The sequence below is a fragment of the Caulobacter sp. RHG1 genome, from assembly GCF_013181195.1.
Taxonomy (GTDB): domain Bacteria; phylum Pseudomonadota; class Alphaproteobacteria; order Caulobacterales; family Caulobacteraceae; genus Caulobacter.
In genome coordinates this window covers 109,358-337,731 of the sequence record NZ_SMZP01000001.1, presented here as the reverse complement: position 1 = coordinate 337,731, position 228,374 = coordinate 109,358, and the positions used below count along the sequence as shown (strand labels likewise).

The 228,374-nt window shown below is 67.7% G+C and carries 202 protein-coding genes, 1 tRNA gene, 1 other RNA gene and 2 pseudogenes (2 of these 206 running past the window's edge); 108 read left to right on the top strand and 98 right to left on the bottom strand.

Annotation, left to right across the window (positions count from 1 at the left end):
- From E1H18_RS01575 to E1H18_RS01560, 4 genes are all read right to left on the bottom strand, one after another.
- On the bottom strand, positions 1-383 hold the start of the coding sequence (locus tag E1H18_RS01575) for a PepSY-associated TM helix domain-containing protein (RefSeq protein ID WP_172263029.1). Its footprint begins 1,126 nt before the window's first position; only the first 383 of its 1,509 coding nucleotides appear in the window; it begins with the start codon at positions 381-383; its stop codon lies off the left edge, out of view.
- Positions 384-396: 13 nt separating this feature from the next.
- On the bottom strand, positions 397-2,376 hold the full coding sequence (locus E1H18_RS01570) for a TonB-dependent siderophore receptor (protein WP_172263027.1): 1,980 nt from the start codon (positions 2,374-2,376) through the stop codon (positions 397-399).
- A 199-nt stretch (positions 2,377-2,575) separates the two neighbouring features.
- Complete coding sequence (locus tag E1H18_RS01565) at positions 2,576-3,394, bottom strand: phosphate/phosphite/phosphonate ABC transporter substrate-binding protein (protein WP_172263025.1); 819 nt, start codon at positions 3,392-3,394, stop codon at positions 2,576-2,578.
- A gap of 2 nt (positions 3,395-3,396) precedes the next feature.
- Positions 3,397-4,512: a dipeptidase gene (locus E1H18_RS01560; protein ID WP_172263023.1), complete on the bottom strand. Its 1,116-nt coding sequence runs from the start codon at positions 4,510-4,512 to the stop codon at positions 3,397-3,399.
- Positions 4,513-4,736: 224 nt separating this feature from the next.
- Between E1H18_RS01560 and E1H18_RS01555 the strand changes: the two genes are divergently transcribed.
- Entirely contained in the window at positions 4,737-5,954 is a 1,218-nt protein-coding gene (locus tag E1H18_RS01555; RefSeq protein WP_172263021.1) for a hypothetical protein, read from the top strand.
- A gap of 150 nt (positions 5,955-6,104) precedes the next feature.
- Positions 6,105-6,653, top strand: coding sequence for a cytochrome c (locus tag E1H18_RS01550; RefSeq protein WP_172263019.1), 549 nt, complete (start codon positions 6,105-6,107; stop codon positions 6,651-6,653).
- A 47-nt stretch (positions 6,654-6,700) separates the two neighbouring features.
- Here the strand turns inward: E1H18_RS01550 and E1H18_RS01545 are convergent, their stop codons facing one another.
- Both E1H18_RS01545 and E1H18_RS01540 read right to left on the bottom strand, forming a co-directional pair.
- On the bottom strand, positions 6,701-7,594 hold the full coding sequence (locus E1H18_RS01545; RefSeq protein ID WP_172263017.1) for a hypothetical protein: 894 nt from the start codon (positions 7,592-7,594) through the stop codon (positions 6,701-6,703).
- Between the two features lie 33 nt (positions 7,595-7,627).
- Positions 7,628-8,608: a hypothetical protein gene (locus tag E1H18_RS01540; protein ID WP_172263015.1), complete on the bottom strand. Its 981-nt coding sequence runs from the start codon at positions 8,606-8,608 to the stop codon at positions 7,628-7,630.
- A 318-nt stretch (positions 8,609-8,926) separates the two neighbouring features.
- Between E1H18_RS01540 and E1H18_RS01535 the strand changes: the two genes are divergently transcribed.
- From E1H18_RS01535 to E1H18_RS01515, 5 genes are all read left to right on the top strand, one after another.
- On the top strand, positions 8,927-9,934 hold the full coding sequence (locus E1H18_RS01535; RefSeq protein ID WP_172263013.1) for a LysR substrate-binding domain-containing protein: 1,008 nt from the start codon (positions 8,927-8,929) through the stop codon (positions 9,932-9,934).
- 79 nt (positions 9,935-10,013) lie between these two features.
- Positions 10,014-10,460 (top strand): DUF6152 family protein, encoded by a 447-nt coding sequence (locus E1H18_RS01530; protein WP_172263011.1) that lies wholly within the window; start codon positions 10,014-10,016, stop codon positions 10,458-10,460.
- Positions 10,461-10,472: 12 nt separating this feature from the next.
- On the top strand, positions 10,473-10,961 hold the full coding sequence (locus tag E1H18_RS01525; protein ID WP_172263009.1) for a DUF6644 family protein: 489 nt from the start codon (positions 10,473-10,475) through the stop codon (positions 10,959-10,961).
- Positions 10,962-10,976: 15 nt separating this feature from the next.
- Complete coding sequence (locus E1H18_RS01520; RefSeq protein ID WP_172263007.1) at positions 10,977-11,441, top strand: DUF6644 family protein; 465 nt, start codon at positions 10,977-10,979, stop codon at positions 11,439-11,441.
- A 116-nt stretch (positions 11,442-11,557) separates the two neighbouring features.
- Complete coding sequence (locus E1H18_RS01515) at positions 11,558-14,155, top strand: TonB-dependent siderophore receptor (RefSeq protein WP_172263005.1); 2,598 nt, start codon at positions 11,558-11,560, stop codon at positions 14,153-14,155.
- Positions 14,156-14,219: 64 nt separating this feature from the next.
- On the opposite strand, the gene E1H18_RS01510 is transcribed toward E1H18_RS01515, so the two are convergent.
- The 5 genes from E1H18_RS01510 to E1H18_RS01490 all read right to left on the bottom strand — a co-directional run bounded on the left by E1H18_RS01510 (position 14,220) and on the right by E1H18_RS01490 (position 23,759).
- Positions 14,220-15,797, bottom strand: coding sequence for an alkaline phosphatase (locus E1H18_RS01510; RefSeq protein WP_172263003.1), 1,578 nt, complete (start codon positions 15,795-15,797; stop codon positions 14,220-14,222).
- Between the two features lie 72 nt (positions 15,798-15,869).
- Complete coding sequence (locus E1H18_RS01505) at positions 15,870-18,083, bottom strand: TonB-dependent receptor (RefSeq protein WP_172263001.1); 2,214 nt, start codon at positions 18,081-18,083, stop codon at positions 15,870-15,872.
- 270 nt (positions 18,084-18,353) lie between these two features.
- Complete coding sequence (locus E1H18_RS01500) at positions 18,354-19,610, bottom strand: TetR/AcrR family transcriptional regulator (protein ID WP_172262999.1); 1,257 nt, start codon at positions 19,608-19,610, stop codon at positions 18,354-18,356.
- 84 nt (positions 19,611-19,694) lie between these two features.
- Positions 19,695-22,415, bottom strand: coding sequence for an FG-GAP-like repeat-containing protein (locus tag E1H18_RS01495; RefSeq protein WP_172262997.1), 2,721 nt, complete (start codon positions 22,413-22,415; stop codon positions 19,695-19,697).
- A gap of 162 nt (positions 22,416-22,577) precedes the next feature.
- Positions 22,578-23,759 carry a citrate synthase gene (locus E1H18_RS01490; RefSeq protein ID WP_172262995.1) on the bottom strand — a complete coding sequence of 394 codons (1,182 nt, stop codon included), beginning with the start codon at positions 23,757-23,759 and terminating at the stop codon, positions 22,578-22,580.
- A 113-nt stretch (positions 23,760-23,872) separates the two neighbouring features.
- Here E1H18_RS01490 and E1H18_RS01485 point away from each other — a divergent pair, with 113 nt between their 5' ends.
- The 4 genes from E1H18_RS01485 to E1H18_RS01470 are packed head-to-tail and all read left to right on the top strand — an operon-like array spanning position 23,873 to position 29,103.
- Positions 23,873-26,041 (top strand): TonB-dependent receptor, encoded by a 2,169-nt coding sequence (locus tag E1H18_RS01485; protein WP_172262993.1) that lies wholly within the window; start codon positions 23,873-23,875, stop codon positions 26,039-26,041.
- Positions 26,042-26,051: 10 nt separating this feature from the next.
- Entirely contained in the window at positions 26,052-27,416 is a 1,365-nt protein-coding gene (locus E1H18_RS01480; protein ID WP_370526388.1) for a CitMHS family transporter, read from the top strand.
- Positions 27,413-28,798 (top strand): acyclic terpene utilization AtuA family protein, encoded by a 1,386-nt coding sequence (locus E1H18_RS01475; RefSeq protein WP_172262991.1) that lies wholly within the window; start codon positions 27,413-27,415, stop codon positions 28,796-28,798. Before E1H18_RS01480 ends, E1H18_RS01475 begins: the two co-directional genes overlap by 4 nt.
- Positions 28,798-29,103, top strand: a complete 306-nt coding sequence (locus tag E1H18_RS01470) for a DUF4387 family protein (RefSeq protein WP_172262989.1) — start codon at positions 28,798-28,800, stop codon at positions 29,101-29,103. Before E1H18_RS01475 ends, E1H18_RS01470 begins: the two co-directional genes overlap by 1 nt.
- Before the next feature lie 31 nt (positions 29,104-29,134).
- Here E1H18_RS01470 and E1H18_RS01465 read toward each other — a convergent pair whose 3' ends face one another.
- Positions 29,135-31,120 (bottom strand): TonB-dependent receptor, encoded by a 1,986-nt coding sequence (locus E1H18_RS01465; protein WP_172262987.1) that lies wholly within the window; start codon positions 31,118-31,120, stop codon positions 29,135-29,137.
- Between the two features lie 335 nt (positions 31,121-31,455).
- Here E1H18_RS01465 and E1H18_RS01460 point away from each other — a divergent pair, with 335 nt between their 5' ends.
- Complete coding sequence (locus E1H18_RS01460; RefSeq protein WP_370526387.1) at positions 31,456-33,654, top strand: TonB-dependent receptor; 2,199 nt, start codon at positions 31,456-31,458, stop codon at positions 33,652-33,654.
- Positions 33,655-33,658: 4 nt separating this feature from the next.
- Positions 33,659-34,423 carry a phosphatase PAP2 family protein gene (locus E1H18_RS01455; RefSeq protein ID WP_172262985.1) on the top strand — a complete coding sequence of 255 codons (765 nt, stop codon included), beginning with the start codon at positions 33,659-33,661 and terminating at the stop codon, positions 34,421-34,423.
- A 2-nt stretch (positions 34,424-34,425) separates the two neighbouring features.
- On the opposite strand, the gene E1H18_RS01450 is transcribed toward E1H18_RS01455, so the two are convergent.
- The 3 genes from E1H18_RS01450 to E1H18_RS01440 form a co-directional block, all read right to left on the bottom strand.
- Positions 34,426-35,460, bottom strand: coding sequence for an isopenicillin N synthase family oxygenase (locus E1H18_RS01450; protein WP_172262983.1), 1,035 nt, complete (start codon positions 35,458-35,460; stop codon positions 34,426-34,428).
- Entirely contained in the window at positions 35,460-36,776 is a 1,317-nt protein-coding gene (locus E1H18_RS01445) for an O-acetylhomoserine aminocarboxypropyltransferase/cysteine synthase family protein (protein ID WP_172262981.1), read from the bottom strand. The genes E1H18_RS01450 and E1H18_RS01445 overlap by 1 nt, the downstream gene beginning before the upstream one ends.
- A 140-nt stretch (positions 36,777-36,916) precedes the next feature.
- The gene (locus E1H18_RS01440; protein WP_172262979.1) at positions 36,917-38,023 is read right to left on the bottom strand and encodes a helix-turn-helix transcriptional regulator; all 1,107 of its coding nucleotides are present in this window, start codon (positions 38,021-38,023) and stop codon (positions 36,917-36,919) included.
- Positions 38,024-38,194: 171 nt separating this feature from the next.
- Between E1H18_RS01440 and E1H18_RS01435 the strand changes: the two genes are divergently transcribed.
- Both E1H18_RS01435 and E1H18_RS27160 read left to right on the top strand, forming a co-directional pair.
- Positions 38,195-39,913, top strand: a complete 1,719-nt coding sequence (locus E1H18_RS01435) for an alpha/beta fold hydrolase (protein ID WP_172262977.1) — start codon at positions 38,195-38,197, stop codon at positions 39,911-39,913.
- 173 nt (positions 39,914-40,086) lie between these two features.
- Positions 40,087-49,233 carry a Calx-beta domain-containing protein gene (locus E1H18_RS27160; protein ID WP_172262974.1) on the top strand — a complete coding sequence of 3,049 codons (9,147 nt, stop codon included), beginning with the start codon at positions 40,087-40,089 and terminating at the stop codon, positions 49,231-49,233.
- 151 nt (positions 49,234-49,384) lie between these two features.
- On the opposite strand, the gene E1H18_RS01425 is transcribed toward E1H18_RS27160, so the two are convergent.
- The 5 genes from E1H18_RS01425 to E1H18_RS27065 form a co-directional block, all read right to left on the bottom strand.
- A complete protein-coding gene (locus E1H18_RS01425) occupies positions 49,385-49,768 on the bottom strand; it encodes a hypothetical protein (protein WP_172262972.1) in 384 nt (127 codons plus the stop codon).
- A 13-nt stretch (positions 49,769-49,781) separates the two neighbouring features.
- Positions 49,782-50,300: a hypothetical protein gene (locus E1H18_RS01420; protein WP_172262970.1), complete on the bottom strand. Its 519-nt coding sequence runs from the start codon at positions 50,298-50,300 to the stop codon at positions 49,782-49,784.
- 15 nt (positions 50,301-50,315) lie between these two features.
- On the bottom strand, positions 50,316-50,873 hold the full coding sequence (locus tag E1H18_RS26345) for a hypothetical protein (protein WP_194247826.1): 558 nt from the start codon (positions 50,871-50,873) through the stop codon (positions 50,316-50,318).
- Positions 50,874-50,949: 76 nt separating this feature from the next.
- Positions 50,950-51,759, bottom strand: coding sequence for a hypothetical protein (locus E1H18_RS01410; RefSeq protein WP_172262968.1), 810 nt, complete (start codon positions 51,757-51,759; stop codon positions 50,950-50,952).
- A 1-nt stretch (position 51,760) separates the two neighbouring features.
- Positions 51,761-51,895, bottom strand: a complete 135-nt coding sequence (locus E1H18_RS27065; RefSeq protein ID WP_255500737.1) for a hypothetical protein — start codon at positions 51,893-51,895, stop codon at positions 51,761-51,763.
- Between the two features lie 340 nt (positions 51,896-52,235).
- Here E1H18_RS27065 and E1H18_RS01405 point away from each other — a divergent pair, with 340 nt between their 5' ends.
- From E1H18_RS01405 to E1H18_RS01395, 3 genes are all read left to right on the top strand, one after another.
- Complete coding sequence (locus E1H18_RS01405; protein ID WP_172262966.1) at positions 52,236-52,919, top strand: hypothetical protein; 684 nt, start codon at positions 52,236-52,238, stop codon at positions 52,917-52,919.
- A 10-nt stretch (positions 52,920-52,929) separates the two neighbouring features.
- Positions 52,930-53,931, top strand: a complete 1,002-nt coding sequence (locus tag E1H18_RS01400) for a L,D-transpeptidase (RefSeq protein ID WP_172262964.1) — start codon at positions 52,930-52,932, stop codon at positions 53,929-53,931.
- 104 nt (positions 53,932-54,035) lie between these two features.
- Positions 54,036-56,312, top strand: a complete 2,277-nt coding sequence (locus tag E1H18_RS01395) for a nitric-oxide reductase large subunit (protein ID WP_172262962.1) — start codon at positions 54,036-54,038, stop codon at positions 56,310-56,312.
- Between the two features lie 167 nt (positions 56,313-56,479).
- Here E1H18_RS01395 and E1H18_RS01390 read toward each other — a convergent pair.
- Positions 56,480-56,555 (bottom strand) — tRNA-Lys (locus E1H18_RS01390).
- Between the two features lie 84 nt (positions 56,556-56,639).
- On the opposite strand from E1H18_RS01390, the gene E1H18_RS01385 reads away from it, so the two are divergent.
- Both E1H18_RS01385 and E1H18_RS01380 read left to right on the top strand, forming a co-directional pair.
- Positions 56,640-56,978, top strand: coding sequence for an Hpt domain-containing protein (locus E1H18_RS01385; protein ID WP_172262960.1), 339 nt, complete (start codon positions 56,640-56,642; stop codon positions 56,976-56,978).
- 73 nt (positions 56,979-57,051) lie between these two features.
- Positions 57,052-57,879, top strand: a complete 828-nt coding sequence (locus E1H18_RS01380) for a TIGR00266 family protein (RefSeq protein WP_172262958.1) — start codon at positions 57,052-57,054, stop codon at positions 57,877-57,879.
- Positions 57,880-58,020: 141 nt separating this feature from the next.
- Here the strand turns inward: E1H18_RS01380 and E1H18_RS01375 are convergent, their stop codons facing one another.
- Both E1H18_RS01375 and gcvA read right to left on the bottom strand, forming a co-directional pair.
- Positions 58,021-58,350, bottom strand: coding sequence for a chorismate mutase (locus E1H18_RS01375; protein ID WP_172262956.1), 330 nt, complete (start codon positions 58,348-58,350; stop codon positions 58,021-58,023).
- Positions 58,351-58,398: 48 nt separating this feature from the next.
- On the bottom strand, positions 58,399-59,355 hold the full coding sequence (gene gcvA, locus E1H18_RS01370) for a transcriptional regulator GcvA (protein WP_172262954.1): 957 nt from the start codon (positions 59,353-59,355) through the stop codon (positions 58,399-58,401).
- 186 nt (positions 59,356-59,541) lie between these two features.
- Between gcvA and cobA the strand changes: the two genes are divergently transcribed.
- From cobA to E1H18_RS01345, 5 genes are read left to right on the top strand one after another with little or no spacing between them, the layout of a single operon-like run.
- Positions 59,542-60,396 (top strand): uroporphyrinogen-III C-methyltransferase, encoded by an 855-nt coding sequence (gene cobA, locus E1H18_RS01365; RefSeq protein ID WP_172262952.1) that lies wholly within the window; start codon positions 59,542-59,544, stop codon positions 60,394-60,396.
- On the top strand, positions 60,393-60,758 hold the full coding sequence (locus E1H18_RS01360) for a DUF2849 domain-containing protein (RefSeq protein WP_172262950.1): 366 nt from the start codon (positions 60,393-60,395) through the stop codon (positions 60,756-60,758). The genes cobA and E1H18_RS01360 overlap by 4 nt, the downstream gene beginning before the upstream one ends.
- Before the next feature lie 6 nt (positions 60,759-60,764).
- Positions 60,765-62,423, top strand: a complete 1,659-nt coding sequence (locus E1H18_RS01355; RefSeq protein ID WP_172262948.1) for a nitrite/sulfite reductase — start codon at positions 60,765-60,767, stop codon at positions 62,421-62,423.
- Positions 62,407-62,913, top strand: coding sequence for a DUF934 domain-containing protein (locus tag E1H18_RS01350; protein ID WP_172262946.1), 507 nt, complete (start codon positions 62,407-62,409; stop codon positions 62,911-62,913). Before E1H18_RS01355 ends, E1H18_RS01350 begins: the two co-directional genes overlap by 17 nt.
- Positions 62,913-63,647, top strand: a complete 735-nt coding sequence (locus E1H18_RS01345; RefSeq protein WP_172262944.1) for a phosphoadenylyl-sulfate reductase — start codon at positions 62,913-62,915, stop codon at positions 63,645-63,647. Before E1H18_RS01350 ends, E1H18_RS01345 begins: the two co-directional genes overlap by 1 nt.
- 127 nt (positions 63,648-63,774) lie before the next feature.
- On the opposite strand, the gene E1H18_RS01340 is transcribed toward E1H18_RS01345, so the two are convergent.
- Together E1H18_RS01340 and E1H18_RS01335 are read right to left on the bottom strand one after the other, a co-directional pair.
- Positions 63,775-65,922 carry an acylase gene (locus tag E1H18_RS01340; protein ID WP_370526411.1) on the bottom strand — a complete coding sequence of 716 codons (2,148 nt, stop codon included), beginning with the start codon at positions 65,920-65,922 and terminating at the stop codon, positions 63,775-63,777.
- A 144-nt stretch (positions 65,923-66,066) separates the two neighbouring features.
- A complete protein-coding gene (locus E1H18_RS01335) occupies positions 66,067-66,573 on the bottom strand; it encodes a 3D domain-containing protein (RefSeq protein WP_172262940.1) in 507 nt (168 codons plus the stop codon).
- A gap of 203 nt (positions 66,574-66,776) precedes the next feature.
- Between E1H18_RS01335 and E1H18_RS01330 the strand changes: the two genes are divergently transcribed.
- From E1H18_RS01330 to E1H18_RS01315, 4 genes are all read left to right on the top strand, one after another.
- Complete coding sequence (locus E1H18_RS01330) at positions 66,777-67,364, top strand: glutathione S-transferase family protein (RefSeq protein ID WP_172262938.1); 588 nt, start codon at positions 66,777-66,779, stop codon at positions 67,362-67,364.
- A gap of 17 nt (positions 67,365-67,381) precedes the next feature.
- Positions 67,382-68,410, top strand: a complete 1,029-nt coding sequence (locus E1H18_RS01325) for a S1/P1 Nuclease (RefSeq protein ID WP_172262936.1) — start codon at positions 67,382-67,384, stop codon at positions 68,408-68,410.
- Between the two features lie 8 nt (positions 68,411-68,418).
- Positions 68,419-68,865, top strand: a complete 447-nt coding sequence (locus E1H18_RS01320) for an NUDIX domain-containing protein (RefSeq protein WP_172263854.1) — start codon at positions 68,419-68,421, stop codon at positions 68,863-68,865.
- 296 nt (positions 68,866-69,161) lie between these two features.
- Positions 69,162-69,419 carry a hypothetical protein gene (locus E1H18_RS01315; protein ID WP_241735852.1) on the top strand — a complete coding sequence of 86 codons (258 nt, stop codon included), beginning with the start codon at positions 69,162-69,164 and terminating at the stop codon, positions 69,417-69,419.
- On the opposite strand, the gene E1H18_RS01310 is transcribed toward E1H18_RS01315, so the two are convergent.
- The 4 genes from E1H18_RS01310 to pepN form a co-directional block, all read right to left on the bottom strand.
- The gene (locus E1H18_RS01310) at positions 69,416-71,044 is read right to left on the bottom strand and encodes an FAD-dependent oxidoreductase (RefSeq protein WP_172262932.1); all 1,629 of its coding nucleotides are present in this window, start codon (positions 71,042-71,044) and stop codon (positions 69,416-69,418) included. The genes E1H18_RS01315 and E1H18_RS01310 overlap by 4 nt on opposite strands.
- Before the next feature lie 12 nt (positions 71,045-71,056).
- The gene (locus E1H18_RS01305; RefSeq protein WP_172262931.1) at positions 71,057-71,776 is read right to left on the bottom strand and encodes an anti-sigma factor; all 720 of its coding nucleotides are present in this window, start codon (positions 71,774-71,776) and stop codon (positions 71,057-71,059) included.
- Positions 71,777-71,863: 87 nt separating this feature from the next.
- Entirely contained in the window at positions 71,864-74,392 is a 2,529-nt protein-coding gene (locus tag E1H18_RS01300) for a PAS domain-containing sensor histidine kinase (protein ID WP_172262930.1), read from the bottom strand.
- Between the two features lie 166 nt (positions 74,393-74,558).
- Positions 74,559-77,150, bottom strand: a complete 2,592-nt coding sequence (gene pepN / locus E1H18_RS01295; RefSeq protein WP_172262929.1) for an aminopeptidase N — start codon at positions 77,148-77,150, stop codon at positions 74,559-74,561.
- A gap of 104 nt (positions 77,151-77,254) precedes the next feature.
- On the opposite strand from pepN, the gene E1H18_RS01290 reads away from it, so the two are divergent.
- Entirely contained in the window at positions 77,255-78,139 is an 885-nt protein-coding gene (locus tag E1H18_RS01290; protein ID WP_172262928.1) for a CPBP family intramembrane glutamic endopeptidase, read from the top strand.
- Here the strand turns inward: E1H18_RS01290 and E1H18_RS01285 are convergent.
- Positions 78,136-78,696: a hypothetical protein gene (locus E1H18_RS01285; protein WP_172262927.1), complete on the bottom strand. Its 561-nt coding sequence runs from the start codon at positions 78,694-78,696 to the stop codon at positions 78,136-78,138. The two genes, E1H18_RS01290 and E1H18_RS01285, sit on opposite strands and share 4 nt — an antisense overlap.
- Positions 78,697-78,840: 144 nt before the next feature.
- Here E1H18_RS01285 and E1H18_RS01280 point away from each other — a divergent pair, with 144 nt between their 5' ends.
- The 6 genes from E1H18_RS01280 to E1H18_RS01255 all read left to right on the top strand — a co-directional run bounded on the left by E1H18_RS01280 (position 78,841) and on the right by E1H18_RS01255 (position 85,273).
- Complete coding sequence (locus E1H18_RS01280; protein ID WP_172262926.1) at positions 78,841-79,956, top strand: acyl-CoA dehydrogenase family protein; 1,116 nt, start codon at positions 78,841-78,843, stop codon at positions 79,954-79,956.
- Positions 79,957-79,971: 15 nt separating this feature from the next.
- On the top strand, positions 79,972-81,195 hold the full coding sequence (locus E1H18_RS01275; protein ID WP_172262925.1) for an acyl-CoA dehydrogenase family protein: 1,224 nt from the start codon (positions 79,972-79,974) through the stop codon (positions 81,193-81,195).
- A 409-nt stretch (positions 81,196-81,604) separates the two neighbouring features.
- Complete coding sequence (locus E1H18_RS01270; RefSeq protein ID WP_241735851.1) at positions 81,605-83,107, top strand: tetratricopeptide repeat protein; 1,503 nt, start codon at positions 81,605-81,607, stop codon at positions 83,105-83,107.
- Positions 83,107-84,552 carry a hypothetical protein gene (locus E1H18_RS01265; protein WP_370526386.1) on the top strand — a complete coding sequence of 482 codons (1,446 nt, stop codon included), beginning with the start codon at positions 83,107-83,109 and terminating at the stop codon, positions 84,550-84,552. The genes E1H18_RS01270 and E1H18_RS01265 overlap by 1 nt, the downstream gene beginning before the upstream one ends.
- Positions 84,549-85,109, top strand: a complete 561-nt coding sequence (locus E1H18_RS01260) for a hypothetical protein (RefSeq protein ID WP_172262924.1) — start codon at positions 84,549-84,551, stop codon at positions 85,107-85,109. Before E1H18_RS01265 ends, E1H18_RS01260 begins: the two co-directional genes overlap by 4 nt.
- Positions 85,103-85,273: a hypothetical protein gene (locus E1H18_RS01255; protein WP_172262922.1), complete on the top strand. Its 171-nt coding sequence runs from the start codon at positions 85,103-85,105 to the stop codon at positions 85,271-85,273. The genes E1H18_RS01260 and E1H18_RS01255 overlap by 7 nt, the downstream gene beginning before the upstream one ends.
- Positions 85,274-85,411: 138 nt before the next feature.
- Here the strand turns inward: E1H18_RS01255 and E1H18_RS01250 are convergent.
- The 6 genes and pseudogenes from E1H18_RS01250 to E1H18_RS01225 form a co-directional block, all read right to left on the bottom strand.
- Positions 85,412-87,024 (bottom strand): annotated as a pseudogene (locus tag E1H18_RS01250) (amidase).
- Positions 87,025-87,078: 54 nt separating this feature from the next.
- Positions 87,079-87,867 (bottom strand): thioesterase family protein, encoded by a 789-nt coding sequence (locus tag E1H18_RS01245; RefSeq protein ID WP_172262919.1) that lies wholly within the window; start codon positions 87,865-87,867, stop codon positions 87,079-87,081.
- 51 nt (positions 87,868-87,918) lie between these two features.
- Complete coding sequence (locus E1H18_RS01240; RefSeq protein ID WP_172262918.1) at positions 87,919-89,943, bottom strand: S9 family peptidase; 2,025 nt, start codon at positions 89,941-89,943, stop codon at positions 87,919-87,921.
- Between the two features lie 226 nt (positions 89,944-90,169).
- Entirely contained in the window at positions 90,170-92,383 is a 2,214-nt protein-coding gene (locus tag E1H18_RS01235; RefSeq protein ID WP_172262917.1) for a S9 family peptidase, read from the bottom strand.
- A 288-nt stretch (positions 92,384-92,671) separates the two neighbouring features.
- Positions 92,672-93,460: an SDR family oxidoreductase gene (locus tag E1H18_RS01230; RefSeq protein ID WP_172262916.1), complete on the bottom strand. Its 789-nt coding sequence runs from the start codon at positions 93,458-93,460 to the stop codon at positions 92,672-92,674.
- Positions 93,457-93,786 carry a nuclear transport factor 2 family protein gene (locus tag E1H18_RS01225; RefSeq protein ID WP_172262915.1) on the bottom strand — a complete coding sequence of 110 codons (330 nt, stop codon included), beginning with the start codon at positions 93,784-93,786 and terminating at the stop codon, positions 93,457-93,459. Before E1H18_RS01225 ends, E1H18_RS01230 begins: the two co-directional genes overlap by 4 nt.
- 127 nt (positions 93,787-93,913) lie before the next feature.
- Between E1H18_RS01225 and E1H18_RS01220 the strand changes: the two genes are divergently transcribed.
- The gene (locus E1H18_RS01220; protein ID WP_172262914.1) at positions 93,914-94,849 is read left to right on the top strand and encodes a LysR family transcriptional regulator; all 936 of its coding nucleotides are present in this window, start codon (positions 93,914-93,916) and stop codon (positions 94,847-94,849) included.
- Positions 94,850-94,886: 37 nt separating this feature from the next.
- On the opposite strand, the gene E1H18_RS01215 is transcribed toward E1H18_RS01220, so the two are convergent.
- A complete protein-coding gene (locus tag E1H18_RS01215) occupies positions 94,887-97,187 on the bottom strand; it encodes a TonB-dependent receptor (RefSeq protein WP_172262913.1) in 2,301 nt (766 codons plus the stop codon).
- A 240-nt stretch (positions 97,188-97,427) separates the two neighbouring features.
- Here E1H18_RS01215 and ettA point away from each other — a divergent pair, with 240 nt between their 5' ends.
- Complete coding sequence (ettA, locus tag E1H18_RS01210) at positions 97,428-99,095, top strand: energy-dependent translational throttle protein EttA (protein ID WP_172262911.1); 1,668 nt, start codon at positions 97,428-97,430, stop codon at positions 99,093-99,095.
- 190 nt (positions 99,096-99,285) lie between these two features.
- Positions 99,286-103,599, top strand: coding sequence for a hypothetical protein (locus tag E1H18_RS26580; protein WP_304515710.1), 4,314 nt, complete (start codon positions 99,286-99,288; stop codon positions 103,597-103,599).
- A gap of 4 nt (positions 103,600-103,603) precedes the next feature.
- Here the strand turns inward: E1H18_RS26580 and E1H18_RS01200 are convergent, their stop codons facing one another.
- Positions 103,604-104,014, bottom strand: a complete 411-nt coding sequence (locus tag E1H18_RS01200; RefSeq protein ID WP_172262907.1) for a hypothetical protein — start codon at positions 104,012-104,014, stop codon at positions 103,604-103,606.
- 231 nt (positions 104,015-104,245) lie between these two features.
- Between E1H18_RS01200 and E1H18_RS01195 the strand changes: the two genes are divergently transcribed.
- The gene (locus E1H18_RS01195; protein ID WP_172262905.1) at positions 104,246-105,220 is read left to right on the top strand and encodes a 2-hydroxyacid dehydrogenase; all 975 of its coding nucleotides are present in this window, start codon (positions 104,246-104,248) and stop codon (positions 105,218-105,220) included.
- Between the two features lie 111 nt (positions 105,221-105,331).
- Here E1H18_RS01195 and E1H18_RS01190 read toward each other — a convergent pair whose 3' ends face one another.
- Positions 105,332-105,985, bottom strand: coding sequence for a TetR/AcrR family transcriptional regulator (locus E1H18_RS01190; protein ID WP_172262903.1), 654 nt, complete (start codon positions 105,983-105,985; stop codon positions 105,332-105,334).
- A gap of 81 nt (positions 105,986-106,066) precedes the next feature.
- Here E1H18_RS01190 and E1H18_RS01185 point away from each other — a divergent pair, with 81 nt between their 5' ends.
- The 12 genes from E1H18_RS01185 (at position 106,067) to E1H18_RS01130 (ending at position 120,909) form a co-directional block, all read left to right on the top strand.
- On the top strand, positions 106,067-106,819 hold the full coding sequence (locus E1H18_RS01185; protein ID WP_194247825.1) for an SDR family NAD(P)-dependent oxidoreductase: 753 nt from the start codon (positions 106,067-106,069) through the stop codon (positions 106,817-106,819).
- A 63-nt stretch (positions 106,820-106,882) separates the two neighbouring features.
- A complete protein-coding gene (locus E1H18_RS01180; protein WP_172262900.1) occupies positions 106,883-107,257 on the top strand; it encodes a VOC family protein in 375 nt (124 codons plus the stop codon).
- Positions 107,258-107,300: 43 nt separating this feature from the next.
- A complete protein-coding gene (locus E1H18_RS01175) occupies positions 107,301-108,278 on the top strand; it encodes a metalloregulator ArsR/SmtB family transcription factor (protein ID WP_172262898.1) in 978 nt (325 codons plus the stop codon).
- Complete coding sequence (gene metF, locus E1H18_RS01170; protein WP_172262895.1) at positions 108,275-109,219, top strand: methylenetetrahydrofolate reductase [NAD(P)H]; 945 nt, start codon at positions 108,275-108,277, stop codon at positions 109,217-109,219. The genes E1H18_RS01175 and metF overlap by 4 nt, the downstream gene beginning before the upstream one ends.
- Positions 109,216-110,103 (top strand): subclass B3 metallo-beta-lactamase, encoded by an 888-nt coding sequence (gene bla / locus E1H18_RS01165; protein WP_172262893.1) that lies wholly within the window; start codon positions 109,216-109,218, stop codon positions 110,101-110,103. The genes metF and bla overlap by 4 nt, the downstream gene beginning before the upstream one ends.
- The gene (locus tag E1H18_RS01160; RefSeq protein WP_172262891.1) at positions 110,100-111,176 is read left to right on the top strand and encodes a homocysteine S-methyltransferase family protein; all 1,077 of its coding nucleotides are present in this window, start codon (positions 110,100-110,102) and stop codon (positions 111,174-111,176) included. The genes bla and E1H18_RS01160 overlap by 4 nt, the downstream gene beginning before the upstream one ends.
- 17 nt (positions 111,177-111,193) lie before the next feature.
- Positions 111,194-112,192 (top strand): D-alanine--D-alanine ligase, encoded by a 999-nt coding sequence (locus tag E1H18_RS01155; RefSeq protein ID WP_172262889.1) that lies wholly within the window; start codon positions 111,194-111,196, stop codon positions 112,190-112,192.
- Positions 112,192-114,861: a methionine synthase gene (gene metH / locus E1H18_RS01150; protein ID WP_172262887.1), complete on the top strand. Its 2,670-nt coding sequence runs from the start codon at positions 112,192-112,194 to the stop codon at positions 114,859-114,861. The genes E1H18_RS01155 and metH overlap by 1 nt, the downstream gene beginning before the upstream one ends.
- A gap of 105 nt (positions 114,862-114,966) precedes the next feature.
- Complete coding sequence (locus E1H18_RS01145; protein ID WP_172262885.1) at positions 114,967-116,052, top strand: YjgN family protein; 1,086 nt, start codon at positions 114,967-114,969, stop codon at positions 116,050-116,052.
- A 1-nt stretch (position 116,053) separates the two neighbouring features.
- Positions 116,054-117,154, top strand: a complete 1,101-nt coding sequence (locus E1H18_RS01140) for a M48 family metallopeptidase (protein ID WP_172262883.1) — start codon at positions 116,054-116,056, stop codon at positions 117,152-117,154.
- A gap of 74 nt (positions 117,155-117,228) precedes the next feature.
- Positions 117,229-119,388 carry a bifunctional diguanylate cyclase/phosphodiesterase gene (locus E1H18_RS01135; protein WP_172262881.1) on the top strand — a complete coding sequence of 720 codons (2,160 nt, stop codon included), beginning with the start codon at positions 117,229-117,231 and terminating at the stop codon, positions 119,386-119,388.
- Positions 119,389-119,466: 78 nt separating this feature from the next.
- Positions 119,467-120,909: a GH1 family beta-glucosidase gene (locus tag E1H18_RS01130; RefSeq protein WP_172262879.1), complete on the top strand. Its 1,443-nt coding sequence runs from the start codon at positions 119,467-119,469 to the stop codon at positions 120,907-120,909.
- Between the two features lie 126 nt (positions 120,910-121,035).
- Here E1H18_RS01130 and E1H18_RS01125 read toward each other — a convergent pair whose 3' ends face one another.
- Positions 121,036-121,845 (bottom strand): hypothetical protein, encoded by an 810-nt coding sequence (locus tag E1H18_RS01125; RefSeq protein ID WP_172262877.1) that lies wholly within the window; start codon positions 121,843-121,845, stop codon positions 121,036-121,038.
- Positions 121,846-122,122: 277 nt separating this feature from the next.
- Between E1H18_RS01125 and E1H18_RS01120 the strand changes: the two genes are divergently transcribed.
- The 5 genes from E1H18_RS01120 to E1H18_RS01100 all read left to right on the top strand — a co-directional run bounded on the left by E1H18_RS01120 (position 122,123) and on the right by E1H18_RS01100 (position 126,163).
- Complete coding sequence (locus tag E1H18_RS01120; RefSeq protein ID WP_172262875.1) at positions 122,123-122,818, top strand: DnaJ family molecular chaperone; 696 nt, start codon at positions 122,123-122,125, stop codon at positions 122,816-122,818.
- 97 nt (positions 122,819-122,915) lie between these two features.
- Positions 122,916-123,224: a hypothetical protein gene (locus tag E1H18_RS01115; RefSeq protein ID WP_172262873.1), complete on the top strand. Its 309-nt coding sequence runs from the start codon at positions 122,916-122,918 to the stop codon at positions 123,222-123,224.
- Between the two features lie 122 nt (positions 123,225-123,346).
- Complete coding sequence (locus E1H18_RS01110) at positions 123,347-123,637, top strand: putative quinol monooxygenase (protein WP_172262871.1); 291 nt, start codon at positions 123,347-123,349, stop codon at positions 123,635-123,637.
- 6 nt (positions 123,638-123,643) lie between these two features.
- The gene (locus E1H18_RS01105; protein WP_172262869.1) at positions 123,644-124,855 is read left to right on the top strand and encodes an acyl-CoA dehydrogenase family protein; all 1,212 of its coding nucleotides are present in this window, start codon (positions 123,644-123,646) and stop codon (positions 124,853-124,855) included.
- A gap of 216 nt (positions 124,856-125,071) precedes the next feature.
- Positions 125,072-126,163 (top strand): NADH:flavin oxidoreductase, encoded by a 1,092-nt coding sequence (locus E1H18_RS01100; protein WP_172262867.1) that lies wholly within the window; start codon positions 125,072-125,074, stop codon positions 126,161-126,163.
- A 200-nt stretch (positions 126,164-126,363) separates the two neighbouring features.
- Here the strand turns inward: E1H18_RS01100 and E1H18_RS01095 are convergent, their stop codons facing one another.
- Together E1H18_RS01095 and E1H18_RS01090 are read right to left on the bottom strand one after the other, a co-directional pair.
- Entirely contained in the window at positions 126,364-127,143 is a 780-nt protein-coding gene (locus tag E1H18_RS01095; protein ID WP_172262865.1) for an SDR family NAD(P)-dependent oxidoreductase, read from the bottom strand.
- 112 nt (positions 127,144-127,255) lie between these two features.
- Positions 127,256-128,167, bottom strand: a complete 912-nt coding sequence (locus E1H18_RS01090) for an SMP-30/gluconolactonase/LRE family protein (RefSeq protein WP_172262863.1) — start codon at positions 128,165-128,167, stop codon at positions 127,256-127,258.
- Between the two features lie 146 nt (positions 128,168-128,313).
- Here E1H18_RS01090 and E1H18_RS01085 point away from each other — a divergent pair, with 146 nt between their 5' ends.
- Positions 128,314-128,715 carry a hypothetical protein gene (locus tag E1H18_RS01085; RefSeq protein WP_172262861.1) on the top strand — a complete coding sequence of 134 codons (402 nt, stop codon included), beginning with the start codon at positions 128,314-128,316 and terminating at the stop codon, positions 128,713-128,715.
- Between the two features lie 63 nt (positions 128,716-128,778).
- A complete protein-coding gene (locus tag E1H18_RS01080; RefSeq protein WP_172262859.1) occupies positions 128,779-129,198 on the top strand; it encodes a hypothetical protein in 420 nt (139 codons plus the stop codon).
- Here the strand turns inward: E1H18_RS01080 and E1H18_RS01075 are convergent.
- From E1H18_RS01075 to E1H18_RS01060, 5 genes and pseudogenes are all read right to left on the bottom strand, one after another.
- Positions 129,195-129,704, bottom strand: a complete 510-nt coding sequence (locus tag E1H18_RS01075) for a dihydrofolate reductase (protein ID WP_172262857.1) — start codon at positions 129,702-129,704, stop codon at positions 129,195-129,197. The two genes, E1H18_RS01080 and E1H18_RS01075, sit on opposite strands and share 4 nt — an antisense overlap.
- Positions 129,701-130,543 (bottom strand): thymidylate synthase, encoded by an 843-nt coding sequence (locus E1H18_RS01070; protein WP_172262855.1) that lies wholly within the window; start codon positions 130,541-130,543, stop codon positions 129,701-129,703. Before E1H18_RS01070 ends, E1H18_RS01075 begins: the two co-directional genes overlap by 4 nt.
- Positions 130,544-130,606: 63 nt before the next feature.
- Positions 130,607-130,681, bottom strand: a pseudogene (locus tag E1H18_RS27205) (hypothetical protein); the annotation flags it as partial.
- Positions 130,682-130,773: 92 nt separating this feature from the next.
- A complete protein-coding gene (locus E1H18_RS01065; RefSeq protein ID WP_172262853.1) occupies positions 130,774-131,724 on the bottom strand; it encodes an SH3 domain-containing protein in 951 nt (316 codons plus the stop codon).
- Between the two features lie 86 nt (positions 131,725-131,810).
- Positions 131,811-132,374: a DUF924 family protein gene (locus E1H18_RS01060; protein WP_172262851.1), complete on the bottom strand. Its 564-nt coding sequence runs from the start codon at positions 132,372-132,374 to the stop codon at positions 131,811-131,813.
- A 109-nt stretch (positions 132,375-132,483) separates the two neighbouring features.
- Here E1H18_RS01060 and E1H18_RS01055 point away from each other — a divergent pair, with 109 nt between their 5' ends.
- A complete protein-coding gene (locus E1H18_RS01055; RefSeq protein ID WP_172262849.1) occupies positions 132,484-133,404 on the top strand; it encodes an RcnB family protein in 921 nt (306 codons plus the stop codon).
- 41 nt (positions 133,405-133,445) lie between these two features.
- On the opposite strand, the gene E1H18_RS26435 is transcribed toward E1H18_RS01055, so the two are convergent.
- Together E1H18_RS26435 and E1H18_RS01050 are read right to left on the bottom strand one after the other, a co-directional pair.
- Positions 133,446-133,631, bottom strand: coding sequence for a hypothetical protein (locus E1H18_RS26435; protein WP_206679012.1), 186 nt, complete (start codon positions 133,629-133,631; stop codon positions 133,446-133,448).
- Positions 133,574-134,380, bottom strand: a complete 807-nt coding sequence (locus E1H18_RS01050) for an NAD(P)H-dependent oxidoreductase (RefSeq protein WP_206679011.1) — start codon at positions 134,378-134,380, stop codon at positions 133,574-133,576. The genes E1H18_RS26435 and E1H18_RS01050 overlap by 58 nt, the downstream gene beginning before the upstream one ends.
- A 167-nt stretch (positions 134,381-134,547) precedes the next feature.
- Between E1H18_RS01050 and ilvC the strand changes: the two genes are divergently transcribed.
- Positions 134,548-135,567, top strand: a complete 1,020-nt coding sequence (gene ilvC, locus E1H18_RS01045) for a ketol-acid reductoisomerase (protein WP_172262847.1) — start codon at positions 134,548-134,550, stop codon at positions 135,565-135,567.
- Positions 135,568-135,696: 129 nt separating this feature from the next.
- The gene (locus tag E1H18_RS01040; RefSeq protein ID WP_172262845.1) at positions 135,697-136,272 is read left to right on the top strand and encodes a YceI family protein; all 576 of its coding nucleotides are present in this window, start codon (positions 135,697-135,699) and stop codon (positions 136,270-136,272) included.
- A 20-nt stretch (positions 136,273-136,292) separates the two neighbouring features.
- Here E1H18_RS01040 and E1H18_RS01035 read toward each other — a convergent pair whose 3' ends face one another.
- Positions 136,293-137,090, bottom strand: a complete 798-nt coding sequence (locus E1H18_RS01035; protein WP_172262843.1) for a CAP domain-containing protein — start codon at positions 137,088-137,090, stop codon at positions 136,293-136,295.
- Between the two features lie 55 nt (positions 137,091-137,145).
- Between E1H18_RS01035 and E1H18_RS01030 the strand changes: the two genes are divergently transcribed.
- Together E1H18_RS01030 and E1H18_RS01025 are read left to right on the top strand one after the other, a co-directional pair.
- Positions 137,146-137,706, top strand: a complete 561-nt coding sequence (locus E1H18_RS01030) for a nucleoside 2-deoxyribosyltransferase (RefSeq protein WP_172262841.1) — start codon at positions 137,146-137,148, stop codon at positions 137,704-137,706.
- Between the two features lie 304 nt (positions 137,707-138,010).
- On the top strand, positions 138,011-140,800 hold the full coding sequence (locus E1H18_RS01025; protein WP_172262839.1) for a TonB-dependent receptor: 2,790 nt from the start codon (positions 138,011-138,013) through the stop codon (positions 140,798-140,800).
- A 149-nt stretch (positions 140,801-140,949) separates the two neighbouring features.
- Here the strand turns inward: E1H18_RS01025 and E1H18_RS01020 are convergent, their stop codons facing one another.
- The gene (locus E1H18_RS01020; RefSeq protein WP_172262837.1) at positions 140,950-141,261 is read right to left on the bottom strand and encodes a hypothetical protein; all 312 of its coding nucleotides are present in this window, start codon (positions 141,259-141,261) and stop codon (positions 140,950-140,952) included.
- A gap of 203 nt (positions 141,262-141,464) precedes the next feature.
- Positions 141,465-142,208 (bottom strand): tRNA1(Val) (adenine(37)-N6)-methyltransferase, encoded by a 744-nt coding sequence (locus E1H18_RS01015; RefSeq protein WP_172262835.1) that lies wholly within the window; start codon positions 142,206-142,208, stop codon positions 141,465-141,467.
- Between the two features lie 100 nt (positions 142,209-142,308).
- Between E1H18_RS01015 and E1H18_RS01010 the strand changes: the two genes are divergently transcribed.
- The 3 genes from E1H18_RS01010 to E1H18_RS01000 are packed head-to-tail and all read left to right on the top strand — an operon-like array spanning position 142,309 to position 144,310.
- Positions 142,309-143,319 carry a polyprenyl synthetase family protein gene (locus tag E1H18_RS01010; protein WP_172263848.1) on the top strand — a complete coding sequence of 337 codons (1,011 nt, stop codon included), beginning with the start codon at positions 142,309-142,311 and terminating at the stop codon, positions 143,317-143,319.
- Positions 143,319-143,909 carry a hypothetical protein gene (locus tag E1H18_RS01005; RefSeq protein ID WP_172262833.1) on the top strand — a complete coding sequence of 197 codons (591 nt, stop codon included), beginning with the start codon at positions 143,319-143,321 and terminating at the stop codon, positions 143,907-143,909. The genes E1H18_RS01010 and E1H18_RS01005 overlap by 1 nt, the downstream gene beginning before the upstream one ends.
- A 14-nt stretch (positions 143,910-143,923) precedes the next feature.
- Entirely contained in the window at positions 143,924-144,310 is a 387-nt protein-coding gene (locus E1H18_RS01000; protein WP_172262831.1) for a YccF domain-containing protein, read from the top strand.
- On the opposite strand, the gene E1H18_RS00995 is transcribed toward E1H18_RS01000, so the two are convergent.
- From E1H18_RS00995 to fumC, 5 genes are read right to left on the bottom strand one after another with little or no spacing between them, the layout of a single operon-like run.
- Positions 144,307-144,498, bottom strand: coding sequence for a CcdB family protein (locus E1H18_RS00995; protein ID WP_172262829.1), 192 nt, complete (start codon positions 144,496-144,498; stop codon positions 144,307-144,309). The two genes, E1H18_RS01000 and E1H18_RS00995, sit on opposite strands and share 4 nt — an antisense overlap.
- A gap of 19 nt (positions 144,499-144,517) precedes the next feature.
- Positions 144,518-144,760, bottom strand: a complete 243-nt coding sequence (locus E1H18_RS00990) for a type II toxin-antitoxin system CcdA family antitoxin (protein WP_172262827.1) — start codon at positions 144,758-144,760, stop codon at positions 144,518-144,520.
- A 17-nt stretch (positions 144,761-144,777) separates the two neighbouring features.
- Positions 144,778-145,449, bottom strand: coding sequence for a phytanoyl-CoA dioxygenase family protein (locus E1H18_RS00985; protein ID WP_172262825.1), 672 nt, complete (start codon positions 145,447-145,449; stop codon positions 144,778-144,780).
- A gap of 2 nt (positions 145,450-145,451) precedes the next feature.
- A complete protein-coding gene (locus E1H18_RS00980; RefSeq protein WP_172262823.1) occupies positions 145,452-145,859 on the bottom strand; it encodes a GNAT family N-acetyltransferase in 408 nt (135 codons plus the stop codon).
- Positions 145,859-147,250 carry a class II fumarate hydratase gene (gene fumC, locus E1H18_RS00975; protein ID WP_172262821.1) on the bottom strand — a complete coding sequence of 464 codons (1,392 nt, stop codon included), beginning with the start codon at positions 147,248-147,250 and terminating at the stop codon, positions 145,859-145,861. The genes E1H18_RS00980 and fumC overlap by 1 nt, the downstream gene beginning before the upstream one ends.
- Positions 147,251-147,337: 87 nt before the next feature.
- Between fumC and E1H18_RS00970 the strand changes: the two genes are divergently transcribed.
- From E1H18_RS00970 to E1H18_RS00960, 3 genes are read left to right on the top strand one after another with little or no spacing between them, the layout of a single operon-like run.
- The gene (locus E1H18_RS00970; protein ID WP_172262819.1) at positions 147,338-147,877 is read left to right on the top strand and encodes a DUF1697 domain-containing protein; all 540 of its coding nucleotides are present in this window, start codon (positions 147,338-147,340) and stop codon (positions 147,875-147,877) included.
- Between the two features lie 21 nt (positions 147,878-147,898).
- Positions 147,899-149,017 carry an acyltransferase family protein gene (locus tag E1H18_RS00965; RefSeq protein ID WP_172262817.1) on the top strand — a complete coding sequence of 373 codons (1,119 nt, stop codon included), beginning with the start codon at positions 147,899-147,901 and terminating at the stop codon, positions 149,015-149,017.
- Positions 149,018-149,021: 4 nt separating this feature from the next.
- A complete protein-coding gene (locus E1H18_RS00960; RefSeq protein WP_172262815.1) occupies positions 149,022-149,411 on the top strand; it encodes a RusA family crossover junction endodeoxyribonuclease in 390 nt (129 codons plus the stop codon).
- Here E1H18_RS00960 and E1H18_RS00955 read toward each other — a convergent pair.
- The 7 genes from E1H18_RS00955 to E1H18_RS00925 all read right to left on the bottom strand — a co-directional run bounded on the left by E1H18_RS00955 (position 149,379) and on the right by E1H18_RS00925 (position 154,524).
- On the bottom strand, positions 149,379-149,768 hold the full coding sequence (locus E1H18_RS00955; RefSeq protein WP_172262813.1) for a hypothetical protein: 390 nt from the start codon (positions 149,766-149,768) through the stop codon (positions 149,379-149,381). The two genes, E1H18_RS00960 and E1H18_RS00955, sit on opposite strands and share 33 nt — an antisense overlap.
- A gap of 80 nt (positions 149,769-149,848) precedes the next feature.
- Positions 149,849-151,987 carry a serine hydrolase gene (locus tag E1H18_RS00950; protein ID WP_172262812.1) on the bottom strand — a complete coding sequence of 713 codons (2,139 nt, stop codon included), beginning with the start codon at positions 151,985-151,987 and terminating at the stop codon, positions 149,849-149,851.
- A gap of 79 nt (positions 151,988-152,066) precedes the next feature.
- Positions 152,067-152,837 (bottom strand): C13 family peptidase, encoded by a 771-nt coding sequence (locus E1H18_RS00945; protein ID WP_172262811.1) that lies wholly within the window; start codon positions 152,835-152,837, stop codon positions 152,067-152,069.
- A 7-nt stretch (positions 152,838-152,844) separates the two neighbouring features.
- Positions 152,845-153,318, bottom strand: coding sequence for a PaaI family thioesterase (locus E1H18_RS00940; RefSeq protein ID WP_172262810.1), 474 nt, complete (start codon positions 153,316-153,318; stop codon positions 152,845-152,847).
- Positions 153,315-153,794 carry an SspB family protein gene (locus E1H18_RS00935; protein WP_172262809.1) on the bottom strand — a complete coding sequence of 160 codons (480 nt, stop codon included), beginning with the start codon at positions 153,792-153,794 and terminating at the stop codon, positions 153,315-153,317. Before E1H18_RS00935 ends, E1H18_RS00940 begins: the two co-directional genes overlap by 4 nt.
- Before the next feature lie 126 nt (positions 153,795-153,920).
- Positions 153,921-154,285: a transfer-messenger RNA gene (gene ssrA / locus E1H18_RS00930) on the bottom strand.
- A gap of 5 nt (positions 154,286-154,290) precedes the next feature.
- Entirely contained in the window at positions 154,291-154,524 is a 234-nt protein-coding gene (locus E1H18_RS00925) for an Atu4866 domain-containing protein (protein ID WP_172262808.1), read from the bottom strand.
- A 266-nt stretch (positions 154,525-154,790) separates the two neighbouring features.
- Here E1H18_RS00925 and E1H18_RS00920 point away from each other — a divergent pair, with 266 nt between their 5' ends.
- Positions 154,791-155,702 (top strand): AraC family transcriptional regulator, encoded by a 912-nt coding sequence (locus E1H18_RS00920; protein WP_172262807.1) that lies wholly within the window; start codon positions 154,791-154,793, stop codon positions 155,700-155,702.
- Here E1H18_RS00920 and E1H18_RS00915 read toward each other — a convergent pair.
- The 5 genes from E1H18_RS00915 to E1H18_RS26570 form a co-directional block, all read right to left on the bottom strand.
- Positions 155,650-156,510: a hypothetical protein gene (locus E1H18_RS00915; RefSeq protein ID WP_172262806.1), complete on the bottom strand. Its 861-nt coding sequence runs from the start codon at positions 156,508-156,510 to the stop codon at positions 155,650-155,652. The two genes, E1H18_RS00920 and E1H18_RS00915, sit on opposite strands and share 53 nt — an antisense overlap.
- Positions 156,511-156,513: 3 nt before the next feature.
- Positions 156,514-157,083 (bottom strand): acetolactate synthase small subunit, encoded by a 570-nt coding sequence (ilvN, locus tag E1H18_RS00910; protein ID WP_172262805.1) that lies wholly within the window; start codon positions 157,081-157,083, stop codon positions 156,514-156,516.
- Positions 157,080-157,424 (bottom strand): GIY-YIG nuclease family protein, encoded by a 345-nt coding sequence (locus tag E1H18_RS00905; RefSeq protein ID WP_172262801.1) that lies wholly within the window; start codon positions 157,422-157,424, stop codon positions 157,080-157,082. The genes ilvN and E1H18_RS00905 overlap by 4 nt, the downstream gene beginning before the upstream one ends.
- Before the next feature lie 139 nt (positions 157,425-157,563).
- Complete coding sequence (locus tag E1H18_RS00900) at positions 157,564-159,369, bottom strand: acetolactate synthase 3 large subunit (protein ID WP_172262799.1); 1,806 nt, start codon at positions 159,367-159,369, stop codon at positions 157,564-157,566.
- A 103-nt stretch (positions 159,370-159,472) separates the two neighbouring features.
- A complete protein-coding gene (locus tag E1H18_RS26570) occupies positions 159,473-159,520 on the bottom strand; it encodes a hypothetical protein (RefSeq protein WP_223395793.1) in 48 nt (15 codons plus the stop codon).
- A 174-nt stretch (positions 159,521-159,694) separates the two neighbouring features.
- Between E1H18_RS26570 and E1H18_RS00895 the strand changes: the two genes are divergently transcribed.
- On the top strand, positions 159,695-160,762 hold the full coding sequence (locus E1H18_RS00895) for a serine hydrolase (RefSeq protein WP_172262797.1): 1,068 nt from the start codon (positions 159,695-159,697) through the stop codon (positions 160,760-160,762).
- On the opposite strand, the gene E1H18_RS00890 is transcribed toward E1H18_RS00895, so the two are convergent.
- Positions 160,759-161,250 (bottom strand): CinA family protein, encoded by a 492-nt coding sequence (locus tag E1H18_RS00890; RefSeq protein ID WP_172262795.1) that lies wholly within the window; start codon positions 161,248-161,250, stop codon positions 160,759-160,761. The two genes, E1H18_RS00895 and E1H18_RS00890, sit on opposite strands and share 4 nt — an antisense overlap.
- Positions 161,251-161,276: 26 nt before the next feature.
- A complete protein-coding gene (gene miaA, locus E1H18_RS00885) occupies positions 161,277-162,167 on the bottom strand; it encodes a tRNA (adenosine(37)-N6)-dimethylallyltransferase MiaA (RefSeq protein WP_172262793.1) in 891 nt (296 codons plus the stop codon).
- On the opposite strand from miaA, the gene serB reads away from it, so the two are divergent.
- Positions 162,148-163,026 carry a phosphoserine phosphatase SerB gene (gene serB / locus E1H18_RS00880; RefSeq protein ID WP_172262791.1) on the top strand — a complete coding sequence of 293 codons (879 nt, stop codon included), beginning with the start codon at positions 162,148-162,150 and terminating at the stop codon, positions 163,024-163,026. The two genes, miaA and serB, sit on opposite strands and share 20 nt — an antisense overlap.
- Positions 163,023-163,688, top strand: a complete 666-nt coding sequence (locus tag E1H18_RS00875) for an HAD-IA family hydrolase (protein WP_172262790.1) — start codon at positions 163,023-163,025, stop codon at positions 163,686-163,688. Before serB ends, E1H18_RS00875 begins: the two co-directional genes overlap by 4 nt.
- On the opposite strand, the gene E1H18_RS00870 is transcribed toward E1H18_RS00875, so the two are convergent.
- Positions 163,685-166,021 carry a bifunctional diguanylate cyclase/phosphodiesterase gene (locus tag E1H18_RS00870; RefSeq protein ID WP_172262789.1) on the bottom strand — a complete coding sequence of 779 codons (2,337 nt, stop codon included), beginning with the start codon at positions 166,019-166,021 and terminating at the stop codon, positions 163,685-163,687. The genes E1H18_RS00875 and E1H18_RS00870 overlap by 4 nt on opposite strands.
- The gene (locus E1H18_RS00865; RefSeq protein ID WP_172262788.1) at positions 166,021-166,638 is read right to left on the bottom strand and encodes a methylamine utilization protein; all 618 of its coding nucleotides are present in this window, start codon (positions 166,636-166,638) and stop codon (positions 166,021-166,023) included. Before E1H18_RS00865 ends, E1H18_RS00870 begins: the two co-directional genes overlap by 1 nt.
- A 197-nt stretch (positions 166,639-166,835) precedes the next feature.
- Here E1H18_RS00865 and E1H18_RS00860 point away from each other — a divergent pair, with 197 nt between their 5' ends.
- From E1H18_RS00860 to E1H18_RS00850, 3 genes are all read left to right on the top strand, one after another.
- The gene (locus E1H18_RS00860) at positions 166,836-167,717 is read left to right on the top strand and encodes a DUF3034 family protein (protein ID WP_172262787.1); all 882 of its coding nucleotides are present in this window, start codon (positions 166,836-166,838) and stop codon (positions 167,715-167,717) included.
- A 13-nt stretch (positions 167,718-167,730) separates the two neighbouring features.
- Positions 167,731-168,231 (top strand): group 1 truncated hemoglobin, encoded by a 501-nt coding sequence (locus E1H18_RS00855; RefSeq protein WP_172262786.1) that lies wholly within the window; start codon positions 167,731-167,733, stop codon positions 168,229-168,231.
- Between the two features lie 69 nt (positions 168,232-168,300).
- Entirely contained in the window at positions 168,301-169,401 is a 1,101-nt protein-coding gene (locus E1H18_RS00850) for a P-loop NTPase (RefSeq protein WP_172262785.1), read from the top strand.
- Positions 169,402-169,460: 59 nt separating this feature from the next.
- On the opposite strand, the gene E1H18_RS00845 is transcribed toward E1H18_RS00850, so the two are convergent.
- Complete coding sequence (locus E1H18_RS00845) at positions 169,461-170,759, bottom strand: outer membrane protein transport protein (protein WP_172262784.1); 1,299 nt, start codon at positions 170,757-170,759, stop codon at positions 169,461-169,463.
- Positions 170,760-170,987: 228 nt separating this feature from the next.
- A complete protein-coding gene (locus E1H18_RS00840) occupies positions 170,988-171,893 on the bottom strand; it encodes an SDR family NAD(P)-dependent oxidoreductase (RefSeq protein ID WP_172262783.1) in 906 nt (301 codons plus the stop codon).
- A 497-nt stretch (positions 171,894-172,390) separates the two neighbouring features.
- Here E1H18_RS00840 and E1H18_RS00835 point away from each other — a divergent pair, with 497 nt between their 5' ends.
- Positions 172,391-174,049: a family 43 glycosylhydrolase gene (locus E1H18_RS00835; protein ID WP_172262782.1), complete on the top strand. Its 1,659-nt coding sequence runs from the start codon at positions 172,391-172,393 to the stop codon at positions 174,047-174,049.
- Positions 174,050-174,104: 55 nt separating this feature from the next.
- Here E1H18_RS00835 and E1H18_RS00830 read toward each other — a convergent pair whose 3' ends face one another.
- Positions 174,105-174,299 (bottom strand): hypothetical protein, encoded by a 195-nt coding sequence (locus E1H18_RS00830; protein WP_172262781.1) that lies wholly within the window; start codon positions 174,297-174,299, stop codon positions 174,105-174,107.
- Positions 174,300-174,507: 208 nt separating this feature from the next.
- Between E1H18_RS00830 and E1H18_RS00825 the strand changes: the two genes are divergently transcribed.
- The gene (locus tag E1H18_RS00825; RefSeq protein WP_172262779.1) at positions 174,508-175,050 is read left to right on the top strand and encodes a hypothetical protein; all 543 of its coding nucleotides are present in this window, start codon (positions 174,508-174,510) and stop codon (positions 175,048-175,050) included.
- 68 nt (positions 175,051-175,118) lie between these two features.
- Here the strand turns inward: E1H18_RS00825 and E1H18_RS00820 are convergent, their stop codons facing one another.
- From E1H18_RS00820 to E1H18_RS00810, 3 genes are read right to left on the bottom strand one after another with little or no spacing between them, the layout of a single operon-like run.
- Complete coding sequence (locus E1H18_RS00820) at positions 175,119-176,126, bottom strand: HlyD family secretion protein (protein WP_172263846.1); 1,008 nt, start codon at positions 176,124-176,126, stop codon at positions 175,119-175,121.
- A gap of 22 nt (positions 176,127-176,148) precedes the next feature.
- Positions 176,149-176,898 carry an ABC transporter ATP-binding protein gene (locus tag E1H18_RS00815; protein WP_172262777.1) on the bottom strand — a complete coding sequence of 250 codons (750 nt, stop codon included), beginning with the start codon at positions 176,896-176,898 and terminating at the stop codon, positions 176,149-176,151.
- Positions 176,895-178,097, bottom strand: coding sequence for an ABC transporter permease (locus tag E1H18_RS00810; protein WP_172262775.1), 1,203 nt, complete (start codon positions 178,095-178,097; stop codon positions 176,895-176,897). Before E1H18_RS00810 ends, E1H18_RS00815 begins: the two co-directional genes overlap by 4 nt.
- Before the next feature lie 263 nt (positions 178,098-178,360).
- Between E1H18_RS00810 and E1H18_RS00805 the strand changes: the two genes are divergently transcribed.
- The 3 genes from E1H18_RS00805 (at position 178,361) to E1H18_RS00795 (ending at position 181,373) form a co-directional block, all read left to right on the top strand.
- Positions 178,361-179,227 carry an EF-hand domain-containing protein gene (locus tag E1H18_RS00805; RefSeq protein WP_172262773.1) on the top strand — a complete coding sequence of 289 codons (867 nt, stop codon included), beginning with the start codon at positions 178,361-178,363 and terminating at the stop codon, positions 179,225-179,227.
- Positions 179,228-179,409: 182 nt separating this feature from the next.
- Complete coding sequence (locus tag E1H18_RS00800; RefSeq protein ID WP_172262771.1) at positions 179,410-180,690, top strand: NupC/NupG family nucleoside CNT transporter; 1,281 nt, start codon at positions 179,410-179,412, stop codon at positions 180,688-180,690.
- A gap of 65 nt (positions 180,691-180,755) precedes the next feature.
- On the top strand, positions 180,756-181,373 hold the full coding sequence (locus E1H18_RS00795) for a glutathione S-transferase N-terminal domain-containing protein (protein WP_172262769.1): 618 nt from the start codon (positions 180,756-180,758) through the stop codon (positions 181,371-181,373).
- A gap of 2 nt (positions 181,374-181,375) precedes the next feature.
- Here the strand turns inward: E1H18_RS00795 and E1H18_RS00790 are convergent, their stop codons facing one another.
- Positions 181,376-181,828: a PaaI family thioesterase gene (locus E1H18_RS00790; protein WP_172262767.1), complete on the bottom strand. Its 453-nt coding sequence runs from the start codon at positions 181,826-181,828 to the stop codon at positions 181,376-181,378.
- Positions 181,829-181,935: 107 nt separating this feature from the next.
- Between E1H18_RS00790 and E1H18_RS00785 the strand changes: the two genes are divergently transcribed.
- The 5 genes from E1H18_RS00785 to E1H18_RS00765 all read left to right on the top strand — a co-directional run bounded on the left by E1H18_RS00785 (position 181,936) and on the right by E1H18_RS00765 (position 185,388).
- A complete protein-coding gene (locus E1H18_RS00785) occupies positions 181,936-182,241 on the top strand; it encodes a DUF3253 domain-containing protein (protein ID WP_172262765.1) in 306 nt (101 codons plus the stop codon).
- Between the two features lie 60 nt (positions 182,242-182,301).
- Entirely contained in the window at positions 182,302-182,886 is a 585-nt protein-coding gene (locus E1H18_RS00780; protein ID WP_172262763.1) for a uracil-DNA glycosylase family protein, read from the top strand.
- A complete protein-coding gene (locus E1H18_RS00775) occupies positions 182,883-183,929 on the top strand; it encodes an alpha/beta hydrolase (RefSeq protein ID WP_172262761.1) in 1,047 nt (348 codons plus the stop codon). Before E1H18_RS00780 ends, E1H18_RS00775 begins: the two co-directional genes overlap by 4 nt.
- Positions 183,930-183,990: 61 nt before the next feature.
- The gene (locus E1H18_RS00770) at positions 183,991-185,052 is read left to right on the top strand and encodes a Glu/Leu/Phe/Val dehydrogenase (protein ID WP_172262759.1); all 1,062 of its coding nucleotides are present in this window, start codon (positions 183,991-183,993) and stop codon (positions 185,050-185,052) included.
- A 48-nt stretch (positions 185,053-185,100) separates the two neighbouring features.
- On the top strand, positions 185,101-185,388 hold the full coding sequence (locus E1H18_RS00765) for a UvrB/UvrC motif-containing protein (RefSeq protein WP_172262757.1): 288 nt from the start codon (positions 185,101-185,103) through the stop codon (positions 185,386-185,388).
- Between the two features lie 2 nt (positions 185,389-185,390).
- On the opposite strand, the gene E1H18_RS00760 is transcribed toward E1H18_RS00765, so the two are convergent.
- From E1H18_RS00760 to E1H18_RS00740, 5 genes are all read right to left on the bottom strand, one after another.
- A complete protein-coding gene (locus E1H18_RS00760) occupies positions 185,391-186,254 on the bottom strand; it encodes a hypothetical protein (RefSeq protein WP_172262755.1) in 864 nt (287 codons plus the stop codon).
- Positions 186,255-186,360: 106 nt separating this feature from the next.
- The gene (locus E1H18_RS00755; protein ID WP_172262753.1) at positions 186,361-186,507 is read right to left on the bottom strand and encodes a hypothetical protein; all 147 of its coding nucleotides are present in this window, start codon (positions 186,505-186,507) and stop codon (positions 186,361-186,363) included.
- 26 nt (positions 186,508-186,533) lie between these two features.
- The gene (locus E1H18_RS00750; RefSeq protein ID WP_172262751.1) at positions 186,534-187,409 is read right to left on the bottom strand and encodes a transglutaminase family protein; all 876 of its coding nucleotides are present in this window, start codon (positions 187,407-187,409) and stop codon (positions 186,534-186,536) included.
- 48 nt (positions 187,410-187,457) lie between these two features.
- The gene (locus tag E1H18_RS00745) at positions 187,458-188,123 is read right to left on the bottom strand and encodes a TetR family transcriptional regulator (RefSeq protein WP_172262749.1); all 666 of its coding nucleotides are present in this window, start codon (positions 188,121-188,123) and stop codon (positions 187,458-187,460) included.
- A gap of 101 nt (positions 188,124-188,224) precedes the next feature.
- The gene (locus E1H18_RS00740; RefSeq protein WP_172262747.1) at positions 188,225-189,205 is read right to left on the bottom strand and encodes a glycosyltransferase family 2 protein; all 981 of its coding nucleotides are present in this window, start codon (positions 189,203-189,205) and stop codon (positions 188,225-188,227) included.
- A gap of 160 nt (positions 189,206-189,365) precedes the next feature.
- On the opposite strand from E1H18_RS00740, the gene E1H18_RS00735 reads away from it, so the two are divergent.
- Both E1H18_RS00735 and E1H18_RS00730 read left to right on the top strand, forming a co-directional pair.
- Positions 189,366-189,731 (top strand): helix-turn-helix domain-containing protein, encoded by a 366-nt coding sequence (locus E1H18_RS00735; protein ID WP_172262745.1) that lies wholly within the window; start codon positions 189,366-189,368, stop codon positions 189,729-189,731.
- Positions 189,732-189,742: 11 nt separating this feature from the next.
- On the top strand, positions 189,743-191,146 hold the full coding sequence (locus tag E1H18_RS00730) for a calcium-binding protein (RefSeq protein WP_172262744.1): 1,404 nt from the start codon (positions 189,743-189,745) through the stop codon (positions 191,144-191,146).
- Positions 191,147-191,149: 3 nt separating this feature from the next.
- Here the strand turns inward: E1H18_RS00730 and E1H18_RS00725 are convergent, their stop codons facing one another.
- Together E1H18_RS00725 and E1H18_RS00720 are read right to left on the bottom strand one after the other, a co-directional pair.
- Entirely contained in the window at positions 191,150-192,328 is a 1,179-nt protein-coding gene (locus tag E1H18_RS00725) for a VWA domain-containing protein (RefSeq protein ID WP_172262743.1), read from the bottom strand.
- Positions 192,329-192,528: 200 nt separating this feature from the next.
- Positions 192,529-193,035, bottom strand: a complete 507-nt coding sequence (locus E1H18_RS00720; protein ID WP_172262742.1) for a GNAT family N-acetyltransferase — start codon at positions 193,033-193,035, stop codon at positions 192,529-192,531.
- 155 nt (positions 193,036-193,190) lie between these two features.
- On the opposite strand from E1H18_RS00720, the gene E1H18_RS00715 reads away from it, so the two are divergent.
- The 4 genes from E1H18_RS00715 (at position 193,191) to dxs (ending at position 197,042) form a co-directional block, all read left to right on the top strand.
- A complete protein-coding gene (locus tag E1H18_RS00715; protein WP_172262741.1) occupies positions 193,191-193,805 on the top strand; it encodes a histidine phosphatase family protein in 615 nt (204 codons plus the stop codon).
- A gap of 96 nt (positions 193,806-193,901) precedes the next feature.
- Positions 193,902-194,159, top strand: a complete 258-nt coding sequence (locus E1H18_RS00710; protein ID WP_172262740.1) for an exodeoxyribonuclease VII small subunit — start codon at positions 193,902-193,904, stop codon at positions 194,157-194,159.
- A 37-nt stretch (positions 194,160-194,196) separates the two neighbouring features.
- Positions 194,197-195,096 (top strand): polyprenyl synthetase family protein, encoded by a 900-nt coding sequence (locus E1H18_RS00705; protein WP_370526383.1) that lies wholly within the window; start codon positions 194,197-194,199, stop codon positions 195,094-195,096.
- A 17-nt stretch (positions 195,097-195,113) separates the two neighbouring features.
- Complete coding sequence (gene dxs / locus E1H18_RS00700) at positions 195,114-197,042, top strand: 1-deoxy-D-xylulose-5-phosphate synthase (RefSeq protein WP_172262739.1); 1,929 nt, start codon at positions 195,114-195,116, stop codon at positions 197,040-197,042.
- A gap of 158 nt (positions 197,043-197,200) precedes the next feature.
- Here the strand turns inward: dxs and E1H18_RS00695 are convergent, their stop codons facing one another.
- From E1H18_RS00695 to flgF, 5 genes are all read right to left on the bottom strand, one after another.
- Positions 197,201-197,665, bottom strand: coding sequence for a hypothetical protein (locus tag E1H18_RS00695; protein WP_172262738.1), 465 nt, complete (start codon positions 197,663-197,665; stop codon positions 197,201-197,203).
- Between the two features lie 104 nt (positions 197,666-197,769).
- Positions 197,770-198,504 carry a flagellar basal body L-ring protein FlgH gene (gene flgH / locus E1H18_RS00690; protein ID WP_172262737.1) on the bottom strand — a complete coding sequence of 245 codons (735 nt, stop codon included), beginning with the start codon at positions 198,502-198,504 and terminating at the stop codon, positions 197,770-197,772.
- 14 nt (positions 198,505-198,518) lie between these two features.
- Positions 198,519-199,295 (bottom strand): flagellar basal body P-ring formation chaperone FlgA, encoded by a 777-nt coding sequence (flgA, locus tag E1H18_RS00685; protein WP_172262736.1) that lies wholly within the window; start codon positions 199,293-199,295, stop codon positions 198,519-198,521.
- A 4-nt stretch (positions 199,296-199,299) separates the two neighbouring features.
- The gene (flgG, locus tag E1H18_RS00680) at positions 199,300-200,088 is read right to left on the bottom strand and encodes a flagellar basal-body rod protein FlgG (protein WP_172262734.1); all 789 of its coding nucleotides are present in this window, start codon (positions 200,086-200,088) and stop codon (positions 199,300-199,302) included.
- Between the two features lie 13 nt (positions 200,089-200,101).
- A complete protein-coding gene (gene flgF, locus E1H18_RS00675) occupies positions 200,102-200,839 on the bottom strand; it encodes a flagellar basal-body rod protein FlgF (RefSeq protein ID WP_172262732.1) in 738 nt (245 codons plus the stop codon).
- 226 nt (positions 200,840-201,065) lie between these two features.
- On the opposite strand from flgF, the gene fliL reads away from it, so the two are divergent.
- The 12 genes from fliL to pyk all read left to right on the top strand — a co-directional run bounded on the left by fliL (position 201,066) and on the right by pyk (position 217,764).
- Positions 201,066-201,665 carry a flagellar basal body-associated protein FliL gene (gene fliL, locus E1H18_RS00670; protein ID WP_172262730.1) on the top strand — a complete coding sequence of 200 codons (600 nt, stop codon included), beginning with the start codon at positions 201,066-201,068 and terminating at the stop codon, positions 201,663-201,665.
- Between the two features lie 27 nt (positions 201,666-201,692).
- Entirely contained in the window at positions 201,693-202,829 is a 1,137-nt protein-coding gene (gene fliM, locus E1H18_RS00665; RefSeq protein WP_172262728.1) for a flagellar motor switch protein FliM, read from the top strand.
- Positions 202,826-203,440, top strand: coding sequence for a DUF6468 domain-containing protein (locus E1H18_RS00660; protein WP_172262726.1), 615 nt, complete (start codon positions 202,826-202,828; stop codon positions 203,438-203,440). Before fliM ends, E1H18_RS00660 begins: the two co-directional genes overlap by 4 nt.
- A complete protein-coding gene (locus tag E1H18_RS00655; protein ID WP_172262724.1) occupies positions 203,437-204,219 on the top strand; it encodes a MotE family protein in 783 nt (260 codons plus the stop codon). Before E1H18_RS00660 ends, E1H18_RS00655 begins: the two co-directional genes overlap by 4 nt.
- Before the next feature lie 8 nt (positions 204,220-204,227).
- Positions 204,228-207,098: a tetratricopeptide repeat protein gene (locus E1H18_RS00650; protein ID WP_172262722.1), complete on the top strand. Its 2,871-nt coding sequence runs from the start codon at positions 204,228-204,230 to the stop codon at positions 207,096-207,098.
- A 441-nt stretch (positions 207,099-207,539) separates the two neighbouring features.
- On the top strand, positions 207,540-208,961 hold the full coding sequence (gene zwf / locus E1H18_RS00645) for a glucose-6-phosphate dehydrogenase (protein WP_172263842.1): 1,422 nt from the start codon (positions 207,540-207,542) through the stop codon (positions 208,959-208,961).
- Between the two features lie 4 nt (positions 208,962-208,965).
- Positions 208,966-209,658 carry a 6-phosphogluconolactonase gene (gene pgl / locus E1H18_RS00640; protein WP_172262720.1) on the top strand — a complete coding sequence of 231 codons (693 nt, stop codon included), beginning with the start codon at positions 208,966-208,968 and terminating at the stop codon, positions 209,656-209,658.
- A 5-nt stretch (positions 209,659-209,663) separates the two neighbouring features.
- Positions 209,664-211,466: a phosphogluconate dehydratase gene (edd, locus tag E1H18_RS00635; protein WP_172262718.1), complete on the top strand. Its 1,803-nt coding sequence runs from the start codon at positions 209,664-209,666 to the stop codon at positions 211,464-211,466.
- Positions 211,467-211,479: 13 nt separating this feature from the next.
- Complete coding sequence (glk, locus tag E1H18_RS00630; protein ID WP_172262716.1) at positions 211,480-212,475, top strand: glucokinase; 996 nt, start codon at positions 211,480-211,482, stop codon at positions 212,473-212,475.
- An 82-nt stretch (positions 212,476-212,557) separates the two neighbouring features.
- Positions 212,558-213,571 carry a LacI family DNA-binding transcriptional regulator gene (locus E1H18_RS00625; protein WP_172262714.1) on the top strand — a complete coding sequence of 338 codons (1,014 nt, stop codon included), beginning with the start codon at positions 212,558-212,560 and terminating at the stop codon, positions 213,569-213,571.
- A 277-nt stretch (positions 213,572-213,848) separates the two neighbouring features.
- Positions 213,849-216,314: an exo 1,3/1,4-beta-D-glucan glucohydrolase gene (locus E1H18_RS00620; protein ID WP_172262712.1), complete on the top strand. Its 2,466-nt coding sequence runs from the start codon at positions 213,849-213,851 to the stop codon at positions 216,312-216,314.
- 19 nt (positions 216,315-216,333) lie between these two features.
- Positions 216,334-217,764, top strand: a complete 1,431-nt coding sequence (gene pyk, locus E1H18_RS00615) for a pyruvate kinase (RefSeq protein WP_172262710.1) — start codon at positions 216,334-216,336, stop codon at positions 217,762-217,764.
- 120 nt (positions 217,765-217,884) lie between these two features.
- Here pyk and E1H18_RS00610 read toward each other — a convergent pair whose 3' ends face one another.
- The 5 genes from E1H18_RS00610 to E1H18_RS00590 form a co-directional block, all read right to left on the bottom strand.
- A complete protein-coding gene (locus E1H18_RS00610; RefSeq protein WP_172262708.1) occupies positions 217,885-218,601 on the bottom strand; it encodes a Crp/Fnr family transcriptional regulator in 717 nt (238 codons plus the stop codon).
- 395 nt (positions 218,602-218,996) lie between these two features.
- Positions 218,997-219,671 (bottom strand): SH3 domain-containing protein, encoded by a 675-nt coding sequence (locus tag E1H18_RS00605; RefSeq protein ID WP_172262706.1) that lies wholly within the window; start codon positions 219,669-219,671, stop codon positions 218,997-218,999.
- A 133-nt stretch (positions 219,672-219,804) separates the two neighbouring features.
- Positions 219,805-220,938 (bottom strand): acyl-CoA dehydrogenase family protein, encoded by a 1,134-nt coding sequence (locus tag E1H18_RS00600; RefSeq protein WP_172262704.1) that lies wholly within the window; start codon positions 220,936-220,938, stop codon positions 219,805-219,807.
- The gene (locus tag E1H18_RS00595; protein ID WP_172262702.1) at positions 220,938-221,549 is read right to left on the bottom strand and encodes a 2-hydroxychromene-2-carboxylate isomerase; all 612 of its coding nucleotides are present in this window, start codon (positions 221,547-221,549) and stop codon (positions 220,938-220,940) included. Before E1H18_RS00595 ends, E1H18_RS00600 begins: the two co-directional genes overlap by 1 nt.
- 4 nt (positions 221,550-221,553) lie before the next feature.
- Entirely contained in the window at positions 221,554-222,759 is a 1,206-nt protein-coding gene (locus E1H18_RS00590) for an acyl-CoA dehydrogenase family protein (protein ID WP_172262700.1), read from the bottom strand.
- A gap of 180 nt (positions 222,760-222,939) precedes the next feature.
- Between E1H18_RS00590 and E1H18_RS00585 the strand changes: the two genes are divergently transcribed.
- Positions 222,940-224,592 carry a bifunctional lysylphosphatidylglycerol flippase/synthetase MprF gene (locus E1H18_RS00585; RefSeq protein WP_172262698.1) on the top strand — a complete coding sequence of 551 codons (1,653 nt, stop codon included), beginning with the start codon at positions 222,940-222,942 and terminating at the stop codon, positions 224,590-224,592.
- A 7-nt stretch (positions 224,593-224,599) separates the two neighbouring features.
- Here the strand turns inward: E1H18_RS00585 and E1H18_RS00580 are convergent, their stop codons facing one another.
- The gene (locus tag E1H18_RS00580; protein ID WP_172262696.1) at positions 224,600-224,815 is read right to left on the bottom strand and encodes a hypothetical protein; all 216 of its coding nucleotides are present in this window, start codon (positions 224,813-224,815) and stop codon (positions 224,600-224,602) included.
- Between the two features lie 209 nt (positions 224,816-225,024).
- Between E1H18_RS00580 and E1H18_RS00575 the strand changes: the two genes are divergently transcribed.
- Entirely contained in the window at positions 225,025-227,979 is a 2,955-nt protein-coding gene (locus tag E1H18_RS00575; RefSeq protein ID WP_172262694.1) for an SEL1-like repeat protein, read from the top strand.
- A 198-nt stretch (positions 227,980-228,177) separates the two neighbouring features.
- On the top strand, positions 228,178-228,374 hold the 5' portion of the coding sequence (locus tag E1H18_RS00570; protein ID WP_172262692.1) for a sulfite exporter TauE/SafE family protein. The gene runs 727 nt beyond the window's last position; only the first 197 of its 924 coding nucleotides appear in the window; the start codon lies at positions 228,178-228,180; its stop codon lies beyond the right edge, outside the window.

Sequence of the window (228,374 nt, the reverse complement as noted above, 5' to 3'; positions counted from 1 at the left end):
CTGGCCTGTTTGACGCTCACCTGGCCGATCACGCGGCCATCGACAGCCGAGACGCCAAGGCGCTTGCGGCCTTCTATCAGCCGGTACACCGGCTCGTCTCCCCACATCGCCAGGGTCAGGTCGGCTGGGAAGGCTTTCGCGCCGGCCATCCGGATCGCCGCCTGCGGATCGAGCCGCACCCTGGCCCAGTCGATCGGCGCGCTGTGGGCGACCCGCTCGGCCTCCTGCAGGCGCGGGAAGCGCACGTACATCATGGTCACGCCCGAGACGAACCACAGCACGAACAGCAGGCAGGCGGCGACGCCCAGCCAGCGATGGACGATGTAGAGCCAGCGCTTGCCAGCCTTCCAGGCCGCGCGCCAGGTGAGCGTCGCCCCAATCATTGCAGGCAACCCGTCAGAACGCGTAGCTGTAGCGGACATGGGCCGTGCGCGGCACGCCCAGGTTCCGGTACAGGAAACGGCTGGTCGAGCCGTCCTTCGGGGCCGAGCCCAGACGCGCGGCGTAGTTCTCGTCGAACAGGTTCTGCACCCGCAGGCCCAGGCGGTGGTGTCGCTCAGCGTCCAGGAACACGTGTGCGGCGATGTCGGCGACGACGAAGCCGCCATAGTTGATGCGGCCAAAGCCCGACACAGTTTGCCAGATGTCGCCGGTCCAGTTGACCGACAGATCCGCGCCATAGGGCTTGCCGGCCGGGGCGTAGGACAGCGACGCCTTGGCGAAGTCGCGCGGGGTGCGGTCGCGCTGCAGGCTGGCGCCGGCGTTGCGCGACTGGGTGTAGGTGTAGCTGGCGTTGAGGGCGAAGCCCGCACCCAGGTCGGCCTGGGCGGCGGCCTCGGCGCCATCCACGCGCACCGTGCCGTCGACATTGACGTAGATGCCGTCCGGATAGGCCGGGTTGGCGTAGTCGTCGGCGATCAGGTTGTCGATCCGGCGGGAGAAGCCGGTCAGCTTCCAGCCGACGCGCGCGGCGGCCAGATCGCCACCGATGGCCAGATTGATGTTGCGGCTCTTCTCGGCCTTCAGGTCAGGATTGCCGCGCGCGCAGCAGGGGTCGACGCCGAACAGTTGCTCGGCGTCGGGCAGCAGGAACGAGGTCCCTCCGACGCCTTCGACATAGAGCTGAGGCGTCAGGTTGTAGCGACCGCTGAGCGTCCAGATCGTGGTGTCCGATCCCTGACCGTGGTTGTAGCGCACGCCGAAGGTCAGGGCGCCGTTCTGGATCAGATCTTCCGTCGTGCGCACCTGGGCGATCAGGGCGTGGACGGTCTCGGTCTTGCCGTCGATCAGCAGGACCTCGTCGCGGCCCTTGAAGTTCTGGAAGTCGTAGCCGAGCTGATACTCCAGCCCCTTGTGCGGACGCAGCTTGGCCTGGGCGCTGACGCCGTAGTCCTGATAGCCCCAGTAGGTGCCGGCCGGATAGACGACGACCGGGCCGGACGCGCCGTTCTGGACGCTCTCGTAGGTCGTGTCCCAGTCGTGGAAATAGCCCTTCAGGAAGAACTGAGCTTGGTTGCTGGGGGTGTAGTCGAGGCGGGCGCTGACGATCTCTTCGTCGCGGTCGTTGTAGCTGGTGCGCACCAGGCGCGGCGACAGGTTGTCCAGCTTGGCGTTGGTGTGCTGCCAGCTGGCTGTGAAGCGCAGGTCGTCGGTGAAGTCGAAGCCGTACTTGGCCCCCAGGGTGACGACGTCGAAGCCGCGCTTGCGGTCGGTGGCGCTGGGCTGGATCACGTCATAAGGCGTGATGCCGTCGCTCTCGTCCTTGGAGGCGTAGAGCACATACTTGTGGCGGCCCAGGGCGCCGCGCAGATAGCCGTCGGCATGGACGGTGTCGTTGGTGTCGCCGCCGATCGTCAGCTCGCCGCCGGTCGTGTCGGAGAAGGCGCGGGTGACGACGTTGATGACGCCGGCCGCGGCCTGGGTGCCGTAGAACAGCCCCTGGCCGCCCTTCAGCACCTCGATCCGCTCGATCATGCTGGCGGGCAGGGTGTCGATCGGCGTGGTCGAGTTGTAGAGGCGGTTGTTGATCCGCACCCCGTCGACGGTCCACAGCACGTCCTGGGTGCGCGAGCCCTGCAGCGACAGGTCGACATAGCTGAACGGCCCCGCGCCGGGCGCGATGTAGAGGCCGGGCGTCAGGGTCTGCAGGGCCTGGACGGTGTCGACGAAGCCGCCGTCCTTGACCTGCCGAGCGGTGATGATCGCCACGTCGCTGCCGTAGCGCGACAGCTCCAGCGGCAGGGTTTCCTCCAGGCTCCGGGCGGTGATCTGGATCCCATCGACCTCGGTGCTGGCCGGGATCTGTTCGGCCGCGTGAGCCCCCAGAGGCGAGAGCAGGGCGGCCGCGAGCGCGGCGTGGAGGGCAGGGAGGGACATCGCATCTTCTCGTGAGCGCCTGACGGCCAGGCGCGGGAAGAGGCCGCTATGCTCACGGCCGGGCGCTGCGTCGCGTCGGTTACGGTTCGTTTCAGGTTGAGGAACGGTGCGGTAACGGTGACACCGGCCGGGTGACCGCGCCGGGGGCGTGGCCGCAGGCCAGATCGACCTTGAGTGCGGCCAGGCCAAGGAGGATCGTTCAGATCAGCGCCGGATAGCCCTGACGCGCAGCCAGCTCCTCCAGGTAGTTCGCCGCGCGATAGTGAGTCAGGGGCAGGGCGTGGACACCGTCGAGCAGCAGCAAGCGGCGGGTCTCGCGCAGGGCCGGATCGGCCATGACCTCGTCCAGCGCCCGCCGGATCGCGTTGTAGACCACGCGCGACAGGTTGGGCGCAGCGATCAGCGGCAGGCCCGGCGTGCGGGGCGTCCAGGCCAGTATGCGCAGCGCGCCGGTCAGCTTGGGTCGGTGGCGGCGCAGGTGGGCCCAGGTCACGCAGTCGATCGACGCCACGTCGGCCTCGTCCTCGACCACCGTGCGGGCGCTCTCGGCATGGGCCCCCGTCACGGTGACGGCGCCGAAGAACGGAGCCCCCTTGGCCAGGGGCGCGATCTCGGCGCGCAGCAGGTTCATGCCGGTATTGCTGTCCAGCGCATTGACCGCGCAGCGCCGTCCCCGCAGCTCGAACAGGCTTTCGGCTGTATCGCGGGCGCGCACCACGACGACGCTGCGGTGGAAGGGGCCCTCGCAGCCGTGGGCCAGGTAGCGCGGCGTGCCGATCAGCTGGACCTTGTCGTAGAGCGTCTTGCCCAGCGGATAGCCGCAGGTCTGGGCCAGCACCAAGCCTGGGCTGGTCCAGAGGCGGTCGAGCGGCTGGGTGCGATCCAGCCGCTCGGGGGTGGCGACGCCGGCGGCGGACAGACGTCCACGCAGCGCCGCCCAGAGCGTGTCGTTGGCGTCCTGCAGCTCAGGCAGGTCGTACATCGGCAGGCCGGCGACCCGCTCCGTTCCGCCGCTCATGGTCAGCTGGCCTTGGCCGCGGCCTGGGCGGCGCCCAGAACGCGCAGGAAGTTCTCGCCCCAGATCTTGGCCAGGTCCGCCTGGCTGTAGCCCCGGGCCAGCAACTCGGCCGTCACCGCCGGAGCCTGGCTGGCGTCGGCGAAACCGACGATGCCCGAGCCATGGTTGAAGTCGGTGCCCACGCCCACGTGATCCACGCCGATCCGCTTGGCGATGTAGTCGATGTGGTCGACATAGGCCTTCAGCGTCGCCTTCGGCTGTTCATCCTGGCCGGCCGCCTTGGCGGCCAGATAGCTGTTGAAGGCCGGGACTTGCACGACGCCGCCATTGGCCTTGATGGCGTCCAGCTCTGCGTCGGAGAGGTTGCGGGTCACGTCGACCAGGGGCCGCGCGGCGGAGTGGCTGGCCACGACCGGGGCGCGGGTGATGGCCAGGGTCTGGCGCAGGCCGTCCGGCGTCAGCTGCGAGACGTCGACCAACACGCCCAGGTCGTTGAAGCGCGCGATGGCGGCCTTGCCCAGCGGCGACAGGCCGCCGTGTTCGGCGCCGGTCCCGGCCTGGGGGCGCGAGGAATCGGCGAAGGCGTTGTTGCCGGCGTGGGTCAGGCCTGCGACCCGAACGCCGCCGGCGAAATAGGGATCGAAGGCGGAGAGGTCCTCGCCCAGCGAATAGGCGTTGAGGAAGCCGGTCAGCACCGCGATCTTGCCGCTGGCGACGATGCGGCGGATGTCGGCTGGCGTGCGGGCCAGCTGGATGGCGCCGCCGCTGTCCTTGGGCAGGGCCTGGATCCAGGCGAGCTTGGCCTTGGCTTCGGTCTCGGCGGCGGCATAGCCGGCGGCGGTGCGCGGGCCGGTCGAGACCGCCACCGCATAGACCACGGCGTCGACGCCGCCGGCTTTCAGCTTGTCCAAGCTGGTGAACGACGTCCCGTCCGTGGCGAAGTAGCGTGGGTTGGTTCCGGGCAGCAGCACGTCGACGTGACTGTCCAGCGTCAGCAGTCGGTCGTGGACGGCCTTGGCCGCGGCCGGAACAGCCGTCTGCGCGGAAGCTTGGGACGCGGCCAGCACGGCGGCTGCGGCGAGAATGGCGAAGGTGGCGCGGCGGGTAGGCGTCTGCATTTCAAGGCCTCCAAGTGTCGGATGGCTTGATAATCTACTCAACAAGTAGGAATTGAAGGGAAGCTTTTCTGGAGGCGCCGATAGCGATGCTCGCCCGCATATATGCTTATGCGCTATGGCAATAAGTCGCTGATTTCTCTGCATGTCATGACGCGCAGATGAGAGATCGCGCGTGCGCCGAACCCGGTTGAGGTCGCCAGGATCTCGTCCGGTTCGGAGCTGACATGACGATCGCCAAGCAGGCCCTTAACACCGAGATCGATCGCGTGCGGCGCAGTGGAGCGCTGGGGCGCTCGGTGCTGATCCTGCGGTTGTTCGACTATCTGGCCGAGCATGCCTCCGCCGAACGCTCGCCCAAGGAAAGCGAGGTTGCGGTCGCCGTGTTCGGCCGCCGGCCGGACTTCGACCCGGCCCATGACGCCGTCGCCCGGGTCTATGTCCACAAGCTGCGGCGCCGGCTGGAAACCGCCCCGGCCTTCGAGGGCGCTCCGCTCACCCTGACCATCCCGCGCGGCGAGTACCGGTTGGCCCTGGCCGCGCCGGTCGAGCGCGCCAAGCCGCGTGGCAAGCGCTTGGCGCCGGCGCTGGCCGCTCTGGCGCTGCTGACCCTGGGCGCGCCTCTGGCCTGGGCGAGCGGCACGTGGCTGGTGTCGAGCAACGCGCCGGCGGCGACGGGGCTGTGGCGCGGTGTCGCCGACAGTCAGAGGCCGACCCTGATCGTGGTCGGCGACTACTACATCTTCGGCGAATACCGCGAGGGCCAGCAGGACCGGATGGTGCGCGAGTATGGCGTGGAATCGGCCACTGATCTGGCCCGCGCCGCCGCCCGCCAGCCCGACCGCCGCGAGCGCTATTTCGACCTTGGGCTGACCTATGTGCCGGTCGGGGCGGCCAAGGCCATAGCGCACGTCGCGCCGCTGCTGGGTCCCCACGCGCGGACGGTGACGGCGTCGGAACTGACGCCGGCGATGATCAAGGAGAACAATCTGATCTACATCGGCTACCTCAGCGGCCTGGGTCCGCTGAAGGAGGCGGTGTTCTCCGGCTCGCGCTTCGAGGTCGGCGAGACCTATGACGAGCTGGTCGATCGCAAGACCGGCCACCGCTACGCCAGCCAGGCGATGGAGGCGATCGAGAACAAGGGCATGTACGAGGACTACGGCTATGTCGGCAGCTTCGCCGGTCCGGCTGGCGGTCGCATCGTCATCATCGCCGGCACCCGCGACGCGGCGCTGTCCCAGGTCGCCGAGACCGTGACCAGCCGCGAGGGGCTCAGCCAGCTAGCCGGCAAGGCGGCGGGCGCGCCGGCGTTCGAGGCGCTCTACGTCATCGACGGACTGGACCAGTTGAACGTCGACGGGCGCTTGTTGGTCGCCGCGCCGCGCGACCAGGCCGCGATCTGGGGGACCGGCGGGCGCGGGACGCATTTCCCAGCCGGTTGAAGGCCTTAGCTCTGTTCATCAACGTGCGCGGCAACCGTTGTGAGGGGCCGCGCTAACCAGTTTCCACCTTCCCGCCGAACCCCTTCGCGTGGTCTCGAGACCCTAGGTCAGCCCGCCAGGTTCGCGGGCTTTCCACCAGAAGGGTTTGAGATGAAACGCACCGCCTTGTTCCTCGGCATGGCCGCCAGCGCCGTAGCGCTGGCCAGCTGCCAGCAGCCCGCGTCGAAGGCGGTCGGGCCCCGCGCCGAGGTCAGTATCCAGGAGATCATGCAGTCGCAGGTCGACGCCCCCGCGGACGTGATCTGGAACGCCACCTCGACCATCGTCGACGCCAACGGCGAGGTCACGCATACGCCCCGTACCGACGAGGACTGGAAGGCGCTGCGCAATGCGGCGGTGACGCTGCTGGAAGCGCCGAACCTGTTGGTCATGGAAGGCCGCCCGCTGTTGAAGGCTGGCGCCAAGGTCGAGGCCGAGGATGAGGGCTGGGTCTCCAACGGCGCCCAGATCCAGGCTGCGCTCGACAAGGATCGGCCGCTGTTCAACGAGCGGGCCTGGCGCCTGCAGGGCGCGGCGCAGGAGGTGCTGGCGGCGGTCGACAAGCGCGACGCCGAGCAGATGGAGATCGCTGGCAGCAAGCTGATCGAGGCCTGCCACGCCTGCCATGGCCAGTTCTGGTTCGCTCCGGCCAAGCCATGAAACGTCCCAAGAAAAAGCCCCGGCCAAGATGGCCGGGGCTGAAGCGACTACTGCTTGACGTCGTAGGCTTCCGGGCCCGGCGGCTCGGCGGGCAGGGGGGCGTCGTAGCCGAAGCCCCGGTTGCCGTCGGGACCGATGACGCCGGCGCCAGGGCCGATGTGCTCGGCGTCGAGATTGTTCTCGTTGCAGGCATATTCGCCGGCGCCCGTGCCTGGATCGGCCAACTGCCAGGTGCGGTCGAACTTGAACGGACGCGTGTAGTACTTCAGGTCCGTGATGGTCATCTGCAGGCGCAGCTGGTTGTAGGCCGAGCGAGTCCAGCGCTCGACCACGGTGGTCTGGTCGCTCGTCGGATCGCCGTTCTCGTCCAGCCAGATCTTGTCCTTGGAGCTGTCGCGCAGGCCGCGGGTTTCGATCACCAGGGTCTCGCCCTCCCAATGGGCCAGGCCCGTGCCGAAATAGCTGGGCTCCAGCTTGGCGGGGAAGGTCTGGTTCTCGCCGATCGTGACCCAGCGGTGGGTGTTGTAGTTGTAGAGCGTGGCCAGGCGCTGGGGCGTGTGCAGGACCTCGAAGGCCAGGCCAGAGGCGTTGTGGCGCGGAATGCCGCCCAGGATGCAGACGGCTTCGGGATCGACCGTATGGTTCTGCGAGTAGAGCCGGGCGCGACGGCCTTGCTCGCTGTAGGGCAGGTCGAAATTGGGCTCGTCCTTGCCCATGTTGCCGCCGGGCTTGCCGGGCGTGCGGACCGGCCGCCAGAAGCCCGACAGGTCAGGCTTGCCGTCCAGGCCGCGCGGCACGGGCGTCGCGGCGTCGGCCTTGGCCGTCACCGCTTGGGCGACACTGGTCTCGGGATTGGGATCGACAGTCTGGGCGAAGGCGAGCGCCGGCAGGGCGACGGCGGCCAGCAGGGCCGAAACGTTGAGAGCGCGCTGTATGCGCATGGAAAGCCTCGGAAATCTGGAGAAGGGGAAAGATCAGCGAGCGGCTGCGACAGCGCCCGGCGGGGGCGGCGGCAGGTCCGAGGGCTTCTTCTTGTTGGTGCGATAGAGCCAGTAGCCCGTGCCGCGATTGCCCTCGACGGCGCCCAGCGGCAGGTCGGGGACGATCTGGTTATCGGGGCCGAAGCCGCGATTGCCGGTCTTGCCGATCGCGCCGGGGCCGGGCTCCAGGTTGTTCAGCACCCACCAGGTGTTCCACTCGCAAGAGAACTCCTTCAGGTGCTCCCCCGCTGCGCCCGCGACCCAGCTGCGGCGATAGGTGATCGGCTTGCTGTAGTAGGTCGGGTCGGTGACCGTCAGTTCCAGGTTCAGGTGGTGGAAGTCGGGGCGGCTCCAGCGCTCGACGACCTTGGCCTGGCCGCTGATCGGATTGGCGTTGTCATCGATCCAGACCTTGCCGTCTGCGCTGTCCTGGAAGCCGGTGCTCTCGATTACCAGCGTATCGCCTTCCCAGTGGCCGATAGCGTTGCCCAGATAGCGCGGATCGGGATCGGCGTCGGGCTGGCGGCCGTCCAGCCAGACCCAGCGGTGCCAGCTCAGCTGATGGAAGGTCGCCAGGCGCTTGGGCGTCTGCAGGATCTCGAACGGCAGGACGCTGGTCAGCAGGCGCGGCACGCCCGAGATCAGGCAGCGGGCTTCCGGATCGATGACCTTCTGGTTGGCCTCGAAGGCGGCCTTACCCTTGGCGGTGAAGGGCAGGGCGTAGCCGGGCAGGTCCTTGCCGATGTTGCCGTCGGGCTTGCCGGTCTCGTGCAGCAGCTTCCAGAAGCCGGTCAGCACGGGCTTGCCGTCGGCGCCGCGCGGCGTGGCGACCGCCGCCCCGCGATAGGGAGCGCCAAGGATGGCGGCCTCAGCGGCTTTTCCCGTCAGCGTTTGGGCGCTGGCCGGCGCGGCGACGCTTATGGCGGCGAGCGTGATCGCCGCGCCCAGCGCGGCGGTGGTGGAACCTCGGATCAAGCGAAATATCCTCGACAAGACATGATCGGGCCGGCGGTCCCGACAGGCCGGGTCGCGGTCGGCGGAAGATGTCGACCGATGACCTAGTCGTAAATCCAGGCGCACAATGCTTGTCGGCATGTGCTTATGCTTTGCGAGCATAAGCCTGGCCGTGGCGAGTGTTGGTCTTTGCTTCGCACTTCGAGCCCGCTGCGCCCGCCGCAGCGGGACAGGCGGCGTGGGCGACTAATACGCAGCGGAGAAAAACTTAATCGACCAAATGCATACCTTGTAGATAGGAATTGAGCCGGCTCGATCATGAGGGGGCTCGATCACGCTATGACCCTGGCGCAACTGCGATATCTGCTGGCGATTATCGACGCCAATCTGAACATCACCCTGGCGGCGGAGCGTGTTCACGCCACCCAGCCGGGGATCTCCAAGCAGTTGAAGCTGCTCGAGGAAGAGCTGGGCTTCCAGATCTTCGATCGGCGCGGCAAGAGCCTGGAACGGGTCACGCCGGCCGGATCCCAGGTCATCGAGCGCGCCCGGGTCATCCTCTCCGAGGCCGCCAACATCCGCACCCTGGCCGCGAACCATCGCCGCGACGCCGTCGGCGAGATGGTGATCGCCACCACCCAGACCCAGGCGCGCTTCGTGCTGCCGCCGGCGCTGAAGCAGCTGAAGGCCAGGTCGCCCGATGTCAGCGTCCGGCTCAACCTGTTCAGCGACGCCGAGCGGTCGGTCTCGGCCAAGCAGGACGCCGACGTGCTGATCGCCAGCTCGATGGACTGGCCGCAGACCGCCGACCTGGTGGTGCCGCTCTATCACTGGCGGCGCATCGCGCTGTTCCCGGCCGACCATCCGTTGGCGCGGACCGAGGGACCGCTGACCCTGACCGAGCTCGCCGCCTATCCGTTGATTGGCTACGAGTCGGCGTTGGGTACGCACGCCTCGGTCGCTGAGGCCTTCGCCAAGGCGGGATCCTCGGCCCAGTTCGCCTATGCGGCGCACGATATCGAGGTGATCAAGACCTATGTCCGGGCTGGGCTAGGGGTGGGGTTGTTGGCCGAGATGGCCGATGTCGACGCCGACCTCGTGCGTCGGCCGGTGACCGGGCTGCCGGGATGCAGCGCCTATGCCCTGCTGCGCCGCGACCGTGTGGCGCGCGACTATGTCATCGACTTCGTGGCGGCCCTGGCGCCGCACGTCACCCGGCGCGAACTGACCCGCGGCCTGCAGCCGGGAGGCCTGTCGCCGGCCGCCGATGCGCCCGACTGGCGCGAATGGCGGCGACAGGTCGAGGACCGCACCGCCCGCGCCGCCGGCCGTCTGGTCGCCGCATAAGCTTATGACCAGCGGGAATTACGACCGGCTCAGGCCAAGAGCTAAGCAGTCGCCCCGACCCAGTGGAGGTTTTTCGAAGATGAGTTCGCGTGTGAAGTTGGCGCGCCGCGCCGCCCTGGTCGGCCTGGCGATGTCGGTGGTTTCGCCGGCCTTCGCCCACCATTCGTTCTCGGCCATGTACGACGCGGCCAAGCCGGTGCGGCTGAGCGGCAAGCTGGTCAAGGTCGAGTGGACCAATCCGCACTCCTACTTCCACCTGGAAGTGAAGAGCGCCAGCGGACAGACCTCGGTCTGGGCCTGCGAGGGCGCAGGGCCGGGCGCGCTGAACCGGCGCGGCTTCAGCAAGGGCGACATCAAGGTCGGCGACACGCTGATCGTCGACGGCTACCTGGCCAAGACCGGGGCCAAGATCATCGACGCCCGCCGGATCACCCTGCCGGGTGGTCGCGTGGTCGCCGGCGGCACCCCCGGTGACGGCGGCCCCGGCGACGCCGGTCCCGCCGCCGCTGCGCCGCGTCCGCGCTGATCGATAACTTCCATGTCCGTTCTGCAGTCGGCCATCCATTGGGTCTATGAGTGGCCCATTGCGACCGCGGTACGCGAGTCTGAGCTCGCGTTCCCGATCATCCAGACCTTCCACATCATCGGCATCGCCCTGATGGCCGGGCCTATCGCCCTGGTGGACCTGCGCCTGCTGGGCGTGGTGTTTCGCCGCCTGGCGCCGGTGACGGTGGCCCGGCCGCTGCTGCCGGTCACCTGGGTCGGCTTCGCGGTCATGGTGCTCAGCGGCGGCCTGTTGTTCGTCGCCCAGTCCGAGAAGATTTACGAGAACCTCTTCCTGCGCATCAAGTTCGGCCTGCTGATCGTGGCGGGGATCAACGTGCTGCTGTTCCACTCGACGACCTACAAGGCGATCGAGACCTGGGGTGAGGGGGTCATTCCCCGTTCTGCGCGCGCCGCGGGGCTGGCCTCGCTGCTGCTGTGGGCCGGGGTCATCGTGACCGGCCGCCTGATCGCCTATTATTGAGAGCTGGGGACCGCGATGTCGCTTCTCGACGCCTTCCTGTGGCTGGGCGAAACCTGGCCCGGCCAATTCCTGAAGGCCTCCACCTTCGCCTTTTCGATGGTCGAGTCCTCGCACCTGCTGGGCCTGGCCCTGCTGGGTGGAGCGGTGCTGGCCGCCGACCTGGGCGCGCTGCGGGTGATCTTCCGGGGCACGCCGGCGGTCGCCGTGGCGGACGGGGTTTCGAAGGTGTTCTGGACCGCGCTGGGTCTGGTCGCCGTCTCGGGCGTCCTGCTCGTCGCCGCCGGACCCTACAAATACTACACCAACCCGCTCTTCCCGGTGAAGCTGGCCTTGCTGGTCGTGGCCTTGGGGCTGCAGGTCGGCGTGCTGACGACATTGCGTCGCGAGGGCGCTGAAGCCCTCAGTCGCGTGCTGGCCGGCGCATCGTTGTTCTTCTGGTTGTCGACCCTGGTCGCCGGACGGTGGCTCGGCCTGATCTGAGGTAACCAACAGTTATAAGTTGGTGAAAAAATACCATAAATTCAACTGGTTGAGTAGTTTTCGGCGATCTGTTCCTTCTCCCCCTCAACGACAAGTGAGCGTCCTGAGGGGATAACATGCGCCAAGTCTTCAACACCCGCCGCCGACTTCTGACCGCCGTTGGTTTCTCGATCCTGACCGCCTCGCCGTTCGCCGCCCACGCCGACGAGGCGACAGTCGACGGGCAGGTCGACCAGGTGGTGGTAACTGGCTCCCGCGGCGCGGCCCGCACCGTCAGCAGCGCCCTGGCCCCGATCGACGTTCTGAGCAACCAGGCGATCGAGCAGGCCAACAAGGCCAACCTGCTGGAGCAACTGGGCGCGACCCTCCCGTCGTTCTTCGTGCCCAACGTCCCGACGCCCAACATCGGCAGCATGGTCCGCGCCGGCCAGCTGCGCGGCCAGAACCCCGGCCACACCCTGGTGCTGGTCAACGGCAAGCGCCGCCACTCCACCGCTTTCCTCGGCGCCGGCGGCTTCTCGGCCACGGCGCCCGTCGACTTGTCGATGATCCCCAGCGGCGCCATCAGCCGCATCGAGGTTCTGCGTGACGGGGCTTCGGCGCTGTATGGCTCGGACGCGATCGCCGGCGTCATCAACATCATCACCGAGGACGACGCCGAGGGCGGCTTCGGCTCTGTCCGCTATGGCGAGTACACCAAGGGCGACGGCGCCACGACGGTGGTCCAGCTCAGCCAGGGCTTCAAGTTCGGCCAGGGCGGTCACCTGCGCCTGACAGGCCAGTACGACGACCAGAAGATCGTCATCCGCAACAGCCCGGTGAACCCGAACCTGCTGTTCTACTTCCCGATCAGCACGATCACCGGCCAAGAGGTCGTTCCCGCCGGCACGCTGAACAGCAATCCCAGCCTGCCGGCCAACGCCATCCCCAATCCGCGCGAGGCCACGCGCGACAACAACGCCTGGAAAAACCTGGGCAAGGCGCCGTTCACGCTGAAGTCTCTGGCCGCCGACATCGCCCATCCGATCGGCGAGACCGCCGAGGCCTATGGCTTCTTCACCTACGCCGAGCGCACTTCGGCCGCGCCGCAGAACTTCCGCACGCCCAACCGCGACGAGGTGGTGCGGGCGATCTATCCCGACGGCTTCACCCCGGTCGAGGAGATCGACGAGAAGGACTACTCGTCGGCCGTCGGCATCCGCGGCAAGGACCTGGCCGGCTGGGACTGGGATCTCAGCACCAACTACGGCCGCGACAAGGTCGACCTCTATGTCACCAACTCGATCAACGCCTCGTGGGGCCTGGCCAGCCCGAAGGATTTCTACCTGGGCAGCAACCGCTATTCGGCCTGGACCAGCAACCTGGACTTCAAGCGCTCGGTGAGCCTGTGGTCGATCCCCACCGACCTGTCGGTAGGCGCTGAGTACCGCAAGGAAGACTTCGCCCTGACCGCCGGCGACGTGGCGTCCTACACCTGGGGCGTGCCCGGCGTGAACTCGGCCGCCAATCCGCCGCGCGTCCTGGACGGCCCGCGCGCCGGCCAGATCATCCCGCGCTCGCTGGGCGTTTCGCAGGCCCTGCCGGGCTACAGCCCCGCCGACGTCCAGAACATCGATCGCAAGGCCCTGTCGCTGTATGTCGGCGCTGGTCTCAACCTGACCCCGCAATGGACCGTGGACCTGGCGGCCCGCTACGAGGACTTCTCCGACTTCGGCTCCAAGTCGACCTGGCGCGCCTCCAGCCGCTACGAGATCAGTCCGCAATTGGCGGTGCGCGGCACGGTCAGCACCGGCTTCCACGCGCCGGCCCTGGCGTCGCTGTCCTACCGCTCGACCGGCAACTCCAACACCAGCACCAACTACGTGCTGTCGGTGCTGTCGCCCGAAGCCCAGGCCCTGGGCGCCTCGCCGCTGCAGCCGGAGACCTCGGTCAATCTCAGCTTCGGCGTCGTGGCCGAGCCGTTCTGGGGCATCAAGCTGGCGGTCGACGCCTATCGCATCGACGTCGAGAACCGCATCACCCAGATCGCCAACTTCAACGTCGCCGCCCGCCCGCTGGGCCCGGCCACCGGCAGCCCGTCGCTGTCGGAGCAGCTGACCAACGGCCGCATCCTGCGCGGCGACGGCATCAGCTATCTGGTCAACTCGTCGGACATCCGCACGGACGGCATCGAGATCACGGCGGACAAGGTCTTCCGCCTGGAGCGCGACACCTTCACGCTGGGCTACGCGGCCAACTTCAACAAGATCTCGCTGCGCAAGATCTATGACGCGCCGCCGGTGCTGGCCTCGTACGGGATCACGCTGCTGGACGCGAGCGCGGCCACCAACCTCAAGAACTCGGTGCCCAAGTCCAAGCACATCCTGTCGGCGGGCTGGAAGCGTGGGCCGTTCGACGTCAATGTGCGCCAGAGCCACTGGGGCAAGCTGCGCCGCTCGGGCACGGTCAATGTGCCGCCGACCACCGGTCCGTGGGCCGGGATCACCCAGTATGATTACGATATTGGCGGCCTGTGGACGACGGACCTCAACGTGTCGGTCGACGTGCGCGAGAATGTTCGCCTGACGGTGTCGGGCAACAACATCTTCGGGGCCAAGCCGACCAAGACGCCTGATCCGCTGCTGCCCGCCCAGGCGCTCTACTCCTACCAGAACAACGGGGCGATCGGTCCCGAGGGCGCGTTCTGGTCGGCGACTGTTCGTTACCAGTATTGATGCGCTGGGGACGCCGGCAGGCAGAGCGCTGCCGGCGTCCCTGTGATCGAAGCGGCCGCGCCGATCAAGCCCGCAAGGCGCCCGGGTTGCCGTCCTCGACGATCCAGGTGTTCAGGGTGGACAGCGAGGCCTTCGGATCGCGGACGTCGCTGACGGTCTGATAGCGCGTGGTCATGAGGCGCGGCGTGACGTCGATCGACATGTAGCCCCGCACGCGGCTGTCGAAGAACTTGATGTGCGGATTGGCCGGCATGACCGACATCAGCCCTTCGTAGGGTGGGCCGCCCGAAGTGATGGAGGTGCCCACGAACTCGGTCGCCACCGTGGGCGAGGCTTCGTCACGGCTGTCCAGCTTGACGTCGTTGGTCCAGAACGAGTGGTAGTCGCCGGCCAGGACGACGGGGTTGCGCGGCTTCAGCGTGTGCAGGGCCTGGGTCATGCGATCGCGGGCGGCGGGGAAGCCGTCCCAGGTGTCGGTCCAGTAGCGGGTTTCCTGGTCCGGGCGCTCGAACCTCAGGCCGGCCATCACCAGGTCCTGGCCCAGGATGGTCCATCGGGCGTCGGTGCGGGCCAGGCCGTCATAGAGCCAGCGCTCCTGTTCGAAGCCCAGGAAGGTGCGTGACGGGTCCAACCGGTCTGCGCACTGGCTGTCGGTGACGATTTGGCCCTTGGGACCGCCTTCGTCCACGCAGGCGCCGCGCGAGCGATACTGGCGCCCGTCCAACATGTAGAACTCGGCCAGGCGGCCGTAGCGGATGCGCTTGTGGATGGGCATCTGCAACTGCGCATCGACGGTGGCGCGGCGGATCGGCATGGCCTCGTAGAAGGCCCGATAGCCGGCGGCGCGGCGGCGCAGGAAGTCACGTGGGCTGCCGCCCTTGTTGGGCCAGATGCCGGAGTAGTTGTCCAGGACCTCATGGTCGTCCCAGGTGACCAGGCACGGGGCGGCCGCGTGCAGTCGCTGCAGGTCGGCGTCGGTGCGGTGCAGGGCGTAGCGATTGCGGTAACCCGCCAGGGTCGTGGCTTCCTCGAAGCCGTAGTGGCGAACGGCCCCGGCCGCGCGCTCCCCCGTGCGGGTGTATTCGTAGATGTAATCGCCCAGGAACAGGGTCAGGTCCGGCGCTTCGTCGGCCATGTGGCCATAGGCGCTGAAATAGCCGACTTCCCAGTTCGAGCAGGAGGCGACGGCCAGCTTCAGGCGCTCGACGGCGGCGTTCGGCGCCGGCGCGGTGCGGGCGAGACCCACCGGGCTTTGCTGCCCGGCGGCGGTGAAGCGGTACCAGTACGGACGACCGGGACGCAGGCCTTGGACCTCGACGTGGACGGCGTGGGCGCTGGCGGCGTTGGCGGTGACGCGGCCGCTGGCGACGGGGCGGGTGAAGGTCTCGTTGGCCGACACTTCCCACAGCACCTCGACCGGGGCGGACAGTCCGCCTTGGCCGTCGGGGGCGATCGGATCGGCGGCCAGCCGGGTCCACAGCACGAAGCCGTCGGGCCAGGGATCGCCGCTGGCGACGCCCAGTGGGAACAGGTAGGCGCCGCCGGCATGCGCCTGGCCGAAGCGCAGCACCGCGGGGGCGGCGACCAGACCGCCGATCAGGGCGCGCCGGCTGATCGGCGTCGAGGGGGTGAGCAGAGACATCGTCGGCGTCCTGAAGGGGCGGCAGCAAGGAGCGGCGGACCGGACAAGCCGGCCCGCCTGGGTAGGTTTTGCTTAGAAGTCCATGGTCAGGCGCACGCCGACCGTGCGGCCCTGGTTGGGCGAGCTGGTCGGGCGGGCGCCGCCGTTGAAGTTGTTGCGGGTCTCTTCGTACTTGGTGTCGAGGAGATTGCGCGCCCACAGCGAGGCGCGCCAGTTGGCGTCCGACGGGCCCATGGACAGGTTGGCGTTGACCAGCCAGTAGCTGGGCAGCACCGAGGTCGAGGCGGCGTTGTAGATCGCGTCGCGGTAGTTGTAGTTGGTCTCTGCGCGCCAGCTGAAGCCGACCATCTGCCAGTCATAGGCGACCGAGCCGCCATAGTTCAGCTCCGGGAACTGCAGGGGTTCGCCCGAGCGGTCGTTGGAGATGATGACGTCCCAGGGGCCGTTGACCGGGTTGGCGGCATTGGTGGCGGCGGCGTCGATGGCGAAATACTCGCTGTACTTGCCCTTCTTGTAGCCGAGGTTCTGGCTGATGGTCAGGCCCTTGACCGGCATCCAGGTCGCCTCGATCTCGGCCCCGTAGATTTCCGACTTCGGCACGTTGGTGATCTTGCCGAGTTGGCCGGTCTCGCGGCTGTATTCGTTGCCTTGGATCTGCTGGTCTTCGTAGTCGTAGAAGAACGCCGCGCCGTTGACCCGCAGGGTGTTGTCGAACAGGTCCGACTTGATCCCGGCCTCGTAGGCGATGACGACTTCCGGCCTGAACGGGGTCTGCGACTGGCCGTTGTAGGTGGTGAAGCCGCCCGACTTCACGCCCCGCGCGACGCTGGCATAGAACAGGGCGTTTTCGGCCAGGTCATATTCCAGGCCAAAGCGGCCGGTCCATTCCGAAAGGGAGGTCTCATAGGTCGTCGCCGGCCCGGCCGCGACGTTGATGCGGCGCGTGCCGGTGGTCGTCAGGCTGCGGTCTTCGTTCTCGTAGCGCAGACCGGCGATCAGGCTGAGGCGATCGGTCAGGGCGAAGCTGTTGTGGGTGAAGATCCCGATGGCTTCGACCGACTGGTCATAGGGCGTGTGGATCAGGTTGCGGTTGGCGCCGCGGAACTCGGTGTAGAAGCCGCCGTCGATGCTTTCGTCGGCATAGTGGCCGCCGACCATCCAGTTCAGCCGGCCGACCTCGTTCGACAGGCGCACTTCCTGCGAGAAGGCCTTGATGTCGTTGTAGAAGTAGACGTCCGACTCCGCCGCCGAGGTGCCGTCCCAGTCGTTGTACTCCGAGCGGCTGAAGGTCTGGTAGGCGGTGATGGTGTTCAAGGTCGCCCAGCCCAGGTCGGCGCGGACGCGGGCGCTGATGTCAAGGCCTTCGTTGTCGCGGCCGGGCTTGGAGCCCAGGGCGCGACCCGAGACGGCGGCCATGGCTTGGGAGAGCTTCCAGCCGGTGATGCGGCGCGCCGTGTCGGTGGGATAGGTCACGCTGCCGTCGAAGACGGGATAGGGCGCGCGCAGGCGGAAGCCCAGGCCGTCCGACTTGTCGACCTGGTAGGTGGCGGACAGATCGACGGTGGCGTTCTCGGAGGCGTCCCAGGTCAGGCGGCCGCGCACGGCGGTCTTGTCGCGATCGCCCAGTTCCTCGCCGGTGTCGCGGTTGTACTGCCAGGCGCCGCCCTGTTCGGTGACGGCGGCCAGGCGACCCCGCAGGCCCGGCGCGATCTGGCCGGAGACATAGCCTTCGATCATGTAGCGGTCGTACGAGCCGTACTCGGCGGTGAAGCCCGCGCGCCGCTCGGCGGTCGGGGCGTTGGTGATGATGTTCACCGCGCCGCCGGTGGTGTTGCGGCCGTAGAGCGTGCCTTGCGGGCCGCGCAGCACTTCCATGCGGGCGATGTCGAACATCGCGCCCTGGGTGGTGATCGTGTAGGGGTGGGCGACTTCATCGACGTAGATGCCGACGGTCGAGGCGTTGTTGCTGGAGTATTCGCGCGTGCCGATGCCGCGAATGCGGAAGCTGGGCTGGCCGCTGCCGAACTGGCTGTCGACCTCCATGTTCGGGACGACGTTCTCGATGTCGTTGACGACGCTGACGCCCTTCTCGGCAAGGTCCTTGCCGCTGATCACGGTCAGGGCGACGCCCACGTCCTGGCTGGACTGCTCGCGACGCTGAGCGGTGACGACGATGTCGTCGAGCACGGTGGGCTCGTGCGTGGGGCGGGTTTCCGCGGCCGCCGCGGACTGAGCAATGGCGAAGGCCAGGATGGCGCAGGATGCGCCAGTGAAGAGACGTTGCATGGGTCGATCCATCGGGCCGACGCGCGAACCCCTCAAGGGCGCCGGCTGGGGTTCAAGACGGCGTTGCCGAGCGGGCGAGGGCGCAGAGCGCAAGCGCCGCCGTGAGCCGGGGGGATCACTCCGGACGGTCGCTTGCTGTTGTCAAAAATAACAACCGCTCGACAACGCCGGCCCGTGTAGTCCGTGGCTGCAATAGTTTCGTGACGGAAATGCTCGATTTTTGCGCGAATGACGATCGAGCGACGTTCTTTGAAATAACGAATGCTCGACTCAGCGCAGGTGCATCGCGACAAGCCGGTGGGCGGCCTCGACCATCTGGCGGGACGTCGGCTTTTCCCCCAGGGTGGAATCGATCAGGGCCCGGCCCTTGATCCACAGCGCGAACCGCGTGGCGGCCCGGCGGCTCAGCGCGAACTGCGGCGGCCAGACTGCGGCGCGCCCGACGTAGGTGCCGCCGCCCTCCGGTCCTCTGAGGATCATCGCCAAGGTCTGCAGTTGCGGATCGCGGCGCGCCTCCAGGCAGATGTGGGCGATGAGGCGGGCATAGCGCACATAGAAGCCTTCACCGGGGAGGGCGCTGGCGCGTGCGGTGTTAGCCATCAACGCACTCCAGCCTTCCAGGGTCGGCGAGGCCGATACGGCGGGGCGGCGATAGTCCAGTTGCTGGGGCATGTCCCGGAAGACGCAGCGCCAGATGGCGTCGATCTGAAACCGACGCATGTCGCTCCAGTGATAGGCGATGGTCGAGGTCGACACGCCCGCGGCCTGGCAAACGGACCTGTTGGTGACTGCGGGCAGGCCGCCGAGCAGAATCTGGTCGGCGGCGATATCGAGGAGTTTCAATCGGATCACGCCGTTGGGTCCGTCGCCGTTCGGCGCCTCGGGTATGGTCATTCGCGCCACATAGGCCTCGGTGGTGGTGGCCGGAGCATCCTCCAGTCCGAAGGCCCGATCGACCAGTCCCGCCAGGCCTTCGGCGGCGATGGCTTCGTAGTCGGCCCGGTCGGCCAGGGCGCCGGCGTAGAATTGCTCGATGACCAGATAGGTCGTGACGACCTCCGCCATCGGCTGCAACTTGGGATCGCGGGAGAGAAAACCCTTCCAGGCCGCCAGGCGCATGGCCTCCCACGCGCGCAGTGTCGAAACCAGATCCTGGTCGGCGTCGACCACGAGCTCTTCCCAGATGCGCACGAACGACGCCGACAGCGCGGCCCGGCGGCGCAGATAGCGACCCAGGATCGCCAGCAGGGCGTCTCGGCTGGGCTCCAGTTCGCCCAACTCGCCGAAGAAGCGCTCGTGAAAGGCCCTGTCCTGTTCCAGGGCGCTCGTGGAAAGGGCTGTGATCAGGCCCCCGCGCGAGCCGAACAGGTTGACGATGACGGTGGTGCTCTTGCCCAGCGCCTGGGCGAGGTCCCGGAGCGTCAGGCCTCTCAAGCCGACCCGGGCGACGATGGCGGCGGCGGCCTCGAGGACGCGTCCGGCGTCGATGGATCGGGGCGAAACGACAGGTTCGGATCTAGGCGCCATGCGCCTTTCTTGATGTCAGGGTTTGGTCGATGTCGAGAGGCAATGGCCTTCTGATCGCCGGGGCGGGTCCAAAGACTTCAGGGCTCACCCTCCAAAGATGAAGTCAGCCCTGTAGTAGCCAGCAGCCGGATCGAGGAGGTTCACGGCGTACGGCGCCGAACCGTCGGCCAGGTCGGTAAGCCAGGCGTCGTTCGAGCGCGCGATAACGCCCAGGTTCTCGGTCGCCGCCGCGGCCAGCAGGAAACCGACCATCGCCGCCTTCGTGCCGACGCCCTCCGCCGGGTCGCCGCTGAAGCTGGCGAGGAACGCGATGCGGCCTTCCAGCAGTTGGGAAACCTTGGCGTCGTTCGGCACGCTGCCGAAGATGACACCGTAGGCCTTCCGGGTGGCCTCGAACAGGGTCAGCGACCCGTACTCGGTGGCGAAGCTGTCCTTGGCCTCGCCGTTGCGGCCCAGGTTCATGGCGAAGTTGATGTAGCGGTTGACGGTGTTGAACTTGGCATAGGCCTCGCTGTTGAGGTTGGCGCCGTTGGGGCCGGTCGGCGAGACCAGGAAGTCGAAGCCCCGTGCGCTCGGGACCTTGCCGGTGAAGAACTGGTAGCTCATCGACGCGACGGAGGTGGTGGCGTCGGCCGCCTTGACCAGTTCGGCGATCGCTTGCGCATCCGTCAGTCCGCCGGCGACCTTGAGCATCAGATCGCTGGCGATGGCGCCCTGCGAGGCCTGGGTGCTCGCGCTCCGGAGGATAGACGCGAAGGCCGTCTCGATGGCGGCCGAGAAGCTGACGGAGAGCGCGACAGACTTGTCGGAGAAGCGCAGGATTTCGACATTGTTGAGCTGGTCCGCGCCATCGGGCGAGCCGGGCCGCAGGTCGCGAACCGTCCAGGAACCGTCGGCGGCCTTGGTCCAGCTGTAGTCCGCCGCGACCCCTGAATAGATCGCCGTGTCGACGCCATCGCCGCCGTCGATGAAGTCATTGCCAGCCCCACCTGTGATGAGATCGGCGCCGCCGTGGCCGAACGCCTTTTCCGCCCCCTCGCGCAGCACGATGGTGTCCGCCGCGGCCGAGCCCTCCACGGAGGCGTTCTTGGCGAAGCCCAGCAGCCCCGTGGCGCGGCCTACAGCCAGATAGTGCTCCAGACCGCTGGCGTAGGTCTTGGCCTGCACCGCTGCGGCCGCCGACGTATGCTCGGTCAGATAATAGGCCTCGTTGAAGCCGGACGCGCCCTGCAGCGCCGGATTGACGCCGCCGGGGCCGGTCGAGAGGGCGACCTTGGGCGTGACGTTGAAGAAGTACTGCTCGTAGGCGGATGTGGAGAGCCAGACGTTTTCGGACGTGACAAAGCCCAGCTTCTTGTCCGGCGTCATATAGGGAAAGAAGGTGTGGGATATGCCCTGGAATGAGTTTCGGCCGATGCCCATGCCGACCAGCAGGGCGTTGGCGGCCTCGGTCAGGGCGCTGAACTGGCTCCACAGGGCAGAGACGAACTTGCCGTTTCCGGTGTTGATGAACACCTCGTTCGAGGCGCTGTTGGGGCGGACGCCGCCGGTGATGTAGTCGGGTTCCGCGGTGGAGATCAGATCCAGGAAGCCATCGCCGTTCACGTCCGCCAGGATGGAGTCGTGGGACGGCTCCTGCTTGCCCAGATAGGCGTTGTAGAAGACCTGATCGGTGACGTCGGTGAACTTCAGCCCCCCGTCGTTCCTCAGCACCTGGGTGACGGAGTAGTCCTGTCCGCCATCGACGTCGCCCTGGTTCCAGACCATCGAGTTGATGAGAATGTCCATCAGGCCGTCGTTGTTGTAGTCGAACGGCATGACCTGGATGTCGTGCGACAGTTCGCTGGCGCTGAAAGCGGCGCCCGCATAGGTGCTGTCGCGCACGAAGTAGGGCAGGGGCAGCTTCGTCAGCTTGCCGTAGGCGCTCGCGGCCTCGAACTGGATGTCGGAAATCACATAGCTGTCGCCCCGCCGATGGTCCTGACGCGTGTTCAGGTCGACAACCACGACATCGGTCTTGCCGTCCCCGTCGAAGTCGGCGAAGGCGCTGGCCGAGCCGCCGCCCCAGTTCCCGGCTTGCCAGGCGTCGGATTTCTCAAGGTCGGCGATCGAGCGATCGAACACCAGAGGATACGATTTGAAGCCGCCCTGGCCGTCGTTCATCTCGAGCAGGAGCACCGACTTGGAGCCGGACGCCTGGTACCAGCTGCCGTTGGCGCCAGTGGCGAAGATCGCGGGGAACGCGCCTTCGGAATAGTAGGCCGACAGCACGGCGTCGATCTTGCCGTCACCGTCGAAGTCGCCGACATGGCCCTCGTGCGCCGTGACCAGGAACGCGCTCTGTTTGGCGGTGAAGCCTGACGCCGTCCAGGTGAACAGCGTGGTCTGCGTGACCGTGAACGGGCTTTCGTTGTGCCCGGCGATGAACAGGTCGTTGCGGCCGTCGCCGTTGAAATCCGCGATCCGCAGCATCGCCGTGCCGGGATAGCTGCTCACGCCCAGCAGCGCGGCGCTGTCGACGATCTTCGTGCCTGTCGGTGACGTGGAGATCACCGTGATCGGCACGGCCGGCGGCTTTCCAGGCGCGTTCCAGCCGCGGTACGACCAGCCGGACAGAACGATCTCGGGCCAGCCGTCGCCGGTCAGGTCGCCATAGGTGCTGAAGAGAAGATTGGCCACGGTCGCGCCAGAGGGATCCATGCCCTGCCGCGCGACCTTGCCGATGAAGGCGACGTTGAATGCGCTGCTCGACCACGCTGCGGTGGTGGGGAGCGGGTTCAGCGTGATCGGCGTCGGACCGGGCATAAGCGTTCTCAACTGTTGGGCGCAGCTGTGGAGACGCGGCGGTTCGCGGCCAGCGCGCGTTACGCCTTTGATCGACGGTATCGGCCAATGGATGCGGCCCCATCCCCATTTGAGGGGGCTGGAGCATCAGGGCGCCGGATGCGCTCCTTGGCCTGACACGGTCTAGGTCGGCAGGGGGCCGTCGTAGCTGGCGCGCGCGGTGCGGCCGATCATCGGCTCGGCCATGGCTTCCTGGGCGTGGGCGATCCAGCCGATGGCGCGGCCGATCGTGCCCAGGGCCAATTCGTTGCCGGACAAGCCCAGCCGATGGCCCAGGAAGGCCAGCAGCACGATGACGCCCGGTTCTCGCGCGGTAAGGTCCGTCACGACATGGACCGCGGCCTCGAGCTTTCGAAACAGCGGGTCGTCGGCCAAGGCCGCGCGGCAGGCCGACAGCAGCGCCTGAGCGCGTCGGTCGCCGCCCATGTGCATTGGCAGGGTCTCGAAGCCCGCCAGGTCCTCGCCGGCGCGGAAACGCGAGATGATCGGCTGGGCCGGATCAGCGGCGTTGAGGATCTCCAGCACCAGGCGACGCACGGCCTCGTAGCGCTGGATCTTGGCCTTCTGGCCGGTGGCGGCGACCAGGCCGACCAGCACTGCCGCATAGGGGGTCAGGCCGGTGCTGGCCGCTGCCCGCACGGCATGGGTGGTGGCGGCGAACTCGTGGTCGGCGATCAGGATCAGGGCGCGCCGGATCAGATCCGAAAAGGCCATGTCGGCGCCCAGGACGCCGGCGATCGCAAGATGCAGCGGTGCGGCGGACGGGGCATCGGCGCCCAGGATCAGCGCCGTCAGCCAGCGCAGGGCGTCCGCGCCGGAGGCGGCAAAGCCGGCGGGGGAAAGGTCGAACGCCCGGGGATTGGCGCGCTCGATCAGCGGCAGCAGCGACATCGCCCGGTCCAGCGTCGGCGCGTCGTTCAGGGCCACGAGAATCGCTGGCAGCATAGGCGGCGCATGTGGCAAGCGGTCAGTGAAGATCTGGTCCGCCGGGACCTGCCAGAGCAAGGCGGCGACCTCCTCGACGCTCGAGCGCTCGGCCAGTTCGACGACGTCCTGGCCGCGATAATAGGTTCCGGTGGCGGTCAGCAGGGTGATGCGCGTGGACGGCGCGGGCGGTTCGGTCCCCTGCGGTTCGAAGGTCGTCAGCAGCGCCTGGATGTCGGCCCGCCAGTACCGCCTGCGGCGCGTGCCAGGCACGGCGAATGACCGCAATCCCTTGCGGCTGACATAGGAGTAGAGCGTCGGAACCGAGATGCCCAGCGCCTCGGCCGCCTCCGGCGCGTCCATGTAGAGATCATCGCTCATGCGCCTTTTTCCAAACATCGACGCAATTCGTCAAGATTGACGAACATTGATGCGCCGTGTGTCCTTGCGCTCAAGACGGCCGCAGAGCCGCATCAGAGGGAAAGGAAACAGCCATGAAGAAGGCGATCATCGCCGCGGCGCCGCTGGGCGTCGTACTGGCCGCGACGGCCTCGGCCGCCATTGCGCAGGTTTCGGCCGCGCCGCAGCCAGCCGCCACGATCGACGAGGTCGTCGTCACGGCCCAGCGTCGGGCCGAGAATGTCCAGGACGTGCCGATCACCATGAACGTCTTCGGCGCCAAGCAGATCGAGCAGGCGCGCATCACCGAGGTGGGCGAGGTCGCCAACCGGACGGTCGGCTTGAACTTCGACGCCTTCCCGACCAGCCAGCCGCGCCCCGCGATCCGCGGCATCGGCTCGTCCGACCGGGGCGCGGCGGGCGATCCCTCGACGGCGGTGTTCATCGACGAGGTCTATATGGGCCGGCCGGCGGCGGTGGCCTTCGACGCCTTCGACGTCGAGCGCATCGAGGTGCTGAAGGGGCCGCAGGGCACGCTGTGGGGCAAGAACGTCGTCGGCGGCGCGCTGCACGTCGTCAGCCGTCGGCCCAGCCTGGCCGGTTTCGACGCCAGCGTCGCCGCGACCTTGGGCAACTACGATCGGCGCGAACTGGCGGCCTACGCCAACCTGCCGCTGGGCGAGACGGTGGCTTTGCGGATCAGCGCCAGCACCCGTCAGCACGACGGCTTCGTGCGCAATCTCAACCTCAACAACCGCGTACAGGACGACGACACCCAGAGCCTGCGCGCCCAACTGCTGTTCAAGCCGAACGACCGGCTGACGGCCCTGATCGCCGCCGACGGCACGCGCAACCGCGCCACCCTGCCGGCGCGCCACACGATCGGCGTCGACCCGGCCAGTTCCAGCGCGGCGGTCTGGCGCGGAGCCGTCGATCGCGATCCCGGCGTCACGCGCATGGACATCAATGGCGACGACCATCGCGACACCTACGGCGTGCGCCTCAATCTCGACTACGATTTCGGCAAGGCGATCCTGTCCTATGTCGGCAGCTATCGCTGGCTGGACTACGACTCTTTCGGGGATGGGGACGGGGGCAATCCGACCACCAACCGCATCAACATCCGAGGCGGCCAATACGAGGAGACCGAGTTCTGGAGCCAGGAACTGCGGCTGACGGCGGCGCCGGGCGGCCCGCTATCCTGGGTGACGGGGCTCTATCTCTACCGCGCCGACACCAGCCGCACCGACCTGCTGGTGCTGGACAGCCCGCCAGCGCCGTCGAACACCTTCCTGGCCCGCGATCAGTACGACCAGAACAACGTCACCGACAGCGCCGCGGCCTTCGCCGACGTCACCTATGCGCTGACCGATCGCCTGAAGGTCTTCGGCGGCCTGCGCTATTCGCGCGACAAGAAGGACTACGGCGTCTCGACCCAGGCCAGCACGGCGCTGGTCCGCGCGGCCAGTCGCTACGCCATCCGGGCGTCCGACTCCTGGAACCAGCTGACCTGGCGCCTGGGCGCCAACTACGAACTGTCTGACGACGCCATGGCCTATGGCTCGATCTCGACGGGCTTCAAGAGCGGCGGCTACCAGGACACGCCCTCGACGCCGACCTCGGCGGCCACGCCGTTCGACGCCGAGATCGCCACGTCCTACGAGATCGGCCTGAAGACCCAGCTGTTCGGGCGCACCCTGCTGTTCAATCCCAGCCTGTTCTGGATCGACTATGACGACCTGCAGGTTCGTCGGACGGTGGGCTTCGACACCTTCACGACCAATGCCGGCTCGGCGCGGATTCGCGGGGCTGAGATCACCACACAGTGGACGCCGGGCGGCGGCTTCTCGCTGGGCGCGGCCTACGCCTTCACCGATGCGCGGTTCGTCGATCTGGTCACGGGCGGGGCGGACCTCTCGGGCAATCGCCTGAACCGCAACCCACGCCACAAGATCTCCCTGTCGCCGGCCTATGAGCGGGCTCTGGCGTCGGGCGGCGCCGTGTTCGGGGCGGTGGACGTCAACTACGAGAGCTTCATCTTCGACGACATCGACAACAACCGCATCAATGTCCGCCCGGCGCGGACCCTGGTCGACGCCCGGCTGGGCTATCGCAGCCCGGACGGACGCTGGGAGGCGGTGGTGTGGGGCAAGAACCTGACCGACGAGGTGACGATCACCCACCAGTACATCCTGGCGGGCGGCCAGTTCGCCTATTTCGGTCCGCCCAAGACCTACGGCGCGACCCTGCGCTGGCGCTACTGAGGGGGCGGCCGTGAGTTCCTCGCTTCTCGCCTTCGCCGGGTTCGCGATGGTCGCCGTGTTCATGACGCTGATCATGACCCGGCGACTGTCGGCGGTGGCCGCGCTGATCCTGGTGCCGGTCGTGGTCGCGGGGCTTTGCGGCTTCGCCCCCGCGATCGGCCAGATGATCGTCAAGGGCCTGGTCAAGCTGGCCCCGACCGCCGCGGTGCTGCTGTTCGCGGTCTTCTATTTCGGCGTGATGATCGACGCGGGCCTGTTTCGGCCGCTGGTCGACCGGGTGCTGACCATGGTCGGTGGCGATCCGCGCAAGGTCGCCCTGGGCACCGCGGCGGTGGCGGCGATCGTCTCGCTGGACGGCGATGGGGCCACGACCGCCATGGTGACGATCACGGCCTTCCTGCCGATCTACAGCCAGTTGGGCATGAACCCGCTGATCCTGGCCGCGCTGCTGGGCTCGTCCAACGCCATCATCAACATGGTGCCGTGGGGCGGACCCCTGGCGCGGCTGGCGGCGGTGCTGCAGGTCGATCCCAATGCGATCTTCCTGCCGCTGATCCCAGTCATGGCGGTCGGACTGCTGGGCGTCGCGGCCCTGGCCTGGCATCTGGGCGGCGTCGAGCGTCGGCGGTTGGGCGTGCAGGAGTTGACCCCCGACGCCTGGCGCGTCGATCCCGCCCAGGCCGCGCTGGCGCGACCCAAGCTGTGGTGGCTGAACCTGGGGCTGACGATCGTCGTGCTGCTGGCCGCGATCCTGCGCCTGGCGCCGCTGCCGGTGGTGTTCATGATCGGCTTCGCGGTCGCCCTGACGCTGAACTATCCGCGGCTCGACGATCAGCGCGCGCGTCTTGCGGCGCACGCACCGGCGGTGATGGGCATCGTCGTTCTGGTGTTCGCGGCCGCGACCTTTACCGGCGTCCTCGAAGGGACCGGCATGGTCGCCGAGATGGGCAAGGCGTTCCTGGCCGTGCTGCCGCCGGCTTGGGGACCGCATCTGGCGGTGGTCACCGCCTTCGCCAGCGGCCCGATGACCTTCTTCCTGTCCAACGACGCGTTCTTCTTCGGCATCGTTCCGATCATCGCCGAGATGGGCCAAGCCTATGGCATCGCGCCCGAGGCCATCGCCCGCGCGGCCATGCTGGGCCAGACGGTCCATGTGCTGAGCCCCTTGGTGGCGGCGGTCTATCTGGTCGCCGGCCTGCTCAATGTCGATGTCGGCGCCATGCAGCGGTTCGGCCTGAAGTGGGCGCTGGCGTTGATGACCCTGATGATCCTGGCGGCCGTAGTTTTCGGCGCCGTTCCCCTGTCCGGAAAACCGATCGCCGCCCCGACCGCCGAGGCGCCGGCGGCCCCAGTTCTCGCGCGGAGCGCATCATGACCGATTTCGAAGACACCCTTGTCGTCGTTCCCGTCGGCGCCCTGGGCGCCGGCATCGACCCCGAGCATGTAGAGGCGGGCCTGGCCCAAGGCGCGCACGCCATCGCGCTGGACGCCGGCTCGACCGACAGCGGCCCGTCCTGCCTGGCCACGGGCATTTCCAAGTATAGCCGCGAGGCCGTGAAGTCGGACCTGCGGGTGCTGATGGCCGCGCGCGCCCAGTACGGCGTGCCGCTGCTGATCGGCACCTGCGGCACGGCCGGCGGCGACGCCGGTGTGGCCTGGACGCTGGACATCGCTCGGGAGGTCGCCAGCGAACTGGGGCAGAGCCCGAAGATCGCGACCCTGCACTCGGAGCTGACCCGCGAACAGCTGCTGGCCAGGCTGGAGGCCGGCCAGATATCGCCCCTCGCGCCGCTGGGACCGCTGGACGCCGCCACGGTCGAGCGCTGCGAGCACATCGTGGCCCTGATGGGACCGGAGCCCTACATCGCCGCCCTGCAGGACGGGGCCGACATCGTCCTGGGCGGGCGGACCACCGACACCGCCGTGATCGCCGCCGTGCCGCTGATGCGCGGGGCAGGGGCGGGGGCGGCCTGGCACGCGGGCAAGATCTCCGAATGCGGCGGTCTCTGCACGGTCGATCCCACCGACGGCGGCGTCCTGATCAAGGTCGGGCGGGAGGCGTTCGAGGTCTGGCCGCTCAGCGCCCAGAACCGCTGCGACGTCTACAGCGTCTCCTCGCACATGCTGTACGAGAACAGCGACCCCTTCATCCTGACCGAACCCGGCGGCGTGCTGGACGTGACCCAGGCGCAGTATGCGCCGATCGGGGAGCGGGGCGTGCGGGTGACGGGGTCCCAGTTCCTGCCCCGGCCCTACACCATGAAGCTGGAAGGGGCGGCGCTCGGGCCGTTCCAGACCCTGATGTGGGTCGGCATCGCCGATCCCGCCGTGCTGGCGGTGGTCGACGGGTTCGTCGCGACCCTGCACGCAGCCCTGGTCGAGCGCGTGCGCAAGGTCATGGGCTTGGCGCCGGAAACCTTCGACATCTCGCTGCGCCCCTATGGCTGGAACGCGGTGTCGGGCCTGCCGACCGCCGAGGGAACCGCGCCGCCCCGCGAGATCGGCCTGATGTTCGTCGCCACGGCCGAGACCCAGGATCTGGCCACACGCATCGCCCGAACCTGCAATCCCTACTTCTTCCATTTCCCGGTCCGTCGCGGGAAGGAGCTCCCCAGCTACGGCTTCCCGTTCTCGCCGGCCGAGGTCGAGCGCGGCCGCGCCTACGACTTCGTCCTCAACCACGTCGTGGCGACACAGGATGGGCTGGAACTGGTCCGCCGCGACATGATCGACAGCAAGACCCCGGAGATCGCCTGATGGCCCAGCTGAAAGACGTCGCTCGCTATGTGCGCTCCAAGGCGGCGGGGCCGTTCTGGATCACTGTCGACATCTTCTTTCCCTCGCGTGAGGTCTTCGACAGCAGCAAGGACGCGCCAGAGCTTGCCACGACGGCCATCGAGCGGGCGTTGCGGCTGGAGCCCGGCTCCGCCAAGCGCGTCGATGTTCCCGACTTGGCGGTGATCAAGTACGCCTATCCGCGACGCCACGCCCAAGGCGGCGCGTTCGAGCGCGACATGCACGGCGGCCAGCAATTCGTGCCGTTGCTGGAGTTGGAGATCTAAGCCGCTTGTCTTCACGCGCCGCTTGCGAATTTCAGAAGCTGTATCGAACACCAACCCGGACGGTTCGAGGCTCGACGACGCGGCTGAGCCGTCCTTCTACGGGGGCGGCATCGAAGGCGGGAATGTAGGACTCGTAGAGATAGGTGATGTCCTTGTCGCGGCTGTTGAGGACGTTCAGAACCTCCGCATAGACCTGATGTCCGCGGGCCTTGAACGCGCCGCGCAGGTTGACGACGTTGCTGCCGGAGTCGCGGACCGAATTGTCCTCGATGAGGGGGGAGGGGCCTAGGTGTCGCCAGCGAATGCTGGCTTCCCAACGATCGAGCACAGCCGAGACGCCCAGTTGGCCGGCGTTCTCGAAGGCGTTGGGAATGTAGTCGCCGTTGACGTAGCGGGCGTGGCTGGCCGTCCAGCTGCCGTCGATCGCCAGCCAGGGCAGGGGGCGCCAGAAGCCGACCAGCTCATAACCGTGTCGCTTGCTGGCTTCCGACGGCTCGACCGCGTTGGAGTCGCCGACGAACCGCAACTCGCTGTCGACATGCAGCTTCCAGAGCGTGGCGGTCAGGGTCGCTTCGCCCAGGCGCAGACGAGCCCCGACTTCCGAGCCCGTGCCGCGCACCAGTGTCGGCACCGGGGTGTCGACATTGACCACGCCGCGAACGTCGTTGGAATGGAAGCCGCGTCCCCAGTTGGCGTAGAGCTCCAGGTCCTGGCCCACGCGATAGGCCGCGCCGACCTTGGGCGAGAGGATGGCGTCGTGGTCCTTGCCCTGGCCCAACAGGCGGGCGGCCGCGTCCTGGGCCTTCACATCGAAGGCGTAGTAATCGCCGCGCAGGCCGCCGGTCAGGCGCAGCGGAGCGATCGGTGTCCAGGTCGCCTCGCCGTGAAGGGCCGCCGAGCCCTCATTGACTTCATAGGCGCCCAGCGAGGCCACGAACCTTCCGGCGTCGGTGTGGTTGACGCCGACATTGCCGATCGTGTCGTAGCGGGCCTCGCCACCCACGGTGGCGGTGAATGTGTCGCTGAGCCGCCAGTCGCGCTGGGCGCGGCCGCCGAAGACCCAGCGTCGGTCGAACTGGGTGATCTGGGCGCTGGAGCCGTCGGCATTGGCGTAGGTCGGGTTCGACGACATCGTCCAGTCGTAGAACTGGGCGTAGGCGTTGCCGCGCCATTGCTCACCCTGAAGCTGGGCGTTGAGGATGAGGCGGGTCGTCTCGCCCCGCGCGCTCGGGTCCGGCGAACAGAAGGCGTCGGGGCAGAGCGCCGAACCGATGATCCGCTCGGGGATCTGTTCGGTAGGCCGCCAGGTCCCGCGATAGGCGTGGGCCGAGATCGCCAGGTCGCCGAGGGCGGTCTTCTGCTCGTACTTGGCGAAGGCCGAGGCGTGCCGCAGCTTTTCGGGCTCGCGCCACGGGCCGTCATAGGTCTTCAGCTGTCCCACCAGGCTCAACCGGCCCTCGCCGACATCAAGGGCGCCGCCGGCGGCCAGGCGGCGCGCGCCATACGATCCGACCTCGGCCGAAATCCACGGGCGGGGAATGTCGCTCAGGGTGGTCATGTAGGCCGCGCCGGCCAGGGCGAAGTCGCCGCCGTCGGCGCGGTAGGGGCCTTTGCGGAAGTCCTCGCGCTCGACGATCTCTGGGATCAGGCCGTTGACATCGAGATAGCCGTGGCCGTGCCCGTGGGTGCGCAGGTTCATCTGCACGCCGTCGACATAGGTCGTGAAGTCCGAGCCGTGATCCAGGTTGAAGCCACGAAGGAAATACTGGTTGGCCTTGCCGCTGCCCGAGTGCTGGGCCGCGACCATGCCTGGCACGGCCTCCAGCAGTTCGGCCACCCGCAGCAGCGGTCGGACCAGAAGGTCGCCGCCGCCGATCGAGCCTTCGCTGGCCGCCAGGGCGACGCCGATCTTGTTCTCGCCGCGTCCGAACACGGTGACGGCCTCGACTTCGGGGCCGGGTTCGGTTTCCGCGCCCAGCGCCGTCGCCGGCGCCAGGGCCACAAGCAGAAGGGCCATGGCGCGGGTTCGTGTCAGGCGTGGTTTCATCGTCGTTCCCCAGGTCTTCATCGGCCGGTTCGAACGCGGGCGCGCCGTTAAGAACGGTTACGGTAACCGTTATCGTTAGCGCCTTATCGGGTCATGAGGCGCTTTTGGCGGGGGTTCAGCGGACCTCGACCGGCATGGCCTCGGGCTCTGCAGCCTCGCCAATGCCGAGACCAGAATTTCTGAAACCGCATAACTCTACAATTTAAGTAGGAATTTAGCGTGACGGTTTTGTGACGATCTCGGTTCGGCCGGGAGCGCGCAGGTGGCCGCATGGATCATTTCATAGTTAGAGACTGGGGGTTTCGGTGCGCAGATCAGGTAAATTCGCCGCGGTGTCTTCTTTGGCGCTGGTTTGGGCGGCCGGCGGGGCCATGGCCGAAGAGCAGGCCAACGCCCTGGACCAGGTTGTGGTCACGGCCCAGCGGCGGGCCGAGGCGGCCAACACCGTTGGCCTGGCGCTCAGCGTCGTCAGCGGGACGCAGCTGCAGGAAAAGAACATCAACATCGTGAACGACCTGGAGACGGCGATCCCCAACCTGGAGGTCGACAGCCAGTTCGGCGGCGGCCAGCCGCAATTCCGCATCCGCGGGATCGGCGCGCGCGAATACTCCAGCAACAACGCCTCGACCGTCGGCGTCTATGTCGACGAGGTTTCCCACCCCTACACCGTGACGACGCAGGGCAGCCTGTTCGACGTCGAGCGGATCGAGGTGCTGCGCGGCCCCCAGGGCACGCTCTATGGCCGCAACACCACCGGCGGGGCGGTCAACATCATCACCCGCGCGCCGACGCGCGAGCTCCATGCCGGGGCCAGCGCCGAGTACGGCTCCTATGACCGCTATCAGCTGGAAGGGTTCGTGTCGGGGCCGCTTTCGGACACCGTGCGGGCGCGTCTGGCGGCGACGACGGAGCAGGGCGGGGCCTGGCAGTACAATCGCGACACGGGCGAAAAGCTGGGTGACGCCAATCGCACCGCCGTCCGCGGCCGCCTGACCTGGGACGTGTCCGAGAAGACCACTCTGGACCTGGCGGCGACCTATACCCGCGACAAGTCCGATGGCCTGGGCTTTCGCCTGCTGACGCCCTATGCCGCGGTCGGCGGTCCGACCTATCCGGCCGATACGGCCTGGCGCATCACGGGCTGGCGGATCTCGCCGGTGCTGGCCGCCGTCGCCGGCGTCGGCACGGACGCCAAGCCGTTCCGCAACAACGAGGGTGTCGACCTCAACGCCCGGTTCACGGTGGATCTCGGCTTCGCCGACCTGACCTCGCTGACCGCGCGTCAGAGCTTCAGCCGCAAGGAGTACAACGACTGGGACTCGACCCGCTATTACGAGTCCGACGTCTACTTCTACAACGACATCGACGTCTTCTCGCAGGAGCTGCGCCTGACCTCGAAGGGCGACGGGCCGTTCACCTGGCTGGTCGGCGCGCACTATGCCGACGAGGCCAATGACGGCGGCTTCTATACGCAGTTCCGGTCGGTCGCGAATCTGGTCAACACCGCCTACCAGCAGGACGTCGAGGCGTTCGGCCTGTTCTCCAACTTCAAGTACGCGCTGACGGATCGCTTCAGCCTGATCGGCGGCCTGCGCTACGAGGACGAGGATCGCACGCTGAAGAGTTCGGGTACGACCCAGGCGGGGCAGACCGTTCCGGCGCTGCAGACCTACAAGACCGGCCTGTCGGAAGTCTCCGGCCGCTTCGGCGCCGAGTACAAGCTGGCGCCGGATGTCCTGACCTACGCCAACGTCTCGCGCGGGGTGAAGTCGGGCGGCTTCACCACCTACAACACCACCTCGGCCACGCCGTTCAGGCCCGAGATCGTCTGGGCCTACGAGGCTGGCGTGCGTTCGGAACTGTTCGAGCGCCGGGTCCGCCTGAACGCCGCGGCCTTCTACTACGACTATCGCGACCAGCAGGTGCAAGGGCTGGAGTACGACACCATCACCGGGCGCCTGGGCAAGATCACCAACGCGCCCAAGTCGCACATCTACGGCGCCGAGGCCGAGTTGGCGCTCGTGCTGGGCCACGGCGTGCAGCTGACCCAGTTCGGCAGCTACAAGAAGGGCGAGTACGACGAGTACTTCGCCATCGACGGCACGGCGACCGATGCGGCCAATCCAGTCAACGGTCCCTGGACGCGGATCATCGCCAACGACCTGTCCAACCAGCGTCTGGGCTTCCCGACCTGGTCCTACGGTGGCTCGCTGTCCTACGATACCGAGCTGGGCGATTGGGCGGTGCGGGCCGAGACCAACTACGCCTACCGCAGCAGCCTCTATTCGGTGACGACCACCTCGGTCATTCCGGGCTATTGGGTGGCCAACGCCAATCTCTCGGCTGGACCTCGTGACGCCAACTGGCGGGTAGGTCTGTGGGTGCGCAATCTCTTCAATGAGTACTACGAAGAGACCCGAAACGGCTTCAACAGCTCGTCGCGCCGCACGACCTCGCCGCACCAGCCGCGGACGATCGGCGTGCGCATCAACCTGGAGATCTAGACCCATGAGGCAGGCAAAAGGGATCGCGATCCTGATCGGCGGCGCCCTGTGCGTCGCCAGCCTTGCCGGCGGCGCTTGCGCGCAGGAGGAGTTCTGGCGCGGCTTCGAGGATCATCCGGGCGGCTACGGCGCCAAGAGCGCGGCCCTGAACGCGGCGGCGTTCATCCCGCCGCCGCCCCTGCCGAGTTCGAGCCAAGGCAAGGCCGATCAGGAGGCTTTCGTCGCCTCACGCGCCTTGCAGGGCTCGCCGCGCTGGAGCCAGGCGGCGGCCGACAACGAGATCGAGACCCCCGAAGCGCCCTTCAAGGCGTTCGCCGACGCGCTTCAGGTCCGTGTCGATCCCAAGACGGCGCCGACCCTGACCCTGCTGCTGGGAAAGGTGTTGGGCGAGATTCAGCTGGCTCAGCACGAGCTGAAGACGACCACCTTCCGGCCGCGGCCCTTCGTCGAGACCCCGGCCCCGATCTGCATCGCGCCCGAGCCGTGGCTGGCCAAGAGCAGCTCCTATCCGTCCGGCCATTCGGCCACGGGATGGACCTGGGCTCTGGTTCTGGCCAGCCTCGCGCCGGATCGCCGCGAGGCGGTGCTCAAGCGCGGCCTGGACTATGGCGACAGCCGCGCGGTGTGCGGCGTCCACTTCCGTAGCGACGTGGAGGCCGGGCGTGTGCTGGGCGGGGCGGTGTTCGCCAGCCTGTCGGCGGATCCGGCGTTTCAGCGGGATCTCGCCATAGCGCGCGCCGAGCTGGCCAAGGTCCGCGGCGGATCCTAGGGCTAGGCCCAGTCGGCGCCCGCCAGCAGGTCCGCATAGTGCGCGCGGGCGACATCGGGGTGCGAGCGTAGCCGGCTCTTGAGCTGGTTGCGCCCGACCTCGCGGAAGATCGGGTTCAGGGGATCGACCGAAAGGCCGCGCTGGCTGGCCTTCAGCGCATCCGGCAAGGGGATGACCGGGATCGTCGCGTCCGGACGTGAGCCCAGGAAGAAGGCGATCGAAAACCGCTCGACGCCGGCGGGTGGGGCGACGACGTCGTGGATGGCGGCGCGAACGAAGCCATCGGTGGCCAGCTCCAGCAACTCGCCGGCGTTGATCACGAAGGTCCCAGGGGAGGGCGGCGCGGCGATCCAGGCGCCGTCACGACCCTGTACGCGCAGGCCGGCGACCTCGTCCTGCAGCAGCATGGTCACGAACCCGCCGTCCCGATGCGCGCCGACGCCCTGGTCGCTGGCGGCCGTCTCGCGGCCGGGATAGCGAATGATCTTGAGAAGCTGCGACGGGCTGGGCGCGAAGATGTCGGCGAAAGCGGTCGGCGGCTGCTCGAGGGCGACGGCGATCGCCTCCAGCAAGGCCACGCCCAGGCGCGTGACCTCCGCCTGGTAGGCCAGAAGCAGAGGCCTGAATTCGGGAAGGGCGTCCGGCCACTGGTTGGGTCCCTGCAGGCGTCGCCACGCCGGCATGTCCGGGGTCATCTGGACCGCTAGACCTTCGGTGTTGATGTCGAGTTGCTCGCGCCAGTCGGGCTGCCCGCGCGTGCGCTCCTGGCCCGCGGGGGTGTAACCGCGAAAGTGCGGCGACCTGATCATTTCGATCTTCAGCTTCTCGGCCGAGGGCAGGGCGAAGAACCGTTTGGCCGTGGCGGTGACCTCTGCGATCAGTCCAGGATCGACGCCATGGCCCGTGACATAGAAGAAGCCGTGGTCGTGCAGGACCTCGCGCAGCGCGGCGAGGAACGCCTGGCGCACAGGCGGCGGTCCCCGGAATTGCGAGAAATCCAGGGTCGGCAGCCGGGCGCAGGCGTCCGCAAGGCTCACTATTCGGCCGCCGCCCGCAGACCGCCGGATGCGGCCAACGCCTGGTCGAGATCGGCCAGGATGTCGTCGATATGCTCCAGGCCCACCGACAGTCGCACATAGCCGTCGGAGACGCCCGTGGCCTTCTGGTCCTCGGCGCTGAGCTGAGAGTGGGTGGTCGAGGCCGGATGGATGGCCAGGCTGCGCGCATCGCCGATATTAGCCACGTGATAGAACAGCGCCAGGCTGTCGATGAAGGCGCGCCCGGCCTCGCGGCCGCCGGCCAGTTCGAAGCCGACCGGGCCGCCGTATCCGCCCGAGAGATAACGATCGGCCCGCTCCCGGCGCAGGCCGTCCTGCGCCGACGGATGGATGACTCGCACGACCTCGGGGCGCTGGGCCAGGAAGTCGGCCACGGCCTGGGCGTTCTGAGAATGGCGAGCGATCCGCAGCGGCAGGGTCTCAAGACCTTGCAGGATCTGGAAGGCGTTGAATGGCGACAGCGCCGCGCCCAGGTCGCGCAGCAGCACCGTGCGGGCGCGCAGGATGTAGGCGATCGGGCCCAACGGCTTGGCCGCCTCACTCCAGACCGCGCCGTGATAGCTGGGGTCAGGGGTGTTCAACAGCGGCTGACGCTGCGGATGCGCGGCCCAGTCGAAATTGCCGCCGTCGATGATTACGCCGCCGATCGAGGTGCCGTGGCCGCCGATGTACTTGGTGGTCGAATAGACGACGATGGCCGCGCCGTGGTCGAACGGTCGCGCCAGCAAGGGCGCGGCGGTGTTGTCGACGATCAGCGGCACGCCCAGCCGGCGGCCGATCGCAGCGACCTCGGCGATCGGAAAGACCGTCAGCTTGGGATTGGGCAGGGTCTCGGCGTAGTAGGCGCGGGTGCGATCGTCGGTCGCGCGGGCGAAGGCTTCGGGGTCTTCGGGATCGACGAAACGGACCTCGATCCCTTGGTCACGCAAGGTGTTGGCGAAGAGGTTCCAGGTGCCGCCATAGAGGTCGGTCGAGCTGACGACGTTGTCGCCGGTCCGCGCCAGGTTCTGCAGGGCGAAGGCCGAAGCCGCCTGGCCTGAGGCCACCGCCAGGGCCGCCGCGCCGCCCTCCAGGGCGGCCAGGCGCTGCTCCAGGATGTCGATCGTCGGGTTACCGATGCGCGTGTAGATGTTGCCCAGCTGGCGCAGCGCGAACAGGTCCGAGGCGTGCTCGGTGCTTTGGAACTGGTACGACGTGGTCTGATAGATCGGGGGAGCGACCGCGCCCGTCGCTGGATCGGCGCGCCAACCGGCGTGCAGGGCCAGGGTCTCGGGATGCAGCTTGCGATCGGACATCGGCGTCTCCTCTAGGCTTTTCAGCGTCTGGAGGTTGCAGCCTAGCGCCCGCGTCGCGCCGGCTGCGCGCGCAATAATCTTCTTCGTCGAAGAGAAATCCTGATCGTCCCGGGCCTTGTGAGTGGGCGCGCCTGACGTTCCTAGCGGAACGCGGCGAGGCGTGCGGCGAGCTCCAGTTGCCGGTTGACGTCCAGCTTTTGGTAGATGGATCGGAGCTGCGTCCTGATCGTGCCGGCGGAGACCTGCCGCGCCATCGCGATGCCTTCCGGGCTGTCGCCATTTCCCAGGCAGGCGGCGACGTGGGCTTCGGCCGCGGTCAGGCCATAGGCGGACTGCAGCAGTTGCTCGATCTCCGACTGGCTGCGCCCGGCGCCTTGAACCACGACGAGAACGCGAGGCTCGAAGCCCAGGGCGTAAGGAGCCGCGGGAAGGGCGACGACGTCGATGATCGTTGGCGCGCCGATCCCATCGCCTGGCGTCGCCAGGGTTACGGTCGGTCCCTGGCCAGGCGACGTCGCGCCTTGGCTGGCTCGGTCGATCGCGACTTCAAGCCGATGGGAGGCGGCGGGGTTGGCTACGCCCAGCCGGCCGCGCCGGAGTTTCAGGGGACCGGTGTGCAGGGCCTGCTCGGCGGACGGCGTCATGGCCTGGACCAGGCCATGACGGTCGCAGACGAAAGCGATGCGTCCCAGCCCCTCCATCGCGCCGGCCAGCAGTTGAGCGCCCCGGCCTTCCAGCGCCTGCTGCAGCTTGACGGCCGCGCGGACATGCGGCGCCAGGGCTTCGAAGGCCCGGCGGTCGGCCGCTTCCGGCGCGCCCTGAACTCTGGTTCGCAGCACCGCCAGCCCCACCAGGCCCGAAGCATCGTGCGCCAGGTTCACCTGGCTGCCGTAGGGAATGTCGTGGCGACGGCAGAAGTCGCCGTAGGCTGGGCTGGCCTCGGCCGCATCGAGGCAGTCGACCTCGTGCCAGGCTTCGAGCACGGGCAGGCGCAGACCCATCCGCACGCGAGGGTTGGTGACAGGATCCGCGCCGCCGATCGCGACGAACTCATCCAGATCGTCCGCCGCCAGCCGGGGGGAGAGGTTGAACTGGATCGAAGGCGAGGGGCCGACGCCTATCAACTGGCCATGCGCGCCGCCGCATCCGTCGGCGAGCCCATTCAACGCCTCGGCCCAGTCTCCGCTCAAGGCCGCTGCGCCAAAGAGGTCGCTGATCTCAAGCCAATGATCGTCACTTCTCAGCACGATCGCCCCCAGGGATCTCGATATGCCATCTCGAAGAGAATTTAGTGGGGCGGCGCAGAAGGGCATCCCCATTTGTAGGGAGAGCGGCGTTGACAGCCAGGGGCGAGGCGGCACAGGTCGCAGCTGCCTGGACGTGATGTGCGGGTCGCAATCAGGAACAGGCTCTAGACCTTGGCGCCGTCACTCCGTCCGCCCGTCGAACCTGGCGTTCCCCTGGTCGAGGTCGGGATCGTCGGGCGGGACGGGGCGATCCTCGACGACCCTCACGGCTTTGTCGCGGGCTACAGTCTGGCGACACGCCTGAACCTGATCGACATCGGCTGGAGCAACCCGCGAGCGACATCGTACGAAGTCGTCCCCGTAGAGGAGCACGATGGGGCGGTCACCGTGGTAGCGGTGGCGCCGCTCGACCACGCGAAGGGCTGGCTTTCGCCGCCCGCACGGCTGGTGCGACCGCAATCGGGGGTCGCCATCTGTCGGCTCGCGCCGGCCGGGGTGCGGATCCGCCTGGAGCGGTTCGGAGAAGCGTTTGGGCTGTCGCCGGCGGTCATCCGGACCGTGATCGCCCTTTACGAACAGAGTGACGTGAAGGCCGCGGCCAAGGCGGCGAAGGTCAGTTTCAACACCGCTCGTGAGTATCTGGCGCAGGCCAGGGCGGCCATTTGGGCGCCCAATCTTCCGCGCCTGATCACCTGGGCCGGCGTCGGGTCCCTGGGTCTCGACGCCAGCGGTGAAAGCGACCACGGGGTGGGCGAGCTGTTTTCGTTGTCGGTGACCCAGCGGCGGCTCGCCGGCCTGATCGCCGACGGCGCCAGTCGCAAGGAGGCGGCGCTGGCCCTGGGGATCTCGGAGGCGCTGGCGAAGAAGCAACTGGCGGCGGTGTTTGCCGCGACCGGCGTCTCGAGCGCCATCGGGCTGGCGCGTCTGTTCGCGGACCTGCGCGGCCTAGCCGTCGTCGCCGGCGAAATTCCGACTCCCGAGCCCTATCCGCCGCCCTTCAGCCGCACCCTCGTCGTCGAGGACGGGCGTGGCCGCAAGATCGTCGCCAGCGACTATGGCCCCGCGGGCGGACGTCCGGTCATCATCCTGCACAACACCATGAACTGCCGGGGCGTCGACCGTGCCCTGGTCGCCGCGCTGCAGGATCGGGGCTATCGGCCGATTTCGCCGGATCGTCCCGGCTATGGCGACACCGACCCCGCCCCCTCCGACTGTCAGGGGGACGCCTATCTCCAACGCTGCGCGGATGACGTCGGGGCGCTTTGCGAACAGATGCGATGGCCCCAGGTCGCGGTCATCGCCCACGGGCCGGTGCACGTCGTGCTCGCCCTGCTGCGCGCGTGTCCCGACCTGATCGAGAAGGTCATCGTCGACGCGCCGGAGCCGGATTCCGCCTCAGGCCAGAAGGCCGTCGGCATGATCCCCAACCTCAAGCGTCAGTTCGCGAGGCGTCCTTGGGCCGTGGCGTCGGTGTTTCGCGTCATCACCGCCTTGGCGAGCTATCAGCGCATCGCCGGGATCATGCGCGAATGGACCTCGGCCAGTCCGGCCGACAAGACAGCCATGGATGACCCGGCCCTGATGATGGACTTCTATCGCAAGCTGATCCCGTTTCGCGAAGGACGCATCGATGGCCTGGTCCGCGAACAGGTGATCCAGGCGACCTCGGGCAAGCCGGCGCTGCAGCCCAACTCGCAGAAGCTGACGTTCCTGATCGGCGCGACCGATTTCATGCACGACGCGACCGAAACGCTCCACTACTGGCGATCGGTCCTGCCTGAAGCCCGGTTCGACATGATCCCCGACGCCGGCCGGTTCATCTCGTACAGCCACCCGCATCTGCTCGTCGAAGCCCTGAAGCGCCCTGCGCCCGAGGGCGCGAACGCCTGAAAAAGGTCGTCCCTTTTTCGCGTCTCTCTCCACCGTCTCTACAATTGTGAAGACGCGGGCTCGCGTCGCCGACGCCTAGTCTCCGGCCGCCGCGGGTGTTCGCGGCGACCTATGGGGGACTGGCGCGGGCGGCGGGCAGCTGTCGCGCGCCGACAGTGGATCGGGCAAGCGACATGGCGAATTTCGACGGCGACGCGAACGACAACGTCCTGACGGGTGGCGAGGAGAGCGACACCCTGAACGGCGGCGGCGGCAACGATCTGCTGTTCGGCGCCGGCGGCGCCGATACGCTGAACGGCGGTGATGGCCATGACGTGCTGCACGGCGGCGCGGGCGACGACGCCATCCATGGCGGCGCGGGTGGCGATACGGCCGCCTGGGAATTGCCGGACGACGTGATCGACAAGCTCCGGATCGTCAACGGCGCCAGCGCCAACGAGATGATCGTCGAGCGTTTCGAAGGCTCGACCACCGAGGCGCTGTTCCGCATCACTACCGGTCAGGCGGGCGTCACCGTCACGGGGCTCAATTCACAGAGCGGTCAGGGGACCGACACCCTCACCAGCATCGAAGCGCTGCGGTTCTTCGTGCCCCAGCGCGACGAGAACGGGGTGGTCTCCGTTCGCTACAGCGTTTCGGTCAACTTCGGCCCGACGCCGTGGGGGAACCCGACCACCAAGGCTGGCGGCGTCAATGGCAGCGGCGGCGACGACACGATCAACCTGTTCGACTTCCACGGCGACAAGGACGCTAGCTGGACCTTCACGGTCTTCGCCGTCAGCGGCGCCGACACCGTCCACGGCATGGCCAGCGCCGACACGATGCACGGCGGTCCGGGCAACGACAGCCTGTTCGGCGCCGGCGGGGCCGACACGCTGAACGGCGGGTCGGGCGACGACTATCTGATGGGGGGCGAAGGCGACGACACGATCGACGGCGGCCAGGATCGCGACACGGCCGCCTTCGGCCTGCCCACCGGGACGGCCGGGACCTTCCGCGCGGTGGCGGGAACAGGCCCTGACGCGGGCAGCACGATCATCGAGCTGGTCAACAACGGAACCGGCGTGGCGGTATTCAAGGTCACGCCGGGCGGTCAGCCAGGCTCGGCGACGGTCACCGGCCTGGGCATGGCGGCAAACCTCGGTACGGACACCGTGACCAATGTCGAGGAACTGCAGTTCCAGGTCTTCAACACCCCCTTCAACCCCGCCCAGTCGTTAAACGTGAGGATCGCGCCCAACGCCTGGGTCTATGAGCCGAACCACAACATCGGGGTGGATGGCACGGACGGCGCCGATGTCATCGACCTGGCCAACTACCACCAGGGCAAGGACGCCAGCTGGGAGCGTTTCGTCAACGCCGGCGCTGGCGCCGACACGGTCACGGGGACGGGGTTCAACGAGCATCTGTTCGGCGACGCCGGCGACGACGTCCTGAATGGCGGTGGCGGTCATGACGAGCTGAAGGGCGGCGCGGGCGACGACACCCTCGATGGCGGCGCTGGCGGTGACGCGGCGTCGTGGGAGCTGCCGGCCGACATGGTCGGCAAGCTGCGGATCGTGGACGGCGCGAACGCCAGCGAGAAGATCGTCGAGCGCTTCGACGCCTCGACCGCCGATCAGCTGTTCCGCATCACCATCGGCCAGTCCAGCGTGACGGTGACTGGTCTGGGCGCCCAGGCCGACAAGGGCGTGGACACCGTGACCAACATCGAGGAGCTGCGGTTCTTCGTCTTGGGTCGGCCCAGCGACGGCGTCTCACTGTTCTTTGGTCCAAGCCCTTGGGCGGACACTGCCAACAAGCAGGGGGGCGTCTCCAGCGGCGACGCCAACGACATCATCCACTTGACCGATTTCCACAGCGGCAAGGACACCAACGTCTGGACCTTCACGGTCAACGGCGGCGGCGGCGACGACCAGATCCACGGCATGGGCAGCGCTGACACGCTACGGGGCGGGCAGGGAGCGGACTCCCTCTTCGGCAACGACGGCGCCGACTCGTTGTTCGGCGACGCCGGCGACGACTACCTGATGGGCGGCGGCGGCAATGACGCGATCTACGGCGGAGCCGGGACCGACACGGCCTCGTTCGGCCTGCCGACCGGCACGCCGGGCACGTTCCGCTCGGTGCAGGGCGCGGGCGCCGACGCCGCCGCCTGGTTCATCGAGATCGTCAACGGCGCCGACGTCCAGCGGGTCTTCAAGGTGGTTCCGGGGGGCGTGAGCGCGCCGACCTTGGTGACGGGTCTGGGCATCGCCGCCAACCTGGGCACGGACACGCTGACCAATGTCGAGCGGCTGCAATTCCAGGTCTTCAACACCCCGTTCAATCCCGACCAGTCGCTGGAGTTCAAGCTGGGCCCGACGCCCTGGGTCTATGAGCCCAATCACGATGTCGGCGTCGACGGTTCGGAGTTCGGAGACGTCATCGACCTGAACGTCGTCCACCAGGACAAGGACATCTCCTGGGATCGCTTCGTGAACGGCAGGGGCGGCGACGACAGCATCTACGGCAGCGCGTTTGGCGACACCCTGAACGGCGACGCCGGGAATGACACGATCTATGGCAACGAGGGTTCCGACACTCTGAATGGCGGCGCGGGCGACGACGCTCTCAACGGGGGCGCGGGCGGTGATGTCGCGGCCTATGAGATCACCGTCACGGGCAAGCTGCAGGCGGTGGCGGGCGCCAACGCCAACGAGACCCTGATCCAGCGGGTCGATGGCGGCGTCACCGAGACGCTGTTCCAGGTCACCTATGGCGAGACCAACATCACCGTGAAGGCCCTGGGCGCCTATGCGGCGACCTATGGAACCGACACCTTGAGCTCCATCGAGGAGATCCGCTTCTACATCGTGGGCCGTCCCAGCGACGGGACTTCGATCTATCTGGGCCCGGCGCCCTGGGCCGACGAGCCCAACAAGATCGCCGGCGTCAACGGCGGTCCGGGCGACGATGTGATCCGGGTGACCGAGTTGCATGCGGGCAAGGATTTCTCGGCCTGGACCTCTCGCGTTACGGCCGGGGCGGGCAACGATCAGGTGTACGGAACGCCGGGCGTCGACACGCTCAATGGGGGCGAAGGGAACGACTACCTCTTTGGCGACGCGGGCAACGACACGCTGAACGGCGGCAATGGCAACGACAATCTGAATGGCTGGCAGGGCGATGACGCTCTGAACGGCGGGCTTGGAGAAGACACCGCCAGCTATAGCCTGGCGGACAATACGCCCGGTCAATTGCGGCTCGTTCGAGGAACCGGCGTCGATGCGGGCGACTGGTTCGTCAATATCGTCGACCAGTCCAGCAGCACCGCGCTGTTCCGTATCGTCAAGCTACCATCGGGAGACGCGCAGATCACGGGTCTGGGCCCGGCGGCATCGCATGGGACCGATACGCTTTCCAGCGTCGAGCACATGCGCGTCAACGTCACGCAAGGCGGCGTGCTGCAGTCGTTCTCGGTCAACCTGCGTCTGGTGGTGTCCAGCAACGAGGCCCAGAAGTACGCTAACGTCATCGGCTCGATCTACGACGACACCATCACCATGGATGTCGCTCATCCGGGCAAGGACGGGACTTGGAACCGCTACATCAGCGGCGGCGCCGGTAACGATACGCTGCACGGCTCAGCCTATCGCGACACTCTGGACGGCGACGCCGGCGACGACATTCTCAACGGCAACGATGGCGACGACTACCTGCGCGGCGGCGGCGGCGACGACGCGCTGAATGGCGGGGCGGGGAACGACACGGTCGGCTACTTCGCCGCAGACGACACGCCGGGGACGTTCCGAATGGTCCAGGGGACCGGAAGCGACGCTGGTCTGTGGTTCGTCGAGATCAGCGACGGGACTGCGACGGAGCGGCTGTTCAGCGTCAAGAAGCTGCCGTCCGGGGCCTTCGAGGTCACCGGCCTGGGCCAGGCGGCCGGCGCCGGGACCGACACGCTGAGCAGCATCGAGACGCTGCATCTCTATGTCCGCCAGAACGGCGTCGACCTGGGCATGAACTTCAACATCGCCCCGACGGCCAGCACCTACGTCAACGGCGACAACAAGAGCGCCAGCGTCTTCGGCTCGATGTTCGGCGACACCATCAACGCCGCCGACTATCACCAGGACAAGGACGCGACCTGGAACCGCTACGTCAACGGCGGCGAGGGTGACGACACGGTCAACGGCTCGGACCTGAAGGAAACCATCGACGGCGGCGCCGGGGCCGATACCCTGAACGGCGGTGGCGGCGACGACTATCTGAATGGCGAGGCCGGCAACGATACGCTGGACGGCGGCGCGGGCGCCGACATCGCCGGCTTCCGTCTGCCGGCCGGCACGGTCGGCACGCTGCGCGCCGTGGCCGGGACGGGCGGCGACGCCGGCGCCTGGTTCATCGAGCTGGTCGACGGCGCAACTGTCACCCAGGTCTACAAGGTCACGCAGGACGGCGCGGCCTACAAGGTCCAGGGGCTGAACCTGATGGCCGGGGATGGCCTGGACACCGTCACCAACGTCGAGCAGCTGCACTTCTACGTGCTGAACAACAGCTCCAGCAGCCAGTTCGCCCAACTGCGCCTGGCTCCGGCGCTGTTCACCTCGACCGCCAACAACACCAAGCAGGTCTGGATCGAAGGCTCGGTCGGCGGCGACGTTCTCGACGCTGACGCGCTATTCAACGGGTACGATGCGACCTGGATGCGGTCGGCGCGCGGCGGAGCCGGCAATGACACCATCAACGGCGGCGCGGCCAACGAGTCGTTCTGGGGCGATGACGGCGACGACACGCTGAACGGGGGCGGCGGCGACGACCGACTGACCGGCGGCGCGGGCAACGACACGATCAGCGGCGGCGCCGGAGCCGACATCGCGATCTTCAACCTGCCGACGGGCGCGCCCGGCAGCTATCGCGCCGTAGCCGGCAGCGGCGCGGACGCGGCGGCGACCTTCGTGGAGCGGGTGGACGGCGACACCGTCGAACGGGTCTTCAAGATCACGACCGCGTCGGACGGGACGGTCACCGTGCAGGGCCTTGGCTCAGCCGCGGGCCTGGGAACCGACACCCTGACCGGCGTGGAGACCCTGCAGTTCTTCCCCGAACCGTTCAACCAGAGCCGGTTCCTGAACGTGCAGATGTCGACCTCGGTCAGCGCCGTCACGAACGGCGTTGCGACGGTCAATGGCACGATCCTGGCCGACACCCTCGACGCCGCGGCGCTCTATCCCTCGGCGGGCGCGAACGTGCGCATCGTCGTCAACGGCAATGCCGGCAACGACACGCTGAAGGGGCATGAGGGCGTCAACTGGCTGTTTGGCGGGGCGGGCGACGACCATCTGTTCGGCATGGGCGGCGACGACCTTCTGGGGACGGACGCCGGCGTTGATTCCTACGACGGCGGCGAGGGGTTCGATCGTCTGTCCTTCGCCAACGTCCTCGCCACCCAGGGCGCGATCGCCGACCTCGCCACGGGCCAGATCGCCAACGACGGGTTCGGCAACGCCGAGACCATGACCAGCATCGAGTCCCTGGGCGCAGGCACGGTCTTCGCCGACACGTTCTACGGCGATGCGGCGGGGAACCTGCTGACCGGCGGAACAGGCGACATCATCGACGCCCGGGGCGGCGACGACACCATCGTTCTGCACGGGGCCGCGGCCAGCCTGGACGGCGGCGCGGGCATCGACTCGCTGCGCATGGACTCGGTGCGCTTCACCGGGGTGAATACGGCCCGCACGGACTTTGTTCGCGAAGGCGCCCGCAACGGCGTCACGATCGACCTGTCCAGCGAGAAGATCATCGACGACGGCTTCGGTGGCGGCGGCGATGTGCGCAACATCGAGAACGTCACCGGCGCGGCGCTGAACGACACGCTGATCGGTGACGGCGCCAACAACGAACTCTACGGGCTGGCCGGCAACGACGTCCTGATCGGCGGCGACGGTGACGACACCCTGATCGGCGGGCTAGGCGACGACACGATGATCGGCGGCAAGGGCGTCGACACCGCGCTCTATCTCGGAAACCGGGCGGGCTATCTGGTCACCGCCACGGCCGGCGGCGGTTACACGGTCAAGGACATCAACACCGGCGACGGCGACGACGGCCTGGACACGCTGAGCGGCGTCGAGACCCTGAGGTTCGCGGACGGCGTGGTGTCCCTGGCGCCCGGCGTCTCGATTGGCCCGGCGACGGTCAGCGCGAACGAGGGCAATTCCGGCGTCACCTATTTCGACTTCACCGTCACGCGCGACGCTACGACCTCGGCCCTGGTGCTGCCCTATGTCATCGCGCCCGGCGAGACGAACGGCGTCACCGACGCCGACATCTCCGGCATGGTGGGCGGGGTTCTGAAGGGCTCGGTTTCGTTCGCGGCTGGCCAGGCCACGGCGACGGTCCGCGTGCCGGTCATCGGCGATGCGGCGATCGAAGAGGTTGAGACCTTCACCGTCACCCTCAGCCAGCCCGACGTCGGCGCGGTGCAGTTCATCCGCCAGCAGGCCACCGGCCGGGTCCTCAATGACGACAACGCCACCAACATCCCGTCCAGCTGGGCGCGAGGGATCAACTTCGGCGATCCCCACCTGGTGACGCTGGATGGCCTGCAATACGAGATGCAGGGCGTCGGCGAGTTCACCCTGGTCAAGAGCACCACCGGTCCGGCGGTCGATGTCCAGGTCCGCACGGCGGCGGTCAACGCCTTCGCGTCCGAGATCACGGCCATGGCCACCAAGGTCGGCGCGGCGCGGGTCACGGTCGACGGGACACGGACCGACGCGGTTTGGGTCGACGGCGTGGCGCTGACCTTCCCGACGGGCCAGACGACCGTCGCGGTCGGCGGTGCGGGCGGGGGCTCGATCAGCCGCTATTCGCAGAACGGCACGGAAGGCTGGCTGATCTCGTACTCCGGCGAGACCAAGGCCGCGGTGATCGTGCTGGACCTGGGCGATCGCCTGGACGTCTCGTTCGCCACCGACCCCAGCCGCGCCGGCCAGTTCCAGGGCCTGCTCGGCAATTTCGACGGCAATGCCGGCAACGACCTGGCCCTGCCCAACGGCACGCCGATGACGCAGCCGGTGTCGTTCGCCGACTTCTACGGGACCTATGTCAACGCCTGGCGCGTGACGCAGCCAGCGTCGCTGCTGGACTATGCTGCGGGCCAGACGACGGCGACGTTCACCGACCTGGCCTTCCCGCCGGCCCAGGCGACGGTCGGCGACTTCCCGGCCGATCTGGTCGCCGCGGCCGAGGCCGCGGCCACGGCTGCCGGCATCACCGACCCTGCGCTGAAGGCGGCGGCGGTTCGCGACTACCTGCTGACCGGCGACGCGGGCTTCCTGGCCTCGGGCGCAGGCGCTTCGGGCACGGCCCCGCCGACCGTCAGCGCCGATGTCGGCCCTTCGGCGACGGTCGCTCAGTCCGTGGGCGTAGGCGCAGCCGTGACTGCCCATGACGAAGGTCATGGCGGCACGGAAGCGAGCTACACGTTCAAGATCTACCGCACCGGCAGCTCGGGCGCGCTCGATGTGGATTGGTCTGTGACGGGCCAGGTGTTCGAGGGGGCGTCGGTTGCGGCCAACGCCGCCGACTTCGCCGCGGGCCAGGCCCTGACGGGCCAGGCCCTGACGGGCCAGGTGTCCTTCGCCGCCGGCGAGACCGAGAAGCTGGTCACCATCCGGGTCAAGGGCGACGGGGACTACGAGCAGACCGAGGGCTTCAGGTTCAGCATCACGCCGACCACCAATGTTCCGGTTATCGCCGGATCGGTGCAGGCCACGATCGTCAACGACGACGCGCCGCCAGTGCCGGAAGTGGCCTTCACCACCAGCGTGGTCAGCCATTCCGAGGGCGACAGCGGAACGGTCGCCTACGTCTACACGGTCGCTCGGACCGGCTCGACCACCGGCGTCAGCACCGTGAACTGGGCGGTGTCTGGCGATGTCGATGCGGCCGACTTCGGCGGGACCTTGCCGAGTGGCGCTCTGACTTTCGGAGCGGGCGAGACCAGCAAGACGATCACCCTCCAGGTCTCGGGCGACACGACCTTTGAGCCGACCGAGAGCTTCAAGCTGTCGCTGAGCGGCGCGGTCGGGGCGACGATCGGCCTGGGCGCGGCCATCGGGGCGATCATCAACGACGACACCGCGCCGGTGACCACAGTGGGCTTCGCCGCCGCGACCGTCATCCAGAAGCAGGAAGGCGCAGGGACCACGGTCTACGAGTACGTCGTCATGCGCGGCGGCGACGTCTCCGCGGCTAGCACGGTTGCGTGGTCGGTCGGCGGCGGTACGGCCAACGCCGCGGACTTCGTCAACGGCGCCTTGCCCAGCGGTGTTGTCAGCTTCGACGCCGGCGCGACCAGCGCGACGATCCAGGTCTCGGTGGCGGGCGACGCGGTGGTCGAGGCCGATGAGACCTTCACGGTGACCCTGGCCAGCCCGTCGATCGGCGGACTGACCTACGCGACGGCCCAGGGCGTGATCCTCAACGACGACACCACGCCGCCGCCGTCGAGCGGGGGCGGCGGCAACGGCGGCGGCAATGGGGGAGGCGGGCAGGAGCCGCCGCCCAAGCCGACGGTCGAGGCCATCAAGGTCGCGTTCGGCGCCCTAACCGGCGTGAGCAACGACAAGGCGCAGGCGCCGACCATCACCCTGCCGGACGGCAAGGTGGTTCCCAACCCGGTCTATCTGGAGAACCAGGCGCTCACCAAGCTTCTGGAAGGCTACAACGCCGGCACGGTGACCCAGGCCCAGGTGCAGGCGGCGATCGTCGAGTACGCCGAGGACACCTCCATGGTGGCTCTGCAGGCCTACCAGTTCTTCACGGGCAAGACGCCGAGCAAGCTGGGTCTGACCTGGCTGATCGACAGTCCCGACAACCCCAACGACCTGACCGATCCCGCCTTCGTGCTGTTCAACGTGGGTAACCGCTTCATCAACTTCGCGGTGAACCTGGGGCGCTTCGGCGAGGGGCATGACACGTTTGCCAAGGACTACGGCGGGCTCAGCTTCGAGGCGGCTGTCGCCAAGGCTTACGAGTCGATCATCGGGCGCAGCGCCGCCCAGGCCGACGGCGTCAATGTCGACGCGGCCATCCAGTACCTGGTCAGCCAGAAGGACTACTTCATGGCTGTCGGAAAGGACGACGTCGGGGCCAAGGCGGCGATGGTCGGCTTCGTCATGTACGTCGGGGTCGAGTTCAGCGTCGGCAAATACTACGACGCCACCGTCGATTATCTCGGCGACATGTTTACCGGGACGCCCACCTACAACATCGACCTGATGGGCGCGGCCTCGTCCAGCTTGATGACAGCGGATCTCCACTAGGCGCACTGGCTGCTGGCGGAGCGAAAGGCGACGCCAGCAGCATTTTTCAGCGCCCGCTGACTTCGAGACCGTTCCGAGCGACCGCGGCTGCGCCGGAAGCCGTCCCGGCCCGTCTGATCGCAAGGTCCGAGCAGGGCGGCTTCGCGGCGGGTCAGCGCCCGGTAGTCGCCTTGGGAGACGCCGCGAGGGCCTTGGCTCGGCGCGCCTGCAGGCGTTTGACGCATCCGCGAGCGCCGCGTTCGAAGACGCACATGTTGCGCTGCTTCGACCACTCCAGCTGATCAACTTGCAACGCATCCAGGCTGTCCGGCGACAGCGCGGTGGCGCGCCGATACGCCGCCTCAACCTGGCGAGCGCCTTCGAGAAGGCCGGGGTCCTCGCAGATCAAGGTGTCGACCGCATAGACGCGGGCGGCGCAGTCCAGGTTCGGCGACCAGGCCGGCGGCGGCGGCACGGGCGCCTGGGCCCGTGCTGGCGGCACCACGATCGCCAGACAAGCGATCAGCAGGCCGCCTAGCGTTTGGGGGACGCGCATCGACCGATCCGGATCAGGGTTTGGCGGCTTCTTCCGGCACCGGCGCAGTCGAGGGCGCCGACGGCGGGCCAGCCGTGAACAGGTGTGTGTCGGGCGCTCCGCCCTTCACCTTGGCGGCGTCCTCGCAGAACACGGCCTTGTCCTCGATGTGCGAGCCGATCATCGCGCCGGAGCTCATGCCCAGGAACATGATCACCGCGTCGTGCTTGTGCTGCTTCTCGGCCGGCGTCTCCCCGGCGGGATCCAGCGCCAGCACGGCCTCGACCGCGCGCCCCATCTTCGCCGCGTCGACCTCGAGGTCGGAGCATAGCGACGAGGCGGCCATGAAGTAGCCCATGTTGAGGATGCGGCCCTGCTGTTCGGCGGTGAAGGTCGGCGACATCAGCTCGGTGACCAGCTTGCCGGCTTCCTGGCGGGCGGCCTCCTTGCCGGTCGTGGGCGGCGCGTCGGTCTTGGCGGCGGGCTTGGGGCTGCAACCGGCGACAAGCGCGACTGCGACCAGGGAGAACGAAAGCGTCTTGAGGCGTTGCATGGTCTCGCTCCGGGCCTAGTAGCGATAACGGAATTCGCGGGACGTCCAGGACGCCGAATAGCCTCGGCTGCCCTCATAGCAGGCGCGTTGTGAGGGGTAGCACCAGACGCCGCTGGTCGGAGAATAGGGCGGGTCGTTGCGGCGATCGCGATCCCTATCCCGGTCGCGATCCCGATCCCGGTCCCTGTCACGGTCCCGATCGTCGTCGTGCTTCTTGGACGAGGCGGCGGCCGCGGCCAGGATACCGATCGCCAGGGCGCCGGCGACGATCGCGCCGCTGTTGTCCTTCTTGCCGCGACCGGAGTTGCACTCGGAGTCGGGGCGGCGGTCGATCGTGTCGTAGCGACCGTTGTCGATGAACAGGTTGATGCACTCGCGGTCGCGGGCGTTCCACCAGTACTGGACGCCGCCATCGGTGTGATCGAGCGCGTAGCCGCGATTGCGCAGGCTGTTCTCGCCCTGGCCGGCGCGGGCGCCGATCAGGTCGCGGGGCTCGGCCACGGCCGCCATCGAGGTGGAGAGGACGGCGATCCCCGCCGCCGCTGACACCAGACTTCTCAAGGTCTTCGACATCACGAACCTCCATGCGAGCAAGGGATTGCAGCATAGTTGCAGGGTGTGACGCTTGCTACAAGCGGTGGAGTTCAGGTCAGGGCGACACGCCGATGCGGGCGTTGGTGGGCGGCGCCGGCGCGGCTTCGAGACGTTCGACCAACCGCTCCATCGGCCCCTGGTCGATCTGGATCGTGCCGCTGCGCGCGCGGTCCAGATCCAGGATCAGGGTCAGGGCCAGCGTCAGCAGCAGGAACAACAGGCCCGAAACGATCCTGTGCTGGTGACGGCCCGACGGAAGGGTGTAGCCCAGTACGGCGGCGACCACGGACGCATAGAGGATCAGTACGACGATGATCGTCGTGGGCAGGGGCGCATTGTGAGCGGCTTCGCGCGAGACGCCGACCGCCAGGGCGTCGTTGATCGACTGGATGACCAGCGGGGCGAACGGACGGTCGCGGACGTTGCGGACGGCGATCAGGGTCTCGCGCTGGATCTGTCGACGCAGCGTCTGGGAGGCCTCTTCGAACGGCGGCTTGTCGACGGAATCCGCATTGCCGTAGAGCACGCGCGTTTCGGCGTAGCGCCGCACCAGTTGAACCAGCTGACCCGAGGCGGGCTGGTCCAGCAGGCGCACGCGCATGTCGGCGGTGTTCAGCGCGGCGGCCTCGGCCACCAGCAGGTTGTAGCGGGCCTCATAGCGATCCAGCGCCAGGCCGAAGGTGAAGGCGATCAGCAGCGACAGCAGGCCAAGAACGCCCGACAGGACATAGCCGGGGTGGTCTACGCCTCGCCCGGGCGCCCAGCGCCGCGTCGCCCAGGCCGAGGCCTCCCGAATGCCCAGCAGGGTCAGGAACAGGGCGCCGGAAATGAGGGGCAGCGAGGCCTGGTTGAGGAGCTTGTCCATGTCAGTCCATGACCGGCGAGGCGACCGCGCTGGCGATCAGCAAAGCGGCCGGGGAAGCCTTCAGAAAGCACGCTGTCGCGACCGGGACGGCGCGCAAGCAGCGGATGAAGTCCATCTGGAGAGCCTTGTTGGCCACGATCGTGATCCGGTGAATCAGGCGGCGGAAGATGATCTTTCGGCGACAATTCCAGATTGCGCTTGGCAACGTAAGCCCACCTCGCGATGGTTGCGCCCGGGACAGGAGGCGGCATGGCGGGCGAGGCGGTCTTTTGGTTCCTGCTAGCTCTGCCGGTGCTGCTCGGCTTCAGCGTCTGTATCGAGGCCCCGGAGGACCTGCATGGGCGGCTTTGAGGGCGGGCAAACCCGCTTTCCCAAAGCCTCGGAGGTCTCCTAGGAGTTGAGTTAACTTGAGGTCGCGGCTGGACGTATGAACGACCTTCCGTGGCCTTGCCCGCATTTCAATCGGAGAGGCAAACATGCGACGTTCGGCGACCACCCTGACCTTGACCATGCTCCTGGCTTTCTCGCCCCTGGCCACGGCCATGGCGCAAACTACACCCTCCGACGTCCGCGATCTCGTTGGCGCGCGCGCCGCGGGGGGCGAGGCCCAGCTTCAGGCTCGTGGCTACGTCAATGCCGGTGGCCAGACGGGTGACGACCGGAAATGGACCTATTGGTGGAATGAGCGTCGCGGTGTCTGCCTGTCGGTCGCGACGGTCAATGGCCGCTACGACTCCATCGTCGCCACGCCGGCGCCCGACTGCCGCCGACCGGCTCCTGGCCGTCCCACCACCTTGCCCGGCCCGGTGGGCGGTCCCGTCGCCAACGGCCGCACCGAGGACATCCGCTTCGATCGCGGCGCGTCGTCTGCCACCCGGCGGGGCCTCGTGCGGGGCTACGAGACCATGACCTACACAATCGACGTCCGCGCCGGGCAGTCGATCAACGTCTCGCTGCAAAGCTCCAACCGCTCGGGCTATTTCAACGTCACCGCGCCGCGTTCGGATCAGGCCGTGTTCAACGGCTCGACCAGCGGCAATCGCTGGCGTGGGCGCGCGGCGACCAGCGGGCGCTACAAGATCGAGATCTATCTGATGCGCAACGCCGCGCGGCGCGGCGAGCAGTTGCGCTACACCCTGGACGTCGGCGTCGGTCGTTAGAGATCTGAGAATGAAGTCAGCATTCGGGATCGCGAGCGCCGTTGTCGCGGCGCTCGTTCTGCTCGCCGGCGGGGCCCAGGCGCAGGGCGCGAAAACCAGCTCGCCCGCCGAGCTGGCGCGCTTGGCCGACCAGCTCAAGCCCGGCGAGTGGGTCTGGGCGCCGCAGATCGCGGTGGCCGGGCCGCTGCTGGTCTATGTCGATCTCTCGCGCCAGCGCGCCACCGTCTATCGCAACGGCGTGCGGATCGCGGTCAGCACCATCTCGTCCGGACGCGAGGGCTTCGAGACGCCGACGGGGGTGTTCACGATCCTGCAGAAAGACGCCGACCACCGGTCCAACAAGTACAACAGCGCGCCCATGCCCTATCAGCAGAGGCTGACCTGGGACGGGGTGGCGCTGCATGCCGGCGGACTGCCGGGGTATCCTGAGAGCCATGGCTGCGTGCACCTGCCGATGGGCTTTGCGCGGGCGCTGTTCGGGGTGACCAAGCTGGGCGCCACCGTGGTGGTGGCGGGCGACGCGGCCGACCACATGCGCACCAGCGATTCCAGCCTGCTGGCCCCGATCGACGCGACGGGCGCGCAGACGGCGCCTGCCGCCCTGGACAGCGACGCCTGGCGCTGGACGCCGGAGAAGGCGGTCCAGGGACCCTTGACCATCATCGTCTCCAAGCACGACCAGGCGATCGTCGTCCTGCGCAACGGTGTCGAAATCGGCCGCAGCGTCGCGGCGATCGATGACGACGATCCCGGCACGCACGTGATCAACCTGACCGTCGGCAAGGATGGCGCGCCACGTTGGCTGTATGTCGCGTTGCCGGGCCATGCGGAGGAAGAAGGGCGCGAGCTGGACGAGGCGGCGATCAACCGCGTGCGCGTGCCCCAGGGCTTCTACACGGCGGTGAAGGGCGCGTTGACGCCTGGCGCCACGATCCTGGTCACGCAGTCCAGCGTCGGCGAGAGCGCAGGCCGCAGGCTGACGATCCTAGATGCGGTGACGCCTCTGCCCTGATCCGCATCAGCGCGGGGCAGGTCATGAAAACATCAAAAGCCGAGAATTGATCTCCCTAGGGTTGAGGCTTACGAATTGACGTCGTTAGCCGGTCGGGGGAGATCATGGCCAACTACGCGCATCTGTTCACGCTGCGACGGCTGTGGACCGTCCTGGTCGTCGGCCTCGTCGCGATGTTCTCGGTCCTGCTGTTTTTCGGGCGCGAGATCTACCACGCCGCCCCGCCGACGCCTGAGGTGGTGCGAACGAGCGAGGGCCGGACCCTGTTCGTCCGGTCCGACATCCAGCGGGGTCAGGCCGTCTGGCAGGCGATGGGCGGCATGCAGCAGGGCTCGATCTGGGGGCACGGCGGCTACCTGGCGCCAGACTGGAGCGCCGACTGGCTGCACCGCGAAGCGACGGCTCTGCTCGACATTCGGGCCAAGGCTGAGGGCGCAGGTTCGCACGGCGCTCTGAACGCCCGCGAGCGCGCTTCCAACGCCGCCGAATTGCGCGTCGACATGCGCCGCAACACCTATGATCCCAGGACCGGCGCGATCACCATCGCGCCCGACCGGGCCGCCGCGATCGCCGTCGTTCAGGAGCACTACCGCGATCTTTATCAGGCGCGGACGCCCGAGGCGCGTGCGCTGCGCGTGGACTATGCGTTCCCCGTCCACACGCGGCTGAGCGACGCCGACGCCCAGGCCCTGACCGCCTTCTATTTCTGGACGGCGTGGGCCGCCACGACCGAGCGTCCAGGCAAGACCATCACCTACACCAGCAACTGGCCGCATGAACCTCTGGTCGGCAATGGGCCGACGGCTGCGGTGTTCCTGTGGTCGATGATCTCGATCATCGTGCTTCTGGGCGGGATCGGCGCTCTGGTCTGGTACTACGCCCGCGAGTTCGACGCCTGGCGCGCTGACGGAACACCCGACGGCGGGTTTGCCGCCAGCGACTTCATGGACAGCGTCACCGTGTCGCCGTCGATGTTGGCGACGCGAAAGTACTTCTGGGTCGTCATGGCGCTGTTCGGCGCACAGGTGCTGCTGGGCATCGTCACCGCGCACTATCAGGTCGAAGGGCAGGGGCTGTACGGCCTGCCGTTCTCCGAGATGCTGCCCTATGCCGTGACCCGCACCTGGCACACGCAGCTGGCGGTGCTGTGGATCGCGACGGCCTGGCTGGCGACGGGTCTCTACGTCGCGCCGCTGCTGTCGGGACACGAACCGAAGTTCCAGGTCTGGGGGATCAACTTCCTCTTCGTCAGCCTGTTGATCATCGTGGTCGGCGCCTTCGCCGGCCAATGGGCGGCCGTGAATGGCTTCTTCAAGGACCTGACCGCCAACTTCTGGTTCGGTCACCAGGGGTATGAGTACACCGACTTCGGCCGCTTCTGGCAGATCTACCTCTTCATCGGCCTGATGCTCTGGGTGGTGCTGGTGTTGCGGGCGCTGTGGCCGGCGCTGCGCCGCAAGGGCGGGGTGTCCCTCGTTCTGCTGGTCGCGGTCTCCACGGTGTCGATCGGCCTGCTGTTCGGGGCCAGCCTGATGTGGGGTGAGAAGACCCACATCTCGATCATGGAGTACTGGCGCTGGTGGGTCGTCCACCTGTGGGTGGAAGGCGTGTTCGAGGTGTTCGCCACGGCCATCGTCTCGGCGCTGCTGGTCCGCATGGGCCTGGTCCGACCGTCCGTGGCGGCGACCTCGGTGCTGTTTGCGACCATCGTCTTCCTGGGTGGCGGCGTGCTGGGCACCTTCCACCACCTCTATTTCAGCGGCACGCCGATCGGCGTCATCGCGCTGGGTTCGGTGTTCTCGGCGCTGGAGGTCGTGCCGCTCGCGGTCGTTGGCTTCGAGGCCTACAACCGCTCAAAGCAGGAGGGGCAGCACGACTGGGAGGCGGTCTATCGCTGGCCGTTCCGCTTCTTCGCCGCGGTGCTGTTCTGGAACCTGGTCGGCGCGGGCCTGCTGGGCTTCCTGATCAATTCGCCGATCGCCCTCTATTACATGCAGGGCCTGAACACGACCGCCTCGCACGGCCACGCGGCGCTGTTTGGCGTGTACGGCATGCTGGGCTTGGGGCTGATCCTCTACTGCCTGCGCGGCCTGACCGACCCCAGCCGCTGGAACCAGCGCGCGCTGTCCATCGCCTTCTGGTGCCTGAACATCGGCCTTGGGATGATGACCTTGCTGTCGCTGCTGCCCCAGGGGCTGTGGCAGACCTATGTCTCGTTCAACGATCACTACGCTGCGGCCCGGTCAGCAGAGCTGATGCACCACCCGATCATGGAGGGGCTGGTCTGGGGGCGTGTGCCGGGCGATGTCGTGTTCGCCATCGGCGTAGGCGCGTTCGTGGTGTTCTTCGTCCAGGCGTTCTTCCAGCGGAAGGCCAACTGAGAGGCGCGCTCTTGGGGAGAACCAGTCTGCCATCGCGATGGCCCGACGTCAGCTTCGACTAAAACAAGGCTTGGAAAAGATAAGGCGGCCAAAGGGCGGATCGGCGACCTGATGGCGCCCTACTCACCCCGGCGGGGGATCATCACTGATCCAAGTCTTTAGGAGAATGGTGGGTGTAGTAGGATTCGAACCTACGACCCGCTGATTAAGAGTCAGCTGCTCTACCAACTGAGCTATACACCCATTCGACGTTTCGAAGCACTTGCGAGCCCCGGCGGCGAGGCGCGGAACATACTCAATGAATTTGGGAGCGCAAGCGCTTTTTTCATGGCCAGACGAGATATCAGCGGAGCGGTGGATTTCGCCTACCTGGAAGGGTTTGCGGCAGGGGACTCCGGGGTGGTCGATGAGGTGCTGGCCCTGTTCCGCGAACAGGCCGCGCTGTGGGCCCCGATGCTGGATCCGACCCATCCTGGCTGGCAGGACGCGGTGCACACCGTGAAGGGCGCCGCGCGGGGCGTGGGGGCCTTTCAGCTGGGTGAGGTGTGCGAGCGCTGCGAGGCAGGGCAGGAGAGCCTGGAAGCCGTGCGCACGGCCCTGGATGTGGCGCTGATGGATATCGCCGCCTATGCGCACGAGCAGGCGCTCAAGTCGCTGAAGGGCTGAAGTCTGACGCAGGCTTAATTGGCGAACGCGGCGGCGGTTGCGTAGAACGAAGGGACATCAAGAGGAGACCGTGATGCCCCCCAGCCCTTGGAGCCACCAGCGCAGCGCCGGTGTCGCCGACGACATCGACTTCGAGATCAAGGGCGAGGAGCTGCAGTTCGTCGAGATCGAGCTGGATCCGGGCGAGAGCGCCGTGGCCGAGGCCGGGGCCTTCGTCTGGAAGGACGCCAGCGTCCAGATGACCACGGTGTTCGGCGACGGTTCGGCCGATCAGGGCGGCGGGGTGATGGGCAAGCTGCTGGGCGCCGGCAAGCGCCTGGTCACCGGCGAGAGCCTGTTCACCACCGTCTTCACCCATCACGGCCAGGGCAAGGCGCGCGTGGCCTTCGCCTCGCCGACGCCGGGCTCGATCCTGCCGCTGAACCTGGGTCAGCTGGGCGGCACGCTGATCTGCCAGAAGGACAGCTTCCTGGCCGCCGCGCGCGGGGTGTCGATCGGCATCCACTTCCAGAAGCGGGTGATGACCGGCCTGTTCGGCGGCGAAGGCTTCATCATGCAGCGCCTGGAAGGCGACGGCTGGGTGTTCGTGCAGATGGGCGGCGCCCTGGTCGAGCGCGAGCTGAAGCCGGGCGAGGAGCTGCACATCGATACGGGCTGCGTGGCGGCCTATACCCCCAGCATCGACTTCGACCTGGTGATGGCCGGCGGCGTCAAGAACGTGCTGTTCGGCGGCGAAGGCATGTTCTTCGCCCGTCTGCGCGGTCCGGGAAAGGTCTGGATCCAGTCGCTGCCGTTCGCGCGTCTGGCCGGGCGGATGTTGCAGGCCGCGCAGGGCGGCGGCGGCAACCGCGGCGAAGGCTCGGTGCTGGGCGGCATCGGCCGGATGATCGACGGGAACTAGGGGCGAGGCGGAGCGCCCCCTCCGGCGCTTCGCGCCACCTCCCCCGTTGCATGGGGGAGGAGAGAAGGTTTCATCCTCCCCTGCGCAGCGGGGGAGGTGGATCGCTGCGGATACGCAGCGAGACGGAGGGGGCGCTAGGCGCTAGCCCCGCGTCCGATCCCAGCTGTCGTACTCATGCGCGATGCAGCGGTCGATCAACGTGCGCCAGACGGGTTCGGCGATGGCTTCGGACAGGCCGGACTCGCGCGCGGCGGCCTTGACCTTGTCGACGACGTCCTCGATCCGCGCGCGGTCGAATACCTTGGAGCGGTCGGCCTTGATGCGGGCGGCGGCGTCCATGAAGCCCTGACGCTCGGTCAGGAGCAAAACGAGGGCCCGGTCCAGGGCGTCGACGCCCTGGCGCACATCGGCCATGGTCTGGCAGTCGGCGGGCGCGAGGTGCTCGTCGACGTTGAGAGTCGTGATTTTCATGGGCTCCTTAAAGCCGGTTCCGCAGCGCAAAACCAGAGCTGTACGGGCTTAAATCCCCGAGCCGTTGTCCAGGGTCTGCAGCGCCGCCTCATGGGCTTCGGCCTCGGTCTTCAGCCAGGTGACGAAGGCTTTCACCTGGGGCAGGCGGCCCTTGGCCTTGGGGTGGACGACGTAATAGGCGAAGTCGACCGCCGTGCTGGCCTCGAACGGGATGACCAGGCGGCCCGAGTCGAGATCGGCCTGGGCCAGGGTGCGCTTGGCCAGGGCGACGCCGCGGCCGTTGGCGGCGGCCTCGATGACCATGCTGGACTGGTTGAAGCGCGGGCCCCGGGCGCCGTCGACGCCCTTGATGCCGCGCGCGGCCAACCACATCGCCCAGTCGGGGCAGCTGTCGTCGGCGTCGGGCGAGCCGTCGTGCAGCAGGATGTGGTGGGCCAGGTCCTCGGGGCGCTCCAGGGCGTTCTGTTCCAGAAGCTCTGGGCTGGCGACCGGCACGACGGTCTCGTGCATCAGCCGGATGACTTCCAGGCCCGGATAGCGGCCCGAGCCGTAGCGGATGGCCATGTCGACCTCGCCGGTGGCGAAGTCCACGACCTCCATGCCGGCCGACAGCCAGACGTCGACCTGGGGGTGGGCCTGCTCGAACTTGCCCAGACGCGGCACCAGCCACTTGGCGGCGAACGAAGGGGCGGCGGTCAGGGTCAGGCGGCGGCCGTCGACGGCGGCGGTCAGCAGGGACGCGGCCTCGGCCAGGCGGTCGAACGCCTCGCGCAGGGCGGGCAGGGCGGTCTGGGCCGCATCGGTCAACAGCAGGCCCTTGGGCGTGCGCTTGAACAGGGCCGCGCCGACATAGTCTTCCAGGTTCTGGATCTGCTGGCTGACGGCGCCCGGCGTCACCGACAGTTCGTCGGCGGCGCGGCTGAAGTTCAGGTGGCGGGCCGCGGCCTCGAACGCGCGCAGGGCGTTCAGTGGCGGCAGGCGGCGGCGCTCGTTGGGTCTTTCCATAGTTTTACTGAACGCCCCGGCAGAAGTCCTTGTTTGCGAATTGGCCTCTTCAGGCCGAGTTTGCAAGCGTTCGCTGACGGATAGGCCCTTTTCGTCGGCGTGCATGCGCGGGGTCGTCTTTAGGGGCGACCCCGCCTTGCGTTCTACCGTTTTATTCCGACCGCGTTGATAGAGGTTCTAGAGCCGATGGCCCGCTCGCCGGTGCGCAACAACAAGCCCGGCCTCGTCGTCCTTGACGGCAGCGCGACCCCGCGCACGCCGGGCGCCGTCTGGCTGGTGGGCGCTGGCCCGGGTGACCCCGAGCTGCTGACGATCAAGGCGGTCAAGGCCCTGGCGGCCGCCCAGGTGGTCGTGCATGACGGCTTGGTCTCGGAAGAAATTCTGGATCTGTCGCCGCCCTATGCCCGCCGCATCGACGTGGCCAAGCGCAAGTCGCGCCACACCCTGCCGCAGGACGACATCAACCAGCTGATCGTGGCCCTGGCCCTGGAAGGCCTGAACGTTGTGCGTCTGAAGGGCGGCGACCCGTTCCTGTTCGGCCGCGGCGGCGAGGAGCTGGCCGCCTGCCGCGCGGCCGGCGTCGACTGCCATGTCGTACCCGGCGTCACCGCCGCCCTGGCCGCCAGCGCCGGCGCTGGCGCCCCCCTGACGCATCGCGGCTCGGCTCAGGCCGTCACCTTCGTCACCGGTCATGCCGCCCACGGTGAGCCGGATCTGGACTGGGCTTCGCTGGCCCGTCCGAACCAGACCGTCGTCGTCTATATGGGCGTCTCGACCGCCGGGCTGATCGCCGAGCGTCTCACCGCTGCTGGCCGTGCGACCTCGACCCCGGCCCTGATCGTCGAGAACGCCAGCCGCGCTGACGAGCGCCGGGTGCTGACGACGCTGGCGGGCTTGGCGCAGGCTGCTCAAGGCCTGACCGGCCCGGCCCTGCTGATGGTCGGCGAGAGCATGGCCATGGCGCAGCAGGCGCCCGTTGATGTAAGCGGCGCTGCAAACTGGGTCCCCGCTGTCGCGGGGATGAGCGGGAATTTCGAATGAAAGCCATCGTCGCCAACCGCCTGCTCGACGGCGATGTCGTGTTCTGGAGTTCTGGCCAATGGGTCGAGAGCCTGGGCGACGCTCAGCTGTTCGGCGAAGGCTCGGAAGCCGAGCTCGACGCCGCCGTGAACACCGGCAAGGGCCAGCCCACCGTCGTGGTCGACGTCTATCCGATCGACCTGGCGCCGTCCGAAGGCCACTGGGCTCCGGTCAGCTATCGCGAGCGCATTCGCGCCCTCGGCCCCACCAATGAACCCACGCACGGCAAGCAGGCTGAGGGCGGCGACGTCATCGACGCCCTGCGCCACGCGGTGGGCGCGGCCCGCTCGACCGGCCGCGTCGATCTGATCCGCAGGAAGTAGAGCGGCATGTACCAGTACGACGTCATCGACAAAGAATTCCTGGTCGACCGCTCGAACGAGTTTCGCGGCCAGGTCGTCCGCCGGCTGGCGGGCGAGCTGACCGAGGACCAGTTCAAGCCGCTGCGGCTGATGAACGGCCTCTATCTGCAGCTGCACGCCTACATGCTGCGGGTGGCGATCCCCTACGGCTCGCTGAACCCGGCCCAGGCCCGCCGCCTCGCCGAGATCGCCCGCGACTACGACAAGGGCTATGGCCACTTCACCACGCGCCAGAACATCCAGTTCAACTGGATCAAGCTGAAGGACGCGCCGGACATCCTCGACAAGCTGGCCGAGGTCGACCTGCACGCCATCCAGACCAGCGGCAACTGCATCCGCAACACCACCTCCGACCCATACGCCGGCGCGACCTCGGAAGAAGTCGACGATCCGCGCGTGTGGTCGGAAGTGATCCGCCAGTGGTCGACCCTGCACCCGGAATTCTCGTTCCTGCCGCGCAAGTTCAAGATCGCCATCACCGCCTCGGCCAAGGACCGGACGGCGGCCAAGGTGCACGACATCGGCCTGCTGATGCGCCAAGGCCGCGACGGCGCGCTGGGCTTTGAGGTGATCGTCGGCGGCGGGCAGGGGCGCACGCCCTATGTCGGCCCGACCATCAAGCAGTTCCTGCCGACCGACCGTCTGCTGAGCTACCTGGAGGCCGTCCTGCGCGTCTATAATCGCCACGGCCGCCGCGACAATATCTACAAGGCCCGCATCAAGATCCTGGTCGCCGCCCTGGGCGCTGAGGAATTCGCCAAGCAGGTCGAGGAAGAGTGGGAAAAGATCGACGCCGCGCGCGCCGACCTGCCCGTCGCCGAGCTGAACCGCATCCGCAACGCCTTCGCCAAGACGCCGTTCGAGACCCTGCCGGCCCGTTCGGAAGCCTTTGAGATAGCCAAGGCCAACGAGCCTGCCTTCGCCCGCTTCGTGCGCAACAATGTCCGGGCCCACAAGCAGCCGGGCTATGCGATCGTCGAGATCTCGCTGAAGGCCCAGGAGCAGACGCCGGGCGACGCCTCGGGCGACCAGCTGGACGTCGTGGCCGACTTGGCCGAGCGCTACGGCCTGAACGACCTGCGGGTGACCCACGCCCAGAACCTGGTCTTGCCGCACGTCAAGCTGGACGACCTGCCGACCGTGTTCGCGGCCCTGCAGGCCCACGGCCTGGCGACGCCGAACATCGACCTGATCAGCGACATCATCGCCTGCCCGGGCCTGGACTACTGCGCGCTGGCCAATGCCCGCGCCATCCCGATCGCTCAGGACATCGCCCGCCAGTTCGCCGATCTGGATCGCGCCGAGCAGGTGGGCGAGCTGAAGATCAAGATCAGCGGCTGCATCAACGCCTGCGGCCACCACCACGTCGCCCACATCGGCATCCTGGGCGTCGATAAGAAGGGCGAGGAATTCTACCAGCTGTCGCTGGGCGGTTCGGGGGCGGAAGACGCCTCGATCGGCAAGATCCTGGGCCCGGCGCTGTCGGCTGACCGGGTCGCCACCGCTGTCGACCAGCTGGTCGGCGCCTATCTGAACGTCCGCGCCGACGGCGAGCGCTTCCTCGACACCTATCGCCGCGTCGGTCTCGAGCCCTTCAAGGAGGCGGTCTATGCCCAGGCTGATTGAGCTGGTTGGCGCTGAGGCCCGCTGGGCCGACGACGCCTTCGTCCATGTCGCCGACGAGGACGTGACGCCGGAAACGGGCGACGTGATCGTGTCCCTGGCCCGTTTCCAGGCCGAGGGCGAGGACCTGCTGGCCTCCAACAGCCGCCGCGTCGGCGTGCGCATCGAGTCCGACCAGGAGGTCGAGGTTCTGGCCTACGACCTGCCGCGCATCGCCGTGGTGGCCCTGGCCTTCCCGAAGTACCGCGACGGCCGCGCCTACACCTCGGCCCGCCTGTTGCGCGAGCGGTTCAAGTACGAGGGCCAGATCCGCGCCGTGGGCGACGTCCTGCAGGAGCAGGCCGGCTTCATGGTCCGCTGCGGCTTCGACGCCTTCGAGCCGGCCGATGGCGCCACGCCCGAGGCCTGGACCAAGGCCGCCAGCCGCTTCCGCCACGTCTATCAGCGCGCCGCCGACGATCGTCAGGTGGCGTTCGAGGAACGGGGCAACTGATGGCCTTCGACCAGACCACAGCCAACGCGCCGGGCCTCGCGGCCCGGCTGGACGCCGAGTTGCGCGACGCCCATCCGGCGACCGTGCTGCGCGCGGCCTATGCCGAGTTCGGCGAGCGGCTGGCCCTGGTCTCGTCGTTCGGCGCGGAATCGGCGGTGCTGCTGCACCTCACCTCGCAGATCTCGCAGAACATTCCGGTGCTGTTCCTCGACACCGGCATGCTGTTTGGCCAGACGCTGGATTACCGCAAGAACCTCGCCATCCAGTTTGGCCTGACCGACGTGCGCGACCTGCGCCCGGCCTTCGCCGACCTGGCCACCCAGGACCCCAAGTCGGACCTGTGGCGCACCAGCATCGACGGCTGCTGCAACATCCGCAAAGTCCTGCCGCTGGACCGCGCCATCGGCGGTTTCGACGCCTGGATCACCGGCCGCAAGCGCTTCCACGGCGGCGACCGCCTGAGCCTGCCGGTGGTCGAGGAGGCCGAGGGCAAGATCAAGTTCAACCCGCTGGCCAACTGGGCCAAGGCCGAACTCGAGGCCTATGTTGAGGAGCACCGCCTGCCGGCCCACCCGCTGGTGGCGCAAGGCTACGCTTCGATCGGCTGCTGGCCCTGCACCAAGCCGTCGGAAGATGGGCGGTCGGGGCGTTGGCAGGGGCAGGAAAAGACCGAGTGCGGCATCCACGTGGCGCGCGCGCCGGGCGTGGCGCCGAACGTGGGCGGGGATATCTAGAACTTGCCCCCACCTGACCGCGCGCCAGCGCGCGGTCGTCCGCCCCCGGAGGGGGCAGACGGAGAGGCCCCGGCCGTCTTCCCCCTACGGGGGAGGAGCGCGAAGCGCGGAGGGGGCAAGTGAGTGACTAATCCCCCGGCCTATACGTCCGCACCGCGTGCGCCTTCACGTCCTCGGGATAGAAGTACACGTCCCGCAGATTGCCGATCACATACCGCCCCGCCTGGTCGTTGAAGTGCGGGGAGGCCGGGTCGCCGCTTTCGCCGCCGGCCGAGATCGCCCGGGCGCGGACCTTGTCGCCGAACTCGACGACCGCCACGAAGCTGTTGCCGAGCGTCCCATAGTACTTCTTGGTCCCCGGCCAGCGCTTGGCCCCGAACGAGGCCAGGGAGCCCCACTGGGCCGAGGTGAAGGCCACCGGCAGGCTGGGCTTGCTGTCGTCGAAGGTCTGGACGATGGCGCCGTCATTGCGCTGGAAGCGGTTGATCTGGTCCCACGGCGTCTTCCAGGATCCGAAGTCGGCGGTCAGGCGATCGGACGCTTCGGCCAGGGCCGCCAGCTTCTCGGCCGGCGTCAGCTTGTCGGCCATGTAGTCGTAGGTGTTCAGCCCCTGGGCCTTGGCGGCCGGCGCGGCCTTGGCCCACATCGCTTCTCCCCAGAACACGGCCAGCGAGGTCTCGGTCGAGCGCAGCGACGATTTCTTGTCCCAGGCGGCCAGGGCCGCGACCTGCTCGGCCAGCTTGGGATCAGGGGCTGAGGCATAGGCCGCCTCCAGCGTCGGGATCAGGCGGGCGAAGGCGGTCAGGTACGGGTCGTAGGCCTTCTCGATCAGCCCGCCCAGGGTCAGGTTCTTGACGTCCTTCAGCACCAGCTCGGCGTGGAGGCCGCGCGGGTTCTCGCCGAAGGTGTCCATGTACTTGGGGAAGTCGGCCTTCTTCGGGCTGTAGGGGCCGGCGGCGGTGTAGGGCCAGTTGTTGGTGTTGAAGGCCCAGCCGTTCGGCGGATTGATCGCCTGCGGGGCCTTGTTCAGGGCGGTGAGACCCTTCCAGTCGGTGGCGGGGTCCGAGCCATCCACCGGCTTGGTGTAATCGAAGCGGTCGTCGCGGACGGGGATGAACTGTGGGTGCAGATAGGCGATCTGGCCCTTGGCGTCGGCGAACAGGGTGTTGTTCGACGAGTTGGCCTTCAGCTGCGCCACCTTCATGAAGCTCTGCAGGTCCGTGGCCTTGGTGCGCAGGAACGACTGCTGCAGGGCCGCGACCGGCTTGTTCATCAGGGCGATGCTGATCCACTTGCCGTCGGCTTCGCGCACGATCGGGCCGTGGTGGGTCTTGAAGACGGTGAACTTGCGTTCCGCCATCGTCCCGTCGGCGGCGCGGTAGGGGACGGCGATGACCTCGCTCTTCAGCGGCCGCAGCTCGGCGCCATACTTGTAGAACCGCTGGCCGTCCTTCTCGACGATGGTCTCGGCGAACTCGTCGACCACGTCGACGCCGCTGGAGGTGTGCATCCATCCTGCACGAGCATTGAAGCCCTGATAGATGAAGAACTGCCCCCAGGTCGTGGCGCCATAGGCGTTCAGGCCTTGGTCGGATGAGACCTGCATCTCCGAGCGGAAGAAGAAGCTGGTGTGCGGGTTGATCAGCAGCATCGCGTGACCCTCCAGCGTGTTCTTCGGGGCGATGGCGAAGCCGTTCGAACCTGTGGGCTCCTTGAACAGCAGGCCCTTCTCGTCCGCCGTCATGGCGATCTGGCGCTGGCCGTAAAAGGCCTCCAGCTGGGTCAGGGCCACCTTCTCGATGTCGCCGCCGATGCTGCCTTCCGAGAAGCTGAGCGCCATCCACGGCTCGAACTGGGTGATCACCCGCGGCTTCACGTTCGGATGGGTCGCCAGGTAGAAGTTCAGCCCGTCGGCCCAGCCGTTCATCAGCGCCTTCAGCCAGGCGGGGCTCTTGGCGTAGTCGGCCTTCAGCACGGCCGGATCGATGAACAGCTTCTGGCGCAGGTCGGCCCAGATCGCCTTCTCGCCGTCCGCCTCGGCCGTGCGGCCCAGGGCGGTCATGAAGTTGGCCTCGACCCGGTTGAAGTCGTCCTCGGCCTGGGCGTAGGCCATGCCGAACACCGCGTCGGCGTCGGTCTTGCCGTGGATGTGGGCGATGCCCCAGTCGTCGCGGGTGATCTGGACGGCGGCCGCGCGGGTCTTCAGGCGGGGGAGGTCGTCTTGAGCGGCATGGGCCGGAGTCGTGGCGAGCACCGTGGTCGCCAACAAGGCCATCAATAGTGTGCGCATGCGCCCCTCAAACCGCTCATCCCCGCGAAAGCGGGGACCCAAGCCGAGTTTGAAGAGGAATTCTGGTCCGCTCTGCAAGCCTTAAGTCAGCTTGGATCCCCGCTTTCGCGGCGATGAGCGGATTATGGATTACTGCGGCGGGCAGCCCTTGAATTCGCCGACCTTGCTGACCGACAGATTGCTGAGGTCGACGCCGCGCAGGGTCTTCATGGAGGCCGCGCCGACGCCGCTGAACAGGTCCAGCTTCAGGCCCTTCACCGCGCCGCCGATGTCGGAGGCGTACCAGTAGCCGTCGTGCGTATCGCCGTCGGGCATGGGCAGGCCGACGGTTTCCTTGATGAAGATGATCGTGCGGCGCGGGATCACCTTGGGATCGACCGCGACGGTGCGCATGGCCGCGACCTTGCAGCCCAGCGAGTCGAGGGCGCGGATGCCCTTGGCGCCGGCGTGGTACATGGTCGCCCGCATCTTGTACTCGACCGTGCCGGGCAGACCGCCGCCCAGGGCCGAGGAAATCAGCTCGCCCAGCGGGTCGGGACGCGCGGCTTGGGCGGGAGCGGAGTCGGCGGCGAGAGCAGGAAGGGCGAACGCGGAGATGACCGCGGTGGCCAAAATTCCGGCGAGTTGGCGTCGCATCGAGGGGGACCTCTTATCGGCGTTGTCTGTCGGGCGGCGGTCTGGATAGTCTGATCACGGACCCGTGACAACCCTCGCGGCCGATACGCCGCACCGCACACTCGCGCTTCGAGCGAAAAAACGGCATGGATTCAGCGGCTTGAAACTGGGCTTTAAGGGAGTCGATTTTTTCGATTCCGGCAGCTTCACAGATGGAACCCGGCATGACTTTGCGGATCTACGGCGACTCGAAATCGGGCAATTGTCTGAAGGTGAAGTGGGCCGCCGAGCGCCTGCATCTGCCGTTCGACTGGATCGAGATCGACATCATGAAGGGCGAGTCGCGCACGCCGGAGTTCCTGGCTCAGAACCCGGCGGGGCAGGTGCCCATGGTCATTCTCAGCGACGGCCAGGCGCTGTCGCAGTCCAACGCCATTCTGCTGCACCTGGCCGAGGGTTCAGCCTTGATCCCCGCCGACGCCTTCGAGCGCGCCAAGATGTGGGAGTGGATGTTCTGGGAGCAGTACAGCCACGAGCCCTATGTCGCCGTGGTCCGCTTCCAGATGTTCTATCTGGGCAAGAGCCGCGAGGAGATCGAGGCGCGGCTGGTCGAGCGCGCCGAGCAGGCGCTGGCGCGCCTGGAAACACAGCTGCAACAGACGCCGTATCTGGTGGGCGAGCGGCTGACCCTGGCGGACATCGCTCTGGTGGCTTACACCCGCGTGGCGCACGAGGGCGGGTTCGACCTTTCGCAGTATCCGGCCGTGAAGGGCTGGGTGGGGCGGATGGAGACGGCCCTCGGCATTATCTGATCTTCGGAGTGGGTCTCTTGCGTCTCTCGAGCAGCCTCAAAGTCCTCGTCCTGGCCGCGGCCCTGTCGGCGCCCGCCGCCTCGGCCTTCGCCTGGGGCGCTCAGGGCCACCGTACGGTCGGCGTCGTCGGCGCCGCCAGCTTCCCGACCGACGTGCCGGCCTTCCTGCGCACGCCGACGGCCATCGCCGCCATCGGCGAGTACGCTCGTGAGCCGGACCGCTCGAAGGGCTCGGGCAAGATCCACGACCACGACCGCGACGCCGCCCACTTCCTGGACGTCGACGACCAGGGCCGCATGTACGGCGGTCCGATGTTCACGGTGGCGACCTTGCCGCCCACTCGCGCCGACTATGAGACGGCCCTGCGCGCCGTCGGCCAGGACAGCTGGAAGGCCGGCTACCTGCCGTACGCGATCATCGACGGCTACCAGCAGCTGGTGAAGGACTTCACCTACTGGCGCGTGCTGACGGCTGCGGTGAAGCTGGAAAAGGACAAGACCAGGCTGGCCTACTACAAGGCCGATCTGGTCCGCCGCGAGGCGCTGCTGCTGCGCGATCTGGGCGTCTGGGCCCACTATGTCGGCGACGCCAGCCAGCCCCTGCATCTGTCGGTGCACTACAACGGCTGGGGCGACTACCCCAACCCCAACGGCTACACCAACTCGCGCGACACCCACTTCAAGTTCGAAGGCCCTCTGGCGAAAGCCCTGGGCGACGAGGCCTCGATCAAGGCGCAGATGCCGGCCTACAAGGCCTGCGACTGCTCGATCGAGACCCGCGTCGTCGGCTATCTGACCGACACCTGGAAGCTGACCGAGCCGCTTTACCAGCTGGAGAAGGCCGGCGGCATGGTCGAGACCGATCCGCGCGCCAAGACCTTCGTGCAAGGCCGCCTGGTCGCCGGGGCCGCCGCCTTGCGCGACCTGGTGACCGACGCCTGGCGCGAGAGCGCCACGGGCAAGATCGGCTATCGTCCGGAGATCAGCGTCCAGGACGTCGAGACCGGCAAGGCCGACCCGTGGGCCGACCTTTACGGCAAGGACTGAACTTGACGATGCTGTCGTTCGGCAAGGCCGTGGCGGGCCTGACCTATCGTGACCGCCGCGCCGCCTTCGGGATCGCCGAGAACGGCCAGGGCCTGATCGCCCTGGCTGAAGTCACCAAGCCCGGCAAGGCGCCGTATTTCGACCTGCCGGGCGGGGCGGTAGACGGCGACGAGAGCGAGGAACAGGCCGTGGTCCGCGAGTTCGGCGAAGAGACCGGCCTGGTGGTCGAGGCCGGCGCCCTGGTCGAGGCGGTCTCGCAACACTTCCTGAAGTCCGACGGCGAACCCGTGCGCAATCACGGCGGCGTCTATGTCGTGAAGGTCGTTGGTGAGCGGGCTGACCTGAAGATCGAGGACGACCACAAGCTGGTCTGGCTGGACCCGCAGGACGCGGTGGTCGCCCTGCGGCATGATGCTCATGCCTGGGCGGTCGCGGCCTGGCTGCGGCGCGGGTAGGGCTGAAGTTATCCACAGGGGCCGTGAGCGCCCCCTCCGCTCCTGCGGCGCTCCTCCCCCGGAGGGGGAAGACGGGGCTGTCCGTCTGCCCCCTCCGGGGGCGGACGACCGCGCGCTGGCGCGCGGTCAAATGGGGGCGCTAGAGGCGCTCAATCCCCGCACCTTTCAGACCAAATCCCTTAAAAACCAACTCCCTATACGAAAACGCACGTTCCTTATCCCCGCCTCCCGGACCTGCCTCATGCTCCTAGCTCATGAGCCAGACCCAAACCCCCGCCGGCGCATGGTGCGCTCAGATGCAACGCAAGCTGATGGACGCCCTCGACGCGGCCTGGGCGCTGGTCGAGCGCAGCGACGATCCAGCGGTCGTCGCCCGCGCCCGCGACAAGGCCCGCCTGTGCGGTCAGATGGCCGCCGCGGTCCGCAAGGTCGCCACCCTGGTCCCGCCGCCCAAGGACAAGCCGGGCCTGCCGCCGGTCGTCGAACCCGCGAAAGCCCCCGCCGCCCAAGCCGTGGCCATGCGCGCGGCGCTGGACCGGATGGGACGGCGCTAGGCTCTCGCGCCCACCGCGTGCGAAGACGCCAGGGCATCGGCGACCTTGTCGCTCGTCCGCAAGGCCAGCGCCGCGATGGTCAGGGTGGGGTTGGCCCAGCCGGAGGTCGGGAAGACCGAGCTGCCCAGCACGTACAGATTGTCGACGCCGTGCACGCGGCCGTCGGCGTCGACCACGCCCTGTTTGGGATCGTGGGACATTCGGGTCGTGCCCATGTGGTGATAGCCGCCGATCGGGTGGACGCTGACCAGCGGGTCGGTGCGCCAGCCGCCGTCGGGGTTGGACAGCCAGTCGGCGGCCTCGACCTTGCCCATCTTCAGGCGGCGCAGTTCGCGGTCCAGGGCCGCGACCAGGCGATCGACGCTGCGCACGTCCAGGGCGTTGGTGCGCCAGTCCAGGGCCGCGCGCGGCAGGCCCAGGGCGTCCACTTGGTCGGTCAGGCGGATGCGGCTGTCGGGGTTGGGCGACTGCTCGGCGCGGATGACCAAGGCGAGATCGCGCAGACCGGCCTTGTACAGCAGCCACGGGCGCAGGGGATCGACCTTGCGCTGGGCCCAGGTGGCGGCCTTCTTGGTGGCCATCCACATCGTACGGCCGGCCTTGGTCGGCTCCAGGCCGTGCTTGGCCTTGGAATAGGCGCGCACGACCGCGAAGGCCTTGCCGTCGGCGGGCGGGCGGGCGGCGATGGTCAGGGAGGTGTTGAGCACGCCCTCGCGCTCCTGCAGCGCCTCGCTGGGGGCCAGCAGGGCGGCCAGCGACTGGCCGTCCACGGCATGCGAGCGGCCGAAGGCCTTCAGCAGGGCCCAGGCGCCGCGACCGACCACGCGGCCGCCGCGGGCGTGCGGGTGCTCCATGAAGTAGCGGCCGACCTGGTCATGGGCGTTGCCCACGCCCATCGGCATGACGCCGCGCGAGGCCAGCAGCAGGCGCGGGTTCTCCATGCCGCCGGCGGCTAGCATGAAGGCTTGAGCGCGCAGGGTCAGGCGGCGGCCGTTCAGGCTGCGCGCGGTGATCTCGCGCACCGTGCCGCCCGACGCGGCCAGGGCGATGTCGGTGGTGGTGGCGTGGGTGATGATCGTGCAGCGCGGATGGGAAACGAGGTCGGCGCAGGCCTTGAAGGTGAAGCGGTCGAACTTGCGGTCGAAGATCCACAGGCGGGTGGCCAGCTCATCCTCGTCGAACACCGGGCGGGGCAGGGCATCCTGGCCGATGGCGGCCAGGTCCGGCGCGGCGGCGGGCAGCTCGAACTGCGGGCGGGCCTTGGCGTAGTAGTCCGATAGATCGTCCCAGCCGATCGGCCAGCCGCTGTGCGGCACCCACGAACGGGGCTTCAGATCGATGGGGTCCAGTTCGGCGACGCGGCCGCCCCAGATGGCGGTGGTGCCGCCAAAAAAGCGCAGGCGGGCGTCCTGCAGGTCGTAGTAGTCCTCGCCGATATTGGGGCCGGCGTTCAGCTTGGCGGTCTCGGCCTCGTAGTCCAGGCCGCCGCTTTCCAGCAGGGTGACCTCGTGGCCGGCGGCCAGCAGGTGGCGGGCGGCGATGATCCCGGCCGCCCCCGCGCCGATGATGCAGACCTCCGTATTGCGCTGAATGTCGGTTTCGGCGGCGTGGAGGTCCAGATGCATACGCTTAACTCGTCAGGTGGGCGCTCCCACCAGCAAGGCGGCGTCGCGCTTCAGGGTTTCTAGGCTTCGCGCTCCGAGGAGCGCGTAACCGAACGGGCCGCGCTCCCAGTAGATGACATCGGCGCCGTCGGAGCGGGTCAGTTCGGGTTTCGCAGACGCGCTGGTGCGAGCGCGGACCGCGAACAGGGTGAGGCGTTCGTCCTGGGGCGTGTTGATCAGAACGTGCATGCTGGGGCCGTCGTCGGACGGATAGAGCTGCACATCCATGATCCGCCATCCGGAGGGGAGCGCGGGAATTTCGAGATTGGCCTTTGTCCGCATCTCCGTGGCGTTGAACGTCGGCGTTTCCTCCTGCGAGGTCATGTCGGCGCGAAGCAGGGTCGTCCGGTGCGACACCACGGCGTCGTCGACGAAGTCGGGAGCCAGGAACGGCAGCTCGCGCCGGAAGTGCCCACCCAGCAGCAGGATGCTCGTGACGAGCAGGCCGCAACCTAAGGCAAGCGCAGTCCGGACATAGGTGCGGCGACGCTCGGGGGAAGGGGGCGCTGCGACATTTCCATGACGGTGTAGCTCTCCCATCACACGGGCGGCGAGGTCGGGATTGCTGGCCAGGTAGCCCTCGATCTGACGACGGCCATCGGGCGGCAGTCGTCCTTCGACATAGGCCGCCAGCCGGCCGGCGTCGGCGAGCATGGGCGCGTAGGGCGCATCGTCGTTGGCGGGTCTACTCATGTCCTCCCCCGAGAGGTCATCACTGTGTGGCCGCCCCCCGGCAGCGCCCCTATGCTCGACTGATCCTAGGGGTGTTCGTCAAGCCTCTTAAGCGGCCACGAAGTCGCGGGCCGGCTTATGTTCGCCCTGGCGCACCGGCAGGGTGAAGCTGACCGTGGTGCCTTCGCCGGGCTGGGAATGCATTTCCAGCACGCCGTCGTGCATGGTGATCAGCGACTTGGTCAGGGCCAGGCCAAGGCCCGTACCCTGGGTGGTCTTGGAGAACTGGCTCTCGACCTGCTCGAACGGCTTGGCCAGGCGCGCCAGGTCTTCCTTGGCGATGCCGATGCCAGTGTCGGTGACCGACACCTTGACCTTGTCGCCGAACGGATCGCGGCGCACCTCGGCCCGCACCGTGACGCTGCCGGCGCGCGGCGTGAACTTGATGGCGTTGGACAGCAGGTTCAGCAGCACCTGCTTGACCGCGCGATAGTCGGCCTCGACCTCGGGCAGGTGCGGGAACTCGACGTTCAGGGTCAGGCCGGCGGCCTCGGCGCGGTTGCGGATCAGGCGGACGGCGTCCTCGGCCACGTCCTCCAAATGCATCGCCTCGAACTTGAGGTTCATCTTGCCGGCCTCGATCTTCGACATGTCGAGGATGTCGTTGATCAGCGCCAGCAGGTGCTGGCCCGACGAGTGGATGTCCTGGCTGTAGCCCTTGTAGCGCTTGTCCCCCAGCGCCCCGAACATCTCGTTCATCATGATCTCGGAGAAGCCGTTGATGGCGTTCAGCGGCGTGCGCAGCTCGTGGGACATGTTGGCCAGGAACTCGCTCTTGGCCTTGTTGGCGCTCTCGGCCTTGACCTTTTCGGTCTCGTACTTGCGGGCCAGCTCGGCCAGCTGCTCCTGGCTGCGCTCCAGGCCGGTGATGGCGTTCTGCAGCTGCTCCTCGTTGAGGCGGCGGGCCTCTTCCTGGGTCTTGATGGCGGTGATGTCGGCGGCGGTCATGACCAGGCCGCCTTCGGCCGTGCGGCGCTCGCTGATCTGGATCCAGCGGCCGTCCATCATCTCGGCCTCGCGCACGCCCTTGGCGCCGTCGGGGGCGGGGTGGTCCTGCTTGATGGCCAGGGCGGCGAAGCGGTTGACCTCGGCGCGGGCGGCGCCGGGTTTCAGGATCTTGGGCTCCAGCGAGAAGACGCTGCGATAGTTGCGGTTGCACATCAGCAGCCGGCCCTGGCGATCCCACAGGACGAAGGCTTCCGACACACTTTCGATGGCGTCGCGCAGGCGGTTCTCGGCGGCCTGGGCGCGGGCCTGGGCGATGCGCTCCTCGGTGACGTCCAAGGCCACGCCGATGATGCGGACATAGCCGTCGCCGCCGGGCTTGCCGAAGCCCTGGCCGCGGGCGTCGATCCACAGCGAGCGGCCGCCGTGCTCGGTGGCCGGCACGCGGAACGAGACGTCGAAGGCGCCGTACATGGCCGCGTTGGTCAGGGCCTGGCGGACCCGCTCGCGGTGGTCCAGCGAGATGCGTTCCAGCAGGTCCTGGCCCGAAACGACGCCGCCGCCGCCCCAGCCGAACATCGCGCCGGTGACGTCGGACAGGAACACCTGGTCGGCGTTCAGGTCCCACTCCCAGATGCCGCAGCGGGCGGCCTCGACGGCCAGGCGGAAGCGCTGCTCGCTGTCGATGAACTCGCGGTGGGCGCGCTCGACCTTGCGGCTCTGCAGCATCAGCAGCAGCGCCAGGGCGATGCCGGCGGCCAGCGGCGCCAGAAGGTTGAAGACGCCTTCCATGACCTTGTTGTCCAGGTTGGCGATCGAGCGGGTGGGCGTGGCGGCGACGGCCAGCAGGGCCCCCTCGGCCAGCGGCCGCACGGCCACGTCGAGCACGCCGCCGTTGAGGCCCTGGCCGTGTACGGCGACGGCCTTGCCGCCGACGTCTTCGGTCGACAGGGCGAAGGCTTCGCGCAGGCTGTTGGCGGCTTGGACGTCGCGGCCCTTGGCGGTGACCAGCGCGCCGTCAGCCAGGGCCAGGGCGGCGCTGTCGTCCTTGTCGGCGACCTCGACCAGGCGCGAGGCGTCGCCGCTGGCGACCACGAACGCCCGGGCGCCGTCGATCGAGGCGGAGGTGGCGACATAGAGGCGGCCGGTCTCGCCGATCGAACCGGTCCAGGTGGTGCGGCCCGAAGCGCTGGCGGCCTGGGCCGCGCCCTTCCAGTCGGCGCCGTCGTCGCGGCCGGCGATGGCGATGGGACCGCCGGCGCCCACGACCGCCACGGCCGCGGCCTCGCCGCCGGCGGCCCGCAGGGCGGTCTCGGCGGCGTCCATGGTGGCGGCCGGATCGCGCTTGAGCAGGTCGGCGGCGGCCGAGAGGCCGGCGCGCTGGGCGGCCAGATTAGCCTCGACGCGGCTGGCGATCAGGCTGGCCTGAGCCGCCAGCGGCGCGCCGCCGGGCTCGGTCGCAGCCTCTGCCTGCAGGCGCTTGACGCCGAACGCGGTGTAGACGGCCAGCAGCAGCAGGGCCGCCAGAATGGTGATGCGGATGAACACCTGCGACGAGCCAGGAGCGGACTTGGCCCGCACGGCCGAAGGCCCGGCCGGTCCGGCTGCCGCCGGCCCCCCGTGTCTCGCCATGCCCCTGTCCAAACCACCCGGCTCCCGTAGATCCTGCGGCGAGTCACTTCGCCGACATGGTAAATCTACTGGCCGGCCGCGCCGACGTCACCGTGGAACAAGCCGATTCCGCACGTGTGAGCCTATTGGTCGCAATGTAAGGGGCGCCTTTCGGCGCCCCGAACGGTCAATCCAGGGCCTTGGTCGCCAGTTCCAGCACGTTTTTGGACAGGTCCGGATGATCGGCGACGCGCTGCAACTGCTCGCGCATCAGCGCCCCCAGTTCGGGCTTGTAGCGCCGCCAGGCGCCCAGGGGCTCGATCATCCGCGCCGCCGTCATGGGATTGAAGGCGTCGATCCGCAGCACTTGGTCGGCCAGGAAGCGATAGCCCACGCCGCTGGGGTCGTGGAACCGCGCCGGGTTGTAGCCGGAGAAGATGGAGATCAGGGATCGCAGGCGGTTGGGATTGGTCGGCTCGAAATCGGGATGGCCGAGCAGGGCGATCACGTTGTCGAGGGCGTCCGGATTGGGATCGCGCGCCTGGGCGGCGAACCACTTGTCCATCACCAACGGCTCGTTGCGCCAAGCCTGGTGGAAGGTCGCCAAGGCCCTCAGACGGATCGTGCCGCCGATCGCCACCAGGGGCGTCAGCCCGCCGATCATGTCGGTCATGTTGCTGGCCGCTTCGTAGTGACCGACGATCCGCATCAGGTTCTCTTCGTGCGGGTCGGTCGCCAGGAGGTCGGCGCAGGCGTTGCGCAGGGCGCGGCGGCCGGCGGCCTCGGCGCTGTCAGAGAACGCTCCGGCCTCCTGCATCTCGCCATGCAACAGGCGCAGCAGCTCGCCCAGGTGGACGGCGATGCGCAGGCGCAGGTGATCGCGCGCGGCGTGCAGGGCGGCCGGGTCGGCGGGTTCGGACATCCGCGCCAGGTCCGGCTCGGCGGGCAGGGCTAGCAGCAGGGCCTTGAACGCCGGCTCCGAGCTCGTGTCGGCCAGGGCCCGGCCCAGGCCTTCGGCGTAGCGCTCCTCGCCCACCTCGTCGGGCGTGCCGGCGGCGCGGGCCAGGATCAGGTCGCGGGCCAGGGTCTGACCGGCTTCCCAGCGGTTGAAGAGGTCGGTGTCAGAGCCGAACAACACATAGCGGTCCGATGGCCGCGCGTCGGTGACCAGATTCACGGGCGCCGAGAAGCCGCGCAGGGCCGACAGCACCGGACGCTCGGCCACGCCGTCCCAGCGCACGGTCAGGCTTTCCTGATCCAGCAGCACGATCTCGGTGTCGCGCAAGCTGGCGCCGCTTTCGGACAGCAGGCCGATGGCCACCGGGATCGGCAGGGGCTTCTTGGTCGCCTGGCCGGGCGTTGGCGCGGTGGCCTGGCTCAGGGTCAGGGTCAGCGCCTGTTCGGCGGCGTCGTAGTCGGTGGCGATGGTCACCGTCGGCGTGCCGGCCTGCTCGTACCAGCCGAAGAAGTCGGTCAGGTCGCGGCCCGAGGCCTCGGCGAAGCAGGCGATGAAGGCCTCGACCGTCGAGGCCTGGCCATCCAGCCGCTGGAAGTAGAGATCGCAGCCCCGGCGGAAGGCCTGCTCGCCCAGGATGGTCTTCAGCATCCGGATGATCTCCGCGCCCTTCTCGTAGATGGTCGCGGTGTAGAAGTTGTCGATCTTCATGTAGCTGGACGGGCGCACCGGATGGGCCAGCGGCCCGGCGTCTTCGGCGAACTGGCGGGCGCGCAGCTGCCAGACGTCCTTGATCCGGTGGACCGCATGGCCGCGCATGTCGGCGCTGAAGCTCTGGTCGCGGAAGACCGTGAAGCCCTCCTTCAGGCACAGCTGGAACCAGTCGCGGCAGGTGATGCGGTTGCCGGTCCAGTTGTGGAAGTACTCGTGGGCGACGACGGCCTCGATCCGCTCGTAGTCGAGATCGGTGGCGGTCCGCGGCTCGGCCAGCAGCAGGGAGCTGTTGAAGATGTTCAGCCCCTTGTTCTCCATGGCCCCGAAATTGAAGTCGCGCACGGCGACGATCATGAACAGGTTCAGGTCGTACTCGCGGCCGAACGCTTCCTCGTCCCACTTCATCGCCCGCTTCAGGCTGTCCAGGGCGTAGGCTGCGCGCGGGGCCTGGCCGGGGTCGACGAACACCCGCAGCGCCACTTCGCGGCCGCTCATGGTGATGAACTTGTCGGCCAGCACGTCCAGGTCGCCGGCCACCAGGGCGAACAGGTAGCAGGGCTTGGGGAAGGGGTCGGTCCACTCCAGGAAGTGGCGACCGTCGCCGACGGCGCCGTGCGCGCCCGGATTGCCGTTGCTCAGGAGGTGAGGGAACTTGCGGTCGGCCTCGATGCGGACGGTGTAGCGCGACAGCACGTCCGGGCGGTCGGGGAAGTAGGTGATGGTCCGGAAGCCCTCGGCCTCGCACTGGGTGCAATAACGGCCGCCGGACATGTAGAGGCCCATCAGCGCCTTATTGGCCGACGGATTGATCTCGACCTCGGTGGTCAGCACGAACTGGTCAGGGACGTCGGGAAGGGTCAGGTGCTCGGCGTCGACGATGTACTGGTTGGCGCTCAGGGCCTGGCCGTCGATGGCGACCGACAGCAGCTTCAGCCGCTCGCCGTTCAGCACCAGGGGCTCGCTCGCGTCGCCGGTGCGGCGGATCGTCAGCTCGGCCCGGACCTTGGTCTCGGTCGGGTGGAGGTCGAAGACCAGGCGGGTCGCCTCGATGTCGAACGGGAAGGGGCGGTAATCCGCCAGGCGAACGGCTTGGGGCGTGTCTGTGCGCATCGGTACAACTTAAGCCTCCAACGCCCCCTTCGCGAGGGGACCTTGACGCCGCCAGCCGAATTAATGGCGAGCTTGACGCACTTTGCGAGCGGGGGATGCAGGCGATGAGCGGGGATCAGGTCGGGCTGGAAGTCGGACGCAGGCGCTTTCTGCATCCGGGACCGCTGCGCTGGCTGCGCGCCACCGCCTGGATGGTGGTGCTGTTCGTGCTGGTCTCCCTGGTCTATGCGGGCGTCCAGATGCTGGGCGATCCGCTGACCCAGAGCGGCGGGGCGCCAGGCGTCCTCAAGGTCGCGGCGATCTGCCTGTTCGGCGTCGGCCTCTACGCCGGGATCGTGCGGGTGACGGAGAACCGCTGGCCCGAGGAGCTGGCCCTGCGTCCGGCGCTGGCCGAACTGGCCATAGGTCTCGTGATCGGCGCGGCCCTGCTGAGCGCCGCGGTGGGCGGGCTCTATCTGCTGGGCGTCTACGAGATCAGCGGTCCGCGTCCGGCTTCGGCCTGGGGGGCGGTGTCGATGGCGATCCAGTCGGGCGTGATGGAGGAGCTGATGTTTCGGGCCGTCCTCATGCGCCTGCTGATGCGGGCCTTCGGGGTCTGGCCGTCGCTGGTGATCCAGGCGGCGCTGTTCGGCGTCGTGCACCTGGCCAATCCCAACGCCACGCCGGTGGCCGCCGCGGCCATCGCCATCGAGGCTGGGCTGATGCTGGCCGGCTTCTATCTGGTGACCGGGCGCCTATGGGTTTCGATCGGCGTCCACGCGGCCTGGAACTTCACACAAGGCTGGATCTGGGGCGCTTCCGTTTCGGGCATTCCGGTGGTCGAGAGCTGGCTGGTCAGCAGCCCCAAGCCGGGCGCGCCGGAGATCCTGAGCGGCGGCGCCTTCGGTCCGGAGGCTTCGCTGCCGGCCATGATCGTGGGTACGCTGGCGGCGATCGTGACGCTGTGGTGGGCCTGGAAGAAGGGCAACTTCAGGCCCCGGGCGGACTAGTCCTGGGCGCCGCCCGACGGCGCCGCCGTCGGCGCTTCCTGCAGGTATCGCTCGATCACGTTGATCTTCTGGGCCAAGGCGCTCAACGCCGGGGGCGCATCTTCCGGGCTATCGGCCACCAGGGCCAGAACCTCGCGAGCGATCGCCTGCAGGCGCGGAGCGCTGGCGATCAGGCGGGCCTGATACTCCATCTTGTGCGGATCGCGGTCGTACTCCGCACCCGGCGTGCGCCAGCCGCCCCAGTCTTGGATGTCGGTGACCACGACCGGATAGGTGCCCGGATAGGGGTGGTGGGCGCAGTCGCTTTCCTGCTGCCATTTGTTGCGAGCCCGCAGGATGCGCCAGTTGGCGCCGTCGTCGGCGGTCTGCAGGTCGGTCTTGTCCTCGGCCTTCAGCTCGTTGGCCTGGAACTCGCGGCCCAGACCCACGTCGTAGGTCACCCGCACGGGCTCGTCGAAGCCCTTGGCCCAGATGGGCACGATCTTGTCGACCGTGGCCCAGCAGCCAACGCTCTCGACCCATACCCGCTGGTTCTTCTGGAAGACGGTCTTGGCCATGCCGTGGGGTAACGTCCCTGCGATCTCGAAAGTCCGCATAAGAAGCGGAAATTCTTGACGCCGGGTCAATCTTTCCCTTCGCGTGAACGTCGTTCAGTGTGCCCCTCGAGACCGGTCGATAGAACCGCGTCCAGGGAGGTTGCAGTGGATTTCGACTATTCCGACGACCAGAAGTTCCTGAAGGACGAGGCGCGCAAGTTCCTCGCCGCCCATTGCGACGTCGGGGTCGTTCGCGGCGTGCTCGACAATCCCGAGCGCTCGTTCGACGAGAAGCTGTGGAAGGGCGTGGCCGAGCAGGGCTGGCTGGGCGCCTGCATCCCTGAGGAGTTCAACGGCCTGGGCCTGGGGCGCGTCGAGCTGTGCGCCATCGCCGAGGAACTGGGCCGCGCCGTCGCGCCGATCCCGTTCGCCTCCACGGTCTACGTCCTGGCCGAGGCGATCCTCGCCCATGGCAGCGAGGCTCAGAAGAGCGCCATCCTGCCGCGCATCGCCGCCGGTGAGCTGATCGGCTGCCTTGCGACCTCCGAAGGTCCCGGCGTCATCGGCCCGGCGACCCTGACCAGCAAGGTCGAGGGCGGCAAGCTCTCTGGGATCAAGATCCCCGTCACCGACGGCGACGTCGCCGACACCGCCCTGGTGCTGGCCAGTGAGGGCGGCCGCCCGGGCCTGTTCCTCGTCGACCTGAAGGGCGCGGGCGTCACCCGTGAGACGCTGAAGAGCCTGGACCCCACGCGCGGCGTGGCCCGGATCGTCTTCGACGGCGCGGCGGCCGAGCGGGTGGGGGAGGCCGGCGCTGGTTTCGACCTCGTCCAGTCCATCCTGGACCGCGCCGCCGTGCTGCTGGCCTTCGAACAGCTGGGCGGCGCCGACCGCTGCCTGGAGATGGCCAAGGAGTATGCGATGGGCCGCTACGCCTTTGGCCGCGTCATCGCCGGCTATCAGGCCATCAAGCACAAGCTGGCCGACATGTACGTCAAGAACGAGGTCGCCCGCTCCAACGCCTATTACGGGGCCTGGGCGCTGAACGACGCCGGCGCCGATCTTCCGATCGCCGCCTCGGCCGCCCGCATCGCCGCCTCGGACGCCTTCTGGTTCGCCAGCAAGGAGAACATCCAGGTGCATGGCGGCATGGGCTTCACCTGGGACGTCGACTGCCACCTCTACTACCGCCGCTCGCGGCAGCTCAGCCTGGTCGCCGGCGCGCCCAAGGTCTGGAAGGAACGGCTGGTCAGCCAGCTCGAACAGAAGAACGCGGCTTAAGGGAGATAGAGGATCATGGATTTCAACGACTCCCCCGAAGAAGCCGCCTATCGCGACAAGGCCCGCGCCTGGCTGGCCGAAAACGCCGCCGCCCACCGCGCCAAGTTCGGCGAACTGAAGCCCAACACGCCCGAGCACATGGCCGCCGCCAAGGACTGGCAGGCGACCAAGGCCGCCGGCGGCTATGCCTGCATCACCTGGCCCGCGGCCATCGGCGGGGGCGGCGGCACGCCGATCCAGTCGGTGATCTTCGGCCAGGAAGAGGGCAAGGCGGGCCTCGGCTACGGCTACTTCACCATCGGGCTTGGCATGTGCGTGCCGACCGTCATGGCCTTCGCCGACAGCGACACCAAGAAGCGCTTCGTCTCGCCCGCCGTGAAGGGCGAGGAGATCTGGTGCCAGCTGTTCTCCGAACCGGCCGGCGGCTCCGACGTCGCGGCCCTGCGCACGCGGGCGGTCAAGGACGGCGATGAATGGGTGATCAACGGCCAGAAGGTCTGGACCACCGGCGCTCACTACTGCGACTACGGCATTCTTCTCACGCGGACCGACCCCGATGTGCCCAAGCACAAGGGCCTGACCATGTTCTGGATCGACATGCGCGACGCCGCCGTCGAGTGCCGGCCGATCCACCAGATGTCGGGCGGGCGCGAGTTCAACGAGGTCTATTTCACCGACCTGCGGGTCAAGGACAGCCAGCGGCTGGGCGAGGTCGGCGACGGCTGGAAGGTGGCCCTGGTCACCCTGATGAACGAGCGCCTGGCCGTCGGCGGCTCCAGCGGTCCGAACTATCGCGAGATCCTGAAACTGGCCCAGGAACTCTCTGGCCCCACAGGGCCGGCGTTGAAGAACGACGCCTTCCGCGAGAAGCTGGCCGACTGGTACGTGCAGTCCGAGGGGCTGAAGTTCACCCGCTTCCGGACCATGACCGCCCTGTCGCGCGGCCAGACGCCGGGGCCGGAAAGCTCGATCGGCAAGATCATCGCCGCCAACCAGATGCAGGAACTGGCCAACACCGCCGTCGAGATGGAGGACCAGTACGGGATCCTGATCGATCCCGACACGGCCCCGGCCGAGGCGGCGTTCCAGCAGAGCCTGATGTGGGCGCCCGGCCTGCGCATCGCCGGCGGCACCGACGAGATCCTCAAGAACATCATCGCCGAACGCGTCCTGGGCCTGCCCGGCGACGTGCGGGTCGACAAGGATGTCGCGTTCAAGGACATGCCGACGGGGCGGTAGGGGACTTAGATCCTCCCCCGCGATGCGGGGGAGGTGGCCCAGAGGGCCGGAGGGGGCGAGCTGGGCATAGGCCGCATTAGCCCCCTCAGTCGCTCCGCGACAGCTCCCCCGCATCGCGGGGGAGCATCTCCTGAACTTCGCCGAATCTTCATCCCCAAAACAGGGGATTGAGCCGACAGCTAACCAGCTTAGCTGTCGGCTTTTCGACTCTAGGCCAAGAGCTTCGCCGTTCTTTTCGTCCCGTCTAAGCGGCGAAAAGTTAGGGAAATTCGCTCCCTGCGCGAACCGTGACAGTCGTGACAAAGACTTCATACCCGGATGGGCTGAGCTGACCTTGACAGTGTCGAAGCGCCGGGCGCATGAGAGATCGTCGGTTTATGGTTAACGGGCAGCGGCTGAAGGGGGAGTCATGCGCGAGGCCGGCGACGCGATTGCGCGCCTTGTAAGTCTTCGCGAAGCGGCGGGCCGCGCGATTGGGGATCGCGCCGCGCTGCTGCGCCGTGCGCCGGTCGGGGCCATCGTGGCGGCCGTGGTGATCCCGCTGGTCGGCTGCGACACGGGCCCCAGCTTCTGGCTGCACAAGCGGGCCAGCGCCTGCCCCCGGCCCCAGGCCGCGCAGGGTGTCTCGGGTCAATTCAATCAGCAGCAGCAAGAGATCCGGGCCCTGCGCCAGGGCGGCTTCCGCGGCGACTTCTTCGCCCAGCTGGAGCTGGCCCGCCGCTACGAGGGCCAGCGCGCGGTCGACAAGAACCTGGAAGATCCGGTCGAGGCCGCCGTCTGGTACGGCATGGCCCTGGCCAATTCCGGCGGCTACGCCCCGATCGCGGCCTATGAGCGTCGCGGCAAGGAGCCTCGCGCCGTCTCGCGCTTCGACGACTGCCGCGCCTTCGAGCGCCGCAGCGCCTATGGGGCGCTGGACCGCCTGCTGTCGCGCATGTCGACCGAGGAGCGCGAGAAGGTCCGCAACCGCGTGATCTACGTGCTGTCGTCGCAAGGCGCGGACGGCTTCCGCACCCTGGCGCGGATCCACGACGGCTATTTCGGCCCCTATGGCGAGCCGTCCGACAACCTCCAGGCCATCGAGGCCTATGGCAAGCCCAGCCGCCCCGGCGCGCCGGCGGCCCTGGACCTGTTCCGCCGCAACGACGTCGACGCCTATCTCTACAATTACCTGGCGGTGCAGACCGGCGACGTCTCGGCCTATGTCATGCTGAAGGACTTCGAGCGGTCCTCGCCGCAGCGGGCCTCGTACGGCTCGTTTGTCGAGACCAAGGCCAAGCGCTGGATCCCGACCTACGAGTTCTATCCGCCGGAATCGCCCGACAGCGGCGTGCCGCACTCCGACGAATCGGACCTCTCGGGCGAGGCCCGCGAGGGGGCGCTGTCGCGGATCCACGAACTGCCCTTCGTCCACATCGGCGAGGCCCTGGCCTATCTGCGCGTCATCCCCAACCCGGTGTTGGACGAGAAGCTGCTGAGCCTGAACGACGCCCAGTCGGTGCAGGCCATGCTGGGCCGCCCGACCACCGGCCGCCTGTCGCCGATCGAGAAGGTGCGGGCCATACAGTACGCGGCGGTCAACGGCTCGTCCAAGGCCCAGCTCGTCCTGGCGGTGATGTACTCCGAAGGCGTGGGCGTGCCGCGCGACTACGCCCGGGCCTATCACTGGTACGAAGAAGCCGAACGTCAGGGCTCGGCCGAGGCCAAGTACGCCATGTCGACCTTCTTCTCCCTGGGCGTCCAGGGCGTGGCCGACCAGGACCGCGCCAAGGCGGTGGTCTACCAGATCGACAGCGCGCTCTCGGGCTTCAAGCCGTCGGCGCACCGCCTGCAGCAGCTGCTGGCCCAGGTCTCGCGTCCGCCCCGGCAGATGGCCGATCGCGGCCGCCCCTATAGCGAAAGGGACTACTGATGCGCCGCCTTGGTCGCCTGATGGCGCTGTGGGCCGTCCTGATCCTGGGCCTGGCGTCGATCGCCGCGCCGGAGGCCGCCTTCGCCTCGCCGGACGCCCGGATCGACCAACAGATTCGCCCGTGCTTTGGCCTGCTGATCCAGCCCAACCTGCGCGACGGCTGCAAGGTCCGCTACGACAAGCCCAAGCCTTGCGCGCGCGGCTACTACCGCTCGCGCGGCAAGTGCGTGCCATATCGCGGCGGCGGCTATGGTCCCGGTTACGGCGGCGGCTACGGCCAGCGCGAGATCAACTGCGACTACGCCTATCCGGGCCAGGTCTCGGACGCCCTGGCGCGGCTCTATGACGGCGACACCCTGACCCTGACCTCGACCAATGGCGGGGCCTGCGTCGAGTCGCTGAACATCACCCAGTCGGTGACCATCGTGGTGCGCAACTACGCCGCCTCGCTGAACCGCCCGATCCTGATCGCCCCGGCCGACCAGCCCTGCATCAAGATCGCGCCGGGCGTGCAGTATGTGGTGCTGGAAGGCCTGGGCATCGAGGCCCGCCGCGCCGGCTCGGCCTCGTGCATCGTCGGCCGCGCCACCGAGATCGCCCTGAAGGACGTTTCGATCCGCTATGACGGCGACGCCTCGGCGTTCGATGTCGGCGACAGCCGCATCGAGCTGGAGAACGCCGTCTTCATCGGCCGCACGCGCTCGGCGGTGGTCAAGGCGACCGGCACGATCATGGCTTCGAACGTCGAGATCGCCGCCACCGCCATCGGCGCCGCCTTCGAGACGGCGGGCGACAGCCGCCTGCGCGACATCCGCATCGTCCGCCTGGGCGACTGGACCGGCTCGTCGCGCACCCGCAACTCGGCCGGCTTCGTGATCAGCGGCATGAACCGCCAGCAGCTGGTGACCATCGACGGCCTGTATGTCGATGGCTTCTCGCGCGGCGTCTATATCGGCGGCGGCGACGAGACGACCCTGCTGCGGCCCGTGGTCCGCGACAGCGACTGGGCCGTGACCGTCGAGGGCGCCAACCTGCGCATGAGCCAGGGCGAACTCGAGGCCGTCGATGTCGGCGTCTATGTCGCCTCGGGCATCGCCTATGCCAGCAACAACAAGATCGTCGGCGTCATGCGCTCGGGCCTCTATGCCGACCGCGGGGCCCAGATCCGCGCTGTCGACAACCGCATCTATGCCCGCCCCGAGGGCTGCAAGGCCCTGGTCAGCGGCTTCTTCGACGGCGAGTTGACCTGCCGTCCGTGGTTCGAGGCGCCGGAGCTGTACCGCACGCCGCGCGATCACGCCCGCCTGAGCTATGACGCCTATTGGCCCGCCGGCAACCTCGGGCCGACCCCGCTGGCCGCCAGTTCGGTCCCGGCCGAGCTGTCTCATGACGCAGCCGCTACCGGCCTGGCCGGTGGTCCGCCCGCACAAGGAGCGCCACGATGAGCAAGTTCCGCGTCGCCGTCCTCGCCGCCGTCTGGACCCTGATGGCGGGCCAGGTTTCGGCTCAGCAGTACGCTCCTGGCTACGGCGCTCAGCCCGCGGCCATTCACCCCGCGCCGGGCTATGCGCCGCCCTCCTATGCCCCGCCGAAGCGCCGGGATGTCTGCGGTTCGCCCCTGACCGGCAAGACGCCGGACGTGATGACCTATGACAGCGCCACCGGCACCCAGGTGTTCGTCGGCGGCGGGCGCGACGGGGGCACCGACGTGGCGGCCTACAACGTCCAGACCGGTTCGGTGGCCGGCCTGTCGGGCGACCTGTCCCGGCCGGGCCTGGTGTCATCCTGCTCGGTCGACGGCCTGACCCGCGAGTCCTACGGCGTCAGCTCCGACCGTCCGGGCCAGATCAGCCTGACGGGCCGCGACGATCGCGGCGAGCGCTACCAATTCACTCGCGCCGACGGCCGGGTCGAGAGCTGGGATCCGCGCTACGACAACCAGTGCTTCCGCTCGGGCAGCGGCCTGTTTGGTCCGCCCGGGTCGGGTGATCGCCGATGCTGAAGATCGCGCTCGTTCTGGGCGTGCTGGCGGTGAGCGCCTGCTCCAAGCCCTATTATCCGCCTTACTATCCGCCGGCCGGCCCGCCGCCGCCGACCGGCCCGCATCCGGCGAACGTGACGCCGCCGCCGCCGCCGATCGATGTGGTTAGGCCGCGGATTCCTTAAGCCGCTAGCGCCCCCTCCGTCACGATGCTGCGCATCGCGCCACCTCCCCCGCTGCGCAGGGGAGGAGAGGGGGTTTCATCCTCCCCCGTGAAACGGGGGAGGTGGATCGACGCGAAGCGGCGAGACGGAGGGGGCGCTCTAAGGCGCCACCGTCTTCAAGAACCCCGGCGCCTTGCGATGCCTCGTCGCCTGCTCGTACGCAAACCCCAGGTTCAACAGCAGCTTCTCGCTCCACGCCGGACCGATGAACGACAGGCCGACCGGCAAGCCCGACACGGCTCCCATCGGCACGGTCAGGTGCGGATAGCCGGCCACGGCGGGCAGGGTGGTTGCGGAGCCGCCGTAGTTGTCGCCGTTCAGCGGATCGATGGTCCAGGCCGGGCCGGTGGTCGGAGCGACGATGGCGATCGCGCCGGCCTCACGCAGGATGCGGTCGATGCCTTCGGGACCGGCCAGCCGTTTCGAGTCCGCCAATGCCTTCAGATACTCGGGATCGGTCAGGCCCTTGGTCGCTTGCGCCTTCTCGAAGGTCTCCTGGCCGAACCACTCCAGCTCCTTCGGCGTCGCCGCGTTGAAGGCGATGACGTCGGCCAGGGTGCGGGTCGGGACCTTTTTCGGATCGGTCGAGGCCAGGTAGGTCGCCAGGTCGGCCTTCAGCTCGGTGTAGAGCACCAGCCCCTCGGCCTTGCCGATCGGGCCCTCGTCGAAGGCCTTGACCTCGACCAGGATCGCGCCCTGGGCCTGCAGATCCTTCAGCGCGGCCTCGAACACCGCGTCGGTCTTGGGCGAATAGCCGGTGTAGAAGCGGGCCACCGCCAGCTTGACGCCCTTCAGCGCATCCTTCGACAGGCCGGCGGCGTAGTCGGTCTTGCGGGCGTCGGCCTCTTTCGTGGCCGGATCGGCGGGGTCGCTGCCGGCGATGATGGTTAGCACCTTGGCGGCGTCGACGACCGTCGCAGTCATCGGGCCGGCGGTGTCCTGGCTGTGGCTGATCGGCACGATGTGGGTGCGCGACACCAGGCCCACCGTGGGCTTGAGGCCGACCAGACCGTTGATCGCCGCCGGGCAGGTGATCGAGCCGTCGGTCTCGGTGCCGATGGCCAGCGGCGCCAGGCCCGCCGCCACCGCAGCCCCCGAGCCGCTGGACGAGCCGCAGGCGCTGCGGTCCAGGACGTAGGGGTTGCGCACTGTGCCGCCCACGGCGCTCCAGCCGCTGATCGACTTGCCCGAGCGGATATTGGCCCATTCCGACAGGTTGGCCTTGCCCAGCATGACCAGTCCCGCGTCGCGCAGACGCTTGGCGATCGGCGCGTCGCGGCCGGTGACGTTGTCCTTCAGCGCCAGGGAGCCGGCGGTGGTGGGCAGCGGATCGGCGCTCTCGATATTGTCCTTCAGCAGGATCGGGACGCCGTGCAGGGCGGAGCGGACCTTGCCGGCCTTGCGCTCGGCGTCGAGGGCGCGGGCGTCGGTCAGGGCGTTGGGGTTGGTGGCGATGACGGCGTGGAGAACGGGGTTCTTGTCCTGGATCGCGGCGAGAGCGGTCTTGGTCGCGTCCTCGGCGGTCTGGGCCTGGGCGCCGCCGGCGATCAGAGCGAGCGCGGCCAGGCAGGCGAACTTGGTCATGTGGTGGTCCCCCGGGGGCGCGAGTCTGGTGCGGCTATGGAGAGGATGGGGCTAAAAGTGGATGGTCGCCAAGCACTGAGGGACCGTCCTTGCCCTTCGACAGGCTCAGGGTGAGGACTACTTTGCACGGCCTATCAGTAGAAACCTCACCCTGAGCTTGTCGAAGGGCGAGGTTGCGGACCCTAGACAAACACCGCCACGTTCTGCCGCGCCAACACCAGCGGTCGCCCGGTCGCGTCCCACAGGTCCATCGCCTGGGTCGAATAGCCGTCGCCGATCGTCTCGGCCCGCGAGCGCAGCAGGCGCCAGCCGTCATCGTCATCACCCGGCAGGCCCACCACATCCAGCGCCCAGGTCATGGTCGAGATCGGTCCAAAGCGCGGGAACAAAGCCATGGCCGGCGGGGGCGGGGTGTCGGCCAGGGCGATCAGCGCCGACAGGCTGGTCGCGGCGGCGTCACGGTGACGGATCCATAGCAAGTATTCCGGCGCCTCGCCGGTCAGCGGCCGCGTGCCGCCGGCCAGCTTGACCTCGAACTGCTGGGAGAAGTGCGGCGCGCGGTTCGGGTCCGAGGGGAAGAACGGCTCGCAGTCCTCGGGCCGGGCGACGACGGGGCAGGGGGCGTCCAGGTACGAGACCTCAGAGGCCCGCGCCGCGCCGAAGGTCAGCACGCCGTGCGTCGCCACGCCCTGCTCGCCCAGCAGGTCCACCGCCACGAACAGGGTCGACTTGCCCTGGCGCAGCGCCTTGACCTGGATCGACAGCTCGCCCGCCGCTGGCCCGACGAAGGCGAACTGGGCCGAGCGCAGGGGCGGGGCTTCTGGAAAGGCCCGCTGGGCGGCCTCGACGCACAGCGCGGCGGACAGGCCGCCATAGGTGGTCCGGCCCTGTTTCCAGTCGTCGGTGACGATGGCGGAGAAGCCGTCGTCGCGGGGCGTGATTTGAGCGATGAGATCGGTATAGGCGGTCATGCCGCCTAGTTCGTTTTCTTTCGCTACGGAAGTCAACGCCCCGCGATCGGGTTATTTCGCCGCCAGAGCCTCCGCCAGCCCCGGCGTGAACGCCGCCCCAGCCTTCACCTGGGCGGTCGAGGGCTTCAGCGCGCCGCCGATCGGCTCCGAGCGCCCGCCCAGGCAGCCCTTGAGGAACTGTTCGGCCACCGCGTTGAAGGCGATGTTGTTGACCGGGCGGGCGAAGCCGTGGCCCTCGTCGGGGAACAGGACGTAGGTCACCGGGATCTTCTTGGCCTCCATGGCCGCCACGATCTGGTCCGACTCGGCCTGGTTGACGCGCGGGTCGTTGGCGCCCTGGCCGATCAGCAGCGGCTTGGTGATGGCGCTGGCGCGATAGACCGGCGAGCGGTCCTTGAGCAGGGCCACGCCGGCCGGCGTCGTGGGGTCGCCCATGCGCTTGTAGAACTGCTGCTTGCCGGCCTCCCAGTAGGGCGGGATGGTCTTGAGCAGAGTCTCCAGGTTCGACGGGCCGACGATGTCGACCCCGCAGGCGAAGGCGTCCGGCGTATAGGTCAGGCCGACCAGGGTGGCGTAGCCGCCGTACGAGCCGCCCATGATCGCCGTCTGCTTCTGGGTGGTGACGCCGGCTTTCACGGCCCAGCCGACCGCATCGATCAGGTCGTCGTGCATCTTGCCGGCCCATTCCAGATTGCCGGCGTTGGTGAAGTTCTTCCCGAAGCCCGTCGAGGCCCGATAGTTGACCGACAGCACCGCATAGCCGCGGTTGGCCAGCCACTGGTGGTATCCGTTGTAGCCATAGGCGTCGCGCGCCCACGGGCCGCCGTGCACCAGCAGCACCATCGGCACGGGCTTGTCCGCCTTGCCATCCTTGTTGGCGTCCGCGTCCGGCGGCAGGGTCAGGTACGAAACGAGGGTCAGGCCGTCGCGGGCCTTGATCTCGACCGGCGTCATCGGCTGCAGCGGCGCGCCTTCCAACTCGGGCCGGGCGACGAACAGCTTCTCCACCGTCTTGGCCTTGCGGTCGTAGAGATAGGTGGCGGCCGAGGCGGTCACGGGGTCGACGGCGACGGTCCACAGGTCGTCGGCGTCGGTGCGCCCGGTGACGTAGATGTCGCCCTTCAGTTGCTGGCTCAGGAAATCGAGATCGCCCTTCACGGCCGGGTCAACGACGGTCCAGGTGTTGCGCAGGTAATTGACGCCATAGGCCTGGACTAGGCCGGTCTTCGGGTCAGCCAGGACCTGGCCGATGTCGGCTTTGGCGTCTTGGGCGATGATCTTGGTCTGGCCCGAGGCGACGTCCTGGGCGACCAGGGCGGCGGTGTCGCGGCCGCGCGAGTCGAGCCAGTACAGCGTCTTGCCGTCGGTGGTGAAGCCCAGCGCGCTGGTCGTCAGGGAGTCGTCGAGGCCATAGCTGACCACCGGCTTGTCCTCGATCTTGCCATCGACGATGCGGAAATAGTCGGAGCCGCCGTCGGGACGCTCGATGGTGGCCAGGCGCGGCACGAGGTCCTCATCGGCGACGAAGCCGCCGTACTTCTCGTTCTTGATCAGAAGCTTCAGCGCGCCGGACTTGAGGTCCAGGCTGTAGACGTCGTGCCAGCGGGGGTCGCGGTTGTTGACGCCGACCAGGATGCGGTCGGGGACCTTGCGGCTGACGCCCAGGATCTCGGCGCGGGTCTTTTCGAACGGCGTCAGGGTGCGCTGGGTCCCGGTGGCGATGTCGACGCCGTACAGCAGGAAGTTCTCGTCGCCGCCCTTGTCGTTGACGAACAGCAGCGAGCCGGAGTCCGGTGACCAGAAGTAGCTGCGGATTGGCCGGGTCTTCTCGTCGGTGAGGGGCTTGGCCTTGGCGAGGTCGCCGCGCGGGGCGACCCACAGGTTCATGACCCCGTCGCGCGGGGCGATCCAGGCCAGGTGCTTGCCGTCGGGGCTGACCAGGCCGCGGGCGCGGCTGGGATTGCCGAACAGCTTGGCGCGCTCGATCAGCGGCGCGGTGGTGGCGGTCTGGGCCTGGGTGGCGGCGGCAGGCAGGATCGCGAGCGCCGCGACGGCGGCGAGCAGAAGAGTGCGCATCGAGGGTTCCCCTGTGGAGATTCAACCTTCGGTGAGCGAACGGCGATACGCAAGGTGGCTTTTTCGTTCGCTCATCTCCGCGAACCTGGCCAACGCAGCAGGCCCCCACCTGACCGCTACGCGGTCGCCCGCCCCCGAAGGGGGCGGAAGGTTGCGCGCGACCTTTTTCCCCCTCCGGGGGAGGAGCGCCGTAGGCGCGGAGGGGGCAAGTCTTGGCCCCTGAGCCTTACTCCCCCTTCAGCTTGCGGTCGAAGAAGTCCAGGTGGGTCTTCATCACGCTGAGGCCCTTGGACTTGCTGCGGGGCGCGCTGTGGCGCTCGCCGGGATAGAGGGCCGTCTCGAACGGGATCGCCCGCTTCTGCAGTTCGGCCATGACCCGGGTACTGTTCTCCAGGATGACGTTGTCGTCGGCCATGCCATGCAGCAGCAGCAGGGCGCCGGGCTTGAGATGGTTCAGGCGGGTATTGATGTCGGAGAAGGCATAGCCGGCCTTGTTCTCGTCCGGCTTGCCCATGTAGCGCTCGGTATAGGCGGTGTCGTAGAGGCTCCACTCGGTCGGCGGCGCGCCGGCGGCGGCGGCCTTGAACGGGGTGTTCTCGGCCGTGATCAGCATCAGGGCCATGAAGCCGCCGTAGGACCAGCCCATCACGCCCAGCTTGTCGGGATCGACGTAAGGCAGGCCCTGCACGAACTTGGCGCCCTGCAGCTGGTCGTCGACCTCCACCGTACCCAGCTTGCGGTCCAGGCTGCGCTGGAACTTGGCCGAGCGGGCGCCGCTGCCGCGGTTGTCCAGCTTGAAGATCACGTAGCCGGCCTCGAGATAGGCGCGCTCGTCGGGGCTATGCCAGTTGCGGGCGACGCGCTGGGCGTGCGGACCCCCATAGACCGAGACGATGGCCGGATACTTCTTCGAGGCGTCGAAGCCGGGGGGCTTGAGGATTTCGTAGTGCAGGGTCTCGCCGTCGACGGCCTTCAGCGTCCCGAATTCCGGCGTCGGCAGGGTCGAGGCGTAAGGCGAGTAGGGGTGACCCTCGGCCAGCTTGTTCTCCTCGATCCAGCGTACGCGCTTGCCCTCGGGCGTATAGAGCGCAGTCTGGGGCGGGGTCTTGGGATCGCTGTAGGTGCCGGCGAAGGCGCCGTTGCTGGCGACCTTGGCCATCCACCAGCCGCCGGCCGGGGTCAGGGCCTTCAGCTTGCCGGGCTTGGCATAGCTGACCTCGTAGAGGCGGCGTTCGATCGGCGTGTCGACCGAGGCGGCGAAGATCGCCACCTTGCGGTCCTGGTCGACGCCTTCCAGATCGGCCACCCGCCAGTCGCCCTTGGTCAGCTGGGCGATCAGCTTGCCGTCGGCGGCGTGGCGGTAGAGGTGCTTGTTGCCGTCCTTCTCAGAGCTCCACAGGAAGGTGCCGTCAGCCAGGGGCGTGAAGTCATCCCAGGCCTCGACCCAGTGGGCGTCGGTCTCGGTCAGGATGGTCTTGCCCTTGCCCGTGGCGGCGTCGAAGGCGATCAGGTCCAGGGTCTTCTGGTCGCGCGACAGGCGCTGGACGTAGACGGTCTTGCCGTCGGCCGACCAGTCGACGCGGGCGACATAGATGTCCTTGTTCGACCCCAGGTCCAGCTGCACGACCTTGCCCGAGGCCAGGTCGCGCACCAGCACGTCGACCACGGCGTTGGGGCGACCAGCGCGGGGATAGCGCTGCTCGACGATGGTCGCGCCCGAGGGGCCGATATCGGCGCGCGGCACGATGTCGACGCCGCTTTCATCGACGCGGGTATAGGCGATGGCCTTCTCGGTCGGGCTCCACCAATAGCCGGTGAAGCGGTCCAGCTCTTCCTGGGCGATGAACTCGGACGTACCGAACGACAGGGCGTCCTTGCCCTCGGTGGTCAGGGCCGTCTCGGTCCCGCCGTTCACAGCCTTGATGTAGAGGTTCTGGTCGCGGACGTAGCTGACGTACTGGCCCTTGGGCGAGACCTTGGCGTCGACCTCGTCGCCGGGGGTTTCGGTCAGGCGGGTGACCTTGCCGTCGGCGACATTGTCCAGATAGAGGTCGCCGTCCAGCGGGACCAGGATGAAGCGGCCCTGCTTGTCCCAGCTGTATTCGACGATGCCGCGGGCCTGGACGCGCGCTCGCTCGCGGCGGGCCTTCTCAGCCTCCGACAGTTCCTTGGCGCCCGAAGACAGCGCCGCCGAGTCGATCAGGCGATAAGGCTCGCCGCCGGCGACGTCTGCCGCCCACAGATCCTGGACGTTGGCGGCTTCGGGCTTGGCCTTCAGATAGGTGACCCGCTTGCCGTCGGGCGAAAGCGCCACGCCCTTGGCCGTGGGGCCTGACAGGCCCGGATCGGCGAAAACCCGCTCCGGGGTCAGTTTTTCCGCAAGAGCCGGGGTGGTGAGGGCGAGGACAGCCGCGAGGGCGGTAAGCGAAGGCTTGATCATGGCGCGGGACGCTATTCTCGAGCGTCGCCGTTGTCAGCAGCGAAGTTGCGGCGCCCTTAAGGTGCGGCAGGGCGCCGCGCCCGTAACAAATGTCTTGCCACCGGTTACCTGATAGCGCTAACAGCAACCTGTGAAGCGCGACGCGCTTCTGCCCTTCCTGGGCGTTTCCTCCCTAAAAACTTTCAGCCCGGTCACTTGGCCGGGCTTTTCTTTTGCCTGTTGGGCGGCGGCGACAGGGGTCTGTCCACGCTCGGCCCGTTCGGCCAAGCGTGGAATGCGGTTCTGCAATCAGACTGTCGGCACCGTGCCGCCGTCGATGACAAACTCGGCGCCGTGGATCGCGGCGGCGCGATCCGAGGCCAGGTAGGCGATGATGTCGGCGACCTCATGGGGATCGGCCGGACGCCCGATCGGGATTCCGCCCAAGCTGTCGAGGACCACCTGCCGCGCCTCTTCGATCGTGCCGCCATTGGCGGCCTGCAGACGCTTCAGGAGGTCCTCGGACGCCTCGGTCATGATCCAGCCGGGGGAGACGGCGTTGACCCGCACGCCCTTGGGTCCCAGTTCCTTGGAGATGGACTTGCTGTAGGTCCTCAGCGCGGCCTTGGCGGCGGCGTAGGCCGTGGTCGCCTCGGGGAGCGGCAGGACCGACTGGATGGAGGTGACGTGCACCACCGCGCCGGCGCCGCGCTCGATCATCTGCGGAACCAGCAGGCGATCCAAGCGCACCGTCGCCAGAAGGTTCAGATTGAGCTCGGAGAGCCAGTGATCGTCGGTCAGGGCGACAAAGCCGCCGCCCGGCGCAGACGAGCCGCCGATCACATGCGCCAGGATGTCGATACCGCCCAGGCGCTCGAGCGCGGCCTTGGCGACGCTTTCGCCGCCCTCGGCCGTCGTCAGGTCCGCCTGGACGAACTCGACGCCGTCGATCGGCTCCAGGCTTCCGCGCGCGGCGGTGATCACCTTGGCGCCGCCGGCCAGGAAGCGATCGACGGCAGCCCGGCCCAAGCCCTTGGAGCCGCCGCTGATGAGCACGCGCTTGCCGGCGAACTCGGTCGGATCAGCCTTGAAGGTCATGCCGTGATCTCCAGGGCCTTGATGGCGTCGTCTTCGAGCGTGAAGCGGTAGGTGAAGCGGATGGGGCTGCCCTTGAAGTCGCCATGGGCGGGGCCTTCGACGACGACCTGACCGGCCTCGTGGCGGGCGGCGTCCGGCGTGAAGATCGCCTTCACGGGGATCACGGCCTCTTCAAACAGGGACATGATTTCAGCGTGTCCCCGTAGAACGGCGCCGTTATCGCGAACGACGGCGTCGGCCGCGAAGGGTTCGAGCATGCCGTCGGCGTCCAGGCGGGCGTTTGCGGCCACGTAGGCGGCGATCGGGGATGGAAGTTCGAGTGACATGGGCTTGTCCTGCCGGTGGCGGTCGCAGCCGGGGCGGCTGGACGTGCGCTTGCCAATCAAGTTAGCGATGTCCCGGTTGCGTGATAATCAGGGCTGATCGGAACGCTTCATCGCGAAAATCAGGACAATGGTGCAAGGCAGCCTGACGGAATTGGACGCCGTTCTCATGGTCGCCCGGCGGGGCAAGTTCCGCACGGCTGCGCTGGAGCTTGGCGTCTCGACGACGGCGCTCAGTAATGCCGTCGGAAAGCTGGAGCGCACGCTCGGCGTACGGCTCTTCAACCGGACGACGCGAAGCGTCTCCTTGACCGAGGCTGGCCAGCAGTTTGTCGCGCAGGTCGCGCCTGCCGTGCGGGACATTCATGAAGCGATGGAGATTGCGCGCTCCCAAAGGGTCGCTCCTTCGGGCACGCTGCGCATCAACGCCTTTCCGACAGCGGCGCGGGAGATCTTCTCCTGGCTCGTTCTGCCGTTCCTGCGCGTACACCCTCAGGTCCACATCGATATCGTCACGGAGGGTCGCCTCGTGGACATCGTCGAGGGCGGCTTCGACTTCGGCGTCCGCAGCATGGACTTCGTGCCCGTCGACATGATCGCCGTCCCATTGGGCGGTGCGCGACGCAATGTGGTGGTGGGCGCGCCGAGCTATTTGAAAGCGCACGGGACGCCCGTGATCCCTCAGGACCTCGCCCAGCATTCCTGTCTTCGCGTTCGGCTTCCCAACGGCGCGATCTACCGCTGGCCGTTCGAGAAGGACGGACAATCGCTGCATATCGACGTTGAGGGCGCCGTCACCCTCGACGAAGCGAGCCTCGCACGCACGGCAGCTCTCGCTTCGGTGGGTTTAACCCTGGCGATGGAGTCCGACGTGCGGGACGACATCGAGGCGGGCCGCCTTGTACGCGTGCTTGAAGATTGGACGCCCACTCTGGCGCCCTTGAGCCTTTACTATCCGAACCGGCGCAACCCGACCGCCGCGTTCAAGGCGTTCATCGATTTTGCGCGGCGGCATAGCGGGACCGGAGACGCCCTGAGGCCGTCGCATAGGCCGTCTGAAAAGTAAGGGCGCCCGCCGAAGCGAGCGCCCTTCTTCGCAAACTCTAGAAACGCTTCTTGATGGACACGTAGTACTGCCGCGGCGGGGCCGTCAGCACGGTCATGGCCTCGCCGTTCGGGTCGCTGTTGACGAAGCCGCCCGAGCCGATGGTCGAGATGTAGTCCTTGTTGGTCAGGTTGGTGATGTTGGCCTGGATCTCCAGGCCCTTGCCCCAGGTCGTCTCGTCAAAGCGATAGCCCAGGGTCAGGTCGGCGATCGTGGTCGAGGGAGCCTGGCCGCCGATGTTCTCGTAGGTGTAGTAGCGCTTGTCGGTATAGGCCACGCCCAGCTTGGCGAAGAGCCCGCCCTGGTCGAACGCGATCTCGCCCTTGAAGATGTTCTTGGGCGTGTTGACCACGGTCTTGCCCTTGGTGCGGGCCTGGATCGTGCCGTTCAGGGCGACGACGTCGCTCTCGTACTTGGAGTCGTTGTAGGTGTAGGCGCCGTACAGGCTCCAGGCGTCCGTCATGCGGAAGGTGCCGGCCAGCTCGACGCCCTTGGTTTCCACCGAGCCGACGTTCGAGAGCACCGGGGCGTTGCCCTCGATCGAGGCGCCTTGCTGCACGGCCAGGATGCGGTTGTCGAAGGTTACGTGATAGACCGCGGCAACGCCCTGGAAGCGCTCGGTGCGATAGCGACCGCCCAGTTCGAAGGTCTTGGAGCTTTCCGGCTCCAGGCTGCTGGCGACGCGGTTGACGTTGTCCTGGTTCAGCGAGCTGAACGGACCCGAGGTGGCGGCGGAGACGTAGGCGGCCATGTTCTCGGTATAGCCGCCGAACACTTCGAAATCGGGCGTCAGCTTATAGACTGCGCCGACCTGGGGCAGGAACGTGTCCTTGCTCTTGATCTCGCCCGACAGCGGGTTGCCGACCACGGTCTTGACCTTGTTGGTCACCTTGATCGCCTTGAAGCCGAAATTGACCTTGAAGGCCTCGGTGATCGTCCACTCGTCCTCGATGTGGCCGGTCAGGGTCTTGGTGTCGAAGGCGTACTGCCACTGGGTGAAGAACGGGCTGTCCTGGAAGTCCAGCGGGTTGCGCGACGGCGCGGCGGCCGTTTCGGCGTAGAACCGGCGCGCCTGGTTGAAGTAGTTGCGCTCGTGCCAGAAGCCGCCGCTGACCTTGTGCGCGCCCAGGTCGATCGTCAGGCCGGCGGTCAGGCCGCCGCGGTCGATGTCGTACTCGGTGGTGCGGATCGACAGCGGGGCGGCGGTCGAGCCGGCCGTGCCGAAGCCCGGGCTGGCCAGGTAGGGCGTGTACCACAGGCCTTGGCCGCGGTTCTTGTGCTGGTAGGCGGTGGCGTTCAGCGTCACACGATCGGTGACGTCCAGATCCAGCTTGGCGCCGTACAGGTCGTCGTCGCGCACGCCGGCGCCGGCATAGTAGGCGTCGTCCACCGTCGCGAACGGGGCGGGCAGGGCGGTGCTCGTCTGGTAGGCGCGGGCGGCGGCCACGGCCAGGCCCCAGTTGGGCAGGGTGTTGTCCCAGTTGCGGCCCAGGCGCTTGATCATCGCGAACGACAGGTCCTGGTAGTCCTGCTCGCGGCGTTCGGAGTGGTGGTAGAAGCCGGCCAGCTCACCGCGGTCGCCCAGCGGCATGACCAGCTTGGCGTCGTACTGGCGCTGCTTATGCTCGCCGCCGCCCTTCCACTTGTCGGACTTCTGGTCGGCGAACGAGATGTAGCCGCGCAGGCCGCCGATCTGTTCGATCGCGCCGGTGTCGAAGCGGCCGAACACCCGGTGCATGGCCTTGGAGCCGGCCGTGGCGTCCAGCTGGCCGCCCATCTCCTGCGACGGGTCGCGCGAGAAGAACTGCAGCGTGCCGCCCAGGTTCGAGGTCGAGGCGACGCCCAGCGCGCCGGCGCCTTGGGCCAGCTCGACGCGGCCGATGTTTTCCGAAGCGATGGCGCGGCTGATGTGCAGGCCGTTGTGGTTGCCATAGGTCATGTCGCCCAGCGGCACGCCGTCCAGGGTGAAGCCCAGCTGGTTCTGGTTGAAGCCGCGGATCGAGATCCGGGCCGACCACTCGTAAGCCCCGAACGCATCAGCCGACTGGAAGGTGACGCCCGGCAGCTTGTCGATGGCCTTCAGCGGGCTGGTGCCGGCGGCTTCCAGGCCGATGGCGTCGTTCTTCAGCGTCTGGACCTGGCGGCTCTGGCCCTGGCCTATGACGATGACGGCGTCGATTTCCGAGACCTCGGCGGGCGCGGTTGCGACCGGCGCGGCCGCATCGGCGGCCAGGGCGTGACCGCCGGTGACCAGCAGGATGGCGCCGACCGCCGCGCCGAGCATGAGATGGCTTTTCATCGTGTTCTTGTTCCCCTCGCCGACGCGGGGAGGCGCCGGGACGCCGTTCGGCTAACAGTGCTCGGCGACGGTGCGACGAAGGTTTGATGTCGGCTGTCCGACGCTGTCGCGACTAAACAATGACGCGAACGATTGCGCGCCGTGGCGGGCGAGAAGGCCGCCGCGATTGCGCGAAGCCGCCCGGACCGCTATTTCAGCGGCCAATCCCCGAAACTCCGTCCCAGCGAGCACGCGAGCCTCATGGCGCAGCAATATATTTTCCAGATGCAGGGCCTGACCAAGGCCTATCCCGGCGGCAAGAAGGTCTTCGAGAACATCTGGCTGTCGTTCTATTCCGACGCCAAGATCGGCGTGGTGGGCGTCAACGGCTCGGGTAAGTCGACCCTGCTGAAGGTGATGGCCGGCCTCGACAAGGAATTCTCCGGCGAGGCCAAGGCCGCCGACGGCATCAAGCGCGGCTACCTCCCGCAGGAGCCGGTGCTGGACCCGACGCTGGACGTCTGGGGCAATGTCATCGCCGACTGCGAGGACAAGCTGATCTTCGACCGCTACAACGCGCTCGCGGCTCAGCTGGGCGAAGAATACACCGACGAACTCATGGAGGAGATGACCAAGCTCCAGGAGATCATCGACGCCAAGGACCTGTGGGACATCGATTCCAAGGTCGAGATGGCCATCAACGCCCTGCGCTGCCCGCCCAACGACGCCAGCATCGCCGACCTGTCGGGCGGTGAGAAGCGCCGCATCGCCCTGGCTCGCCTGCTGCTCAGCAAGCCCGACATGCTGCTGCTCGACGAACCGACCAACCACCTGGACGCCGAGTCGGTGGCCTGGCTGCAGCATCACCTGGAAGAGTTCCCCGGCTGCGTCATCCTGGTGACCCACGACCGCTACTTCCTGGATCAGGTCACCAAGTGGACCCTGGAGCTCGATCGCGGCAAGGGCGTGCCCTACGAGGGCAACTACTCCGGCTGGCTGGAGCAGAAGCAGAAGCGCGTCGTCCAGGAGCAGTCGGAATCAGAAGCTCGCCAGCGCGCGCTCACCCGCGAACTGGAATGGGTCCGCAGCTCGCCCAAGGCCCGTCAGTCCAAGTCGAAGGCCCGTCTGGCCAGCTACGACGAGATGGTCGCCGCGCAGGAAAACGCCCGCGCCGCCCAGACCCAGGCCCACATCCAGATCCCGCCCGGCCCGCGCCTGGGCAATCTGGTGCTGGAAGTCTCGGGCCTGGAAAAGGAATACGGCGACAAGGTGCTGTTCAAGGACCTGTCGTTCCGCCTGCCGCCGAACGGCATCGTCGGCGTCATCGGCCCCAACGGCGCCGGCAAGTCGACCCTGTTCAAGCTGATCACCGGCCGCGAACAGCCCGACGCCGGCACGGTCAAGGTCGGCGAGACGGTCAAGCTCTCGTATGTCGACCAGTCGCGCGATGCGCTCGACCCGGAAAAGACCATCTGGCAGGAGATCAGCGGCGGCACCGACGTGATGATCGTCGGCAAGCGCGAGATCAACAGCCGCGCCTACGTGGGCTCGTTCAACTTCAAGGGCGGCGACCAGCAGAAGAAGGTCGGGCTGCTCTCGGGCGGTGAGCGCAACCGTGTCCACCTGGCCAAGACCCTGGCTACTGGCGGCAACCTGCTGCTGCTCGATGAACCGACCAACGACCTGGACATCGAGACCTTGCAGGCCCTGGAAGAGGCGCTGGAAGAGTTCGCCGGCTGCGCCGTGGTCATCAGCCACGATCGCTGGTTCCTGGACCGCCTGGCCACCCACATCCTGGCCTTCGAAGGCGACAGCCACGTCGAATGGTTCGAAGGCAACTTCGAGATGTACGAGGAAGACAAGAAGCGCCGCCTGGGCGCCGACAGCCTGATCCCCAAGCGGATCAAGTTCCAGAAGTTCGCGCGCTAAGGCCGGGCTTCTTCCGAAACTGAGAGAAGGCGACGGCGCAGGCCGTCGCCTTTTTTTGTTTTTGGCTGGGCCATGATTGACGAGGGGCGCAGGACTGAGGCACAGACCTTAATCAATTTAAAGTAGCGCCGCGGGTTTTGATTGATCTGTGGTCGACTGCGTGAGCTCTTGAGGTCTCAAGATGGCTACCTTGGTAGGCACCGCCGGTGACGACACGCTGACGGGGACGAGCGGGGCGGACACGCTCATCGGTCAAAAAGGCGACGATGTCCTGAACGGCGGTGGCGGGGACGACACGCTCGATGGGGGCGACGGTGACGACCGCCTCGACGGTGGAGAGGGAAGCGACACCGCCGACTATAGTTTCGCCACGGCTGGGGTGGCAGTCGATCTGACCCTTTCGGGCCTCCAGGCAACCGGCGGAGCCGGTTCGGATACCCTGATCAGTATCGAGAACCTTCGCGGCTCTGCGTTTGACGACAAGCTCACTGGAGATGGCAACGCTAACGTCCTGATCGGTGCGGCCGGCAATGACATCCTTTTGGGAGGCGCTGGCGACGACGTTCTCCGCGGCGGAGCAGGGGACGACCTTATAGACGGTGGGGCCGGCTACGACACTGTCAGTTACGGCGACCTTTGGACGAGTGGCGTGACGGTCAGCTTGGCTTTGGCGGGCCCGCAATCGACGGGTGGAGCTGGGGTCGATACCCTTGTCAGCATAGAAGCTTTGGTGGGGTCTAGATACGCCGACAAGCTGACGGGCGATGCCGGGGCGAACAAGATCGACGGCGGTGATGGTGACGACATCATCGACGGCGGCGCCGGCGACGATATCCTTGATGGAGGAAGCGGTTCCAACACCATCGACGGCGGCGACGGTTTCGACTGGGTCGACTACAGCAACGAGTTCATCCATTCCTGGGTGAATGTCGACCTGTCTCTGTCGGGGCCTCAACGCGACACCCTAATCAACATCGAGGGTGTGATCGGCACGAACTACAACGATATCTTGAAGGCAGGGGCAAGGGGCGCGGTTCTGAGGGGGCGCGGCGGGGCCGATACGCTCTACAGCGGCGCTAGCGACGATACGCTGGACGGCGGTGACGGCGACGACATTTTCTATTTGGGCGTTGGCGCCGATACGGTGATCGGCGGCGCTGGCAATGACACCATCAACTTCATCGCGGGCGCGGCAGGCCTTAGCCTTGACTTGAGCGGGCTCTGGACGGGCGGGCAATATGCTTCGGCTGGGCTGACCATCACGGGTGTTGAGCGCCTGGGTTCGGTCACCGGCAGTGTGATGAACGATACAGTTGTCGTCGGCGAGGCCTATACCGGTGCGACCTCGCTGTCCGGCGGCGCAGGCGATGATCGTCTCACGGGCGGCAGCGGCGACGATACGATCAGCGGCGACGTTGGCGACGACATCCTGGTCGGCGATAGCGGCCGTGATACCCTGAAGGGCGGTGCGGGAGCCGATACGCTGGATGGCGGCGCGGGCGATGACACCCTAATCATTGATGGCGCAGACCGCATCGTTGATGGCGGCTCCGGCGTTGACACCCTCATATTCGAATGGGGGGCGGGCTATGGGGCCCAGGCGCTGAACATTGACCTTACCGACCTGTGGACGGGCGGCTACGGCCTGATCAATGGCGGCCAGATCCGCGGCGTGGAGAAGATTGGTGCGTTCAATACCAGCCATCTTGCCGACCGTGTGGTGTGGGGCGCGGGCGCGGCCAATAGCGCCCTGTCCCTTTCCGTCAGTCTGGGGGATGGGAATGACTACGCTGTCGGCGGCGCGGGCGCCGATGTCCTGAACGGCGATGCTGGCGACGACACGCTTTACGGCGGCGATGGCAATGATGTCCTGTCGGGTGGCGATGGGGTCGACCAACTCTATGGCGGAGATGGCGATGATGTCTTCTTCGTCAGCACTAACGACACGATCGATGGAGGCGCAGGGCGCGACATTCTGCGGTTCCGCGCAGACCCGAGCCAGCCGGCGTGGAACATCGACCTTCGAGGCCTGTGGAGCGGTGGTTCCGGGACGATCAACGGCGGTACGATCGTCAATGTCGAGGACACCTACGACATTGCAGGCAGCAATGGCGCGGACACCATCATCGTCGGCGACGGGCTGATCACCAAGATTGTCTATAACTACTATGACAACCCTGCGCGTGGCGTTTTCGAGGGTATGATCCTGCGCGGCGGCGCTGGAGACGACACGATTGTCGGTTCGGGCGGGGCGGACAAGATCTACGGCGACCATGGGGCCGACAAGATCTACGGCGGCGGAGGCGACGACCTTATTGTCTTCGACGGCAGGGACACCGTCGATGGTGGCGCAGGTCTCGACACGATCGTACTCGGCGCCTGGAATACCCGTTCTGGCGAAGCGCTATACCTCGATATGCGCGGCAATTGGGAGGGAATAGCTGGATCGTCGATTACCAATGTTGAGCGTGTTTTCGGCGGATATGGCAGTGACTACGACGACGTTGTCATCATAGGCGACAAGTACACGGCGAACGGTGTTGAAGTCTTTGCGGGGTCGGGAAACGACATCATTATAGGGAGCGGCGCGAACGACACGCTCGACGGCTTCGTTGGCAACGACCAGTTGTCAGGTGGAGCGGGCGATGATCTGTTGACGGGCTCTATCGGCGACGACTTCCTCGACGGAGGTTCCGGCAACGACACCGCATTCTTTGACGGCAACGCCGCAGACTATAGCTGGACCAACAACGCCGACGGTTCGCTGACGGTGCGCGACCTTCGTGACCCGGTCAGTTTCGCCTACGTCTACAGCGGTGTCGACACGCTGCGAAATATCGAGCTTCTGAAGTTCAGTGATCAGACGGTCGTTCTGTCGGTCGTCCCTGGAACGGGCAATCTGATCAACGGGACGGACGCTCGTGACGAGCTTCACGGTACGCCAGGCAACGACGTTTTCCGGGCGGGCGCTGGCGATGACGTCATGATCCGCAGCCAGGGCGACGACATCTACGATGGCGGCCCTGGCCTGGATTTCGTGTTCTTCACCGATGCTCCAAGGGCCATCAATGTCGATCTCCTGATCAGTGGGCCGCAGGAAACAGGTGATGGCCGCGACACCTTCATCGACATCGAGGCGATACTTGGATCGCGCTACAACGATGTGCTTCGTGGGAGCGATGGCTACAACCAGCTGAGCGGCGGGGATGGCGACGATTTGCTCGAAGGGCGAGGCGGCGATGATAGCCTCACTGGTGACGCGGGTAACGACATCATCCGCGGCGGCGCGGGGAACGACACCCTGTCGGGTGGCACCGGAAACGACCAAGTGTTTGGCGACGACGGCGATGACTACTTGGTCTTGTTTCCCGAAACGACGGGCGCTAGCGCCGGCGATGATATCGTCGACGGGGGGGCTGGAAGGGACACTCTCGAAACGATCTTCATTAAGGAAGGCGTGGTTATCGACCTCGGTCGGACGGATCGACAGGCTATCGCCACTGGCTCGTGGCTGACCCTGAGCAATACCGAGAACATCAACGGTTCTTGGGGGGCTGATCGTCTAACGGGCGACGCTGGCGACAACAGGTTCATGGGGCGGCACGGCGACGACGTCATCGACGGCGGCAAGGGAATTGACACCGTCGTCATGACGGGGGCTAGCACCGACTTCACGGTGACCTGGTCGGTCGACGGCTGGAAGATCGCGGACAAACGGCCTTTCGTTGCTCCTGAGTCTAACCTTAACTACGATGGCGTCGATCTGGTCCGGAACGTCGAATTCATCGCCTACTCCGACAAGCAGGCCGTGCTTGGTGATGGCATGCCGTTAGTTGTCGGCAACATCCTTCGGTCGACAAGCGGCGCCGCGGCGGACTTAGCCGCCAACCTTTCATCACGTCTTTCGGATGGCTCGCTGACCGCTTCAGGCGCTGTGTCGGCCATCGTCGACGCCGCCGACGCCACCACCTCGGTCGCGTCGATGAGCTATCAGTTCTTCACCGGCAAGACGCCCAGCGCGCTCGGCTTTGACTACCTCGTGTCGCCGACCGGCGGAAACAGCGGCAACCTCAACAGCGAGGTCTACGCCAAGTTCAACACCGTCAACCGCTACATCAATTTCGCGATGAACCTGGGCCGCAACGGCGAGGCCAAGGACAGCTTTGCCGCCGAGTACGGCTCCCTGACCCTCTTCGAGGCCACGCGGAAGGCCTATGGCGTCATCTTCGGCGGCGTGCCGACCGACGCCAAGGTCGCCCAGCTTCTGGAAGGCCGCATCGCGTTCCTCGCCAGCTTCAGCGGCGATCCGGCCGAGGGCATCGGCACCAAGGCGGCGATGGTCGGCTTCCTGCTCGCTGCGGCCGCGACCGAGAACCTTGGGGTTTTCGCGCGATCGAACGACGCTTGGCTGACGGATCTGGCCGACGGCTCGGCGCCGTACGCGGTGAACCTGATCGATCCGGCCAACGGCTACTACAAGGCCGAGTTCATCTACGGCGGCTAGGCCGCTACTTCGGCGCGGTCGGCGGAACCGTCGGCGTCGTGCCTGGAGTGGCGGGCATCGGGTCGGCGGCGCGGGCCGGGTCTGTGTCGGTCGGCGGCGTGGAAGGCAGGCTGGCGGGCGGCGCCATCGGCGTCGGGTTCACGGCGGTGTCGCCCGAGCTGGTGCTCGAGGGCTGGGTCGTCGCGGGCGCCGAGGCCGAAGCATCCGTCGACAGGCCCGTCTGAGCCTGCGCTGAACCGGCCCACCAGTCCTTGCTGGCCCGCAGCTTCGGCGAAGCCTTGGCGTAGGCGTCCAGCTGCGAGTAGGGGATCGGCTGCCTGGGGCCGGCCTGGGAGGCGGCTTGGGCCGCCGCGATGGCGGGCGCGCCGGCCAGCAGGGTGACCGCCGCCGTGGCGGCGAGCGTCTTGGTCAACATGGAGAACTCTCCAGAGGAGAACGGCGTCTGCTTGGCGCCTCTGACGAAACCCGCGAGCGTGGCGGTCGTTCACAGCTTGGCCGCGCATTGCGGAACCGCATCCTGCGCGAAGGGTTCGGCCAGGATCCTCGCTTAGCTTTTGATAAGCGCTCCGAAAGTGGAGTAGCGTGGCCTCGCAAAGACGTTTGTCCCGCCGATCTCTTTCAGGACTGGCTTCCAACGGAGACACGCATGCCCCACGGCGCCCAGGAAAAGCTTCCGGCGGAAAAGCCCCACATCCTTCTTTCGCACGAGATGCTGCTGGGTCTGCAGCCGCTGCTCGAGGGCGCCTATACCGTGCATCGGCTCTGGGACCACCCTGACCGCATGGCCTTTCTGAGCGGGCCGGGTCAGCGGGTGCGCGCGATCGTCCATGTGGGGGAGACGCCGCTCAGCCGGGACATGCTGGCCGAGATGCCGCAACTGGGCCTGATCGCGTGCGTCAGCGTCGGCTATGACGGCGTCGATGTCGCCTGGTGCAAGGCCCACAACATCGCCGTCACCCACTCCACGGGCCTGAACGCCGCCGACGTCGCCGACCATGCCGTGGGGCTGGTGCTGGCCGCCTGGCGCGGACTGGTCGAGGGCGACCGCCGCCTGCGCGCGGGCCGCTGGAGCCATGGCGAGCGCATGGCGCCGCGGCACGGCCTGCGCGGTCGCAAGGCCGGCATTGTCGGCCTGGGCCATATCGGCGATGCGGTGGCGCGCCGCCTGGAGGCCTTCGATATGCACATCGCCTGGTGGGGGGCGCGGGCCAAGGAGAGCGACTATCCCCGCGCCGACAGCCTGCTGGCCCTGGCTCGCGACAGCGACGTGCTGGTGGTCTGCGCCCGCGCCGACGCCGACAACCGCCACGCGGTCAGCAAGGCCGTGATCGAGGCGGTCGGATCACAGGGCCTGATCGTCAACGTCGCGCGCGGCTCGCTGATCGATGAAGACGCTCTGATCGAGGCTCTGAAGGCCGGGACCCTGGGCATGGCGGCGCTGGACGTCTTCGAGCACGAGCCGACCCCGGCCGAGCGCTGGGCCGACGTCCCCAACACCGTTCTGACTCCGCACTCGGCCGGTGCGACGGTGGACAGCATCCCGGCCATGGTCGGCATGACCATCGAAAACCTGCGCCGCTACTTCCACGGCGAACCGTTGGCCACGCCAGTGGGCGGCTAAAGGGCGTTTCCCAAGATATACCTCATCCTGAGGTGCGCGCTCCTGAGCGCGCCTCGAAGGACGCACTGCGCTGGACGTCCGCCAAGGGTCGAAAGCAGACACCCATACGACCTAGGCGTCCGCGCCTACCCGGCTGTCCCAGCCCGCCATCGTCATCTGGGCGACGGCTTCCAGCTCGACGCGGGGAGCGCCGTCGCGGGCCAGGATCGACATGCCGTTCTGGACGGTCTGCACGAAGCGGGCGAGAGCGCGGATGTCGATCGAGGCGGGGACTTCGCCGGCCGCCACGGCGCGGGTCAGGCGGGCCTCCAGGCGCTCCAGGGTGACGCTGCGGGCTGCGCGGACCAACTCGGCGAGATCGGCGTGGTCGGCGACGGACGACAGGGTCACCATGCAGCCATTGGGCACATCGGGCAGCGAGCCGGTCAGGGCCGCGGCGGAGTCCGTCAACAGCGCCTCGACCGCTTCGCGCGCTGTCGGGGCGCTGTTGAAGCGGCGCCAGACGGAAGCCTCGTAGCGGGCCTGGTAGTGGCCCAGCGCGGCCATGTAGAGCGCTTCCTTGGAGCCGAACGCCGCGTAGAGGCTGGGCGAGCCAATGCCCATGACGGCGGTCAGGTCCGAGATTGAGGTCGCCTCGTAGCCCTTGCGCCAGAAGAGGTGCGTGGCCTTGGCCAGGGCGTCCTCCCGGTCGAACGCGCGGGGGCGGCCGCGACCGCGGGCGGTCGTCGTTTCGGTGTCCTGCGAAGGCGAAACAGATTTCTGCATCGATCGATATATAAATCCCTTGACCTTGGATCGCAACGCTCCCAGCTATTTCTGTATCGGTCGATACAGAAAGGTTTTCCGATGAGTGATGTGATTGGCCAGTTGAATGGCAAGCGCGCCTTGGTGACAGGCGCTTCGCGAGGCATCGGCGCGGGCATCGCCCTGGCGCTGGCCCAGAAGGGCGCCGACGTGGCGATCACCTATGAGCGCTCGGCGGACCGCGCGGCCGAGGTGGTGCGGTCGATCGAAAGGCAGGGCCGACGCGGCTTCGCCATCCAGGCCGACAGCGCCGACCCGGCGGCGATCAAGCGGGCCGTCGACGAGGCCGCCTCGCAACTGGGCGGGCTGGACATCCTGGTCAACAACGCCGGCATCGCCCGCTATGCCGAGGTGGCCGATGCGGCCCTTGAGGACATCGACGCCCTGCTGAACGTCAATGTGCGCGGGGTCGTGCTGGCCTCGCAGGCGGCGATCCCGCATCTGCAGTCAGGCGGGCGCATCGTCTCGATCGGCTCGTGCCTGGCCGAGCGCGTGCCGTTCGGCGGCTCGACGCTCTATTCGATGACCAAGTCGGCTTTGCTGGCCTTCAATCGCGGGCTGTCGCGGGAGCTTGGTCCGCGCAACATCACGGTCAACCTGGTGCAGCCAGGCCCGATCGACACCGACATGAACCCGGCCAGCGGCGACCACGCCGAGGTCATCCGCAACCTGACCTCGCTGGGCCACTATGGCGAGACGGCCGACATCGCCGAGGCCGTCGCCTTCCTGGCCAGCCCGGCCGCCAAGTTCATCAACGGCTCGGTCCTGACCGTGGACGGCGGCGCCAACGCCTAGGGCTTGCTGATCCCGCCGCCGTCTCTGCTAAGGTCGGCGGAGGCGGCGGTATGGGAGCAGGCCATGGCCAAGGTGCTGGGAATCGGTGGCGTCTTCTTCAAGGCCGAAGATCCGGCCGCCGTGCGCGACTGGTACGCGCGGGTGCTGGGGTTTGACGTCCATGACTGGGGCGGAGCGATCTTCAAGCATCCGAAGGGAACCTCGACCTGGTCGCCGTTCGCCGCCGACACCCAGTATTTCGCGCCGTCCGACGCGCCGTTCATGATCAATTTCATCGTCAATGATATCGAGGGCGTGCTGGCCAAGGCCGCTGCCGAGGGCGTTGAAGCCCTGGGTCAGCAGGACGAGGGCGGCATGGGGCGTTTTGCCTGGCTTCTGGATCCCGCCGGGGTCAAGATTGAGCTCTGGGAGCCCGCGAAGGGCGAACCTGGGGCATAAGTTTCTCTTGCCAAATCGGACATAAAGATATCTTTATGTCCTTATGAAGCTTACCGCCGAACAGGTCGTCGAGGTGCTGCGCGCCGCCGGCGAGTCCACGCGCCTGCGCCTTCTGGCCCTGCTGGCGGCCGAGGAGCTGTCGGTGCTGGAACTGTGCCGTATCCTGGACCAAAGCCAGCCGCGCGTCTCGCGGCACCTGAAGCTCCTGGCCGAGGCTGGCCTGGTCGAGCGCTTTCCGGACGGGGCGTGGGTGTTCTACCGGCTGGCCGCCAAGTCGCCGGGCCGGTTCCTCGTCGAGCAGGCGCTGGACCTGATCGATGACACGGATCCCGCGGTGCGCCTGGACGCCGACAAGCTGACCGTCGTGCGCGCCGAGCGCTCGACCGACGCCCAGGCCTATTTCGCCCGCAACGCCGCGCGCTGGAACGAGATCCGCTCGCTGTACGTCGACGAAGCCGAGGTCGAGGCCGCCATCCTGCGCGCGACCGGGGAGGGGCCGTTCGACGAACTGATCGACCTGGGCGCGGGCGCGGGCCGCATGCTGACCCTGCTGGGCAAGCGCGCCGGCAACGCCTTGGGTCTGGATCTCTCGCAGCAGATGCTGAACATCGCCCGCGACGAGGTGGCCAAGGCCGGTCTCGTGCAGTGCGAGCTGCGCCATGGCGACATCTTCCGCACCGGCCTGCCGGGCGGCTGCGCCGATCTGGTGACCGTCCATCAGGTGCTGCACTATCTGTCGGATCCCGCCAACGCCGTGGTCGAGGCCGCGAGGCTGGTGACGCCTGGCGGCCTGCTGCTGATCGCCGACTTCGCGCCGCACGACCACGAGTTCCTGCGCGAAGTCCACCAGCACCGCCGCCTGGGCTTCGAGGACGCCGAGATCATCCCGTGGATCGAGGCTGCCGGCCTCTCCCTGGAAAGCAATATCGCCCTGCCGCCCGCCTCGGCCGAGGGGCTGACCGTAAAGATCTGGACGGCCCGCCGTCCGGAACAAGTGACCGCCGCGAGGAACGCCGCATGACCCTTCCGCCCACCCGCCGCGTGATCGGTCCCGTCGCCCGCGCCGGCGAGCGCACCGCCCGTCCGCGCGTCTCGTTCGAGTTCTTCCCGCCCAAGACTCCGGCGATGGAAGAGACCCTGTGGCAGGCGATCACCCGTCTGGCCCCGCTGGATCCGGCCTTCGTTTCGGTGACCTATGGCGCCGGCGGCTCGACCCGCGAGCGCACCCACCGCACGGTCAAGCGCATCCTGGACGAGACCAGCCTCAAGCCCGCCGCTCACCTGACCTGCGTCGGCGCCAGCCGCGAGGAAGTGGACGAGGTGATCCGCGAGTACTGGGAGACGGGCGTTCGTCACATCGTCTCGCTGCGCGGCGATCCGCCCCCCAGCGAGGGCGGTATCGGCGGGGTCTATGTCCCGCGCGCCGACGGCTACGCCAACGCCACCGAGCTGACCAAGGCCATCCGTGGCATCTCGCCGTTCGAGGTGCTGGTCGGGGTCTATCCCGAGAAACACCCGGAAAGCCCGTCGATCGAGCACGATATCGACGTGCTGAAGCAGAAGGTCGACGCCGGCGCAACCCTGGGCATCAGCCAGTTCTTCTTCGATCTGGACGTCTTCCTGCGCTATGTGGACAAGGTCCGGGCGGCGGGGATCACCATTCCCATCGTGCCGGGCATCATGCCGGTAACGAATTTCAACGGCCTGAAGAAGATGTCGGCGGCGTGCGGCACGGGCATCCCGGGCTGGCTGGCCAACCTGTTCGAAGGGCTGGACGACGACGCCGAGACCCGCCGCCTGATCGCCTGCTCGGTCGCCACCGAGATGTGCGCCAAGCTGCAGGAGCAGGGGTTCGAGGACTTCCACTTCTACACCCTGAACCGGGCCGACCTCGTCTACGCGATCTGCCGCGTGCTGGGCGTCCGCGAGAACCCGACCGCCGCCACGGAGGCCGCCGCATGAAACGCGCTCTGATTTCCCTGGCCTTCGCCCTGACGGCGCTGGGCGCGGCCTCGACCGCCTCGGCCCAGGGGGCTGACGACCACAGCAATTGGCTCAAGCCGGTGAAGCCGTACCGCGTGGTCGGCAACATCTACTATGTCGGCTCCGAGGGGCTGCCGGCCTGGCTGATCACCTCGTCGCAAGGCCACATCGTGCTGGACGGCGGCCAGTCGGCCGAGGGCGGCAAGCTGATCGAACGCGCTATCCAGCAGTTGGGCTTCCAGCTGGCGGACGTGAAGATCCTGATCAACACCCACGCCCATTACGACCACGCTGGCGGCCTGGCCGTGCTGAAGGCCGACACGGGCGCCAAGCTGTGGGCCTCGCGCCTGGACAGGCCGGCGCTGGAAGCGGGTCACCATATCGGCGGCAATAGCAACGGCCCGACGCCGTTCCCGGCGGTCAAGGTCGACAAGGCGTTCGGCGACGGACAAAAGCTGCGCCTTGGCGAGAACGCCCTGGTCGCCCACCTGACGCCGGGCCACTCGATCGGCTGCACCACCTGGACCATGCCGGTGACCGAGAAGGGGCGTCCGCTGAACGTGACCTTCAACTGCTCGATGTCGGTGGCCGGCAACCAACTGGTCGGCAACAAGGAGCATCGCAACATCGTCGCCGACTATCGCGCGACCTTCGCGACCATGCGCAGTCTGCCGACCGACGTGATGCTGCCCAGCCACGAGCAGCAGGGCGACCTGACGGCCAAGCGCGAGCGCATGCTTCGCGGCGACGCCAACGCCTTCATCGACCCGACAGAGCTGGGTCGCCTGACCGACCGCTACGAAGCCAATTTTGAGAAGGAGCTGGCGCGCCAAGAGGCTGCCGCCGGCAAGCCCGCCCGATGACCGATCTCTCTGTCCGCGCCAACCGCGTCGCCGCCCTCAAGGCCGCTGCGAAAGAGCGTATCCTGATCCTCGACGGCTCCTGGGGCGTGATGTTCCAGAAGAAGGGCCTGACCGAGGCCGACTATCGCGCCGAGCGCTTCGCCGACTACGACGGCCAGATGAAGGGCAATAACGACATCCTGTGCCTGACCCGGCCGGATCTCGTGGCCGAGCTGCACGACGCCTACTTCTCGGCCGGCGCCGACATCTCCGAGACCAACACCTTCTCGGGCACCACCATCGCCCAGGCCGACTATCGCCTGGGCCAGCAGGAGGTGTGGGACATCAATCTCGAGGGCGCCAAGATCGGCCGCTCGGTCGCTGACCGCTGGAACGCCGAGAATCCCGAGCGCCCGAAGTTCATCGCCGGCTCGATCGGCCCGCTGAACGTCATGCTGTCGATGTCGTCGGACGTGAACGACCCCGGCGCGCGCAAGGTGACCTTCGACCAGGTCTACCAGGCCTATCGCGAGCAGGTGGACGCGCTCTACCAGGGCGGGGTCGACCTCTTCCTGATCGAGACCATCACCGACACCCTGAACTGCAAGGCGGCGATCAAGGCCATTCTCGACCTGCGCGACGAGGGCCACGAGGAGCTGCCGATCTGGATCAGCGGCACCATCACCGACCGCTCGGGCCGCACCCTGTCGGGCCAGACGGCCGAGGCGTTCTGGAACTCGATCAAGCATGCCAAGCCGTTCGCGGTGGGCTTCAACTGCGCCCTGGGCGCGGATCTGATGCGCCCGCACATCGCCGAGATGGCCCGGATCGCTGACACGCTCGTCGCCGCCTATCCCAACGCCGGCCTGCCCAACGCCATGGGCCAGTACGACGAGGAGCCGCACGAGACTGGCCACGCCCTGCACGAATGGGCCAAGGACGGTCTGGTCAACATCCTTGGCGGCTGCTGCGGCACCACGCCGGACCACATCCGCCACGTGGCCGACGAAGTGCGCGGCGTCACGCCTCGCCAGATCCCCGAGCGTCCCAAGGCCATGCGCCTTGCCGGCCTCGAACCCTTCGAACTCGCCTGAATCCTGAGCCTATGACCATGCGCACCACCATCCTCTTCGGCGGCGAGAACCGCGAACGGCTCGTCGCCGTCGCCAGCGCCCAGACCGTGGCCCGGACCCTGCCCGAGGCCGACCTGTGGTTCTGGGCTCCGAACGGTCAGGTCCATGTGGCCAGCCGTGAGGTGCTGCTGGGCCATGACCGCCCGTTCGAGCTGGACCTGCCGACCGAAGGCCAGGCTATCGGTGGGATCGAGGCGGCGCTGGACGTCGCCAAGCGCGAGGACCGCGTGCTGCTGCTGTCGATGCACGGCGGCGCGGCGGAGAACGGCGAGCTGGCGGCCCTGTGCGAGGCGCGCGGCGTGGCCTTCACCGGTTCGGGGTCGCACGCCAGCTGGCTGGCGTTCAGCAAGACCCGCGCGAAGGAGGTCGTCGAGAAGGCCGGCGTCTCGGTCCCGCAGAACATCGCGGTGGACGACGCCGAGGTCGCGCTGGCCAAGTACGGCCGCCTGATCGCCAAGCCGTCGGAAGACGGCTCCAGCTACGGCCTGATCTTCGTCGACACGCCGGCTGATCTCGACGCCGTGCGCAAGGCGGCCGCCGACGAAGCTTACGTCATCGAGCCGTTCGTTCAGGGCCTGGAATCGACCTGCGGCGTGCTGGAGCTGGACGGCGGCGAGGTCATCGCCCTGCCGCCGGTCGAGATCCGTCCGTCGGCCGGCAAGTTCGACTACAAGAGCAAGTACCTGGCCAAGGACACGGTCGAGATCTGCCCGGCCACCTTCGCGCCGGAGATCAACGCCGCCCTGCAGGACCAGGCGCTGAAGGCCCACAAGGCGCTGGGCTGCCGAGGCTATTCGCGCTCGGACTTCATCGTCTCCGAGCATGGCCTGATCTATCTCGAAACCAACACCCTGCCGGGCCTGACGGCCTCGTCGCTGCTGCCCAAGGCCCTGAAGGCGCAAGGCGTCGACTTCGCCGACTTCCTGCGCGGCCAGCTGGCCCTGGCCGAAGCCCGCGCCAAGACGGTGGCCGTCTGATGCGTCCGGTCTTCGTCAATATCGGTGAGCGCACCAACGTCACCGGCTCGGCCAAGTTCAAGAAGCTGGTCGTCGAGGGCGACTATCCGGCCGCCCTGTCGGTCGCGCGCCAGCAGGTCGAGGCCGGCGCCCAGGTCATCGACGTCAACATGGACGAGGGCCTGCTGGACAGCCAGCAGGCGATGATCACCTACCTGAACCTGATGGCCGCCGAGCCGGACATCGCCCGCGTGCCGGTGATGATCGACAGCTCCAAGTGGGAGGTGATCGAGGCCGGCCTGAAGTGCGTCCAGGGCAAGGCGATCGTCAATTCGATCTCGATGAAGGAGGGCGAAGCCAAGTTCATCGAGCAGGCCAAGCTGTGCCTGCGCTACGGCGCGGCCGTGGTGGTCATGGCGTTCGATGAGGTCGGCCAGGCCGACACCGCCGCCCGCAAGATCGAGATCTGCGAGAAGGCCTACCGCATCCTGGTGGACAAGGTCGGCTTCCCGCCCGAGGACATCATCTTCGACCCCAACATCTTCGCCGTGGCGACGGGGATCGAGGAGCACGACAACTACGCCGTCGACTTCATCGAGGGCACGCGCGAGATCAAGAAACGCTGCCCTTACGCCCGCGTGTCGGGCGGGGTGTCGAACGTCTCGTTCAGCTTCCGCGGCAACGAGCCGGTGCGGCGGGCCATCCACTCGGTGTTCCTGTACCACGCCATCAACGCCGGCATGGACATGGGCATCGTCAACGCCGGCGACCTGCCGGTCTATGACGCGCTGGATCCCGAACTGCGCGAGGCCGTCGAGGACGTGATCCTCAACCGCCCGCAGCGGACCAACGTCTCCAACACCGAGCGCTTGGTCGACATGGCCCCGCGCTACAAGGGCGAGAAGGGCGCGGTCCAGCAGGTCAATCTGGCCTGGCGCGAGGGCACGGTCGGCGAGCGCATCACCCACGCCCTGGTCAACGGCGTCACCGAGTTCATCGAGGTCGACACCGAGGAAGCGCGCCTGGCTGCCGAGCGGCCGCTGCACGTCATCGAAGGTCCGCTGATGGACGGCATGAACGTCGTCGGCGACCTGTTCGGCGCGGGCAAGATGTTCCTGCCCCAGGTGGTCAAGTCGGCCCGCGTCATGAAGCAGGCCGTGGCCTGGCTGATGCCGTTCATGGAGGCCGAAAAGGAAGGCCAGGTCCGCAAGGCGGCCGGCAAGGTCCTGATGGCCACGGTCAAGGGCGACGTCCACGACATCGGCAAGAACATCGTCGGCGTCGTGCTGCAGTGTAACAACTACGAGGTCGTGGACCTGGGCGTCATGGTGCCCGCCGACCGCATCTTGGAAGAAGCGAAAAAGCACGAGGTCGACATGATCGGCCTGTCGGGCCTGATCACGCCCTCGCTGGACGAGATGGTGTTCGTCGCCGCCGAGATGGAGCGCCTGGGCTTCGACATTCCGCTGCTGATCGGCGGCGCCACGACCAGCCGCACCCATACGGCGGTGAAGATCGAGCCGGCCTATCGCCGCGGTCCGACCACCTATGTCGTCGACGCCAGCCGCGCCGTCGGCGTGGTCTCGGGCCTGCTGTCGGAAGGCGAGCGCGATCGGATCATCGGCGAGACCCGGGCCGAATACGTCAAGGTGCGCGAGCAGTATCTGCGCGGCCAGACGACCAAGGCCCGGACCTCGATCCAGGAGGCCCGCAAGCGCGCCTTCGCCATCGACTGGAAGGACTACACGCCGCCCAAGCCGGCCTTCCTCGGCGCGCGGACCTTCGAGCCGACCTTGGCCGAGCTGGAGCCGTTCATCGACTGGTCGCCGTTCTTCGCCAGCTGGGAGCTGATCGGCCGCTATCCGCAGATCCTGGAAGACGACGTGGTCGGCCAGGCCGCGACGGACCTCTATCGCGACGCCCGCGCCATGCTCGACACCGTGCTGGCCGAGGCCTGGTTCGGGGCCAAGGGCGTGGTCGGCTTCTGGCCGGCCCAGGCCCAAGGCGACGACGTCGTGGTCTATGCCGACGAGACCCGGACGGTAGAGATCTCGCGCTTCCACACCCTGCGCCAGCAAATGGACAAGGGCGCCGGCAAGCAGAACGTCGCGCTGTCGGACTTTGTCGCGCCGATCGGGCAGGGCGCCGACTACATCGGCGGCTTCGCCGTCACCGCCGGCCATGGCGAGGACGAGATCGTCAAGAAGTTCAAGGACGCTGGCGACGACTACAACGCCATCATGGCCTCTGCTTTGGCCGACCGTCTGGCCGAAGCCTTCGCCGAGTGGCTGCACCACAAGGTCCGCACGGAGCTGTGGGGTTACGCCTCGGACGAGGACGCCGACGTCGAGCGGATGATCGCCGAGAAGTACCAGGGCATCCGCCCCGCGCCCGGCTATCCCGCCCAACCTGACCACACGGAAAAGGGCACGCTGTTCCACCTGATGGACGCCGAGGCCGCCACGGGCCTGAAGCTGACCGAGAGCTACGCCATGACCCCCGGCGCGGCGGTCTCGGGCCTGTTCTTCAGCCACCCGCAGGCGCACTATTTCGGGGTCGGCAAGATCGACGCCGACCAGGTCGAGGACTATGCCCGCCGCAAGGGGTGGGACATGGCCACGGCCGAGCGCTGGCTGTCGCCGATCCTCAACTACGATCCGTCCGCCCGGGCCCGCGACGCGGCGGCTTGATAGGAACGACTATTAACCTCCACGTGAGGTTGACCTTGTCATGAAATCCCAAGAGGCTCGCCCTGTCCGCGCATCCTGCGGACAGGGTGGCTTTCGAGGAGCTTCATGGACGGTGCGCATACGCCCGTGTCGACGCCGGCCAGCGGCGAGACACTGACCTTCGGCCAGACGATCGCGCCGGGGTCGCTGATCGGCCTCAGCCTGAAGAACGGCCTGCTGAACATCATCACGCTGACGCTGTACCGCTTCTGGGGCAAGACCGAGGTGCGCCGGCGCGTGTGGTCGCACGTCACCCTGAACGGTGAGCCTTTCGAATACACCGGCCGCGGCAAGGAGCTGTTCCTGGGCTTCCTGACCGCCATGCTGCTGGTCGGCGTGCCCTATCTGGCGTTGATCCTGGCCATCCAGTTCGTCAGCCCGCTGTTCGCGTTCCTGCTCGTGCCCGTCTACATCGCCGTGATCGTCTTGGTCGGCATGGCGATCTTCATGACCTGGCGCTACATGGCCAGCCGCACCGTCTGGCGCGGCGTCCGGTTCCAGCTGCGCGGCAAGGCCGGCGGCTATGGCTGGACCTATCTGGGCTATGCGCTGCTGAACGGCGTCACCCTGGGCTGGTTCAGCCCGGCCATGACCATGCGCCTGGCCGCCCGCATCTGGGGCGGGATGAGCTATGGCGACCAGCCCGTCAGCTGGAAGCGCGCCAACAAGCACAACCTCTACGGTCCGTTCGCCATCGCCTGGGTCGTCGGCCTGATCGGCTACTTCGCCATGATCGCGGCGATGATCCCGATGTTCATGGAGATGGGCCGCAGCGGAACCGAGCCCGGCGCGATGTTCATCGTCCGGGTCTATGGCTACGCCTTCGTCTACGCCCTGGTGATCGTCATCGCTTCGGCCGCCTACCACGCCGCGGTGATGCGCGAGATCGCCGCCTCGATCCGGTTTGGCGACGCCAGCCTGGCGCTGGACGTCAAGGGCGGGGCGCTGCTGGGCCTTTCTCTGACCAACCTGCTGATCATCGTGCTGAGCCTGGGCTTCCTGCAGCCGGTGGCCATGGCCCGATCGGCCAAGTTCATGATCGAGCGTCTGACCAGCGCCGGCGTCGCGCCGTTGGACCAGGCCCAGCAGGCGCCGCGTGGTCCCAAGACGGGCGAGGGCCTGGCCGACGCCTTCGACGTCTCGCCGTTCTGACGTGGACGGGCTGCTGTTCGACGGCCGGGTCGCACGGCCCTGGCCGGCTCACGTCGCGGTCGAGGCCGGACGGGTGCGGGCGCAGGCCGTGGACGACGCCTCCGTCGGCGTCGACTGGCCGCTGGCGGCGGTGCGCGAGACGCTGCGCAACGACGGCCGCTACGCCCTGACGCAGGGCGAAGACGACGCGCGCCTGGTCGTCGACGCCGAGGCCTGGCGCGCCGCCTCTGGACGTTCGCACCGCCAGATCGCCAAGCGCGGCCGAGGGCGCGAATGGGCGCTGATCGGCGGCCTGGCGGCTGCGGGTCTGGCGGTCGCCGCGACGGTCTTCATCGGCGTGCCGATGGCCGCGCGGCCTCTGGCCATGCATACGCCGCCGAAACTGGAGGCCCGCTTCGGCGCCAACATGGAAGCGCAGCTGCGGGTGCCGTTCCGGCCTTGCAAGGGCGACCCTGAGGCGGCCGAGCTGCTGAGCGACCTGGGCTACCGGCTGGGCGAGGCGGCCGACAGCCCGTTCGAGATCCGGGTGCGGGCCGTGCGCGCGCCGTTCGTCAACGCCTTCGCCCTGCCGGGCGGCGCGATCCTGGTCACCGGTCCGCTGATCGAGGAGGCGCGCGGTCCCGACGAAGTGGCCGCGGTGCTGGCCCACGAAATCGCCCACGTCGAGCGCCGTCACGCCATGCAGGCCGCTTGGCGGGCCATGGGCGCGGGCCTGCTGCTGGACGCCGTCGTGGGCGGCGGCAGCGGGGCGGGGCAGCAACTGATCGTGCTGGCCGGAGGCTTCGCCGACCATCGCTTCAGCCGCGAGCTGGAAGCCGAGGCCGACGCGCGCGCCATAGAGATCCTGCAGGCCGAGAACATCTCGACGAAGGGCATGGCGGACTTCTTCGGGCGGCTGGCGCACCGGGGCGACGATCCGCGCCTGCGCCAGGCGGCCGAATGGTTCCAGACCCACCCTAACACCGCCGGCCGGGCGGAAAGGGCCCGCCGCGCCATCCGTCCGGGTCAGCCTTCGATGTCCGAGCGCGACTGGGCCGTGATGGGCCGCGTCTGCCGCACGGGCGACGAGGCAAAACCCAAATCGCGTAACACTGTGCGGTAAAGTGTCCACCCACCTTGGGCGGTAAGCACTTCCGCAACCGTTCGCATGGACGATGCGTCCCCTGAGGGAGACGCATGGACCGTCGGAATATCGAGCTGAAGATCTTTGGCCTGATCGCCAGCGTGGCGGCGGGCGTGATCCTGCTTGCCGTCTTTGCCCTGACGATCGCCACCCGCCATGCCGACATCCGCGAGCGCGAATACGAACAGACCCTCGTCGGAAATGGCTTGCGCCAGCGTGGCAAGGAGGTCCAGACCGCGCTCAATCCCTATGTCATCTGGGACGAGGCGATCATCAAGCTGGACAACCAGTTCGATCGCGCCTGGGCCAGCCAGAACATCGGCGCTTCGCTGGGCGGGGCGCTGGGGTATCGCGTGGTGTTCGTTCTCGACGCCGACGGCCAGCCGATCTACGGCCATGTCGACGGCAAGGACGTCGCGCCGGCCGCCTACAGCCGCTACGCCGCCGAGACCGGGCGCCTGGTGACTGAGGTTCGTTCGATCGAGGCCGATCCGCAGCAAGTCGCCGCCTTGCGCGCCGTGCACAAGAGCCGCGTCGAGGTGATCGGCGGCGAGCCTGTCCTGATGACCGTCTCGCTGATCCGGCCCGACCTCAAGGCCAAGACGCGCGGAACGCAAGCGCCGCTGCTGGTGACCGGCGTACCGGTGGCCAACAGCGTGGTGAAGGCCTTCTCGGACCGCTTCCTGCTGCAGAACGCCCGTATCGACGTCGTCACCGCGGCCAAGTTCGAGACCGACAGCGCCCAGGTTCAGCTGAGCCGCCTGGCGGACGGTCGCCGCGTGGTCCTGCGCTGGACGCCGCGCAAGCCGGGCGAGGAACTGCTGCGCTCGGCGACGCCGATGCTGGGCACGGCCCTGGTGGCGGCGGTGATCGGCGCGTTCCTGCTGTTCCGCATCACCCGCCGTGCGGCCAAGAAGCTTCTGCTCAGCGAGGCCGAGGCCAAGCACCTGTCGCTGCACGACCCGCTGACGGGCTTGGCCAACCGCACCCTGTTCACCGACCGCCTGGTCCACGCCCACGCCATCCTGCGCCGCAAGCCGGGGCACCTGGGCGTGCTGTGCATCGACCTGGACCGGTTCAAGGAGGTCAACGACACCTATGGCCACGACGCCGGCGACCAGCTGATCCGCGAGGTCGCGCGCCGCCTGAAGACCATCTGTCGCGAGACCGACACTATCTGCCGCCTGGGCGGCGACGAGTTCGCCGTCATCCAGCCCGACACCAATCCGTCCGGGGTCGCGACCCTGGCCCAGCGCATCGTCGAGGGCCTGTCAGGCGAGGTGGACCTCACCATCGGTCGCGCGCAACTGTCTTGCTCGGTCGGCGTGGCGGTGGTCTCCGACGCCGACCAGGGCCAGGCCGAACTGCTGCGCCAGGCGGATGTGGCCCTGTACCGCGCCAAGGAAGCCGGCCGTGGTCGCTTCGCCTTCTTCGAGCCCGAGATGGACGCCGCCCTGCGTCTGCGAAAGGGCCTGGAACGCGACCTGCGCGCCGCCTTGGACGACGAGGCGCTGAAGGTCGCCTACCAGCCGCTGACGGACGCCAAGGGCGCGATCGTCGGGGTAGAGGCCCTGGCGCGCTGGACCCATCCCCAGCGGGGCGAGATCGCGCCGGCCATTTTCATCCCGCTCGCCGAGTCCTGCGGCCTGATCGGCGCGGTCGGATCGGCCGTGTTCCGCCGCGCCTGCTACGACAGCCTGCGCTGGTCGGGGCTGGAGGTTTCGGTCAACGTCTCGGCCATCCAGCTGTCCAATCCAGGCTTCGTCGACGAGATGGTCGCCACCCTGGCCGAGACCGGCGCCCGCGCCGACGTCTTCATGCTGGAGATCACCGAGACGGCCTTGCTGAAGGACAGCGACGGCGTCCACGAGGCGCTGCGTCGCCTCAAGCGCCTGGGCTTCCGTCTGGCGCTGGACGACTTCGGCACCGGCTATGCCAGCTTGGCCTATCTGCGCCGCCATCCGATCGACAAGCTGAAGATCGACCGCTCGTTCGTCGCGAGCTTGCCGGGTAATGGCGAGAGCCTGGCCGTCGCCAAGGCCATCGTCAGCCTGGCCCGCTCCCTGAACCTCAAGACCACGGCCGAGGGCGTCGAGACCCAGGCCCAGATGGATTGCCTGGTGAAACTGGGCTGCGCCGAGTTCCAGGGTTTCCTGTTGGGCCGCCCGATGTCGGCCGACGCGATCGCCGGCGCCCGCGAGCTGGTGCGCTGACCTGCCCCTAGGGGAAGGATTGCGAACGACGTTCTCTCAAAGCATCCTGCCTCCCAACGAACAAGACGGGAGGGGACGATGGAGCAGTCGGGCGTCAGCCGCCGGGCTCTGGGCGCTTTGGCGCTGGGCGGTGCGGCCATGGGCTTGTCGGGGTGCGAGGGCGCGCACGACACGGACCTGAACCCCAAGAGCCGGCAGTTTCCCAAGGACTTCACCTGGGGCGTCGCCAGCGCTGCGTTCCAGACCGAGGGGGCGCAGGACGTCGACGGTCGCGGGCCCAGCGTCTGGGACGTGTTCGAGAAGGTCCCCGGCCATATCAAGGACGGCTCCGACGCCACGGTCGCCACCGACAGCTATCGCCGCTACCAGGACGATGTCGACCTGATCGCAGGCGCGGGGCTGGACGCCTATCGCTTCTCGATCAGCTGGTCGCGGGTGCTGCCCAGCGGCGAGGGGGCGGTGAACGTCGCCGGGCTCGACCACTATGCACGGCTGGTCGAGGCCTTGTTGGCCAAGGACATCGAGCCCTACGCCACGCTGTTCCACTGGGACCTGCCGCAGGGTCTGCAAGAGAAGGGCGGCTGGAAGGACCGCGACACGGCGCTGCGTTTCGCCGACTACGCCCGCGTGGTGGTCGATCGCCTTGGCGACCGGCTGAAGAACTACATCATCCTCAACGAAGCCGCCGTGCACGCGGTGTTCGGCCATGTGCTGGGCGAGGGCGCGCCGGGCCTGAAGGACGAGGCTCTGCTGGGGCCGGTGATCCACCACATGAACCTTGGTCAGGGCCTGGCCATCCAGGCTTTGCGGGCAGGGCGCAGCGACTTGCAGGTCGGGACCACCATGGCGCTGCAGCCCTGCCGTCCGGCCGGCGGGCCGTGGGCGATCTGGAACCGGCTGGCCTCCGACGGCCTCGACGCCCTGTGGAACAAGGCCTGGCTGGATCCCCTGTTCAAGGGGACCTATCCCAAGGACATGGACGAATTCCTGAAGGGCGTCGTGCAGGACGGGGACCTGGCGATCACGCGCCAGCCGGTCGACTTCCTGGGGGTGAACTATTACGCGCCGGCCTATGTGCGGCTGGATTTGAACGCGCCCGGCAAGATTGCGGTCGCCGCTCCGCCCAAGGGCTCTGAGCTGGACGCCTTCGGCCGCCACATCGATCCGTCGGGTCTGTTCGAGGTGCTCGACCGCGTGCGCCGCGCGTACGCGAGCCCGAAGATCCTGGTCACCGAGAACGGCTGCTCGGACGCCTTCAGCAACGGTCCGGCGGTCCTGAACGACCAGTTCCGCATCGCCTATCTGCGCCGTCACCTGCAGGCGGTGCTGGCCGCCCGCGAGGCCGGGTGTGACGTGCGGGGCTATTTCGAATGGACCCTGATCGACAACTTCGAATGGGACCTGGGCTACACGTCGAAGTTCGGCCTGGTGGCGATGGACCGCAAGACCGGGGTGCGCACGCCCAAGGCGTCGTACGCGTGGTTCAAGGCGCTGGCGGAGAGCGGGCGGTTGCCGGTTTGACGAAAACCGTCATCCCGCGACTTGTTCGCGGGACCCATTTGTCCCTCGCACGTGCGGAACGATCACGCTCTCCCATGCAAGCTGAACCATGGGTCCCGCGCATAAAGCGCGGGATGACGACCTTGTTTAGTCCGCCTTGCAGATCAGCACGTTCTTGCCGCCACGCTTGGCGGGCATGAGGCTGCCGGCGCAGGGGGCGGGGTTGGCCGGATCGATGATGACCTCGTTGGCTGCGACGGGCGCCGCAGCCGGCTTGGCGGGGGCGGGTTTGGGCGCCGGCTTCTGGGCCAGCGGCTGGGCAGCCGGCGTCGCGCCGATCGGCATCGAGGCGGGCTTGGAGACAGGCTGGGAAATCGGCTGAGCGATCGGTTGCGGGGCCGGGGTCTCGGCGGCCGGCGGCAGCGCCGGCGTCGGTTCGGCCGGCGTCGGCATGGTGGGCGCGGCGTTGTAGTTCAGCGCCTTGCCCAGGATCGACGACTTGGTCTCCAGCGTCTTGGCGCGGCGCTCGCAGTCGCTGGGCGGGCTCCAGCTCATCCACATCTGGGCCAGGCGCGCCTTGCTCACCGAGTCGGCGCCTTGCCAGATGGCCGAACCGCGCTTGATCTGCGCTGCGCCATATTGCGAGATCGGACGCGGGCTGGCCTTTTCGGCCGCCGTGATCGCCGTCGACATCACCTTCAGGTCCTTCTGGGCCTGCGTGCGCAGTTCCGGATAGGTCTTCAGCGCCGCCTGGACGCCGTCGGGGCCGGGGAACGCCTTCTCGATGCGCGTCACCTCCGGCATGACCCGATCGTACAGCGAGGCGTAGCCGCCCAGGGCGCCGTAGCACCAGGAGACATAGCCGTACTCGTCGGCGGGCGGAGCGTTCGGGCTTTGCGAGGCCATCGCCCCGTCCTGGGCCAGGAGAGCGATAGCAAGGAGGAGGGCGTTCGCCATGCGGGCGGATGTCCTTTCAGGGTACGTCGAGTCTGAACTAGAGCATTTCGACCGCGATTGGGACCGTTACGTGGCCGTTTCGGATCAAGCGGAGCCATAACGAGCGAGCGCCCGAAAAGCTCCACCGTAACGTCACCGGTCGTTTCGCGATCCGAAATGTCGCATTGCAACGAAGTCATGTGAACGATCATTCTCAATGTGCTAGAAGCGCTCCGAAGCGGTGATCCGAACGCCGCATCGCGCGTTTCCACCCGTCCGTCCGGCCTTGAGGCGATCCATGAGTTTCTGGCGCAACATCGCGAGCATCGCCGCCCGGCGCCTGGACCTGGCCGACTGCACCGAGTGCCCTGGCGGTCTGCCGGGCGAGGATCCGGCGTTCTCGACGGCGGTTACGGCGCTGGGCGCCAAGCTGGCCAAGGTCGACGGTCGCGCCGACGGCGGCGAGTTCCTGGCCTTCACCGAAGTCTTCCAGCCCGACCCGGCGTCGGAGCAGAACATCCACCGCCTGTACGACCTGGCCCGCCAGACGACGCACGGCTTCGAGAGCTACGCCAAGCGGCTGGCCAAGCGCTATTCCAGCTGCCCGCAGCTGCTGGAAGACGTGGTCGACGGCCTGTTTCACATCGCCAAGGCCGACGGCGTCGTCACGCACGACGAGCTTGAGTATCTGGAGCGGGTGTCGGACCTGTTCGGCATGTCTCCTCTGGCCTTCCGCCGCCTGCGGGCCACGCATCTGGGTGTCGGCGCCGATGATCCTTACGCCATCCTGGAAGTGCCGGAAGACGCCGACGACGCCACGGTCCGCAAGGCGTGGAAGATCGCTCTGTCCAACGCTCACCCCGATCGGGCCCGCGCTCGCGGCCTTCCCAGCGAGTTCATCGAACTGGCCGAGGCCAAGGCGTCGACGATCAACGCCGCGTTTTCGACGGTGATGCGCGAGCGTCGGGAACTGGGATTGGCCGTCGCGGGTTAGCCGAGACGATCCGTCTCGCCTTACGCGCACGGAAAAGACTTTTCATCCGCGTCCGGTGGGTGTTCAGTTGATATTCAGCGCTTGTGAACCACCTTTGGTGATCATGAGCGCTCACGAGAGGACCACGATGACCCACCCTGCTGCCTCGACGCCCTGGCATAACCTGGCCTGGATGTTCGGCGCGCTTGCGACCTCGGTCGCCGTGGTGGTCGGAGCCGTGCTGGCCGTGGTGTTCGCCGCCACCGTGGTCGTGGTCGGTTTCATGGGCAGCGCCCTGTTCGGCATCGCCGCCTTCGCCCTGCGCGGGCGCAAGGGCGGCAAGGGCCCCGTCGAGGACGGCCTGATCGAAGCCCGCAACGTCGGCGGCCACTCGTGGGTGGCCTACGGCTGGAACGAGCGGCGATAGGGCTCCTCCTTCTCTCCGGCTTTCGCCAGAGGAACGGTTTCAGCGACATTCCCTAACGTGGCCCTTGCTCCGGCCGCGCCACTCCCTCATCCTCCCATTCAAACAAGTGTTGGGAGGTTTCCATGATCGGTGTCGTCGCGATCCTGAAGGTTCAGCCGGACAAGTCGGCGGACTTCGAGAAGGTGTTCCTGGATCTGCAGAACAAGGTGAAGGCCAACGAGCCGGGCTGCCTTGTCTACCAGCTGACCCGCTCCAAGACCGAGGCCGGGACCTACAAGGTGCTGGAGCTCTACGCCTCCGAAGAGGCGCTGAAGGCCCACGGCGGCAGCGACTATTTCAAGGCGGCGGGCGCGGCCATGGGGCCGTTCATGGCCGGGCGGCCGGAGATCGAATATCTCGACGCGGTGGAGTAGGCCCTGATGGACCTTTCCTTCTCGCCTGAGGACCTGGCCTTCCAGCAGGAGGTCCGCGACTGGATCGCCAGCGCCTATGACGACGACCTGCGTCGCCAGATGGCGCGCTCGAAGAACGGCTATCTCGACAAGGCCGGTCAGGTGCGCTGGCAGAAGAAGCTGGCCGAGCGCGGCTGGGCTGCGCCGGACTGGCCGGTCGAGTGGGGCGGTGCGAACTTCACCGCCTCGCAGCGCTACATCTACAACATGGAGCTGTCGCTGGCGGGCGCGCCGACGCCGTCGCCGATGGGTCTGAAGATGTGCGCGCCGGTGATCCTGGCCTTTGGCACGGAAGAGCAGAAGCGTCAGCACCTGCCGCCGATCCTGACGTCCGACATCTGGTGGTGCCAGGGCTACTCCGAACCGGGTTCGGGCTCGGACCTCGCCAGCCTGCAGATGAAGGCCGAGCGAGACGGCGACGACTATGTCCTGAACGGCTCGAAGATCTGGACCACCCACGCCCAATGGGCCGAGTGGATGTTCTGCCTGGTGCGCACCTCGTCGGCGGGCAAGCCGCAGGAGGGCATCTCGTTCCTGCTGCTGCGCATGGACACCCCCGGCATCCAGATCAAGCCGCTGCCCACCCTGGACGGCCCGCCCGACGGCGAGCAGGAGATCAACCAGGTCTTCTTCGACAATGTTCGCGTGCCGGTCGCCAACCGCATCGGCGAGGAGAACAAGGGCTGGACCTACGCCAAGTACCTGCTCGAGTTCGAACGCGGCAACGCCTATGCGCCGGGCCTGATGAACATGCTCAAGAAGGTCAAGCGCATCGCCGCCCTGGAGCTCGCCGATGACGGTGGCCGGCTGATCGACGATGCGGCCTTCCGCGAGAAGATCACCAATCTGGAGATCCAGGTCGCGGCCCTGAACGCCACCGAATTGCGGATCTTCTCCGGCCGCGGGGCGGGCAAGGCGATCGGTCCGGCCTCTTCGATGCTCAAATGCGTCGGCTCCGAGCACCAGCAGGCGATCACCGAGCTGACCCTGGAGGCGGTCGGAACCTATGCCGCGCCGTTCGTCCAGGACCCGTGGTCCAACAGCAACGATCACAGCGCTGGCCCAGACTACGCAGCACCGGCCGCTCCGGCCTATTTTAGCTACCGCAAGGCCTCGATCTATGCGGGCTCGAACGAGATCCAGCGGAACATCATGGCGAAGATGGTGCTGGGGTTGTGAGGCCTTAGCGCCCCCTCCGTCACGAGGCTTCGCCTCGCGCCACCTCCCCCGTTTCACGGGTGAGGAGGAGATTGTCTTTCCTCCCCCGCATAGCGGGGGAGGTGGCCCGAAGGGCCGGAGGGGGCGCTCGCCACCCCCTCCCAGTATTTCTAACTAGCTTCGCTTGCGAACAAGTGTTTGGATCGCGCGCAACATATCCTGTTTCGGAAATCGCCCATGTCGCTCGACGCCCTGTTCAAGCCGTTCGAATTCAAGTCGCTGAAGCTGCCCAACCGGACGGTGATGGCGCCGATGACGCGGTCGTTCTCGCCGGGCGGCGTGGCCACCGACGATGTCGCCGCCTACTACCGCCGCCGCGCCGAGGGGCAGGTCGGCCTGATCGTCACGGAGGGCACGGGCGTGGCCCGTCCGGCCTCGCTGAATGACGCCAACGTGCCGCGCTTCCACGGCGAGCAGGAGCTTGCGGCCTGGAAGAAGGTCGTCGACGAAGTCCACGCCGCTGGCGGGCTGATCGCCCCGCAGCTTTGGCACGTGGGCGCTGCGCGCGGGAAGGATGTGCTGGGCAAGGTCGACAGCCCCTCGGGCCTGTCCAAGGCGGGCGGCAACCCGTTCACCGAGCCGATGACCGATTCCGAGGTCGCAGACACTATTGCCGCCTTCGCCACGGCCGCCGCCGACGCCAAGCGGCTGGGCTTCGACGCCATCGAGCTGCACGGCGCCCATGGCTACCTGATCGACCAGTTCTTCTGGAACGGCACCAATGTCCGCGACGATCTGTTCGGCGGCCCGACCATCGTCGAGCGCAGCAAGTTCGCCGCCGAGATCCTGAAGGCCGTCCGCGCCGCCGTCGGCCCGGACTATCCGGTGATCATCCGACTGTCGCAGTGGAAGCAGCAGGACTACGCGGTCAAGAACGCCGAGACGCCGCAACTGCTGGAAGCCTGGCTGCAGCCGCTGGCCGACGCCGGCGCCGATATTTTCCACTGCTCGCAGCGTCGCTTCTGGGAGCCGGAATTCGAAGGCAGCGACCTGAACTTCGCCGGCTGGGCCAAGAAGCTGACCGGCGCGCCGACCATCACCGTCGGCTCGGTGGGCCTGTCGGGCGAGTTCATCGCCGCGTTCGGCGGTGAGGGCAGCCAGCCCGCCTCGATCGACGGCCTGCTGGAGCGCCTGGAGCGCGGCGAGTTCGACCTCGTCGGCGTCGGTCGCGCCCTGCTGCAGGATCCGGAATGGGTCGTGAAGATCCGCGATGGCCGCAACGAGGAACTGCGCAACTTCGAACGCGAGGCGCTGGGCGTTCTCTACTAGCAGACCCCCCGTTCCGGGGCTGGGCGATGCGCCTGCCCCGGATCATCGTCGCCTCCAGTTCTGGAGGGAGGCGACGATGCACTGGATGCCCTATGTCGCGGGCTTGCTGGCCTTGCTGGCCATGGCGCTGCTGATCGCGGGAGCGCTCCTGCGAGAGGAGTGATTCCACAATCCTCCCCCGCCAGGGGGAGGATTTGGATCTAAGCGATCGTCGTCACCAGGCCGCCCTCGACCTTCAGCGATGCGCCGTTGGTGGCCGCCGACAGGGGGCTGGCGACGTAGGCGACCAGGCTGGCCACCTCCTGCGGCTCGATCATCCGCTGCAGCAGCGAGCTCGAACGGTGCTTGGCGAAGAACTCGGCCTCGTGCTCCTGGGGCGTGCCGTCAGGGTTGGTCGAGACGCTCTTCAGGAAATCGCCGACGCCTTCAGAGCGGGTCGGGCCGGGCAGGATCGAATTGACGGTGACGCCCGTGCCCTTGGTCGCCTGGGCCATGCCGCGGGCGACGGCCAGCTGGGCGCTCTTGGTCATGCCGTAATGGACCATCTCGCCGGGCGTCGCGAGACCCGACTCTGAGGAGATGAAGATCACCCGGCCCCAGTCGCGCTCCAGCATGCCGGGGAAGTAGCCGCGGGCCAGGCGCACGCCGCTCATCACGTTGACGTCGAACAGGCGCAGCCAGTCTTCGTCCGGGATGTCGGCAAACGCCTTCATCTCGTAGATGCCGATGTTGTTGACCAGGATGTCGACGCTGGGAACGGCCTTGAGCACCGCCGCGGCGCCTTCGGCCGTGGCCGCGTCGGCCAGCACGCCTTCCACCTTGCCGCCGATCTCGGCGAGGGCGGCGTCCAGCTTGTCCTGGCTGCGGCCGGTGACGAACACCTTGGCGCCTTCGGCGGCCAGGGCGCGGGCGATTTCCAGCCCGATGCCAGCCGTTGCGCCGGTCACCAGCGCGGTCTTGTCGTTCAGTTTCAGGTCCATCGCTGGGCTCCGTCGTTTGTCGGAGCCTCAAATGGGGCGCCCGCGACGACAGACTATGCCGCCGCCGGGAACAGCTCTTGTGAATTCAGATCACGATCTGACGCCCAGGATCCTAGGCATTGAAATTCAGCTTCAGGCCGGGGCGTGGCCACCGCGCCTTGTAGAGCTTGCCGGTGCCCGAGGCGGTGATCCAGGCGTCGCGCATGTCTTCGCCGCCGAAGCAGATGTTGGTGACGATCACGTCCGGGAAGGCGAAGTGCTCGGTTGAGCCACTTGGATCGAAGGCGGTGATCCCGCCATTGATGATCGTGGCCACGCAGACCTTGCCGCCGGCCTCGACCGCCAGGCTGTCCAGCAGCTGGTAGCCCGGCAGGTTGCAGACGACATTGCCGGGCTGGAGGGGGAGGGCGTCCGCCAGCACGCCGGGCGAGGTCACCTCGAACGACCACAGCCGGCCCAGCATGGTGTCGGCCATGTAGACGGTCTTCTCGTCGGGCGAGATACCCACGCCGTTGGGCGAGACGAAGTGGTCGCGCCAGCGGGTGATCTTCGAGCCGTCGGGCAGGGCGTAGTAGAGCGCGCCATACTTGCGGCCGTCGGGCGTGGAGCAGCCGTGGTCGGTGAACCAGAAGCCGCCTTGCTTGTCGAAGACGAGATCGTTGGGGCCGACCAGTTTCTTGCCGTCGCATTCGGTATAGAGCGTGCGGATCTCGCCGGTCTTCAGGTCCACCCGCTGGATATAACCGCCCGTGTGCTCGGGCGGGGTGGGGCCGGGGATGTTGAGGCCGTTGGCCTCGAAGAAGGCGAAGCTGGCGCCGTTGTTGGTGACATAGAGCGCGCCGTCCGGCCCGATCGCCGCGCCGTTGGGGCCGCCGCCGGTCTCGGCCACGGTCTCCTTGCGGCCGTCGGGCCAGATCCGGGTCAGGCGCTGGCCCTGGATCTCGGTGACGATCACCGAGCCGTCGGCCATGGCCACGGGGCCTTCGGGAAACTGCAGGCCGTCGGCGACCAGCTGGATGTCCATCGCGTCTCTCCCTTTACCGAGCCTCTGGTGGGCGTTGGAGGAGACTATAAACGCCCGTTTGAGCCTGGCGAGGGTTCTGTTCCGCAAAGACCTTGCGCAGCCACTGGTCTGGCGGCAGCCTCGCGGCAACCTGAGGGGGAGCCGGTATGCGTACGATGTGGGCGGTGGCGTTGATGGCCGGGGCCGCGATGGCGGGCTGCGCGACGAAGCCGAGGCCCGTGGCGGCCAGCGGTCCGGCGTGTCCGGCCCTGCCGATGGCGGTCTCGTCGCCGGTCATCCATGCGGCCCAGGAAAAGGCATTCGACGCCGAGTTGCAGCGTCGGTTCGGCTCGACCGGCACGCACATCCTGCTCGACTACGCCGTCGATGCGAAGGGCGATACCGTGGTCTCTGGCCGCCGCATTGGGCCGGCCAAGTTCGCCATGCCCGAGACGGGCAAGGGCGGCGAGGTCCAGGCCGTGTTTCAGGCGTGCACCCACAAGGTGTTGAAGACGGGCAAGCTTGCCGAGCTGGAAGCCGAGCCGAAGCCGATCCCGCCCGACGACTGAGCCCTTGCGCGCGAAGCCGTTCGCGGTGAGCTTGCGGCAAGTTTGGACGAAGGATTCTCAAGCATGCGGGCGACTGTACCGGCAATCGCGGCGGCGGGGCTGATGTTGGCGGGCTGCGCGGTCGCGCCCTCTCTGCCGTGGTCGAAGAGCGCGGCGATGCCGACGCGGCCCGCTTGTCCGGCGATGAAGAACGAGGCCTGGGGCCCGGTCGTCGACGGAGCGATCCACAAGACCTTCGATCAGGATCTGCAGAAGCGGTTCGGCGACACCGCCACCCACGTGCGGATAGCCTGGAGCAAGACCGACAAGGGCGACACGGTGATCACCGCCCAGCGGATCGGTCCGGCCAAGTACGCCATGCCTGAAGTCGGCAAGGGTGGCGAGGTCGAGGTCGTGTTCAAGGCCTGCACGGGCAAGCCGCTGAAGACGCGCAAGTTGGCCAATCTGGAAAAGACGCCCAAGCCGCTGGCGACCGAGAACTAGCGCCGTTCCAGCACCCGGAACACGAACGCGTGGTCGTCGCCTTCGCCGGCCGCGTGTTCCTCGCGGCGAACCTCGGTCCACGCGCTCTCGTCGAAGTCGGGGAAGGTGACGTCACCGTCCGCCTCGGCGGCGACCTCGGTCAGGTACAGGCGCTTGGCCTTCGGCAGGGCCAGTTCGAACAGAGCGCGGCCGCCGATCACGCAGACCTCTTCGGCCTCGTCGTCGGACGCCTGCTCGCGGGCGATCTGCACCGCCTCCATCCAGGTTTCGCAAGGGATCGCGCCGCCAGGTTCGAAGCTCTGGTCGCGCGACAGCACGATGTTGGTGCGGCCGGGCAGGGGCTTGCGAGGCAGGCTGTCCCAGGTCTTGCGGCCCATGATGATGGGCTTGCCCAGGGTGTTGGCCTTGAACAGCGCCAGGTCCGACTTCAGCCGCCAGGGCAGGTCGCCGTCCCGACCGATCACGCCATTGGCTGCGCGGGCGACGACGATGGAGAGGCCGATCAAACCGAGACCTCGGCCTTGATGTGCGGGTGGGCCTGATAGCCCTCCAGGGTGAAGTCCTCGTACTCGAAGCCGAACAGGTCACGCTTGTCGGCGATCTGCAGGGTCGGGAAGTCGAAGGGCTCGCGAGTCAGCTGTTCGCGGGCCTGGTCGAGGTGGTTCAGATAGAGATGGGCGTCGCCGAAGGTGTGGACGAACTCGCCGGGCTCCAGGCCCACGACCTTGGCGACCATCAGGGTCAACAGGGCGTAGCTGGCGATGTTGAACGGCACGCCCAGGAACACGTCGGCGCTGCGCTGGTAGAGCTGGCAGCTGAGCTTTCCATCGGCGACGAAGAACTGGAACAGGCAGTGGCAGGGCGGCAGTGCCATGTCGTCGACATCGGCCGGGTTCCAGGCCGTGACGATGTGGCGGCGACTGTTGGGGTTGGTCTTCAGGTTCTCGACCAGCGCCGCGATCTGGTCGATCGAGCGGCCGTCCGGCGTGGCCCACGAGCGCCACTGCTTGCCGTAGACCGGGCCAAGGTCGCCGTTCTCGTCGGCCCACTCGTCCCAGATGCGCACGCCATTGTCCTTGAGATAGGCGATGTTGGTGTCGCCCTTCAGGAACCACAAGAGCTCGATGAAGATCGAGCGCAGGTGCAGCTTCTTGGTGGTCAGCACCGGGAAGCCCTTGGCCAGATCAAAGCGGATCTGGCGGCCGAACACGCCCAGGGTGCCGGTGCCCGTACGGTCGCCGCGCTGCACGCCGTTCGTCAGGATGTCGGCGAGCAGGTTCAGGTACTGCCGCTCGGGATGGTCGGCGGCGGCGGCTTTGGGGGCGTCGAGGACGGCGGTGGTCATGGGGATAATGTGGGGGCGAATCGCGCCGTTGAACACTGCGGCGCCGGGAGGTGTCCACAGACCGGAGCGAACTATCCTCCCCCTTTGGGGGAGGGGGACTGCCGAACGGCGGTGGAGGGGGCGCTGCCGCCGGCTCAAACAAAAAAGGGAGCGCCGAAGCGCCCCCTCCGTCACGGCGCGTATCCGCGCCGCGCCACCTCCCCCGCGATGCAGGGGAGGAGAAGACCGTCCTACTTGCTCGGCTCGAGGGTCGAGTTCAGCACCCAGCCGACGTTGTCGTTCTCGTCGGCCACTTCCCACCACATGTCCTGCTTCTTGCCGGTCGGATAGACGATCGCGCCGGCGGGCAGGGCGCGGATCAGCTTGCCGGCGGCGACGGGCGTGGCGCGCAGGTTGGCGACGCGCGTGGCCTTGAAGGTCTTGGTCGGGGCGGCTTGCGCGGCCGGGACGCTGTCGGACAGCAGGCCCAGATCGCCGATCATCTTCGAATAGGCGTTGATGAACGACAGGGTGACGATGCGACCGATGTCGGTGTCTTCGTAGCCGCCGCCGACGGCGCCGGCGAAGCCCAGACCGCCGCCTGCGCCCCAGCCGATGTCGTTCTTCACCGCATAGCCCTCGGCCACCGAGGTGGTCTCGGTGGTGCGGACATTGGTCAGCGACAGGACGGTGTTGGCTTCCAGCTTCTTGGTCTTGATGCCGCCGACCAGGCCGCCGACGCGACCGCCGATCAGGCCGCCGATGGCGCCCGCCACCGCGCCGCCGCCGACATTGCTGTTGCTGCCCTGGACTTCGGCGACCAGGACGTAGTCGGCGGCCTTGACCTGGCCCTGGCCGACGTTGCTGCCGCGCTGCAGGCCCAGATTGCCTCCGATATTGCGTTCACGCTCGGCGGCGCTGAGGCCCGCGCCGCGATCGACGAGGTTGAAGCAGCCCGACTTCTGGACGATGGCGCGCAGCACCTTCTGCGGCGAGGCCAGGTTGAACTGGGTCCAGCCGGAGGAATCGTCGCCATCGACGATCGACAGCGTGCCCAGCTTGCGCGAGCAGCGCGGAACCTCGGCCGAGGCCTGGGTCTGCATCGTCTGGCCCTTGCTGGCCTTAGCTTGAGCCAGGGCCGAGACGGGCGTGGCGGCGGTGAGCGCCAGGCCAACGGCCAGCGCGCTGCGGAAAGCTTTCATACGTCTGATGTTCCCCGAAGTTTCCCAGGACTCTGTAGGCGCTCACCCTACAGGCGACGGCCGGTCGCGCCAAGATTGAGGATGGGTTAACCGGCGAAACCGCCTTCATCGAGGAATTCTTGCTCGGCCGGGGTGGTCTCGCGGCCAAGGCTGGCGTTGCGATGCGGGAAGCGGCCGAAGCGGGCGATGATGTCCCGGTGGATGATGGCGTACTTCATGGACTCTTCATCGCCGCTGTCGGCCTGGTGGGCGGCGAACAGCTCGACGCTGAACTCCTGGTCGACCAGCGATTCAGAGTGCTCGAACGGCAGGTAGAAGAACGGCCGCAGGTCGGGTGTGATGGCCGGATCCTGGTCGTGGCCGGCGGCGATGGCGGTGTGGGCGAACATCCGGGCCAGCGGGTCGGTGGCGAAGGCGTGCGGGGTGTTGCGGTACATGTTGCGCGGAAACTGATCGAGCAGGATCAGCAGGGCGAGGCTGCCTTCGGCCGTCTGGGCCCAGTCGTCGTAGCGGCGCATCGAGGCGCGATAGTGGGTCTGCTCGAATTTCAGGGCGATGGCCTGATCGAAGCCGCTGTCCTTGGCGAACCACTTCTTTGGGCCGGCCTGACGCCAGAAGCTGACGACGTCATTGGGGTGTGCGCGCATCAAGGCTCTCCTCAAACGCTTTAATTCGTTCAAGCCTGGTTCATCGGGCGAGTCCGACACTGCTATCAAGGGACAAGCCCGGGCCGCGCTTCAAGGCCCTTCGGAGCAAGAAATGAAACGTCTGATCACGACCGCCATGGCGCTTTCGCTGCTGGGCGGCGTTCTGGCGCCGGTGGGCGCCTCGGCTCAGGAGCGGCGCGAGCGCGGCGGTCCTCAGGCCGAGCGCGGCGGTGGCGGCGGCGGAGACCGTGGCGGCGGCTGGCAAGGCGGTCAGCGCGGCGGCGGCGGTGATCGCAGCGGTGGTGGCGATCGCGGCAACTGGAACCGGGGCGGCGAGCGTCCGCAACAGAGCCAGCCCTCGCAGGGCCAGCCTCAGCAAGATCGCGGCGGCTGGGACCGGGGTGACCGCGGCGGCCGCGGCGACCGTCCGCAGCAGCCGCCTCAGGCCCAGCCGGCGCCGCAAGCGCCGTCCGCGCCCCAGGCTCAGCCGCCTCGTGACAACGGCGGTCGGGATTGGAACCGCGGCGACGACAATCGCGGCCGCGGCGACTGGAATCGCGGCGACCGTAACGACAACAACCGCCCGGGCGGCTGGGATCGCAACGACAACCGCGGCCCCAATCGTGGCAATGATGGCCGCGGCAACGACAACCGCTGGGACGACCGGCGCGGCGACAACCGCGGCGGCTGGGATCGCAACGACCGTCGTCCGGGCTACGGCGGCCAGTTCCGGGACCGCGACCGCGGACGTCCGCAGTACGACCGCAACCAGTACCGCCCCAGCTTCAGGGCGTCGCAGCGCTACCGCATCGGCGCCTACCGCTATCCCAGCGGCTGGTACGCCCGCAGCTGGGCGTTCGGCGACTACCTGCCGGGCGGCTGGTTCGGCAGCTCGTATTATCTGGACTCCTGGCGCTACGGCCTGCCGATGGCCCCCATCGGCTGCGAGTGGGTCCGGGTCGGCTCGGACGCCCTTCTGGTCGACGTCTGGAGCGGCCAGGTCCTGAGCGTCTATTACGGACTGTTCTGGTGACGTTAGCGGGGCGGGGGAGCGATCCTCCGCCCCATTTCCATTCAGACGTTCGTCGTCGATTTCGCCGCCCGTTCGTCTTCCACCTTGGCCACCACGCCCTTCTTCTCCACATGGCGGATGAAGCCGCTGGCCCAGGCGTCGAACGCCTTGATGCTCTGCTTCTCGGCCATCATCTGCTCGACCTGGTCGTCGGCGTAGGGCTTGCCCTCGCCGAACACGCCGGCCACCCACAGCTCGTCGGGGACTCGATCCCGCTGTAACGGCACTGCCAGACCAGGCCCTGATAGGCCAGGCGCTCGTCCTGGTAGGGCTCTTCCTTCGGATCGAACCAGGCCTTGTCCTTCACCAGCTTGGGCCGGCCGTCGGCGCCGATCTCGTCAGCCCCGCCGTCGCAATAGGTGAAGAAGGCGGCCGTGCGGCCCTCCAGGTGGTTTCGGGTCAGCTGCGTCCATTCCGGCGAACGTTCCAGGGCCTGGGCCTTCAGCGTGTCTTTCTTGTCGATCAGGTCGGGACGCGGGTTGCCGCCGGCCGCGCAGACCAGGCGGTCGAACATCAGCTTGAAGTTGGTCGTCGGCCCATACCAGTTGGTCGGCCCGATGAACGCCCAGGCGTCGGCGCGGGCTAGGCGGCCGTAGAGATCCAGGTCCCACATCAGGTCGGGCTGGGTGGTGGAGCGCGGGCCGTAGCAATTGCAGGGGTAGACGCACAGCGCCATCGACGAGCTGACGCAGGCGTTGCAGGCTTGGATCTTGGGCTTGCCGTGCTGGTTGCCCAGGTCCTCGGTGTCGACTTGCCAGCCCGGCGGCATGTGGGCGGCCATGCGCAGCATCAGGGCCCGGGCCTTCGAATCCAGGCCAGGGCAGCTGTTGTGGCGGCGTTGGGATCCGGCCACCAGGAGGACGCGCAGAGGGCGCTGTCCAGGAGGCTCGAGCGTGGCGGCGGGCGGCTCGTGACCGTCCTTTTCGGGTGTCGGCATGGCGATCCAACGCGCGAGCGTCTAAAACGTGGCTACAGGGGTCCCCGCATTGCGTTGTTCTGTCGGCTTCGCCTTGACGAAACGGCAAAAAAACGCTCAAACGCCCGGCCTTTGTCGCTCAGCCGTTGCGCGGGCGACCTTGATTGACCAGTCCTGGAGAAGAAATCATGCGCGTCTACTACGACCGCGACGCCGACATCGCCCGCATCCTGGACAAGAAGATCGCCATCGTAGGCTATGGCTCGCAAGGCCACGCGCACGCCCTCAACCTTCGTGACTCGGGCGCGACCAACGTCGCCGTCGCCCTGCGCGCTGGTTCGCCGACCGCCAAGAAGGCCGAAGGCGAAGGCCTGAAGGTCATGACGGTGGCTGAAGCCGCCGCCTGGGCCGACCTGATCATGATCCTGGCTCCGGACGAGCACCAGGCCGCGATCTACAAGAACGACATCGCCCCCAACATCCGTGACGGCGCGGCCCTGCTGTTCGCCCACGGCCTGAACGTCCACTTCGGACTGATCGAGCCCAAGGACACCATCGACGTCCTGATGGTTGCGCCGAAGGGCCCGGGTCACACCGTGCGCGGCGAGTACCAGAAGGGCGGCGGCGTGCCCTGCCTGATCGCGGTGCACCACAACGCCACCGGCAACGCGCTGGACCTCGGCCTGGCCTACGCCTCGGCCATCGGCGGCGGCCGCTCGGGCATCATCGAGACCAACTTCCGCGAAGAGTGCGAAACCGACCTGTTCGGCGAGCAGGCCGTCCTGTGCGGCGGCACCGTCGAGCTGGTCCGCGCCGGCTTCGAAGTGCTGGTGGAAGCCGGCTACGCGCCGGAAATGGCCTATTTCGAGTGCCTGCACGAGCTGAAGCTGATCGTCGACCTCATGTACGAAGGCGGCATCGCCAACATGAACTACTCGATCTCGAACACCGCCGAATACGGCGAGTACGTGACGGGTCCGCGCATCATCACGCCGGAAACCAAGGCCGAGATGAAGCGCGTGCTGGAAGACATCCAGTCGGGCAAGTTCGTCCGCGACTTCATGCTGGAAAACCAGGTTGGCCAGCCTTCGTTCAAGGCTACGCGCCGTCGTTCGGCCGAGCACCAGATCGAGGAAGTCGGCGGTCGCCTGCGCGACATGATGCCCTGGATCGCCAAGAACAAGCTGGTCGACCAGGCCAAGAACTAAGCTTTAGTTCAGTACCAGAGTAATCCCATGAAGCCCTCGGCCCTCCCAGGCCGGGGGCTTTTTGTTTGAGGGTTGCGCCGGGGGAGGGCGCGGCCGAAGCTCGCCGTCTGCTCACGACGGAGACGCCTCATGAAACGCCTGCTCGCCGCCGCCCTGATCGCCGGCTGCCTGACCGCTGCGCCCGCTTTCGCCGAGGAAGTCGCCTACAAGCTCGACGGCGCCCATACCGAGACCAGCTTCGTCATCGACCGCTTCGGCTTCAACTCGGTGATCGGCCTGTTCGCCAAGACCGAAGGCACGGTGTGGCTGGACGAGGCCGCGCCCGAGAAGTCGCGCGTCGAGGCGGTCATCGCCGTCGACAGCCTGCTGACCGCCAACGCCAGCCGCGACGAGCACCTGAAGAGCGAGCGCTGGCTGAACGCCGCCAAGAGCCCGATCATCACCTTCAAGTCGACCAAGGTCGAGAAGACCGGCGAGGCGACCGCCAAGGTCACCGGCGACCTGACCCTCATGGGCGTGACCCAGCCTGCCGTGCTGGACGTCAAGCTGAACAAGATCGGCACGGCGCCCAACAACCAAAAGAAACAGGCTGGCTTCACCATCACCGGCCAGATCAGCCGCAAGGCCTTTGGCAGCACGGGCGCGGCGGGGATGATCGGGGATGCGGTGGATATCCGGATCGAGGCGCTGGGCGTGGCGCAGTAGAGCTGCCGATTAGCGCGCCCTCACCCCAGCACGAACACCGGCCCCCACGCCACCTGATAGCGGTGCTCGCCCGAGGACAGGTGCGGGCGTAGCTGCCAGGCGCCGGGGCCAAGGGCCGAGGGCGGGCGGCCTTCGATATAGGTGGTGGTCAGCACCTCGCCGCCGGGCTCGGAGACCGAGAACTGGCGGATAGCCGGGGCGGCGTTGGACAGGGCGCGGGCGATTTCGTCGCTCGACGTGACCCTCAGCGGGGCCGGACCAGGCAGGCGAGCGGCGACCTCGGCGTAGCAGCCCACGGCGATCACCCGCGGGCCTTGGCGCAGCGCGCCGTAGCCGACATGGGTGAAGCCTGGCGCGACGAGGTTGGCGCGGTGGCCGGGGCTGTCGCGCCACTGGGTCATGATCTGTTCGGGCCGCACCACGCCATCGGCGTTGCGGCGCATGGCGATGTTCTCGGCCGGGGCGCCGACCAGGTCGCGGGCCAGCAAGCCCACGCGTCCAGCGGCGGAATAGCCTTCACGCGTCACATGGTCGAACACCTCGGTGCGGGCCATGTCGGCGGCATGGGCGCGGGCGGCCAGGGTCAGGCCGCGGTCGAAGGCCAACGGCGGCGCGCCCAGGCGGCGACGGAAGATGTTGTTGAGGTCGAGCAGGGTCTCTTCGAAGCCCGCCTCGAAGTCGCCGCCCGGCGGATCGGCCAGCAGTCCGCGCAGGCGGCGCTCATAGGCGATCCAGGGCTGGGGTGGCGCGGCCAGAACCGGGGAGGCGGCCAGGGCGAGGCCGCCGGTCAGCAGGGCTCTTCGCGCGATCAACTTCAATTCCGTCTCCAACCAGACATTGACACCGGAGGCCCGGGACCAGACCTAAGAGCGCATGCGTCCCGTCCGTTCCCTATGGCTCGCCGGCCCTGAAGCCTGGCTCCCCGACCACGAAGCCCAGGCGGCGCGCCAGCGCGCGCTCTGCCTGGAGGCGGGGCTCGAGGCCCTGGTTCCCGCCCGCATGGCGCCGGGCCAGGCCACCGACGAGCTGGAAGCCCGCCAGTTCTACGCCACCCGCATGGCGCAATTGCGCCAGGCCGACGCGGGGGTGGTCAATCTGACCCCGTTCCGCGGTCCAGCCGCCGACACCGCCACGGTGTTCGAGGCCGGCGTTCTGGCGGGACTGGGGCGACCGATCTTCGCCTATCTGAACGTGGCCAGCGAGGCGGAGGCCGAGTACGTGGCCCGAGTCGACACCCTGCTGGGCGCCACGCTCGACGAGAACCGCGTGTGGCGCGACGCCGACGAATGCGAGATCGAGGACCATGGTCTCCCCGAAACGGTGATGCTGTGGGGCGAGGCGAGACGTCTGTTCGTCATCGTCGCTCAGGACCCTCTGCGTGACCTGACCGGCCTGGAACTGTGCCTGGAAGCCTTGAAACTCTACGCGGAATAGGGCGCGGCTCGACGCCGTTTCAGCCCAGCGATGCAGGAAATAGAACGGGTACAGCGTTGTCAGCTTCGCGGCTGATAACGCGTCCCGTTTGCGAAACCCATACGCAGCAAAGACTTGTGTTTAGCGAACAAGGGTCTGCGCCGCGCGGGCCCCGCAAGGGATCAGTGTCGATCTCGCATCGATCCATGCTGCATTGAAATTGGCGTGCGACGCACAGGCGTGGCTAGCCTCCCTCTAAACCGGTCAGACCGTATTGCGGGCGATCGAGTAAAAGCCGCCAAATGGCGAGCAGAGGGTGGAAGCGATGCAGTCAATCAAGTCCCGTTCGCGCGTCTTCTATGGCGCTTCGGCTCTCGCAGTCGCCGTGGCGACGATGACGAGCGCCGCCCATGCCCAGCAGACCCCCGCACCGGCGCCCGAGAGCGCCGAGGTCGAGGAAGTGGTCGTCACCGGCTTCCGCGCCTCGCTGCAGAGCGCCCTGAACATCAAGCGCCGCGAAAACGGCGTGGTCGACGCCATCTCGGCCGAGGACATCGCCGACTTCCCCGACCTGAACCTGGCGGAGTCGCTGCAGCGCATCCCCGGCGTGGCCATCACCCGCCGTTCGGGCGAGGGCCGTCAGATCTCGGTTCGCGGCCTGGGCTCGGACTACACCCGCGTTCGCGTCAACGGCATGGAGGCCATCGCCACCTCGTCGGGCACGTCCAACTCGGGCGGCACCAACCGCGGTCGCGGCTTCGACTTCAACATCTTCTCGTCGGACCTGTTCTCGAACCTGATCGTGCGCAAGACGGCCTCGGCCTCGGTCGACGAAGGCTCGCTGGGCGCGACGGTCGACCTGAACGCCTCCAAGCCGTTCGACGTGTCGGGTCGTCGCCTCGTGATCTCGGCCCAGGGCAGCTACAACGACCTGGCCAAGGACGTGCAGCCGGGCGTGTCGTTCCTGGCTTCGGACCGCTTCTTCGACAACAAGCTGGGCGTGCTGGTCTCGGCCTCGTTCGACAAGCGCCACCTGATCGAGGAAGGCGCCAACATCACGCGCTGGATCTTCGGCGGCGCCAACGGCGGCTGGAACGCGGCCTCGACGGTGGCCGGCAAGACGATCGCCCAGATCAACCAGAACGTCACCAGCTACGAAGGCGCCGAGGCGGCCCTCTATCACCCGCGTATCCCGGCCTATGCCAGCTATGACACCTCGTCCAAGCGTCTTGGCCTGGCCGGCGCGGTGCAGTACCGCCCGACCGACGCCACGCTGGTCACGCTGGAAGGCCTCTATTCGAACTTCAAGGGCGTCCGCAAGGAAGCCCAGCTGCAGGCCCTGGGCCTGAGCCGTCCGGGCGTGGGCAAGCCGCAGTCGATCATTCGGTCGGGCGTCGTCGAGGGCAACAACCTCGTCCAGGCCAATATCGATCGCGTCGATCTGCGCACCCAGTCCAGCTACAACGAGCTGAACACCAAGTTCAAACAGTTCACCGGTACGGTCGAGCACGAGTTCAGCGACAAGCTGAAGGTCAAGGCCGTCGCCGGCCGGTCGGAGTCGGCCTACAGCGACCCGGTGGCGACCACCGTCACCTTCGAGCGCATCGACTCCAACAACTTCTCCTACGACTTCCGTCCGCGGATGATGGCGATGAGCCTGGGCTTCGACGCCACCGATCCCAACGCCTGGGCCATCGTGCCCGGCCAATCGGAGACGCGCCTGACGCCCGAGCGGGTCGACAACGCCTTCACGACCTACAAGCTGTCGGCTGACTATATCATCAACGACAACCTGACCCTGAAGGTCGGCGGCGACTACAAGCGCTTCGACTATGAGTCGTCCGCCTGGCAGCGCACCAACACCGCCGACGTGCCGGCCGTGGCTGGCGGCGCGGGCATTGCGGCGCTCTCAAAGGTGTTCAAGTTCGACGAGGGCCTGGGCCTGCCCAGCACTTCGCTGACCACCTGGCTGGCGCCTGACCTCGATAAGTACATCGCCCAGTACAACATCTACAGCAACACCGGCATCTGGGCGCTGCGCGAGAACACCGGCTCGCGGGCCGAGATCCGCGAAGAAACCAAGGGCGCCTACGCGCAGCTGGACTTCAACTTCGACGTCTTCGGCCTGCCGTGGCGCGGTGACGTGGGCTATCGCTACTTCCAGACCGAGCTGAACTCGAGCGGCTATGCGATCGTCGGTTCGGGGGTCAACTACGTCACGGTCAAGAACAAGTACGACATGTGGCTGCCGGCTGCGAACCTGTCGGTCGAGCTGACGCCCAAGCTGATCGCCCGCGTCAGCAGTGCCGAGACCATCGCCCGTCCGGGCATCGGCAGCCTGTCGCCGGGCGGCTCGGTGACCGTCCAGGGCGCCAACCGCAACTATTCTTCGGGCAACCCCTTCCTGGAGCCGATCCGCTCCAAGAACCTGGACTTCTCCCTGGAATGGTATCCGCAGAGCGGGGCGATCCTGTCGTTCGGCGCCTTCTACAAGGACATCGACACCTTCGTTCAGACGCTGCCGCGGCAGGCGCCCTACAACACCCTGGGCCTGCCCAACTCGCTGCTGGACGGCACGGTGGCCACGCCCGACATGGTGTTCAACGTCACCCAGCCGATCAACTCGCCCGGCGGCAAGCTGAAGGGCATCGAGTTGAACCTGCAGCAGCCGTTCACCTTCCTGCCAGGCTTCTGGTCGCAGTTCGGCTTCCTGGCCAACTACACCTATGTCGACTCCAACATCGACTACGTGACGTCGTCCGCGGCCAACGCCCCGCTGATGAACGCCACCCTGACGGGCCTGTCGAAGAACGCCTGGAACGCCACGCTGTACTACGAGAACGACAAGTTCTCGGCCCGCGTCTCGGCCGCCTATCGCGACAAGTACCTGACGGCCGTGCCAGGCGCGGACTTCAACAACGTCCAGGGCACCAACGCCACGACCAATATCGACGCCCAGATCGCCTACAACATCACCGACAAGATCCGGTTCAGCATCGAAGGTCTGAACCTGACCGACGAATACAACGACCTCTATGTCGACACCGATAACCGCCTGAACGCCTACACCCACACGGGCCGGCAGTTCGTGGTGGGTCTGCGCTACACCTTCTAGATCGTCGCGACTTTCCTCCCCGTGACGCCTCGGCGCCGGACCTTCGGGTTCGGCGCCTTTTCTTTTGGGCGGAGGAGGAGAGCCCCAAATGCGAAAAACCCCCGCCGGCGAACCGACGGGGGCTTTTTGTTTCGGGGTAAGTGCGAGACTTACGCGCCGCCCGGGAAGCGGAAGGGAACCTTCACCGAACCGGTCTTGGCGCCCATGGGCAGCTTTTCGGCGATGCACATGGCCGCCTTGTCGAAGCCCTTACCAGCGGCGCTGTTGTCGACGACCTTGCAGCCCGACAGCTTGCCGGCGTCGGCGTTGCACTCGAGCATCACTTGAGCGGCGTCGCGGGTGTTGGCGAACTGCTGCAGGCAACGGCCCATCTGGTCTTCGAAACCACCAGCAGCCGAAGCGGCTTGAGCGACGAAGAAGCTGCCGGCGATACCCGCGGCGATCGCGATCGAGAATTTCATTTACCCGCCCATCCCTTGTGTTGGCGAACCAATCTGATGACGGAGTTTTCTCACGCGGCCCCTAATTAACCGCGAAGCTTCACGGTTAATCATATCCAAAGATGGGGCGAGGGGAGACGATTGGTCGCTGAGCGCGTCCAGGCGGCTATCTGGAACGAAACCCAGGCCGTTGCCAAGCCTGTTCTTCCCGTAAGGGAAAGGCCTCACCACCCCAGCGCCGCTTCCCCTCGCAGAATGGCCTCGGCCTCGGGGCTGTGCTTGCCGCCCTCGCGGTCGTGCAACACCAGGGGCGGCAGCAACGCCAACGGCGCCTTGCCGGTCTTGACCGCCCGCACGATCACGCGCTTGGCAGGGGCGTCGGCGAACGGCGCGATTGGCCGTATGCGGAATGATCCGGCCTTGGGGGCCAGTTGGCCCAGAATGTCGGCCAGGCGGTCGGCGCGATGGATCATGGTGATCGTGCCGCCCTCGCGCACGGCCTTCAGGCAGAAGCCGGTCCAGGCGGCCAGGCCGCCGTCGGCCATCCAGGCGCCGCTCTTGGCCGGGGCGGGGGCTCGCAGCGCTCCAGGGTCGTCGAAGAATGGCGGGTTGGTCATCACTGCGTCGAAGGCGGGAAGGTCCAGCGCCCGGAAGCCGGCCTCGACGTCGCCCTCACGCACCGACACCCGCTCGGCCAGGCCATTCAGCGTCGCGTTCTCGCAAGCCAGGGCCGCTGCGGCGGAATCGCGTTCGATTCCCTGGAAGATCGCGCCCGGTCGCCGAATCGCCGCCGCCAGCAACGCCCCGCCCACGCCGCAGCCGGGCTCCAGCACTCGCTGGGCGGGCAGGGCGTCGCAAGCTGCCGCCAGAAGCGCAGCGTCCATCCCGGCCCTGTAGCCGTCAGCCTGCTGGCGCAGCGTTACGCGGCCCCCCAGAACCCGATCCTCGGTCATCTGCCGATCGTTCAATGCTTTCTAGGCCTTGTGCTCGCCTTGACCGTGACCTATCCCGCCACCATTGTCCCTCGCAACGGTTCTTCCTGAGGGACGCCGGAAGGAGACCATGGTTTTGGACGCAGCCGCAGCGACCCTCGCCCGTAAGCCGGGTTCGGTGGATCGCCTCGTGAGTCTGGCCGAGGCCGACATGGCGGGGGTCAACCGCCTGATCACCGACCGTATGCAGAGCGACGTGCCGATCATCCCGGCGCTGGCCGAGCACCTGATCGCCGCCGGCGGCAAGCGCCTTCGTCCGCTGCTGACCGTGGCCGCTGCGCGCCTGGCTGGCTCGGATAACGACAACTGTCTGAAGCTGGCGGCCGCCGTCGAGTTCATCCACACCGCCACCCTGCTGCACGACGACGTGGTCGACGGCAGCCAACTGCGTCGCGGCAAGGTCGCTGCGCACTTGATCTGGGGCGCGGCGCAAAGCGTGCTCGTGGGCGACTTCCTGTTCGCGCGCGCCTTCGAGCTGATGGTCGAGACCGACTCGATGAAGGCGCTGGAGATCCTGGCCCGCGCCAGCCGCGTCATCGCCGAGGGCGAAGTGCTGCAGCTGATGCGCAGCCATGACCTGAACCTGTCTCAGGCCGTCTATCTGGAGATTATCCAGGCCAAGACCGCCGAGCTGTTCGCCGCGGCGTCGGAGGCCGGCGCGGTCTCGGCCGGCGTCGAGCCCGCCAAGGCCGACGCGCTCAAGGCCTACGGCCTGAATCTCGGCCTGGCCTTCCAGCTGGTCGACGACGCGCTCGACTACGGCGGCACGACCGAGGCCCTGGGCAAGAACGCCGGCGACGACTTCCGCGAAGGCAAGGCGACCCTGCCGCTACTGCTGGCCATTTCGCGCTCGGGCCCGCGCGAGGCCGAGTTCTGGGAGCGGGCCATCGGCCGCCGTGATCAGACCGATGCCGACTTCCGCCGCGCGCGTGAACTGATCGTTGGTTCGGGCGCCCTGGACGCCACCCTGGACCTGGCCGCCGACTATGCCGACAAGGCCAAGGCGGCGCTGGCGGTGTTTCCGGCCAACGACTGGCGCGAGGCGCTGGAAAGCCTGGCCGACTTCGCGGTCAGCCGCAGGGCCTGATGGGCAAGCGGAAGGCTCCCTACGGCGGTCTTCCCAACGCCCGGGCTGGCGAGCCTCTGCCGCGCCTGAAGACCGTCATCGCCACCTCGCCGGAAAACCCCGCCGGCGACCCCAACATCCGCCCCCATGAAGCGGGCGAAGCCGCCGGCAAGGTGATCGGAGGCGGGCTAGGCGTGCTGCTCGGCGCTGTGCTGGTGATCCTGATGCTGGGCCCCGTCCTGTGGGCGCCGCTGTGGGCGGCCTTGCGCGCCGCACGCTTTGTTCCCGGTCCCTGGTGGCCCTGGCTGGCGGGCCTCGCAGCCGGCTTGGCGGCCGCCTTCGTCCAGATGGTGCTGCTGGTCCAGCGCAGCCCGATCCTGCGCTATCCGATCGTGACCCTGTTCGCCCTGGCCTGGGTCGGCGGCCTGTGGCTGGAGTTTACCTCCGAAGGCCACGACTGGATCACCACGGCTCCGACGTTGCACATGCCCGGCCCCTGGTCCTGGGCGCTGATCGGCGTGGGCACGGTGCTCTATGCCGGGATCTATCTGCTGGCTCTGAATCCGGTCGTTAAGGCCCGCTGGGCCCGTCGCTGGCAACTGATCAAGTAGGAAGGCTGAAAGCCATGATCCGCTTCGTCCTGAACGTGCTGTGGTTCATCTGGGGCGGCTTCTTCCTGGGGCTGGGCTGGCTGCTGGCCGGCGTGATTTTGGCCATCACCGTGGTGGGCCTGCCCTATGCCGGCGCGGCGTTCCGGATCGCCGGCTTCTCGTTCTGGCCGTTCGGCAAGGAAATCGTGCGTCGGGAGGCCGGCTTGGCGACCGGTCCGCTGGGCGTGGTGCTGAACGTGATCTGGTTCATCCTGGCCGGCTGGTGGCTGGCCCTGGGTCACCTGCTGGTGGCCGTGACCGAGGCGATCTCGATCATCGGCATCCCGTTCGCCATCAAGGACCTGCAACTGGCCCAGATCGCCCTGGCCCCGATCGGCCGGGACGTGGTGCGGGTCCGCTAGAAGCCGGTGAACAGCCGGTCGAGGGCGCGACGGATGGCGTCCTCGTGGTAGGCGAGCGAGCCGCGCGAGCGGCCAAGCATGCGATGCTCGATATTGGCCAGGAGCGCCATGTTCACGACCAGCGTCTCGCCGCCGAATTCGACTTCAAGCAGCACCTTGCTCTCGCTGGACGGCGTCCCGATACGCATCAGCGGTGCGACTGACGGATCACCAGGTTCGCCATTCCGCGCCGAAGGGGCCGTGCTCCTCGACGAAGCGATTGTGCTCGGCGATCGCCTCGGCGTTCTCTTCGGCCCACCGGCGCGCGCGGTCCTCGGCGCCGGCCGGATCGACCTTCTGGAGGTGCAGGCGCAGTTGGGTCTCGCTCATGCCGACGACCGAAATTCCCAGCCGCTCGGCCTGGGCCAGAAGTTCCGGGTCGATGTCGATGGCGAACTCGGGCGCGTCCATGCCAGGACGCTACCACGTCAGCCGATGCCTAGCCATTCCAGCCCACCCGGCAGGTCGAAGTCGGCATAGTCTGCCTGCAGCACCCTGCGCTGTCGCGGCGGGTCGGCGCGATCGGAAGCGTGCAGGATCGGTGTCGAATAGACCCAGACGTCACCGACCTGGGCCAGGCAAATCTGCTGGGGCAAGGCCTCGGCCTCTCGCGCCGCCGTCTCGGCTGCAACGCGACCCAGCCGGTGGGACCCCAGCGCCACCCTTAGAGGCGCATTGCTGGCGTCGACCGGGTCGAGGTGGACGCGGACGGTGAGCATGCGGGCCAAGACGTCGAAAGGCGGCGCGACGTGCAGGACGCCGTCCTTGGTCGACCAGGGGCCGAAGCCTTCGACCTCGCGGCGTTCGCGGACCGGGATCACGCGATCCTGGTGCCAGGCGACGATCCAGTTGGCGTCAGGCGTCTTGTCGAACATCACCGCGCGAACGGGGCGGGCCTTGTCAGAGGTGTGGCGGGCGGCCAGCGCGCCTACGGGACCTTCGAGAGACAGCACGCGCGCCAGAGCCGGATGGCCGCGCAGGCGGGCGCCGGGACGGCCGCCAACGACCTCATCGGCCAGGGCGCGCAGGGTTTCGATCTCGGAACCGGAAAGCAGGGCAGGCGCCAGGACGGCGCCGTCGCGGCTCAGCGTATCGCGCATGGTCAGCCCCTTCGCATCACGTGCGTCCACGGGCCGCTGGTGTCTGAGATGAAGCCTTGCACCTGCCAGAACGGTGCGGCGACGGCGGCCTCGACCGTCAGCAGGCCGACGCTGTCGAAGCCCTCATGGATGAGGGCCGAGGCCAGGGCGGTCGCCACGCCTCTACGGCGCATCGTGGGGCGGACGTAAAGCGGACCCAGGCGGCGGGCCGGCTCGGACGCGGCGGGTTCGACGGTCATGCCGCCGACGCCCGCCAGCGATCCGGCCAGGAAGGCGACGAGGAGGGCCTCGCCGTCGTCCTGAAAGCGCGCGCTGTCGGTCGGCAGCGCCACGCCTTCGCCGGAGGCCTCGGCGACCAGGTCGTCGAAGCCGTCCGGCAGTTCGTCGAACAGACGAACCAGTTGGAGCATCAGCCCGGCGAGACCATCTTTTCCGGACGGACGTACTGGTCGAACTCTTCGTTGGTCAGATAGCCGCCGCCGACGGTTTCCTCGCGCAGCGTGGTGCCATTCTTGTGGGCCGTCTTGGCGATCTTGGCGCAGGCGTCGTAGCCCAGGCGGCCGTTCAGGGCCGTCACCAGCATCAGGCTGTTCTCGACGCCCTTCTGGATGTTCTCCAGGCGCGGCTCGATGCCGACCACGCAGTTGTCGGTGAAGCTGATGGCCGCATCGGCCAGCAGGCGGACCGACTGCAGGAAGTTGTAGGCCATCACCGGGTTGAACACGTTCAGCTCGAAGTGGCCCTGGCTGCCGGCGAAGGTCACGGCGGCGTGGTTGCCGAACACCTGCACGCAGACCTGGGTCAGGGCTTCACATTGGGTCGGGTTGACCTTGCCCGGCATGATCGACGAGCCGGGCTCGTTTTCCGGCAGCGACAGTTCGCCCAGGCCCGCGCGCGGGCCCGAGCCCAGGAAACGGATGTCGTTGGCGATCTTGAACAGGCTGGCGGCGACCGTGTTGATGGCGCCGTGGCTGAAGACCATGGCGTCGTGGGCGGCCAGGGCCTCGAACTTGTTGGGGGCGGTGGTGAACTCAAGGCCGGTGATCGCGGCGATGGCCTCGGCCACGCCTTCGGCGAAGCCGATCGGGGCGTTCAGGCCGGTGCCGACGGCGGTGCCGCCTTGGGCCAGCTGCATCAGCTTGGGCAGGGTGCTCTCGATGCGCTCGATGCCGTTGGCGACCTGTTGCGTATAGCCGCCGAACTCCTGGCCCAAGGTCAGGGGCGTGGCGTCCTGGGTGTGGGTCCGGCCGATCTTGATGATGTCGGCCCAGGCCTTGGTCTTGGCTTCCAGGGCGGCGTGCAGGTGCTTGAGGGCCGGCAGCAGGTCGTGGACGATCTGTTCCGCGCAGGCCACGTGCATGGCCGTCGGATAGGTGTCGTTCGACGACTGGCTCATATTGACGTGGTCGTTGGGGTGGACGGGCTTCTTCGTGCCCATCTCGCCGCCCAGGATCTCGATCGCGCGGTTCGAGATCACCTCGTTGGCGTTCATGTTCGACTGGGTGCCCGAGCCGGTCTGCCAGACGACCAGCGGGAAGTGGTCGTTGAGCTTGCCTTCGATCACTTCATTGGCGGCCTGGACGATGGCGTCCTTCAGGCCCGCGTCCAGCTTGCCCAGCTTGAAGTTGGTCTCGGCGGCGGCGCGCTTGACGATGCCCAGGGCCCGGACGACCGGCAGGGGCTGCTTCTCCCAGCCGATCTTGAAGTTCCCCAGGCTGCGCTGGGCTTGCGCGCCCCAGTAGCGGTCGGCGGCGACGTCGATGGGGCCGAAGGTGTCGGTCTCGGTGCGCGTGGCGGTCATGCAGGCGATCTCCGGAAAAACGGTCGAGCGCGGTCTAGACCTTGAGCGGCGGCAGGGCAATGTTCGCGGGCCTCAAGGAGCCGTCCAATGAACGCTTATGTCGCCCTGCCGCGCGCCATCAACACCGGCAAGCGCAAGGTGTTGAAGGAGGATCTGCTGGGCGTCGCCCAGGACCTGGGCTTTCGGGAGGCCAAGACCTATCTGGCCAGCGGCAATCTGGTGCTTTGGGGCGACCAGCCAGGCGGGACAGCGCTGGAGGCTCGGCTGGAGGACGCCCTGGAGGCGCGGATGGGCCTGCGCGCGGAGTTCATGGTGCGTGACCCGGCCGACCTGCGGGCGATCATCGACGCCAATCCTTTCCCGGCCGAGGCCGCCGACCATCCCAGCCACCTGATCGTCACCTTCATGAAAACGCCGCTGCCGGCGGATGACGAAGAGATCCTGCGCGCAGCGATCAGCGGACCCGAGCGGTTCGCAGCCCTGGGGCGCGAAATCTACACCGACTTTCCGATCAGCATGGCCGACTCGATCCTCGACCGCGAATGGAAGAAGACCAAGCGCACGCCCCTGGGCACCGGGCGAAACTGGAATACGGTGCTGAAGTTGGCGGAGATGATCGGCGCCTGAAGAAGCTTCGGGGGAGGAGCGATGTCTGGAAGCCAACGCCTGGTGGCGCTGGACCTGCTGCGCGGGCTGGCCGTGGCCGGCATGATCCTGGTGGTCAGTCCGGGCTCGTGGTCGATGGTCTATGCGCCGCTGAAGCATGCCGACTGGCACGGCTGGACGCCAGGCGACCTGGTGTTCCCGACCTTCCTGACCTGTGTCGGCATGGCCATCGGCCTGATGGTCCCGCGCCTGACGCCAGCGGACCGGGCGCGCCCGGCGCTGTGGCTGAAGGTGGCCCGTCGCACGGCGTTGCTGATCTTGCTGGGGTTGGCGCTGAACGCCTTACCGGCTCTGGATCTGGCGACCTTGCGGATTCCGGGCATCCTGCAGCGCATCGCTCTGTGCTACGCCCTGGCCACGGCGATCTGTGTGCTGACAGCCGGACGCGGGGAGGGCGGTCGCCTGGCCTTCAACCTGCCAGCCGCGGCGATCGCAACGACGGCGCTCTTGGCGATCTACTGGGCGCTTATCGCCTTCGTGCCGGTTCCAGGGTTCGGTGTGGGCCGCCTCGACGCCGAGGGCTCTCTGCCGGCCTATGTCGACCGTGTGGTTCTCACGGTCCCGCACCTGTGGAACCAAGGTGTCACCTACGACCCCGAGGGGCTGCTCTCGACCTTGCCGGCGACCGTCAACGTGCTGCTGGGCACTGTCGCCGCGCGGCTGGCGGCGCAGGGGCGCAAGGGATGGGTCCTGGCCCTCGGCGTCGTGCTGATCGTCGCCGGTCTGGCGCTGGATCCGGTCATGCCGATCAACAAGCGGCTCTGGACGCCCAGCTTCGCCTTGCTGAGCAGCGGGATAGCGACCGTGGTCTTCGTCGGGCTGGAGATGGTTTCGAAGTCCAGGCGCGGCGGCTGGCTGCTGATCGTCCTGGGCGGCAACGCCATCCTGGCCTTCATCCTGTCGCAGCTGCTGGGCGTGTTCGGCGGCCTGCCGATCCTGCCCGGCGCCCAGCCGACGCCGCAGGGCTTCATCTATGCTCAGGTCCTCAAGGCCATCGCCGATCCTTATCTGGCTTCCCTTGCCTGCGCGGTTCTGGTTCTTGCCTTGATCACCGCGATCCTGATCCCGCTGCACCGCCGTGGGATCCACCTGAGGCTCTGAAGACTTGCTCGACGACGACTGGACTCACCATGGCAAGGTCCGCGCCCGCGAGGCCGGGGGCGAACTGACCCTCATCGTCGACGGCCTGACCACCCAGGGCAAATACTACAAGCCGCTGATCTACGAGTTCTTCCGCAAGTCGTGGCGCGGCTCGCGCCCGGCCTGGGGCGAGTTCAGCGTCGAGATCGGCATGGAGTATATCGGCGAGCCGCCGTGGATGGATCTGGACAACCTGGCCAAGGCGCTGCTGGACTCGATCAAGGGCTACGCCTTCCACGACGACGCCCAGGTCGCCCGACTGCTGGTCGAACGCCGACCGGGCGAGCGCGAGCGGATCGTCATCCAGGTGCGCAAGCTCAACTCAAGCCTTATGCGGCGCACGCTCGAAGATTGAGGCCGCCACGGCGACATAGGCCACCATCAGATAGGCGCCGTAGCGGCCGATGCTGACCGGGTCCGGGCTGCCGGGCATGACCTCGGCATAGCGGGCGACCACCAGGGCGCCGGCCACCAGGCCCGGGGTCGAGAACAGCAGCATCGGAAACAGTCGCCGCCGGCGCGGCGTGTGCGTCAGCTTCGCCACCGCCTGGAAGGCGAAGGTCACGACCGCGGCCGTGGCGAACGCATTGATCGCATAGAACCAGAAGGCGCTCTCCAGCAGCCCTCCGCCGAATGCGGCGTAGAACAGAGTGGCTGCCGACCAGGCCGCCAGTCCCGTTCCCCCAAACGCCAGACCGTCCAGTTTTGACACGATGCGTCTCCCTCGCTCGCTTCCCCGAACGACGATCTGCAAGCCAGGCGCCGTTCAGGGAGAGCAGGAAAGAGACGAGATCAGCTCCAGGGCAGCAGGTAGCCCCAGGCGCCCAGCAGCACGCTGAGCAGGACGAACAGCAGGGCGGTGTAGGTGAAGCCCACCTTGCGCAGGCCGCTCCAGCTGTCGACCCGGCGACCGCCGCGCCAGACCATCGGCAGGGCGCCCACGGTCAGGATGGCCAGCACCGACGCCACCAGGGCGCAGGCCGAGCCGGTCAGCAGCCAGCCGCTGGGCCAGCCGAAGAACACTGCGGTCTCGTCCGAGGCCCGCAGGGCGAAGATCCCGGCGCAGCCGGCCGAAACCAGCCACAGAACCGACTGCATGATCTGCATCTGGCTGGCGCGAGCCTGGACCGGGGTCTGGCGCGCCTCGCGGCGGTTGCGGACAAAGACGCCCAGGATGGTGGCCAGGCTGGCCAGGCCGGTCAGTACCGCCGCCCAGGCCAAGAGGCCTGCTGAACGGAAGAAGCCGATCCGCTCGTAGGTGGCGAAGCCGCGAGTGGCGTAGAAGCGCGAAGGACGGTCGCCATTGGGATCGAAGACCAGGGTCTGGGCGCCGTCCACGGCGCGGAACACACCGGGGCGGTCCGTACCGTTGAACAGGGTGCTGATCCCGCTGTCGGTGACCGACAGGCGGCCGTCCGGCGTCGCGCGGACGATGGCGCGGCGGGTGATGCGGTTGGTGAAGCCTTCCAGGCCGCCATAGGCGCGGCGGGTGGTCAGGTACTCGCCCTCATAGGCGCGGGCCTGGTCGTAGGTGATGGCGCTGTCGGCGGGCACGGCCGGGGCCTGGGCGTAGAAGTGCTCGACGATCGTCGCAGGCAGGGTGGCGGGCAGGTTGGCGCCGCTCTCGGTGTTGACCGAGACGAAGATCCCCAGGCCCAGCTCCGGCGCCAGGACCATGTTCGAATGGAAGTAGAGGGTGTCGCCGCCGTGGCCGAAGCCGCGGCGCGCGCCGGGCAGAGCGATCTCCTGGAAGCCGGCGTTCCAGCCGGCCGCTTCCGGCGCGGGGCGGTACATCGAGGTGCGGAAGGCCTGGGCGGTCTTGGGCGAGAATACGGTCTTGCCGTCCAGCGTGCCGCCGTTCAGCAGCAGCATCATGTAGCGCGCCATGTCGGCGGCCGTGGTCGAGGCGGAAGCGGCGGGCGCCACCTGGCCCATGAACTCGCGGGGCTGGACGCGCCAGCCGGCCGAGGTCCACGAGTAGCCGTCCGACAGGTCGGCGGCCAAGGTCTCGTTCATGGGCGCGGGCAGGCCGTCTCGCCATGGGCGAGCTTCGCGGAAGGTCGTGCGGGTCATGCCCGTGGGCAGGATGATCGCCTCGCTGACCAGCTGCTCGTACGGCTTGCCGACGACGTTGGACACGGCCGCGCCGGCCAGGGCGGCGCCGTAGTTGGAATAGCTGGGCAGCAAGCCCGGCTCGCGCACCCGACGCGGACGTTCCTGGCGCAGATAGTCGGCCAGGTTCCGCACGCGGTTGGGATCGCGCTCGAACAGCTGGCCCAGGGCGCGGTCCTCGAACCCGCCGGTGTGGGTCATCAGGTCGCGCAGGCGGACCTGGGTCTTCTTGCCCTGGTCTTTGATCTGCAGCGGCTCGGGCAGGTACAGGTTGACCGGACCGTCCAGGCGCATGCGGCCGGCCTCGATCTCGTTCATCAGGGCGATCCAGGTGAACGTCTTGGAGATCGAGGCGACGCGGAACAGGGTCTTGTCCGGATCGACGGCCTTGTGCTGGCCCAGATTGGCGAAGCCGTAGCCCTTCTTCAGCACGACCTGGCCGTTCTGGACGACCGAGACGGTGACGCCAGCGATGTGGTCGCGGCTCATCGACCGGCGCACGACGCCGTCGACGAAGGCTTCCAGTTGCGGACCGGCCAGGGGCGTGACGCCGGCGACGGGCGCGGGCGGCGGGGCCACAGCGGCAGGCGCCGCAGCAGGCGCAGCGGCGGCCGCTTGAGGCGGCGTCGCGGCGGCCGGGCGCGGAGCAGGGCGCACGCGGCGAGGGCGCAGGCTGTTATAGGGGCGAGGACCGGCGTTCAGCACCGGATCACTGGCGGGCGGCGCGGCGTCTTGGGCGCGCGCTTCGGCGCCCGTGATGGACCATAGGGCGAGGAAGGCCGCCGCGAAGGCGGCTGCAGGCGAAACGCGCGACGTCAACGATGTCCCCTAGATCAGAAGCGGAAACTTCCAACCCTGGTGTAACGTGGTTGACGCCAGGGTCAAACCCGATCGGCCGCTAAGGGGCCTGTGTCTTGTTCCGAGGGAAGGCGTAGAGCGGCAGCATCGGCCGCAAGGCCGCTCCCACCCAGACCTGGGGCTCGGAGGCGGGTTCGGCGCCGGTCTCCTTTTCCTTGCGCGCCACACAGGCCTGGACGCCCGCGCCGAGGGCCGCAAAGTCCTTGGCCTGAGGCGCGGACGACAGGAAGCAGTCGTCGAAATAGGGATACTTGTCGCTCTCGCCGCAGCCGAACGAGGCGCGGTCGGGGCGCGCGGCGGTCAGGATCAGCCGGTTGTTCTTCTGCAAGGGCGCGATGAAGACGCCGGAAAAGCAGGCGGAGATCACCACGACGCTGGGACGGTTCGGGCAGGCCTCGTCCAGCATCGCGGCCAGGCGGTGAGGGCGCAGCATCGCCTTGCCGAGAATCACTCCCTCGGGGCTGCCATGGGTGCTGATGTAGAACAGGCAGCCGGCTTTGGCGGCCTGAGCGCCGGCGAGCATGGCCTCGCGCAAGGTCTTGGCGTCGGCGCGGCCGGGCGTCTCGATCGGATAGCGCTGCGGACGCACCGAGAACTGGCGGATGGCGCTCTTGTCGAAGCCCAGGTCGACCAGGGTCCTGGCGACGTCACGACGGGCGTTGTCGAAGGCTTCGGTGTCGCCGCCTTCGTGGGCCTGGTAGTCGCCCGCGACAACGAGCGCGGTCCAGCCGGCGAAGGGGCCGGTGCGGGCGGTCGCGGGCGGCGAGAACAGCAGGACCAGAAGCCCGATGATCGCCGCCGCAGTTCGCATGACGCCTCTATTTCTTCTTGAAGCTGGCGAAAGGCGTAGGGATCGCCGTGCCGCTGGCCTTGGCCAGCAGGCGTCCCTCGGCGTCGTACAGCTCGCCCTCGGTGAAGCAGACCGTGCGGCCCCATTTCACGACGCGACCAACGCCCCGCAGGCTGCCCGGCATGGCCGGACGCAGGAAGCTGGTTTTCATCTCCAGGGTCGGGACCACGTGGGTCATGCCGGAGGAGATCATGCCGGCCACCGACATGGCCTCGTCCAGCATGGCGCAGACATAGCCGCCCTGGACCTGGCCCATGGGGTTGCACAGCAGGTCGGCGCGCGCCGTGAAGCCCACCTCGACCTCACGGTCGGCCTGACGCACGGCCAGCAGCTCGAAGCCCAGGGTCTGGGATCCGGTCGGCTGGTTCTTGGATGCGCGGAAGCGCTCGAGGATCGCCTCGTCCGTCAGGGTCTGCGGAGCGTCCGAGGCGATGTCGGTCATTTCTTGCGGAACTGGTCCAGCGAAACGATCTTGGGGCCTTCGTCGCCGGTGGGCGGGGCGGCCTCTGGTTCGGCTTCCGGCTCGGGCTCGTCCTCGATGATCTCGGGGGCGGTGAACTGCAGGGCGAACTGCACCGACGGATCGTAGAAGCGGGTCAGGGCCGCATAGGGGACCTGAAGGCGCTTGGGCTGACCGCCGAACTTCAAGGTCACCGAGAAGAAGGCGTCGCCCGGGGTCAGGTCCCAGTACTGGTGCTGCAGGACGATCGTCATCTCGTCAGGGTACTTGCCCAGCAGGTCCTGCGGGCCCGAGACGCCCGGCGCCTTGGTCTTGAAGGTGATGTACAGGTGGTGCGGCTCAGGCAGGCCGCCCGGCGCAGCCGCCTTCTTCAACGCCGCCTTGACCACGCCGCGCAGGGCGTCCTGGGCCATGGCCTCGTACTGCATGAGGTCTTCGGGCGGTTGGGTCTGGGACATGCGCGGAGTCGATACTTCGAACTGGAAACGAGACTCCGAACCTAACGCGTCAGGCGGCTCGCGCAAAGCGGGCGTTGTCGGAATCCGACGCGATGCAAACGATGTTGCGACAGTGATCTGGTGGAAAGTGGAGGGATTCTGTTGGCAGGCTCCCTCCGGGCCCCGCCTAGGGATCTGAACCCCTAGGACTTAAGAGGCGAATTCACCTGCACCGCATTACGCGGCGACGGCGAACTCTTCAGCGAAGTTATCGTTCGCATTTAGAAAAATGACCCGAAACGGTGGGTCAAGCCGAGAGAAAGCATACACCTTTACACGTCTGTCGATGCTGATCGGCCCCATGCAGTCCCATGATAACTTGGGAGAGATTGGTGGAGCCGCCGGGAATCGCACCCGGGTCCAGTCCGCTTATTACGTGCGCGTTTATCCCCATAGTCCGGCCGAAACCGGACATGTCCAATATAGGGGGTTCGGATCGCTTATGGAAGGGTGGGGCTCAAGCTGTCCCCAGGCTGAGGCGACCGTCGACCAGCGTGCCGCTGATCACCGCGCCGCGGTCCTCGAACAATTTCAGCGTTTCTCCCTCCAACACATAGACGCCGGTGAAAACGTCGAGGAAGCCGCCGTGGGTCTCGATGAAGCGACCGTCGGCGCGCAGTTCCAGGCTGATGCGCCCGTCGGGCGAGCTCCAGACGCCGGCGACCGGGATGTGGGGAACAATGGCGGACATGAACATGGGCGATCCTCCGGTTCAGGCAGGGCGGGGACCAGGACGGAGGCGTCGGTCGGACCGGCCGCTGCGCGTCTCGTCATGATCTCGAATTTTGGGGGCGGTTCCGCTGGGGAAGCGGAACGAGGCCACTATGCAGGGCGGGGGCGTCCAGCCGGTAGACCGATGCTCCGACATGATTGCACGATCCTCCGCAACCGAACGCCGTCTGGTGACGGAGGATCGTGCAAGGCTTAGAAATAGCTTCGCACCGACAAGGAAATCCGATGAGCACGCGCGAGGCGCTGGCCGCCCTGATTGAACGATTCACACCCGACGAAGGCCCGCACGACACTTGCTGCGGACCGCGTGTGGGCCTCTATCGCGTGCACCAGCCCACCGAGCCGATGCACGCTGTGCACGATCCGGCCTTCTGCGTGCTCGCCCAGGGCCGCAAGCGGGTGCTGGTCGGTGACGTCGTCCATCACTACGACTCCCACAACTTCTTCCTGGCCGCGGTCGACGTGCCGGTGGCCGGCCAGGTGATCGAGGCTTCGCCCGAGGCGCCGTACCTGTCGTTCCGCATCACCCTGGACCCGACCCTGGTCAGCGAGATGATCATGGAGGCTGGTTTGGCCGCGCGCCTGGACGCCGCCGCGCCGCTGGTCGGCGGCCTGTCGGCCGGGGCCATGACGCCGGCGCTGTTCGACGCCTGCTGCCGGATGGTCAGTCTGATGGACACGCCCGACGACGCCCCGATGCTGGCCCCGCTGATCGAGCGGGAGATCCTCTATCGCCTGCTGACCGGCGAGCACGGCCCGCGCCTGGCCCAGATCGCCCGCCGCGACGGCCGTCTGCGCCAGGTCAATCGCGCCATCGGCTGGATCAAGCGCAACTTCGACCAACCGTTCAGCATCGACGCCGTGGCCGAGGAGGCGCGGATGAGCGCTTCGGCCCTTCATCAGCACTTCAAGGCCGTGACCTCGCTGTCGCCGCTACAGTACCAGAAGCAGATCCGCCTGCAGGAGGCGCGCCGCCTGATCCTGGTGCAGCGCCTGGACGCCGCCACGGCCGGCCACTCGGTCGGCTACGACAGCGCCTCGCAGTTCAGCCGCGAATATGCCCGCCTGTTCGGCGCTCCGCCGCTCAGGGATGTGGCGCGCCTGCGGGAACAGCCGGAACAGATGGCGGGGGCGTAGCCTCTTCCTCGTCCGGCGCGATCGGGACGATGTCGGGCTGGGGGCGGTTGCTGTCACCCGCGCGCAGCCGCCCGCCGGCCTCGATCAGCGAAAAGTAGGCCGAGGCCTGGCGCGAGAAGTCCGCCCCGCGCGGCAGCACCGCATCGAAACGTGGGTCGCGACCGACGGCGGCGCCCAGAGCAGCCGACAGGATGGGGGCGATCGAGCCGACCTCCGCATCGTCGCAGGCGCGGCGCAGATGCCGCGCCTGACCTGGAACGACCAGGGTGGCGTCCCACGAGACGCCGTCCACGCACAGCGCCGGCACCGCGCCGCCGCCATAGTCGACGATCACGGCGCGGGGTTGGCTCCAGGCCGGATCGGCGGGCAGGGCTTTCAGTGGCGCGATCTGCGCCTCGGCCAGCTCGGCGTCGATGTCGACGCGGCGGCCGATCTCGGGCGTGCAGCAGCCCAGGCCCGCGCGGGCCTGGACGAAGGCGCGGCCGTCGCGGCGCAGGGTGACGCGGACCACGACCTGGCGCACGCCGCGCGCGGGCCGGGCCCAGACTTCCAGGATCAGTTCGCCGCGCTTGAGCACTTGGCTCTGCAAGGGCTGCAGGCCCCACAGGCGGTAGAGCAGGGGCTCGACGCCATTGTCGATCGGGATCGGGTGGTCGTTGCGGCCGAGGCGGCGATTGTAGAGCGGCTCGGACTCGGCTGGCGGCCGGGGAATCTCCGGCGACCACCAGGCGATCGGATCGGGAACGGGCGCGGCCTGCTGGGCGGAGGCGAGGGCCAGCCCCGCGATCAGTCCGGTCAGGCCGCTCATCGCCTACATCCCTTCGACGCCCCGCTCGATGGAAAGGACGCCGGTGCGCGAAAGTTCCACCAGGCCCAGGGGGCGCATCAGGTCCAGGAACTTGTCGATCTTGGACGGTGCGCCCGAGATCTCGAACACGAAGCTCTCCAGCGTGGTGTCGACCGGCTTGGCGCGGAAGATCTCGGCGATGCGCAGGGCCTCGACCCGATCGACGCCCGAGCCGCGCACCTTCACGAGGGCCAGCTCGCGCTCGACGCCGTTGGGATCGCGGGTGACGTCGTGGACGCGGCGGACATTGACGACCTTGTTCAGCTGGGCCTCGATCTGGTCCAGCACCTGGCGCGTGCCGCGGGTCACCACGGTGATGCGGCTGGTGTGGGCCTTGCGGTCGGTCTCGGCGACCGTGAGGCTTTCGATGTTGTAGCCGCGCGCGGCGAACAGGCCGACCACGCGGTGCAGAACGCCGGGCTCATTGTCGACCAGCAGGGCGAAGGTCGCCGTCTGCTCACTCTGCTCGTTGGGGCTGAGGTCGTAGGCCGAGGCGGGAGCCAGGAGGGAGGCGGGTTGGACGTTAGCGGTCATGTCTGAGCTCTGACTTCTGGTTCGTTTTGTAGCAGGGGCTTTCCGGCTCTACGCCGTGACAAGGCGGGGAGCTTGTCCCATTCGCCGCGTATCATGGCTTCTTTCTTGGCGCGCGACCAACCCTTGATGCGGCGTTCCGCGGCGATGGCGTCGGTGATGAACTGGAAGGCCTCGCACCAGACCAGTTCTACCGGGAGGCGGGCCGAGGTGTACTCGCCTCCAAAGCCTTGCTGATGCATCGACACCCTGGCCGCTACATCGGGTCCGCGATGAGAGCCGACGTAGTAGGAGCCATCCCGGCATCGCAGCATGTAGACCCACGCGCTTTGGAGATCGTGCATCCGCCTTGCGTCCTTCGAGGCCCGCTGCGCGGGCGCCTCAGGATGAGGAAGTTGGTGCGGGAGGAAAGCGGAAAAACAATCCACTCACCTCATCCTGAGGCGCCCTCCGTGAGGAGGGCCTCGAAGGACGCAGGGCCGATCATACCAACCCCGCGCCGGCCTCGCCGATCACATTCCCGATGTCCTCGACCTCGCCCATGATCATCTCGTTGTGGGCTTTGCCCGAGGGGATCATCGGCAGGCAGTTCTCGTGCTTCTCGACGCGGCAGTCGAAGACCACGACCTTGTCGCTGTTGATCATCTCCAGGATCTTGCCGTCCAGTTCGGCCGGGTCGCTGCAGCGGATGCCGACGGCGCCATAGGCCTCGGCCAGCTTCACGAAGTCGGGCAGGCTGTCGGAATAGGAGTGGCTGTAGCGCTCGCCGTGCAGCAGCTGCTGCCACTGGCGGACCATGCCCATCCATTCGTTGTTCAGGATGAAGATCTTGACCGGCAGGTTGAACTGGATCGCGGTCGACAGTTCTTGGATGCACATCTGGATCGAGGCTTCGCCGGCGATGTCGATGACCAGGCTCTTGGGGTGGGCCATCTGCACGCCGATCGCGGCGGGCAGGCCGTAGCCCATGGTGCCCAGGCCCCCCGAAGTCATCCAGCGGTTGGGCTCTTCGAAGCGATAGAACTGCGCGGCCCACATCTGGTGTTGGCCGACTTCGGTCGTGACGTAGCTGTCGCGATCCTTGGTCAGCGCGTACAGGCGCTCGATGGCGTACTGCGGCTTGATCACCGTTTCCGAGCGGCGATAGTTCAGGCACTGGCGAGCGCGCCAGGCGTCGATCTGGCTCCACCAGTCGCTCAGGGCGGCCTTGTTGGGCTGATGACCGCCGGCCTTCCAGGCGGCGATCATGTCTTCCAGGATCGAACCGGCGTCGCCGACGATCGGCAGGTCGACGCGGACGTTCTTGTTGATCGACGAGGCGTCGATATCGATGTGGATCTTCTTGCTGCCCGGTGAGAAGGCGTCCAGGCGGCCGGTGACGCGGTCGTCGAAGCGGGCCCCGACGCAGATCATCACGTCGCAGTCGTGCATGGCGTTGTTGGCCTCGAACGTGCCGTGCATGCCCAGCATGCCCAGCCAGGCCGGATCGGCCGCCGGGAAGGCGCCCAGGCCCATCAGGGTCGAGGTCACCGGCGCGCCGGTCAGGGCCTGCAGCTCGCGCAGGGCCTCGCTGGCCTTGGGGCCGGCGTTGATGACGCCGCCGCCGGTGTAGAAGATCGGACGGCGCGCGCCGGCGATCAGCTTCACGGCCTCGGCGACGCGGTTGGCGTCGCCCTTGGTCTTGGGCGAATAGGCGTGGCTGGAGGCGACTTCGGTGGGGCCGAAATACTCACCCTTGGCGAACTGGACGTCCTTGGGGATGTCGATCAGCACCGGGCCCGGACGGCCGGTGGTGGCGATCTTGAAGGCCTCGTGGATGATCTGCGGCAGGTCGCGGACGTCTTTGACCAGATAGTTGTGCTTGGTGCACGAGCGGGTCATGCCGACGGTGTCGGCTTCCTGGAAGGCGTCGGTGCCGATCAGGTGGGTCGGGACCTGGCCGGTGATGACGACCATCGGGATCGAGTCCATCAGGGCGTCCATGATGCCGGTGATGGCGTTGGTCGCGCCCGGACCCGAGGTGACCAGGACGACGCCCGGCTTGCCCGACGACCGCGCATAGCCCTCGGCGGCATGGGTCGCGCCCTGTTCGTGGCGAACCAGGATGTGCTGCAGGCGCGGCTCGTGGAACAGCGCGTCATAGATCGGCAGGACCGCGCCGCCCGGATAGCCGAACAGAACCTCGACGCCCTGATCCACGAGGCCGCGAACCACGATCTCGGCGCCGGTCATGGCGCGATCTGCGGTCTGGGCGGGAGCCTTGCTCTCGATGGTCTGATGGGCGGTCATGGCAGTGATCCGGTGGGGAAAGGGGGGGAAGCTGAAGGCTGAAAAGAAAAAAGGCCCCGAAGGACCTTTGCGCGCGCGACCGAGCTACGTCGTGACTTCGAGGTCACGCCGCGGACGGCCGCTCCATAAGTACGATCATGGTTTTGCGCACGAGTCTTGCTCCAAACTTGTGGAAAGGGTGATGGCATGCGTGCGTTGGAGCGTCAAGGCGCTGATTGCCGCAAGGTTCTGCCTCTGCGGGGCGATGTGACCTTACCGGAGTTTCACGTGACAGGGGCAGGTTTTCCCCATCACGGTCGCGCCGCTGCAATCAGGGGGCGTTTAAATGTTCGGACGGCGCGAATTTCTGGCGGGGGCCGCCGCCCTGGGCTTGGCTGAAAAGGCCTCGGCCACGGTGCTGTCGGGCGGCGCGGCCGACCAGGCCGTCGACGCCTTTCTCAAGACGCAAGCCTTCCAGGGCGTGGTGCTGATCGGCAAGGCCGGCAAGCCAATCTATTCGCGGACCGTCGGGTTCAAGGACATCGAGGCCAAGACGCCGACGACGCTGGACACGCCCTATGTGATCGCCTCGATCTCCAAGTGGCTGACCTCGACCGCGGTGATGAAGCTGGTCGAGGCTGGCAAGCTGGACCTGGACGCGCCGATCTCGACCTGGTTGCCAGACTATCGTGCGGACACCGGCGCCAAGGTCAAGCTGCGCCACCTGCTGACCAATGTCAGCGGCGTCCCGAACGGTTTCGCGACCTGGACCAAGGCCAATCCCGATCCGGACCTGTTCAAGAAGACCTTCACCACCCGCGAGGCGGTGAAGCTGTGGTGCTCGGGCGACCTGGCTTTCGAGCCGGGGACGAAGTTCGACTACGCCCTGACCAACTGGGTGATCGTCACCGCCATCATCGAGGCGGTGGCCGGCAAGCCCTACGCCCAGGCGATGTCCGAGTTGGTCACCGGGCCGCTGGGCCTTTCGCGCACCACGCCGGTCGATCCGCCGGGCTTGGCGGTGTCGTACCGGACGCTGGAGCCGCTGGTCCGGCAGTCCAACGACCGTTTCCCATTCTTCGCGGCCAGCGGCGGTTACGCCAGCACGGCCAGCGACCTGCTGAAGGCCGCCCACGCGATCTTCGACGGCCCGTTCCTGCCGCCGACGCGCAAGAAGGCGCTGCTGACCGTGGGCTGGCCTGACCAGGACTACGCCCTGGGCGGCCGGGTGAAGCCCCTGTTCGCTGACGGCCTGCCGCGGGTCTTCGCCTGGGAGACGGGCAGGGCGGCCGGCTATCGCTCGGTGCTGGGCCACCGCTTCGACGACCGGACCACCGTGGTGCTGCTGAACAATACGGGTATCACCCAGAAGGCGATGGACGAGTTCGCCTACGCCCTGTTCGCAACGGTCTAGGCTTCGGCTTCCAGGGTCTGCGCCAACAGCTCTAGCGCCGCCACAGCGAAGGCTTGCATGTTGGCCGGACGCTCGGCGCTGCCGGTTTCGAGCGTGGCGCTGACGGAGGTCTCCTCGCCGACCGCGGCCATGCAGCAGTGGCCGGGGGCGTCGCCGTAGCGGTTGCCGTCCGGCCCGGCCGCGCCGGTTTCCGAGAGCCCCCAGGTCGCCTTCAGGTTCTTGCGCGCCACGCGGGCCAGCAGGACGGCATAGGGCTCGCTGGCCGAGCGCAGCCCGTCCATGGCCTTCTGCGGGATATCGATCAGGGTCAGGCGGGCCCGCGCCGTATAGACGACCGCGCCGCCGACATAGAACTTCGAGGCCCCCGGCACGGCCAGCAAGGCCGCCGAGATCAGGCCGCCGGCCGAGGACTCGGCGATGGCGACGGTCTCGCCGCGGGCGGTCAGCAGGGCGGCGACGCGTTCGGCGGCGGCGTTGAGGTCGGACATGTTCTTCTTTTTCTTTCGTCAGGCGATCAAGGAACGACGCGTTCCCAGTCGGGCGTCTGGTTGCGGAACCAGGTCAGCTGGCGCTTGGCGTAGCGGCGGGTTTCCTGCCGGGCGGCGTCCAGGGCCTGGTCGAGCGTGGTCTCGCCGCGCAGGTGGGCGGCGAACTCGCGATAGCCCACGGCCTTGAGGGCGGGGAGAGACGGGTCCAGGCCACGCGCCTCCATGGCGCGCACCTCGTCCAGCGCGCCATGCTCGACCATCGCCGACAGGCGGGCGTCGCAGCGGGCGTAGAGCTCGGGGCGGGGCGGATCCAAAACGAAACCCTTCCAGGTCCCGGGCTGCAGCGCCGGCTTGGTGTCGGTCTGCCAGGCGGTCAGCGACTTGCCGGTGGCCACGGCCACGGCGTGGGCGCGGACCAGCCGCTGGCGGTCGCCGACCTCGATGCGGGCCTCGGCTTCGGGGTCCAGCGGCTTGAGAATCTCGCGAAACTCTTCCTCGCCGCGGGCGGCGTAGAGCAGGCCGGAGATCTCGCGCTGGGTCTCGGGCACCGGCGGCACATCGGCCAGGCCGTGCGTCAGGGCGCGGAAATAGAGGCCGGTGCCGCCGACAACGATGGCCGGGTTTCCGCGCGCTTCGATTTCGGAAAGGACCTTGGTCGCCGCCTCCAGCCAGCGGCCGACCGACCAGCCGACGGCCGCATCGACCACGCCGAACAGGTGATGCGGGGCGAGGGCGGTCTCCTCGGGCGGCGGTCCAGCCGTGAGTACGCGGAGGTCCGCATAGATCTGCATGGAGTCGGCGTTGACGATCTCAGCCCCGATCCGCTGCGCCAAATCCAGCGCATGGGCGGACTTGCCGCTTGCGGTCGGTCCCGCGATCAGCCAGATGCGGGGCACGATGTCCGAACTCTCCACCATTCCGACCGTCCTCACCATCGTGGGGGCAAGCCCCGACGCTTACGCCCAAGCCGTTTCGCGCGTCGAAGCCGGGCTGTCCACCCGTCGCGAGGATCTGGGGCCGCTGGCCGCAGACTTCTTCATCGAGGGCGGCGACCTGGAGGCGGTCAAGTCAGGCCTCGCCGCCTTGGCGGTCGACTTTGCCGTTCAGTCCATCGAGAACCGCCGCAAGCGCCTGCTGATCGCCGACATGGACTCGACGATCATCAATGTCGAATGCCTGGACGAACTGGCCGACTTCGCCGGGGTCAAGGACAAGGTCTCGGAGATCACCGAACGCGCCATGCGCGGCGAGCTGGCCTTCGAAGGCGCCCTGCGCGAGCGGGTCGGCATGCTGAAGGGCCTGGGCGTCGAGGCGCTGCAGAGCTGCTACGACCAGCGCGTGCAGCTGAACCCGGGCGCCGAGATCCTGGTGCGCACCATGGCCCAGCACGGCGCGCGCTGCGCCCTGGTCTCGGGCGGATTCACCTTCTTCACCAGCCGGGTGGCGCAGGCGGCGGGCTTCCACCTGAACCGCGCCAACACCCTGATCGAGGCCGACGGCGCGCTGACCGGCCAGGTCGGCGATCCGATCCTGGGCAAGGAGGCCAAGCTGGCCGCCCTCAACGAAGAGACTTCGGCCCTGGGTCTTACGCCGGCCGACGCCTTGGCCGTGGGCGACGGCGCTAACGACCTGGCCATGATCGAGGCCGCTGGCCTGGGCGTGGCCTATCGGGCCAAGCCGATCGTCGCCGCCCAGGCCCACGCGAAGGTCGACCACACCGACCTGACGACCTTGCTGTACTTCCAGGGCTACAGGGCTGCGGAGTTCTGGTCGTGAGCTTCCCCCGCCGCGTCGACGCCGTCGTCTTCGACATGGACGGTCTGCTGCTGGACACCGAGACCGTCTATCGCGCGGCGATGATCGAGGCAGGAAGCGTGTTCGGCGTCGAGTTCACCGGCGCGACCTATGCCGCCATGGTCGGCAAGACGACCCCGGAATGCGGTGTGATGCTGCAGGGCCTGTACGGTGAGAGCTTTCCCGTTCGCGCCTATTACGAGCGGGTCTGGGCCGACGTCGAGGACCTGCTGGCCGCCGAGACCCGTCTGAAGGCGGGGGTGGTCGAGATCCTCGACTATCTGGACGATCTGGGCCTGCCGCGCGGCATCGCGACCTCGAACGGCCTGCCGGCGGTCGAGAAGTATCTGGGCCGCTTCGACCTGCTGCGCCGCTTCAACGCGGTGGTCGCTCACCAGGACGTCACCCGGCACAAGCCCAATCCCGATCCCTATCTGCTGGCGGCCGAGCGCATCGGCGTCGACCCGCTGCACTGCCTGGCGCTGGAGGACAGCCACCCCGGCGTGCGCGCCGCCCACGCGGCCGGCATGATGACGGTGATGGTGCCCGACATCCTCGATCCCAACGAGGAGATGCACGACAAGTGCATCCACATCGCCGAGAGCCTGCACCACGTGATGGAGCTGCTGAAGGCGTCGACCTAAGCCAGCTTCCGCGCCGGCGCTTCCGCCGGCAGGTCGATGGACCATTCGCCCAGGAACGCGACCAGCTTGTCCAGGCCCAGCGGCTTGGCGACGAAATAGCCTTGGGCGAGGTCGCAACCCATCAGCTGCAGGGCGGCCAGGCCCTCGCGGGTCTCGACGCCCTCGGCGGTGACCTTCATGCCCAGGCTGTGGGCCAGGTCGATCGTGGACTTGACGAGCAGGGCGTCCTTGCCGCCCGACTCCAGGGTCATGACGAAGGCCTTGTCGATCTTCAGCTCGTCGGCGCGGATCTGTTTCAGATAGGCCAGGGACGACAGGCCTGAGCCGTAGTCGTCGATCGACACGGCGATGCCCGCGTCGGCAAAGCGCTCAAGCACGCCCAAGGCGACGTCGGGATTGCCGATCACGGCCGTCTCGGTGATCTCGAAGCACAGGCGAGCGCCGGCCGCCTTGACCTTGGCCAGGGCGTGGCGGGCGAAGTCGGCGTCGTCGATCAGGCGGCCCGAGACGTTGACCGACATCAGCACGTCATGGCCGGCTGCGCGCAGCTGGGCCTGATCCTCGATGGCCTGGGCCAGGACATAGTCGGTCAGGGCGCGGATGTGGCCGGTCTCTTCGGCCATGCCGACGAACAGGTCCGGACGCACGAAGCCGCGGGTCGGATGGTTCCAGCGCACCAGGGCCTCGACGCCGGAGATCGCGCCGGTGCGCAGATCCAGCTTGGGCTGGTGGTTCAGATAGAGCGCGCCGCTGCGCACGGCCTCCAGCATCTCGCTCATCAAGGAAAGGTTGGCGGCCGGGTCGCCATAGGCCTCGGCGTCGAAGGCCATGATCTTCTTGTGGGCGGCGCGAGCCTGGTCCAGGGCGATCAGGGCGCGTTCGATCAGGCGAGCCGCGTCCAGTTCTCCGACGCTGGCCGCGGCCAGGCCGTGGGTGATGTGGACGTCGACCGGTTCGCCACCGAGCAGGATCGGGGCCTCCAGCTGCGGCAGGACAGAGTCGATGATGGCCAGCACCGCGTCCAGGTCGTCATTGTCCGAGATCACGCACAGGATCGAAGTGGTCAGTCGGCCGACCATTGCGCCAGGCGCGATGTCCATGATCCGCTGGCCCAGCTTGGCGACCAGTTCGGTGGCCAGTTCATAGCCGATGGCGGCGCGCACCTGCGGAAAGCGATCGAAGCCGACGGCGGTGACGACGACTTGCTGGTTGGCGCCGATCCCGGTCAGCCGACCTTCGATCGTGCGCTCCAGGGCGCGGCGGTTGGGCAGGCCTGTTTCGCCGTCATGCAGCGCTTGGCGGGTCATTTCCGCCTCGCGCTCGCGGATTTCGCCGGCCATCAGGTTGAAGCTCTGGGCCAGGCGGCCGATCTCGTCGCGGGTGGTGACCTCGACGATGACCTCTTCGCCGCGCTGTAGGCGCTGAGCGGCTTCGTCCAGCGCCACGATCGGCTTGGAAATGCCGCGCGACAAGGCCCAGCTGGCAGCGGCGACCAAGGCGGCGCCGATCAGGCCGACGATCACCACGGCGCCCATCAATGGCCGGTAGGGGGCCATGGCCTGGGCCATGGGGTAGCGCAGCACCAGGGCCGCGCCGGAAGCCTTGTCCAAAGCCTTGATCGGCTTGACCAGCACCAGGCTGTCGGCCCCGCCGCGCAGCATCCGCGGTTCGCTCACCTTGTCGTGCATGGCCTGGCCGACGAAGGCCGTCAGGGCGGGATTGGCCGGGCCGTGGTCAGCCGAGATCCACTTGCCGCCGCGCAGGTCGAAGACCTGGGCGTCCAGGCCGATGGCCGACAGCTTCTCCAGAGCCTGCATCTCCGGCTCGTCCAGGCGGGCGGCGAACACGATCCAGCCGGTCAGGGTTGGCGACAGGATGGGGGCCGAGATCAGCTGGTAGGGTTGGCCGTCTATGGCGAACACGCCCTGAGCGCCGTCTTCGGCGTCCAGCGCGCCCCACAGCTTCTCGAGGTCCAGGCGCGCGGGATCCACGCCCGTCACGTCGCCGTCGACGCCCACCGTGAAGGCCAGGTCCAGGCCCAGGCGCTGGCGCAAATTGGCGATGGCCGACTCCACGGTCGGGCGGTCATGGGTGGCGATGGCGGCGCGGAAGCCGAAATCACGGGAAAGCAGGTCTGCGCCGTCTTGCAGGCGCTGGGTGCGCAGGGCCCAGACCCGGTCGAAGACCGTGCCCGACGCGGCCAGTTCCTGGCGCACGGTGCGCTGGGCGTTGCTGGCGATCGCCACATAGACCGTCACCGCCACGAGGCTCAGCGCCAGGGCGAAGAGCCCGGCGTAGAGCACCGTGAGCTTGGTCTGGAGGCGCTGGAACATCAGTGCGGGGCCGGGGCCCGCAGCTCGATCGACACCGCTTCGCGCGCCGCGCCGGCGGGAAGACTGGTGGTCGTAAGGGTCTTTTCGTTCTTCATGCCGCGCAGATACGGGTGCCAGACCTTGGCGACCACGGCGCCGGCCGGGACGTCCTGGATCGTCACCACGCCGTTGGCGTCCGTCTTGCCGGCATAGGCGGTGTCGACCACGCGGATGAAGCCGACCATCTGGTCGTGGATATTGCAGCCGATCGCCGCGACGCCCGCCGCGTTCATCTTGGCGGTGCGATTTTCCTCGCGGCCATACAGCTTGATCTCGAACTTGTTGCCGGCCGAGAACGAATAGACGTGGTGGCGAACCTTATCCAGGTTCGGGAACGACACGTCGGCGCCCACCGGGACCACCAGCACGAACGGACTGAACTGGATGTTCTGCTGCGCAACGCGGTAGGCCCAGGGGAACTTGATCGGACCCTTGGTCGGCTGGCCGTTCGGATAGACCATGACCACGGCGTCGGGCACGGGCTTGCCATCGGTCCCACGGACCGTCGTGGTGAAGTCGCCCGCCAGTGCGTGTCCGCCCCAGAGCGCAACCATCGGAAGTAGAACGATGCGTTTCATTAGATTTCTCCTAGCTTGGGCGGAGTGAAATGCGCGTCAACGGGAGCGTAGAGTTGTCGCAGGTGCGACACGGGGTGCGACAACCTGTTTTGGGTTTTTTCCTATACTCGAAAACTCTCCGTAAGAACTTTCACGGCAAGGGTCCTGCGCGTTGGTCTGCGGCAAAGCTCGCGGCCAGCTCGATCAGGAGGGGCCTTATGAAACGACTTTCGAAAACCGCGCTGGCGGCGATGGCCCTGGGCGTCTGCGCCGCGGGTGGCGCGCACGCCGGCGAGATCGAGACGGGCGGCAAACTGCTGCTGACCCACGGCGTCAGCGCGGTCGAGGGCGGGGCTGGCGGGGGCCTGACCTCCTGGGCGGTGATCGCCGGCAACGAGACCAATCGCGGCGTCGGCGGCGAGGTCCACGGGACCTATGTCGACGTCAAGGACTACAAGCTTCGCGCCTTTGGCGGCGCGGTGGGTTGGCATGATCGCGTCGAGCTGTCGGCTGCGCGCCAGGAGTTCGACACCGGCGCGACGGGCGCCAAGCTGGGTCTGGGGAAGGGCTTCACCTTCAAGCAGACGGTGCTGGGCGCCAAGGTCAAGGTCCTGGGCGACGCCGTGTACGAGCAGGACAGCTGGGTCCCGCAGATCGCGGTCGGCGTCCAGTACAAGGACAACAATCAGGACGCCATCGTCCGGGCCGTCGGCGCCAAGAAGGACAGCGGCGTCGACGTCTATGTCGCGGCGACCAAGCTCTTGCTGGACAAGTCGCTGGTGCTGAACGGCACGGTGCGCCTGACCAAGGCCAACCAGATGGGCCTGCTGGGCTTCGGCGGCGACCAGAGCAACGCCTACAAGCCTCAGTTCGAGGGCTCGGCCGGCTATCTGCTGAGCAAGCGCCTGGTCGTCGGGGCCGAGTACCGGACCAAGCCCAGCAATCTGGGCTTCGCCAAGGAAGACGACTGGAAGGACCTGTTCGTCGCCTACGCCGTCAACAAGAGCCTGTCGGTGACCGCCGCCTATGTGGACCTGGGCGACATCGCCACCTTCAAGAACCAGCGCGGGCTGTACCTGTCGCTGCAGGCCGGCTTCTAAGGGAAACGCGATCATGAAAAGCTTCATCCTCGCCGGCCTCGCCGCGATCACCCTGTCCGGTTCGGCCTTCGCCCAGGAGGCGGTGGTTCCGCCCGGCGAGAAGCCCGTTGACGCCTACAAGCAGTCCAACGCGAATGCTGACGCCACGCCGATGACCGACCAGAAGACCTTCGAGGCCTTCCACGGCAAGGAGGGCATCGACCGCATCGTCGAGACCCTGGTCGAGCGCAACTTCGCCGACCCGCGCATCAAGGACTTCTTCGCCGCCGCCGACAAGGTGCGGCTGAAGCGGACCCTGAAGGAGCAGTTCTGCTACATCCTGGGCGGCGGCTGCGACTACACCGGCCGCAACATGAAGGACTCCCACAAGGACCAGGGCACGACCAACAAGGACATGAACGCCCTGATCGAGAACCTGCAGTTCGCGATGGACAAGGAAGGCGTGCCCTTCGCCGCGCAGAACAAGCTGCTGGCCAAGCTGGCCCCGCAGCAACGCGACATCGTGGAGCGCTAAGCGCTTCCACGGACTTGTAAAAGCCGGCGGTCACGCGGATATGAGCCCCCTGTATCAGGAGGCCCGCCCGTGACCGCTACTCTCGACGACGCCCGCACGGCGCTGGACCAGATCGTCGATCCGGCGAGCGGGCAGGGACTGGTGACCGCCGGTCTCGTCCAGGGCCTGGTGGTCCGCAATGGCCGCGCCGGCTTCGTGCTGGAAGTGCCGGCCCGTCAGGTCGGCCGCTACATCCCGGTCCGCGAGCTGGCCGAGCAGGCCCTGGCCGCCTTGCCTGGCGTCGAGACCACCCAGGTCGTGCTGACCTCCGAGGCCGCCGAGGGGGCGACCCGGGTCCGCAAGGGCGCGTCGATCAAGGAAGACCCTCAAGCCCGCATCGTCCCGCCGCCCGGCGCGGAAAAGCCTGCTCACGTCCGCCATGTCATCGCCGTGGCCTCGGGCAAGGGCGGGGTGGGCAAGTCCACCGTCTCCACCAATCTCGCCGTCGCCTTCGCCAAGATGGGCCTGCGCGTCGGCTTGCTGGACGCCGACATCTACGGTCCCTCGGCCCCCAAGATGATGGGCGTCGACGGCGATCCGCTGTTCGAGGGCGAAAAGCTGCAACCGCTCGAAGCGCACGGCGTCAAGGTGATGTCGATCGGCTTCATCGTCGACGAGGGCAAGGCGATGATCTGGCGCGGGCCGATGGCCTCGTCGGCCGTGCGCCAGATGATCCACGACGTGGCCTGGGGCTCGGAAGATCAGCCCTTGGACGTGCTGGTCGTCGACCTGCCGCCCGGCACCGGCGACGTCCAGCTGACCCTGGTGCAGAAGCTGCGCATCGACGGCGTCGTGCTGGTGACCACGCCGCAGGAGATCGCCCTGATCGACGCCCGCCGCGCGGCGGTGATGTTCGAGAAGACCGCCACCCCGATCCTGGGCCTGATCGAGAACATGGCCTTCTTCGCCGATCCGTCGACCGGCGCTCCGATCCCGATCTTCGGTGAAGGCGGCGGCGTGGCCGAGGCCGAACGCCTGGGCGTGCCGCTGCTGGGCCAGATCCCGATCGAGATCGCCGTCCGCCTGGGCGGCGACCAGGGCGTTCCGGCCGTGATCGGCGAGCCCAAGGGGCAGGCGGCCGAGGTGTTTGTCTCCGCGGCCCAGACCTTGTGGAAGACCATCAGCCACTGACCACAAAAAGCCCGCCCGGATCGCTCCGGGCGGGTTTCTCGTTTCAGCCTTAGCTCTGCTTAGAAGCTGAAGCGGGCGCCGGCCGACAGCACGACGGCGTGGCCCGTCACGTCGCCGAACTGGCGCACGGTCGAGCCGGTGGGCGTGACGTCGACGCGGTTGATCTCCGAGTCGTCGAAGCTGATGTAGTTGATCGCGGCGTCCAGCTTGATGTTGTCGGTCGCGACCCAGGTGGCGCCGGCGGCGTACATCATGCGGTCGCCGTCCGGCACGCGGGCGGTGCGGCCGACGTCCGGCGTCGGGGTCGGATCGTACTGGACGCCCGTGCGCAGCGTCAGGCGCGGGGTGGCCTGATAGTCGATACCCGCGGCATAGCTGGTCGTGTCTTTGTAGTCCTGGACGCTGGTCGAGGCGCCGCCCGGGAAGCTGACGCGGATGGCGTCGAACTCGCTCCAGCCGATGCGGCTGACCGAGGCGTTCAGCGTCCACTGGTCGTTCACCGCCCAGCGCGCGCCGATGTTGGCCATCCAGGGCAGGGTGATCTTGGCCTGACCGTCGACCGAGAAGTTGTTGGCGGCCGGGATCGGGGCAAGAAGGCCGGCGATCGAGACCTTGCCGTCCAGCTTCTGGTCGATTTTGCTGCGATAGCTGGCGCCGATCGTGAAGTTCGACGACGGGTGGATCTGAGCGCCGACCGTGTAGCCGTAGGCCCAGCCGTCGCCCTTCAGCGACTGCGAACCGTCGGGTTGCAGCGGCGAGATGTTGGGCAGGGCGTTGGTCAGCTCGGCGTCGGCGTAGAGGGCGGTGACGCCCACGCCCAGGTCGAGGAAGTCGCTGACCTTGTAGGCGATGACGCCGTCGACATTGATCGTCAGCAGGTGCGACTTCAGGGCGTCGTAACGCGTCCAGCTGTCGTTGTTGTACTCGGTGGTGAAGTTGTAGGGCGCGGCGACCGAAACGCCGACCGACAGGCGGTCGTTGATGCGGAAGGCGACGCCGCCGTTCGGCACGACGCCGTCATTGATCGGGTCGAAGGCGGTCTGGGCGCCGCCGATCGGGGTGGTCACGCCGGCGGGCGGGACGGGACGGGTGATGGTCGAGCCGTTGTTGACGACCTTCGAGTTCACCTGGACGGCGTGGAAGCCGATCTGCGCTTCGCTGCGCTCGATGCCGGCGATCGACGCGGGGTTCCACCACAGGCTGCCGACGCCCTTGTCGGCGACTTCGCCCGAATAGGCGCGGCCCGAGGCGCGGACCGACTGTTCCTGCAGGTAGAACGCCGAGGCGGAGGCTTGAGAGGCGGCGACGAGCGCCACGAAGGCCACGCCGACGGCGAGGCGGGTACGCGAGAGAGACATGATTATGACCGACCTTCTTGGGGAGGAAGATGCTCGTTGAAAACCTTGCGGCGTTCACGGAGCGCTGCCTCTAACGCATCCGGTCAAAGAGCGTTGCTTTTAATTGTCCCAAGCGTGAATTTTGTCGGATTTGTAACAGATGCGGGGCCGAAAAGACCCCGCATCAATCATCGTTATGTCAAAACCTTGCTGTTCGCATAGGCGCGTTCTGCGAAAGCTTGATCAGGATCAGCCGCCCGCCATCTTGCGGAAGAACTTCTGACCCTGCTCGCCGCCGTTGAAGTAGGCCTTTTGGCCGTCCTCGGCGGTGATCTTGTCCCAGCTGTCGCGGACTTCCTCGGCCGACAGGCCGTCTTCGCCCAGATAGACGCCTTCGGTCTCGTAGATGCGCGACAGGGCGAAGGCGCCGGCGCCGGCGGTCAGGATCGCGCCGGTGGGGGCTTCGTCCGAGGCCAGGTAGACGACGCCCGGGGTGACATATTCTGGGGCCAGCTTGGCCAGCACTTCCGGCGGCATCAGGCCCTCGGTCATGCGCGTGGCGGCGACCGGGCTGATGGCGTTGATCTTCACGTCGTTCTTGGCGCCCTCGAGCTTCAGCGTGTTCATCAGGCCCAGCACCGCCATCTTCGCCGCGCCGTAGTTGCTCTGGCCGAAGTTGCCGTACATGCCCGACGACGAGGTCGTCACGACGATGCGGCCGTAGTTCTGGGCCTTCATGATGTCCCAGACCGCCTTGATCGGCTTGAAGGTGCCGAACACGTGCACCTGCATGACCAGTTCGAAGTCGGCCAGATCCATCTTGGTCAGGGTCTTGTCGCGCAGGATGCCGGCATTGGCGATCAGGATGTCGATGCGGCCCCACTTGTCCATGGTCGTCTTGACCATGTCGGCAACGCCGGCGTCGTCGGTCACCGAAGCGCCGTGGGCGATAGCCTCGCCACCGAAGGCCTCGATCTCGGCCACGACCTTCTGGGCCGCTTCGGACGAGCCGCCCGAACCGTCGACGCTGCCGCCCAGATCGTTGACGACCACCTTGGCCCCACGCCGGGCCAGCTCCAGCGCGTGCTGGCGGCCAAGCCCGCCGCCGGCGCCCGTAACGATCGCGACCTTGCCGTCGAAGCGGATGTCCGCCATGCCCTTTGTCTCCTCAAACGCGTGTTTGGTTTGACGCGTTTGTGCGGCGCGGGAGAGGGGGCGTCAAGGGGAGGTCGCCGCCGTCCGGCGCGTGCGCGCCTGTCGGTATCCACGCGGGGATGTGTGTGGGGGCGATGTGCTGAGCATCCGCGACTTGGAGATCCGGCGGAGCCACGATCGGGTGTTCATGATCCTGGAGCTCGGCCTGGCGTTCTCGCCGTCGTAACGGGGCGTCGCCGTCGTCAAGCCTCCGCCAAGAGCGCTGAGCGCTCAGTCTGCCTATTTTGTCAGAGTAATATATTGATCGTGAGCGAGGCGACGGAACATTGGCGGCGCGACAGCGTCTAGGCGAAGCCGTTTGAAGCGAAGATCATCGCCGAATTCCTTAATGAGTGAAGATTTTCGTACTTATCGGTCGACGACAAGCACGCCATGAATTACTCAGAGAATATGATCGATCGTGGCCGGTCGAGACGATGTTTTGGGGGAAGGTCGACATGACCCATCTGTCACGGCGCGGCGCGCTTGGGGCCGTTCTCGGAGGCGCCGCCGTCGCGGCCGCAGGTTTTGCAGCGTCGGCCTCGGCCCCGTCGGCTGGAGCCCAGTCAGCTGGAGCAATGGGGCGCTTGCCTGCGCAGCCGGCCGCTTCGCGCTGGAAGACAACGTTCGAGGGCCAGCGCAAGGCCGACCTGGGCGACGGCCGCTTCCTCAATCCGATCCTGGCCGGCGACCATCCCGATCCGACCATCCTGAAGGACGGCGCCGACTACTACATGACGTTCTCGACCTTCGAGAGCTATCCGGGCCTGCTGATCTGGCACTCGCAGGATCTGGTGAACTGGCGCCCGCTGGCGACCGCGCTTGAGCGCAACATCGGCTCGGTCTGGGCGCCCGAGATCATCAAGCACGAGGGGCGCTACTATATCTATTTCCCGACCAAGAAGACGGCGAGCCCGGAGTCCAGGACCACCAACTGGGTGGTCTGGGCCGACAAGATCGAAGGCCCCTGGTCGGATCCGATCGACCTGGATCTGCCCGGTCACATCGACCCGGGCCATGCGGTTGGCGAGGACGGGGCGCGGTGGCTGTTCCTCAACGGCGGCGACCGGGTCAAGCTCACCGCCGACGGTTTGCGTACGGTAGGCAAGCCCGAGCACGTCTATGACGCTTGGCGCTATCCGGAGGACTGGGACGTCGAGGGCTTCGCGCCCGAAGGCCCCAAGATCCTGCGCCGCGGCGAGTACTTCTACATGATCACCGCCATCGGCGGCACGGCCGGACCGCCGACCGGCCACCAGGTGATCGCCGCGCGCTCGAAGTCGATCAACGGCCCTTGGGAGAACTGCCCGCACAATCCGCTGGTCCGAACGCAGGACAATAACGAGATGTGGTGGTCGCGCGGTCACGCCAGCCTGGTCGAGGGGCCGGCCGGCGACTGGTGGGGCGTCTATCACGGCTATGAGAACGGCTATTACACCCTGGGTCGTTCGACCCTGCTGGCGCCCGTCAAGTGGACGGCCGACGGCTGGTTCACCTTCGGCGGCGGTGATCTCTCCAAGCCGATCGCCAAGCCCAAGGGCGGCAAGGCCGTCACCCATGGCTTCGCGCTGTCGGACGACTTCAGTACGGACAAGCGCGGCGTGCAGTGGGCGTTCTTCGGTCCCACGCCCGAGGAGCCCAAGCGGTTCAACCGGGTGGGCGGCGCGCTGGAATTGACCGCTGCCGGCCAGGCCCCCTCAACATCCTCGCCGCTGCTGTTCGTCAACGGCGACCAGGCCTACGAGTACGAGTGCGAGATCGAGATCGACCCGGGCGTCACCGCCGGCCTGATCCTGTTCTACGACCGCCAGCTCTATTGCGGCGTCGGCTTCGACGAAAAGCGCTTCGTGACCCACCAGTACGGCATCGAGCGCGGCCGGCCGGCCAATCCCTATGGTCGGCGCATGCTGATGAAGGTGCGCAACAACCGCCACATCGTCAGCTTCCACACCAGCGGGGACGGCGGCAAGACCTGGAAACGGTTCGACCGCGGCATGGAGGTCAGCGGCTACCACCACAACGTCCGAGGCGGCTTCCTGATGCTGAAGCCGGGTCTCTATGCGGCCGGCCAGGGCAAGGCGCGGTTCCGCAATTTCGTCTACCGCGCGCTGCTCTAGGGCCGGCGGGGACCCGACATGCAAAGGGCCAGGAGCGATCCTGGCCTGTCTTGTCTCAGGCGGAGATGTTCACCAGCGTGCCGGTCAGTTCACCAGTGGTCTGGGCCAGGGCTGCGCCGGCGGCGGCGGTCATCTTGACGTTGGTCTGGGCCACGGCCAGCTGGGTCAGGTCGACGGCCGGCGACGGGGTCTGCGCCGGAGCGGCGGGACGCGGCGTATAGGTAGCGGTATTGGCGGCGGAGACCTGCACGGCGAGTTCCTCTCGGATTCGCCGGCAATCTGGTCCCCAAGCCTTAAGCGGGACTGACCAAACAGGGTTAAGGGCGCGCGGCCCTTAGACTTGCTGCCGCCGTCGAAACTTCGCTTGTTGTGCCTTACACTGGCCTTGTGAACGGAGTTGTCTGGGGCAGCTAGCAGTGAGAACACTCTGGTGCGCTAGAATGGGGGAGGAGGAGCTGTTGAACGTCTTCGAGCTTCCAATGCCAGCGAACGAGTATGTCTATCGGTATGCGATACTCGGACGAGAGGCTTTCAGCGAAAACCGATTAGAAGACGCCGAGCTGTTTGATCGAAAGGCTCTTGGACACGCGAGGAAACGCCTCAAAACCTGTCCACAGGACCTCTTGGCCGTACGCGACGTGGCGATCTGTTGGGATCGGCTGCGTTATCTCCTTCAGCGAATCGGGGAGGTAGAAGAGGCTAAAGATGCATGTCTCGAAGCCGACAGGCGGTATTCGCAAGTCGTTGAGCTAGCGGGGCGCTATGGCGATTTTGGTCGTGAGTTGGCCAGGTTTCGCTGGGGCGCAGCCGCCTTGCATTTGCAGGATCAGAACTATGCCGATGCTAAGACCCTGCTGGAAAGCAGCGTTGAAATCCTCTGGGTTCGGTCACTCGCAGAACCGACATGTCGGGAGCGGCTGCGCGAATTAGCAGAAGCGATGGTCCGGTTGGGGATCGCGATAGTTGGCCAGTGTGAGCTGGAACTGCGCCATGGACAGTAAGGCTTCAAATGAAAACGCCGCGCGGTAGCCGCGCGGCGTTTCAATGGGAATAGGCTCGCGCGCGGCCCCTATGCCTTCTTCTTCGTCATGCCGCCGCCGACCGGGGTGGCTGGCTTGTCGCGCTTTACGCCGGCTTTCTGGCCGGGCTTCATGAACTTCACCAGCACGCGCTGGCCGACCAGCAGGGCGGCGTTGTCGGCGCTGACCACCACCTCGACGACGCGCTCGTCGCTGCGCTGGCTGGGGTCGTCGGAGGCCAGTTTGCGGGCGCCGAACACGCCGGCGCGGCGCAGGACCTTGCCGACATAGGTCTTGGTGGGATCGCTCTCGGGCTGGATCTCGACCTCCTGGCCGATGGCGACATTGGGGATGTCGGCCTCGACGATCTCGGCGCGGACGATGCGCTGGGTGTTGGGTTCGAGGTCGAACATCGCCGTGACGTTCAGGGTCGAGGCGCCGGCGCCCGGGTTGGCCTGGCGGCGGGCGATACGACCGTCAGCCGGAGCGCGGATGATCGTCAGTTCCTGGTTGAACTGGGCCTGAGCCACCTGGGCCGAGGCGACGCTGATCGCGGCCTGCTGGGCGCCGATATTGGCCTGGGCCGAGGCGATCTGGTCGCGGGCGGTGTCCAGGCGCTGGGCGGCGACGTAGTTCGAAGCGGTCAGGCTCTGCAGGCGGTTGTACTCGCGCTGGGCCGTGCGCAGCTGCACCTGGAACAGCGTCAGCTGGGCCTTGGCCGAGGACAGGGCGGCCGCCGCGGTCTGCGAGGCCAGGCGGACGTCGTCGTCCTCCTGCTTGGCCAGCGGCTGGCCGCTCTTCACGACGTCGCCTTCCTGGACGAAGACTTCACGGATGATGCCCTGGCGGCGGGCGGCCACCTGGATCACGCCGCCTTCGACGTCGGCCTTGCCCTGGGCGATGGCGGCATACGGGGAGGGCTCCTCCATGCGGGCGGCCGCCTCGAGCTTCTTCTTCTTCTCGGCCGCCTGGCCCTTCATGTAGAAGACGCCGCCGCCGAGCAGCAGCACGACGACCAGGATGATGTAGGTGGCGGGGCGGCGCAGGAACGCGGGCATCTTGGACATTTCCCCCAGGAAATCAGTGGCTGAGTGAGGCGGGATGGGCGTCGGGCGTTCTCCGCACGTCGTCCAGGATCCGGCCGTCCTCGATGTGGATGACGCGGTCGGCATAGGCCTCCAACCGCGGGTCGTGGGTCACGCAGATCACCGCTGCGCCGCGCTCGGTGGCGGCCGCGCGCAGCAGCTTGATCACCGTCTCGCCGCTCTTGCCGTCGAGGGCCGAGGTCGGTTCGTCGGCGAAGATCAGGTTCGGGTTCTTGGCCAGGGCGCGGGCGATGGCCACGCGCTGCTTCTCGCCGCCCGACAGCTCGGACGGGCGCTGGTTGACGCGCGGTCCCAGGCCCACCGACTCCAGCGCCGCCTGGGCGCGCCGGGCCTGCTCGCTCTTGCCGACGCCCTGGTACTTCAGCGCGGTCATCACCTGCTGCTTGGCGGTGAGGGCGGGAAACAGGTTGAAGCCCTGGAAGATGAAGCCGCAGTGGTCGAGGCGGAACTTGTCGATCCGGCCGCTGGGCAGCGCCCACAGGTCCTTGGCTTCCAGCGCAGAGACGATGCCTTCGTCGGGCTTCAGCAGGCCCGAGAGGGCCGCGACCAGGGTCGACTTGCCCGAGCCGGAGGGGCCCATGACCATGGTGACGTCGCCATGCTTGGCGTCGAAGTCCACGCCCTTGAGCACCTCGATGAAGGTGCGGCCGGTCTTGAACCGCTTGACGACACCCTTGGCGGTGAGCGCGGATTCGCCCTGCTTGTGACTGTTATTGCCGCTCATCGCAGGAGGTCCGCAGGTTGGCTCTTCTTCAGGATGCCCAGCGACAGCAGGCCCGACAGAATGGCGATGACCAGGAGGAAGAAGGCGATGGCCACGACCATCGGGATCGGGAACGACATCGGCAGGCCGCCCATGGCCGCGAGACTGGAGACGATCCAGGTGAACACGCCCGCCATCAGGATGCCCGCGACGCCGACCCAGAAGCTCAGCTCCATGACGATGGTCCGCAGGGAGCCCATCGATACGCCCAGAGCGCGCAAGGAGGCGAACTCCTTGATATTGGCCATGATTGCGCCGCGCAGGGTCTGCCAGGTGATGGCCATGCCGATCACCGCGCCCATGATCAGGGCGAAGATCAGGATGATGCTGATGAAGCTCTCCTTCAGCATCGAGTTCGAGTTGGCGTCGGCCAGCTCCTGACGCGTCCAGGCGCGGAATTTACCGTCGGCCTTGGCGTTCAGTTGGGCCGCGACCAGCTCGGCGCGCGAAGGATCGGCGATCTGGACCATCAGCGGGCCGACGCGCTGGCCGGTGTCGGCCTCGCCCAGCATCCGGAGGGTGTCGCGCGACATGACCAGCGAGGCCTGCATCATGTTGGGATAGCCGGTGGTGACCACGGCCACGGTGACGGTCTTGCCGTTGTACAGGGCCTTGTCGCCCTTCTTGACGCCCAGGCGGGCCAGGGCGGTCTGGTCGACGGCCACGGTGTAGGGCTGGCGCAGCGCCTCGATCATCGCGTCGGTATAGTCGGTCGGCACGGTGACGTAGCCGGGAATGGCGTCGATGACGGTGACGTTGACGAACTCGGTCTTGCGTCCGCCTCCGCCGCCGCCTTTTCCTTTGCCGCCCTTCTTGGCGCGAGCCTCGGCCTTGGCGATCTGCTCAGGGCTAAGGATGTTCTGGAAACGGCCGCCCGAGCCGTCCAGCGGGGCCACCTGAAGCACTTCTGGATGGCTGTAGACCAGCGGGATCATGCGACGCGGCAGGCCCGAGGGACCGCCGTTGAACAGCGCCGTGGCGCCGGGGCCTAGCACCATGATGTCGGCGCGGGCGCGGTCGATCTGGGCGGTGAACGCCTTGCCGATGCCCATGAACATGCCCAGGAAGGCCAGCACCAGCAGGCCCGAAAAGGCCAGGGCGACAACGGCCGCCATGTAACGACGCCACTCGTAAAGCAGAGTGGCCAAGGCCAGCGACATGCTTCGCATTTCCCCCAAAAGAGCGGCGGTGTCCAGGCCGCTGCCCCCAATCGACGGTTGCAGCAATGACCGGCGAACGTCCAGCGGCCAAGTTAAATCGGGGTAACGGGCGCGCGCAGATCTGAGCTGCCCAGAACCTGCCTCATTTCATCGCCGCAACAGGCTGAAATGTGGAATGTTTTTCGCTGCGCACCTCACGCGCCGGCGTCTCGGCGCGAACGAAGGCCGCCGACGAAGCGGTCTCGCAACAGAGGGTGTGTGTCATGACCATAAGCAGCGCTGGCTCGACGGCCAGCCTGGCTCAGCTTCGCCAGCTGCAGCCGATGAGCGCGAAGGCCACGGAGGCGGTCGGCCAATTCGGCCCAAGTGAGCAGCGCGGCGGGCAAAATGTGCAGGGCGGGGGTGAGCGTCGCGGGCCGCCGCCGATGCGGGCCGAAGGCGGGGCGGGCCAACGTTTCGGTGGCGACACACTCTCGTCGCTGCTGTCGACCCAGTCGGTCGACGAGCTGGCCAGCTCCCTGATGGAGGCCGGCGACGCCGACGGCGATGGCCTGATGACCACCAGCGAGCTCTCCACGGCCTTGTCGGCCGACAAGGCTGGCGGGGCTGGCCAGGACGACCTGGCGGCGAAGATCGTCGCCGCGCTGGACGCCGACGGCGACGGCAGCCTGTCGTCGTCCGAGATCTCGTCTGCGATCACCGCCGCGGCCGAACGCCAGTCATCTGCTCAGGCCATGCGCGGTCCGCCGCCCGGGCCGCCGCCTGGTGGTGGCGCCGAAGGCTCGTCGGGCTCCAGCGGCGTGTTCGAGACCCTGGATGCGAACCAGGACGGGGTCGTCTCGGCCGAGGAACTGGCCGCCGGCGAGACCGACTCGGCTGAGGCCGCTTCCGGTCTGATCAAGGCCGCCGACCAGGATGGTGATGGTTCGCTGAGCGGCGGCGAGTTCTACGCCATGCTGGATCAAGGCAAGGCGACGGGGACAGACACGTCCTCGACCCTGGCCAGCCTGATGTCAGGCTCCACGGCCGCGTCGGACCTGATGCAGAAGCTGCTGGCCCAGTTGGATACGGCCCTGACGTCTTCTTCGGCGACCAAGGCGGTGAGCAGCGGAGCCAGCGTAACCGCTTAAGCTTCAATCGTCATCCCGCGCCCTATGCGCGGGATGACGTTCAGGGGTCTGGACGAGGCATTTCGCCGCTTCCTTAACCATTCCCTAAGCAAGCCGCTTGCGCGAGGCGGGCGTCTTGGTGTCATTCTGCGCCCTTGGTTGGCGTCGCGGGGGCGTCGCCTCTTTGTAAGGTCTTCCTCTTGATGTTCCGTCCTGAGAACGTCCAAGCCCTGGCGGGTCTGGCGCTCACCTTGGGCCTCTGCTGGCTCGTTTCCGAGAATCGCAAGCGATTCCCCTGGGTGCTGGCGATCGCCGCCATCTTCGTCCAAGTGCTGCTGGTGCTGGTCCTGTTCGGCCTGCCCCAGGCGCGCCAGCTGTTGCAGGGCGTCAACGGCGCCGTCGAGGGCCTGGCCAGCTCGACCCAGGCCGGCACCGCCTTCGTGTTCGGCTTCCTGGCCGGCGGCGAGCAGCCCTATCCGGTCAACAATCCGGGCGCCGGCTTCATCTTCGCCTTCCGGGTCATGCCCGTGATCCTGGTGGTCTGCGCCCTGTCGGCGCTGCTGTGGCACTGGAAGATCCTGAAGTGGGCCGCTCAAGGCTTCGGCTTCATCTTCCAGAAGACCCTGGGCCTGCGCGGTCCGCCGGCCCTGGCCACCGCCGCCACCATCTTCATGGGCCAGATCGAAGGCCCGATCTTCATCCGCGCCTATCTGGACAAGCTGAGCCGCTCGGAACTCTTCATGCTGATCACGGTCGGCATGGCCTGCGTCTCCGGTTCGACCATGGTCGCCTACGCCACCATCCTGGCCGGCGTGCTGCCCAACGCCGCGGCCCACGTGCTGACCGCCTCGATCATCTCGGCTCCGGCCGGCGTGCTGCTGGCCCGCATCATTGTGCCGTCCGACCCGATGGAGAAGGGCGCGGACCTGGACCTAGCCGGTGAGGACAAGACCTATGGCAGCGCCATCGACGCGGTCATGAAGGGCACCACCGACGGCCTGCAGATCGCCCTGAACGTCGGCGCCACCCTGATCGTCTTCGTGGCCCTGGCCACCATGGTCGACAAGTTCCTGGGCGCGATGCCCGACGTCGGCGGCCAGCCGCTGAGCATCGCCCGCGGCCTGGGCGTGGTCTTCTCGCCCCTGGCCTGGGCCATGGGCGTGCCGTGGAAGGAAGCTGGCACCGCCGGCGGCCTGCTGGGCGTGAAGCTGATCCTCACCGAGTTCACCGCCTTCATCCAGATGTCGAAGATCGCCGTGGGCACGCTGGACGAGCGCAGCCGCATGATCCTGACCTATGCCCTGTGCGGCTTCGCCAACATCGGCTCGGTCGGCATGAACGTGGCCGGCTTCTCGGTCCTGGTCCCCCAGCGCCGCCAGGAAATCCTGGGCCTGGTCTGGAAGGCGATGATGGCCGGTTTCCTGGCCACCTGCCTGACCGGCTCGCTGGTCGGCCTGATGCCGCGGGTGCTGTTCGGGCTGTAACGCCCTTTCATTCCCTAGCGGAAGACAAGCCATCCTCCCGGTCAAAAGCCGGGAGGATTTTTGTTGTGAAGCTCTATGACAGCCGTCGTGCGCCCAATCCTCGTCGGGTGCGCTGGTTCATGGCCGAGAAGGGGATCGAGGACGTCGAGATCGTCGACATCGACATCTTCGGCGGTCAGCATCGCCAGCCCGATTACCTGGCCAAGGCCGGCCTGCCCAACGTGCCGGCGCTGGAGATCGACGAAACCACCACCATCACCGAGTCGGTGGCCATCTGCCGTTATCTGGAGAGCGTGTATCCCGAGCCGAACCTGTTCGGTCGCGACCCGCGCGAGACGGCGGTGATCGAGATGTGGACGCGTCGGGCCGAGATGCTGCTGTCGACCCCGCTGATGATGGCCGTGCGCCATGGTCACCCGGCGCTGGCGGCGATCGAGACCCAGGTCCCCGAGATCGCCGAGAGCAACCGCAAGGCCGCCGAACGGGCGCTGAAAGTCTTCGACCGGCGCCTGGCCGAGAGCCCCTTCATCGCCGCCGACCGCGTGACCATCGCCGACATCATCGCCGTCACCGGCCTGGACTTCGCGCGCATGGTCCGATTCCGGCCCGACGCGGAGCTGGCGCACGTGAACCGCTGGCTCGCCGAGATGAACGCGCGGCCAGCGGCGAAGGCGGGTGTGTAGCGCTAGCGCGACCGGATCTTCTTCACCACGCCCGAGAAGTTCAGCATCGGGCTCCCGCCGGTCGAGATCAGCCCCCGCACGAACAGCAGCGAGCCGCCGGCGCGGACCACCTCGCCGGTGGCCGTGACCAGGTCGCCGGGGCGAGCGGGTCCGACGAACTCGCCGTTCAGGCTGACGGTCACCGCGCGGCTGTCGGCCAGTTCCTTCCAGGCGATGGCGAACAGCGAGAAGTCGGCGAAGGTCATCATGCAGCCGCCGTGCATGAAGCCGCCGCCGTTCATGTGCTTGGTCTCGGCGCGGAAGGCGGTGGTGACGACGCCGGCGTCATCCTCGCGGAAATAGAACGGCCCCGACTGGTCCTCGAACGGATCCAGCCCCGACCAGGTCCGCCAGCCGGCCCATTCGCCGCCGTCCACCAGGCGCGGTCCGCTGCTGATCTCGTTGCCGCCGTCCATGTCGGTCCCCTCCGCTTGTTCTTATCGATGTTCAGTTAGAAGGGCGCATTCGCCGGCGCAAGCCGCCGCTCTCGCCTCTGCTGACAATCCGTGGCAAGGGAGCGTCCATGACCTCCCCGATCCAAGACACCATCCTGTCCCTGCTGGCGCCGCTGGCCGAGGGCAAGTCGATCGACCCGATGAACGTCGCCAAGGCGGTCCAGCCCGAGCGCTGGCAGCAGATCCTGGGCCATGTGCGCACCAACGCCATCGAGCTGGCCCGCGAGGGCAAGGTGGTGATCCTGCGCCACAACAAGCCGGTCAATCCGGAGAAATTCCGCGGCGTCTATCGCATCCGCACCCGGCTGGAAGGCGACCCGACCAGCTTCGAGGACACGGTCGTCGAAGACGACATCGACGGCGAGGAAGACTAGTCACGCTGAGGAAGACTAGTCACGCTTGGCGTTCGGCGATGCGATCCTAAATCCTCGCCGATGCCGCTCGACACGCTCCTTTCCGACATCGCCGCCTGCCGGGCGTGCGCGCCGTATCTGCCGTACGTTCCCCGGCCGGTGACCCGGGTGCGGGAAGAGACCCGCATCCTGATCGCCGGCCAGGCGCCAGGAAGGCTGGTCCACGAGACCGGGCTACCGTTCAACGATCCGTCCGGCCAGCGTCTGCGGCAGTGGATGGGGATCGATCGCGACACCTTCTACGGCCGGCCGGAGATCGGCGTGGCGGCCATGGCCTTCTGCTTTCCAGGGACCAACCCCAAGGGCGGCGACTATCCGCCGCCGCCGCGCTGCGCGGCGATGTGGCGGCCGCAGCTTCTCGCCGAACTGCCCAATGTCGAGCTGACCCTGCTGGTCGGCAGCTACGCTCAAGACTGGGCGCTGCCGGGCCGAACCGGCAAGACCATGACCGAGACCATCGCCCGCTGGCGGGAGTTCGGCCCGAACGTCCTGCCCATGCCGCACCCGTCGTGGCGCAACACCGCCTGGCTGAAGCGCAATCCCTGGTTCGAGGCCGAGGTCACGCCCTATCTTCGCCAGCGTGTCGCGGACATTCTGAAGCTATGAACCGCCGCGCCCTGATCCTGACCGCGTCCGCCGCCGTGCTGAGCGCCTGCGCGCCGCTTAAGCAGAGGCCCGAGCTGGCGGCGCTGGGCTTTCGCGGGCCGCGGATCGTCGATGACGGCTTCCTCAGCTTCGATGGCGCCAAGCTTGGCCTGATGCGCTGGATGCCACAGAGCGAGCCCGATTGGGTCATCGTCGGCCTTCACGGCATGAACGACTACGCCAACGCCTATCACCTCGCCGCCGACTGGTGGGCGGGGCAGGGGATCGCGACCTACGCCCTGGACGTCCGGGGCTTTGGCCGCTCGCCCGAGCGCGGGGTCTGGGCGCCGGCCGATCTCGTCCTGGACGACCTGCGCGCCTTGATCGTGGTGCTGCGCGAGCGGCATCCGGGGGCGAAGATCGCGCTGGCCGGGATCAGCATGGGCGGGGCGCTGGCGATCAGCGCCATGGCCGGCGCCAATCCGCCGCCGGTCGACAAGCTGATGCTGTTCGCGCCTGCCGTCTGGGGCTGGTCGGCTCAGCCGCTGCCCAATCGCCTGAGTCTCTGGCTGACGGCCCATACCGTCGGGGGCTGGGTGGTCGAGCCGCCGGACTGGCTGACCCGCGAGATCATGGCCTCGGACAATATCGACGAGCTGCGCCGCATGGGTCGTGACCCGCTGATGATCTGGGGCGCGCGGTCGGACACCATCTACGGCCTGGTCAACCTGATGGAGCGGGCCTGGAAGTCGACCGACGAGGTCCACGCGCCGACCGCTTGGTTCTACGGAGCCAAGGATCAGGTCATTCCGCGCGAGCCGACGATCGAGGCTTCGACCCGGCTGCGAGGCGTGAAGACCGCCTACTACGCCGAAGGCCATCACCTGCTTCTGGTCGACAAGCAGGCCCGCAACGTCTGGGGTGACGCGGTGACGTTCCTGCGCGAGACCTCAGGCCCCTGGCCGCCGTCGGGCGCGCCGTCGATCCCGTCCAGTGTGGCGGCGATGAAGGCGATGGATGCGCCCAAGCGCCCGAAACGTTCTCGCAAGTCACAGGGCTTGTGACGGGCGGCCGGCGGGCGTAAACCGCCGATCAGTTCATTCTGGCTGACGCGAGACCGATGGCATGACCTTGTTCGATTCCCCCGATTTCGAGGGACACGAAGGCGTCCACGCTTTCTTCGACGAAAAAACCGGCCTGAAGTCGATCGTCGCGATCCACTCCACCGCGCGCGGCCCGGCCGCCGGCGGTTGCCGCATGTGGGACTATGCCAGCAGCGAGGCGGCGTTGACCGACGCTCTGCGCCTGTCGCGCGGCATGTCCTACAAGAACGCCATGGCCGATCTCGATTTCGGCGGCGGCAAGGCCGTGATCATCGGCGACAGCCGCAGCCAGAAGACGCCGGAGCTGTTCGAAGCGTTCGGCCGCGCCGTCGACAGCCTGAACGGCCGCTACTGGACGGCCGAGGATGTCGGCGTCTCGCCGGCCGACCTGGAAAACACCCGCAAGACCACCCGCTTCGTCGCCGGCTTGGAGGGCCACGCGGCCGCCTCGGGCGATCCGTCGCCGGTCACCGCCGAGGGCGTGTTCCGCGGCGTGCGTCTGTGCGTCGAGCGCGCCCTGAACCGCGACCTGAGCGGCGTGCACGTGGCCATCCAGGGCGTGGGCCATGTCGGCGCCTATCTGGCGGAAAAGCTACACGCGGCCGGCGCCGTGCTGACCATCGCCGACGTCAACCAGCAGGCCCTCAACGAAGTCGCGGAGAAGACCGGCGCGACCATCGTGCCGGCCGACGCCATCTTCGACGTCGAGGCCGACGTCTTCGCCCCTTGTGCGCTTGGTGGCGCGATCTCGGCCACGACCCTGCCGCGCCTGAAGGTCAAGGTCATCGCCGGCGGCGCCAACAACCAGCTGGCCGACGCCATGATCGGCCAGACCGTGTTCGACCGCGGCATCCTCTACGCCCCCGACTACGTCATCAACGGCGGCGGCATCATCAATGTGGCCGCCGAGATCCGCGCCCTTGAAGCCGGCGGGGCCTTCGACGGCGCCTGGGTGGCCGGCAAGCTGGACCGCCTGGCCCAGACCCTGGGCGAGGTCATCGACCAGTCCATCCGCGAGAAGCGCCCGGCCAATCTGGTCGCCGACGAGATCGCCCGCGCTCGCATCGCCGCTGCGCGGGGCTAACCTCGGCCTGATGCGTTCTCCATGGGAGTCCATCCCATGGAGGCGCGCGTGTCCCACCTCGACGACCTGAAAGAGCAGCTGGAAACGGCTGTCGCCGCTCAGGATTTCGAAGCGGCCGCCAGGCTGCGCGACCAGATCGACGGCATCCGCCGCAGCGCCCATGTCCGGGATGTCGAGGGCGCGCCGCAAGCGTCCTACTTCCAGCGCCAGGTTCCGGGACGCATGGGGCTGGGGACGGATCAGCCCGTTCCCAAGGCGCCAGAAGGCTGGACCCCGCCGCGCAAACCCGATCCGATGACGGCGAACCATTCCCGCGGTGGGCGGCGGAAGGGCTAGGCCTATTTCCCGCGCACCGAGACGGTGACGCCCACGACCATGTCCTTGTCGGAATAGTCGATGCCGCGGAACTTGCGCTGGGTGGCCGTCAGCGAGACCTGGCGGTTGTCCTTGCGATAGCCCACCCCCACTTGGCGGCTGCCGAAGCGGGCCAGCTTTTCCTCGCTGACGCCAGCGTTGCGCCAGCCGCCGAAGGTATCGCGGATCAGGTTCAGGCCATAGGCCTTGCCCGAGCTGGCCGCGTACATCAGCCACCGCCCACGCTTGAGGTCTTGGGCCGAGGCTGTGGCTCGGGACATCAGGTTCGAGGCGTTCAGGGTCAGGCGGCGAACCGCGTCCGACTGCAGGCCCAGGGGCGTGAAGGGCAGGGGCTCGTCGTCGACCCGCGCCTGCAGAACCTTGCCGGGCAGCGGGCGATACGGCGCGTGGGTCAGGGCCAGGACGGGGCCGCGCGGCGCGGGCTTGGCCTCTGCGTACAGTCGAGGGGCAGGGCGCGGTTCCGGGGCCGGCTTGGCGCGGGCTGGAGCCTCAGACTCCGCCGGCGCGGCTTCGGCGACCTGGACTGGCGCGACTTGGACGGGCGCCGCCTGGATCGGGCCGCCAGCCAGAGCGACCGTGGCGACGGCGGGCGTTGGGAAGGTCTCCGCCGACGGCGTCGCGTGCGTGCGCTCGCCGCCATAGCGGGCCGTGGCGATCGGGGCGTCGGGATCGTCGAGATAGGCAAGGCGGGTGGCAGCCTCGGGACCGCCGGCCAGGGTCAGGGTCTGGTCGAACGGCTCCGCCGCACGAGGCGCAAGCGCCGTCGCGGTTCCGACCATGGCCAGCGCCGTGATCGTCAGCAGTGCTCCGAGCGCGACCCCTCGCATGCTCGCTCAGCTCCCCGTTACCCCTCGGTTGCAGGTTAATAAAACCTTACCGTCGTGCCTAGACACCTTGCGTGACAAGACTTTGCGTTAAGCACGTTTTCTGCGGTCAGTGACCCGGCTTGGGTTCGAAGGAGCGTTTTTCCTTTACCTTCATGCAGTCCTTGTCCGGCTTTTGGCCATGCTGGGCCTTGGGCTCGGTCTTCGGCAGGCTGCCGGTGAAGTTGGGGGTCTGGTTCTGGAAGCCGCTGGTCATGGGTCGTTCCTCCCGCACTTTTCTTATCACGCCGCGCTCGCGATCCCACCGGCCAGGCTGACATCCACGGAGACGTGAAGTCGCGATGCGCCGGGGTCGCCGATGATGGCGCCGGACACGGGTAACGCCTGAGCGGGGCTTCGGGTGGCGGCGACACGGATCAGATCCGGCGATTCCGCCAGACCGTTGGTCGGATCGAACTCCAGCCAGCCCAGGTCGGGCAGGAACACCTCGCACCAGGCGTGAGTGGCGCCCGCACCGCGGATCTCAGAGCCGGGCGAATGGATGTAGCCGGTGGCGAACAGGGCGGCGTAGCCCAGGCGGCGCAGGCCCTCGACCATCAGCCAGGCGACATCGCGGCAGGCGCCGCTGTGCAGGTTCAGCGTCTCGACCGGGCTCTGCACGCCCTCGGCCTCGCGCCCCTGGTACTCGAACTGCTCGTGGATGGTGCGGTTGACGCGCAGCAGGAACTCCAGTGCGGACTCGTCGCGGCAGGTGTCCAGTTCACGCAGCCAGCGCAGCAGCACCGCGTCCGGATCGTCGGTCACGGGCGCAATGAACGGCTCCAGGGTGATCCGGTCCTCGGCGGCGTAGATGATCGGCGTCAGGGTGTGGGGGTCTTGGATCCGCGGCGGGGCCAGCGGGGCGGGGAAGCGGTCGATCAGCAGTTCGCTGGCCACCCGCATGGACTTGGACTCGCCGTCGGGCCGGAAGAAGCAGACGCAGTTGCCGTTGGCGTCATAGCTCCACCGCGTCTCGCCGGGCGGATACAGCGTCAGCGACGCCTCGACGATGCGCAGGGCATGGCTGTCGCGCGGGCGGATCATCAGCCGCTGTGGGCCGAACCGCACCGGGCGATCGTAGGTGTAGAGGGTCTCGTGAAGAATGCGCAGTCGTCCCATGACCGGCGCTAACGCGCCGGGTCATGGTGGGGTTGCCAGGAGCTGTCGCTAAGCGTTGAAGCCGGCCTCGGCGAAGTCGAGCATGCGCTCCAGCAGCCCCACGACGTCGGCTTCGCTGGTCTGACCTTCGGAGAGGACGTTCAGGCGGTCGAACTCGGCGAAGCGGTTGTTGTGCAGCATGCCCAGGGTGAAGTGCAGCCGCCAGTAGACGTCTTCGGGCGACAGGTCGGGACGGGCGCGCAGCAGCGCGTCCGAGAAACGGCGCAGGTGCGAGACGTCGGTCTTCAGGACGTTCCGGATTTCGTCAGTGCCTTCGCTGCGAGCGCGGATCACGAACTGCAGCGAGATGCGGCGCTCGTGGTCCGGGGCCAGCCAGCGCAGAGGCGGGGTCAGCAGGGCGGCCAGAACCTCGCGCAGCGGCGGATTGCCGTCGTGACGGTCGTTGGCCTCGTGCAGCATCTTGGCGCGCTCGCGATTGAGCTCGGCCGTGCGCCGCTTGAAGATGTCGAACAGCAACGCGTCCTTGGACCCGAAGTGGTAGTTCACCGAAGCCAGGTTCACGCCGGCAGCGGCCGTGATGTCGCGCACGGACACGTTCTGGAAGCCGTGAAGGGCGAACAGGCGTTCGGCGGCCACGAAGACCAGGTTCTTGGTGGCGGCTTCGGTCTCGGCGGCCTCCACCTCTGTCGAGGCGGCGTCGGTGGTCGGACTCACTACATATTCCCCGTTTACCCGTGGGGAAGTCTTACGACCGTTCGAATTTGGCGCAAGCGTCAAGATCGTCGGTGGGCTGTCTAATCGACGTTCAGGCGCGTCTAGGCTACGCGCTGCTCGGCAGGCTGGCGCGTTGCGAGGCGTTCGACCGGTCGGCCCATGCGGCCGCGCACCAGCTGGCGCAGCAGCGGGCGACCCACGGCGACGCCCAGGATCAGCGGAGCCAGCGCCAGCGCCAGCGCCTTGCGGCGCTTGCTGTCGGCGCGCTTGAGGAAGTAGCGCACCAGGCCCTTGCCCTTGTGCCACTCGATGACCAGGGGGTTCTCCTTGCTGGTCGAGCCGACGTGGATGATGCGGGCGCCCGGCTGGAACAGCACGCTGCCGCCCATCTTGCGGGCGCGCCAGCACAGGTCGACATCCTCGACGTGCAGGAAGAAGCCCTCGTCGAAGCCGCCGAGCACGTGAAAGTCGGCCGCCGACATATAGAAGCAGGCGCCCGAGATGGTGGGGGTGTCCACCGGGTGCGAAGGGGGGGCCTCGCTCTCCCGGTGGATCTCGAAGCGGCGCAGCGGGGGCAGGGTGGCGCTAAGCTTCGAGAGGCTGAGCAGGGTCGTGACCGGCGTAACTTCGCCGCGCCGCGCGCCCCGCTGTTCTGTTCCGTCGGTGTTGAACACCCGCGCGCCGATGATGCATGGCGACGGGCGGTCGCGGGCGGCGTCGATCAGGGCCGACACCGCGCCGGTAGTCAGGAAGGCGTCCGGGTTCAAGAAGACCAGCGATCGGCCCTTGGCGTTGGCCGCACCCAGGTTGGCGGCGCGCGCGAAGCCGATATTGCCCAGGCCCTGCAGCAGGCGCACGCGCGGCTCGCGGCGAGCCAGGTCGCGCAGCCAGGCCGCGTCGGCCAGCGAGGAGCCATTGTCGACGATGATGAACTCGTCGACCAGCGGCTCGGCCAGCACGTGGCGCACGCTTTCGATCAGCGCCGGACCGGTCATGTACACGACCATGATCAGCGACAGGCGCGGCGTCGTCGCCCAGTGGGAGGCGCGGCGGGAATGGGCTGGGTCGATGGAGACGTACATGCCGCGGCCTGCGTTCAAAATAGTTGCGTTAAAACTGTATGCGTGGTTCTGAACCTTCCGCAAGGCCTTTGCAAGCCTTCGATAACCTGCTGTTGCGTTTTTACGCAATGTGTAACAACTAAGGCGGCGTCCGAGTTGTGGGCGCGGGAACGGCTTTGCGATGTCACGAACGGCGATGAACCCCGCCAAGGCGGCGTTGACCAAAACTCTCCGGCGCGAAGCCGGGCGTTGGCTGAAGTCTGCGCGTGAGGCCGCGGGTCTCACCCAGGCGGAATTGGCCGAGATGACCGGCTTGCGCTACTACACCTTCGTGTCCCAGGTGGAGAACGGCCTCGGGCGCGTGCCGATCGAGACCCAGGCGATCTGGGCGCAGAGCCTCGGCCTGGACCCCAGCCAATTCGCCCGGACGCTGCTGCGCTATTATGAGCCGGAACTTCACCGGCTTCTGTTCGAAGGCGTTTCGGATGAGGCCGCCGATGACGTCGATGTCGACGACGGTATGGCCGAACGGGCTGCTCAAGGGTAAAGAGCCGCGCCATGGGTGAGATCCTCGCTTTCAGCCCCCGGCCTCCGGCCACCGACTGGTCCGCCAACGAGCGCGGCCTGCTGATGCTGCTCACCCAGCAGCTGGCCAGCAGCTATGGCGAGATCGACAGCGTCTTCGGTCAGACCGACTCCGGCGACCCCTGGTACGTCGTCACCGATTCCAACCAGGACGTGCTGGTCCACATCGCCCGCATTGATGGGCGTTTCGTCGTGCATGACGCCGCGATCGACATGTTTTCCCAGGTCGGCAGCCTGTGGGGCGCGCTGCGCCAGGTCCTGTCCTCGGGCGGTCCCGAAGAGACGGGCGGCAACGTCGTGGCGTTCAACCCAGCCAGCCGCGAAGCCCAGTCCTTCCTGTCGCTGGTCATTGCCGTGGGGCTCTATCTCGAACTGCGCGGCATCGAGGTCGGCGAGGGCGGCCGTCTGAATTTCGACAACCTGCCGCGCGCCAACGACCTGTCGGTCGACTCGGTGACCTCGCGCCTGATCGCGTCGCTGGGTCTGGATGGCGAACGCGCCGCCGGCCGGATCATCCAGCATTCTGCGGCCGAGGCTGGCGTCGCCGCGCCGCAGGCCCCGATCAAGCCCGAGGCCCTCAAGGTCCTGGCCATCGAAGCGCCCGTCGAGGCCGCCGCCGGTCTGAGCGCCTTCAAGGTCGCTCATCTGGCCGCCGCCGCGCCTTTGGAGGTCGCGTCCAGCGCTCCGCAAACCGTCGCGAGCCTGCCCGAGGATGCGCCCGTCACCGCCGGTGTGGATGGCGCAGGCTTTGCCGCCGGCCGCTCGGTGATGACCGGCACGGCCAATGCCGACGTGATGTTCGGCACGGCTGAAGGTGAAGTGATCAAGGGCGAGGGCGGCGACGACTATATCGACGGCGGCGGCGCCAAGGCCGGCCAGATCGATCGCATCGACGGCGGAGCCGGCGACGACAAGATCGTCATGAACGCCCGCGTGGTGGCGTCCGGCGGGACCGGCGCGGACACCTTCCTGATCGTGGCCCACGAGCCGACCACCAAGCTCGAGGCGCTGCTGGGCGTGGTGCTGGACTATTCGGCCGCCAAGGGCGACCACCTGGCCGTGATGGGCAAGGGCCACGTGACCGTGGTCAGCACGGCCGCCGTCAGCAACGTCCTGGCCGCGCAGGAAGCCGTGCTGGGCGAGGCGATCGCCAGTCAGGTGACCGACGTGAAGGGGCCCGTGGCTGGTACGCGCGTGGGCTTCGACCTCGACGGCGACGGTCGCGAGGACGTCTTCATCCTGCTGGGCGGGGCGACGACGTCGACCTTCAAGATCGGCGCGACGATCGCCAACGACCACGACCTGCCCAAGGTGCCGCTGATCGGTCAGCCGGCCCACGATGGCGGCGGCCTGTTCGACGACGGCGCTCAGCGCTAGGGGTCAGCCCCGCACCAGCTCCCGCATCGCCTTGTCCAGGCCGTCCAGGGTCAGCGGGTACATGCGCTCGCCGATGATCTGCTTCATCACGCCGATCGACTGGGTGTAGTCCCAGTGCCGCTCGGGCGTTGGGTTCAGCCAGATGCAGCTCTGGTAGATGTCGACCACCCGCTGCATCCAGATCGCGCCGGGCTCCTCGTTCCAGTGCTCGACGCTGCCGCCGGGATAGGTGATCTCGTACGGGCTCATGGTCGCGTCGCCGACGAAGATCACCTTGTAGTCGGCCGGGAACTTGTGGAGGACGTCGAAGGTCGGGATCTTCTCGGTCTGGCGGCGCTTGTTGTCCTTCCAGACGGTCTCGTAGAGGCAGTTGTGGAAGTAGTAGAATTCCAGGTTCTTGAACTCGGTCTTGGCGGCGGAGAACAGCTCCTCGCAGAGCTTGATGTGGCCGTCCATCGAGCCGCCGATGTCGAAGAAGATCAGCACCTTGATGGCGTTGCGGCGTTCGGCGCGCATCTGGATGTCGAGATAGCCCTTCTCGGCCGTGCCCTTGATGGTGCCGTTCAAATCCAGTTCGTCGGCCGCGCCGGTGCGGGCGAACTTGCGCAGGCGGCGTAGGGCCACCTTGATGTTGCGGGTGCCCAGCTCGACCGAGTCATCGAGGTTCTTGTACTCGCGCTTGTCCCACACCTTCACGGCTCGGCCGTGGCGGCTCTTGTCCTGGCCGATGCGCACGCCTTCGGGATTGTAGCCATTGTTGCCGAACGGCGAGGTGCCGCCCGAGCCGATCATCTTGTTGCCGCCCTCGTGGCGTTTCTTCTGTTCGCGCAGGCGCTCCTGCAATGTCTCCATCAGCTTCTCGAAGCCGCCCAGCGCCTCGATCTGGGCCTTCTCCTCGTCGGTCAGGAACCGCTCGGTCAGGGCCTTGAGCCACTCTTCAGGGATATCGGCGGTGATGCCTTCGCCGACGGTTTCCAGGCCTTTGAAGACGTGGCCGAACACTCGGTCGAACTTGTCGAGGTTCTTCTCGTCCTTCACCAAGCTGGCGCGCGACAGGTAGTAGAAGTCCTCGACCGAGCGATCGATGACCTCCTTGTCGAGGGCCTCCATCAAGAGAAGGTATTCGCGCAGGCTCACCGGCACCTTGGCCTGGCGGAGCTCGGAGAAGAAGCGAAGGAACATCGGTGCGGCTTTCGAACAGATGTTCGATAGTGTCGCCTAATCACGAGCCGTGCAACGCCCCCTCCGTCACGATGCGTATCCGCATCGCGCCACCTCCCCCGCAAGCGGGGCAGGAGGGAGGTATCTTCATCCTCACCCGTGAAACGGGGGAGGTGGCGCGGCGCCGATAGGCGACGTGACGGAGGGGGCGCTAAGCAGCCTCACTCCCGCCGCAGGATGAACTCCAGATCGTTGGTCTCGCCGACCTTGAAGAAATACTCCCCGACCTTCTCGAACCCCAGGCGCCCGTAAAGCTTCTGCGCGCCGAAGTTCTCCGACCACACCCCGATCCAAATTCGGCGCGGGCCTAACCACTCCAGCGCCGTCGCCAGCAGCCGGGAGCCTCGGCCGCCGCCTTGGTGGTCTTTCAGCACATAGACCCGCTTCAGTTCGCCATCGCTCGCCGACGCTTCGTCGTGCGGCAGGTCGCAGGGGCCGGCCAGGGCGTAGCCGATGGCCTCGCCGTCCTCGTCCTCCAGGATCCAGCTGGCCTTGTCGGGATGGGCCAGATCGTTGCGGGTCCGCTCCAGGCCATAGGCGTAGGCCAGGAAAGTCTCCAGGTCCTCAGTCGGATAGAGGTGGCCGAAGGTCTCGGCGAAGGTGCGGGCGCCCAGGCTGGACAGGACGTCGGCGTCTTCCAAGGTTGCGCGGCGGAGCGTGTCGGTCATGGGGAACCGGAGTAGCCACTCGGATCGGGTTGTGTCCAGACGCGAGGCCGGTTACCACCGGACGGTGCTGGGGCGATCCGCCGCTGCGCCCGTAAGCGCTCTTCAGGAGGGGGAGGGGACGGAACGGCCTTGGGGTCGACCGACTTCTCTACAACATGGCCGACGTCACCACCGCCGACCAGGCATCCCCGCCCATCAAGCCGGGGATCATCACCCTGGCCCGCCACGGGGAGCCCGCCCTGTCGCGCAAGGTGCGCCTCAATGCGCCCGAGTACGGCGACTGGTGGGCGCGCTACGAAATCGGCGGGCTGAAGGCCGGCCAGACCCCGCCAGACGGATTGATCGCCATCGCCCGCGACGTCGACGTGATCATCGCGTCGACTCGCCGCCGAGCCATTGAAACGGCCAACGCCGTGGTCGGCGATCGCGTCTTCACCACCGACGAGACCTTCATCGAGGCCCCGCTGCCGCCGCCGCCCTGGCCGCTGTGGCTGAAGATGTCGCCCAAGCGTCTGGGTTTCTTCGCCCGGTTCTGGTGGTGGTTCTTCGACCATCATGGCGGCCAGGAGACCCGCGCCCAGGCCGAGGTCCGAGCCGGCGAGGCCGCCGACCGGCTGGCAGCGCTGGCCGACCAGGGGCAGGACGTGCTGGTGCTGGCTCACGGCTTCTTCAACTGGATGATCGCCGACGCTCTCAAGCAACGCGGGCTGACCAAGCTGGTCGACGAGGGCCACGCCTACTGGAGCATCAAGCGCTTCAGCCGCGCTTGATCCTCAAGCCCTCTTTCCTTAACCACGCCTTGACTCTAGGTCGTTGCCCGCGCGGGCCTTGGCCACTAGGCTCGCCCTGTTCCCCTGAGAGTTGAAATGACCGACGCCGCCAACACCGCCGTTTCCGACCTTTCCGCCTACAGCTTCGAGCAAGCGCTCGCCGAGCTGGAAAAGATCGTGGCCGAGCTGGAGTCGGGTCAGGCGCCGCTGGAGCGGTCGATCGACATCTACGAGCGCGGCGCGGCCCTGAAGGCCCACTGCGAGAAGAAGCTGGAAGCCGCGCGCCTGAAGGTCGAGAAGATCGTGCTGGGTCAGGGCGGGGCCGTCGCCGCCGAGCCGGCCGAGTTCAACTGATGCCGTGGTTTTGCCCGGAAAACGAGGGGAGCCGCCCTTGACCGACTTCGCCCCCTCCACCTTGGCAAGGCGCATCGTCCAGGCCGCCGACATCGTCACCGTCGCGCTCGACGAACTGCTGCCCCGCGGTGAAGGCCCGGAGTCGCGGCTGACCGAGGCCATGCGCTATGCGGCGCTGGGCCCTGGCAAGCGCCTGCGACCGTTCTTCGCGCTCGAGACCGGCAAGATGTTCGATCTGCCCGAGCGGCCTGTGCTGCGCGCGGCCTGCGCGCTGGAGTGCATCCACGCCTATAGCCTGGTGCATGACGACCTGCCGGCCATGGACGACGACGACGTCCGCCGCGGCCGTCCGACCGTGCACAAGCAGTATGACGAGGCCACCGCCATCCTCGCGGGCGACGCCCTGCAGACGGCGGCCTTCGAGATCATGGCCCACCCCGACACCCACGATGACGGCCATGTCCGTTCGGAACTGGTGCGCAAGCTGGCCATCGCCTCGGGCGCCAGGGGTATGGCCGGCGGCCAGATGATCGACCTGCTGGGCGTCCGCGACGACCTCGGCGCGGTGGCGCGCATGCAGCGCCTGAAGACCGGTGCCCTGATCGCCTTCGCCTTCGAGATTCCGCTGATCATCGCCCGGGCAAAAGATTCCGAGCGAGCGGCGCTGATGGCGTTCGCCCAGGATCTGGGCCTGGCCTATCAGATCGTCGACGACATCCTGGACGTCGAGGGCGACCCCGAAACCATGGGCAAGGCCACTGGCGGCAAGGACGTCGCCATGGGCAAGGCCAACTACGTCACCCTGCTGGGGCTGGATGCGGCGAAGGAGCGCGTGGCGCTTTTGGCCGAGCAGACGCGTTCCCATCTCGAAATCTTTGGCGAACGGGCCGAACATCTGCGCGAAAGCGTGGATTTCGTACTAGACCGCCGCAACTGACCGCGCTTTCTTCAAACATGTCCTCGAAAACACCTCTGCTCGACACCGTGGCCTCGCCGGCTGACACGCGCGGGCTCTCCATCGCTGAACTCAAGCAGCTGGCCGCCGAGGTCAGGGCCGAGACCATCGACGCCGTGTCGGTGACCGGCGGCCACCTGGGCGCGGGCCTGGGCGTGGTCGAGCTGACCGTGGCCCTGCACCACGTGTTCGAGACCCCCAAGGACATCGTCATCTGGGACGTTGGCCACCAGGCCTATCCGCACAAGATCCTCACCGGCCGTCGCGACCGGATCAAGACGCTGCGCCAGGGCGGCGGCCTGTCGGGCTTCACCAAGCGGGCCGAGAGCGAATACGACCCGTTCGGCGCAGCCCACGCGGCAACCTCGATCTCGGCGGCGCTGGGCTTCTGCGCCGCGCGCGACGCCAAGGGTGAAGACAACAGCGTCATTGCTGTGATCGGCGACGGCTCGTTGGGGGCGGGCATGGCCTATGAGGCGATGAACGCGGCGACGGACACCACCAAGCGTCTGATCGTCATCCTCAACGACAACGACATGTCGATCGCCCCGCCGGTGGGCGGCATGAGCGCCTATCTGGCCAACCTGGTTTCGGGCGGCGCCTACCGCTCGGTGCGCAAGCTGGGCAAGACCGTCGTCGAGAAGCTGCCTCTGCCGACCCCGGTGCGCGAAGCCGCCCGCAAGGCGGAGGAATACGCCCGTGGCATGGTCACCGGCGGCACCTTCTTCGAGGAGCTGGGCTTCTACTATATCGGCCCGATCGACGGTCACGACATGGACGCGCTGGTCAGCGTGCTGAAGAACGCCAAGGCCTTCGGCGACAAGCCGGTGCTGGTCCACTGCGTCACGCAGAAGGGCAAGGGCTACGCCCCCGCCGAGGGCGCGGACGACAAGCTGCACGCCGTGGCCAAGTTCGACGTCGTCACCGGCCAGCAGCAGAAGGCCGCCGGCGGCCCGCCCAGCTACACCAAGGTGTTCGCCCAGGAACTGGTCCGCCAGGCGGAGAAGGACGACAAGATCGTCGCCATCACCGCCGCCATGCCGTCGGGCACGGGCCTGGACATCTTCCAGAAGGCTTTCCCGTCGCGCACCTTCGACGTCGGCATCGCCGAACAGCACGCGGTGACCTTCGCCGCGGGCCTGGCCGCCGACGGCATGAAGCCGTTCACGGCGATCTATTCGACCTTCCTGCAGCGCGGCTACGACCAGGTGGTGCACGACGTCGCCATCCAGGGCCTGCCGGTGCGCTTCGCCATGGACCGCGCTGGTCTGGTCGGCGCCGACGGTCCGACCCACGCCGGCAGCTTCGACATCGGCTTCATGGGCGCTCTGCCCGGCATGGTGCTGATGGCCGCCGCCGACGAGGTGGAGTTGGCCCGCATGGTCGCCACCGCCGCCGAGATCGACGACCGGCCTTCGGCGTTCCGCTATCCGCGCGGCGAAGGCCTGGGCCTGGAAATGCCCGCGACCATCGACCCGCTGGAGATCGGCAAGGGCCGTATCGTCCGCGAGGGGACCAGCGTCGCCATCGTCTCGTTCGGCACGCGTCTCTCGGAAAGCCTCAAGGCCGCTGACCTGCTGGCCGCCCGCGGCCTCTCGGCGACGGTCTGCGACGCCCGTTTCGCCAAGCCGCTCGATATCGACCTGCTGCTGCGCCTGGCGCGCGAGCACGAGGCGATCGTCACGGTGGAAGAAGGCTCGATGGGCGGCTTCGGCGGCTTCGTGCTGCAGGCCCTGGCCGAGCACGGCGCCTTCGATCGCGGCCTGAAGATCCGCACCCTGTGCCTGCCCGACGTCTTCCAGGATCAGGACAAGCCCGACGTCATGTACGCCCAGGCCGGCCTCGACGCCGAGGGCATCCTGCGCGGATCGCTGTCGGCGCTGGGCATGGACAATGTCAGCGCGGCGGGCGCGGGGCGTCGGGCTTAAGAGCGCAAACCACCACCATCGTCATCCCGCGCTTTATGCGCGGGACCCATGGTTCAGCTTTCGCGTGGGAGCGCAGGCCCGCACTTCACTTGCGGCGGACAGATGGGTCCCGCGCATAAAGCGCGGGATGACGGGTTTGGGTGATTGGTCGGGGTTTCCTAAACCCCACACGCCTTGAAGAACGCCCGCACCTTACCTCGGTCGGCAGAAGCTGCCGCCAGGCTGTGGCGGCCGTTGTTCATCAGCGTGAGCTCACCCGACTTGCGGAAGCTGGCCAGCGCCGGGGCCGTGGTGCGGCCGCGGCCTTCCAGCAGGCGGCTGCCGGACATGTCGTCCTGCAGCGCCTGGGCCGGGAAGCGGCTTTCGGTCTTGCCCGAGGTCAGCACGATCTCCTGGCCCGCCAGACCCAGCGCCGAAACCCTGACCTGATCCTGGCCGGGCTGGCAGTTCAGCATCAGCACCACGTCGTCGCTGTTGGGGCGGCCATAGGCCAGACGCGGATCGCCGTCGTCGGCCAGATACGCCCAGCGATAGGGGCCTTGCGCGACCTGCTCGTGCGCGCACCCGGCCAGGCTGGCGGCCAGGAGGCTGAGAGCGGCGAAGGCGATGGCGCGAGGTCCCATGCAGGTCTCAACGTCTCGTCGCTTCGAAAGGCTCCGCCAAACGAAGAAGGGCGCGGCTGCCTTGCGACCGCCGCGCCCCCAAATTTCAAACCCTCAGGCCTCGCCTAGAACGGCGAGAACTTCTCGACCAGCGACTGGCCGGCCGGGGTCTTTTGCACGCGGCTGATGTCGCCGCGGCCGCCGTAGCTGATGCGGGCTTCGGCGATCTGGGTGTGGCGGATGGTGTTGGCCGACGAGATGTCCTCGGGGCGCACGATGCCGGCCACGGTCAGCTGGCGCAGCTCGGCGTTGGTGCGGACTTCCTGGGTGCCCTGGATGACCATGTTGCCGTTCGGCAGGACGGTGCTGACCACGGCGGCGATCGTCAGGCTGATCTTTTCCGAGCGGTTGATGCCGCCCTGGCCGGTATTGCTGAAGCTGGAGTTGGTGCCCACGGCGTTGGCCGGGTCGAAGCCGCCCGGCAGCACCTTGCCCAGGCTGGATTCCAGACCCAGGAAGTTGCTGATGCCGGCGTTGCCCTTGGAGGCGCGCGAGCTGTTGGTGGCGTTCTTGGTGCTGGCGCTGTCGTCGATGTCGATCATGACGGTGACGATGTCGCCGACGCGGCTGGCGCGCTGGTCGTTGAAGAAGGCGCGGGCGCCGACCCGCCACAGCGAGTTGGCCGAAGCGGCCTGCGGGGCGGGGTCACGCGAGGAGACGTACTGCTGCTGGATCGGAGCCAGAGCGGCGGGATAGCCGACCGGAGCCAGTTCCGGGCCCTTCACGGCCTCGGCGACGGTGGAGCAGGCGGCCAGCGGGGCCAGGAGCAGGGCGGCGGCGATGATGACGGGGCGACGCATGGGGCTGAAACCTCTTAGCGAGCAGCGAAACGGACGGGTTGCGAACGAGCTTGCAAGCTCTGGGCCTGCGGACCGACAGCGGCGGCTCCAGGACCCGTCGCAACGGCCTGGATGATTTTCTTCGAGAGCGTGTTCTGGACGGCGAAGACATCGCCGGTCGCGGCGCTGGCGACGGCTTTGCCTTGAAGCGAAAGGGAAATTCCGCCGTCGTCATAGGTGATGGTGATCAGATCGCCGGCCTTGATGACCTGGGCGGCGCCCACGTCGCGGGTCGAGACTGCGGCGCCTTCACGCAGGGGGCGCTTGGCGGCCAGGCCGATCACGGCGTCGGCGTCGCGGGGCGCATCGGCCGGAGCGCCGGCCATCTTTACCCAGAGCAGGTCCTGGGGCTGGACGATTTCGCCGGCCGTGATGCTGCGGGCGTAGGCAAGAACTTCCACATTGCCGCGCGAGGCGCTGGCGGTGGCCCCTGCAGACGTGCCGCCGTTGTCGGCGCCTTCGCGGACGATGATGCGGCGGATGCCGTTGCTGTTGGTCCAGTCATAGCCGGCGCGGCGGGCGAACATCTGCACCTGGCCGGCTTCCAGCACCGCCGTGGGGCCCATGCGGGCGGCGATGACCATGTTGGCGGCCGGGCCGCTGACGCCGTCGAACAGGTCGGCCAGCGTGATGCGGCCGTCGGCGTCGGTGGTGTCCATGCGCAGGGTCACCGGCGTGCCCGCGAAGGCCATGTTCGGTAGGAGGGGGGCGGCAAAAGCGGCGAACGCAGCGGCGATCAGCAGGGTTTTCATGAGCTTACGACCGCAGGTTCGAAGTGGCTTGCAGCATCTGGTCGGCCGTGGTGATCACCTTCGAGTTCATCTCGTAGGCGCGCTGGGCCGTGATCAGCGAGGTGATTTCGGTCACCGCGTCGACGTTCGAGGCTTCGGTGTAGTGCTGCATCAGCACGCCGAAGCCCGGCTCGCCCGGCGCGGCCAGGTTGGCGGCGCCCGAGGCGGCGGTTTCCAACAGCAGGTTGTCGCCGATCTGTTCCAGGCCGCCTTCGTTCATGAAGTTGGCGAGCTGGATCTGGCCGATGGTCTGCGGGGCGGGCTGGCCGTCCAGCTTGACCTGCACCAGGCCGGTCTTGCTGATGGTGATGTCGGTGGTGTTCTGCGGGATCGTGATGCCCGGCTGGACCAGATAGCCGTCCTCGGTCACGACCTGACCCTGGTCATTGGTCGAGAAGTTGCCGGCGCGGGTATAGGCCGTCTCGCCCGAGGGCAGCAGGATCGGCAGCAGGCCCTTGCCCTGGATGGCGATGTCCAGCGGATTGTCGGTCAGGGTGGGGGTGCCCTGCTCGATGATGCGATAGACCGAGCCGGCCTTGACGCCGCCGCCGACCTGAACGCCGGTGGGGACGATGTTGCCGTCGTTCGACGACTGCGAACCTGCGCGTTCGATCTGCTGGTACAGCAGGTCCTGGAACTCGGCCCGTTGGCGCTTGAAGCCAATGGTGTTCATGTTCGCGATGTTGTGCGAGATGACTTCGACGTTCAGCTGTTGCGCTGACATGCCCGAAGCGGCGGTGCGGAGAGCTTGCATCGGCTAGGCTTCCTTAATTGACTTTGCCCAGCCGCTCGACGGCGGTCCGGTGCAGTTCAGCGGTGTTGTCCATCATCTTGGCGACGCCCTCGTAGGCGCGCTGGATCTCGATCAGCTTGGTGATCTCGACCACGGGTTGGACGTTCGAAGATTCCAGCATGCCCTGGTGCACCCGGGCGTCCGGGGCGGCCTGCAGGGCTGCGTTGGTGGTGTTGCGGTAGAGGTTGTCGCCGTCCTTGGCCATCGAGGTCAGGTCGTCGGCGCGCACGATGCCCAGGCGGCCGACGCGGACCGCGCCTTGCGTGACCACGCCGTCCTTGCCGATCGACACGCCGCCCAGCGTCGGGTCGATCACGATCGGGCCGCCGCCTTCGTCCAGGACCGTCGCGCCTTCCTCGGTGACCAGCTGGCCTTCCGGGTTGGTCGTGAAGCGGCCGTCGCGGGTGTAGCGGTCGCCGGCGGCCGTCTGGACGTGGAAGAAGCCCGTGCCCTCGATCGCCAGGTCGAAGTCGCCGCCCGTCTTGACCATCGCGCCCTGCGTGAAGTTGCGGGCGACCTGGTCGTCCAACACGAACTTCACCGGGGCGCCGCCGTCCAGCGTCTTCGCCGGCCGGCCTTGTTCGGTGCGGACCATCAGATCCTCGACCTTGAAGCCCGTGGTGTTGGCGTTGGCGATGTTGTTCGCCACGATGTCGAGCTGACGACGCAGGGTCAGTTGGCGCGAGAGGCCGACGTAGAGCGCGTTGTCCATGGCGAGTTAACTCGGGGCGACTGGCGCGACAAATGCGCCGCATCTCCAGAAGCAACCTTCGTGCCAACTGCAAAACGTTATATAAAACAACAAATAGGAAGGTTAACTCGGGCCAGTTGGTCGGAGTCTGCCGGGCAGATTCAGCCTGCGACAGAATGGCCTCCAAAACACATCGTTAACCATGCTCCCCGCATGTGTACGGGCATAGATTCCAAGGAACCCGCGCGTGGCTGAGAACACCGACAAGGAAGCTCCGGAAGGTGAGGGCGCCGAAGGCGGAGTCCCCGCCAAGAAGAAGCCTCCGATCCTGATCATCGCGATCGCCGCTGGCGTCCTGGTGCTGGGCGGTGGCGGCGCGGCCGCCTTCTTCCTGATGAAGCCCAAGCCTGCCGCCGAAGCCGGCGAGCACGGCGAAAAGCCTGCGAAGAAGGAAAAGAAAAAGGAAGAGAAGAAGGAAGGCGAAGCCCCCAAGGACGGCGCTGCCGCCGGCGCTGCGCCGACCATCAAGGAAGGCCCCGACGGCGTGGTGTTCTACACGCTGCCCGACATCGTCGTGAACATGCAGACTGCCGACGGCAAGTCGACCTTCCTGAAGCTGAAGCTGACCTTCGAGCTGCCGGACGAGGAGGTCGCGGACTCGCTGACCCCGAATCTGCCAAGGCTGCAGGACATGTTCCAGACCTTCCTGCGTGAGCTGCGCCCCGAAGACCTCAACGGTTCGCAGGGCACCTACCAACTGCGTGTCGAGCTGCTGCGCCGGGTGAACCTGGTCGCCGCGCCGGCCAAGGTGAACGCGGTCCTCATCGAGGAGATGCTGATCAACTAGCCTTCGGGCTGGCTGGGCATAACGAACATGGCGGAAGACATCGACGATCAGGCGGCGATGGCCCAGTGGGCCTCGCAAAATCCCCCGGGCGCTTTCGGTGAAGTGACCGAAGGCGGCAACGAGTTCGGCGACTTCTCCGGCGGCATGGGCGGCTGGGACGACGGCGGCGGCGAGGCGGGTTCGGAGCGCATCCTGAACCAGGACGAGATCGACAGCCTGCTGGGCTTCGACCTGTCGGGCGACGGCTCCGAGGACCGCACGGGCATCCGCGCGATCATCAACTCGGCGCTGGTCAGCTACGAGCGCCTGCCGATGCTGGAAATCGTCTTCGACCGCCTGGTGCGGTTGATGACGACCTCCCTGCGGAACTTCACGTCGGACAACGTCGAAGTCAGCCTCGACAACATCAGCTCGATCCGTTTCGGCGACTATCTGAACTCGATCCCGCTGCCGGCCATCCTGGCGGTGTTCCGGGCCGAGGAGCTGGACAACTACGGTCTGCTGACGGTCGACTCCAACCTGATCTACTCGATCGTCGACGTGCTGCTGGGCGGCCGTCGCGGCACGGCCGCGATGCGCATCGAGGGGCGGCCCTACACCACGATCGAACGCGTGCTGGTGCAGCGGATGATCGAGGTGGTGCTGCACGACCTGAAGAGCGCCTTCGAGCCGCTGCATCCGGTCGGCTTCTCGCTGGATCGCCTGGAGACCAACCCGCGCTTCGCCGCCATCGCTCGCCCGGCCAACGCCGCGATCTTGGTCAAGCTGCGCATCGACATGGAAGACCGCGGCGGCCGCATCGAGCTGCTGCTGCCCTACGCCACGCTGGAACCCATCCGCAAGATGCTGCTGCAGCAGTTCATGGGTGAGAAGTTCGGTCGCGACAACATCTGGGAAGGCCACTTGGCCACCGAACTCTGGACCACCCAGATGGAGGTCCGCGCGGTGCTCGACGAACAGCAGGTGCCGCTGTCGCGGGTGCTGAACATGGAAGTCGGCGACACCCTGATGCTGAACGCCACGCCCGACAGCCTGGTCGAGCTGCGCGCCGGGGCCATCCCGCTGACGCGCGGCCGCATGGGCCGTCGCAACCACTCGATCGCCGTCCGCGCCGAAGCGCCGCTGACGCCCGCCGCCAAGAAGGCCGTGCAGAAGCTGAAATGAGCGCCATCGCCTTCGCCATGAACGGTTTCCTTGCGGTGCTGCTGATCGCGGCGCTGGCCTTTGGCTGGCGTCTCGAGCGACGCCTCAAGGCCCTGCGCGACAGCCATGCCGGCTTCGCCAAGGCCGTGACCGATCTGGACAAGGCCGCGGCGCGCGCCGAGCAGGGCCTGGCCGACCTGCGCGCGGCCACCGACGAAGCCGCCGAGACCCTGGCGGTGCGCATCGAGCGCGCCCAGGCCCTGGCGGCGCAACTGGAAGAGCGGGTCAGCCGCCCGCTGCCGGCCCCGAGTGCGGCCTCCGCGCCTCGTCCTGAGCGCTTCGAGCGCCCGGTCGAACGCTCGCCTGAACGTTTCGAACGCGAGCCGTTGCTGCGGGCTGCGCCCGAGCCTCAGGCTTCCGCTCAGGCCGAGCGCCGCCTGAAGGCCGAAGATTTCGAGCGCCTGCTGGAGCGGGAAGACCGCATCCCGCCGACGGCTCGCCAAACGAATTTGGGAGCGCCCAGCGCCTCCCGCGAAACCCCGCGTTCACGGGCGCGGATCGATGATGACCTCTTCGATGGACCGGGCGAAAGCCCGCGCCCCGGACACAACCCCAGAGCCGACCGCCGATGAAGAACGTTCCGCGCATCCTGCCCCTGATCGGCGTCGCCGCCGCTGGCGTGCTGGCCATCAACGCCATGGCCGGCGCCAAGTCGCTGCCCGACCTGCTGGGCGGGGCCAAGGCCTTCGCTGAAGGCGTCGCCAAGCCCGAAGGCGAGGCCGCCTCGGCTGAAGGCGCGGCGACCGACGCAGCCGCCAAGGCGCCGCAAGCTCTGCCGCGCGCCTGCGCCCCGGGCGCTGACGCCCTGGCCAAGGAAGCCGGCCTGTCGCCCGCCGAACTGCGTGTCCTGCAGAGCCTGGGCGCGCGTCGCGGCCAGCTGGACCAGCGCGAGCAGGACATCGACGTCCAGCTGCAGCTGCTGGCCGCCGCCGAGGCCAAGCTGGACGCCAAGCTGAAGTCCCTGACGGGCCTGAAGGGCGACATCCAGGGGCTGCTGGGCCAGGTCGACAGCCAGAAGCAGGCCGAGGTCGATCGCCTGGTCACCGTCTATGCCGGCATGAAGCCCAAGGACGCCGCCGCCCGCATGACCCTGCTGGACGACAGCGTGCGCCTGCCGATCGCCGCGAAGATGAAGGAACGCACCCTGGCGATGATCCTGGCCAACATGTCGCCGGGCGACGCCAAGGTCCTGACCGAGCGCCTGGCTTCGCGCCTGGTCAACCCGGCCGTCGACAAGGGCAAGGCGGCCATCGCCGAGAACGCGGCGCCGGCCGCCGCCGCGCCCGCCCAGCAGGCCGACGCCGGCCTGGCCGGCAACGCGCCGAAGGCCGCTCCCAAGAAGGCCGGTTAAGGGACCCCATGACCCTTCGCCGTCTCCTGCGCTCCAGCGTCGCCGCCGCCTGTATCGCGGGGACGCTGGCGCCGTCCGGTTACGCCGCCCCGCCGCCACAAGCGGCGCGGGCGTCTCTGGACGTGCGCGTGGCGCAGGCGGCGCAGTTCTCGCGCATCGAGTTCCACTGGAGCGGCGCGGCGCGGATGACCCCGCATCGCGACGGCCAGACCCTGGTCCTGCGCTTTACCCGTGACGCCAATCCCGACCTGTCACGCCTGAAGATCGCGCCGCCGCGCTGGGTCAAGGACGCTAGCGCACGCCACGTGAACGGCGTGCTGGAACTGGTCATCACCCTGACCGACGACGCAGACGCCAAGCTGGGCACGGCCGACGGCGTCGACTTCGTCAACATCTACGCCAAGGCCGGGGCGATGGCCGCAGCCCAGGCCCCGCCGTCGGCCGTGCCCGCGCCGATCGGCCGTCCCAATCCCATGCCGCGCGACGGCGTGGTCCGCGCTGGCTTCGAGCGCGCCGACGGCCAGGTCACCCTGACGTTCGACTGGGCCGCGCCGGCCGGAGCCGCCGTGTTCCGCCGCGGCGAGGCTGTGTGGATCGTCTTCGACACGCCGGCCCGCATCGACATCGGCAAGCTGCCGACCTCGACGCCGCGCTACACCAAGATCCAGGCCTTCCGCGGCGCGGACTATTCGGCTCTGCGCATCGTCGCCCCGCCGGGCGAGCCCTATGTCGCGGTCGGCTCGGGTCCGACCTGGCGGATCAGCTTCGGCGCCGGTCCCCAGCAGAGCCCCGACGCCATCCAGGTGACCCGCGACGAGAAGGCGCCGGCCGCGGCCCTCTCGGCCAGTGTCGCCGGCGTCACCCGCGTGATCTGGGTCGACGACCCCGCCGTTGGCGACCGGGTCATCGTCGCGCCGGCTCTGGCCCCGGCCAAGGGGCTGCCTTCGCGCCGGGAATATGTCGAGTTCGCCCTGCTGCAGTCGGCGCAAGGCCTGGCTGCCGAGGCCTACGCCCAGGACCTGATGGCCCAGGCCGACAGCGACCAGGTGCGTATCGGTCGCCCCAAGGGGCTGGCCCTGTCGCCGGCCTCGGCCAGCGCCCCGCCGGAGGAGGCCGCCGCTGGCGCGCCTCAGCCGCTGTCGATGCCGGCCCTGGTCGACCTGGAGACTTGGCCGAAGGTCGGCTCGGGCGGCTTCCTGGCCCGCTACAACGCATTGCAGAACGCCGTCTCGGCCGCCAGCGACGACGAGGCCGACAGGGCCGCACGCATGGCCCTGGCCCGCTTCCTGGTCGGCTCGCAGATGTCGTTCGAGGCCATCGGCGTGCTGAACGCAGCCTCGCGCAAGCACCAGACCCTGATGGGCGATCCGGAGTTCCGCGGCCTGCGCGGCATGGCCCGGGTGATGGCCGGCCGCCTGGCCGAGGCCGACGCCGACTTCTCCTCGCCGGTGCTGGCCGACGAGCCGTCCAGCGCCCTGTGGCGCGGCCTGATCTCGACCAAGAACGGTCAATGGTTGGATGCGCGCACCAAGTTTTCGGCCGGGGGACGGGCGTTGGCGCTGTTCCCGCCGATCTGGCAGGCGCGGTTCCTGCGGGCCCAGGCCGAGGCCGCGCTGGGCGTCGGCGACGTCACCGGCGCCATGCAGGCGGCGGCCAAGGCCCTGGCGCTGCCCAAGATCCCGGTCCAGGACCAGCTGGATATCCGCCTGGTCCAGGCCAAAGCCTTCGCTGCAAAGGGCGAGAAGATGCGCGCCCTGCGCATGTTCCAGGCCATCGCCAAGGCGCCGATGGATCGTGTCGCCGCGCCGGCCCTGCTGAACGCCACGCAGATCCAGTACGAGAAGAAGCAGATCAACGCAGCCCAGGCCGCCGAAACGCTGAACCAGTTGCGCTATCGCTGGCGCGGCGACGGCGTCGAGCTGGACGTCATCCGGGCGCTGGGCAAGCTGTATATCGACCAGGGCCGCTATCGCGAGGCGCTGGAAGTGCTGCGATCGGCTGGCCGCCAGCTGCCCGACCGTCCCGAGGCGGTGGCGCTGCAGAACGATATCTCGACCACCTTCCGTGCGCTGTTCCTGGAAGGCCTGGCCGACGGCATGCAGCCGGTTCAGGCCGTGGGCCTGTTCTACGACTTCCAGGAATTGACCCCGATCGGCGTCGACGGCGACCAGATGGTGCGCAACCTGGTGCGCCGCCTGGTCGATGTCGACCTGCTGGACGACGCCGCCAAGCTGCTGAAGTACCAGGTCGACAACCGTCTGAACGGCGTGCCCAAGGCCCAGGTCGCCACCGACCTGGCCTGGATCTACCTGATGAACAGGAAGCCCCAGGACGCGCTGGACACGATCAACAACACCCGCACGACCGTCCTGCCGCCGGCCCTGAACGCCGAACGTCGCCTGGCGACCGCCCGCGCCTTGATGGGCCTGGGCCGCTACGACGCGGCGCTGGAGCTGGTCGACCGCGACACCACCAAGGACGGCCAGGAAATTCGCGCCGACATCGCCTGGAAGCAGCACGCCTGGCCGATCGCTGGGGCGTCCTACGAGCGCATGCTGGGCGATCGCTGGAAGTCAGCCGGGGGCCTGACGTCGGCCGACGAGGCCCGATTGCTGCGCGCCGCCGTCGCCTACAGCCTGGCCGACGACGACGCGGCCCTGGCGCGCCTGCGCACCCGTTGGACCAAGTTCGTCGAGACAGCCGGCAATCCGGACGGCCTGCGCGTGGCCCTCCAGGGTCTGGGCGCCGAATCGGTGTCGGCCTCGGACTTCGGCCGGGTCACAGCCGACAACGAGGCGTTCAGCGGCTGGATCGGCCGGATGAAGGACAAGTTCCGCACTGGCCAGCCAGCGGGTTCGCCGGCGCGGGCAGGGGGGTAGGGGCCACAAGCGCCCCCTCCGTCACGTCGCCTATCGGCAACGCGCCACCTCCCCCGTTTCACGGGTGAGGAGGAAACAGCTTCTCCTCCCTCGCGCAGCGGGGGAGGTGGATCGCCGCGAATACGCGGCGAGACGGAGGGGGCGCTGGCGGCAAAGATTTTCACGCCATCGTCACGAACCCAGGCCTTCCAGGCATACCTCGCCTCGGAACCCTTCCACACTCCCGAAAATACCCACGAAACAACAATGGTCTTATGGCGGGCGCCAGACATTTGGCCTAGGTAGAGGCCGCCGGGGCGTCCTGTCGGGACGCGGGCTGGGCGCTCGCTTGCCATTCTGCCGCAGGCATGTCATGACAACGTTGTCATAGGGTGGAAGATCGTGACGAAGAAAAACAACACCAAGACCGACGCAGTCGGCGGGCCCACTGGTGGCGATGTCATGGTTCTGCTGGGCGGGGCAGGGGACCTGGCCCTGCGCATGCTGCTGCCCTCGCTGTATTTCCTCGAACTCGACCGCCTGCTGCCGCATGACCTGCGCATCGTCGGCGTCGCGCGCGCCGATCACGACGCCGCCAGCTACAAGGCCCTGGTCCGCGAACAGCTGGGCAAGCGCGCCAGCGTCGAGGAAGCGGTCTGGAACCGCCTGGCCGAGCGCCTCGACTACGTCCCCGCCGACATCACCAGCGAAGCCGACGCCCAGAAGCTGGCCGAACGCATCGGCGCCCACGGCACGCTGGTCATCTTCTTCTCGCTGTCGCCCAGCCTGTACGGTCCGGCCTGCCAGGCGTTGAAGAGCGCCGGCCTGACCGGTCCCGAGACCCGCCTGATCCTGGAAAAGCCGTTGGGCCGCGACTTGGCGAGCTCTAAGGTCACCAACGCCGCCGTCGCCGCCGTGGTCGACGAGAGCCAGGTCTTCCGCATCGACCACTATCTGGGCAAGGAGACGGTCCAGAACCTGACCGCCCTGCGCTTCGCCAACGTGCTGTTCGAGCCCCTGTGGGATCGCAACACCATCGACCATGTGCAGATCACCATCGCCGAGACCGAGAAGGTCGGTGACCGCTGGCCCTATTACGACGAGTACGGCGCGCTGCGGGACATGGTGCAGAATCACATGCTGCAGCTGCTGTGTCTGGTCGCCATGGAGGCGCCGTCGGGCTTCGACCCCGACGCGGTCCGCGACGAGAAGGTCAAGGTTCTGCGCAGCTTGCGCCCCTTCACCAAGGACAGCGTGGCCCACGACACCGTGCGCGGGCAGTATGTGGCCGGCGTCGTCGAGGGCGGCGCGCGCGCCGGCTATGTCGAGGAAGTCGGCAAGCCGACCAAGACCGAGACCTTCGTGGCCATGAAGGTGGCGATCGACAACTGGCGCTGGGACGGCGTGCCGTTCTTCCTGCGCACCGGCAAGAACCTGCCCGACCGCCGCACCCAGATCGTCGTGCAGTTCAAGCCGCTGCCCCACAACATCTTCGGCGCGGCCACCGACGGCGAGCTGTGCGCCAACCGCCTGGTCATCGACCTGCAGCCGGACGAAGACATCTCGCTGACGATCATGAACAAGCGCCCGGGCCTGTCGGAAGAGGGCATGCGCCTGCAATCGCTGCCGCTGTCGCTGTCGTTCGGCCAGACGGGCGGCCGTCGCCGGATCGCCTATGAGAAGCTGTTCCTGGACGCCTTCCGCGGCGACCGCACCCTGTTCGTGCGCCGCGACGAGGTCGAGCAGGCCTGGCGGTTCATCGACGGCGTCTCGGCGGCTTGGCAAGAAGCCGGTATCGAGCCCGCGCCCTATGCCGCCGGCACCTGGGGTCCTCAATCGGCGCAAGGGCTGATCTCGCCCGGCGGCCGGGCCTGGAAAGCGTAAGAGTATGCCCAAACCGCAAATCGAAGCCTTCCCGACTCGCGAGGCGCTGTATGACGCCGCCGCCTCGACCATCGTCCAGGGCCTGAACGAGGCCGTGGCCACGCACGGCTTCGCCGGTTTCGCCGCGACCGGTGGTTCGACCCCGGCCCCGGTCTATGACCGCATGTCCGGCATGACCGCGCCGTGGGACAAGGTCATGGTCACCCTGACCGACGAGCGCTGGGTGCCGCCGACCGATCCCAGCAGCAACGAAGGCCTGGTGCGCCGTCACCTGCTGACCGACCAGGCCGCCAAGGCCGGCTTCTCGCCGCTGTATTTCGAGGGCGTCAGCCACGAGGAAGCCGCGCTGAAGGCCCAGGCCGGCGTCGCCGCCGCAGCCCCGTTCGGCGTGGTGCTGCTGGGCGTGGGGCCGGATGGTCACTTCGCCTCGCTGTTCCCCGGCTCGCCGGTGCTGGCGCGGGGCCTGGATCCCGCCTCCGACCGTCTGGTGCTGGCCGTGCCGCCGGGCGACCCGGCCCCGGACATTCCCCGGATCAGCCTGACCTTCCAGGCGTTGACCCAGTCGGCGCTGATCGTGCTGCTGATCACCGGCCAGGCCAAGCGGGCGCTGCTGGACGGCGAGGTCGACCCCAGCCTGCCGGTCGCCGCCATCCTGAACCAGGACCGCGCCAAGGTCCGCATCCTGTGGGCGGAGTAGTCGCCATGAATCCTGTGATCGCCGAAGTCACCGCTCGCATCATCGAACGCAGCACAGGCAGCCGCGCGGCCTACCTGGCCAATATGGATCTGGCGATCGAAAGCCAGCCGGGCCGCGCCAAGCTCAGCTGCGCCAACTGGGCCCACGCCTTCGCCGCCTCGCCGGGCGTCGACAAGGTCCGCGCGCTCGATCCTAACGCGCCCAATATCGGCATCGTCTCGGCCTATAACGACATGTTGTCGGCTCACCAGCCGCTGGAAGAGTATCCTGCGCTGATCAAGGGCGCCGCGCGTGAGGTCGGAGCCACCGCCCAATTCGCCGGCGGCGTGCCGGCCATGTGCGATGGCGTGACGCAAGGCCGCCCGGGCATGGAGCTGTCGCTGTTCTCGCGCGACGTCATCGCCATGGCCACGGCCGTCGCCTTGAGCCACGACGCCTTCGATTCGGCCCTGTATCTGGGCGTCTGCGACAAGATCGTGCCGGGCTTGGTGATGGGCGCCCTGACCTTCAGCCACCTGCCGGCCCTGTTCGTGCCCGCCGGCCCGATGACCTCGGGCCTGCCCAATTCGGAAAAGGCCCGCATCCGCGCCCTCTACGCCGAGGGCAAGGTCGGCCGCGCCGAGCTGCTGGAAGCCGAGCAGGCCAGCTATCACGGCCCGGGCACCTGCACCTTCTACGGCACGGCCAACACCAACCAGATGCTGATGGAGCTGATGGGCTTCCATCTGCCTGGCTCGGCCTTCGTGCATCCCAACACGCCGCTGCGCGAGGCCCTGGTCAAGGAAGCCGCTCGCCGCGCAGCCGCCGTGACCAACAAGGGCAACGAATTCCTGCCCGTCGGCCGGATGATCGACGAGAAGTCGTTCGTCAACGGCGTGGTCGGACTGATGGCTACCGGCGGCTCGACCAACCTGGCCCTGCACCTGATCGCCATGGCCCACTCGGCCGGCATCATCCTGACGCTGGAAGACCTGGACGACATCTCCAAGGCCACGCCGTTGCTGGCCCGCGTCTATCCGAACGGCTCGGCCGACGTGAACCATTTCCAGGCCGCCGGCGGCATGGCTTTCATCATCCGTGAGCTGCTGAAGGCTGGTCTCGTCCATGACGACATCCAGACCATCGCCGGCCCGGGCTTGTCGCTATACGCTCAGGAACCGCACCTTGAGGACGGCGTCCTGACTTGGCGCGACGGCGCCCAGGAAAGCCTGGACACCGCCATCGTTCGTCCGATCTCCGAGCCGTTCAGCAAGGAGGGCGGTCTGCGTCTGCTGGCCGGCAATCTGGGCCGCGGCGTGATGAAGATCTCGGCGGTGAAGCCCGAGCACCATGTGATCGAAGCGCCGGCCGCCGTGTTCCAGGAGCAGGAAGACTTCATCGCCGCCTTCAAGCGTGGCGAGCTGGATCGCGACGTCGTGGTCGTCGTTCGCTTCCAGGGCCCGTCGGCCAACGGCATGCCCGAGCTGCACAACCTGTCGCCGTCGATTTCGGTGCTGCTGGACCGCGGCTACAAGGTCGCCCTGGTCACTGACGGCCGCATGTCGGGCGCTTCCGGGAAAACTCCGGCCGCCATCCACGTGACGCCCGAGGCGGCAAAAGGGGGACCTTTGGCCTATGTCCAGGACGGCGACGTGATCCGCGTCAACGCCGAGACCGGCGATCTTCAAATCCTGGTGGACGAGGCGGCTCTGCTGGCTCGTACCCCAGCGAACGTTCCGGCGTCCAAGCCGGGCTTTGGGCGGGAACTGTTCGGATGGATGCGGCAAGGAGTCGGCGCGGCCGACGCCGGCGCGTCCGTCTTTGCTTGAGGAAGCGCGCGTCATGGACGGCAATCAACGGCCCGGCCTGGGTCTCGTCGGCGACATCGGCGGCACCAACGCCCGCTTCGCCCTGGTGGAGTTCGACGGCCCGGACGTGCGTCTGATCGAGCCGACGGCCTACAAGGGCGAGGACTACGGCAAGGCCGAGGACGCCATCGAGGACTATCTGGCGAAGGTCGGGGTCAAGCATCCCGATCAGGCCGTGGTCGCCGTCGCCGGTCCGATCGAGGACGGTCAGGTCCACATGACCAACCTGGACTGGACGATCTCCGAGGACGGCCTGCGAAAGGCCAACGGCTTCCGGGCCGCCAAGCTGATCAACGACTTCACCGCCCAGGCCCTGGCTGCGCCGCGCCTGGCGCTGAAGGACCTGCGCCAGATCGGTTCGCTGCCGACCTCGGCCGAGGGCGACCTGGCGATCCTGGGTCCGGGCACCGGTTTCGGCGTCGCGGGTCTGGTGCGTCACCACGGCGTGGAGATTCCGCTGGCCACCGAGGGCGGCCACGTCGCCTTTGCCCCGCTGGACGAGGTCGAGATCGAGGTGCTGCGTCTGCTGACCAGACAGCTGAACGGCGGCCGCGTCTCGGTCGAGCGCATCCTGTCGGGGCCGGGCATGGAAGACCTGCACGTGACCCTGGGCGCTGCAGAAGGCCGCAAGGTCGAGGCCCTGGAAGCCAAGCAGATCACCCAGCGCGCGATTGAGGGCTGCGCCGACAGCCTGGCGACGGTGAACCGCTTCTGCGCGGTGCTGGGCTCGACGGCCGGCGACATCGCCCTGACCCTGGGCGCGCGCGGCGGGGTGTTCATCGCTGGCGGCATCGCGCCGCGGATCATCGACATCCTGGAGAAGAGCCCGTTCCGTCAGCGGTTCGAGGAAAAGGGCCGCCTTTCGGGCTACACTCAGGACATCCCGACCCACGTGATCTTGCACCCGCACACCGCCCTGATCGGCGCGGCGGTCGCCCTGACGCCGGAAGGCCAGGCCGCGGTCGCCTAAACTGTCGTTTGGGCTCGCCATGACAAGGCTGTCATGGCTAAATGTCGACCAAACGCCATAGAATCGGCGGCAGGGGACGGAATTGAGCGCCAAGATCACGATCCACGACGTGGCCCGCGAAAGCGGCGTCTCGATCAAGACCGTTTCGCGGGTGCTGAACCGTGAGCCCAACGTCAAGGCCGACACCCGCGATCGGGTGCAGGCGGCCGTGGCGGCGCTGAAGTATCGGCCCAACATCTCGGCCCGCAGCCTGGCGGGCTCGAAGGCCTATCTGATCGGCGTCTTCTTCGACAACCCCAGCCCCGGCTACGTCACCGACGTGCAGCTGGGCGCCATCGCCCGCTGTCGGCAGGAGGGCTTCCACCTGATCGTCGAGCCGGTGGACTCCACCGCCGACATCGAGGAGCAGGTCGCGCCGATGCTGGCCACGCTGCGGATGGACGGGGTGATCCTGACCCCGCCGCTCAGCGACCATCCGGCGGTGCTGGCGGCGCTGGAGCGGGAAGGGGTGCCGTACGTTCGCATCGCTCCGGGCGGCGACCTGGACCGTGCGCCGTGGGTCAGCATGGACGACCGCCTGGCCGCCTACGAGATGACCCGCCATCTGATCGGCCTGGGCCACAAAGATATCGCCTTCATCATCGGCCACCCGGATCACGGCGCGGCCATGCAGCGTCGGCAGGGCTATTTCGACGCCATGCGCGACGCCGATCTGCCGGTGCGCGACGACCGGGTGGAGCAGGGCTGGTTCTCGTTCCGCTCCGGCTTCGAGGCGGCCGAGAAGCTGCTGGGCGGCGCCGACCGACCCACTGCGATCTTCGCCTCGAACGACGACATGGCCTTGGGCGTGATGGCCGTGGCCAATCGCCTGCGCCTGGACGTGCCGGGTCAGCTGTCGATCGCCGGCTTCGACGACACGCCCGGCGCCAAGATCACCTGGCCGCAGCTGACCACGGTCCGTCAGCCGATCCACGCCATGGCTGGCGCGGCCGCCGACATGCTGATGCATGGCGTCGACCAGGAGGAGGGTGCGCCGCCGCCCTCGCAGGTGCTGGATTTCGAACTGGTCGTCAGGGAGTCCACCGGCACGGCCTGATGCGAGACTGAAGGCGGTTTCATCGCCATCCATATCCATCTTGACAGCGCTGTCTATGCTGCGAGACACTGTCAACGATCAAGACGGTCGCCCACGAAGGCGGCGTCGGGAGGAAGCAACATGATCCCGTCCGACGCCTTCCGGGTCCGTCGCACCCTGGGTGCGCGATCAAACCCCTCCAAGCGGTCCTAGGGCCTGCTCCTCTTCGCTCGACGCGGCTTCCTGCGTCGCGTCGAGCGCCTTTCTCCAAGTCTTTGAACCGCCTGAAGGACCGACCATGCTTTCGCGCCGATCCGTTCGCGTCTCTCTCCTGGCCCTGTCGGTCGCCTGCGGGCTGAGCGCCGCGGCGTTTGCCCAGACCGCGCCGTCGGCCGTGGCGCATCCCGCGCTTTGGCCCAAGGCGCACAGCCCCGCGACGATCACCGACGCCAAGACTGAGGCTTTCATCACCAAGCTGATGAGCCAGATGACAGTGGAGGAGAAGGTCGCCCAGACGATCCAGGCCGACGGCGCTTCGATCACGCCGGAGGAGCTGAAGCATTACCGCCTGGGCTCGGTGCTGGTCGGCGGCAACAGCGCGCCGGACGGCAACGACCGCGCCTCGGGCCAACGCTGGGTGGAATGGATTCGCGACTTTCGCGCCGCAGCCGTGGCGCCGCGCGGCGGCCACCAGGAGATCCCGATCCTGTTCGGCGTCGACGCCGTGCACGGCCACAACAACGTCGTGGGCGCGACGCTCTTTCCGCACAATATCGGCCTGGGCGCGGCGCGCGACCCGGACCTGATCCGCCGTATCGCCGAGGTCACGGCGGTCGAGATGGCCGCCTCGGGCGCCGACTGGACCTTTGGGCCGACGGTGGCGGTGCCGCGCGACGATCGCTGGGGCCGGGCCTATGAGGGCTATGCCGAGGATCCCGAAGTGGTGGCTTCCTACGCCGGTCCGATGACCCTGGGCCTGCAGGGCAAGCTGGTCGCCGGCAAGTCGCTGGCCAAGGACCGCGTGGCCGGCTCGGCCAAGCACTTCGTGGCCGACGGCGGCACGGAAGGCGGCAAGGACCAGGGCGACGCCAAGACCACCGAAGCTGAGCTGATCCGCCTGCACAACGCCGGCTATCCGCCGGCCATCGACGCGGGCATCCTGTCGGTGATGGTCTCGTTCTCGGGCTGGAACGGCGTCAAGCACACTGGCAATCAGAGCCTGCTGACCGATGTCCTCAAGGGGCGAATGGGCTTTGAGGGCTTCGTGGTCGGCGACTGGAACGCCCACGGCCAGGTGGCGGGCTGCAGCAATACCAGCTGCGCCCAGGCCTATATCGCCGGCATGGACATGATGATGGCCCCCGACAGCTGGAAGGGCCTCTACGACAACACCTTGGCCCAGGTGAAGGCCGGCCAGATCCCCATGGCGCGCATCGACGACGCGGTGCGCCGCATCCTGCGGGTCAAGGTCAAGGCCGGCATCTTCGAGAACAATCGCCCGCTGGAGGGCAAGCTGGACCTCTTGGGCGCGCCTGCTCACCGCGCCGTGGCCCGCGAGGCGGTCCGCAAGTCGCTGGTGCTGCTGAAGAACGAGGGCGTGCTGCCGCTGAAGAGCTCGGCCAAGGTGCTGGTGGCCGGCGACGGGGCCGACGACATCGGCAAGGCGGCCGGCGGCTGGACCCTGACCTGGCAGGGCACCGGCAACAAGAACAGCGACTTCCCGCACGGCCAGTCGATCTACGCGGGCATCGCCGAAGCGGTGAAGGCCGGCGGCGGGAGCGCCGAACTGGCTGTCGACGGCAAGTTCGACAACAGGCCCGACGTCGCCATCGTGGTGTTCGGCGAGAACCCCTATGCCGAGTTCCAGGGCGACATCGCCACGACCGAGTACCAACCGGGCGACAAGGCCGACCTGGCCCTTCTGAAGAAACTGAAGGCGCAGGGCATCCCCGTCGTCTCGGTGTTCCTGAGCGGCCGGCCGCTGTGGACCAATCCCGAGATCAACGCTTCGGACGCCTTCGTCGCGGCCTGGCTGCCGGGCTCGGAAGGCGGCGGCGTTGCCGACGTGCTGGTCGGTGACGCCACCGGCAAGCCGAGGAACGACTTCACCGGCAAGCTGTCGTTCTCGTGGCCTAAGCGGGCCGATCGCGAGGAGAATGTCGGCGACAAAGGCTACGATCCGCAGTTCGCCTATGGCTATGGCCTGACCTACGCCAAGCCCGGCAAGGTGGGCGCGCTGTCCGAGGATCCAGGCACGGTCTCGGCGGTGGTCAATGTCGACCGCTACTTCGTCGCCGGCCGCACGCCCGAGCCCTGGACGATGAACGTCGCCGGCGCGGTGGCGCTGAACGCCATCGACGCCGGCGCCCAGGAAAACGCCCGCCAAGCGGTGTGGAGCGGGGAGGGGGCTGGGGCATTGAACGTGTTGGGACGTCCCGTCGACCTGTCGCGCCAGACCACCGGTGAGATGGCTGTGATGATTCGTTACAGGGTAGATGCTTCCCCAAGGAAACCGGTTTCCTTAGGGATAGCCTGTGGCGAATCCTGCGGTGCGCAGGTAGACGTCACGTCAACGTTTCAAGGTGCGAAAATCGGCGAATGGCGTACGGCCAAGATCAGATTGTCTTGTTTCATGGCCAAGGGGGCGGACATGACGCAAGTTTCCGCCCCGTTCGTTTTGTCGACCACGGGCCGCTTTTCGCTGGCCTTCACCGAGATCCGGCTCGCCTCCAACGAGGGCGACGCCTTCTGTCCAACACAATGAACCTAGAAGGAGCGTCGGTATGATCCGCGCCCGTCGCTCCCGCATCGTGGCCACCCTGGGCCCGGCTTCCAGCTCGCTGGACATGATCGTCACCCTGGCCAAGGCCGGGGCTGACGTCTTCCGCCTGAACTTCAGCCACGGCGCCCACGAGACGCACGCGGCGGTCTATGCGGCGATCCGCGAGGCCGAGAAGATTGTCGATCGTCCGCTGGGCATCCTGGCCGACCTGCAAGGCCCCAAGCTGCGCGTCGGCAAGTTCGCCAACGGTCCGGTGGTGCTGAAAGCCGGCCAGGCGTTCCGCTTCGACGACGACGCTACGCCGGGCGACGAGACTCGCGTGCACCTCCCGCATCCGGAAATCCTGACCGCCATGCGTCCCGGCGCGACCTTGCTTCTGGACGACGGCAAGCTGCGCATGACCGTGACCGACGCCGGTCCGGGCTACGCCAACACCACCGTCGTCAACGGCGGCAAGTTGTCGGAACGCAAGGGCGTGGCCGTGCCGGACGTCGTCATCCCGATGTCGCCGCTGACCGCCAAGGACCGCGAGGACCTGGCCTTCGCCCTGCGCCTGGGCGTCGACTGGGTCGCCCTGTCGTTCGTGCAGGCCCCGGAAGATATGGCTGAACTGCGCCGCATCGTCGAAGGCCGCGCCGCCGTGCTGGCCAAAATCGAAAAGCCCCAGGCCCTGAAGGTGCTGGGTCCGATCCTCGACCTGTGCGACGGCGTCATGGTCGCTCGCGGCGACCTGGGCGTCGAAATGGCCCCCGAAGAAGTGCCGGTGGCCCAGAAGGTCATTCTGCGGGCGGCGCGCGAGCGCGGCATCCCGGTGATCGTCGCCACCCAGATGCTGGAGTCGATGATCACCTCGCCGACCCCGACCCGGGCCGAGGCCTCGGACGTCGCCAACGCCGTCTATGAAGGCGCGGACGCGGTGATGCTGTCGGCGGAATCGGCGGCCGGCGAATATCCTGAAGAGTCGGTGTCGATGATGAACCGCATCATCGAGCGCGTCGAACGCGACCCGCGCTGGCCCGAGGTCATGCAGGCCGAGCAGAAGCACGACGACGACGACGCCGACGTGCTGGTGGTCGCCGCCGCCGGCGCGGCCAAGTCCGGCTCGACCAAGTGCCTGGTGGCCTTCACGACCACCGGCGCCACGGCGCGCCGTCTGGCCCGCGAGCGGCCGTTGCAGCCGGTCCTGGCCCTGTCGCCGGACATCAACGCCGTACGCCGCATGGCCCTGTGCTGGGGCGTCGAGCCCCGCGTCAGCGCCCAGCCCGACAGCCTGGAAGTCGTGACCACCGACGCCTCCAGCAAGGCGCTGGAACTGGGCCTGGTGGCCCCGGGCGAGCGCCTGCTGGTCGTGGCCGGCACGCCGTTCGGCGCCCCGGGCGCTGCGAACCTGCTGCGTCTGGCGCATGCGCCGGGCGTGACGCGTCGGCGGTAAGCCTTAAGCTGTCATCCCGGGCGCAGCGAAGCGAAGACCCGGGACCGCAGCAAGCTCAGAGCTTCTGGCGGTCCCGGCTCGGCGCGCTACGCGCTTGGCCGGGATGACAGTTTCTACGGACTACTCGAATGACGCCGGCAGCAGCCGCTCGTAGCCGCGACGCACCGCGCCGTAGCATTCGCAGGTCATGGCCTCGAGGCCGGCGCGGTCCAGGATGTCGACCACCCCTCGGCGATAGCGGATCAGGCCCTTGGTCTGCATCGAGCCGGCGACGGCGGTCACCGTGGTGCGCTGCACCCCCAGCATGTCCGCCAGGAATTCCTGGGTCAGGTTGACCGTGTTGCTGTCGATGCGGTCGTGGCATGACAGCAGCCAGCGGCTGAAGCGGGCTTCGACCGCGTGCAGGGCGTTGCAGGCCACCGACTGGATGGCATGTCCAAACAGGGCTTCGCCATGACGGTCGATCAGGTCGCGCAGGGCGGGGCTGCGGGTCCACACCTCGTGCAGCGGACCGGCGGCGATGCGCAGGGCCGGCCCCGGGGCCTGGACGATGGCCCGGCACAGCGACTGCCGTGGCGCGACCGCGGCCATCAGACCCAGGGCGCCCTCGCGACCGATGATGGCCGACTCGATGGCCGCGCCGTTCTCCATCAGCGTCATCATCGAGATCACGCAGTTGTCAGGGAAATAGACCTGATCGACCAGGTCGCCCGGATCATAGAGAAGGCGGCCCTTCTCGAGATCGACAGGGGTGAGATGGGGCGCGAGCAGGCCCCGATCCTCGGTCGGCAAAGCGGAAAGAAGGCGGTTCTTCAAGGTCGCTAACGGCCCAGTCATAGCGAATCGAACGCCGTCTCACGGCAAGGGTTGCAAGCTATAGGTGGGAGCGTTGCTGGGCGCCGTCGCTTAGCCGACACAATCCAGTCAGGAGGCAAGCAAAAACAAGCGAGTCTCCGGGAAGGTCAGTTTTTGGCCATCATTTGATATGGCGCCTCTTTGTCGGGTTTCCGACATAGGTGATCAGTAGAAGCCACCAACTTCCCTCGCTCATCTGGCAGGGCGCAAGAAGAAGCCGCCAGAGCGGCGGCTTGAAGGTTCGCAGATCGTTGCGCGAAATGGTCTTCCCCGCAGTCGGGGAACCGCGGGGAAGACCGGGGCGCGGGCGATGGTTCCGCGCCTCAGCCGGAAAGGCCCTGATCCTGGGAACGGAGGAGGCCTTTCCAACTGATCCCCTATTTGGCGAAGGCCGAGGACATCCAGCCGCGCGCGCCGTTCTCGTCGTCGACCTCGATCCAGACGCCGTTGCGCTGTCCGGTCGGGTAGATCGCGCCGCCGGCCTTGACCGCGCCGACCACCGCGCCGTTTGGGGCGGCCGAACCGCGCAGGGTGACGGCCTGGGTCGTGGTCATGGCGCCGGCGGCGGCAGGCAAGGGCGAAGTGGTGGTCAGGGTCGCCGAGACGGGCATGGCCATGCCGGTGTTCGCAAGGGATGCGGCACCGCATTTGCCCTGGTGCAGGCCGCCCATGATGGCCCGGCGTTGTTGGGCCACCTGGATGGTCTGGGCTTCGCGCTGGGCCTTGGCGGCGGCGCTGGCCTTGGCTTGGGCCGCGGCGGCGTTGGCGAACATGCCCAGGCCGGGAACCCGACCCAGGGCGCCGCTGTAGAGGGCGGCGTTGATACCGAGGCTGGCGGCGGTCTCGGCGCCGCGCGCCGCGCCTTCGGCGCTGGCGATCGCGCCGTTGGACACGCCCATCAGCTGATCCATCCGGCCCATCTCGGCCATGATCTGGTCGCAGCTCAGCGACGCGTCGGCCGGATAGCTCATCTGCAGGGGAACCTGCGCGTGTGCGGCCGAAACGGCGAGAAAGCCCGCAGAGATTGCGAGGGCGGCGGTGGTCTTGAACATGATGAAGCTCCCCAAGGACGGGAGCGGCGATCATCCCGCTCCCCGCGGAGCGCCGGCCCGTCGTCATGAGAACGACGGTATCCGGGCTCGGCGGAGGCGGCCCATCCCCAGGACTGGGGGTGGCGGGAGGCGTCTAGAAGCCCATCAGGCGGGCGTAGCGATCGCGGTGGAAGCTGGCGCCGCCGAACAGGGCCTCGGTGACGCGCGCGCGCTTCATGTAGAGGCCGGCGTCATGGGCGTCGGTCATGCCGATGCCGCCGTGCATCTGGACCATCTCGTTCGAGGCCAGGTGGACTAGCTCGCTGGCCTTGGCCTTGGCGAGGGAGGCCAGCGCGCGGCTGTCGGCGCCGGCGTCCAGGGCTTCCAGGGCGGCCTCGACGCACGAGCGCGTGGTCTCGATGTCGGTGAACCACTTGGCAGCGCGGTGCTGCAGCGCCTGGAAGGTGCCGATGACCTGGCCGAACTGGGTGCGGGTCTTGATGTACTCCAGGGTGATGTCGAAGGCGGCCGAAGCGCTGCCCAGCATCTCGGCCGCCAGGCCCGCATAGGCCCGGTCCAGAACCGGCTCCAGCACGGCCCAGCCCTTGTCGACCTGGCCCAGCACGGCGTCGGCGCCGACCTCGACGCCGTCGAAGGCAATCTGGGCCGCGCCGCGGGAGTCGATCAGCGACAGATGCGTGCGGGTCACGCCGGCCGCGTCGCAGGGGACCAGGAAGACGGTCAGGCCCTCGGTGTCGCCGGGCTTGCCGCCGGTGCGGGCGACGACCACCAGCAGGTCGGCGGCCTCGCCGTCCAGCACCAGGGTCTTGGTCCCGTTCAGGACATAGCCCGCGCCGCCCTTGGTCGCGGTCAGGGCCGTGCGGGCGGGCGCGTGGTGTGAGCCTTCGTCGATGGCCAGGGTGGCCACGGCCTCGCCGACCGCGATCTTGGGCAGCCAGGCCGACTTCTGGTCGTCCGAGCCCGCCAGCTGCAGGGCCGAGGCGGCGATCATGGCGGTGGAGAGCAGGGGGGAGGCGGCCAGGGTGCGGCCGGTCTCCTCCAGGATCAGCCCCAGGCCCAGATAGCCGAAGGCCGAGCCGTCATAGTCTTCCGGGACGATCACCCCGGCCCAGCCCATCTCGCCCATTTCCTTCCAGGCGGACGGATCGAAGCTCTGTTTCGATTTGCTGTCGCGCAGCTTGCGCAGGGCGCCGACGGGCGCGCTTTCGCTGGCCCAGCCCTTGGCGGCGTCGCGCAGCATGGTCTGTTCTTCGGTCAGGACGGCCATCAGGCGTGCTCCCTGGATTGATGACGGACGGCCCAGTCGAGGGCCTGTTCCAGACGGTCGTTGCCCCAGAAGAGCTCGCCGTCGGCGGTGAGAAAGCTGGGCGCGCCGAAGAGGCCGCGCGCCTTGGCCATGGCCACGTGCTCTTTGAGCTTGGCCTTGATCGGATCGGACTGGGCGGCGGTCAGGACATGATCCGGACCGGCCCCGACCTCGGCGATCAGCGGGCCCAGAACGTCAGGGCTGCCAATGTCCAGATCGTCGACGAAATTGGCCTGGTAGACCGCGCGGCTGAAAGCCGGTGTCCAGCCGTCCTCCAGCCCTGCGATCGCCACGCGCGCGGCCAGCAGGCTGTTGCGCGGGAACTGGCTGGGATGGCGCAACGGCAGCCCTTGCTGATCGCAGACCCGCTCCAGGTCGCGCCACATGTACTTGCCCTTGGTGGGCACGACATTGAACGGACTGTCGGTCAGGCCCTGCTGCTCATGGAACAGCGGGCCGACGATGAACGGTCGCCAGGCCACGGCCACGCCCCGATCGGCGGCCAGCGCTTCGATGCGCATGGCCGCTGGATAGGAGTAGGTCGAAGCGAACTCGTACCAGAACTCGATCATCGGACTATTGGTGATCCAGGAGGCCCAGGACGCGCTTGGCGACGACGTTGAGGTTCACTTCGCTGGTGCCGCCCTCGATCGAATTGCCCTTGGCGCGCAGCATGGCGCGCGGAGCGGCCAGCTCTTCGGCGGCGAAGCCTTCGCCTTCCCAGCCCAGGCCCTGCAGGCCCAGCGCCTCGACCAGGAGCTCGGTGCGCTCCTGGTTCATCTTGGCGGCGGCGTATTTGATGATCGAGACGGCGGCGCTGGGGCCGGAGCCCTGCTTGGACTCGGCTTCCGCGCGGCGCACGGTCAGCATGAAGGCGTGGGCGTCCATCGAGTGGGCCGCCAGACGGGCGCGGAAGTCGCCGTCGGCGATGCGGCCCTCGCTATCGACGCCGATCTCGGTCTTGGCCGCCTCGACGACCGACAGGCCGCCACCGCCGCCGAAGCCCGAGGCGCTGATGTTCTGGCGCTCGTACTGCAGCAGGCGCTTGGCGATGTCCCAACCGCCATTGACCTTGCCGACCAGTTGCTCCTTGGGCACCTGCACATTGTCGAAGAAGGTCTCGCAGAACGGCGAGGAGCCGCTGATCAGCTTGATCGGGCGGGCCTCGACGCCGGGCGAGGTCATGTCGAACAGCACGAACGAGATGCCCTCGTGCTTCTTGGTCGTGTCGGTGCGCACCAGGCAGAAGATCCAGTCGGCCTGGTCGGCATAGCTGGTCCAGACCTTCTGGCCGTTGATCAGCCAGTGGTCGCCCTTGTCTTCGCACTTCGTTTGGAGGGAGGCGAGGTCGGAGCCCGCGCCGGGTTCGCTATAGCCCTGGCACCAGCGGATCTCGCCGCGCACGATCTGGGGCAGGAAGCGCTGCTTCTGTTCCTCGGTGGCGTATTCCAGCAGCACCGGGCCCAGCATCCAGACGCCGAAGCTCATCAGGGCCGGGCGGGCCTTCAGGCGGCGAAGTTCCTGCTCCAGCACCTTGTTCTGAGCCTTGGAGAGGCCGCCGCCGCCGTATTCGCGGGGCCACATCGGCGCGGTCCAGCCGCGCTCGGCCATGCGCTCCAGCCACAGCTTGGCGTCCGGGTTCTTCCAGACCATCTTGCGGCCGCCCCACGGGGCCTCGTCTTCGCCCATCGGCGCGTTCAGAGACTTGGGATAGTTGGCCTCAAGCCACGCGCGGGTCTCGGCGCGGAAGGCGTCGAGCTCGGTTCCCCCGAAATCGGCCATGGTCTCTATCTCCCTAAAGCGGACCTAGTTCTTGGGAGACACAGTACGCCCTGGCGCGACGTCGGCAAGTCGATTCAAACGATCGTTTCGCATCATCGTTCGCGACCGCATATCGATTTGCGAGTTATACGAGGAACCGCTGCTGGATCCCGCTGGGGATTCGTCGAATCCGGGATCTGGATGTCCGCGACAGTTTTCAGGCCGGCGGCCCTGGCGATCGCGCCGATGCTGGCGGCGATCCTGACCGCTTCGGCGGGCGTCATGCTGCTGGCCTCGGGCGCGACGCCGTCCGAGCCGACCCGCTTCCTGCTGCTGCTGGCGATCGCGCCGGACCTGCTGATCGAGATCAGCCACTTCTTCTCGTCGATCCTGGGTTTGGTGTTGCTGCTGCTGGCCTTTGGCCTGCGCTCACGCCTGGGCGTGGCCTGGTGGTCGGCGCTGATCGTGCTGGCCGCTTCGGCGGTGCTGGCGATCTTCAAGGGCCTGAATTGGGAGGAGACCGCGATGCTGCTGGTCTGCTTCCTGCTGATCCTGCCGTTCCATGAGGCCTTCCCGCGCAAGGCGGCCCTGGCGCGGATGGAGATCACGCCCGGCTGGCTGCTGTCGGCGGGCGCGGCGATCGCCGGTGCTGGCCTGCTGGGCTGGTGGTCCTTCCAGCACACCGAATTCGCCGACAAGTCGTGGATCCGCATCCTGCAGGACCATGACGAGGCGGCTCGCGCCATCCGCTCGTCTGTCGCCGCCGCCATCGTGCTGCTGGCCGTCGGCGTCTGGCGCCTGATCGCCACCGCCGCCACGCCGGGCGTTGTCGACGACACCGATCCCGAGTTCGACCGCGTTCGCGCCATCCTGGCCAAGGCTCAGGACGCCGAGCCCGCCGCCAACCTGGCCCTTCTGGGCGACAAGCGCTTCCTGTTCTCGGCCTCGGGCGAGAGCTTCCTGATGTTCGGCGTGCGCGGGCGCTCGTGGGTGGCCCTGGGCGCGCCGGTCGGCAAGGACGAGGAGCGCATGGAGCTGTTCTGGCGCTTCCGCGAGCTGGCCGACGCTCACGCCGCGCGTGCGGGCTTCTATGGCCTGGGTCCGGAAGACCTGCCCGACACCGTCGATCTGGGTCTGGCCATCCAGAAGACCGGCGAGAGCGCGGCCGTGCCGCTGGAGGCCTTCAGCCTGGTCGGCCGCCGCCGCGAAGTCCTGCGTCGCAACTGGCGCAAGGCCGGGGAGGGCGGGGCTGCTTTCGAGATCCTGCCGGTCGGCGCCGCCGTGGAGATCATGGACGAGCTGAAGCGGATCTCCGACGCCTGGCTTTCGCACCATGCCGGCGGCGAGAAGAGCTTCTCGATGGGCGGTTTCGATCCGCGCTACGTGGCCGAATTCCCGGTCGCCGTCGTGCGGGGCGAGGAGGGCAAGATCGTCGCCTTCGCCACCTTGTGGCTGACGGCGTGCAAGACCTCGTTCTCGATGGACCTGATGCGCTATTCCGACGAGGCGCCCAAGAACGTCATGGACTACCTGTTCGTCGAGCTCCTGCAGTGGGGCAAGGAAGAGGGTTACCAGGCGTTCGAGTTCGGTGTCGCGCCGCTGGCGGGCCTGGACGACCGTCGCCTGGCGCCGATCCTGTCGCGGGTCGGCCGGCTGCTCTACGAGCGAGGCGAGGAGATCTATAATTTCCAGGGCGTGCGCCGCTACAAGGACAAGTATGACCCCGTCTGGCAGCCGCGCTACATTGCCGCGCCCCACAAGTGGGCCATTCCTTTCCTGCTCGCCGACATCGGTCTGCTGTCGTCCGGCGGCATGTCGGGGCTGACGAAACGGCCCAAGAAGGCCGCCAACTGACTGTGACTCAATAGCGCGTCTGGTTGCCGGTCTCGACGCCGAGAAGGTTCACCAGATGCACCAGCATGAGCATCAGCGCGACCACGCAGACCATCATCAGCGGGCGCCACGGAATCATGCGCGGGCCCTTGAGAACATTGGACGGACGCGCGCCTCTCCATCCGCACAGAACGGCGAGGAGCAGAAGCGCGACGGCCGCGGCGATGGTGGCGGTAAGGTCCATGCCGCCTTCTAGGCCTGCGACAATCGGCCTGGCAAATGGTTAACGATCGTTAACTCTCTTGCATTTGAAGCGCGCTACAGAACGTTTGACCTCCGTCCTGATTCCTCCACAATGAATGCGAGCACCACTAGATCCGGCGTTTTCGTCGCGTTTACTATCTAGGAATCGACGACTAGCGTTTTCCACATGGTGTGTGGAGATCGATTCGCATGACGGCGGCTTCGCCATGGAGCGTAAAGGGCATCGACCCTAAGGCACGAGAGGTCGCCAAAGACCTCGCGCGTCGCTCCGGCATGACTCTGGGTGAATGGCTCAATCGGATGATCATCGAGGGCGATGGTCAGCCGGGTGATCAACGCGTCGGCGACGAAGCGCCGTCGCCGTCTAACCGCGCCTATCTGGAAATCGTCAAGGACGACGCGCCGCCGCGTATCGAGATCGCCCAGCATCCGGCCGATGAAGTCGGCCGAGTGGCCGTCGCCTTGGACCGCCTGACCCAGCGCATCGAAGCCGCCGAAGGCCGCAACGCCGCTGCAATCACCGGCATCGATCATTCCGTCCGCGAGGCGCTCACGCGCTTGGGACAATCCGAACGTGAACAGATCGCCGTCGCCGCCCGTTTCGAAGGCGCTGTGAACGAGCTGAAGAGCGAACAAGTCCGCGCTGCCGAGCGTACGCGCCGGATCGAGACCGAAGCGGTGGGTCCGCGTTCGGCCGAGGCCCTGCGCGCCCTGGAAGGGGCGCTGGGCAAGGTCGCCGGTCATCTCTACGAAGGCGAAGCCCGCACCCGCGAGACCATCGCCGCGCTGGAAGCTCGTCTTACCGAACAAGCCGCGTCCGCCGCGACGCCCCAGGATCCGGCCGCTCTGGTTGACGCCGTCGTCGCTCGCCTGAGCGAGCGCCTGGAAGCCGCCGAAACCCGCACCAGCGACGCCCTGCGCGAGTTGGGCTCGTCGTTCTCTGCCCTGGACAACCGCCTGGGCGTCGTCGAAGGCGCGAACCCCGCCGCCGGCGTGCAGGAGCGTCTGGACAATCTGGCCGCCAGCCTGACCCAGCGCATGGAAGCCGCTCGTCTGGAAATGGCCGCCAAGCTGCGGGAAACCGCTGACGGCCGCTTCGATCGCATGGAGCGCAAGCTGGGCGAAATGGCCGCTCACGTGCAAGCCGCCGAGCAGCGCTCGGCCCAGGCCATCGAGCGCATGGGCCGCGAAGTGGTGGGCGTCGCCGACGCCTTCAACCGTCGCGTCCACGCCGCCGAGCAGCGCAACGCCACCGCCATCGAGCAGGTCGGCGGCGAGGTCGCGCGCATCGCCGCCACCGTCGAGCACAAGCTGAACCGCGCCGACAGCGTTCAGGCTCAAGCCTTGGAGAAGCTGGGTGGCGAGATCGCCCGCATCACCGAGAAGCTGGCCGAACGCATCGGCAGCGCCGAGCGCCGCAACGCCCTGGCCATCGACGATGTCGGCGAGCAGGTCGCCCGCGTCACCGACCGCCTGAACCAGCGTCACGAGCGCTCCAGCCAGGAACTGGTCGACCGCATCCGCCAGAGCGAGGAGCGCACGCTCCGCATGCTGGAGGAAGCGCAGCAAAAGATCGACACGCGTCTGAGCGAAGCCCAGCGCAAGATGGAAGAGCCGGCTCCGGCCCCCGCGCCGACCCGCACCGCGTCGCCGCCGGCCGCTTCGCCCTTCGGCGACGACGCTTACGACTTCGGGCAGGCCGCCTCGTTCAGCCAGTCCGCTTCGTTCAGCCACGACGACGACTTCGACGCCCCGCCGCCGCCGCAGGCCCAGCCTTCACGCGGTTACCAGGTCGCCGATTTCCCGGTCGAGGAGCCGCAAGCCCCAAGCTTCGCGCAGGAAGACTACGCCATGGCCGACGGCTTCGCGCCGGAAGCCCCCAGCTACGAGCCCGAACCGGAACTGTCGGACTTCGCCGCGCCCGAGGCGCCGGCTCGCCCGATGTCCACCCGCGACATCATCGAGCAGGCCCGCGCCGCGGCCCGCGCCGCTGCGACCTCCGACACCAAGGGAAGCGGCAAGGCCAAGCCCGAGAAGCGCAGCAAGGATAAGGGCGAAAAGGCCGGCGGGTCGCTGTTCGGCGGCTTCGGTGGCTTTGCCGCCAAGAAGCCCAAGCGTCTGGGCGCGACCGTGGCCACCGCCGTCACCGTGTTCGGCGCCGCCGGCGCCCTGGGCGCGGGCGTGGGCGGTCTGCTGCTGCTCAACACCGACGGTTCGGGCGCTGCGCCCACGCGTGTCGCCGCCGCCATCGCCGGCCGCAACGCCGACGTCGAGATCAACGGTCCGGAAGCCGACACCACCCCGGGCGCGCCGCGCGCCGCCGTGGCGCTGTCGGCCGGTCAGGTCACGCCCGTCGAGGGTGAAACCTCTGCGCCGGCCGCTACCGACGCCTCCAAGGCCCTGTTCGAGGACGGCGTCCGCAAGATCGAGGCCGGCGACCGTTCGGGCGTCGAGATCCTCAAGCGCGCCGCCAACGGCGGCTATCCCGCTGCGCAGTTCTACCTCTCGAAGATGTTCGAGAGCGGCAAGGGCGGCGTGAAGCAGGACATGCCGGAAGCCCGCCGCTGGAGCGAGCGCGCGGCCAATGGCGGCGACCCGCGCGCCATGCACAACCTGGCGCTCTACTATTTCAAGGGTGAGGGCGGGGCACGCAACTCGACCACGGCCGCAACCTGGTTCCGCAAGGCTGCTGATCTCGGCCTCGTCGACAGCCAGTTCAACCTAGCCCAGCTGTACGAAAGCGGTCTGGGCGTCAGCCAGAACCCTGCCGAGGCCTATAAGTGGTACGTGATCGCCGGTCGCGCCGGTGACGCCACCGCCCGCAGCCGCGCCACGGCCCTGCGCGCTCAGCTGACGGCTGAAGCTCAGCAGACCGCCGACCGCTCGGCTCAGGCCTTCCGTCCGCAGGCCCAGGTGCAGACCGCCAGCCTGTCGGCCGCCGCCGCGCCTGCCGCGACCAACGCCAATCTGGGCCTGGCCCAGCGGGTGCTGTCGCAGCTGGGCTACTACCAAGGTCCGCGCGACGGCGTCTCGTCGCCAGCCCTGCGCATGGCCATCTCGGCCTACCAGCGCGACCAGGGCCTGCCCGCCTCGGGCAATATCGATGGCGAGACCCTGAACCGCCTGTCGGTCTACGCGCGGTAAGCTCCTAGCGCCCCCTCCGTCGGCTTCGCCGCCACCTCCCCCGTTTCACGGGGGAGGATGAGGGTGTTTCTCCTCACCCGTGCAACGGGGGAGGTGGCGCAGCGCGAATACGCGCCGTGAAGGAGGGGGCGTCGTTGACGCGACCCTCCCAGCCCTGCATCACAGGACACCCCTTCCGCCGCAAGGACCGCGCGCGCTTTGCATTTTTACCTGCCCATCGCCGAGGTGTCGGTGAACGCGCTGCTGCTGGTGGTGCTGGGCGGGCTCGTGGGCTTCATCTCGGGGCTGTTTGGGATCGGCGGCGGATTCCTGATGACGCCGGTGCTGGTGTTCATGGGCATTCCGCCGGTGGTGGCCGTGGCCAGCGAGGCCAACCACGTCGCCGCCTCGTCGGT

Coding starts and splice junctions, on each gene's coding strand:
- E1H18_RS00940 (WP_172262810.1), bottom strand. CDS start 153,318: ATGACCGACATCGCCTCGGACGCTCCGCAGACCCTGACGGACGAGGCG.
- E1H18_RS00890 (WP_172262795.1), bottom strand. CDS start 161,250: ATGTCCGACCTCAACGCCGCCGCCGAACGCGTCGCCGCCCTGCTGACC.
- E1H18_RS01315 (WP_241735852.1), top strand. CDS start 69,162: ATGCAACGCAAGCTGATGGACGCCCTCGACGCGGCCTGGGCGCTGGTC.
- E1H18_RS01135 (WP_172262881.1), top strand. CDS start 117,229: ATGGACCGTCGGAATATCGAGCTGAAGATCTTTGGCCTGATCGCCAGC.
- flgF (WP_172262732.1), bottom strand. CDS start 200,839: ATGGACAACGCGCTCTACGTCGGCCTCTCGCGCCAACTGACCCTGCGT.
- E1H18_RS01050 (WP_206679011.1), bottom strand. CDS start 134,380: ATGCCGACACCCGAAAAGGACGGTCACGAGCCGCCCGCCGCCACGCTC.
- E1H18_RS01070 (WP_172262855.1), bottom strand. CDS start 130,543: ATGACCACCGCCGTCCTCGACGCCCCCAAAGCCGCCGCCGCCGACCAT.
- E1H18_RS00985 (WP_172262825.1), bottom strand. CDS start 145,449: ATGCGCGATACGCTGAGCCGCGACGGCGCCGTCCTGGCGCCTGCCCTG.
- zwf (WP_172263842.1), top strand. CDS start 207,540: ATGGTTCTGCTGGGCGGGGCAGGGGACCTGGCCCTGCGCATGCTGCTG.
- E1H18_RS01125 (WP_172262877.1), bottom strand. CDS start 121,845: ATGGCGAACGCCCTCCTCCTTGCTATCGCTCTCCTGGCCCAGGACGGG.
- E1H18_RS01260 (WP_172262924.1), top strand. CDS start 84,549: ATGAGCAAGTTCCGCGTCGCCGTCCTCGCCGCCGTCTGGACCCTGATG.
- E1H18_RS01085 (WP_172262861.1), top strand. CDS start 128,314: ATGCGTACGATGTGGGCGGTGGCGTTGATGGCCGGGGCCGCGATGGCG.
- E1H18_RS01230 (WP_172262916.1), bottom strand. CDS start 93,460: ATGACCTTCAAGGCTGATCCGACCGAGTTCGCCGGCAAGCGCGTGCTC.
- dxs (WP_172262739.1), top strand. CDS start 195,114: ATGTCCTCGAAAACACCTCTGCTCGACACCGTGGCCTCGCCGGCTGAC.
- E1H18_RS00580 (WP_172262696.1), bottom strand. CDS start 224,815: ATGGACCTTACCGCCACCATCGCCGCGGCCGTCGCGCTTCTGCTCCTC.
- cobA (WP_172262952.1), top strand. CDS start 59,542: ATGGCCCGCTCGCCGGTGCGCAACAACAAGCCCGGCCTCGTCGTCCTT.
- E1H18_RS01285 (WP_172262927.1), bottom strand. CDS start 78,696: ATGGCCAAGACCGTCTTCCAGAAGAACCAGCGGGTATGGGTCGAGAGC.
- E1H18_RS00870 (WP_172262789.1), bottom strand. CDS start 166,021: ATGTTCCAGCGCCTCCAGACCAAGCTCACGGTGCTCTACGCCGGGCTC.
- E1H18_RS01470 (WP_172262989.1), top strand. CDS start 28,798: ATGGCCCAGCTGAAAGACGTCGCTCGCTATGTGCGCTCCAAGGCGGCG.
- E1H18_RS01235 (WP_172262917.1), bottom strand. CDS start 92,383: ATGATCAAGCCTTCGCTTACCGCCCTCGCGGCTGTCCTCGCCCTCACC.
- E1H18_RS01490 (WP_172262995.1), bottom strand. CDS start 23,759: ATGAGCGATGATCTCTACATGGACGCGCCGGAGGCGGCCGAGGCGCTG.
- E1H18_RS00810 (WP_172262775.1), bottom strand. CDS start 178,097: ATGTCGCTGGCCTTGGCCACTCTGCTTTACGAGTGGCGTCGTTACATG.
- E1H18_RS01445 (WP_172262981.1), bottom strand. CDS start 36,776: ATGTCCGATCGCAAGCTGCATCCCGAGACCCTGGCCCTGCACGCCGGT.
- E1H18_RS01080 (WP_172262859.1), top strand. CDS start 128,779: ATGCGGGCGACTGTACCGGCAATCGCGGCGGCGGGGCTGATGTTGGCG.
- E1H18_RS00590 (WP_172262700.1), bottom strand. CDS start 222,759: ATGGCCGATTTCGGGGGAACCGAGCTCGACGCCTTCCGCGCCGAGACC.
- E1H18_RS01005 (WP_172262833.1), top strand. CDS start 143,319: ATGGGCAAGCGGAAGGCTCCCTACGGCGGTCTTCCCAACGCCCGGGCT.
- E1H18_RS01215 (WP_172262913.1), bottom strand. CDS start 97,187: ATGAAAAGCCATCTCATGCTCGGCGCGGCGGTCGGCGCCATCCTGCTG.
- E1H18_RS01040 (WP_172262845.1), top strand. CDS start 135,697: ATGAAACGCCTGCTCGCCGCCGCCCTGATCGCCGGCTGCCTGACCGCT.
- flgA (WP_172262736.1), bottom strand. CDS start 199,295: ATGAAAACCCTGCTGATCGCCGCTGCGTTCGCCGCTTTTGCCGCCCCC.
- E1H18_RS00995 (WP_172262829.1), bottom strand. CDS start 144,498: ATGCGTATCGGGACGCCGTCCAGCGAGAGCAAGGTGCTGCTTGAAGTC.
- E1H18_RS00800 (WP_172262771.1), top strand. CDS start 179,410: ATGTTCCGTCCTGAGAACGTCCAAGCCCTGGCGGGTCTGGCGCTCACC.
- E1H18_RS01000 (WP_172262831.1), top strand. CDS start 143,924: ATGATCCGCTTCGTCCTGAACGTGCTGTGGTTCATCTGGGGCGGCTTC.
- E1H18_RS01485 (WP_172262993.1), top strand. CDS start 23,873: ATGAAGAAGGCGATCATCGCCGCGGCGCCGCTGGGCGTCGTACTGGCC.
- E1H18_RS00935 (WP_172262809.1), bottom strand. CDS start 153,794: ATGTCCCAGACCCAACCGCCCGAAGACCTCATGCAGTACGAGGCCATG.
- E1H18_RS00585 (WP_172262698.1), top strand. CDS start 222,940: ATGTCCGCGACAGTTTTCAGGCCGGCGGCCCTGGCGATCGCGCCGATG.
- E1H18_RS00990 (WP_172262827.1), bottom strand. CDS start 144,760: ATGGACGCGCCCGAGTTCGCCATCGACATCGACCCGGAACTTCTGGCC.
- E1H18_RS01310 (WP_172262932.1), bottom strand. CDS start 71,044: ATGCATCTGGACCTCCACGCCGCCGAAACCGACATTCAGCGCAATACG.
- E1H18_RS01320 (WP_172263854.1), top strand. CDS start 68,419: ATGCTGTCGTTCGGCAAGGCCGTGGCGGGCCTGACCTATCGTGACCGC.
- E1H18_RS01570 (WP_172263027.1), bottom strand. CDS start 2,376: ATGTCCCTCCCTGCCCTCCACGCCGCGCTCGCGGCCGCCCTGCTCTCG.
- E1H18_RS01345 (WP_172262944.1), top strand. CDS start 62,913: ATGGCCTTCGACCAGACCACAGCCAACGCGCCGGGCCTCGCGGCCCGG.
- E1H18_RS00720 (WP_172262742.1), bottom strand. CDS start 193,035: ATGACCGACACGCTCCGCCGCGCAACCTTGGAAGACGCCGACGTCCTG.
- E1H18_RS00835 (WP_172262782.1), top strand. CDS start 172,391: ATGACCCATCTGTCACGGCGCGGCGCGCTTGGGGCCGTTCTCGGAGGC.
- E1H18_RS00695 (WP_172262738.1), bottom strand. CDS start 197,665: ATGGGACCTCGCGCCATCGCCTTCGCCGCTCTCAGCCTCCTGGCCGCC.
- E1H18_RS01350 (WP_172262946.1), top strand. CDS start 62,407: ATGCCCAGGCTGATTGAGCTGGTTGGCGCTGAGGCCCGCTGGGCCGAC.
- E1H18_RS00780 (WP_172262763.1), top strand. CDS start 182,302: ATGCCGCTCGACACGCTCCTTTCCGACATCGCCGCCTGCCGGGCGTGC.
- E1H18_RS01360 (WP_172262950.1), top strand. CDS start 60,393: ATGAAAGCCATCGTCGCCAACCGCCTGCTCGACGGCGATGTCGTGTTC.
- E1H18_RS01155 (WP_172262889.1), top strand. CDS start 111,194: ATGCGCACCACCATCCTCTTCGGCGGCGAGAACCGCGAACGGCTCGTC.
- E1H18_RS00650 (WP_172262722.1), top strand. CDS start 204,228: ATGACCCTTCGCCGTCTCCTGCGCTCCAGCGTCGCCGCCGCCTGTATC.
- E1H18_RS01030 (WP_172262841.1), top strand. CDS start 137,146: ATGCGTCCCGTCCGTTCCCTATGGCTCGCCGGCCCTGAAGCCTGGCTC.
- E1H18_RS00655 (WP_172262724.1), top strand. CDS start 203,437: ATGAAGAACGTTCCGCGCATCCTGCCCCTGATCGGCGTCGCCGCCGCT.
- E1H18_RS01335 (WP_172262940.1), bottom strand. CDS start 66,573: ATGCGACGCCAACTCGCCGGAATTTTGGCCACCGCGGTCATCTCCGCG.
- E1H18_RS00855 (WP_172262786.1), top strand. CDS start 167,731: ATGAAAAGCTTCATCCTCGCCGGCCTCGCCGCGATCACCCTGTCCGGT.
- E1H18_RS01185 (WP_194247825.1), top strand. CDS start 106,067: ATGAGTGATGTGATTGGCCAGTTGAATGGCAAGCGCGCCTTGGTGACA.
- E1H18_RS01455 (WP_172262985.1), top strand. CDS start 33,659: ATGAGGCAGGCAAAAGGGATCGCGATCCTGATCGGCGGCGCCCTGTGC.
- glk (WP_172262716.1), top strand. CDS start 211,480: ATGGACGGCAATCAACGGCCCGGCCTGGGTCTCGTCGGCGACATCGGC.
- E1H18_RS01565 (WP_172263025.1), bottom strand. CDS start 3,394: ATGAGCGGCGGAACGGAGCGGGTCGCCGGCCTGCCGATGTACGACCTG.
- fliM (WP_172262728.1), top strand. CDS start 201,693: ATGGCGGAAGACATCGACGATCAGGCGGCGATGGCCCAGTGGGCCTCG.
- E1H18_RS01410 (WP_172262968.1), bottom strand. CDS start 51,759: ATGGACAAGCTCCTCAACCAGGCCTCGCTGCCCCTCATTTCCGGCGCC.
- E1H18_RS00965 (WP_172262817.1), top strand. CDS start 147,899: ATGTCTGGAAGCCAACGCCTGGTGGCGCTGGACCTGCTGCGCGGGCTG.
- E1H18_RS00945 (WP_172262811.1), bottom strand. CDS start 152,837: ATGCGAACTGCGGCGGCGATCATCGGGCTTCTGGTCCTGCTGTTCTCG.
- ettA (WP_172262911.1), top strand. CDS start 97,428: ATGGCGCAGCAATATATTTTCCAGATGCAGGGCCTGACCAAGGCCTAT.
- E1H18_RS00600 (WP_172262704.1), bottom strand. CDS start 220,938: ATGGCCGTCCTGACCGAAGAACAGACCATGCTGCGCGACGCCGCCAAG.
- E1H18_RS01090 (WP_172262863.1), bottom strand. CDS start 128,167: ATGGACATCCAGCTGGTCGCCGACGGCCTGCAGTTTCCCGAAGGCCCC.
- E1H18_RS01195 (WP_172262905.1), top strand. CDS start 104,246: ATGCCCCACGGCGCCCAGGAAAAGCTTCCGGCGGAAAAGCCCCACATC.
- E1H18_RS00980 (WP_172262823.1), bottom strand. CDS start 145,859: ATGCTCCAACTGGTTCGTCTGTTCGACGAACTGCCGGACGGCTTCGAC.
- E1H18_RS01355 (WP_172262948.1), top strand. CDS start 60,765: ATGTACCAGTACGACGTCATCGACAAAGAATTCCTGGTCGACCGCTCG.
- metH (WP_172262887.1), top strand. CDS start 112,192: ATGCGTCCGGTCTTCGTCAATATCGGTGAGCGCACCAACGTCACCGGC.
- E1H18_RS01245 (WP_172262919.1), bottom strand. CDS start 87,867: ATGACCGCCTATACCGATCTCATCGCTCAAATCACGCCCCGCGACGAC.
- E1H18_RS01385 (WP_172262960.1), top strand. CDS start 56,640: ATGGCCAGACGAGATATCAGCGGAGCGGTGGATTTCGCCTACCTGGAA.
- E1H18_RS01305 (WP_172262931.1), bottom strand. CDS start 71,776: ATGAGTAGACCCGCCAACGACGATGCGCCCTACGCGCCCATGCTCGCC.
- E1H18_RS00760 (WP_172262755.1), bottom strand. CDS start 186,254: ATGCGAGGGGTCGCGCTCGGAGCACTGCTGACGATCACGGCGCTGGCC.
- E1H18_RS01395 (WP_172262962.1), top strand. CDS start 54,036: ATGGCCAACTACGCGCATCTGTTCACGCTGCGACGGCTGTGGACCGTC.
- E1H18_RS00735 (WP_172262745.1), top strand. CDS start 189,366: ATGTCACGAACGGCGATGAACCCCGCCAAGGCGGCGTTGACCAAAACT.
- E1H18_RS00925 (WP_172262808.1), bottom strand. CDS start 154,524: ATGTCCGCCATTGTTCCCCACATCCCGGTCGCCGGCGTCTGGAGCTCG.
- E1H18_RS01530 (WP_172263011.1), top strand. CDS start 10,014: ATGAGTTCGCGTGTGAAGTTGGCGCGCCGCGCCGCCCTGGTCGGCCTG.
- E1H18_RS01055 (WP_172262849.1), top strand. CDS start 132,484: ATGAAACGTCTGATCACGACCGCCATGGCGCTTTCGCTGCTGGGCGGC.
- pepN (WP_172262929.1), bottom strand. CDS start 77,150: ATGCGCACAGACACGCCCCAAGCCGTTCGCCTGGCGGATTACCGCCCC.
- ilvC (WP_172262847.1), top strand. CDS start 134,548: ATGCGCGTCTACTACGACCGCGACGCCGACATCGCCCGCATCCTGGAC.
- E1H18_RS00865 (WP_172262788.1), bottom strand. CDS start 166,638: ATGAAACGCATCGTTCTACTTCCGATGGTTGCGCTCTGGGGCGGACAC.
- E1H18_RS00820 (WP_172263846.1), bottom strand. CDS start 176,126: ATGCCCGCGTTCCTGCGCCGCCCCGCCACCTACATCATCCTGGTCGTC.
- E1H18_RS01400 (WP_172262964.1), top strand. CDS start 52,930: ATGAAGTCAGCATTCGGGATCGCGAGCGCCGTTGTCGCGGCGCTCGTT.
- serB (WP_172262791.1), top strand. CDS start 162,148: ATGTCCGAACTCTCCACCATTCCGACCGTCCTCACCATCGTGGGGGCA.
- E1H18_RS01375 (WP_172262956.1), bottom strand. CDS start 58,350: ATGAAAATCACGACTCTCAACGTCGACGAGCACCTCGCGCCCGCCGAC.
- E1H18_RS01520 (WP_172263007.1), top strand. CDS start 10,977: ATGTCGCTTCTCGACGCCTTCCTGTGGCTGGGCGAAACCTGGCCCGGC.
- E1H18_RS01545 (WP_172263017.1), bottom strand. CDS start 7,594: ATGCGCATACAGCGCGCTCTCAACGTTTCGGCCCTGCTGGCCGCCGTC.
- E1H18_RS01340 (WP_370526411.1), bottom strand. CDS start 65,922: ATGGCCTTGTTGGCGACCACGGTGCTCGCCACGACTCCGGCCCATGCC.
- E1H18_RS01225 (WP_172262915.1), bottom strand. CDS start 93,786: ATGTCACTCGAACTTCCATCCCCGATCGCCGCCTACGTGGCCGCAAAC.
- E1H18_RS00920 (WP_172262807.1), top strand. CDS start 154,791: ATGAGCACGCGCGAGGCGCTGGCCGCCCTGATTGAACGATTCACACCC.
- E1H18_RS01420 (WP_172262970.1), bottom strand. CDS start 50,300: ATGCAACGCCTCAAGACGCTTTCGTTCTCCCTGGTCGCAGTCGCGCTT.
- E1H18_RS01475 (WP_172262991.1), top strand. CDS start 27,413: ATGACCGATTTCGAAGACACCCTTGTCGTCGTTCCCGTCGGCGCCCTG.
- E1H18_RS01270 (WP_241735851.1), top strand. CDS start 81,605: ATGCGCGAGGCCGGCGACGCGATTGCGCGCCTTGTAAGTCTTCGCGAA.
- E1H18_RS00775 (WP_172262761.1), top strand. CDS start 182,883: ATGAACCGCCGCGCCCTGATCCTGACCGCGTCCGCCGCCGTGCTGAGC.
- E1H18_RS01240 (WP_172262918.1), bottom strand. CDS start 89,943: ATGCGCACTCTTCTGCTCGCCGCCGTCGCGGCGCTCGCGATCCTGCCT.
- E1H18_RS00620 (WP_172262712.1), top strand. CDS start 213,849: ATGCTTTCGCGCCGATCCGTTCGCGTCTCTCTCCTGGCCCTGTCGGTC.
- gcvA (WP_172262954.1), bottom strand. CDS start 59,355: ATGGAAAGACCCAACGAGCGCCGCCGCCTGCCGCCACTGAACGCCCTG.
- flgH (WP_172262737.1), bottom strand. CDS start 198,504: ATGCGTCGCCCCGTCATCATCGCCGCCGCCCTGCTCCTGGCCCCGCTG.
- E1H18_RS01495 (WP_172262997.1), bottom strand. CDS start 22,415: ATGCCCGGTCCGACGCCGATCACGCTGAACCCGCTCCCCACCACCGCA.
- E1H18_RS01065 (WP_172262853.1), bottom strand. CDS start 131,724: ATGAAAGCTTTCCGCAGCGCGCTGGCCGTTGGCCTGGCGCTCACCGCC.
- E1H18_RS01500 (WP_172262999.1), bottom strand. CDS start 19,610: ATGGCGCCTAGATCCGAACCTGTCGTTTCGCCCCGATCCATCGACGCC.
- E1H18_RS01515 (WP_172263005.1), top strand. CDS start 11,558: ATGCGCCAAGTCTTCAACACCCGCCGCCGACTTCTGACCGCCGTTGGT.
- E1H18_RS00790 (WP_172262767.1), bottom strand. CDS start 181,828: ATGGACGGCGGCAACGAGATCAGCAGCGGACCGCGCCTGGTGGACGGC.
- E1H18_RS01145 (WP_172262885.1), top strand. CDS start 114,967: ATGGACGGTGCGCATACGCCCGTGTCGACGCCGGCCAGCGGCGAGACA.
- bla (WP_172262893.1), top strand. CDS start 109,216: ATGAAACGCGCTCTGATTTCCCTGGCCTTCGCCCTGACGGCGCTGGGC.
- pgl (WP_172262720.1), top strand. CDS start 208,966: ATGCCCAAACCGCAAATCGAAGCCTTCCCGACTCGCGAGGCGCTGTAT.
- E1H18_RS01560 (WP_172263023.1), bottom strand. CDS start 4,512: ATGCAGACGCCTACCCGCCGCGCCACCTTCGCCATTCTCGCCGCAGCC.
- E1H18_RS00840 (WP_172262783.1), bottom strand. CDS start 171,893: ATGGCGGACATCCGCTTCGACGGCAAGGTCGCGATCGTTACGGGCGCC.
- E1H18_RS01510 (WP_172263003.1), bottom strand. CDS start 15,797: ATGTCTCTGCTCACCCCCTCGACGCCGATCAGCCGGCGCGCCCTGATC.
- E1H18_RS00905 (WP_172262801.1), bottom strand. CDS start 157,424: ATGCACGATCTCCAAAGCGCGTGGGTCTACATGCTGCGATGCCGGGAT.
- E1H18_RS01425 (WP_172262972.1), bottom strand. CDS start 49,768: ATGCGCGTCCCCCAAACGCTAGGCGGCCTGCTGATCGCTTGTCTGGCG.
- E1H18_RS01105 (WP_172262869.1), top strand. CDS start 123,644: ATGGACCTTTCCTTCTCGCCTGAGGACCTGGCCTTCCAGCAGGAGGTC.
- E1H18_RS01120 (WP_172262875.1), top strand. CDS start 122,123: ATGAGTTTCTGGCGCAACATCGCGAGCATCGCCGCCCGGCGCCTGGAC.
- E1H18_RS01095 (WP_172262865.1), bottom strand. CDS start 127,143: ATGGACCTGAAACTGAACGACAAGACCGCGCTGGTGACCGGCGCAACG.
- E1H18_RS01255 (WP_172262922.1), top strand. CDS start 85,103: ATGCTGAAGATCGCGCTCGTTCTGGGCGTGCTGGCGGTGAGCGCCTGC.
- E1H18_RS00785 (WP_172262765.1), top strand. CDS start 181,936: ATGACCTCCCCGATCCAAGACACCATCCTGTCCCTGCTGGCGCCGCTG.
- E1H18_RS00900 (WP_172262799.1), bottom strand. CDS start 159,369: ATGACCGCCCATCAGACCATCGAGAGCAAGGCTCCCGCCCAGACCGCA.
- E1H18_RS01380 (WP_172262958.1), top strand. CDS start 57,052: ATGCCCCCCAGCCCTTGGAGCCACCAGCGCAGCGCCGGTGTCGCCGAC.
- E1H18_RS00805 (WP_172262773.1), top strand. CDS start 178,361: ATGACCATAAGCAGCGCTGGCTCGACGGCCAGCCTGGCTCAGCTTCGC.
- E1H18_RS00815 (WP_172262777.1), bottom strand. CDS start 176,898: ATGAGCGGCAATAACAGTCACAAGCAGGGCGAATCCGCGCTCACCGCC.
- E1H18_RS01175 (WP_172262898.1), top strand. CDS start 107,301: ATGAAGCTTACCGCCGAACAGGTCGTCGAGGTGCTGCGCGCCGCCGGC.
- fumC (WP_172262821.1), bottom strand. CDS start 147,250: ATGACCGCCACGCGCACCGAGACCGACACCTTCGGCCCCATCGACGTC.
- E1H18_RS00845 (WP_172262784.1), bottom strand. CDS start 170,759: ATGTCTCTCTCGCGTACCCGCCTCGCCGTCGGCGTGGCCTTCGTGGCG.
- E1H18_RS00660 (WP_172262726.1), top strand. CDS start 202,826: ATGAGCGCCATCGCCTTCGCCATGAACGGTTTCCTTGCGGTGCTGCTG.
- E1H18_RS00740 (WP_172262747.1), bottom strand. CDS start 189,205: ATGTACGTCTCCATCGACCCAGCCCATTCCCGCCGCGCCTCCCACTGG.
- flgG (WP_172262734.1), bottom strand. CDS start 200,088: ATGCAAGCTCTCCGCACCGCCGCTTCGGGCATGTCAGCGCAACAGCTG.
- E1H18_RS01300 (WP_172262930.1), bottom strand. CDS start 74,392: ATGGCGAGACACGGGGGGCCGGCGGCAGCCGGACCGGCCGGGCCTTCG.
- E1H18_RS00860 (WP_172262787.1), top strand. CDS start 166,836: ATGAAACGACTTTCGAAAACCGCGCTGGCGGCGATGGCCCTGGGCGTC.
- E1H18_RS00610 (WP_172262708.1), bottom strand. CDS start 218,601: ATGACTGGGCCGTTAGCGACCTTGAAGAACCGCCTTCTTTCCGCTTTG.
- E1H18_RS01220 (WP_172262914.1), top strand. CDS start 93,914: ATGGTGCAAGGCAGCCTGACGGAATTGGACGCCGTTCTCATGGTCGCC.
- E1H18_RS00575 (WP_172262694.1), top strand. CDS start 225,025: ATGACGGCGGCTTCGCCATGGAGCGTAAAGGGCATCGACCCTAAGGCA.
- E1H18_RS01190 (WP_172262903.1), bottom strand. CDS start 105,985: ATGCAGAAATCTGTTTCGCCTTCGCAGGACACCGAAACGACGACCGCC.
- E1H18_RS01290 (WP_172262928.1), top strand. CDS start 77,255: ATGAGCGGGGATCAGGTCGGGCTGGAAGTCGGACGCAGGCGCTTTCTG.
- E1H18_RS01180 (WP_172262900.1), top strand. CDS start 106,883: ATGGCCAAGGTGCTGGGAATCGGTGGCGTCTTCTTCAAGGCCGAAGAT.
- E1H18_RS01330 (WP_172262938.1), top strand. CDS start 66,777: ATGACTTTGCGGATCTACGGCGACTCGAAATCGGGCAATTGTCTGAAG.
- E1H18_RS00715 (WP_172262741.1), top strand. CDS start 193,191: ATGGCCGACGTCACCACCGCCGACCAGGCATCCCCGCCCATCAAGCCG.
- E1H18_RS00710 (WP_172262740.1), top strand. CDS start 193,902: ATGACCGACGCCGCCAACACCGCCGTTTCCGACCTTTCCGCCTACAGC.
- E1H18_RS01505 (WP_172263001.1), bottom strand. CDS start 18,083: ATGCAACGTCTCTTCACTGGCGCATCCTGCGCCATCCTGGCCTTCGCC.
- E1H18_RS01555 (WP_172263021.1), top strand. CDS start 4,737: ATGACGATCGCCAAGCAGGCCCTTAACACCGAGATCGATCGCGTGCGG.
- miaA (WP_172262793.1), bottom strand. CDS start 162,167: ATGGTGGAGAGTTCGGACATCGTGCCCCGCATCTGGCTGATCGCGGGA.
- E1H18_RS00725 (WP_172262743.1), bottom strand. CDS start 192,328: ATGTTCCTTCGCTTCTTCTCCGAGCTCCGCCAGGCCAAGGTGCCGGTG.
- E1H18_RS01100 (WP_172262867.1), top strand. CDS start 125,072: ATGTCGCTCGACGCCCTGTTCAAGCCGTTCGAATTCAAGTCGCTGAAG.
- E1H18_RS01275 (WP_172262925.1), top strand. CDS start 79,972: ATGGATTTCAACGACTCCCCCGAAGAAGCCGCCTATCGCGACAAGGCC.
- E1H18_RS27160 (WP_172262974.1), top strand. CDS start 40,087: ATGGCGAATTTCGACGGCGACGCGAACGACAACGTCCTGACGGGTGGC.
- E1H18_RS01200 (WP_172262907.1), bottom strand. CDS start 104,014: ATGTTGACCAAGACGCTCGCCGCCACGGCGGCGGTCACCCTGCTGGCC.
- E1H18_RS26345 (WP_194247826.1), bottom strand. CDS start 50,873: ATGTCGAAGACCTTGAGAAGTCTGGTGTCAGCGGCGGCGGGGATCGCC.
- E1H18_RS00605 (WP_172262706.1), bottom strand. CDS start 219,671: ATGTTCAAGACCACCGCCGCCCTCGCAATCTCTGCGGGCTTTCTCGCC.
- E1H18_RS01265 (WP_370526386.1), top strand. CDS start 83,107: ATGCGCCGCCTTGGTCGCCTGATGGCGCTGTGGGCCGTCCTGATCCTG.
- E1H18_RS01465 (WP_172262987.1), bottom strand. CDS start 31,120: ATGGCCCTTCTGCTTGTGGCCCTGGCGCCGGCGACGGCGCTGGGCGCG.
- E1H18_RS00750 (WP_172262751.1), bottom strand. CDS start 187,409: ATGGGACGACTGCGCATTCTTCACGAGACCCTCTACACCTACGATCGC.
- E1H18_RS01130 (WP_172262879.1), top strand. CDS start 119,467: ATGGAGCAGTCGGGCGTCAGCCGCCGGGCTCTGGGCGCTTTGGCGCTG.
- E1H18_RS01525 (WP_172263009.1), top strand. CDS start 10,473: ATGTCCGTTCTGCAGTCGGCCATCCATTGGGTCTATGAGTGGCCCATT.
- E1H18_RS01020 (WP_172262837.1), bottom strand. CDS start 141,261: ATGAAATTCTCGATCGCGATCGCCGCGGGTATCGCCGGCAGCTTCTTC.
- E1H18_RS01405 (WP_172262966.1), top strand. CDS start 52,236: ATGCGACGTTCGGCGACCACCCTGACCTTGACCATGCTCCTGGCTTTC.
- E1H18_RS00730 (WP_172262744.1), top strand. CDS start 189,743: ATGGGTGAGATCCTCGCTTTCAGCCCCCGGCCTCCGGCCACCGACTGG.
- E1H18_RS00970 (WP_172262819.1), top strand. CDS start 147,338: ATGAACGCTTATGTCGCCCTGCCGCGCGCCATCAACACCGGCAAGCGC.
- E1H18_RS01160 (WP_172262891.1), top strand. CDS start 110,100: ATGACCGATCTCTCTGTCCGCGCCAACCGCGTCGCCGCCCTCAAGGCC.
- E1H18_RS01535 (WP_172263013.1), top strand. CDS start 8,927: ATGACCCTGGCGCAACTGCGATATCTGCTGGCGATTATCGACGCCAAT.
- E1H18_RS00770 (WP_172262759.1), top strand. CDS start 183,991: ATGACCTTGTTCGATTCCCCCGATTTCGAGGGACACGAAGGCGTCCAC.
- E1H18_RS01110 (WP_172262871.1), top strand. CDS start 123,347: ATGATCGGTGTCGTCGCGATCCTGAAGGTTCAGCCGGACAAGTCGGCG.
- E1H18_RS00895 (WP_172262797.1), top strand. CDS start 159,695: ATGTTCGGACGGCGCGAATTTCTGGCGGGGGCCGCCGCCCTGGGCTTG.
- E1H18_RS01025 (WP_172262839.1), top strand. CDS start 138,011: ATGCAGTCAATCAAGTCCCGTTCGCGCGTCTTCTATGGCGCTTCGGCT.
- E1H18_RS00755 (WP_172262753.1), bottom strand. CDS start 186,507: ATGACCAGCGGCTTCCAGAACCAGACCCCCAACTTCACCGGCAGCCTG.
- E1H18_RS00915 (WP_172262806.1), bottom strand. CDS start 156,510: ATGAGCGGCCTGACCGGACTGATCGCGGGGCTGGCCCTCGCCTCCGCC.
- pyk (WP_172262710.1), top strand. CDS start 216,334: ATGATCCGCGCCCGTCGCTCCCGCATCGTGGCCACCCTGGGCCCGGCT.
- ilvN (WP_172262805.1), bottom strand. CDS start 157,083: ATGACCGCTAACGTCCAACCCGCCTCCCTCCTGGCTCCCGCCTCGGCC.
- metF (WP_172262895.1), top strand. CDS start 108,275: ATGACCCTTCCGCCCACCCGCCGCGTGATCGGTCCCGTCGCCCGCGCC.
- edd (WP_172262718.1), top strand. CDS start 209,664: ATGAATCCTGTGATCGCCGAAGTCACCGCTCGCATCATCGAACGCAGC.
- E1H18_RS01550 (WP_172263019.1), top strand. CDS start 6,105: ATGAAACGCACCGCCTTGTTCCTCGGCATGGCCGCCAGCGCCGTAGCG.
- E1H18_RS00595 (WP_172262702.1), bottom strand. CDS start 221,549: ATGATCGAGTTCTGGTACGAGTTCGCTTCGACCTACTCCTATCCAGCG.